Annotated in this window: 196 protein-coding genes and 2 pseudogenes (2 of these 198 cut by a window edge); 95 read left to right on the top strand and 103 right to left on the bottom strand. The window is 72.0% G+C overall.

Annotated features, from left to right (window positions below):
* The 8 genes from GA0074692_RS15890 to GA0074692_RS15855 all read left to right on the top strand — a co-directional run.
* A protein-coding gene (locus GA0074692_RS15890; protein ID WP_245730328.1) for a glycosyltransferase family 4 protein crosses the window boundary here: on the top strand, positions 1–781 show its 3' portion. 473 nt of this gene lie to the left of the window's left edge; 781 of the gene's 1,254 nt are visible here — the last part of the coding sequence; the start codon falls outside the window, past its left edge; its stop codon occupies positions 779–781.
* A gap of 2 nt (positions 782–783) precedes the next feature.
* Complete coding sequence (locus GA0074692_RS15885) at positions 784–1,338, top strand: hypothetical protein (RefSeq protein WP_245730327.1); 555 nt, start codon at positions 784–786, stop codon at positions 1,336–1,338.
* Between the two features lie 216 nt (positions 1,339–1,554).
* Complete coding sequence (locus GA0074692_RS15880; protein ID WP_425413333.1) at positions 1,555–3,204, top strand: glycosyltransferase; 1,650 nt, start codon at positions 1,555–1,557, stop codon at positions 3,202–3,204.
* Between the two features lie 308 nt (positions 3,205–3,512).
* Positions 3,513–5,102: a glycosyltransferase family 4 protein gene (locus GA0074692_RS15875; protein WP_091653550.1), complete on the top strand. Its 1,590-nt coding sequence runs from the start codon at positions 3,513–3,515 to the stop codon at positions 5,100–5,102.
* Complete coding sequence (locus tag GA0074692_RS15870) at positions 5,099–6,655, top strand: glycosyltransferase family 2 protein (protein ID WP_091645386.1); 1,557 nt, start codon at positions 5,099–5,101, stop codon at positions 6,653–6,655. The genes GA0074692_RS15875 and GA0074692_RS15870 overlap by 4 nt, the downstream gene beginning before the upstream one ends.
* 5 nt (positions 6,656–6,660) lie before the next feature.
* A complete protein-coding gene (locus GA0074692_RS15865) occupies positions 6,661–7,944 on the top strand; it encodes a nucleotide sugar dehydrogenase (protein ID WP_091645383.1) in 1,284 nt (427 codons plus the stop codon).
* 111 nt (positions 7,945–8,055) lie between these two features.
* On the top strand, positions 8,056–9,417 hold the full coding sequence (locus tag GA0074692_RS15860) for a glycosyltransferase (RefSeq protein WP_342672868.1): 1,362 nt from the start codon (positions 8,056–8,058) through the stop codon (positions 9,415–9,417).
* The gene (locus GA0074692_RS15855) at positions 9,414–11,606 is read left to right on the top strand and encodes a glycosyltransferase (protein WP_141725302.1); all 2,193 of its coding nucleotides are present in this window, start codon (positions 9,414–9,416) and stop codon (positions 11,604–11,606) included. The genes GA0074692_RS15860 and GA0074692_RS15855 overlap by 4 nt, the downstream gene beginning before the upstream one ends.
* A gap of 85 nt (positions 11,607–11,691) precedes the next feature.
* Here the strand turns inward: GA0074692_RS15855 and GA0074692_RS15850 are convergent, their stop codons facing one another.
* A complete protein-coding gene (locus GA0074692_RS15850; protein ID WP_091645376.1) occupies positions 11,692–12,225 on the bottom strand; it encodes an acyltransferase in 534 nt (177 codons plus the stop codon).
* 292 nt (positions 12,226–12,517) lie between these two features.
* Here GA0074692_RS15850 and GA0074692_RS15845 point away from each other — a divergent pair, with 292 nt between their 5' ends.
* Positions 12,518–13,174 carry a response regulator transcription factor gene (locus tag GA0074692_RS15845; RefSeq protein ID WP_091653547.1) on the top strand — a complete coding sequence of 219 codons (657 nt, stop codon included), beginning with the start codon at positions 12,518–12,520 and terminating at the stop codon, positions 13,172–13,174.
* Positions 13,175–13,181: 7 nt separating this feature from the next.
* Positions 13,182–14,579, top strand: coding sequence for a sensor histidine kinase (locus tag GA0074692_RS15840; protein WP_091645374.1), 1,398 nt, complete (start codon positions 13,182–13,184; stop codon positions 14,577–14,579).
* Positions 14,580–14,615: 36 nt separating this feature from the next.
* Here GA0074692_RS15840 and GA0074692_RS15835 read toward each other — a convergent pair whose 3' ends face one another.
* The 4 genes from GA0074692_RS15835 to GA0074692_RS15820 all read right to left on the bottom strand — a co-directional run bounded on the left by GA0074692_RS15835 (position 14,616) and on the right by GA0074692_RS15820 (position 19,034).
* On the bottom strand, positions 14,616–15,578 hold the full coding sequence (locus GA0074692_RS15835) for a TAXI family TRAP transporter solute-binding subunit (protein ID WP_091645372.1): 963 nt from the start codon (positions 15,576–15,578) through the stop codon (positions 14,616–14,618).
* Between the two features lie 147 nt (positions 15,579–15,725).
* Positions 15,726–16,397 carry a hypothetical protein gene (locus GA0074692_RS15830; protein ID WP_091645369.1) on the bottom strand — a complete coding sequence of 224 codons (672 nt, stop codon included), beginning with the start codon at positions 16,395–16,397 and terminating at the stop codon, positions 15,726–15,728.
* 152 nt (positions 16,398–16,549) lie between these two features.
* A complete protein-coding gene (gene yaaA / locus GA0074692_RS15825) occupies positions 16,550–17,326 on the bottom strand; it encodes a peroxide stress protein YaaA (protein ID WP_091645366.1) in 777 nt (258 codons plus the stop codon).
* A 118-nt stretch (positions 17,327–17,444) separates the two neighbouring features.
* The gene (locus GA0074692_RS15820; protein WP_091645364.1) at positions 17,445–19,034 is read right to left on the bottom strand and encodes a hypothetical protein; all 1,590 of its coding nucleotides are present in this window, start codon (positions 19,032–19,034) and stop codon (positions 17,445–17,447) included.
* A gap of 142 nt (positions 19,035–19,176) precedes the next feature.
* Here GA0074692_RS15820 and GA0074692_RS15815 point away from each other — a divergent pair, with 142 nt between their 5' ends.
* The 3 genes from GA0074692_RS15815 to GA0074692_RS15805 all read left to right on the top strand — a co-directional run bounded on the left by GA0074692_RS15815 (position 19,177) and on the right by GA0074692_RS15805 (position 23,179).
* Positions 19,177–20,223, top strand: coding sequence for an App1 family protein phosphatidate phosphatase (locus GA0074692_RS15815; RefSeq protein ID WP_091653545.1), 1,047 nt, complete (start codon positions 19,177–19,179; stop codon positions 20,221–20,223).
* A gap of 87 nt (positions 20,224–20,310) precedes the next feature.
* Positions 20,311–22,344, top strand: coding sequence for a family 10 glycosylhydrolase (locus GA0074692_RS15810; protein ID WP_245730326.1), 2,034 nt, complete (start codon positions 20,311–20,313; stop codon positions 22,342–22,344).
* A gap of 121 nt (positions 22,345–22,465) precedes the next feature.
* Positions 22,466–23,179 (top strand): hypothetical protein, encoded by a 714-nt coding sequence (locus GA0074692_RS15805; RefSeq protein WP_218106678.1) that lies wholly within the window; start codon positions 22,466–22,468, stop codon positions 23,177–23,179.
* A 79-nt stretch (positions 23,180–23,258) separates the two neighbouring features.
* On the opposite strand, the gene glgB is transcribed toward GA0074692_RS15805, so the two are convergent.
* Complete coding sequence (gene glgB / locus GA0074692_RS15800) at positions 23,259–25,364, bottom strand: 1,4-alpha-glucan branching protein GlgB (protein ID WP_091645362.1); 2,106 nt, start codon at positions 25,362–25,364, stop codon at positions 23,259–23,261.
* On the bottom strand, positions 25,352–27,445 hold the full coding sequence (locus GA0074692_RS15795) for an alpha-1,4-glucan--maltose-1-phosphate maltosyltransferase (RefSeq protein WP_091645359.1): 2,094 nt from the start codon (positions 27,443–27,445) through the stop codon (positions 25,352–25,354). Before GA0074692_RS15795 ends, glgB begins: the two co-directional genes overlap by 13 nt.
* 169 nt (positions 27,446–27,614) lie before the next feature.
* On the opposite strand from GA0074692_RS15795, the gene GA0074692_RS15790 reads away from it, so the two are divergent.
* The gene (locus GA0074692_RS15790; protein ID WP_091653537.1) at positions 27,615–27,956 is read left to right on the top strand and encodes an ArsR/SmtB family transcription factor; all 342 of its coding nucleotides are present in this window, start codon (positions 27,615–27,617) and stop codon (positions 27,954–27,956) included.
* Between the two features lie 2 nt (positions 27,957–27,958).
* Positions 27,959–28,465 carry an SRPBCC family protein gene (locus tag GA0074692_RS15785; protein ID WP_091645356.1) on the top strand — a complete coding sequence of 169 codons (507 nt, stop codon included), beginning with the start codon at positions 27,959–27,961 and terminating at the stop codon, positions 28,463–28,465.
* Positions 28,466–28,489: 24 nt separating this feature from the next.
* Here the strand turns inward: GA0074692_RS15785 and GA0074692_RS15780 are convergent, their stop codons facing one another.
* The 4 genes from GA0074692_RS15780 to GA0074692_RS15765 form a co-directional block, all read right to left on the bottom strand.
* Entirely contained in the window at positions 28,490–29,062 is a 573-nt protein-coding gene (locus tag GA0074692_RS15780; RefSeq protein WP_091645353.1) for a GNAT family N-acetyltransferase, read from the bottom strand.
* A 110-nt stretch (positions 29,063–29,172) separates the two neighbouring features.
* A complete protein-coding gene (locus GA0074692_RS15775; RefSeq protein WP_091645351.1) occupies positions 29,173–30,027 on the bottom strand; it encodes a sulfotransferase family protein in 855 nt (284 codons plus the stop codon).
* A gap of 596 nt (positions 30,028–30,623) precedes the next feature.
* Positions 30,624–31,667 (bottom strand): zinc-dependent alcohol dehydrogenase family protein, encoded by a 1,044-nt coding sequence (locus tag GA0074692_RS15770; RefSeq protein ID WP_091645349.1) that lies wholly within the window; start codon positions 31,665–31,667, stop codon positions 30,624–30,626.
* Positions 31,668–31,702: 35 nt separating this feature from the next.
* A complete protein-coding gene (locus tag GA0074692_RS15765; protein WP_091645347.1) occupies positions 31,703–32,989 on the bottom strand; it encodes an MFS transporter in 1,287 nt (428 codons plus the stop codon).
* A 136-nt stretch (positions 32,990–33,125) separates the two neighbouring features.
* Here GA0074692_RS15765 and GA0074692_RS15760 point away from each other — a divergent pair, with 136 nt between their 5' ends.
* Positions 33,126–34,025: a helix-turn-helix domain-containing protein gene (locus GA0074692_RS15760; protein ID WP_091645344.1), complete on the top strand. Its 900-nt coding sequence runs from the start codon at positions 33,126–33,128 to the stop codon at positions 34,023–34,025.
* A gap of 413 nt (positions 34,026–34,438) precedes the next feature.
* Here the strand turns inward: GA0074692_RS15760 and GA0074692_RS34005 are convergent, their stop codons facing one another.
* The 3 genes from GA0074692_RS34005 to GA0074692_RS15750 all read right to left on the bottom strand — a co-directional run bounded on the left by GA0074692_RS34005 (position 34,439) and on the right by GA0074692_RS15750 (position 37,639).
* Positions 34,439–35,341, bottom strand: a complete 903-nt coding sequence (locus GA0074692_RS34005) for a hypothetical protein (protein WP_141725300.1) — start codon at positions 35,339–35,341, stop codon at positions 34,439–34,441.
* Positions 35,342–35,370: 29 nt separating this feature from the next.
* Complete coding sequence (locus tag GA0074692_RS34000; RefSeq protein ID WP_141725299.1) at positions 35,371–36,273, bottom strand: hypothetical protein; 903 nt, start codon at positions 36,271–36,273, stop codon at positions 35,371–35,373.
* 697 nt (positions 36,274–36,970) lie between these two features.
* Complete coding sequence (locus tag GA0074692_RS15750; RefSeq protein ID WP_091645341.1) at positions 36,971–37,639, bottom strand: phosphotransferase enzyme family protein; 669 nt, start codon at positions 37,637–37,639, stop codon at positions 36,971–36,973.
* A 220-nt stretch (positions 37,640–37,859) separates the two neighbouring features.
* Between GA0074692_RS15750 and GA0074692_RS15745 the strand changes: the two are divergent.
* Positions 37,860–38,533: pseudogene (locus GA0074692_RS15745) on the top strand (cytidylate kinase family protein).
* A gap of 171 nt (positions 38,534–38,704) precedes the next feature.
* Here GA0074692_RS15745 and GA0074692_RS33995 read toward each other — a convergent pair.
* The 3 genes from GA0074692_RS33995 to GA0074692_RS15735 form a co-directional block, all read right to left on the bottom strand.
* The gene (locus GA0074692_RS33995) at positions 38,705–39,235 is read right to left on the bottom strand and encodes a hypothetical protein (protein WP_141725298.1); all 531 of its coding nucleotides are present in this window, start codon (positions 39,233–39,235) and stop codon (positions 38,705–38,707) included.
* 326 nt (positions 39,236–39,561) lie between these two features.
* Complete coding sequence (locus GA0074692_RS15740; protein WP_176738465.1) at positions 39,562–39,873, bottom strand: hypothetical protein; 312 nt, start codon at positions 39,871–39,873, stop codon at positions 39,562–39,564.
* A 23-nt stretch (positions 39,874–39,896) separates the two neighbouring features.
* The gene (locus GA0074692_RS15735; protein ID WP_091645337.1) at positions 39,897–40,499 is read right to left on the bottom strand and encodes a hypothetical protein; all 603 of its coding nucleotides are present in this window, start codon (positions 40,497–40,499) and stop codon (positions 39,897–39,899) included.
* Between the two features lie 629 nt (positions 40,500–41,128).
* On the opposite strand from GA0074692_RS15735, the gene GA0074692_RS34775 reads away from it, so the two are divergent.
* Positions 41,129–41,632, top strand: coding sequence for a hypothetical protein (locus tag GA0074692_RS34775; protein WP_176738229.1), 504 nt, complete (start codon positions 41,129–41,131; stop codon positions 41,630–41,632).
* Between the two features lie 412 nt (positions 41,633–42,044).
* Positions 42,045–42,545, top strand: coding sequence for a hypothetical protein (locus GA0074692_RS15725; RefSeq protein ID WP_141725297.1), 501 nt, complete (start codon positions 42,045–42,047; stop codon positions 42,543–42,545).
* Between the two features lie 155 nt (positions 42,546–42,700).
* Here the strand turns inward: GA0074692_RS15725 and GA0074692_RS15720 are convergent, their stop codons facing one another.
* Positions 42,701–43,609 carry a hypothetical protein gene (locus GA0074692_RS15720; protein WP_141725296.1) on the bottom strand — a complete coding sequence of 303 codons (909 nt, stop codon included), beginning with the start codon at positions 43,607–43,609 and terminating at the stop codon, positions 42,701–42,703.
* A gap of 175 nt (positions 43,610–43,784) precedes the next feature.
* Here GA0074692_RS15720 and GA0074692_RS34770 point away from each other — a divergent pair, with 175 nt between their 5' ends.
* Positions 43,785–43,946 (top strand): hypothetical protein, encoded by a 162-nt coding sequence (locus GA0074692_RS34770; RefSeq protein ID WP_176738464.1) that lies wholly within the window; start codon positions 43,785–43,787, stop codon positions 43,944–43,946.
* 500 nt (positions 43,947–44,446) lie between these two features.
* Here the strand turns inward: GA0074692_RS34770 and GA0074692_RS15715 are convergent, their stop codons facing one another.
* Complete coding sequence (locus GA0074692_RS15715; protein ID WP_091645326.1) at positions 44,447–44,674, bottom strand: winged helix-turn-helix domain-containing protein; 228 nt, start codon at positions 44,672–44,674, stop codon at positions 44,447–44,449.
* 196 nt (positions 44,675–44,870) lie between these two features.
* Between GA0074692_RS15715 and GA0074692_RS15710 the strand changes: the two genes are divergently transcribed.
* Positions 44,871–46,250, top strand: a complete 1,380-nt coding sequence (locus tag GA0074692_RS15710; RefSeq protein ID WP_091645323.1) for a helix-turn-helix domain-containing protein — start codon at positions 44,871–44,873, stop codon at positions 46,248–46,250.
* A 31-nt stretch (positions 46,251–46,281) separates the two neighbouring features.
* On the opposite strand, the gene glgA is transcribed toward GA0074692_RS15710, so the two are convergent.
* Entirely contained in the window at positions 46,282–47,484 is a 1,203-nt protein-coding gene (gene glgA / locus GA0074692_RS15705) for a glycogen synthase (RefSeq protein WP_091645321.1), read from the bottom strand.
* Between the two features lie 106 nt (positions 47,485–47,590).
* Between glgA and glgC the strand changes: the two genes are divergently transcribed.
* From glgC to wecB, 3 genes are all read left to right on the top strand, one after another.
* Positions 47,591–48,823: a glucose-1-phosphate adenylyltransferase gene (gene glgC / locus GA0074692_RS15700; RefSeq protein WP_091645318.1), complete on the top strand. Its 1,233-nt coding sequence runs from the start codon at positions 47,591–47,593 to the stop codon at positions 48,821–48,823.
* A 60-nt stretch (positions 48,824–48,883) separates the two neighbouring features.
* Entirely contained in the window at positions 48,884–50,527 is a 1,644-nt protein-coding gene (pgm, locus tag GA0074692_RS15695; protein ID WP_091645316.1) for a phosphoglucomutase (alpha-D-glucose-1,6-bisphosphate-dependent), read from the top strand.
* Positions 50,528–50,592: 65 nt separating this feature from the next.
* The gene (gene wecB, locus GA0074692_RS15690; RefSeq protein ID WP_091645313.1) at positions 50,593–51,717 is read left to right on the top strand and encodes a non-hydrolyzing UDP-N-acetylglucosamine 2-epimerase; all 1,125 of its coding nucleotides are present in this window, start codon (positions 50,593–50,595) and stop codon (positions 51,715–51,717) included.
* A gap of 351 nt (positions 51,718–52,068) precedes the next feature.
* On the opposite strand, the gene GA0074692_RS15685 is transcribed toward wecB, so the two are convergent.
* The gene (locus GA0074692_RS15685; protein ID WP_091645310.1) at positions 52,069–55,179 is read right to left on the bottom strand and encodes a M14 family metallopeptidase; all 3,111 of its coding nucleotides are present in this window, start codon (positions 55,177–55,179) and stop codon (positions 52,069–52,071) included.
* Positions 55,180–55,389: 210 nt separating this feature from the next.
* Here GA0074692_RS15685 and GA0074692_RS15680 point away from each other — a divergent pair, with 210 nt between their 5' ends.
* From GA0074692_RS15680 to GA0074692_RS15670, 3 genes are read left to right on the top strand one after another with little or no spacing between them, the layout of a single operon-like run.
* Entirely contained in the window at positions 55,390–56,817 is a 1,428-nt protein-coding gene (locus GA0074692_RS15680; RefSeq protein WP_176738463.1) for an O-antigen ligase family protein, read from the top strand.
* A 47-nt stretch (positions 56,818–56,864) separates the two neighbouring features.
* The gene (locus GA0074692_RS15675; protein WP_176738462.1) at positions 56,865–58,166 is read left to right on the top strand and encodes an oligosaccharide flippase family protein; all 1,302 of its coding nucleotides are present in this window, start codon (positions 56,865–56,867) and stop codon (positions 58,164–58,166) included.
* Between the two features lie 34 nt (positions 58,167–58,200).
* Positions 58,201–59,469 (top strand): glycosyltransferase, encoded by a 1,269-nt coding sequence (locus GA0074692_RS15670; protein ID WP_091645301.1) that lies wholly within the window; start codon positions 58,201–58,203, stop codon positions 59,467–59,469.
* An 11-nt stretch (positions 59,470–59,480) separates the two neighbouring features.
* On the opposite strand, the gene GA0074692_RS15665 is transcribed toward GA0074692_RS15670, so the two are convergent.
* Positions 59,481–60,869 carry a hypothetical protein gene (locus GA0074692_RS15665; RefSeq protein WP_091645298.1) on the bottom strand — a complete coding sequence of 463 codons (1,389 nt, stop codon included), beginning with the start codon at positions 60,867–60,869 and terminating at the stop codon, positions 59,481–59,483.
* 211 nt (positions 60,870–61,080) lie between these two features.
* Here GA0074692_RS15665 and GA0074692_RS15660 point away from each other — a divergent pair, with 211 nt between their 5' ends.
* Together GA0074692_RS15660 and GA0074692_RS15655 are read left to right on the top strand one after the other, a co-directional pair.
* The gene (locus GA0074692_RS15660) at positions 61,081–62,121 is read left to right on the top strand and encodes a polysaccharide biosynthesis protein (protein WP_091645295.1); all 1,041 of its coding nucleotides are present in this window, start codon (positions 61,081–61,083) and stop codon (positions 62,119–62,121) included.
* Positions 62,115–63,320, top strand: a complete 1,206-nt coding sequence (locus tag GA0074692_RS15655) for a polysaccharide biosynthesis C-terminal domain-containing protein (protein WP_245730324.1) — start codon at positions 62,115–62,117, stop codon at positions 63,318–63,320. The genes GA0074692_RS15660 and GA0074692_RS15655 overlap by 7 nt, the downstream gene beginning before the upstream one ends.
* Before the next feature lie 195 nt (positions 63,321–63,515).
* Here GA0074692_RS15655 and GA0074692_RS15650 read toward each other — a convergent pair whose 3' ends face one another.
* The gene (locus GA0074692_RS15650; protein ID WP_091645293.1) at positions 63,516–64,103 is read right to left on the bottom strand and encodes a sugar transferase; all 588 of its coding nucleotides are present in this window, start codon (positions 64,101–64,103) and stop codon (positions 63,516–63,518) included.
* Positions 64,100–65,254, bottom strand: coding sequence for a DegT/DnrJ/EryC1/StrS family aminotransferase (locus GA0074692_RS15645; protein ID WP_091645290.1), 1,155 nt, complete (start codon positions 65,252–65,254; stop codon positions 64,100–64,102). Before GA0074692_RS15645 ends, GA0074692_RS15650 begins: the two co-directional genes overlap by 4 nt.
* 119 nt (positions 65,255–65,373) lie before the next feature.
* Between GA0074692_RS15645 and GA0074692_RS15640 the strand changes: the two genes are divergently transcribed.
* Genes GA0074692_RS15640 through GA0074692_RS15630 form a run of 3 tightly spaced genes read left to right on the top strand, consistent with a single transcriptional unit; the run spans position 65,374 to position 68,309 of the window.
* Complete coding sequence (locus tag GA0074692_RS15640) at positions 65,374–66,618, top strand: glycosyltransferase family 4 protein (protein WP_091645287.1); 1,245 nt, start codon at positions 65,374–65,376, stop codon at positions 66,616–66,618.
* A 53-nt stretch (positions 66,619–66,671) separates the two neighbouring features.
* Positions 66,672–67,277, top strand: coding sequence for a GNAT family N-acetyltransferase (locus GA0074692_RS15635; protein WP_176738461.1), 606 nt, complete (start codon positions 66,672–66,674; stop codon positions 67,275–67,277).
* 57 nt (positions 67,278–67,334) lie between these two features.
* Complete coding sequence (locus tag GA0074692_RS15630) at positions 67,335–68,309, top strand: DUF389 domain-containing protein (RefSeq protein WP_091645282.1); 975 nt, start codon at positions 67,335–67,337, stop codon at positions 68,307–68,309.
* Here the strand turns inward: GA0074692_RS15630 and GA0074692_RS15625 are convergent.
* On the bottom strand, positions 68,272–68,706 hold the full coding sequence (locus GA0074692_RS15625; protein WP_091645279.1) for a hypothetical protein: 435 nt from the start codon (positions 68,704–68,706) through the stop codon (positions 68,272–68,274). The genes GA0074692_RS15630 and GA0074692_RS15625 overlap by 38 nt on opposite strands.
* Positions 68,707–68,949: 243 nt before the next feature.
* Positions 68,950–71,475, bottom strand: a complete 2,526-nt coding sequence (locus tag GA0074692_RS15620; RefSeq protein WP_091645276.1) for a Tex family protein — start codon at positions 71,473–71,475, stop codon at positions 68,950–68,952.
* Between the two features lie 116 nt (positions 71,476–71,591).
* Between GA0074692_RS15620 and GA0074692_RS15615 the strand changes: the two genes are divergently transcribed.
* Entirely contained in the window at positions 71,592–73,103 is a 1,512-nt protein-coding gene (locus GA0074692_RS15615; RefSeq protein WP_091653534.1) for a deoxyguanosinetriphosphate triphosphohydrolase family protein, read from the top strand.
* Positions 73,104–73,313: 210 nt separating this feature from the next.
* Here GA0074692_RS15615 and GA0074692_RS15610 read toward each other — a convergent pair whose 3' ends face one another.
* From GA0074692_RS15610 to GA0074692_RS15575, 8 genes are all read right to left on the bottom strand, one after another.
* Positions 73,314–73,940, bottom strand: coding sequence for a DUF305 domain-containing protein (locus GA0074692_RS15610; protein ID WP_091645274.1), 627 nt, complete (start codon positions 73,938–73,940; stop codon positions 73,314–73,316).
* A 92-nt stretch (positions 73,941–74,032) separates the two neighbouring features.
* Positions 74,033–74,464, bottom strand: coding sequence for a hypothetical protein (locus GA0074692_RS15605; RefSeq protein WP_141725294.1), 432 nt, complete (start codon positions 74,462–74,464; stop codon positions 74,033–74,035).
* A 58-nt stretch (positions 74,465–74,522) separates the two neighbouring features.
* A complete protein-coding gene (locus GA0074692_RS15600; RefSeq protein WP_091653532.1) occupies positions 74,523–76,652 on the bottom strand; it encodes a copper-translocating P-type ATPase in 2,130 nt (709 codons plus the stop codon).
* 423 nt (positions 76,653–77,075) lie between these two features.
* Complete coding sequence (locus GA0074692_RS15595) at positions 77,076–77,579, bottom strand: HupE/UreJ family protein (RefSeq protein ID WP_091645268.1); 504 nt, start codon at positions 77,577–77,579, stop codon at positions 77,076–77,078.
* A 111-nt stretch (positions 77,580–77,690) separates the two neighbouring features.
* Entirely contained in the window at positions 77,691–78,821 is a 1,131-nt protein-coding gene (locus GA0074692_RS15590) for an MBL fold metallo-hydrolase (protein WP_091645266.1), read from the bottom strand.
* A 47-nt stretch (positions 78,822–78,868) separates the two neighbouring features.
* Positions 78,869–79,870 carry a serine hydrolase gene (locus GA0074692_RS15585; protein ID WP_245730323.1) on the bottom strand — a complete coding sequence of 334 codons (1,002 nt, stop codon included), beginning with the start codon at positions 79,868–79,870 and terminating at the stop codon, positions 78,869–78,871.
* A 114-nt stretch (positions 79,871–79,984) separates the two neighbouring features.
* Positions 79,985–81,154: a sensor histidine kinase gene (locus GA0074692_RS15580; RefSeq protein WP_091645261.1), complete on the bottom strand. Its 1,170-nt coding sequence runs from the start codon at positions 81,152–81,154 to the stop codon at positions 79,985–79,987.
* Complete coding sequence (locus GA0074692_RS15575; protein ID WP_091645258.1) at positions 81,151–81,807, bottom strand: response regulator transcription factor; 657 nt, start codon at positions 81,805–81,807, stop codon at positions 81,151–81,153. The genes GA0074692_RS15580 and GA0074692_RS15575 overlap by 4 nt, the downstream gene beginning before the upstream one ends.
* A 134-nt stretch (positions 81,808–81,941) precedes the next feature.
* Between GA0074692_RS15575 and GA0074692_RS15570 the strand changes: the two genes are divergently transcribed.
* The 4 genes from GA0074692_RS15570 to GA0074692_RS15555 all read left to right on the top strand — a co-directional run bounded on the left by GA0074692_RS15570 (position 81,942) and on the right by GA0074692_RS15555 (position 85,612).
* Positions 81,942–82,484, top strand: a complete 543-nt coding sequence (locus GA0074692_RS15570) for a hypothetical protein (protein WP_091645255.1) — start codon at positions 81,942–81,944, stop codon at positions 82,482–82,484.
* The gene (locus GA0074692_RS15565) at positions 82,481–83,665 is read left to right on the top strand and encodes a peptidoglycan-binding protein (protein WP_245730322.1); all 1,185 of its coding nucleotides are present in this window, start codon (positions 82,481–82,483) and stop codon (positions 83,663–83,665) included. The genes GA0074692_RS15570 and GA0074692_RS15565 overlap by 4 nt, the downstream gene beginning before the upstream one ends.
* Positions 83,658–84,362, top strand: a complete 705-nt coding sequence (locus tag GA0074692_RS15560) for an ABC transporter ATP-binding protein (protein WP_218106676.1) — start codon at positions 83,658–83,660, stop codon at positions 84,360–84,362. Before GA0074692_RS15565 ends, GA0074692_RS15560 begins: the two co-directional genes overlap by 8 nt.
* A gap of 74 nt (positions 84,363–84,436) precedes the next feature.
* Complete coding sequence (locus tag GA0074692_RS15555) at positions 84,437–85,612, top strand: ABC transporter permease (RefSeq protein WP_176738702.1); 1,176 nt, start codon at positions 84,437–84,439, stop codon at positions 85,610–85,612.
* 91 nt (positions 85,613–85,703) lie between these two features.
* On the opposite strand, the gene GA0074692_RS15550 is transcribed toward GA0074692_RS15555, so the two are convergent.
* From GA0074692_RS15550 to GA0074692_RS15535, 4 genes are all read right to left on the bottom strand, one after another.
* Positions 85,704–87,428, bottom strand: coding sequence for a hypothetical protein (locus GA0074692_RS15550; protein WP_091645248.1), 1,725 nt, complete (start codon positions 87,426–87,428; stop codon positions 85,704–85,706).
* Positions 87,429–87,889: 461 nt separating this feature from the next.
* The gene (locus tag GA0074692_RS15545) at positions 87,890–88,645 is read right to left on the bottom strand and encodes a succinate dehydrogenase/fumarate reductase iron-sulfur subunit (RefSeq protein ID WP_091645246.1); all 756 of its coding nucleotides are present in this window, start codon (positions 88,643–88,645) and stop codon (positions 87,890–87,892) included.
* Positions 88,642–90,579 (bottom strand): fumarate reductase/succinate dehydrogenase flavoprotein subunit, encoded by a 1,938-nt coding sequence (locus tag GA0074692_RS15540; protein ID WP_091645243.1) that lies wholly within the window; start codon positions 90,577–90,579, stop codon positions 88,642–88,644. The genes GA0074692_RS15545 and GA0074692_RS15540 overlap by 4 nt, the downstream gene beginning before the upstream one ends.
* 2 nt (positions 90,580–90,581) lie before the next feature.
* Positions 90,582–91,271: a succinate dehydrogenase cytochrome b subunit gene (locus tag GA0074692_RS15535; RefSeq protein WP_091645240.1), complete on the bottom strand. Its 690-nt coding sequence runs from the start codon at positions 91,269–91,271 to the stop codon at positions 90,582–90,584.
* A 72-nt stretch (positions 91,272–91,343) separates the two neighbouring features.
* On the opposite strand from GA0074692_RS15535, the gene GA0074692_RS15530 reads away from it, so the two are divergent.
* On the top strand, positions 91,344–92,279 hold the full coding sequence (locus GA0074692_RS15530) for a LysR family transcriptional regulator (protein WP_091645238.1): 936 nt from the start codon (positions 91,344–91,346) through the stop codon (positions 92,277–92,279).
* Between the two features lie 193 nt (positions 92,280–92,472).
* On the opposite strand, the gene hrpA is transcribed toward GA0074692_RS15530, so the two are convergent.
* A complete protein-coding gene (gene hrpA, locus GA0074692_RS15525; protein ID WP_091645236.1) occupies positions 92,473–96,621 on the bottom strand; it encodes an ATP-dependent RNA helicase HrpA in 4,149 nt (1,382 codons plus the stop codon).
* Between the two features lie 274 nt (positions 96,622–96,895).
* Between hrpA and GA0074692_RS15520 the strand changes: the two genes are divergently transcribed.
* Positions 96,896–97,279, top strand: a complete 384-nt coding sequence (locus GA0074692_RS15520) for a cytidine/deoxycytidylate deaminase family protein (protein WP_091645234.1) — start codon at positions 96,896–96,898, stop codon at positions 97,277–97,279.
* Positions 97,280–97,388: 109 nt separating this feature from the next.
* Here the strand turns inward: GA0074692_RS15520 and GA0074692_RS15515 are convergent, their stop codons facing one another.
* Complete coding sequence (locus GA0074692_RS15515; RefSeq protein WP_091645232.1) at positions 97,389–97,748, bottom strand: hypothetical protein; 360 nt, start codon at positions 97,746–97,748, stop codon at positions 97,389–97,391.
* 91 nt (positions 97,749–97,839) lie between these two features.
* Positions 97,840–98,283, bottom strand: a complete 444-nt coding sequence (locus GA0074692_RS15510; RefSeq protein ID WP_176738460.1) for a DoxX family protein — start codon at positions 98,281–98,283, stop codon at positions 97,840–97,842.
* Positions 98,284–99,177: 894 nt separating this feature from the next.
* Here GA0074692_RS15510 and GA0074692_RS15505 point away from each other — a divergent pair.
* Positions 99,178–99,849, top strand: a complete 672-nt coding sequence (locus GA0074692_RS15505) for a C39 family peptidase (RefSeq protein WP_091645230.1) — start codon at positions 99,178–99,180, stop codon at positions 99,847–99,849.
* A gap of 190 nt (positions 99,850–100,039) precedes the next feature.
* On the opposite strand, the gene GA0074692_RS15500 is transcribed toward GA0074692_RS15505, so the two are convergent.
* Positions 100,040–100,684, bottom strand: a complete 645-nt coding sequence (locus tag GA0074692_RS15500; protein ID WP_091645227.1) for a hypothetical protein — start codon at positions 100,682–100,684, stop codon at positions 100,040–100,042.
* A 167-nt stretch (positions 100,685–100,851) separates the two neighbouring features.
* Between GA0074692_RS15500 and GA0074692_RS15495 the strand changes: the two genes are divergently transcribed.
* On the top strand, positions 100,852–101,358 hold the full coding sequence (locus GA0074692_RS15495) for a GNAT family N-acetyltransferase (protein ID WP_091645225.1): 507 nt from the start codon (positions 100,852–100,854) through the stop codon (positions 101,356–101,358).
* Positions 101,358–102,419, top strand: a complete 1,062-nt coding sequence (locus tag GA0074692_RS15490; protein WP_091645223.1) for a P1 family peptidase — start codon at positions 101,358–101,360, stop codon at positions 102,417–102,419. Before GA0074692_RS15495 ends, GA0074692_RS15490 begins: the two co-directional genes overlap by 1 nt.
* A 33-nt stretch (positions 102,420–102,452) precedes the next feature.
* On the opposite strand, the gene GA0074692_RS15485 is transcribed toward GA0074692_RS15490, so the two are convergent.
* Positions 102,453–104,957: a DEAD/DEAH box helicase gene (locus GA0074692_RS15485; RefSeq protein WP_091645220.1), complete on the bottom strand. Its 2,505-nt coding sequence runs from the start codon at positions 104,955–104,957 to the stop codon at positions 102,453–102,455.
* 172 nt (positions 104,958–105,129) lie between these two features.
* Positions 105,130–105,849, bottom strand: a complete 720-nt coding sequence (gene trmB / locus GA0074692_RS15480; protein ID WP_091653525.1) for a tRNA (guanosine(46)-N7)-methyltransferase TrmB — start codon at positions 105,847–105,849, stop codon at positions 105,130–105,132.
* A gap of 333 nt (positions 105,850–106,182) precedes the next feature.
* On the opposite strand from trmB, the gene GA0074692_RS15475 reads away from it, so the two are divergent.
* Entirely contained in the window at positions 106,183–106,743 is a 561-nt protein-coding gene (locus GA0074692_RS15475) for a hypothetical protein (protein ID WP_091645217.1), read from the top strand.
* Between the two features lie 9 nt (positions 106,744–106,752).
* Positions 106,753–107,433, top strand: a complete 681-nt coding sequence (locus GA0074692_RS15470) for a class F sortase (protein WP_091645215.1) — start codon at positions 106,753–106,755, stop codon at positions 107,431–107,433.
* 8 nt (positions 107,434–107,441) lie between these two features.
* On the opposite strand, the gene GA0074692_RS15465 is transcribed toward GA0074692_RS15470, so the two are convergent.
* Together GA0074692_RS15465 and GA0074692_RS34765 are read right to left on the bottom strand one after the other, a co-directional pair.
* Positions 107,442–108,629, bottom strand: coding sequence for an NAD(P)/FAD-dependent oxidoreductase (locus GA0074692_RS15465; RefSeq protein ID WP_091645213.1), 1,188 nt, complete (start codon positions 108,627–108,629; stop codon positions 107,442–107,444).
* A 106-nt stretch (positions 108,630–108,735) separates the two neighbouring features.
* Entirely contained in the window at positions 108,736–108,984 is a 249-nt protein-coding gene (locus GA0074692_RS34765; protein ID WP_176738459.1) for a flavin reductase, read from the bottom strand.
* A gap of 94 nt (positions 108,985–109,078) precedes the next feature.
* Between GA0074692_RS34765 and GA0074692_RS34760 the strand changes: the two genes are divergently transcribed.
* The 5 genes from GA0074692_RS34760 (at position 109,079) to GA0074692_RS15435 (ending at position 114,498) form a co-directional block, all read left to right on the top strand.
* Positions 109,079–109,351 (top strand): hypothetical protein, encoded by a 273-nt coding sequence (locus tag GA0074692_RS34760; RefSeq protein WP_176738458.1) that lies wholly within the window; start codon positions 109,079–109,081, stop codon positions 109,349–109,351.
* A gap of 234 nt (positions 109,352–109,585) precedes the next feature.
* Positions 109,586–110,329 (top strand): DUF5753 domain-containing protein, encoded by a 744-nt coding sequence (locus tag GA0074692_RS15455; protein WP_425413389.1) that lies wholly within the window; start codon positions 109,586–109,588, stop codon positions 110,327–110,329.
* On the top strand, positions 110,320–110,511 hold the full coding sequence (locus GA0074692_RS15450) for a DUF397 domain-containing protein (protein WP_091645205.1): 192 nt from the start codon (positions 110,320–110,322) through the stop codon (positions 110,509–110,511). The genes GA0074692_RS15455 and GA0074692_RS15450 overlap by 10 nt, the downstream gene beginning before the upstream one ends.
* 89 nt (positions 110,512–110,600) lie before the next feature.
* Positions 110,601–111,044, top strand: coding sequence for a hypothetical protein (locus tag GA0074692_RS15445; RefSeq protein ID WP_245730321.1), 444 nt, complete (start codon positions 110,601–110,603; stop codon positions 111,042–111,044).
* 1,111 nt (positions 111,045–112,155) lie between these two features.
* Positions 112,156–114,498: a tetratricopeptide repeat protein gene (locus GA0074692_RS15435; RefSeq protein ID WP_141725292.1), complete on the top strand. Its 2,343-nt coding sequence runs from the start codon at positions 112,156–112,158 to the stop codon at positions 114,496–114,498.
* Between the two features lie 104 nt (positions 114,499–114,602).
* On the opposite strand, the gene GA0074692_RS15430 is transcribed toward GA0074692_RS15435, so the two are convergent.
* The 4 genes from GA0074692_RS15430 to GA0074692_RS15415 form a co-directional block, all read right to left on the bottom strand.
* A complete protein-coding gene (locus GA0074692_RS15430; protein WP_091645194.1) occupies positions 114,603–114,923 on the bottom strand; it encodes an antibiotic biosynthesis monooxygenase family protein in 321 nt (106 codons plus the stop codon).
* A 72-nt stretch (positions 114,924–114,995) separates the two neighbouring features.
* A complete protein-coding gene (locus GA0074692_RS15425; RefSeq protein WP_141725291.1) occupies positions 114,996–115,505 on the bottom strand; it encodes a hypothetical protein in 510 nt (169 codons plus the stop codon).
* A 65-nt stretch (positions 115,506–115,570) separates the two neighbouring features.
* Positions 115,571–116,368: an exodeoxyribonuclease III gene (locus tag GA0074692_RS15420; protein ID WP_091645190.1), complete on the bottom strand. Its 798-nt coding sequence runs from the start codon at positions 116,366–116,368 to the stop codon at positions 115,571–115,573.
* An 89-nt stretch (positions 116,369–116,457) separates the two neighbouring features.
* Entirely contained in the window at positions 116,458–117,378 is a 921-nt protein-coding gene (locus GA0074692_RS15415; RefSeq protein WP_091645188.1) for a proteasome assembly chaperone family protein, read from the bottom strand.
* Positions 117,379–117,810: 432 nt separating this feature from the next.
* On the opposite strand from GA0074692_RS15415, the gene GA0074692_RS15410 reads away from it, so the two are divergent.
* The 3 genes from GA0074692_RS15410 (at position 117,811) to GA0074692_RS15405 (ending at position 119,724) form a co-directional block, all read left to right on the top strand.
* Positions 117,811–118,698, top strand: coding sequence for a peptidase M23 (locus GA0074692_RS15410; protein WP_141725290.1), 888 nt, complete (start codon positions 117,811–117,813; stop codon positions 118,696–118,698).
* Positions 118,699–118,760: 62 nt separating this feature from the next.
* Positions 118,761–118,907 (top strand): hypothetical protein, encoded by a 147-nt coding sequence (locus tag GA0074692_RS34755; RefSeq protein ID WP_176738457.1) that lies wholly within the window; start codon positions 118,761–118,763, stop codon positions 118,905–118,907.
* A 43-nt stretch (positions 118,908–118,950) separates the two neighbouring features.
* Positions 118,951–119,724 carry an EcsC family protein gene (locus GA0074692_RS15405; protein ID WP_091645182.1) on the top strand — a complete coding sequence of 258 codons (774 nt, stop codon included), beginning with the start codon at positions 118,951–118,953 and terminating at the stop codon, positions 119,722–119,724.
* Positions 119,725–119,894: 170 nt separating this feature from the next.
* Here the strand turns inward: GA0074692_RS15405 and GA0074692_RS15400 are convergent, their stop codons facing one another.
* Positions 119,895–120,761 (bottom strand): GDSL-type esterase/lipase family protein, encoded by an 867-nt coding sequence (locus GA0074692_RS15400; RefSeq protein ID WP_091645180.1) that lies wholly within the window; start codon positions 120,759–120,761, stop codon positions 119,895–119,897.
* A gap of 271 nt (positions 120,762–121,032) precedes the next feature.
* On the opposite strand from GA0074692_RS15400, the gene GA0074692_RS15395 reads away from it, so the two are divergent.
* The 6 genes from GA0074692_RS15395 (at position 121,033) to GA0074692_RS15370 (ending at position 127,148) form a co-directional block, all read left to right on the top strand.
* Positions 121,033–121,296, top strand: a complete 264-nt coding sequence (locus tag GA0074692_RS15395; RefSeq protein WP_091645178.1) for a DUF6343 family protein — start codon at positions 121,033–121,035, stop codon at positions 121,294–121,296.
* A 12-nt stretch (positions 121,297–121,308) separates the two neighbouring features.
* Positions 121,309–122,721: an NADP-dependent succinic semialdehyde dehydrogenase gene (locus tag GA0074692_RS15390; protein ID WP_091645176.1), complete on the top strand. Its 1,413-nt coding sequence runs from the start codon at positions 121,309–121,311 to the stop codon at positions 122,719–122,721.
* A 153-nt stretch (positions 122,722–122,874) separates the two neighbouring features.
* The gene (locus GA0074692_RS15385) at positions 122,875–123,837 is read left to right on the top strand and encodes a TIGR03885 family FMN-dependent LLM class oxidoreductase (protein WP_091653523.1); all 963 of its coding nucleotides are present in this window, start codon (positions 122,875–122,877) and stop codon (positions 123,835–123,837) included.
* A 156-nt stretch (positions 123,838–123,993) separates the two neighbouring features.
* A complete protein-coding gene (locus GA0074692_RS15380) occupies positions 123,994–124,650 on the top strand; it encodes a PH domain-containing protein (protein ID WP_245730320.1) in 657 nt (218 codons plus the stop codon).
* Between the two features lie 267 nt (positions 124,651–124,917).
* Positions 124,918–126,117, top strand: a complete 1,200-nt coding sequence (locus tag GA0074692_RS15375; RefSeq protein ID WP_091645173.1) for a snapalysin family zinc-dependent metalloprotease — start codon at positions 124,918–124,920, stop codon at positions 126,115–126,117.
* A gap of 302 nt (positions 126,118–126,419) precedes the next feature.
* Entirely contained in the window at positions 126,420–127,148 is a 729-nt protein-coding gene (locus GA0074692_RS15370; RefSeq protein ID WP_091645170.1) for a PP2C family protein-serine/threonine phosphatase, read from the top strand.
* Between the two features lie 113 nt (positions 127,149–127,261).
* On the opposite strand, the gene hrpB is transcribed toward GA0074692_RS15370, so the two are convergent.
* The 3 genes from hrpB to GA0074692_RS15355 all read right to left on the bottom strand — a co-directional run bounded on the left by hrpB (position 127,262) and on the right by GA0074692_RS15355 (position 130,916).
* Complete coding sequence (gene hrpB, locus GA0074692_RS15365) at positions 127,262–129,784, bottom strand: ATP-dependent helicase HrpB (protein WP_091645167.1); 2,523 nt, start codon at positions 129,782–129,784, stop codon at positions 127,262–127,264.
* A gap of 62 nt (positions 129,785–129,846) precedes the next feature.
* On the bottom strand, positions 129,847–130,041 hold the full coding sequence (locus GA0074692_RS15360; RefSeq protein WP_091645165.1) for a DUF397 domain-containing protein: 195 nt from the start codon (positions 130,039–130,041) through the stop codon (positions 129,847–129,849).
* Positions 130,042–130,073: 32 nt separating this feature from the next.
* Positions 130,074–130,916, bottom strand: a complete 843-nt coding sequence (locus GA0074692_RS15355) for a helix-turn-helix domain-containing protein (protein WP_091645162.1) — start codon at positions 130,914–130,916, stop codon at positions 130,074–130,076.
* 141 nt (positions 130,917–131,057) lie between these two features.
* Here GA0074692_RS15355 and GA0074692_RS15350 point away from each other — a divergent pair, with 141 nt between their 5' ends.
* Positions 131,058–131,678 (top strand): GOLPH3/VPS74 family protein, encoded by a 621-nt coding sequence (locus GA0074692_RS15350; RefSeq protein WP_245730319.1) that lies wholly within the window; start codon positions 131,058–131,060, stop codon positions 131,676–131,678.
* 117 nt (positions 131,679–131,795) lie between these two features.
* Entirely contained in the window at positions 131,796–133,208 is a 1,413-nt protein-coding gene (locus GA0074692_RS15345) for an APC family permease (protein WP_425413388.1), read from the top strand.
* Between the two features lie 87 nt (positions 133,209–133,295).
* On the opposite strand, the gene GA0074692_RS15340 is transcribed toward GA0074692_RS15345, so the two are convergent.
* Together GA0074692_RS15340 and GA0074692_RS15335 are read right to left on the bottom strand one after the other, a co-directional pair.
* Complete coding sequence (locus GA0074692_RS15340) at positions 133,296–134,123, bottom strand: SigB/SigF/SigG family RNA polymerase sigma factor (RefSeq protein ID WP_091645157.1); 828 nt, start codon at positions 134,121–134,123, stop codon at positions 133,296–133,298.
* A gap of 312 nt (positions 134,124–134,435) precedes the next feature.
* Positions 134,436–136,025, bottom strand: a complete 1,590-nt coding sequence (locus GA0074692_RS15335) for a phospholipase D family protein (RefSeq protein WP_091645155.1) — start codon at positions 136,023–136,025, stop codon at positions 134,436–134,438.
* A 125-nt stretch (positions 136,026–136,150) separates the two neighbouring features.
* Here GA0074692_RS15335 and GA0074692_RS36525 point away from each other — a divergent pair, with 125 nt between their 5' ends.
* On the top strand, positions 136,151–136,279 hold the full coding sequence (locus tag GA0074692_RS36525; protein WP_281198940.1) for a hypothetical protein: 129 nt from the start codon (positions 136,151–136,153) through the stop codon (positions 136,277–136,279).
* A gap of 116 nt (positions 136,280–136,395) precedes the next feature.
* Here GA0074692_RS36525 and GA0074692_RS15330 read toward each other — a convergent pair whose 3' ends face one another.
* On the bottom strand, positions 136,396–137,382 hold the full coding sequence (locus tag GA0074692_RS15330) for a pirin family protein (protein ID WP_091645153.1): 987 nt from the start codon (positions 137,380–137,382) through the stop codon (positions 136,396–136,398).
* A 384-nt stretch (positions 137,383–137,766) separates the two neighbouring features.
* Between GA0074692_RS15330 and GA0074692_RS15325 the strand changes: the two genes are divergently transcribed.
* Entirely contained in the window at positions 137,767–139,278 is a 1,512-nt protein-coding gene (locus GA0074692_RS15325; protein WP_218106675.1) for an FAD-binding oxidoreductase, read from the top strand.
* Positions 139,279–139,363: 85 nt separating this feature from the next.
* On the opposite strand, the gene GA0074692_RS15320 is transcribed toward GA0074692_RS15325, so the two are convergent.
* Complete coding sequence (locus tag GA0074692_RS15320) at positions 139,364–140,896, bottom strand: multicopper oxidase family protein (RefSeq protein WP_091645150.1); 1,533 nt, start codon at positions 140,894–140,896, stop codon at positions 139,364–139,366.
* Between the two features lie 380 nt (positions 140,897–141,276).
* Here GA0074692_RS15320 and GA0074692_RS15315 point away from each other — a divergent pair, with 380 nt between their 5' ends.
* The 3 genes from GA0074692_RS15315 to GA0074692_RS15305 all read left to right on the top strand — a co-directional run bounded on the left by GA0074692_RS15315 (position 141,277) and on the right by GA0074692_RS15305 (position 146,327).
* Complete coding sequence (locus tag GA0074692_RS15315) at positions 141,277–143,484, top strand: MMPL family transporter (RefSeq protein WP_176738456.1); 2,208 nt, start codon at positions 141,277–141,279, stop codon at positions 143,482–143,484.
* A gap of 256 nt (positions 143,485–143,740) precedes the next feature.
* Positions 143,741–144,064 carry a transposase gene (locus GA0074692_RS15310; RefSeq protein WP_176738455.1) on the top strand — a complete coding sequence of 108 codons (324 nt, stop codon included), beginning with the start codon at positions 143,741–143,743 and terminating at the stop codon, positions 144,062–144,064.
* A 1,426-nt stretch (positions 144,065–145,490) separates the two neighbouring features.
* Positions 145,491–146,327 (top strand): AfsR/SARP family transcriptional regulator, encoded by an 837-nt coding sequence (locus GA0074692_RS15305; RefSeq protein WP_342672842.1) that lies wholly within the window; start codon positions 145,491–145,493, stop codon positions 146,325–146,327.
* A 449-nt stretch (positions 146,328–146,776) separates the two neighbouring features.
* Here GA0074692_RS15305 and GA0074692_RS15300 read toward each other — a convergent pair whose 3' ends face one another.
* The 20 genes from GA0074692_RS15300 to asnB form a co-directional block, all read right to left on the bottom strand.
* Positions 146,777–156,094, bottom strand: coding sequence for a type I polyketide synthase (locus tag GA0074692_RS15300; protein WP_218106673.1), 9,318 nt, complete (start codon positions 156,092–156,094; stop codon positions 146,777–146,779).
* Positions 156,095–156,366: 272 nt separating this feature from the next.
* Positions 156,367–157,995 carry an FAD-dependent oxidoreductase gene (locus tag GA0074692_RS15295; RefSeq protein WP_091645140.1) on the bottom strand — a complete coding sequence of 543 codons (1,629 nt, stop codon included), beginning with the start codon at positions 157,993–157,995 and terminating at the stop codon, positions 156,367–156,369.
* Between the two features lie 150 nt (positions 157,996–158,145).
* On the bottom strand, positions 158,146–158,355 hold the full coding sequence (locus GA0074692_RS15290) for a DUF5957 family protein (RefSeq protein WP_091653509.1): 210 nt from the start codon (positions 158,353–158,355) through the stop codon (positions 158,146–158,148).
* Positions 158,356–158,431: 76 nt separating this feature from the next.
* Complete coding sequence (locus GA0074692_RS15285) at positions 158,432–158,680, bottom strand: DUF5988 family protein (RefSeq protein WP_091645138.1); 249 nt, start codon at positions 158,678–158,680, stop codon at positions 158,432–158,434.
* A 12-nt stretch (positions 158,681–158,692) separates the two neighbouring features.
* Positions 158,693–160,216 (bottom strand): peptide MFS transporter, encoded by a 1,524-nt coding sequence (locus GA0074692_RS15280; protein WP_091645136.1) that lies wholly within the window; start codon positions 160,214–160,216, stop codon positions 158,693–158,695.
* A gap of 8 nt (positions 160,217–160,224) precedes the next feature.
* The gene (locus GA0074692_RS15275; RefSeq protein ID WP_091645134.1) at positions 160,225–161,301 is read right to left on the bottom strand and encodes a ketoacyl-ACP synthase III family protein; all 1,077 of its coding nucleotides are present in this window, start codon (positions 161,299–161,301) and stop codon (positions 160,225–160,227) included.
* A 196-nt stretch (positions 161,302–161,497) separates the two neighbouring features.
* Positions 161,498–161,812, bottom strand: a complete 315-nt coding sequence (locus GA0074692_RS15270; RefSeq protein WP_218106672.1) for an antibiotic biosynthesis monooxygenase family protein — start codon at positions 161,810–161,812, stop codon at positions 161,498–161,500.
* The gene (locus GA0074692_RS15265; protein WP_091645132.1) at positions 161,809–162,141 is read right to left on the bottom strand and encodes an antibiotic biosynthesis monooxygenase family protein; all 333 of its coding nucleotides are present in this window, start codon (positions 162,139–162,141) and stop codon (positions 161,809–161,811) included. The genes GA0074692_RS15270 and GA0074692_RS15265 overlap by 4 nt, the downstream gene beginning before the upstream one ends.
* 2 nt (positions 162,142–162,143) lie before the next feature.
* The gene (locus tag GA0074692_RS15260) at positions 162,144–162,893 is read right to left on the bottom strand and encodes an SDR family NAD(P)-dependent oxidoreductase (RefSeq protein ID WP_091645130.1); all 750 of its coding nucleotides are present in this window, start codon (positions 162,891–162,893) and stop codon (positions 162,144–162,146) included.
* A 29-nt stretch (positions 162,894–162,922) separates the two neighbouring features.
* Complete coding sequence (locus tag GA0074692_RS15255; protein ID WP_091653504.1) at positions 162,923–163,381, bottom strand: SRPBCC family protein; 459 nt, start codon at positions 163,379–163,381, stop codon at positions 162,923–162,925.
* A gap of 2 nt (positions 163,382–163,383) precedes the next feature.
* Complete coding sequence (locus GA0074692_RS15250; protein ID WP_091645128.1) at positions 163,384–163,641, bottom strand: acyl carrier protein; 258 nt, start codon at positions 163,639–163,641, stop codon at positions 163,384–163,386.
* Between the two features lie 14 nt (positions 163,642–163,655).
* On the bottom strand, positions 163,656–164,885 hold the full coding sequence (locus GA0074692_RS15245; protein WP_091645126.1) for a ketosynthase chain-length factor: 1,230 nt from the start codon (positions 164,883–164,885) through the stop codon (positions 163,656–163,658).
* Positions 164,882–166,114: a beta-ketoacyl-[acyl-carrier-protein] synthase family protein gene (locus GA0074692_RS15240; protein ID WP_245730673.1), complete on the bottom strand. Its 1,233-nt coding sequence runs from the start codon at positions 166,112–166,114 to the stop codon at positions 164,882–164,884. The genes GA0074692_RS15245 and GA0074692_RS15240 overlap by 4 nt, the downstream gene beginning before the upstream one ends.
* A gap of 35 nt (positions 166,115–166,149) precedes the next feature.
* Positions 166,150–166,581 carry a cupin domain-containing protein gene (locus GA0074692_RS15235; protein WP_245730317.1) on the bottom strand — a complete coding sequence of 144 codons (432 nt, stop codon included), beginning with the start codon at positions 166,579–166,581 and terminating at the stop codon, positions 166,150–166,152.
* A gap of 35 nt (positions 166,582–166,616) precedes the next feature.
* On the bottom strand, positions 166,617–166,940 hold the full coding sequence (locus GA0074692_RS15230) for a TcmI family type II polyketide cyclase (protein ID WP_091645122.1): 324 nt from the start codon (positions 166,938–166,940) through the stop codon (positions 166,617–166,619).
* Between the two features lie 167 nt (positions 166,941–167,107).
* The gene (locus GA0074692_RS15225) at positions 167,108–167,983 is read right to left on the bottom strand and encodes an NAD(P)-dependent oxidoreductase (RefSeq protein ID WP_091645120.1); all 876 of its coding nucleotides are present in this window, start codon (positions 167,981–167,983) and stop codon (positions 167,108–167,110) included.
* Positions 167,983–168,720: an SDR family NAD(P)-dependent oxidoreductase gene (locus GA0074692_RS15220; protein ID WP_091645118.1), complete on the bottom strand. Its 738-nt coding sequence runs from the start codon at positions 168,718–168,720 to the stop codon at positions 167,983–167,985. Before GA0074692_RS15220 ends, GA0074692_RS15225 begins: the two co-directional genes overlap by 1 nt.
* Positions 168,721–168,790: 70 nt before the next feature.
* Positions 168,791–169,711, bottom strand: coding sequence for a hypothetical protein (locus tag GA0074692_RS15215; RefSeq protein ID WP_091645115.1), 921 nt, complete (start codon positions 169,709–169,711; stop codon positions 168,791–168,793).
* A 49-nt stretch (positions 169,712–169,760) separates the two neighbouring features.
* Positions 169,761–170,765 (bottom strand): methyltransferase, encoded by a 1,005-nt coding sequence (locus tag GA0074692_RS15210; protein WP_091645113.1) that lies wholly within the window; start codon positions 170,763–170,765, stop codon positions 169,761–169,763.
* 109 nt (positions 170,766–170,874) lie between these two features.
* Positions 170,875–172,737 (bottom strand): asparagine synthase (glutamine-hydrolyzing), encoded by a 1,863-nt coding sequence (gene asnB, locus GA0074692_RS15205; protein WP_091645112.1) that lies wholly within the window; start codon positions 172,735–172,737, stop codon positions 170,875–170,877.
* Positions 172,738–173,018: 281 nt separating this feature from the next.
* Here asnB and GA0074692_RS15200 point away from each other — a divergent pair, with 281 nt between their 5' ends.
* The 3 genes from GA0074692_RS15200 to GA0074692_RS15190 all read left to right on the top strand — a co-directional run bounded on the left by GA0074692_RS15200 (position 173,019) and on the right by GA0074692_RS15190 (position 175,609).
* The gene (locus GA0074692_RS15200) at positions 173,019–173,486 is read left to right on the top strand and encodes an anthrone oxygenase family protein (RefSeq protein ID WP_091645109.1); all 468 of its coding nucleotides are present in this window, start codon (positions 173,019–173,021) and stop codon (positions 173,484–173,486) included.
* Entirely contained in the window at positions 173,483–174,991 is a 1,509-nt protein-coding gene (locus GA0074692_RS15195) for an MFS transporter (RefSeq protein ID WP_091645107.1), read from the top strand. The genes GA0074692_RS15200 and GA0074692_RS15195 overlap by 4 nt, the downstream gene beginning before the upstream one ends.
* A 147-nt stretch (positions 174,992–175,138) precedes the next feature.
* The gene (locus tag GA0074692_RS15190) at positions 175,139–175,609 is read left to right on the top strand and encodes an HAD domain-containing protein (RefSeq protein ID WP_091645105.1); all 471 of its coding nucleotides are present in this window, start codon (positions 175,139–175,141) and stop codon (positions 175,607–175,609) included.
* A 401-nt stretch (positions 175,610–176,010) separates the two neighbouring features.
* Here GA0074692_RS15190 and GA0074692_RS15185 read toward each other — a convergent pair whose 3' ends face one another.
* Together GA0074692_RS15185 and GA0074692_RS15180 are read right to left on the bottom strand one after the other, a co-directional pair.
* Complete coding sequence (locus tag GA0074692_RS15185) at positions 176,011–176,937, bottom strand: DUF6410 domain-containing protein (protein WP_091645103.1); 927 nt, start codon at positions 176,935–176,937, stop codon at positions 176,011–176,013.
* A gap of 124 nt (positions 176,938–177,061) precedes the next feature.
* The gene (locus GA0074692_RS15180) at positions 177,062–177,529 is read right to left on the bottom strand and encodes an anthrone oxygenase family protein (RefSeq protein ID WP_091645101.1); all 468 of its coding nucleotides are present in this window, start codon (positions 177,527–177,529) and stop codon (positions 177,062–177,064) included.
* Between the two features lie 266 nt (positions 177,530–177,795).
* On the opposite strand from GA0074692_RS15180, the gene GA0074692_RS35385 reads away from it, so the two are divergent.
* The 7 genes from GA0074692_RS35385 to GA0074692_RS34750 all read left to right on the top strand — a co-directional run bounded on the left by GA0074692_RS35385 (position 177,796) and on the right by GA0074692_RS34750 (position 186,662).
* On the top strand, positions 177,796–179,679 hold the full coding sequence (locus tag GA0074692_RS35385; protein ID WP_218106671.1) for an acyltransferase domain-containing protein: 1,884 nt from the start codon (positions 177,796–177,798) through the stop codon (positions 179,677–179,679).
* A 42-nt stretch (positions 179,680–179,721) separates the two neighbouring features.
* Positions 179,722–181,800 carry a multicopper oxidase family protein gene (locus GA0074692_RS15170; protein WP_091645099.1) on the top strand — a complete coding sequence of 693 codons (2,079 nt, stop codon included), beginning with the start codon at positions 179,722–179,724 and terminating at the stop codon, positions 181,798–181,800.
* Positions 181,801–181,921: 121 nt separating this feature from the next.
* Entirely contained in the window at positions 181,922–182,560 is a 639-nt protein-coding gene (locus tag GA0074692_RS15165) for an SRPBCC domain-containing protein (protein WP_245730315.1), read from the top strand.
* Positions 182,561–182,630: 70 nt separating this feature from the next.
* Positions 182,631–183,434 (top strand): inositol monophosphatase family protein, encoded by an 804-nt coding sequence (locus GA0074692_RS15160; RefSeq protein ID WP_091645097.1) that lies wholly within the window; start codon positions 182,631–182,633, stop codon positions 183,432–183,434.
* Between the two features lie 8 nt (positions 183,435–183,442).
* Positions 183,443–184,474: a hypothetical protein gene (locus tag GA0074692_RS15155; protein WP_091645095.1), complete on the top strand. Its 1,032-nt coding sequence runs from the start codon at positions 183,443–183,445 to the stop codon at positions 184,472–184,474.
* Between the two features lie 577 nt (positions 184,475–185,051).
* Positions 185,052–186,281 (top strand): helix-turn-helix domain-containing protein, encoded by a 1,230-nt coding sequence (locus GA0074692_RS15150; RefSeq protein WP_091645093.1) that lies wholly within the window; start codon positions 185,052–185,054, stop codon positions 186,279–186,281.
* Between the two features lie 213 nt (positions 186,282–186,494).
* Positions 186,495–186,662, top strand: coding sequence for a hypothetical protein (locus tag GA0074692_RS34750; RefSeq protein ID WP_176738454.1), 168 nt, complete (start codon positions 186,495–186,497; stop codon positions 186,660–186,662).
* 144 nt (positions 186,663–186,806) lie between these two features.
* Here GA0074692_RS34750 and GA0074692_RS15140 read toward each other — a convergent pair whose 3' ends face one another.
* The gene (locus GA0074692_RS15140) at positions 186,807–187,163 is read right to left on the bottom strand and encodes a transcriptional regulator (RefSeq protein ID WP_091645089.1); all 357 of its coding nucleotides are present in this window, start codon (positions 187,161–187,163) and stop codon (positions 186,807–186,809) included.
* Positions 187,160–187,654: a hypothetical protein gene (locus GA0074692_RS15135; protein ID WP_141725289.1), complete on the bottom strand. Its 495-nt coding sequence runs from the start codon at positions 187,652–187,654 to the stop codon at positions 187,160–187,162. Before GA0074692_RS15135 ends, GA0074692_RS15140 begins: the two co-directional genes overlap by 4 nt.
* Before the next feature lie 317 nt (positions 187,655–187,971).
* Between GA0074692_RS15135 and GA0074692_RS15130 the strand changes: the two genes are divergently transcribed.
* A complete protein-coding gene (locus GA0074692_RS15130; RefSeq protein WP_141725288.1) occupies positions 187,972–188,625 on the top strand; it encodes a uridine kinase family protein in 654 nt (217 codons plus the stop codon).
* Between the two features lie 27 nt (positions 188,626–188,652).
* On the opposite strand, the gene GA0074692_RS15125 is transcribed toward GA0074692_RS15130, so the two are convergent.
* The 6 genes from GA0074692_RS15125 to GA0074692_RS15100 form a co-directional block, all read right to left on the bottom strand.
* Entirely contained in the window at positions 188,653–189,081 is a 429-nt protein-coding gene (locus tag GA0074692_RS15125; RefSeq protein ID WP_091645083.1) for a hypothetical protein, read from the bottom strand.
* Positions 189,082–189,370: 289 nt separating this feature from the next.
* Entirely contained in the window at positions 189,371–190,504 is a 1,134-nt protein-coding gene (locus GA0074692_RS15120) for a M24 family metallopeptidase (protein WP_218106670.1), read from the bottom strand.
* A 10-nt stretch (positions 190,505–190,514) separates the two neighbouring features.
* Positions 190,515–191,564, bottom strand: coding sequence for a PLP-dependent cysteine synthase family protein (locus GA0074692_RS15115; protein ID WP_091645081.1), 1,050 nt, complete (start codon positions 191,562–191,564; stop codon positions 190,515–190,517).
* A gap of 93 nt (positions 191,565–191,657) precedes the next feature.
* On the bottom strand, positions 191,658–193,493 hold the full coding sequence (locus GA0074692_RS15110) for an asparagine synthetase B family protein (RefSeq protein ID WP_091645079.1): 1,836 nt from the start codon (positions 193,491–193,493) through the stop codon (positions 191,658–191,660).
* An 87-nt stretch (positions 193,494–193,580) separates the two neighbouring features.
* Positions 193,581–193,979 carry a SchA/CurD-like domain-containing protein gene (locus tag GA0074692_RS15105; RefSeq protein ID WP_091645077.1) on the bottom strand — a complete coding sequence of 133 codons (399 nt, stop codon included), beginning with the start codon at positions 193,977–193,979 and terminating at the stop codon, positions 193,581–193,583.
* Between the two features lie 337 nt (positions 193,980–194,316).
* The gene (locus GA0074692_RS15100; RefSeq protein WP_091645074.1) at positions 194,317–195,897 is read right to left on the bottom strand and encodes a multicopper oxidase family protein; all 1,581 of its coding nucleotides are present in this window, start codon (positions 195,895–195,897) and stop codon (positions 194,317–194,319) included.
* Positions 195,898–196,062: 165 nt separating this feature from the next.
* Here GA0074692_RS15100 and GA0074692_RS15095 point away from each other — a divergent pair, with 165 nt between their 5' ends.
* Together GA0074692_RS15095 and GA0074692_RS15090 are read left to right on the top strand one after the other, a co-directional pair.
* Positions 196,063–196,797, top strand: coding sequence for a maleate cis-trans isomerase family protein (locus tag GA0074692_RS15095; RefSeq protein ID WP_091645071.1), 735 nt, complete (start codon positions 196,063–196,065; stop codon positions 196,795–196,797).
* A 150-nt stretch (positions 196,798–196,947) separates the two neighbouring features.
* Complete coding sequence (locus GA0074692_RS15090; RefSeq protein WP_091645068.1) at positions 196,948–198,048, top strand: threonine synthase; 1,101 nt, start codon at positions 196,948–196,950, stop codon at positions 198,046–198,048.
* A 99-nt stretch (positions 198,049–198,147) separates the two neighbouring features.
* Here GA0074692_RS15090 and GA0074692_RS15085 read toward each other — a convergent pair whose 3' ends face one another.
* Positions 198,148–198,480 (bottom strand): DUF6059 family protein, encoded by a 333-nt coding sequence (locus GA0074692_RS15085; RefSeq protein ID WP_091645065.1) that lies wholly within the window; start codon positions 198,478–198,480, stop codon positions 198,148–198,150.
* A gap of 217 nt (positions 198,481–198,697) precedes the next feature.
* Here GA0074692_RS15085 and GA0074692_RS15080 point away from each other — a divergent pair, with 217 nt between their 5' ends.
* A complete protein-coding gene (locus GA0074692_RS15080) occupies positions 198,698–199,036 on the top strand; it encodes a PadR family transcriptional regulator (protein ID WP_091645063.1) in 339 nt (112 codons plus the stop codon).
* A gap of 103 nt (positions 199,037–199,139) precedes the next feature.
* On the opposite strand, the gene GA0074692_RS15075 is transcribed toward GA0074692_RS15080, so the two are convergent.
* The gene (locus GA0074692_RS15075; RefSeq protein WP_245730314.1) at positions 199,140–199,775 is read right to left on the bottom strand and encodes a permease prefix domain 1-containing protein; all 636 of its coding nucleotides are present in this window, start codon (positions 199,773–199,775) and stop codon (positions 199,140–199,142) included.
* Positions 199,776–200,010: 235 nt separating this feature from the next.
* Here GA0074692_RS15075 and GA0074692_RS15070 point away from each other — a divergent pair, with 235 nt between their 5' ends.
* Positions 200,011–200,541: a GNAT family N-acetyltransferase gene (locus tag GA0074692_RS15070; RefSeq protein ID WP_091653494.1), complete on the top strand. Its 531-nt coding sequence runs from the start codon at positions 200,011–200,013 to the stop codon at positions 200,539–200,541.
* A gap of 82 nt (positions 200,542–200,623) precedes the next feature.
* On the opposite strand, the gene GA0074692_RS15065 is transcribed toward GA0074692_RS15070, so the two are convergent.
* On the bottom strand, positions 200,624–201,148 hold the full coding sequence (locus tag GA0074692_RS15065) for a general stress protein (RefSeq protein WP_176738698.1): 525 nt from the start codon (positions 201,146–201,148) through the stop codon (positions 200,624–200,626).
* Positions 201,149–201,384: 236 nt separating this feature from the next.
* On the opposite strand from GA0074692_RS15065, the gene GA0074692_RS15060 reads away from it, so the two are divergent.
* From GA0074692_RS15060 to GA0074692_RS15050, 3 genes are all read left to right on the top strand, one after another.
* Positions 201,385–203,223, top strand: coding sequence for a glycoside hydrolase family 15 protein (locus GA0074692_RS15060; RefSeq protein ID WP_091645058.1), 1,839 nt, complete (start codon positions 201,385–201,387; stop codon positions 203,221–203,223).
* Entirely contained in the window at positions 203,220–203,999 is a 780-nt protein-coding gene (locus tag GA0074692_RS15055) for a glucose 1-dehydrogenase (protein ID WP_091645056.1), read from the top strand. Before GA0074692_RS15060 ends, GA0074692_RS15055 begins: the two co-directional genes overlap by 4 nt.
* Before the next feature lie 156 nt (positions 204,000–204,155).
* Positions 204,156–205,115 carry an NAD(P)/FAD-dependent oxidoreductase gene (locus GA0074692_RS15050; protein WP_091653492.1) on the top strand — a complete coding sequence of 320 codons (960 nt, stop codon included), beginning with the start codon at positions 204,156–204,158 and terminating at the stop codon, positions 205,113–205,115.
* Between the two features lie 74 nt (positions 205,116–205,189).
* Here GA0074692_RS15050 and GA0074692_RS15045 read toward each other — a convergent pair whose 3' ends face one another.
* On the bottom strand, positions 205,190–206,461 hold the full coding sequence (locus GA0074692_RS15045) for a cation:proton antiporter (protein WP_091645054.1): 1,272 nt from the start codon (positions 206,459–206,461) through the stop codon (positions 205,190–205,192).
* An 83-nt stretch (positions 206,462–206,544) separates the two neighbouring features.
* Complete coding sequence (locus GA0074692_RS15040) at positions 206,545–208,701, bottom strand: ATP-binding SpoIIE family protein phosphatase (protein ID WP_091645052.1); 2,157 nt, start codon at positions 208,699–208,701, stop codon at positions 206,545–206,547.
* Between the two features lie 267 nt (positions 208,702–208,968).
* Between GA0074692_RS15040 and GA0074692_RS15035 the strand changes: the two genes are divergently transcribed.
* Entirely contained in the window at positions 208,969–209,820 is an 852-nt protein-coding gene (locus tag GA0074692_RS15035; protein WP_091645050.1) for a mechanosensitive ion channel family protein, read from the top strand.
* Positions 209,821–209,932: 112 nt separating this feature from the next.
* On the opposite strand, the gene GA0074692_RS15030 is transcribed toward GA0074692_RS15035, so the two are convergent.
* Positions 209,933–210,292, bottom strand: coding sequence for a DUF6401 family natural product biosynthesis protein (locus GA0074692_RS15030; protein WP_091645048.1), 360 nt, complete (start codon positions 210,290–210,292; stop codon positions 209,933–209,935).
* A gap of 146 nt (positions 210,293–210,438) precedes the next feature.
* A complete protein-coding gene (locus tag GA0074692_RS15025; protein ID WP_091645045.1) occupies positions 210,439–210,657 on the bottom strand; it encodes a hypothetical protein in 219 nt (72 codons plus the stop codon).
* A 157-nt stretch (positions 210,658–210,814) separates the two neighbouring features.
* Here GA0074692_RS15025 and GA0074692_RS15020 point away from each other — a divergent pair, with 157 nt between their 5' ends.
* Complete coding sequence (locus tag GA0074692_RS15020; RefSeq protein ID WP_091645042.1) at positions 210,815–212,014, top strand: MFS transporter; 1,200 nt, start codon at positions 210,815–210,817, stop codon at positions 212,012–212,014.
* A gap of 61 nt (positions 212,015–212,075) precedes the next feature.
* Here GA0074692_RS15020 and GA0074692_RS15015 read toward each other — a convergent pair whose 3' ends face one another.
* From GA0074692_RS15015 to GA0074692_RS15000, 4 genes are all read right to left on the bottom strand, one after another.
* A complete protein-coding gene (locus GA0074692_RS15015; protein ID WP_091645039.1) occupies positions 212,076–212,339 on the bottom strand; it encodes a hypothetical protein in 264 nt (87 codons plus the stop codon).
* Between the two features lie 210 nt (positions 212,340–212,549).
* Positions 212,550–213,011, bottom strand: coding sequence for an SRPBCC family protein (locus tag GA0074692_RS15010; protein ID WP_091645037.1), 462 nt, complete (start codon positions 213,009–213,011; stop codon positions 212,550–212,552).
* A gap of 55 nt (positions 213,012–213,066) precedes the next feature.
* Positions 213,067–213,483: a DUF2795 domain-containing protein gene (locus tag GA0074692_RS15005; RefSeq protein WP_091645035.1), complete on the bottom strand. Its 417-nt coding sequence runs from the start codon at positions 213,481–213,483 to the stop codon at positions 213,067–213,069.
* 40 nt (positions 213,484–213,523) lie between these two features.
* Positions 213,524–214,510, bottom strand: coding sequence for a YihY/virulence factor BrkB family protein (locus GA0074692_RS15000; protein WP_091645032.1), 987 nt, complete (start codon positions 214,508–214,510; stop codon positions 213,524–213,526).
* A gap of 235 nt (positions 214,511–214,745) precedes the next feature.
* On the opposite strand from GA0074692_RS15000, the gene GA0074692_RS14995 reads away from it, so the two are divergent.
* Positions 214,746–215,147, top strand: a complete 402-nt coding sequence (locus GA0074692_RS14995) for a ChaB family protein (RefSeq protein ID WP_091645030.1) — start codon at positions 214,746–214,748, stop codon at positions 215,145–215,147.
* 54 nt (positions 215,148–215,201) lie between these two features.
* On the opposite strand, the gene GA0074692_RS14990 is transcribed toward GA0074692_RS14995, so the two are convergent.
* Complete coding sequence (locus tag GA0074692_RS14990; protein WP_091653489.1) at positions 215,202–216,635, bottom strand: aldehyde dehydrogenase family protein; 1,434 nt, start codon at positions 216,633–216,635, stop codon at positions 215,202–215,204.
* A gap of 83 nt (positions 216,636–216,718) precedes the next feature.
* Between GA0074692_RS14990 and GA0074692_RS14985 the strand changes: the two genes are divergently transcribed.
* On the top strand, positions 216,719–218,344 hold the full coding sequence (locus GA0074692_RS14985) for a phytoene desaturase family protein (RefSeq protein ID WP_091645027.1): 1,626 nt from the start codon (positions 216,719–216,721) through the stop codon (positions 218,342–218,344).
* A 703-nt stretch (positions 218,345–219,047) separates the two neighbouring features.
* Here GA0074692_RS14985 and GA0074692_RS14975 read toward each other — a convergent pair.
* The 3 genes and pseudogenes from GA0074692_RS14975 to GA0074692_RS14965 form a co-directional block, all read right to left on the bottom strand.
* Positions 219,048–219,806 (bottom strand): annotated as a pseudogene (locus GA0074692_RS14975) (polyprenol monophosphomannose synthase); the annotation flags it as partial.
* A 153-nt stretch (positions 219,807–219,959) separates the two neighbouring features.
* On the bottom strand, positions 219,960–220,961 hold the full coding sequence (locus GA0074692_RS14970) for an SDR family oxidoreductase (protein ID WP_091645025.1): 1,002 nt from the start codon (positions 220,959–220,961) through the stop codon (positions 219,960–219,962).
* Positions 220,958–221,410: an SRPBCC family protein gene (locus tag GA0074692_RS14965; RefSeq protein WP_342672841.1), complete on the bottom strand. Its 453-nt coding sequence runs from the start codon at positions 221,408–221,410 to the stop codon at positions 220,958–220,960. Before GA0074692_RS14965 ends, GA0074692_RS14970 begins: the two co-directional genes overlap by 4 nt.
* 1,070 nt (positions 221,411–222,480) lie before the next feature.
* On the opposite strand from GA0074692_RS14965, the gene GA0074692_RS14960 reads away from it, so the two are divergent.
* The 8 genes in view from GA0074692_RS14960 to GA0074692_RS14925 are tightly spaced (each overlapping or abutting the next) and all read left to right on the top strand, a layout consistent with a single transcriptional unit that may run on beyond the window.
* Positions 222,481–224,169: an HAD-IIIA family hydrolase gene (locus tag GA0074692_RS14960; RefSeq protein ID WP_425413387.1), complete on the top strand. Its 1,689-nt coding sequence runs from the start codon at positions 222,481–222,483 to the stop codon at positions 224,167–224,169.
* A complete protein-coding gene (locus tag GA0074692_RS14955; protein ID WP_091645023.1) occupies positions 224,166–225,140 on the top strand; it encodes a glycosyltransferase in 975 nt (324 codons plus the stop codon). The genes GA0074692_RS14960 and GA0074692_RS14955 overlap by 4 nt, the downstream gene beginning before the upstream one ends.
* A complete protein-coding gene (locus tag GA0074692_RS14950) occupies positions 225,125–226,342 on the top strand; it encodes a glycosyltransferase (protein ID WP_091645021.1) in 1,218 nt (405 codons plus the stop codon). The genes GA0074692_RS14955 and GA0074692_RS14950 overlap by 16 nt, the downstream gene beginning before the upstream one ends.
* The gene (locus GA0074692_RS14945) at positions 226,339–227,031 is read left to right on the top strand and encodes a D-sedoheptulose-7-phosphate isomerase (protein WP_091653482.1); all 693 of its coding nucleotides are present in this window, start codon (positions 226,339–226,341) and stop codon (positions 227,029–227,031) included. Before GA0074692_RS14950 ends, GA0074692_RS14945 begins: the two co-directional genes overlap by 4 nt.
* Positions 227,028–228,527 (top strand): PfkB family carbohydrate kinase, encoded by a 1,500-nt coding sequence (locus tag GA0074692_RS14940; protein WP_091645018.1) that lies wholly within the window; start codon positions 227,028–227,030, stop codon positions 228,525–228,527. Before GA0074692_RS14945 ends, GA0074692_RS14940 begins: the two co-directional genes overlap by 4 nt.
* Positions 228,524–229,225 (top strand): SDR family oxidoreductase, encoded by a 702-nt coding sequence (locus tag GA0074692_RS14935; RefSeq protein WP_091645015.1) that lies wholly within the window; start codon positions 228,524–228,526, stop codon positions 229,223–229,225. The genes GA0074692_RS14940 and GA0074692_RS14935 overlap by 4 nt, the downstream gene beginning before the upstream one ends.
* Positions 229,222–230,175 carry a glycosyltransferase family 9 protein gene (locus GA0074692_RS14930; protein WP_091645012.1) on the top strand — a complete coding sequence of 318 codons (954 nt, stop codon included), beginning with the start codon at positions 229,222–229,224 and terminating at the stop codon, positions 230,173–230,175. Before GA0074692_RS14935 ends, GA0074692_RS14930 begins: the two co-directional genes overlap by 4 nt.
* On the top strand, positions 230,159–230,686 hold the 5' portion of the coding sequence (locus GA0074692_RS14925; protein WP_091645009.1) for a DNA topoisomerase IB. It continues 456 nt past the right edge of the window; 528 of the gene's 984 nt are visible here — the first part of the coding sequence; the start codon lies at positions 230,159–230,161; the stop codon falls past the right edge of the window. Before GA0074692_RS14930 ends, GA0074692_RS14925 begins: the two co-directional genes overlap by 17 nt.

Genomic DNA, 230,686 nt, shown 5'->3' with positions numbered 1-230,686 from the left:
CGCCGAGCCGGACTCCCGGGCCATGTACGACGAGGTGATCAGCCGGGCGACCGGGTTCTTCGCGGTCGGCGAGGTGCTGCGGTCCGTCCTGGTCGAGGCGTTTCCGCATCACGCCCACAAGATCGGCTTCATGCCCAATCCGATCTCGTTCACCGCTCCCCGCGAGCAGCCGGTCACCGCGCTGCGCCGCTGGCTCTACGTCGGTTCGCTCAGTGAGCGCAAGGGCGTGGCCCTGCTGCTGGAGGCCTTCGCGCGGTGCCGGGCGGAGGATCCGTCGCTCAGCCTGACCTTCGTGGGTGACGGGCGGCTGCGGTCGAAGCTCACCTCGCGGGCCGCTGCGCTGGGCCTGACGGACGCGGTGAGCTTCGCCGGCTCGGTCCTGCCGGACCAGGCGCTCGAGCTGATGCGCGAGCACGATCTGCTGATCCACCCGAGCCGGCTGGAGACCTTCGGCATGACGGTGGTGGAGGCCATCGCGGCGGGTGTCCCGGTCCTGGTGACCCGGTGCGGCGGCCCGGAGGAGACGCTCGCCGGCATCGAGGATGCCGTCGGCGGGCTGATCGACGTGACCGACGACCCGGACACCATCGTCGACGGCTACCGGCGGCTGCGCGACCGGTTCCCGCAGGGACTGGACCTGGCCCACGCCCGCTCCGTCCTGGTGGCCCGCTACGGGTACGACGCGGTCGGGCAGGCCCACGCGCGGACGTGGTTCCCGGAGACCGACGACGCCGGGTCCGCCGCCGCGACCTCGTTCGCGACCGCCCCCTCGATGGAGTGACCGTGCAGGTACTTTTTCTGGCCCTCGGGGCTAACCGGGCACAGGCCGCCGTGGTGGATTCCGCCCAGGTCGTCGCCGACGGCGGTCGGCCCGTGGTCCTGGTCGACCAGCGTGCGTCCTGGCGCCGGATGAAGTTCGACCCGGCCGTCAAGGTGGTCGAACTGAGCCGGCTGGAGGCCACCCGACTGCCGGTGCGGATCGAGCGCTTCCTCCTGCACCGGGCACCCCGCAAGGTCTTCCGGGCGGTCGGCCGGGGTCCGCTGCGGACCGGCGTCGAGAAGGTCTCGGGGACCTACGAGGCCCGCTTCGCCGATCGGGTGCACCGGCGGTTGGTGATGCTGCTGTACCGCGCCGGGTGGGGTGAACGGTCGCACTCCGTGATCCGCGGCGGCCTGCCCGGCGACGGCATCTTCGACCTGATCGTGGTGGTCGACCCGGCTTCCATGCCGTACGCCGCCGGGCTGATCGCCGACTACGAGGCGCGTGGCCTTTCCGTACCACGGGTGGCCTTCGGGCTCGACTACGCGGCGTCAGCGGTCGGTGCCGACGACGCGTGATCTCGACCCGCAGCGCCGGACGCATGCCGACCGGTACGCGGGGGATCGTGTCCTGGTCCCCTCGGTCGCCGGCTGGTCCGGCGGCACTCCGGTTGCGGTGGTCACCGCCGCCGGCAAGCTGGAACCATGGGCCGAGCGGACCAGTTGACCGGTACCGGATTCGGTAGACCCACAACGACCCGGCCGCTCCGGCCGGTGGAAAGAGGTAGGAGCGTCATGCACTCTTCGAGCGGCGTCGCGTCCGGCGAGGCCCGGGGGCGCGTGGTCATGCTGGTCCACAACGCGGTCAAGGGTGACTCCCGGGTGCAGAAGATCGCCCGCTCGGCCGCGGCGGCCGGGTGGGAGGTCATCCTGCTCGGCCGGTCACCGGACCGTCAGCCGCACACCTGGCACGAGGGTCAGGCCGAGGTCCGGCTGATTCCGATGTCGTCCCCGCTGACCCGTCGGCGGCACGATTTCCGCCGGCGTTGGCTGCGGGGTCCGCTCGGCTACCTGCCCACCGGGGTGGCCGCCCACCGGCGTCAGTCGGTGAAGGCGTGGCAGGCGGACCTGCGGGTGCGGCACGGCCTGCTGGTGCTGGCGCAGCGGTCCGGCAAGGCACCGGCCCTGCTGCCGGTGCGCAAGGCCGTCGTCCGTGGTCAGCAGGTGGCCGCGAAGCTGCTCAGCGGCTGGGTCTCGCTGCGTTATCGCCAGCTCAACCGGGCGCAGGAGGCCCGTCGCCGGCTGACCGGCCCGTGGGACCGCTTCCAGGCGGTGGTCTGGACGAAGCTGATGGGCGACCGGGCCTGGCGTCGGTTGGAGCCCCGCCTCTGGGACTACGAGATCGCCTTCGGCCCGGTCATCGACAAGCTCAAGCCGGACCTGATCCATGCCCACGACTTCCGGATGATCGGGGTCGGTGCCCGGGCCGCTGTCCGGGGGCGGGTCGCCCGGCGGGACGTGCAGCTGGTCTGGGACGTGCACGAGTTCCTACCGGGGGTCAACCCGGGGAACAACACCCTGCGCTGGATGCCTGGCAACCGCGCTGCCGAGCGGGAGTACGCCCCGTACGCCGATGCGGTGATCACCGTCTCCGAGAGCCTCGGTGACCTGCTGATCAAGGAGCACGGACTGCGCGAGCGCCCGTACGTGGTGCTCAACGCGCCCAACGTCCACGAGGTGCCGGACGACGAGGACATCGACGCGGAGCAGCCGAACATCCGCGAGGCGTGCGGCATCGGCCCGGACACGCCGCTGCTCGTCTACAGCGGTGGTGCGGCCGTGCAGCGGGGGCTCGGCACGATGGTCGAGGCGCTGCCGCAGCTCGACGGGGTCCACGTGGCCTTCGTGGTGCCGAAGTCCACCGACGGTTACGTCGAGGGGCTGCTGGCGCGGGCTACGGAACTCGGTGTCGCGGACCGGATCCACGTGCTGCCGTATGTCCGGTTCTACCAGGTGGTGTCCTTCCTCTCCTCGGCGGACGTCGGGGTGATCCCGATCCACCACTGGCCCAACCACGAGATCGCGCTGATCACGAAGTTCTTCGAGTACTCGCACGCTCGGCTGCCGATCGTGGTGAGCGACGTGAAGACGATGGCGGAGACGGTGCGCCGGACCGGGCAGGGCGAGGTGTTCCGGGCCGAGGACGTCGCGGACTACGTGCGCGCCGTGCGGGAGGTGCTGGCCGATCCGAAGCGGTACCGGGCCGCCTACGACCAGCCCGGCCTGCTGGAGCGGTGGACCTGGGAGGCGCAGGCCGAGGTGTTGGACGAGGTCTACAGCCGCCTGCTGCCCGGTCGCCCGCGCCCCGCCGGGGCAACCGGCGCGTCGACCAGCCGCGAGGTCGGGTCCGAGGCCGCCGCGCAGGGCGACTACGTCCCCCGCTGACCGTCGCGTTTCGGTCGGTCCTGCCCGAGCGGACCAGCCGGGCGGGTTCCAGCAGGTATGCCGTAAAATCGCCGTGTTCTATACGAGGAGATGTGTCCGGATGTGGCGGAGCTGCCGCGCGGCGATGAACAACCCTGCAAGAGGGACAGTCGCCGCAAACGGCGCCATTGTCCCCCAATGTGTGTCCTGGACCCTCGGTCAGCCGGGCGTAGACTCGCCGCTCGACAGTGGCGCAGGCGGGACGGAGACGGGCGGTAATGGGAACTGACGGTACGGCCGCGGCGGCCGGATTCCGCGGACGCGTCGTCATGTTGGTGGACAACGGTGTCAACGGTGACTCCCGGGTGCAGAAGACCGCGCGCTCGGCTGCGGACGCCGGCTGGGAGGTCGTCCTGCTGGGCCGTTCCCCGGGGGGTGTGGCCCAGTCCTGGCGCCTCGGTGACGCCGAGGTGCGACTGCTGGCCATGCCCGACCCGCTGGCCCGCCGCCGCCACGAGTTCCGTCGGGCCTGGCTGCGTTGGCCGTTGGCGTACCCGCCGAGCGGGATCGCCGCGCACCGGCAGCAGAGCGTCAAGGCCTGGCAGGCCGACCTCGCCGTTCGGGCCGCTCAGCTGTCCGTGGCCGACCCGGCGACCGCCCGGCTCGCCCTGCGCAAGCGGCTGTTGCGGGCCGAGCAGACTGCCGCGAAGCTCACCCGGACCTGGGTGTCCGGGCGGTACTGGATGCTCACCCAGGCCCGTCAGCGTCGTCGGTTCCGCAATCCGTGGGATCTGGCGTACACGAAGTTCTGGCAGGCGGTGAAGGGCGACGGCGCGTGGCGCCGGCTGGAGCCGAGCCTCTGGGACTACGAGCTGGCCTACGGGCCGGTGCTCGACGAGTTGGCCCCCGACCTGATCCACGCCAACGACTTCCGGATGCTCGGTGTCGCCGCCCGTGCCAAGATCCGCGCGGCCGCCCGGGGCCGGGAGATCAAGATCGTCTGGGACGCGCACGAGTTCCTGCCCGGCCTGAAGCCGTGGCAGGACAACGCCCGCTGGCTGCCCGCCCACCGGGCCCACGAGCGGGAGTACGCCCCGTACGCCGACGCGGTGATGACCGTCTCCGACGGCCTGGCCGAGCTGCTGCGCCGTGAGCACGGGCTGAGCAGCATGCCGGACGTGGTGCTCAACGCGCCGGCAGCCGACCACGGTGAGCTGACTCCCGACGCGCCCGCGCCCGACCTGCGCGCCCTCTGCGGCGTCGGCCCCGACACCCCGCTGCTGGTCTACAGCGGGGCGGCGGCGAAGCAACGCGGCCTGGACATCATGGTCGACGCGCTGCCGCAGTTGCCCGGCGTGCACGTCGCGCTGGTGGTCAACAAGCCCACCGGCCCGTACGTGACCGGGGTGCTGGCCCGTGCGGCGCGGCTCGGTGTCGCCGACCGGGTGCACGCGCTGCCGTACGTGGCGCACTGGCAGGTGGTGCCCTTCCTCTCCGGCGCCGACGCCGGGGTGATCCCGATCCACCACTGGCCCAACCACGAGATCGCGCTGATCACCAAGTTCTTCGAGTACTCGCATGCGCGGCTGCCGCTGGTGGTCAGCGACGTGAAGACGATGGCCGGGACGGTGCGCTCCACCGGCCAGGGTGAGGTGTTCCGCGCCGAGGACGTGGCCGACTACGTGCGGGCCGTCCGGTCGGTGCTCGGCGACCCGGAGCGCTACCGGGCCGCGTACGACCGGCCGGGCCTGCTGGAGAGTTGGACCTGGGAGGCGCAGGCCGAGGTGCTGGACGGTGTCTACCGGCGCCTGCTGCCCGACCGGCCGGGACCGACACCGTCCGGTTCGCCGGGTCCGGCCGCCGGGAGTGACCCGGCCGGCTCGGAGGCCGCGCGCCCGGCGGTGGGGGCCGGCACGTGACCGTCCCCGACGTCACCGTCATCACCGCCGTCTACAACACCATGCCCTACCTGACCCGGTGCCTGACCTCCGTGTTGGAGCAGACCATCGGGCTCGACCGGCTGGAGGTCGTCGCGGTGGACGACGGCTCCACCGACGGCAGCGGCCGGGAGTTGGATCGGTTCGCCCGGACCTATCCGGGCACGGTCAAGGTGATCCACCAGGCGAACTCCGGCGGCCCGGCGAAGCCGAGCAACCGGGCGCTGGAGATCGCCACCGGCCGGTACGTCTTCTTCATCGGGTCGGACGACTACCTCGGCCCGGAGGCGCTGGAGCGGCTGGTCACCGCCGCCGACCGGTACGACTCCGACGTGGTGCTGGGCCGGATGGTCGGGGTGAACACCCGCTACATCCACCAGGCGATCTACGAGTCGACGCAGCCCGAGGTGGACCTGTTCACCTCTCCGCTGCCGTACTCGCTGTCGAACACCAAGCTGTTCCGGCGGGACCTGATCGATCGGCACAAGCTGCGCTACCCGGAGGACATGCCGGTCGGCAGCGACCAACCGTTCACCATCGAGGCGTGCTTCCGGGCGCGGCGGGTCTCCGTCCTCGCCGACTACGACTACTACTTCGCGGTGCGCCGGTTCAACGCGCACAACATCACCTACAAGAGCCGGCACCTGGAACGACTGCACTGCGCCGAATCGATCATGGATTTCGTGGCCGGACTGATCGAGGCCGGTCCCCGGCGGGACGCGGTGCTGCTGCGCCACTTCGACTGGGAGGTCGCCCGGCTACTGGAGAACGACTTCCTGGCGCTGGATCGGCCGACCCAGGCCAGCGTCCAGGCCGGGGTACGGGGACTGGCCGAGCGGTACCTCACCGACCCGATCCGGGACCAGCTCGGCATCGAGACCCGGGTCCGGCTCGCCCTCGCCTGGCACGGCGAACTGGACGACCTGCTTGCCGTGATCCGGGTGGACGCCGACCAGGACACCCCGCCGACGGTGGTCGAGAACAACCGCTGGTACGCCGACTACCCGGGCTTCCGCGACCCCCGTCTCGGCCTCGCCGACGACTGGTTCGAGATCACCGGCAGCGCCGCGGACTGGATCGCCCGGCTCGACACGGTCTCGGTCACCTTCGAGGGCAACCGCGCGCTCGTGGTGACCGCCCGCAGTCCCCGTCCCGACCTGCCGCATCTGGCATCCGCGTTGAAACTCCTGGCCGGCGACGTGCCGGCGGAGGCCACCGAGCTGGTCCCGGACATCACTGGCACCACGATCCGGGCCCGCGTCCCGCTGGCGGGTCTGCTGACCGACCTGGCACCCGGCGGTAAACTTCGACTCATCCAGGCGCGGATCGACGCGTTCGGTACCACGGGGACGGCCCCCCTGCGCGGTCCCCGGCGGGCGGTGCCCCAGCGCGTCGTGGTACGCCGCGGCGCGCGCCTGCACATCCTCACCGCCACCAGCAACCACAAGGGTCAACTGATCGTCGCCGTAGCACCTGTGACGCCACGACGGGTGATGGCCCGTCTGCGGCGCAGGCTTCCACTGGGAGGAAAGTAGTAGACATGAACATCTGCGTCGTAGCCCTCGGAAAGATCGGACTGCCGCTGGCCGTGCAGTTCGCGACGAAGGGCCACCGGGTCGTCGGTGCCGACGTCTCCGAGCGGGTGGTCAACCTGGTCAACGACGGCGCGGTGCCGTTCCCCGGGGAAGCCGACCTGGACGTCAAGCTCAAGGAGGTGGTTTCCGCCGGGCTCCTCTCGGCCACCACCGACACCGCCGCCGCGGTCGCCGAGAGCGAGGCCGTTGTGGTCGTCGTGCCGCTGTTCGTGGACGCCGAGGGCGTGCCGGACTTCGGCTGGATGGACAACGCGACCCGGGCCATCGCGGCCGGGCTGAAGCCGGGCACGCTGGTCAGCTACGAGACCACGCTGCCGGTGGGCACCACCCGCAACCGCTGGGCGCCGATGCTCGAGCAGGGCTCCGGGCTCACCGCCGGCAAGGACTTCCACCTCGTGTTCAGCCCCGAGCGGGTGCTCACCGGCCGGGTCTTTGCCGACCTGCGCCGCTACCCGAAGCTGGTCGGTGGCATCGACGAGGCGTCCGCCGTGCACGGCGTCCGCTTCTACGAGGCGGTGCTCGACTTCGACGAGCGCCCCGACCTGGGCAAGCCGAACGGCGTGTGGGACCTCGGCTCCGCCGAGGCGTCCGAGCTGGCCAAGCTCGCCGAGACCACCTACCGGGACGTCAACATCGGCCTGGCGAACCAGTTCGCCCGGTTCGCCGACACCGTCGGCGTGGACGTCACGAAGGTCATCGAGGCGTGCAACACCCAGCCGTACAGCCACATCCACTCGCCGGGCATCGCGGTCGGCGGGCACTGCATCCCGATCTACCCCCGGATGTACCTGTGGAACGACCCGGCCGCCACCGTGGTCCGCTCCGCCCGCGAGGCGAACGCGGCCATGCCGGACTACGCGGTCGACCTGCTCGCCGCCGCGTACGGCGACCTCACCGGCGCGGAGGTGCTGGTGCTCGGGGCGGCGTACCGGGGCGGGGTCAAGGAGACCGCCTTCTCCGGGGTCTTCCCGACCGTCGAGGCGCTGCGGGCCCGGGGCGCCAAGCCATACGTCTCGGACCCGATGTACACCGCCGAGGAGCTGACCGCGCACGGGCTGCCCCCGTACTCCGGTGAGCGGGTCACCGCCGCCGTCGTGCAGGCCGACCACGCCGAGTACCGCACCCTGGCCGGCACCGACCTGCCCGACGTGCGAGTGCTGGTGGACGGCCGACGGGTGACCGACGCCGCCCGTTGGCCTGGCGTCCGTCGCGTCGTCATCGGCGGCTGAGAACCTCCCGGGGGCGGTGCCTGCCACCGCCCCCCGCACCGGACCCCCTGAGATGACCGAGATCCTTCCGTCGGGGACCGGCCGGCGCAGGTCGGCCCCGGCAGGGCGGACCTGACAAGGAGTGGCAGCGCCATCGACGCGGCAACCGGCGCGGAGGGATCGCGCCCCCGGATCCTCTACCTGTCCTTCTACTTCCCACCCAGCCGGGCCAGCGGGGTCTTCCGGGCCCGGGCCACGGCGAACCACCTGGCCGCCGCCGGCTGGGACGTCACGGCGCTGGCCGCGCCGCGCGAGTTCTTCACCCACTACCTCCGCGGCGCGGTCGACGAGACGCTCGAAGCCACCGTGGACCCCCGGGTGCGCATCGAGCGTCCGCCGATGGACATGCGCCACTGGGAGACCGACCTGAGCAAGTTCGGCGCGTTCCGGGCGAACTTCCCGATCGTCGCCGACAAGGTGCACATGGCGGTCCGGAACCGGATCTTCCCGGAGCCCTACCTGGGCTGGATGCCGGGCGTGTTCCGCACCGCGCTGCGGCTGCACCGCGAGCGCCGGATCGACCTGGTCCTGGCGACCGGCAACCCGTTCGTGTCGTTCGCGGCGGCCCGCACCCTGGGCCGGCTCTTCCGGGTGCCGTACGTGGTCGACTACCGGGACGCCTGGACGATCAACCAGTTCACCGAGGAACTCTCCGTCCCCGAGGGCGGGCGGGCCATGAAGTGGGAGGCGAAGGTCCTGCGGGACGCGGCGGAGATCGTCTTCGTCAACGACGGGATGCGCCGCTGGCACGCCGAGCGCTACCCGTACGCCGCCGACCGGATGCAGGTGGTGCCGAACGGCTGGGAGCCGGAACTGCTCGGCACTCCCGAGTACGCCGTCGCCGACCCCGACCGCCCGCTGCGCTTCGCGTACCTGGGCACGGTCACCTCGTACCTCCCGCTCGACGTCCTCTTCGACGGCTGGCGGCGGGCCCGGCAGCACCCGCTGCTCGCCGGCGCCGAACTGAACATCCACGGCCATCTCGGCTTCTTCCCGGCCAGCGTCCCACCGCTGTTGGGGCGTATCGAGGAGGAGCGCGAGGCCGGCGTCCGCTACCGGGGCGCGTTCGCCAAGGCCGAGGCCGCTGCCGTGTACGCCCAGACGGACGCACTGGTCTTCTGCGTCCCCGGGGCGAAGTACGTCACCTCGGGCAAGGTCTTCGAGTACATGGCCTCGGGCAAGCCGGTGGTCTCCGTCCACGAACCGGAGATCGCCGCCGCCGAGGTGCTGGACGGCTACCCGCTCTGGTTCGCCGGGTCACGGCTGGACGCCGACTCGGTGGCGCACTCGTTCGTCGAGGCGGCCAAGGCGGCCCGGGACCTCGACCGGGGGACCTTCGAGGCGGCCCTGCGCCACGCGCAGACGTACACCCGGGACGCCACACTCAGCCCATGGGAGGCGCGGCTGCGCCGGCTCGCGGAGGGATCGCGGTGACCACGACGGACCGTACGGTGCTCTACCTCGCGCTCGGTCGGTCGCGGGTGGCCGCCACCGCCGGGCAGCTCGCCCGGCTGGTGGCCGCCGGCCACCCGGTGGTGGCGGTGCTCGCCGGTGTGCCCGAGTGGCGGTCGGTGGACCTCCCCGACGGGGTGACCGTCCACCGGGTCGCCGCCGACCCCCGGCAGGCGGTGCAGGCAGCCCGCAAGCTGCTGCAATCCGCCGGGGGGCCACTGGACGGGGCTGGACTGGTCGTCGCCGGTGACCCGGAGGCGGTGCCGGCGGCCTGGTTCGCCCAGCGACGCCGACCGGACCTGCCGGTCCGGTTCGCCCCCGCGCCCGACCCGGACCGGCGGCCAGCCCCCGCCGACGTCGCGGTGGTCACCGCCTTCTACCCGGCCCCCGGCGACCCGCTCGCCGGGGCGGCCGTCCGCGAGTCGGCGATCGCCCTCGGCCAGCGGTACGGGCGGGTGTCGGTGCTGCACACCGACGAGTGGCGGGCGCCGCGCAGCTCGGCCACCCCGCTGGTCACGGTGACGCTGGACCGACTCGCCCGGCGGGTCGACCCGGTCACCGTCACCGACGAACCGGAGGCCGAGGTGACCCGGGTCGCGGTGCCGATGCTCGTCGCGGCCCGGGAGTACCCGGTGCGCGCCGCCGGGCACCTGGCGGCGGCGCGGGCCGCCCTGCCGGGCGGCCGGATCGAGGCCCCGGTGGTGTACGCCTTCGGCGGCGTCCTCGGCGGTACGGTGGCGACCGCCCTGGCCCGCCCGGACGCCCGCCTGGTCGTGGTCGAACACTCGCCGTTGCTCGCGCACGCGCTGGCCCAGCCAGCCGTCCGAGACCAGTACGAGCAGGTGCTGACCAGGGCCGACGAGGTGCTCTGCGTCAGCCAGTACCTGGCCGACGCGCTCGCCGGGCACTTCCCGGAGCACCTGGCGAAGGTCCGGGTGGTGCCGACCCTGGTCGACGTGGACGCCCTACCGACCCGGTCGACGCCCCCGACCGAACTACGCCGCTGGGTGCACGTCGGCCCGCTGTGGGAGGTGCGTGGCCAGTCCGTGGTGCTGGAGTCGTTCGCGGAACTGGCGGCTCAGGACCCGACGGCCACCCTGACCCTGCTGGACGCGACGGCCACCTCGGTCCGGCAACGCGACCGGATCGGCGTGTTGAAGCTCCGCGACCGGGTGACCTTCCGGGCCACCTCGCCGGCCCCCGACCTCGCCACCGTGCTCGCCGACTACGACCTGCTCGTCCACGCCAATCAGGGCGAGGGGCACGGCGAGTTGCTGGTCACCGCGGCGGCCACCGGCACGCCGGTCCTGGTCGCCGAGCACCCGGCCAGCGCCGAGGCGGCAGACCGGCTGGCCGGGACGCCGGGCGCCCTGGTCGAGCAGGGCACCGACGCCCGGGAACTGCTGGCGGGCCGCCGCCGCCTCACCACCCGACTGGTCGCGTTGGACCCGGTCACCGCCCGGTCGGGTCTGCGCGAGCGGCACGGTGCGGCCACCGTACTGCCCCGACTTCTCGGCGAGACCGCCGCCGAGCCGGCGGCGGTCCCCGACGACGGGTCGGAGCCGGCCGCCGGAACGGCGCGTCCGGGTACCTCCGCCAAGCTGCCCGACCGGGGCGAACGGGTGGTCCTCGTGGCGATCAACGCGCCCCGGTTCTTCCCGGCCCGGGACCTCGCGCTGCGGGCCGCGGCGGCGGGCTACGGGGTGGACGTGATCACCCACGACGCCAACCTCTGGCGGGAGGCGGCCCGCGATCCCCGGCTGCGCATCCACCCGATCGACGTGGCGGAGTCCCGGCGGCCGGTGCTCCGGGCCGAGCAGACGCTGGTCTACCGGGCCCCGGGGAAGCTGCTCGCCACGGTGCGGGAGCGGACCCGGCGGCAGGAGGCGATCTGGCCGGAGCTGGGTGTGCTCACCGCGCAGCGGGCGCACGGGAAACTGGCCGGGCTGATCCACCAGAAGGGGTTCGAGAAGGGCTACCGGCTGGTCCGGCCCCGGGTGATGTGGCGCATCGTCCGGCAGCACGTGCTCCCGAAGCTGGACCTGGCGCGGACCCGCCGGGTGGTGGTGGCCGGCACCAACGGCCTCACGGTCGGCTGGCAGCTCGCTCGTCGGCACCCGGAGATCACCGTCACCACCTCGCTTTCCGGCTTCGAGGAGACCGGGGCCTGACGGACGGACGGCGGCCGGCCGGCCGGAGGGGATTCCCCACCGACCGGCCGCCGTCGGCGTGCCGGAGCCAGGAGCCGGGACGGACTCAGCCGCGCGCGGGCGGGTTCTCCGGGTCGCGGGAGACCACCTCGCCCTTCTCGTTGACCCAGCCCTTCGGCCGGGCCGGGTTGCCGGCCACCAACTGGTAGGGGGCGACGTCCCGGGTCACCACCGAACCGGCGGCGATCATCGCGTACGAGCCGACCTCGATCCCGCAGACCAGGGTGGCGTTCGCGCCGATGGACGCGCCCCGGCGTACCAGGGTCGGGGTGATCTGCCAGTCCGGGTTCTGCGCCCGGGGTCGGAAGTCGTTGGTGAAGACGGCGCACGGGCCGACGAAGACCTCGTCCTCCAGGGTGACGCCCTGGTACACCGAGACGTTGTTCTGGACCTTGCAGAGGTCCCCGATCACCACGTTGCTGTCGACGTAGACGTTGCGGCCGATCACGCAACCGCCGCCGATCTGCGCGGTGGACCGGACGTGTGCCAGGTGCCAGACCTTGGTGCCGTCGCCGATCCGCGCGCCCTCCTCGACGTCGGCCGTCGGGTGCACGAAGACCTGGTCGGTTCCTTGGCTCATGGGCTCCACTCACAGTGTTCGCAGGGCGCGTTCGCGCCGGTGTGGGCGCACGGCCGGCGACCGGCGGGCCGCACCCGCCCGGCGCCGTCGCGCGTGCTCGGTCACCGCGGTCCCGGCCCGCCGGACGGGGAGCAACACGGCAGCGGGAAGCATATCCGGCCGTCCCGCCCGCCCCGGACGGTCACCCGCCGGACGGCGGTGTCGAAGCTTGGGCGCGGCTGACCGGGGGTGTCGCGAGGCCGGACCGTCTGGCACCATTCGCTGACCGGGGGCTCAACTGGAGGGGGTGCGGGTGCGGGTCCTGCTGGTGGAGGACGACTGCCGGGTGGCGGCGGCGCTGTCGTCGGCGTTGACCCGACGGGGTTACCGGGTCGAGCACGCGGCGACGGTGGCGGCGGCGCTGGCCGCTGCCCCGTGCGACCTGGTCCTGCTCGACCTGACCCTGCCGGACGGGGACGGCACCGAACTCTGCCGGGAACTGCGGCGGCGCAGCGCGCAGATCGGCATCATCGCGGTTACCGCTCGGGGCGAGGAGCGGGACCGGGTGCTCGGGCTCCGGCTCGGCGCGGACGACTACGTGGTCAAGCCGTTCTCCATGGTGGAGTTGCAGGCGCGCATCGAGGCGGTGCTGCGCCGGGCGGCCCGCGCTGCCCCCGAGCCGGACCGGATCACCGCCGGCGGGCTCCGGATCGACGTGGCCGCGCGTACCGTCACCGTGGACGACCGGCCGGTCGCGCTTACCCGCAAGGAGTTCGACATCCTCGTCTCCCTGGCCCGGCAGCCCGGCACGGTGGTGCCCCGCGAACGGATCCTGCTCGACGTCTGGGGCACCACCTGGGCCGACCGGCACACCGTCGAGGTGCACGTCGGGTCGTTGCGGAGCAAGCTGGGCGACTCCCGGCTGGTGGAGACCGTCCGCGGGGTCGGTTACCGGCTCCGCGGCGAGTGAGGCCCCGGTGCGTCGTCGGCTGGTCATCAGCTACCTGCTGCTGATGGCGCTGGTGCTGCTGGCGCTGGAGACCCCGCTCGCGGTGACCCTGGCCAACCGGGAGACCGACCGGGTCCGCGCCGACCGGCTCGCCGACGCCACCCGGTTCGCCTCGCTCGCCGGGCCGGCCCTGCGTGGCGGCGGCACCGGCCAGCTCGACGTGGAACTCGGCAGCTACGAGGGCCTGTACGACATCGGCGCGGCCGTGGTCGACCGGGAACTGCGGACCGTCGCGGTCTCCGATGGCTACCGGTCGTCACCGGCCACCGAGCTGGCCCTGCGGATCGCGCTCGCCGGGCAGCAGTTCACCGGTGCCGAGGCGGTGCGGCCCTGGGTGAAGGGGCCGATCGTGGTGGCGGTGCCGATCAACGACGGCGGCGAGGTGCTGGGCGCGGTGGTCACCACCAGCCCGATCGACGCGGTACGGCACACCATCACCGCCTGGTGGCTGATCCTCGCGGTGATCGGACTGCTCGCCGTGCTGGCCTGCGTGCTGACCGCGTTCGGGCTGGCCGGCTGGGTGCTGCGCCCGGTCACCGAGCTGGACGCGGTCACCCACGAGATCGCCGCCGGGGACCGGACCGCCCGGGTGCAGCACCGGCTCGGCCCGCCGGAGCTGCGTCGACTCGCCGCCGGCTTCAACCACATGGCCGACGTGGTCTCCGACGTGATGGACCGGCAACGGGCCTTCGTCGCGCACGCCAGTCACCAGCTCCGCAACCCGCTCACCGCGCTGCGGCTACGGGTGGAGGAGCTGGGGCCGAGCCTGACCGACGCGGACGGGCGGGCCGAGCACCGGTTGGCCCTGGAGGAGACCGACCGGCTGGCGCAGGTGCTCGACGCGCTGCTCACCCTGGCCCGGGCCGAACGCGAGGAGAACCGCCTGGTCACCGTGGACGCGGTGGTGGTGGCCGCCTCCCGGGTGACCGCGTGGGAGCCGCTGGCCCGCCGCCGGGAGGTCACGCTGCGGCTGAGCGCGGCGGGTGGCCCACAGTACGCCCGCACCGTGTCCACCGCCATCGACCAGGCCCTGGACGCCCTGATCGACAACGCGGTGAAGTTCAGCGGTCCCGGCGGCGTGGTGACGGTGACCGTCACCCCGGCCGAGGACGGGGTGACCCTGGTGGTCGGCGACACCGGCCCGGGAATGACCGACAGTCAACTCGAACAGGCGACCGAACGGTTCTGGCGAGCCCCGGACGCACAGAACGTCGAGGGGGCCGGGCTCGGGTTGACCATCGTGGCCGTGCTGGTGGACGCCTCCGGCGGCCGGCTCAGCATGCGCCGGGGGGAGCCCCGTGGCCTGCTCGCCGAGCTGTGGTTCCCCCGGGCCGACCATCCGGACCCGGCCCCGGAGCCGGGCTGACCGGTCCGGACCGGTCAGCCCGGCAGGCTTGACCCGTCAGGGTTTGCTCGCCCGGTACCAGGCCGCCGCGCCCGGGTGCAGGGGCAACGGGGCGGTGGCGATGGCCGAACGGGCACTCATCCGGCCGGCGGCCGGATGCGCGGTGGCCAGCTCCTCCCGACGCTCCATCAGCAGCCGGGTCACCTCCCGCACCAGCGACTCCGGCACGTTCGCCCGCACCACCAGGTAGTTCGGATTCGCCACCGTGGTCACCGACTCCGCACCGTAGGCCGAACTGGGGATGTCCCGGGAGGCGTACACCTCCCGGTGGCTGCGGCGCAGCGGCTCGGTCCACTCGCCCAGGTCGACCAGCCGGATACCGGTGGTGCTGGCGAGCTGCTCGATCGCCCGTACCGGCAGGCCCCCGGAGAAGAAGAACGCGTCCACCCGTCCGTCCCGCAGCGCGGCCACCGAGTCGTCCAGCCCGAGCCGTTCCCGCCGCACCATGCTGCCGTCCAGTCCCGCCACGTCGAGCAGCCGGCTGGCGGTGATCCCGGTGCCCGAGCCCGGCGCCCCCACCGACACCCGCCGGCCGCGCAGGTCCGCCACCGTCCGCACCGGCGATTCGGCGGTGGTGACCAGGTGCAGCAGGTCGTCGTAGACCCGGGCCACCGCCACCAACCCGGGATGCGCGCCCGGGGTACGGGAGAGGACGTCGGCCTGGGTGAAGCCGAGTTCCGCCGAACCCGCCGCGACCAGCCGGATGTTCTCCTCCGACGCGGCGGTCACCACCACGCTGGCCTGGACGCCGGGCAGTTCCCGGTTGAGGATGGTCGCCAGCGACTCGCCGAAGGCGTGGTAGACGGCGGTGGGGCTGCCCGTGGCGATCCGGATGCGGACCGGATCGACCGGTTCGTCGCGGCAGCCGACCACCGCCGGCAGCGCCGTTCCGGCCAGCAGCGCCAGCAGCACGAGGCAGGCGGCCCGCCGCCGGCCGGAGGTGGAGCGCACGCCGTTCACCGCTGCACTCTGCGCCGGGACACCCCCGGTTGGCAACCCGCCGCCGCGCACGGCGGGGCTACCGGCCGGTCGCCGCGCCCGGCCGGGACGGCCGGCGGGCCGGTCAGGAGGTGGTCGCGGGGCCGCCGGGACGCGGCCGTGGGGCGGTCAGGAAGCTTCCGCGGTCGGCATCGGGGCGGGGTGCAGGCTGGCGCTCTCCAGGATCCGGTTGCGGTCCGGGCCGTCGGCGACGCTCACCACGAAACACCCGGCGCCCGGGCGGAGCGTGGCGGGGACCTCCAGCAGGGCGGCACCCCGGACCAGGACAGCGGCCAGCTCCCGGTCGGTGAGGCGGACCCCGAGGATGTGCCGGCGGACGTGCCGACCACCGGCCAGCAGCGCGGACCGCCAGGCGGCGGCGGCCAGCCGCGACCGCCACACCCGGCGGGACGTGGACGCGCCGGGCACCTGGACGCCGAGCAGCTCCCGACGGCCCTGCCGCCAGGCGGAGTCCAGCAGGGCCACGTACGTCGCGCGGGCCGGCGCGGGCACCCGGAGCTGGTGTAGCTCGTAGCGGCGGCGCAGCCCACCCACGGTGATCTCGTGCTCGACCGGGACGCCGAGCCGGCCGAGCAACTGCCGCATCCGCAGCGCGGCGTCCTCGCGGTTGAACTCGACGGTGCTCCGGTACGGCTCGCCCGGGTGCCGGCCCCGGGGGCCAGTCGGCAGGGACATGCAGCGCAGCAGGCAGGCGACCTCGAAGGCGTCGGCCATGGTCGGCCAGTCCAGCGGCGTCGGGGACGCCGTGGGCCGGGGCCGGTCGAGCAGGGTGGTTTCCATCGGGACCGCTCCTCCACTCGTCGGATTACCCCTTACCGTGGCGGTCGGACGGCCCGTGCGGTACCGATCGGCGCAAGCCTTGAGCAAAAATTGCGTTGCCGTGGCGCGGGCCGGGCGGTCAGAGCCGGCCTCGCGCTGCGGCAGACCGGCGGTCAGAGTTGGCTGACCACCACGTCGACGCGCCGGGGCCGGCCGGGCGTGACCGGCTCCTCCAGCACCGTGTACTTCAGGTCCCGCAGGGCCGTGACCAGCTCGTCCACGCCACGCGGGCGGGCTCCGGCGGTGAGCAGGTCACGGACCAGCCGGCCCTTGGTCGCCTTGTTGAAGTGGCTGACCACCGAGCGGGTCACCACCCCGTCGACCTCCCGCTCGTGCAGCACCCGCACGGTCACCGTCCGCCCGGCCAGCTCGCCCCGGGGCGTCCAGGCCGCGGCGTAGGCGGCGGAGCGCAGGTCGAGCACCGGGCCGTCGCCGGCCGCCGACTCCATCGCCGGTGCCAGCACCCGCTTCCAGTACGCGGTCAGCGCCCCCGGGCCGGGCAGGGTCAGCCCGATCGGGCAGCGGTACGGCGGGATCCGGTCGGTGAGGCGTACCGCGCCCCAGAGCCCGGAGCTGACCAGCACCTGCCGGCGGGCCGCCCGCAGTGCCGGGGCGGGGAGCGTGGCCAGGTCCAGCGCCTCGTAGAGCACCCCGGTGTAGACGGCCGCCGCGGCAGTGGTGGCCGCCTGCCGCAGCCGCGCGTTGCGGGCCGGCTCGGGCAGCACCGCCGGGGCTGCGCTCGCGTCCGGGGCGGTGGCGAGGGCGACCAGCGCGTCCAGCAGCTCCTCCCGGGCCGGGTTCAGCTCGGGCAGGCTGAGCCGGGTCAGGTCGAGTCGCCGCCCGGCGCGGACGTCGGCCTTGCGCTCCGAGGGCGGCAGCAGGATGAGCATCGGGGGCACCCCTCACGGGCCGGTCGGACGCTGGCCGGGCGAGCCTACCCGGGCGCCCACCGCCGGCGCGGTGACCCGGCCGCTCACCAACGGGGACGGACAGCGGTGACCCGGCCGGTCACCGCCAGGGGCGTACGGGGGTGGCCGGGTGGTACAGCCGGTAGTCGCCGATCTCGGTGACCGTGGCCGGGATGTCGCCCCCGGCCAGCAGCTCGGTCAGCCGCCGCTCGGCCGCCGAGCCGACCCGCAGCACGTACCCGGGCCGCTCGGCGCGGGCCACCGCCCGCCAGTACGCCGGATAGCGGTTCTGCCCCGGGTTCAGCTGGTCGTCGAGCACCCCGCAGAGCACCTCCTCGGCGGTGGTGAAGGTCAGCCGGTGGCAGGTCCAGTAGTCGCCGTACACGTGGCGGGGGCCGGCGCTGCGCAGCACCTCAGCGACCCGGCGGGCCTGGCGTTCCTCGGCGCGGATGTCGGCGGTGTCGGTGGCGAAGAGGCCGGTGGCCACGAACGCGGTGGCGGTCAGCGCGGCCAGCCCGGCGGTGGCGGCGGCCCCGGCGAGCCGTCCGGTCACTCCGGCCGTGCCCCGCCAGCAGGCGACCGCCGCCACCCACAGCGGCCAGAGCACCGCCGGCAGCGAGAGCTGGAGCACCGACAGGTAGCGGGCGCTGGACAGCGGATCGGACGCGGCGAGCGGGCTGCGGACGTACCCGACCAGGGTCAACGCCGCCCCGGCGACCAGGGCGAGCCGCACCACCGGCCGGACCGGGTGGGTGGCCCGGCGGCGCAGCGCGGCCAGCGCGAGCCCGGCGGCGAGCCCGAGCAGCAGCGGGTAGAGCAGGCCGAACCACTCCTGCCAGCGGGCGCAGCCCCCGGGCGGGCAGAGACCGCTGGCCAGCGGCACCCCCTCGGTGAACCCGCTGACGAGCCGACCGGCCAGCGGGCCCGGGGGACCGCCGGTGGCGTCGACCTGCCGGAACACCGACAGCGAGTCCTGTCCGGGCGGGGCGGTGAGGTTGTCCCAGAGCATCGGGAACACCCCGACGGCGAACCCGGCCGGCAGCAGCAGCGCCGGCCAGCCGAGCAGCTCCCGGCGCAGCGCGTACCCCAGGGCCAGACCGGCCACCGCCAGGTACGGCACGATCAGCCAGTCCGACCAGGTGGCCATGCCGGCCAGCAGCCCGAACAGGCCCACGGCCAGCCAGCGGTGCCGGACCGTACGCTCGGCGAGCCCGACCACGACGAGCAGCATCGCCGCCACCGCCACCTTCACCTCGGGCCGCCCGCCCACCGCGGTCAACTGGTCCCGGACCACCCGTTCCGTGCCCAGGGCCAGCAGGCCGACCACCAGCACCGCGAACCAGGGGGAGAAGACCCGGCGGGTCAACCGGTACATCAGCCAGACGAACAGGGCGAAGAGCGCCAGCAGCGGCAGCCGCAGCACCACCCAGGACGGCCCGGCCACCGCGACCAGGGGCGCGGCCAGGTACGACTCCAACACCCCCATGTACCGCTGCCCGTAGAGGAAGACCGGGTGCGAGCGGCCCTGCGCGACGTGCAGCGCGACCAGGCCGAACGTCGCCTCGTCGCTGTTGCCGCCGGGAACCGTGTGCAGGGTCAGCACCAGCCGGTAGACCACCCCGGCGGCGCCGAGCAGGAGGGCGACCAGCGCCGGCCGGTCCAGCGCCGCCACCCGTCCTCGTACGCCCATCGCCACCGCCGAACGCCCCCGTCGCCGCCCTGCGACCGGAGTGTTTCACGGGTACCGTGCCCTCGGAGGCGGATCGGCGCAGGTGGTCCCGTGGTTGATCGCTCGCGTGGCCGGTTGCCGGCGGGTGTGGCAGGGTGTCAGCGTGTCCACGCCTCCCGCCGGCCAGCTCGCCGTACCCGCCCTGCACCGCGCCGCCCGGATCGAAGACGCCGTGCACCGGTTGGTGGAACGCCGGCTGCGCCGCACCGGGTGGCAGACCAACATCATCGCGTACACCGGGTACGGCGCCCCGGGTTGGGTGCGGGTGATGTGCCGGGTGCTGCTCGGCCGGGCGGACAACCGCAAGAAGGGCCGGCTGGAGAAGGTGCGCGGCTGGCGCAGCTTCGCCACCCTGCCCGCGAAGAAGGTGACCGTCACCATCGAGGCCGGTGGCGTCCGGCACGAGACGACCGCCGACCGCAGCGGGTTCGTCAACACGGTCATCAAGGCCGACCTGCCCCCTGGGTGGGGATCGGTGCGGCTGAGTATGGCCGACGCCGAGCCGGTGGAGGCGCCGGTGCGCATCCTCGATCCGCAGGTCCGGTTCGGCATCCTCTCCGACATCGACGACACGGTGATGGTCACCGCGCTGCCCCGGCCGCTGCTCGCCGCGTGGAACACCTTCGTCCTCGACGAGCACGCCCGTGCCGCGGTGCCCGGCATGGCGGTGCTCTACGAACGTCTGGTGACCGCGCACCCCGGCGCGCCGGTCTTCTACCTCTCCACCGGCGCGTGGAACGTCGCGCCGACGCTGACCCGGTTCCTGTCCCGGCACCTCTACCCGGCCGGGCCGCTGCTGCTCACCGACTGGGGTCCCACCCACGACCGGTGGTTCCGCAGCGGCATGGAACACAAGCGGGCCACCCTGGCCCGACTGGCGAGCGAGTTCCCCGACGTGCAGTGGCTGCTGGTCGGCGACGACGGCCAGCACGACCCGGAGATCTACCGGGAGTTCGCCGCCGGACACCCCGCCAACGTGGCCGGCGTGGCGATCCGCCGGCTCTCGCCGGCCCAGTCGGTGCTCGCCGGTAGCCTCCCCGCGCCGCTGGCCGGGCAGGAGTCGTCGTCCGGGCCGGTGGGGCAGAAGTGGCTCAGCGCCCCGGACGGCGCGGGCTTGTGGAAGCTGCTCCGCGAGGCGGGCCTGGTCTGACCTGCTGAGCCACGCTTCGACTGTCCGCTATTAATCGACGGTGAAGGATACTTGCGCGTTCGCGGCGCATAGATGAAGATCTCCGTCATGATGGCTCTGCGTGTTCCGACCCTCGTCCGTACCGCGCTGGTGACAGCGCTGCTCGTCGGCGCGGGTCTGCTCGCGCAGGCACCCCAGCCGACGTCCGCGCCGCCCACCACCGTCCCGGTGGCCGTGCAGGCGGCCTGCCCGGTCGACCCGGCCACCCCGAAGCGGCAGTTCCGCGGCATGTGGGTCGCCAGCGTCGCCAACGTGGACTGGCCCAGCCGCACCGGGCTCACCGTCGCCCAGCAGCAGGCCGAGTACCGGTCCTGGCTCGACCTGGCGGTCACCAACCGGATGAACGCGGTGATCGTGCAGATCCGGCCCACCGCCGACGCCTTCTGGCCCTCGACGTACGAGCCGTGGTCGCACTGGCTCACCGGCACCCAGGGCCAGAACCCGGGCTACGACCCGCTCGGGTTCATGGTCGCCGAGGCGCACGCCCGCAACCTCGAGTTCCACGCCTGGTTCAACCCGTACCGGGTCGCCAACCACGCCGACCTCAGCCGGCTGGTGAGCACCCACCCGGCCCGGCGCAACCCGAGCTGGGTGGAGACCTACGGCGGTCAGCTCTACTACAATCCGGGCATCCCGGCGGTACGGGCCTTCGTGCAGGACGCCATGATGGACGCGGTCAGCCGCTACGACATCGACGGCGTGCACTGGGACGACTACTTCTACCCGTACCCGGTCAGCGGGGTGAGCTTCCCCGACCAGGACACCTTCGCCCAGTACGGCGCCGGGTTCAGCAACATCAACGACTGGCGGCGCAACAACGTCAACCTGCTGGTCCAGGAGATGGGCCAGAAGATCCACGCGGCGAAGTCCTGGGTCAGCTTCGGGATCAGCCCGTTCGGCATCTGGCGCAACGCCAGCACCGACCCACTCGGCTCCCGCACCAGCGGACTCCAGTCGTACGACTCGATCTACGCCGACACCCGCCGGTGGGTCAAGCAGAACTGGGTCGACTACATCGCCCCGCAGATCTACTGGCACATCGGGCACCCCGCCGCCGACTACGCCGAACTCGTCCGCTGGTGGTCCGGGGTGACCACCGGGACCAACGTGCAACTCGTCGTCGGGCAGGCCACCTACCGGTCCGGCGCGTCCGGCCAGGACCCGGCCTGGCAGAACGCCGGCGAACTGACCAGCCACTTCACCCTGAACCGTAGCTACCCGCAGGTGGTCGGGGACATCCACTTCAGCGCCAAGGACGTCCGCGCCAACCGGATCGGCGCGATGGCCCGGGTGGTCGCCGACCACTACAGCCGGCCGGCGCTGCTGCCCGTACCGCTGGCCCGGGGTGGGGCCGCGCCCGGCGCGCCGACCCTGAGCTCCGCGACGCGGGGGAGCGGTGGGGTCACCCTGACCTGGCAGCGTCCGACCACCGGCACCACCACCGGGTACGCGGTGTACCGCCTCCCCGGCGACGGCCCGGTCGACGCCTGCGCGCTGGCCGACAGCCGGCATCTGATCGCGACCGTCCGCGCCTCCGGTGCCACCGGCACCTACCTCGACACGACGGCGGCGGCCGGCAGCACCTACCGGTACCTGGTCACCGCGCTGCACCGGCTGCACCACGAGAGCGCGCCGAGCGCGGCCCGGACCGTGCCTGGCGACGGCTCCGGCGCGTTCAGCGTGATCGTGGACAACACCACCACGGGCGGCTTCACCGCCAGCGCCAACTGGGGCACCTCGACCTTCCTGAGCACCCGGTACGGCAGCAACTACCGGTTCGCCAACCCGCAGTCGGTGAGCGACGTGGCCTGGTTCAGCGCGACGATCCCGGCCACCGGCAGCTACCGGGTCGAGGTCTGGTACCCGGCCGATCCCGGCTACAACAGCGCCACCCCGCACCTGGTGGCCACCAGCACCGGGAACGTCACGGTCACCGTCGACCAGCGCTCCGGCGGCGGCCAGTGGCGGACGCTGGGCACCTACTCCCTGGCGGCCGGCACCCGGCAGGTGGTCGGGGTGAGCCGGTGGACCGCCGGCACCGGCTACGTCATCGCCGACGCCGTACGCATCACCCGCCTCTGACGGACGCCATCGGCGGGTGATCCACACGGTTTCGGCGATACGGGGGTGTCCCGGGCAACTGGACACCCCCGTATCGGCGATACGCAGTACACGGGCCTCATCCTGGATCATGCTCTGTAGCTTGGAGATCATGTCCGGAAGTTTCGTTTCGCCGACGCACAAGGCCCGGGGCCGCGGCAAGCCCGGCACGTTGACCCAACGGCGGGGGAGCCGTCCGAGCACCCGCCGTCTTGCCTCGGTGGCGCTTGCCGCTGCGGCGTGCATCTCACTGGCGGCCTGCCAGTTTTCCCGACCCGCTGGACCAGCCCAGCCGTCACGTACGGTGAGCTCCTCGGAGTTCTCCACGCTGGATGCCGCAGGCGTCGAAAGGATCCGCAGCGAGCGCAGGGCCCGGCTGGACCTGAGCAGCGGCAAGCTGATGAAGTCGGCGGTCGGGCTGACCGACAGCAGCTACGGCCCGGAGATCAACACTCGGCGCGAAGGCAAGATCGCCCTGAGTATCGCCGCGCCCAAGGGAACGATTGAAGCCCGCACAGACCGCATCCGCTTCAACACCACCAACGCCCGTCCCGATTTCAGCGAGGTGACCTACTTTCTGACTGCGTCGTCGGCCGAGGAGTTCTTCGCGCTGATCCGCGACGGGGTACAGAAGTACGGCATCGACAGCGACTCCGCCGAGGGCTGGATCAGTTCGGCGAGCGCCGATCCGGGAATGCAGAGCGACTTCTCCATAACAAGCGGCACCAGCACGGGCCTCGAGGTGAACTACGACCTGCGCTTCGACGGCAGCAAGGACATCCAGGTCATCATCGTGCACATCAGCCCGGCGGAATAGCCGGCCCTTGATTCCCTTCGCCGATCGTGGTGGGAAACGGCCTCTGGGGGCACATTCCCACCACGATCACGGCGGGTCATCAGGCGGCCGGGCGGAGCCAGAGGGCGCCGAGTGGGGGGACCTGGAGGGCGGCCGAGGTCGGGAAGCCGTGCCACGGGACGCTCTCCGCCTGCACCGAACCCAGGTTGCCCACGCCCGACCCGCCGTAGTGGTGCGCGTCGGTGTTGACGACCTCCGTCCAGGTGCCGCCGGCCGGTAGGCCGACCCGGTAGTCGTGCAGCGGGCGGGCGGAGAAGTTGGCCACGCAGACCAGGGTCGAGCCGTCCGGGGCGATCCGGACGAACGACACGGTGTTGTTGGCGACGTCGTCCCCGGCGATCCAGCGGAACCCGGCCGGGTCGATGTCCTGCGCCCACAGTGCCGGGGTGGCCCGGTAGACCGCGTTCAGGTCCTTGACCAGCCGTTGCACGCCGGCCCGCGCCGGGTCGTGCAGCAGGTACCAGTCGAGACCGCGTTCCTCGCTCCACTCCCGCTCGTCGCCCAGCTCGCAGCCCATGAAGAGGAGCTGCTTGCCCGGGTGCGCCCACATGTACGCCAGCAGCGCCCGTACGTTGGCCAGCTTCTGCCAGGTGTCGCCGGGCATCTTGCCGACCAGCGACCCCTTGCCGTGCACCACCTCGTCGTGGCTGATCGGCAGCACGTAGTTCTCGCTGAACGCGTACGCCAGGGAGAAGGTGAGCTGATGGTGGTGGTGCTGCCGGTAGATCGGGTCCTTCGAGGTGTAGAGCAGGGTGTCGTGCATCCAGCCCATGTTCCACTTGAACCCGTACCCGAGCCCGTTGTCGCTGGTCGGCCGGGTCACGCCGGGCCAGGCGGTGGACTCCTCGGCGATCATCACCACCCCGGCGTGGTGCTTGTAGACGGTGGCGTTGACCTCCTGCATGAAGGCGATCGCCTCGAGGTTCTCCCGGCCGCCGTACTGGTTGGGCACCCACTGCCCCTCGCCGCGCGAGTAGTCCAGGTAGAGCATGGACGCGACGGCGTCGACCCGCAGCCCGTCGACGTGGAACTCGTCGACCCAGTAGAGCGCGTTGGCGACCAGGAAGTTGCGCACCTCTCGGCGGCCGAAGTCGAAGACGTACGTGCCCCAGTCGGGGTGCTCGCCGCGACGTGGGTCGGGGTGCTCGTAGAGCGGGGTGCCGTCGAACCGCGCGAGGGCCCACTCGTCCTTGGGGAAGTGCGCGGGCACCCAGTCCAGGATCACCCCGACGCCGGCCGCGTGCAGGGTGTCGACCAGGTGGCGGAACTCGTCCGGGTCGCCGAACCGGGAGGTCGGGGCGTAGTAGCCGGTGACCTGGTAGCCCCAGGAGCCGCCGAACGGGTGCTCCATCACCGGCAGGAACTCCACGTGCGTGAAGCCCAGGTCGGTGACGTACGCAGTCAACTGCTCGGCCAGCTCCCGGTAGCCGAGGCCGGGCCGCCACGAGCCGAGGTGCACCTCGTACACGCTCATCGGTTCCTGGTGCGGCTGCCGCTTCGCCCGGCGCTCCAGCCAGGCCGCGTCGGACCATTCGTACGCCGAACGGTGCACGACCGACGCGGTGGCCGGCGGCACCTCGGCGTACGCGGCCATGGGGTCGGCCTTGTCCCGCCAGTGCCCGTCCGCGCCGAGGATGCGGTACTTGTACCGCTGCCCGACGGTGACCCCGGGGACGAGGATCTCCCAGACGCCGCTCGAGCCGAGGGAGCGCATCGGCCAGCCGTCGTCCGGACCCCAGCCGGTGAACTCACCGACCACCCGCACGCCGCGCGCGTTCGGAGCCCACACCGCGAACGCCACCCCGGCGTCGGTGACCCGCGCGCCGAGCGCCTCCCAGAGCCGCTCGTGCCGCCCCTCGGCGATCAGGTGCAGGTCCAGCTCACCGAGGGTGGGCAGGTGCCGGTACGGGTCGTCGTGCGCGGTGCCGCCGACCTCGACCCGGTAGTCGGTCACAGTCCCCGGCACGGTCGCCTCGAAGATCCCCGCGTCGTGCACCCGGCGCATCTCGTGCCGGCCGCCGTCGGCCAGCAGGGTCACCCCGGCCGCACCCCGCCGCAGCGTACGGACGGTGGTGCGCCCGTCGGCGGGGTGCGCGCCCAGGATGGCGTGCGGGTCGTGGGCCACGCCGGCGATCAACTGCTCCATGGCACATCCTTGTCAGCGGGGGCGACCGGTGCGGTGCCGCCGGAGAGATCGTCCGGGACCGCCTCGACGGTCAGCTCGGTCGGGACGTTGGCGGTGGTCGGCGTGGGCTCGACGGGCGCGGGCTGCCGCACCGTGAACACGTGCGCGGGTTGCAGGTACGGGTCGAGCCGTACCGCGTTGCGCTGTCCCCAGTCGTACGTCGCCCCGGTCAGCTCGTCGTGCACGGTGAAACGGTCGTGCCAGTCGAGGCCGAGAGCGGGCATGTCCAGGGTGGTGTTGCCCCACTGCACCTGCTCGGCGTCGAACGAGCAGACCACCAGCACGGTGTTGCCGGTGTCCGAGTCCCGCTTCGACCAGCACAGCAGGTTCGGATTGTCGATCTCGTGGAACACCAGGTTGCGCAGCCGGTGCAGGGCCGGGTTGTCCCGGCGTACCCGGTTGAGCGTGGCGACGAACGGCGCGAGCGACCGGCCCTGCTCCTGCGCGCCGGCCCAGTCCCGGGGGCGTAACTCGAACTTCTCGTTGTCGAGATACTCCTCCGCGCCGGGACGGGCCTCGTGCTCGAACAGCTCGTACCCGGCGTACATGCCCCAGGAGGGGGAGAGCAGGCTGGCCAGCACCGCCCGGATCTTGAACATCGGCGGCCCGCCGTGCTGCAACGTCTCGTGCAGGATGTCCGGCGTGTTGGGCCAGAAGTTGGGCCGCATGTAGTCGGCCGCCGCGACCAGCTCCGCGCAGTACTCGCGCATCTCGGCGGGCGTGGTCCGCCAGGTGAAGTACGTGTACGACTGGGTGAAGCCGATCTTGCCGAGGCCGTGCATCATCGCCGGCCGGGTGAACGCCTCGGCGAGGAAGAGCACGTCCGGGTCGACCTGCTTGACCTCCCCGATCAGCCAGTGCCAGAAGTCGACCGGCTTGGTGTGCGGGTTGTCGACCCGGAAGATCTTCACGCCCTCGCCGACCCAGTGCAGCACCACCCGCAGGATCTCGGCCCGGATGCCCTCCGGGTCGTTGTCGAAGTTCAGCGGGTAGATGTCCTGGTACTTCTTCGGCGGGTTCTCCGCGTACGCGATGGTGCCGTCGGCCCGGGTGGTGAACCACTCCGGGTGCTCGGTCACCCACGGGTGGTCGGGCGCGCACTGCAACGCCAGGTCCATCGCCACCTCCAGGCCCACGTCGGCCGCGGCGGCGAGGAAGTCGCGGAAGTCGTCTGGCGTACCCAGGTCGGGGTGGAGGGCGTCGTGGCCGCCCTCGGCCGCGCCGATCGCCCACGGCGAGCCGACGTCGTCCGGCCCGGCGGTCAGGGTGTTGTTGCGGCCCTTGCGGTTGATCCGGCCGATCGGGTGGATCGGCGGCAGGTAGAGCACGTCGAAGCCCATCGCGGCGACCCCGGGCAGCCGCTCCATTGCGGTGACGAAGGTGCCGGACTGGGCGGGCGCGTCGACGGTGGCCGGGATCGCCCCCTCCGAGCGGGGGAAGAACTCGTACCAGGCGGAGAAGAGGGCGCGCGGCCGGTCCACCCAGATGGCGTACTCGTCGGCCGGGGTGACCAGCTCGCGGACCGGATACTCCCAGAGCAGCTCGGCCAGCTCCAGGGCCGGGGCGACCCGGCGCGGCAGAGGTCGCGCGGTGTCGAGCAGCGCCTGGGTCGCCGCCCGCACGCGCCTACGTTCAGCGGTCGGCACCGTGGTCGCGGCGGCGTCCAGCACCCGCGCTCCCTCGGCCAGGTCGTTCGCCAGCTCCGCCGCCCCCTGCCCGGCGGCGATCTTCTTCGTCACCGCGTTCTGCCAGGTCAGATACGGGTCGGCGAACGCCTCGACGGTGAACGTCCAGCGGCCGACGGCGTCCGGGCGGATGGTGGCGTGCCAGCGGTCCTGCCCCGGCTCGCCGGGCCGCATCCGCACCGGCGGGCGCTGCCGCCCGTCCGGGCCCCGCCACACAACCATGCAGCCCAGCGCGTCGTGCCCCTCCCGGTAGGCGCGGGCGGACACCGGCACCAACTCGCCGACGACCGCCTTGGCCGGGTAGCGACCGCAGGCCACCGAGGGGGTGATGTCTTCGATCGGGAACCGTCCAGTCACCCCGTCAACCTACTGCCCGAGATCCCTTCGCGCTCAGCCGAGCGCTCCTGTTGTCGGGTTGCAACCACCCCGTGGACGCAACCGCCAGCCTGCGGTCGTCATCCGACAAGACTCGCCCGCGATCCCCAACCGGCTTGACGCATTCCGTTGAGGGAATATGATGGCTGTCATGGCACGAGCAGCGACGACGTCGGACGCGTTCAACGCGATCGCCGAGCCGCAGCGCCGGGACATCCTGGCGCTGCTGCGGTCGGGCGAGTGGCCGGTGACTGACCTGGCCCAGGAACTGGGGATGAGCCAGCCGCAGGCGTCCAAGCACCTGCGGGTGCTTCGGGAGGTGGGGTTGGTGCGGGTCCGTGGGGCGGGCAAGCAGCGCCTCTACGGCTTGGATGCCCGCGGGCTGCGGCCAATCCACGAGTGGGTCGGCGGATTCGAGCGGTTCTGGAACGAGAGTTTCGACCGGCTGGACACCTACGTGCAGGACCTCAAACAGACACAGCAGGAGGAATGACGATGGCAGGGGCAAGGCAAGAAACGCGGGCAGAGTCGGCGACGGCAGACCGGGAGATCGTGATCTCCCGGATCATCGACGCCCCGCAGGAGCTGGTGTTCGAGGCGTTTACCGAAGTCCGGCACCTGTCGCGGTGGTGGGGTCCGGAGGGGTTCACCACCACCACGCGGTCCTTCGAGTTCCGTGAGGGCGGAGTCTGGGACTTCGTGATGCACGGACCGGACGGGACCGGCTACTCCGAGTGGATCACCTGGACCGAGATCGTCCCACCGGAGCGGATTGCGCTGCTGCACGGTGAGTCCCGCGACGACCCGAACGCCTTCGAGTCGACCCTGGCCTTCGCGCCGCACGGCACCGCGACCCGGATCGTGATGCGCACGGTCTTCCCCACCAGACAACTGCGCGACCAGGCCGTGGAGAAGTACCACGCGATCGAGGGCGGCGAGCAGACGCTGAGCAACCTGGCGGCCTACGTCGCCGAGGTCGCGCAGAAGAAGGAGGGTCGCTGATCGCCCCTAAGGTGTTCCTCAGACTCAGCGGGCGGGAACCGGCTCGAACGACGGCCGCCACTCTCGCCTGATCAGCCCGTACACGTACGAGTCGGAGACCTCGCCGTTCACGACGCAGTCCTCCCGCAACGTTCCCTCACGCACGAACCCGAGCTTCTCCAGCACTCGGGCAGATGCCACGTTGCGGGTATCGGTCTCAGCCTGGACACGATTCAGGTCCAGCGTGTCGAATGCCCACCGCAGCAAGGCGTGCGCGGCCTCCGTCGCGTAGCCGTGGCCCCACGCTGCATCGCCGAAGCAGTAGCCCAGCGATGCGCTGCGGTAGTCCGGATTCCACCGGTTCAGGCTGCACCAGCCGATGAACGTGCCGTCGGAGACCCGATCCACGGCCAGCCGTGCTCCGGTGCCCGCCTCTGCCATCTGCCGGCAAGCCGTGATGAACCGCTCAGAGCGTGCGCGTTCGCTCCACGGTGGCGCGTCCCAGTAGCGCAGCACGTAGGCGTTGCTGTGCAGCGCGAAAAGGTCGTCTGCATCCGCGTCGTCGAAGGGACGCAGTCTGAGGCGAGTGGTGTGCAGCGTGGGGGTGGGCAGCGACATGGCCGTGATGTCCCCTCCTGTGATTGGTGGCCGATCAACCAGACATCCGGTGCTGGCCGCTCGCAATGGGTTTTCCCGGCGGGCGGGCTCAAGAGACGGCCGGAAAGCCGTCACTCATATCCCATGGCCGGGATGACCTTGCCGAGTGCTTCGTCGATGCACTCGCGGGTCTCGTCGTCGAATTGGTCGTCGCGGCTCGTCAGCTTGTGCGACTGGAACGTTGACGGGGTGGCGAAGTCGTCGACGTCGAGCCGTTCGAACAGGGCGCGGCGCTGCCCGGGCCAGTCGGCTGCAAGATCTTCCGCTTTCACCTCGATGTATCGCCGGCCCGTCAGGTCGACCGTGTTCTTCCAGGTGAGCCATCGGTGGTAGACCGGCTTGAGGTAGGCGAGCGCGCCGTCGACGGTGGGCGGTGCCCATGGCTGGGCCAGGTGGGATGCGAGCACTGAGACCGGGTGACGCTTGATGTGCACGATGGTCGCCTCGGGGACCAGTTCCCAGAGGAACTCCATGCACAGCAGGTTGAACGGTGTCTTCTCGCACCAGGTCGGTTTGCCCGCGTCGGCGGCTGCTCCGCCGAACATGGTGTCGATCAGCCCCCGCAGGATTCCGAGCAGTTCGCCCCGGTCGCTGAAATATCTGGGAAGTACCCGCCGGCGGCTCAGTGGCTCGAACGGCCCGGCAGGCCGGTCGGCGTTCCCGAAGCCTTCTGCGGGCGCAGGTTCGTCGTAGGTGTACGCGATCAACTGCGGCCAGAGCTGTTGCACCGCGTCCCGGTAGCGCCGCTCGCCGACCAGTTCGGGAACGGTCTTGCCGCGATCGTCGCGTCGGCCGGGCACTCGTACGGTGAGGAAGTCGCTCAGCCGGTGCAGGGCGTCCTCGCCGACGGTGGGGTCGTATCGATCGGTGAGCGCGTCGGCCAGGTCCCGCAGGCCACCCGGGTCGACGAGAAACCGGGTCTCCATGGGAATCCGATGGATCAACGGATGTTCGCCGATGATGTCGGCGATCCGAGACGTTCCCGAACGACCCGTACCCGCGACGAAGACCGGTGAGGGGGAAGGCATGCCGAGCAGTCCAGCTCTCAGCCCGGCGTCTGGGCAAGCCATTTATCCCCCTCACCCGCCGCTACGGGCCGACCCCGTACCCGCCGCGCGCCGCGTACGTGCCGGACGGCCGCCTCCAAGAGGCGAGCAGCGAATGCTTGTTGGGGCCAGGAGGCGATCAGGGTGGGCGGGTGTCTGGCCTGCGTGACGACGGCGGGGTGGATTGGTGGCAGAGCCGAGGTCGGCGGGATGTGGCGCGCCTGTGCACCTTCCGCGAGGCGTGCTGTCGGGCAGGCGCAGGCCGGTTTGCCCATAGCGACATCGGGTCGGCGTGGCATATATCCAGCACGCGAGCCGAATCTTGGACAGTTACCGTTCAGCGAGGACGGTAACTGTCCAAGATCTGGCGGCGGCGCGGCCGGCGCGAGCCGGGTCATCCTCGGCGGAATGCTCCCCGAGCCTTGGATCGACCAAGCCGACCATCGGCGCGGAGACCTCGGGGGCCGTGCACGGGGTCAGGGCTGGATGAGGACCTTGAGGCTTCTGCGGGCGTCCATGTCCTGGTAGCCGGCGGGCACCCCGTTGAGGTCGGTGGTGGCGTCGAAGACCTTGCCGGGCTCGATGGTGCCGTCGAGGATGTCGGGCATCAGTTCCTCGATGTACGCGCGCACGGGGGCGGGGCCGCCGGCGAGGACGATGTTGTGGCGGAAGAGGCTGCCGAAGCCGATGGGCGCGTTCTCGTACTGGGGGACGCCGACGCGGCTGATCACGCCGCCGGGGCGGACGACGCCGATGGCCTGCTCGTAGGCGGACATGTGGCCGACGGCTTCGAGCACGGCGTCGGTGCCGTGGCCGCCGGTCAGTTCCCGGACCTTGGCGATGCCCTCGTCGCCCCGGTCGGCGACCACGTCGGTGGCGCCGAACTCGATGCCCAGGTCGGTGCGGGCCTGGTGGCGGCCCATGAGGATGATCCGCTCGGCGCCGAGGCGCTTGGCCGACAGCACGGCCAGGAGCCCGACGGCGCCGTCGCCGACGACGGTGACGGTGCTGCCCTTGCGCACGCCGCCCTTGATGGCGGCGTGGTAGCCGGTGCCGAAGACGTCGGCGAGGGTGAGCAGGGACGGGATGAGCGCGGAGTCCGCGGCGACGGGCAGCTTGACGAGGGTGCCGTCGGCGAGGGGGACGCGGATCGCTTCGGCCTGCCCGCCTTCGTCGGGGATGCCGTCCCAGAAGTTGGCCTGGGGGTGGGAGCAGGAGGTCTGCAGGTTCTCGCGGCAGAACTGGCAGGTGTTGTCGGAGACGGCGAACGGTGCGACGACCAGGTCACCGCGCTTGAGGGTGGTCACCTCGGAGCCGGTGTCCTCGACGATGCCGATCAGTTCGTGGCCCACCCGGGCCGGGCCGTTCTCGGGAGACATCGAGTGGTACGGGTGCAGGTCGCTGCCGCAGATGCAGGACGCGGTGATCCGTAGCAGCGCGTCGGTGGGCAGCTTGATCGTGGAGTCCGGGACGTTCTCGACGCGGACGTCGCCGGCACCGTACATGAGAGTCGCGCGCATGATCCTCTTCTTCCTTCGATTTCTTCCGGGGGTTGTCAGATGGCGGTGCCGGCTCCGGCCAGCGCGTTGGCTGTCCTGGCATCGCCCGATCCGCGCGTACGCGGGGCGCGGTGGCGGGCAATGAGGGCCAACGCCACCGCGGGGATCACCGCCAGGACGACGATGACCAGGCCGACGGCGGCGGGGCCGGTGGCTCCGAGCGTGGAGGCCAGCGCCAGGCCCGCGATCCAGGAGCCGATGGCGGTACCGGCGTTGAACGCCGACACGGTCAGCGAGGACCCGAGCGTGGGCGCGCGTCCGGCGAAACGCACGGCGAGGGCGATCAGCACCGGGTTCGCGCCCAGCCCGAAGAACCCGAGCAGCACGACCACACCTGCGGTCAGCCACGGCATACCCGATGCCAGGCAGATCATGACCAGCAGAATCGCGGTGGCAACGGGTGCCACAAGCGTGACCACGTGCGGGTGAGCGTCGCCGAGACGGCCGGCCACCAGTGAACCCACCAGGGCTCCGACGCCGAACCCGACCAGCGCCAGCGGCACCAGCCTCGCCGGCACACCTGCCTGGTCGGTGAGCAGCGGCGCGATGTAGGAGTACGCGGCAAGGACACCACCGGTGGTCGCCGCGCAGCCGGCAAGGGCCAGCCACAACCGGCCGGAACGCAGTACGGCCAGTTCGGAACGCACCGACACCGACTGGGCGCGTCCCTCCTGGTGCGGGACGTGCCGGGAGATCAGGACGGTGGCGGCCAGCGCCAGCACCGCGAGCGCCCAGAACGTGCCCCGCCATCCGACGAGTTGCCCGGCGAACGCGCCGAGCGGAACGCCCAGCGCCGTGGCCAGCATTCCTCCGGCGTTCACCAGACCCATGGCCCGCACTCCGCGCGCCGGCCCCGCGACGCGGGTCGCCACCACGGCGGCCAGCGCCCAGAACGCGCCGGTGGCGAACGCGGTGACAAACCGTGCCAGCAGCAGAACCGCGAAGGTGTCACCGACTGCCACCACGATATGGCCGATCGCGAAGACCACCAGCGCGACGACGAGGGTCACGCGCTGCGGCAGCCGCAGCGTGAGCATCGCCATCAGCGGCGCACCGACGATCATCCCGATCGCGAACACCGTGATCAGCAGGCCCGTCCGAGCGACACTGACCCGCAGGTCACCGGCGATATCCGGCAACACACCTGCCACGATGAACTCGGTCGTGCCCATCAGGAACGTCCCCAGGGCGAGGATGTAGATCAACAAGGGCAGTGCAGCGGAACGGGTCGCGCCCGCGTCGGCCCGGGAACCGCCGTTCAGGGGAGTGGTTTCTCCCTGCATACATGAACTCCTGTGCAGCTTCGGAAGCGTCTTTGCATCCATTTGAGCGCCGCACCGGGGCACGAAAAAGGTGGCGTTTATAGGGGGTACAACCTCTACCCCCGCAAGCAGGCTCAGCCCCGCTTACCGTGGGAACATGCCCGACCCGGCCGACAGCCGCACCACCATTCGTGACTTCCTGGTCAGCCGCCGCGCCAGGATCAGCCCCGAGCAGGCAGGGCTGCCCGCCGGCAGCCGGCGCCGTGTACCCGGCCTGCGCCGGGAGGAGGTCGCCGTCCTCGCCGGCGTCAGCACCGAGTGGTACACGAGGCTGGAAAAGGGCCACATCAGCGGAATCTCCGAAGACGTCCTCGACGCCGTGGCCCGAGCACTGCACCTCGACGACGACGAACGCAGCTACCTGTTCGACCTCGCCCACGCCGCCCGGCCGAAATCCCGCCGGAATCCCCGACGCACCGAAGCGAAGGTCGAACCCCACCTGCAGTGGCTGATCGATTCCGTCACGATGTCGGCAGCATTCCTGCGCAACGGACGCCTCGACGTGGTCGCCAGCAACGCGCTCGCCCGCGCACTGCACGAACCCATGTTCAGCAGCGACACCACGACAGCCAACGGCAGAGCGAACTTCGCCCGCTACCACTTCCTCGACCCGGCATCACAAGACTTCTTCGTGGACTGGGAAGCTGGTGCCGCCGCGACCGTCGCCCTGCTGCGCGCCGAGGCCGGTCGACACCCCGGAGACCGGCTGCTGCGGGAACTCGTCGGCGAACTCTGCACCCTCAGCACCGAGTTCCGGACCATGTGGGCGGCGCACGACATCCGCATCCGGCACGAGGGAGTCAAACGTCTGCAGCACCCTGTCGTCGGCGCACTGGAACTGACCTATCAGCCCCTCGCGCTGCCGGCACCATCGCGCGCCGTACACGAACTGACCGTGTACACCGCCGAGCCGGGAACCATTCACGAAGAGCGGTTGAAGATCCTCGCCACCTGGTCGGCGACCGCCATCGCCGAAGCCGCCCACCGCTCTGACTGACGACAGGAACTCCGACCACAAGAACCCCGGAAACGCTGCATCCGCTGGCTGCAACCGCAGCACGCCGCAGGATCAGCTACGTCTGCTGTGACCAGTTCGCTGCGCGGACACGTCACCGCGCTATCGGAGCGGAAGCCAACATCGCGGGCCGGAGGGTGCGGACACCGGCGGCGCCGTCATCACCCCAAAGCCAAGCCGCGTAAAGGCCAGAGATCCCTGCCACCGAGCCTCATCGCCGCGCAGGAGGCGACCCGCAAGCCGCACCTCTCACGGCGCATCCGCGTCGAGCATGCCATCGGGCACCCGAAGGCCGCACCGCGCCTTCACGGAGAAACGCGGTGCCGCCAACCATGCGCGAGGTCGTTAGGGCCGCCGCTGGCGCAATGCGAGATTTACGTGAGCGCCATCCTTGGTCAATCCGGCGCACGAGGGCCGCAGGTGGGCAATGGCGGCTCGTGCGTCGTCCAGCGAAGCTCCTTGCAGTACGTTAGTGTTCGGGCTGGGAGCGTCCATTTGTATTGCGCGGGCTCGAATCCCCTAATGCCCATTTCTCCGCAACACGCATACAGCAAATCGCCATTTTTGATTGTTCGAATTTTTGGTACGCCGTCGACCACGAGTCCGATTGTTAGATAATAAGAGAATGGCTGTTCCAGGTAACCCATTTCTTCCCATTTGTATGCCATAAAGCTATCGAAGTCAAACACCGCATTCAGCTGTTCTCCAGCCTCCAGTGAGTGGAGCCTTCCGCCGAGTCCGAGGAATTCGCCATTGGACGCGAGGAAGTCTTCATCTGCCTGCGCAGATGGTGGCATCAACTCAATTTCGGAAAAGTCTGACTCGATGTTAGGGGCGCCATCTGCGGATGATGGGGGCGTTGGCGAGTTGGACACGGTATCGTGGCAATGTAGCGCGACCCAGTTTTCCTCTTTGGTTGCAAGGTTAATTGGTGCCACCTGGATTGCGATAAGGTCCTGCACCTCCACCAGTACTTCGCGTTTTGCCTTTATCGATAAAGAATGTACCGGATTTCCTCCTGCTGGAAGGGCGCCGTTCTGCTGTGCCCACGTCGAGTATTGTTGACAGTTCTGCATATCTTGTGGAGGTATTTTCTTGGCTATTCTTTCGGGGGCCATCAGGGACGTTGTGATCATCCTGCTGGTGCCATGGGCAGTAGAAGTCACATCAACTGACGCATGGGGATCAAGCGAAGCAAGCGAGCCTTCGGCAGTATTCGGCTGCTCTGACTGCTTCGCCCTAAAAGCAAATGTCGCGGCGAACGTTAGGACGCCGCTCGTTACCCAGATGGTAATCACTTGAGCAGTCGACCGCGTGGCGAGCATAATCAAGAGCTTCTTTCGATAGGTGGGCCTGAACCGTCAGGCTTCCACTGGCCATCAGTCACGCTGAGGTGGTATCTCGCCCCGTAGTGCGGCGCTAGGGCGGTGCTTCGAAATGGCTTACCGTAGTCATCAACAACAAGCACTTCCTCTTTATTGTCCACAAGCAGGGTCATTTCTATTACCCACTCGCAGTATGATTGAGATGTCTGCGCTTGTATGTCTATCGACAGCGGCTCGTCAAGTGATAGCGTGAGAGAATGGCGGTCGAAATAGGCTTCCCCTAGTTCTCCACTTCCTTCTTGTCTTGTGCGGGCCACGCTTTTCGGCTCATCTAGATCGAACCCAATTTCTAGCGGCTCCTCGGCGCCCTCTGATCCTTGGTATAAGTATGTTCCAGATAGCGGCGGCAGGCGTCTGTCCACTCTTGCGCGGATGCCCGTGACGGGCACTGGCTTAACCCATTGGCCAAGCAGTTCTATGCGGATCCTCGTATAGGTCAGCGACTGTCCCCCGTGTACTCCTGCGATACCGCCTGCGAGCCCAGAAGCGTCATCCACAATCTCTCTCCGTCTTCCTCTCAGAAGCTTTTCTTCCTGATCCGACGTAAACGTCTGACCGAAAAGCCAAACTTGGGAGTCGGAAGACCGATCGTGGTAGCGAGCACCTGTAGCAATTGGAGGCTTATTCCTGGCTCTCGTCCGCTCTGCTCGTTCAACAGCCCTGTCGTCGCGCACCGCTTGCCCTGGAGCGACTTTTCGTTCAAGTGCGACAGCGGCAACCGCGCCGAGAAATGCGGTTCCCACAGCCCCGCCGATTTTAAGAATAAGGTCACGCCTGGACGTGGATTTATCCGCTTGCGACGACTCCTCTTCCGGTTGCGGCGGCCGATGGGTCGTAGCAGCCACCTCGTTTCCTTCCGGGCTATTCGTGGTCGTTTCTTCCTTTCTCTGCGCAGCGGTCCCGCCGCCCCGAAGCCTTGCTTCTCGACTTTGCGATCTTGGCTTTGATTGCCGCTTCGCGGTCTCGTTGTGCGCTTGTGATCGGCGGGTTTTTCTGCGCGACATAAAAATCACTCCGCTAGCGATCAATCGATGGCCTTACATCGTACCTGCCCTCGGCAGCCTTGGGTGGCAAGGTGGGTTGCACCTCGATGATGACGGAGAGGAACTTCAGGCGGCACCATGTGGTGCCCCTGAAGTACCAGGGCAGCTTGCCCTGCAACGGGCTGTCCGCACAGCAGAGCCTCATCCGGGTACAGCATGCAGAGGCGCCCAAATCCATGATCGATCCAAGACACGCCGAGCTAGCCGGGAACAGCACTTGGAAAGCGGGTGATTCCGAAGGGAAGCTACAGATCTTGAAAGGCTAGGTTGAGCCGGTGTCGAGGGTCAGGCCCGTATGGGCGAGAAAGCCGTCGAGTAGGTCGGGGCGGTACTGGATGCGCTTGAGCCGGTTCTTGATGATGGCGAGGAGGTAGTCGACGCCTCGGACGGCGAGGTTGCCGATGCTGCGTTTGAGGTGTGACCAGACGCCTTTTCAGGCCGCTCGAACTTCGGCGAGCCGTCTGACTGCGTACTCGTCGTCCCAGCAGACGGCGGCTTCTCATGCGGCCGACGCTTGCCCGGCGATGTCGAGCGCGTCGTCGTCGAGGCCGGCGGCGTTGTCGGGCAGCACGAGGTCGAGGTCGGGGACGTCGACGTGCGACTCGTCCCAGTCGATCAGCGCGACCTGATTCGCGGTCATGCGGACGTTGCCGGGGTTGTTGGGGTTGCCGTGGACGACGCATGTCTGACGTCCGGTGAGCCGCGCCCACGCTGCTCGGCATCGGGCAACGCTCTCCGGGGGCATCGCGCCGAGGTCGATCTTCGTACCGGTCTCGGCGTGCAGGAGGTCGGTCGACGATCGCCAGCCTGGGCGCTGCGGCCAGCCCCGGGTCAGCCGATGCAGCTCGCGGAGCGTGTCGGCCATGCGACGCCAGTCGGCCTGCGTCTCGGGCGGTCCGCCATCCAGGTAGGTCATCACCACCAGACCATCGGCGAACAGCCGGCCGTCCGTAGTCGGGATCGGGACCGGCACGGTCAGACCTTCACGGTCGAGGTGTTGGAGGAGTCCTGTCTCCCACGCGAGATCAGCGTCGCTCCTGGTGCCGAGACGACCGACCGCGAGGCGCCCGTCGACGCGCACGCTCCACACGTCGTTGGCGACCCCGCCAGCGAGCGGTTCGATGCGCGCGACGTCGTCACCCCATTGCCCGAGTGCCTCCCACCCCACTGGCCATACCTTACGGGGCTCCGAACATCCGGATGGCCGCGCGGGACGTGGCAGAACGGTCACGCAACCAGCGCCGGCATGACAGTGCGTTTGCGCCACGACCGCAGCCACTTCCGCATGCGGCAATCTCGCTCACTCGGGCATTGGCAGGCGCGAAAGGGCTGGCGCGCATAAGGTCGGCCCGACACGGCGACCTTTGCGAGACCAGGACGGGCAGGACATGGACCAAGGCACCCGCGACGAGATGCTCGGCCGCCTGGCTGAGGCAGTCGGGTCCGTCGCAGTCGTACACCCGACGCGGGTTGCCATCGACGGACCGCCCGCCGCCGGCAAGACCACCCTCGCCGACGAGTTGGCCGTCGTCTTGCGCGAACAGGGCCGCGATGTCATCCGCGCGACGATCGACGATTTCCTCTTCCCCGGGCACAGCGCTACCCGCGCGGCGAGTACTCGGCCGAAGGCTGCTACTTCGACACCCACGACTACGACGCCCTGAACCGGGTTCTGCTCGATCCGCTCGGCCCGGACGGAGATCGACACTGCCAACACGCGGTCTACGACCGCACCGCGGACACCGCACTGTCCCCGCCGGTCACGACTGCCCCCGCCGACGCCGTGCTGCTCTTCGACGGCGTCTTCCTCATGCGCCCGGAACTGATCGACCGGTGGGACCTGCGCATCTTCGTGTCTACCGCGCTCGAGAAGACCGTCGATCGTGCCGTGATCCGAGAGCGCCGAATGTCATCCCGGACCGACGTCGAACGGCGCTGGCACGAGCGTTACATCCCCGCCCAACAGCTCTACTTCGCCACGGTCCGCCCGACCCATCATGCCAACATCATCGTGCACAACGACGAGCCCCAGCAGCCGGTCTGGGCGACCCAAACACACTGACCGCACTCAATCCGGCGCGACCGGACGCTGACTCGATAGCCCTCTGTGACGCTGAGTGACGCGCGGTCGGCGGCAGAAGAGTGCGTTCCCGGCGAACCGGGTTCAGGCGTGAACGGCCGGGATCCTCCCGTCACGAAGCGCAACGGGAGGCTCTGCAGGTGGTGTGTTCGCTCAGATGAGCCGAGCAGCGGCGGTGGCGCGTACCTCGGGAGTTTCCATCGGGTCGTCGCGGAGATAGCTCAGCTGTTTGCGGGTCGAATCGTCGAGTGGGACGTGTTCGGCCGCGAACTGTCGTACGTCGCTCTCGCAGTCCCACAAGCCCTCGGTGAGCAGCGAATCCGTGTTACCTGGGTCGAGTGCTGTAACGGCGCGCAGGTACGCGGCCCGCTCGAAGGTGTGCGGGCTGAACCAGGCGCGGCGGAGCCGGGGTGCCGCCGTCTGCGCGGCCGGTCCGCCAATACGGGCGATGCCCTCGGCGAGGCCGCGTCGAGTGCGTGCCGGACGGCCGCCGCCGCCAACACGCGAGCAGCGAGTGCTTGCTGGGGGCCAGGAGGCGCTCAGGGTAGGCGGGTGTCGGGCCTGCGTGACGAGGGCGAGGTGGATGTGGTGGCAGAGCTGAGGTCGCCGGGATGTGGCGCGCCCGTGCACCTCCCGCGAGGCGTGCTGCCGGGCAGGTGCAGGCTGGTTGACCCGTAGCGACATCGGGCCGGCGTGGCATACATCCAGCACGCGAGCCGAATCTTGGACAGTTACCGTTCAGCGAGGACGGTAACTGTCCAAGATCTCGCGGCGGCGCGGTCGGTCCGGACGGCCGGTACAAACTGGACGGTGACCCGGGGCCAGTTCTGGCACGTCATCGGCACCTGCCGGTTCGAGGTGGGAGAGTTGGCTCCGTACCTGACGCAGCTGCGCCGGCTCTCGGTGGACGCCCCGTTCTGATAGCTGGCGGGGCCGCAGTTGTGTCGGGCGCGGTGAGTCGGCCGGTGGCCCCGGCGGAGCGGATTTACGCCCTTGGTGTGGCCGGCGGTTCACCGCGGGCTGGGCGGCGATGGGCAGGTGCTCCCGGCGTAGGCGAAGAGGGAATCGGTCGCACTTGCCCGGATCGATCTGTGCCGGAGCATCGAGTCGGTGTCGACGATCGGGGCCGAGGCCAGTGGGTCCGGGTGCACCGGGCAGGCGTCGATGCGGTCGAGCAGCCACACCCGCTGCCCGCTCGGACCGACGCCGAGGCTGAAGGACAGACTCAGGGAGGTGGTGCCGATGTACCGCGGCACCGGCACCTCCTCCGGTTTCCGGGTCAGACAGGACGGGGTCGTCTCGACCACCCGGACGTCGATCACCGTGACGCCACCCGGCGCGCCGCTCACACGGACCGTCGAGCGTTGCGGGCGCACCTCGATGTGCTGCGGGTTGTCCCAGAAGCCCGCCGATGCCCCGGAGACATCCGGGGCGGGCGTGGGCGGGCCGGTCGGCAGCACCGCCCGGCAGGACCGGACGGCCCGGTTCGCCGAGCAGAGGGCAGCGGCGTGGTTCTCGTCGCGGTGCAGCGCGCTGAGGTACGGCCCGACATCCCCCCGGGAACCTGGGCGCCGAGCAGGACGAACAGCCGGTCCAGGTAGGCGTCGACCAACGCCGGGCCCGGACGCACCTCGTCGGCCGGTATCGAGAGCAGGTGCCGCAGCCTCACCGGGCAACGGCTGGCGAACGCCGGCGTGTTGATCACCATGGCCGCGGCGGAGATCGGGTCGTTGTACGCCCGTTCGAACAGGGCCCGCTCGTCCTGACGCCGCTGGTGCTCCAGCGAGTCGCTCCGCCGCTCGATGTACCAGGTGGCCGTCGAGGCCAGGACGAGGAGGGCTGCGGTGAGCATGGCGGCGACCGGGCGGGCAGGCCGGCCGGCCCGCCGGCCGCTGCGGGGACCGGGCGGGGCGTCTCCGGCGTCGGCGGTGCGGCCTGCGTCATCCATACCCCGGTACCCCCTTGCCACTGCGCCCAGAGTAGGCGGGCATCGACACGACCGGTCACGCCCAGCAGCATCGAGGCCGGGACGACCAGGAGAAGTTCGGCCTGTGACCCGGTGCGGAATCGCAGCGGGGCCCAGGCATGACAGCGCCGTGGAGTCGATAAAGGTGACCGCGATCATGTCGATGACCAGGCGGGCGGTACCGGGCCGGCGGGTCGTCGGCCAAGACTCGGCGCAGGTCGCCGCTGACAGCCAGGTCGAGTTCTCCGGACACCGTGACGGCGCAGACGTCCCCCGACCAACACACTTCGTGTATCCAGGGAAACAGCTGCCCCACGAAGGCCACCTCCAGGCTTGGTCTCCGTGCATCCAATGGACAGGGTCGTTCGTTTTACAGTCCCGGACCAGGACGAGCTCAGCGGTCCGGCCGGCCCGTCTCAACGAGCGCTTTGAGTCGCGGCAACGTCTTCTCGATACCTTCGGCGTCCCGCCGGCCCCAACCGGATCCCGCGACACGAACACCTCCGCGCGCTGATCGCGGCAGATGAGTGCGTCCGGTCCTCGACAGGGTAGGCACGTTTGAAAGCCCACATGGGATTCGACGTAGGTAAAGCAATCTCGCGCTCGCCTCGGTGGAGTACGCCGAGGCGAACGCGGGAAGGAACATTTTGGAGGGCCTCTGGTGGAACCAGGCGCGACTGCCGGCAGTCCAACCTGACATGCGCGCGGTCGTCTCCCTCAGCTCTGTTCTGTTGGGCCTGTTCGTCGGCGCTTTCGTGCTGCGTTCCGGCTGGGAGCTGCCGGTACGAACCTCCTGCTCCGGCGACGTGTGCACGTCGCAGTCGTGGGTCGATGTCGACTGGGACCGCGTCAACTGGGAACTGAAGCCGACCAGGATTGCCTGCTTCGAGGCCAACCCGGCCAACCACGATGTCCTAATCGGGCCCGGCGACGAATGCGTACGGTCCCGCGGCGACGTCATCGAACACCAGACCACCTACGAAGAACTACGTGATGAGATCCAGCAACGACGCACCCGGGCACTTGCGTTCGCCGGTGCCGCGATCGCGCTGCCACCGGTCCTCGTCGAGGTGTGGTGGCGGGTTCGCCGCAGGCCGGCACCGACGGCACACTGACTCCACGCTCCCCACCCTGATCGCGGCATGAGCGCGCAGCGATACCCGTACGCGTGGCGGGCAAACGGTTGCGGCGTTGGCGAGGACTCGACGGGCGGCACTGCTGGTCCGGCTACGGCGTCACCGCCACGCTCGGCGACGAGCCGGACCAGCGTGCGGAATTGAGCCGGATGCAGCCCAGTAAATGGGAAGATCCACTCCGGGCGGGCTGCCGTGATCACCTGCACCCAGGCATCCTGCCCGACGCCCCAACAGACAGACGCCGGGTTACGAAACGTCCCTTACGTTGGGCTGAGCCCGGTCGATCGCAGCCGACTGCGATACTGCAGGGGTGACAGCTGCAGACCACGAGGACACCCGTCCGTCTGTGCCTCCGAGCCAACCTCCCCGGGCCGAGGGCTCGTCGCAGCCGGTGCCCGCGCAGCCCGCCCCGCCGCCTTACTTCACGACACCCTCCGCGCCGGGCGGGGCCGCGATGGCGGCATCGCCCAACGGGCTGTCCTCGCCGCTGCCGTACATCATGGCCGGTGCCGGATTCCTCGCGATGATGGTGGCGATGTTCGCGCCGTTGGCCTCGAACGGTGATCCGGTCTCTGCGCTGCGGACCACGGACCTTCCTTTCCTGACCCCGATTCTGGGCCTGGTGGCGCTGGTAGTGGCGACTGCGGTGCTGTGCGGTGATCCGCGGCTTCTCCGCTTCGGCCGAGCGGCCGCCCCGCTGCTGGGATTGCTGCTGTCGGCCGCCGTCGGCGGCGAAATCGTTCAATGGGGAGCCAAGGCGGCCAATCCCGAGTTGGGTTTGGCCTATATGGTGGCCTCCGGTACCTACTTCCTGATCGGCGGCATCCTGCTGCTGTCGTTGTCCGTGCTGTCCATGCGGCCCGCCGGTCACGCCAGTCCTTTCGCGGGGTAAGGCGCATTCCGCGGCAATTAAGGCTCATTCCAGATGGTTGTTTTTGGTGAGTCGGCGGTAGCAGAGTAGGGCGTAGCCAACCACGAGGCGGGGAACGGGCGTGGACGCGCTGTGGCGCAATCGATGAGCCACAGCGGGTCCACCCGTCGCGTACGCTAGGCCGCGACGTAGCCGTTGAACACGTGGACGCCGTCGTAAGCGCCGGTTGAGTTCGCCCGGTTGGTGTTGAAGTACAGCTTGCCGTCGCTGATTCCCACGCCTTCGATCTCGAACTTGGACGAGTATGCCGAGGACGTGATGCGGAAGGAGAGGTCGGTGGCCGCCGGCGCGGTCCCGGTCGTGGTCGGCGACACGTTCCGGTAGACGAGCACGATGCTGCGGTTGTCCTTGGTCAGCGGGTAGTAGAGAACCTTCTTGGGCGCGTCGTAGAAGAACCCCTGGTTGACGAAGGTCCCCAGGTCCGGCACGGTGGCACCGTTGACGAGAGCGCCCTCGACCTGCAGGGTGAACGCTTTTGTCAGATCGATGGTCCCGGAGGTGGCGCGCAGCGGGAGACTGCCGTTGTAGATCGTCCTGCCGCTCTTGAACATGAACGTGATCGCGCTACTGCTGACCGAGACCCGATTGATTCCGGACGGCGTTGCCACGGCCCCGTTGAGACGCACCTGGTACGACCCGGCGTGGTAGTAGGTGCTGCCGTCGTAGCGGAGCCGTACGAGCTGCGCGCCGCTCGATTTCATGGTGACGACGAACATGTGGTGCTGTCCATCGATGTCGACGATCGTCATGTCGTTCGCGTGCCCGAGCCAGGTGTTGGTCGACGTGTTGTTCGTGCCGTTCGTCATCACCACTCGCGCGCCGGTGTCCTTGTGGACACGGTAGATGACGGAGACGTCGTCGTAGTTGGTGCGCGTCTTGATCGAGTAGAGGTAGGTGGCTCCGGCGGCGAAGCCCTGTACCCCGGTGCAGCATCCTGTGTCGGGTGTGCTGGCAATGTCGCTGTACGTGTTGTAGTAGGCAGCCTGGGCCGGCTGCCCAGACAGGACCAGGAAACTGAAAACCATCGCGACCGAAACCATCAGTCGCCTACCGAACCGCATGTTGTCCTCCCCGGACTTCCGACGACCTGAGGCCGGGTGCCTCAGAGATCGCCAAGTGCAGGGTCATTTTGAGGCATCGACGGTCTTGAGATCGACATCAATCAGGTTGTGCCTGGTGGGCAAGGGTGGCGTGGGCAGCGTGGCCGAGGTCACCGGCTGCGGCGTGGGCCAGGACTCCGGCCTGGCGGGCATCGTCGACATCGGTCGCGGCGTCGAGAGGCAGCGCGGTCTTCAACGTCAGGGCATCGGTCTGCACCTGTCCGGCGACCTGCCCTCAAGCTGCTGCTTGACGAAACCCTAGGGACACCCCCGTGCGCGGGGAGCAGGGTCGAGGTGTGCGGCCGGGGCTGCCCTACCCCGGATCACCCCCGCGTGCGCGGGGAGCAGTCCGGCAACACCGGCTTCCTGCCCTCCTACGCGGTCCTCCCCACGCACGTGGGGGTGCTTCGATGTCCTCCAGGCTGGTGTGGCCCACCGCCTCGGCTTCCCCACGCACGCGGGGTGCTCCCGGCGCGACCAGACCATCCGACGGGCGCGGCGCGTCTTCCCCACGCACGTGGCGGTGCTCCGCGCATCTGCACGGCCTCTTCCATCGACTCGGCGTCCTCTCCACGCACGTGGGGGTGCTCCGGCGAACGCCCCCACGCGGTGAGGTGCAGATCGCGTTCCCCACGCATGTGGGGGTGCTTTCCCGCTGGTCTGGGTCGGCGGGCTGTTCGCGGTGTCCTTCCCGCGCACGTGGGGTGCACCGGCGGCAACCGGCTGTCGCCGTGGAGTTTTGACGTAGTGGGTCCTGGCCTTTTAGGTAGGCGGGTTCGCCGCCACGAATGAGCCCTTGCCCTGGTGCACCTCGATCCAGCCCCGCTCGTCGAGGAGCCGTAGGGCCAGCCTGATCGGCGTTGGGCTGGCGCTGTACTGCTCGCACAGCTCGGTGATGGACGGCAGCTTGTCTCCAGGCTGTAGCGCGCCAGTCCGTATCGAGGCGATCACATCGCCTATGACCTGCTCGTACAGGGGTTGTCTCGGCATGGCAGGGCCACCTCTCGTCAGCCCCCTGAGGATGCCACCCGATACGACATGCTGTGCATGCTGTGCTGACTGTGTACTCACTGCACTTTAAGTTGCGAGTGAGGTCCTCTCGTCAGCAACGGAGCGCCTCCATACCGGGCGGGGTGGCTCCCCGTGTCACCCCGCCCCCTGCCCTACGAACTCTGAGGAGGCGCAGATGCGTGAACGTCCGCATGACGGGCCGTTGCCGGCGGCGGAGCCCGTTCCCGGGGCCCGGCCGCCGCAACCGGACGGCGATCGGGTGCCCGGTCCGGCCCGCCCGGCCCGCGCGCCGCTAACCCGGCAGCAGTACGCCTACGGCCTGATCGTCGCGCTGCTCGTACTGGTCCTGCTCGTGGTCGGGGATCGTCCGGTGAGCGGGACGGGCCGGCGGGTGAACGACCTGCCGGTGGGCCGCCGGGTCGCCCAGTGGCGGGTACGGCGCAACATGACCCAGCAGCAGTTCGCCGACCGCCTCGGCAAGTCGAAGAGTTGGGTGGACAAGGTCGAACGCGGGGTGCGTCGGCTGGAACGGGTGTCCAGTCTGCGGGAGGTCGCCGCCACGCTCCGGATCGATCTGGGGGTGCTGCTGGCCGATCAGCCCGACCGACCGGACCCCGCCGCCGCAGGCGTGGAGGGGGTACGCACCGCCCTGGCGCGGTACCACGTCGAGGCCCCGCCCGAGCCGGTCGACGTCGCGGCGTTGCGGGTCCGGCTGGGCCACGCGGAGCAGAGCTACCGCCACGCCCGCTACCCGCAACTGCTCGCCCTGCTGCCGGGATTGCTCGACGCCGTCCGCGCGGCGCGGGCCGTCCGCTCCGACCGGGCGACCGCCGCGCTGCTGGTCCCCGTGTACGGACTCACCGCCCTGGCGCTGGTCAAGGTCGACCAGGGGGAGTTGGCCTGGCTGGCCGCCGACCGGGGGATGGCGGTCGCCCTGGCCACCGGCGATCCGCAGGTCGCCGCCGTCGCCACGGTGTCACTGGCGCAGGCCCTGCGGCACACCGACCGGCGACGCTCTGCGATGGAGGCGGCCGTCGTCGCCGTACACCGTCTGAAGTCGGCGCGGTCCGGTGCCCGGGTCGATCCGTCCCTGGTCGGGACGCTGCTGATTCAGGCCGCCCTCGCCGCTGCCGGCCGAGGGCTGGACCGTGACGTGCGGCAGTTGCTCGACCAGGCCGCAGAGGCCGCTCGGGACGTCGGGGCCGGTGACGGCGGGTTCGGCCGGGCGGCGGTCGAGGCCGCGCGGGTGGTGGCCGAGACGACCCTCGGGGAGGTCACCGCGGCGACGGTACGACACGAGCGGCTGACGGCCGGCGACGAGTGGTGGTGGCTGCCGACCGAGCACCGGGCCGCATACCTCCTCGACGCGGCCCGCGCGTACGTGCTGGCCGGCGACATGTTCCGGGCGGGCCGGACGCTGCTGGACGCGGAACGTACCGCCCGGGGCGAGGTGCACGACCGCCCGGCGGTACGCGGCCTGGTCGCCGTCGTGGCGCGGTCCGCCGACGCTCCGGCCGACCTGGCCCGCCTCGCCGCGACCCTCCACATCACCTGAACCGCGTACTCCACATCAGCCGAGTCCTGCCCTAGGACAGCAGCGAGCGGTACACCTCGACCGTGCGTTCGGCGATGGCGTCCCAGGAGAAGTGCTCGACCGCCCGGCGGCGGCCGGCGCGGCCGAACGTCTCCACCCGCTCCGGATCGGCGAGCAGCGTGTTGACCGCCGCCGCCAGGTCGGCCACGAATCGTTCCGGGTCCAGCGGGGTGCCGCTGCCGTCGGTCGCCTGCTCGATCGGGACGAGCAGCCCGGTCTCGCCGTCCGCGACCACCTCGGGGATGCCACCGGTGGCGGTCGCCACCACCGCCGTCTCGCAGGCCATCGCCTCCAGGTTGACGATGCCCATCGGCTCGTACACGGACGGGCAGACGAAGACGGTGGCGTGGGTGAGCACCTGGATCACCTCGTGCTTCGGCAGCATCTCGGCCACCCAGACCACCCCGGACCGCTTCGCCCGCAGCTCGTCGACCAGCCCCTCCACCTCGGCGGCGATTTCTCGCGTGTCCGGCGCGCCGGCCAGCAGCACCAACTGTGCCTCCGCCGGCAGTTCCCGGGCCGCCCGGAGCAGGTACGGCAGACCCTTCTGCCGGGTGATCCGCCCGACGTAGACAACGCTGGGGCGGGACGGGTCGACGCCGAGCCGGGTCAGCACCTCGGTGCCGTGGTCCGGGGCGTACTGCGTGGTGTCGATGCCGTTGTGCACCACCCGGACCTTCGCCGGGTCGACCGACGGGTACGCGGCCAGCACGTCCCGCATCATGCCGGCGCTCACCGCGACCACCGCGTCGGCGGCCTCGATCGCCGTCCGCTCACACCAGGAGGAGAGCGCGTAGCCGCCGCCGAGCTGTTCGGCCTTCCACGGGCGCAGCGGCTCCAGGCTGTGCACGGTGACCACGTGCGGCACCCCGTGCAGCAGCTTCGCGGTGTGCCCGGCGAGGTTGGCGTACCAGGTGTGGCTGTGCACCACGTCGGTGCCGGCGCATCCGGCGGCCATCGCCAGGTCGACGCCCATGGTGCGCAGCGCCGCGTTCGCGCCGGCCAGCTCGGCCGGTTCGGGGTACGCGGTGACGCCCGACTCGGTACGCGGCGCGCCGAAGCAGTGCACCCGGACGTCGGCGAGTCGGCGCAGCTCCCGGGCGAGGTACTCGACGTGCACGCCGGCTCCGCCGTACACCTCCGGCGGGTACTCCCGGGTGAGCAGGTCGACGCGGAGCGGCGCGGAGTCGGTCATGCCCCGCAATCTAGTGCACGTCGCGCCACGCCACCTGGTGTGGAACCAGCCGTGAAGTGTGCCCGTACGAGTGGTGAAGTCGCACGCGGGTGGTTAGCGTCTGGGCATGGCTGAGAAGGTGCTCGCGATCGTCCTGGCCGGTGGGGAGGGCAAGCGCCTGATGCCGCTCACCACCGACCGGGCCAAGCCCGCCGTGCCGTTCGGTGGGATGTACCGGATGGTGGATTTCGTCCTGTCCAACCTGGCGAACGCCGGATACCTCAAGATCGTCGTGCTGACCCAGTACAAGTCCCACTCGCTGGACCGGCACATCACCAAGACCTGGCGGATGTCGACCCTGCTCGGCAACTACGTCACCCCGGTCCCGGCCCAGCAGCGGCGCGGCCCGTGGTGGTTCGCCGGCTCGGCCGACGCGATCTACCAGAGCTTCAACCTGATCTACGACGAGAAGCCGGACTACGTGCTCGTCTTCGGCGCGGACCACATCTACCGGATGGACCCCCGGCAGATGGTGGAGGAGCACATCGCCTCCGGTGCCGCCGTCACCGTCGCCGGAATCCGGCAGCCGCTGTCGATGGCCGACCAGTTCGGCGTGATCGAGGTGGGCGAGGACGGTCGGCGGATCCGGGCGTTCCGGGAGAAGCCCACCGACGCGGTCGGGCTGCCCGACGCCCCCGACCAGATCTACGCCTCCATGGGCAACTACGTCTTCACCACGAAGGCGCTGGTCGAGGCGTTGGAGACTGACGCGGAGGACAAGACCAGCAAGCACGACATGGGCGGCAGCATCATCCCGATGCTGGTCGAGCGGGGCGAGGCGAACGTCTACGACTTCCGTGACAACGAGGTGCCCGGCAGCACCGAGCGGGACTTCGGCTACTGGCGGGACGTGGGGACGCTCGACTCGTTCTACGACGCGCACATGGATCTGATCAACGTCCACCCGGTCTTCAACCTCTACAACTTCGAGTGGCCGATCTACAGCGGGCAACAGACCTACCCGCCGGCCAAGTTCGTGCACCAGTGGGGCGAGCGGGTCGGCCGGGCGGTCGCCTCGATGGTCTCGCCGGGTGCGGTGATCTCCGGGTCGCTGGTGGAGAACTCGGTCGTCTCCCCGAAGGTCAAGGTCCACTCCTGGTCGCACGTCGACGGCGCGGTGCTGATGGAGGGTGTCGAGATCGGCCGACACGCGGTGGTCCGCCGGGCCATCCTGGACAAGAACGTGTACGTCCCCGAGGGCGCCGAGATCGGCGTCGACCTCGAGAAGGACCGACAGCGCTACACCGTCTCGGACAACGGCATCGTGGTGATCGGCAAGGGTCAACGCGTCGAGGTCTGAGACTGTCGTCATCGTCCGCCGGATCCGCCCGGCGGTCCGCCCGTGGAGGAGGTTGCAGAAGTGGTCCACGCCCGTGCCGGTCAACCCGCCCAGCCCGCCGACCTGGTCGACGTGCCCCGGCTGGTCACCGCCTACTACGCCGAGCACCCGGATCCGACGGACCCGGCGCAGCAGGTCTCCTTCGGCACGTCGGGGCACCGCGGGTCGAGCCTGCGCAACGCCTTCAACGAGGACCACATCCTTGCCGTCACCCAGGCGCTCTGCGACTACCGGCGGGTGAACGGCGTCGACGGGCCGCTCTTCCTCGCCCGGGACACCCACGCGCTCTCCGCCCCGGCGGCGGTGAGCGCCCTGGAGGTGCTCGCCGCCAACGACGTGACGGTGCTGGTCGACAGCCGGGACGGCTACACCCCCACCCCGGCGCTGTCGCACGCCGTACTCACCCACAACCGGGGCCGCACCGCCGGCCTCGCCGACGGCATCGTCATCACCCCGTCGCACAACCCGCCCGACGACGGCGGGTTCAAGTACAACCCCACCAACGGCGGTCCGGCCGACACCGACGCCACCCGCTGGATCCAGGACCGCGCGAACGCGATCCTCGCCGCCGGGCTCGCCGAGGTGAAACGCATCCCGTACGCGCGGGCCCGCGCCGCCGACACCACCGGCACGTACGACTTCGTCGCAAACTACGTCGACGACCTGCCGGCCGCGCTCGACATCGCCGCGATCCGGGACGCCGGGGTACGCATCGGCGCGGACCCGCTCGGCGGGGCGAGCGTGGCGTACTGGGGCGAGATCGCCGAGCGGCACAAGCTCGACCTGACCGTGGTGAACCCGACCGTCGACCCGACCTGGCGGTTCATGACGCTGGACGGCGACGGGAAGATCCGGATGGACTGCTCCTCGCCGAACGCGATGGCCTCGCTGATCGCCGCCCGCGCCGACTACCAGGTCTCCACCGGCAACGACGCGGACGCCGACCGGCACGGCATCGTCACCCCCGACGGTGGCCTGCTCAACCCCAACCACTATCTCGCGGTGGCGATCGCCCACCTGTTCCGTACCCGTACCGGCTGGGGCCCGGCCGCGGCGGTCGGCAAGACCCTGGTCTCCTCCTCGATGATCGACCGGGTCGCGGCCGACCTGGGTCGCCCGCTGCTGGAGGTGCCGGTCGGCTTCAAGTGGTTCGTGCCGGGACTGCTCGACGGCACGGTCGGCTTCGGCGGCGAGGAGAGCGCGGGCGCGTCGTTCCTGCGTCGGGACGGCAGCACCTGGACCACCGACAAGGACGGCATCCTGCTCTGCCTGCTGGCCGCCGAGATCATCGCCACCACCGGCCGGACACCGAGCCAGCACTACGCGGACCTGACCGAGCGGTTCGGCGCGCCCGCGTACGCCCGGATCGACGCCCCGGCCAGCCGGGAGGAGAAGGCCGTGCTTGGCAAGCTCTCCCCGGAGCAGGTCACCGCGACCGAATTGGCCGGTGAGCCGATCACCGCGACGCTCACCGCCGCCCCGGGCAACGGCGCGTCGATCGGTGGGCTGAAGGTGACCACCGCCTCGGGCTGGTTCGCCGCCCGCCCCTCCGGCACCGAGGACGTCTACAAGATCTATGCCGAGTCGTTCCAGGGTCCGGAACACCTGACCCGGATCCAGGAGGAGGCGCGGGACCTGGTCTCGACGGTGCTCGCCCAGAGCTGACCCGCGTCACCGCCTGCGCGTCCCCTCGTTGGCCCCACCGTGGCGGCGACGAGGGGAGCACGACCGTGACCAGGGTTATGACCGTGGTCGGCACCCGGCCAGAGATCATCCGGCTGGCCCGGGTGATGGACCGACTGGACCGGACGGTGGACCACGTCCTGGTGCACACCGGGCAGAACTGGGACCACTCGCTCTCCGAGGTGTTCTTCACCGAGTTGCGGCTGCGTCGCCCCGACCGTTTCCTCGACGTCGACACGTCCTCGCTGGGGCGCACCCTCGGCGGCGTGCTGGTCGGCATGGAACAGGCGATCGCCGAACTACGTCCGGACGCCCTGCTGGTGCTCGGCGACACGAACAGCTGCATCGCCGCGCTGATGGCCCGCCGGATGCGGGTGCCGGTCTACCACATGGAGGCGGGCAACCGCTGCTTCGACCTGAACGTGCCGGAGGAGACCAACCGCCGCCTCGTCGACCACGTCGCCGACTTCAACCTGGTCTACACCGAGCACGCCCGACGCAACCTGCTCGCCGAGGGACTGCACCCGCGCCGGATCCTGCACACCGGGTCGCCGATGCGGGAGGTGCTGGACCATCACCGTCCGGACATCGACGGCTCGGCCATCCTCGACCAGCTCGGCCTGACCCTGGGCGGGTACTTCCTGGTCAGCGCGCACCGGGAGGAGAACGTCGATGCGCCCGCCCGGCTCGGCCGGCTGCTGGACTGCCTGCGGGCGGTCCGGGCCGAGTGGGGCCTGCCGGTGCTCGTCTCCACCCATCCGCGTACCCGGAAGCGGCTGGAGGCGCTCGCCCCGGACGACAGCACCCTGGACGGCATCACGTTCCACGAGCCGTTCGGCCTCTTCGACTACGTACGCCTCCAACTCGGGGCCAGCTGCACCCTCTCCGACAGCGGGACGATCAGCGAGGAGGCGGCGATCCTCGGGTTCCCGGCGGTGACCCTGCGGGAGTCGATCGAACGCCCGGAGGCGCTGGACGCCGGAGGGATCATCATGACCGGGCTGGACCCGGCCGGCGTGGTCGAGGCGGTCCGGGTGACGGTCGACCAGGTCGCGGCGGACGGGGTGCCCTGCCCCGCCGACTACCGGGTGCCGGACACCTCCCGCCGCGTGGTCGACTTCATCCTCTCCACGGTCCGCCGGCACCACGACTGGGCCGGCGTCCGCCGCTGACCCGCTTTCTACCCGGACCCCGGGCCACCCCGAGCTGTTCTGCCCGTCCGGCCCGGTCCCGCCCCGTCCGGCCTCGCCCTGCCCGTCCGGCCTCGCCGGATAGGCGGCCCGATGATCGACTCCGATTGCGGCATCTTGGGGTGTCGGAGGGACCAGGACACCCCAAGATGCCGCATATCGTGTCGATCATCGGGCCGGGAAGGGCCCGGGCGGGACCGGGGGCCCCGCCGCCCGCGGCCCCGCCGCCCCGGTGGGGCCGCCGCCCCGGTGGGGCCGGGTGGCGGCCGGGCGGGGGCGAGCTGGGTGGGGCGGCGGGGCTGGGCCGGCCAAGCAGGGGCGGGCCAAGCAGGGTCAGGGGCGGGGGCGGCCGAGGAGGTGGGTCAGCGACCGGGCGACGAGGTCGTCCCGGGCGGCCGGGGCCAGTCCCTCCAGTCCGAACCCGAGGTAGACGGTGTCGGCGGTGACCAGCACCGCGCCCTCCTCGAAGGCCCGCTGGCTGCGGGACCAGTCGTTCGAGCCGGGCAGCGAGCCGGGCGGGGGACCGGCCACCGTCCAGCCGCCCAGGTCGGGCGTCTCGAACGAGGTCTCCGCCACGGTGGCCCCGTCCACGACGACCCGGGCGTCGTCCACGAAGACGCCGAGCCCCTGGGTGCCCCAGTCCGAGACGTACGAGATCGACACCTCGACCCGCTTGCCGGCGTACGCCGTCAGGTCGACGGAGAACTCCTGCCAGCCGTTGGAGGCGCCGGTGGCGGCGTGCCACTGTCCAGTGCTGCCGGTCGGCGAGCAGTCCGCGCCCTGGTAGTGCAGGAGGAACGGGTGCAGTTCGGTGGCCAGGCCACTCTCGCAACTGTCCCCGGTGTCGGTGCTGGTGTGGCCGTTGCGGTCCGGCAGGGTGGTCCAGTCGTCGGTACCCACCTCGTGCGCCTCGACGATCATGAAGTCCCAGTTCGGCTCGATGTCGTACGAGGCGAAGAAGCGCAGCTCACCGCTGGTGGCCGAGGTCAGGTCCACGGTCCGGGTGAGCCGCTTGTACGCCTCGTCGGCCCGCCCGCTGTACCCGTACCACTCGCCGGTGCGCGGGTCGAACGGCGCGCCGCCGGGACGTACCCAGTCCACCGCCGTCACCGTGCCGAACTGCGGGAACTGGTCCGGCGGCAGGAAGCTCGACGTGCTGAGCAGGGACGCCGTGTGGTCCTGGTTGCCGGCCGAGCCGGGGGCGTTGAGGGTGCCCTGGAACCCGGCGAACGCGCCTTCGGAGCCCCGCACCGGGTACGGGGTGCCGTCCACGCTGCCGCCGTCGCTGACGTAGTTGTACGCGCCCAGCCAGTACTGGAGGAAGTCGTTCGACAGCGGCAGGCAGGTGGTGTCGTCCGGGTCGGTGCACTCGGCGGGCGCGGTCGGCTGGTACACGTACGCTCCGTCGTTGGCCTGCGCGTACAGCGCGAACTTGCCACCGACCAGCACCTTGCCGCCCTCGTTGAGGTAGTCCCGGACAGCCAGTTCGGTCTCCGCCGCCGCCCGGGCCGCCGTGCCCGGCACCTGGCCGGGGGCGCGGGGGATGACGTCGTCGCCGGTCTCCCAGACCACCGCCCGGTAGTGCGACAGCACGCCCAGGTGGTGGGGGGCCTTCCGGCCCATCGTGTCGAGGTCGTACACGTCGCTGCTGCGTCCGGCGGCGGTCAGGGACGCGACCACCTCGTCGGCGTACTTAGCGCCGGTGCCGTCCTGTTCCGGGCTGAGGCCGGTGACGTCCTCGGCGGCCAGGACGAGCACCTCGCCGCCGATGTCGGTGTGCACGCGGTAGGTGAAGTGCTCGCTGGCGACCGGGCCCCGGCCACGCTTGTTGCCGGTGAACCAGACCTCGACCCGGTCGCCCGGCCGGGCACCGGTGACCGTGCCGCGTAGCTCGGCGTAGTAGTCGTCGTGGGTGTCGCCGTACCGTTCGCCGCCGCGCCACTCGCGGACCGCGACGGTCTTCGGTCGGCCGCCGTTGACCGTGTAGTGCATCCGCACGTTGGTGAGGGCCCGCCGGGTGATCGCGGCGACCTGCTGGGTGCGGCCGTACGAGGTGTCGAAGGCGTCGACCACGAAGTCCGGGGTGCTCCGGCCGACCACCGAGACCGGGTCGTCCGGGTCGTGGGTGGACTGTGCCACCGCGAGGGCGAACGGCAGGTTCTTCGTCACCTCGGCGGCGATCAGCTTCTCGTCGTCGGGGAAGACGAAGCTGCTCACGCAGTCCTCGGGACGCCACTGGTCGTCCGGGTCGGACTCGGCGACCGTCTGGCAGGTGGACATCTCCGGGGTGAAGCCGAGCGCACCGTGTCGGGCGACGACGTGGGCGTCGGTGTCACCGTTCGCGACGTACAGCTCGGCGGAGAGGTCCGGGTCGTAGCCGGGCACGGCCGGGTGGCTGTCGTCGCCGACCATCGCCTGGTAGATCACGTCGTCCGGGGTGGGCGTGGCGACCTGCCAGCCGAGGCCGTAGAGGAGCAGCTCGGCCGCCGAGTGGTAGTTGACGAAGAACTCGAAGCCGACCCGGCGGAAGAGCCGGTCCAGGGCCTGGGTCTCCGGCTCCGAGTTGGGGCCGGGGCCCCGGTAGGTGTCGCTGGCCGGGTCCGGCGAGGAGCCCTCGTTGTCGTACCCCCACTGGTGGGCGAAGTTGCGGTTCAGGTCGACGCCGTCGACAGCGGTGATCCTCCCGTCGCCGTCGTTGTCGCGCAGGTTCTTGCGCCACAGCCGGTTGCCGGGGGTGAAGGTGTGGTCGTACCCGTCGGGGTTGGCCACCGGCAGGAACCACAGCTCGGTGGTGTCCACCAGCCGGGTGATCTCCCGGTCGCGGCCGTAGTTGTCCAGGACGTGGTGCATCAGCCGCCGGGTCATCTCCGGGGTGATCCACTCCCGGGCGTGCTGGCTGCTCAGGTAGAGCACCGCCGGTCGCCGCCCGTCCGGCACGCTGCGCGCGTTCTTGGTGACCTTCAGGGCGAGGATCGGCTTGCCCTGGTGGGTACGGCCGATGCTCTCGACCTTGGTCAGCTTCGGGTGCCGGGCGGCGGTGGCGGTGATCTCGTCCCGGATGCCGCCGGGCGCGGAGTACGGGCGGAACGCCGTCCAGCCGTCGGCGGCCTGGTCGCGCAGCGTTCGGGAGGCGTCCTGGCCGTCGACCTGCTTGACGCGGAGCGGGACGCCCTGCCGGGCCAGCCGGTCGGCCTGCCGCCGGGTGAGCACCGTCTCCACGGTGGTGGTGCCGGCAGGGCCGGTGCCCCGCTGGTCGTGGCCGAGGTCGACGCCGGCCACGCGGAGCTGTTCGAGCTGCTCCGGGTTGACCGTGCCGACGTACACCTCGAGGCCGTCGCCGCGACCGCCCGGGTCGGACGGTGGCCGCGCGCTCGCCGGAGCGGTCAGCGCCAGCGCGGCGACCAGGGCGAACACGCCGGTGACCGCCAGCCTCGTGCGCCTCATCGCGCTCCCTTCGGGGTCGGGACCTCTAGCGGCGAGCCTTCCCGAAGCGCTTGACGCATGTCAATGACTCGATCGGGCCGTGCTGTCGTGACCGCCCCGGCCAGGCCATCGGTCCCGTACCCGATTGGTGCCTTTTGTCGTTGTGGGGACGTGCGTGCCGGGGCCCGAGCGACGGGCGGCCACGGCGGACGCGACAGGAGGCGGGGCCCGATGAGCGTGAGGCACGGTGGTCCGCCGCCGTTCGTGACCGACCCGGCCGGCAGCCGGGTGCCGGCGGCGCGAGCGGCCGCCGAGGCGACGGACCAGGTCGGCAGGGACGCCGAAGCGCCGTCCGACCTGCGGGTCGGGATACGCGACGTCGCGTTGGTGCTGCCCCTCGTCGCCTTCCCCGCCGCCACCGCGCTGGACGCCTCGCGGGTGCTGACCGACCTGGTGGCGCCCGTGGCCGGCGGGATCGGCGCGCTGGAACACCTGCTCCTCTACCTCGACCTTGCCGCCGTCGCGGTGCTGATCGTGGTGACCTGGGCCGCCCGGGGCTTCCGGGCCCCGGCGGGCGCGCTGCCGTTCCTCGTGCTGTTCCTGTCGTTCCTGCCCGGGTTCGCCATGACCTCCATCGGCGGTTACCAGTCCGGCAAGGCGTTGCAGATGGTGACCACGACCCCGGCGTTCGTCGTCGCCACGCTGCTCGTGGTCGACCGGCCGGCGCGGCGGGTGGCGCTGCTCTGGGCCAGCGCGGGGACCGGGGTGCTCGTCGCGCTCCTGGCGATGGTTCGCCCCGACCCGGCCGCCCAGGCGTTCGACACGGTCGTCCTGGCCGGCACCGTCTCGATCACCACGGCCCGGCTCATCGGGTACGGCGTGGTGGGCCTGCTCTGTCTGGGTGTCCTGGTGCGCCGGCTGCGGCTGGTGGCGCTGCTCGGGGCGGTGGCGCTCGCCGTGCCGCTGCTGATGACGGGTTCCCGGGGGCCGCTCGTCGCGTTGGCCCTCGCCGGCCTGGTCCTGGCCGTCACCGTCGGCGGCGCGCGCCGCTGGCAGCTGCTGCCGCCGCTGGCCGGGCTGGGCGGCATCATCGCCCTGACCGTCGCGACGGCCCTGCCGGAGGGGTTGACGTCGCGTTTCTCGGTGCTCTGGGGTGGGCCGCTGGACGCCTCCGCCGAGGTTCGGGTGATGCTCTCCGGGCTGGCCGCCGAGGTCTTCCTGGAGCGTCCGCTCGGAGTGGGCTGGGGCGGCTTCGGTGCGGTGGTGCCGGGCGGCTCGCTGATCGTCCTGCCCGGTCTCGAGGACGCCATCTACCCGCACAACCTGCCGCTCGAGGTGGCGGTGGAGGGCGGACTCGTCGCGCTGGCCGGACTGGTGCTGCTGGCCGTGGCCGTCGTCCGGGTGCTGTGGGCGCACCGGACCGACCCCTCCGTGGTCGCCGCCGCCACCCTACTGACCTTCGCCTTCGTCAACTCGTTGTTCAGCGCGGACCTCAACGGCAACTACCTGGTGTGGGTGTTCGCCGCCGCCGTGCTGGCCGCCCGGGGGCGGGCTCCGCGTCGTAGCGACCCGGTGACGTCGCGGGCGGTCGACAAGGCGTCCGCCCGGCCGGCGTGGACCGGGGTGCCGGTGTCACCCCCGGAGTCCGGGACCCGATGAGACGGCCCGCCGTACCGAGTCGGGGGCGGGTACAGACGGCCGGGCTGATGATGACGGCGCAGGCGGTGAACCTCGCCGGCATCCTGCTGGTCACCCGCCTCTACACCCCGGCGACCTTCGGTCGCTACGCGGCGGTGGCAGCGGTGGCGGCGGTGGCCGGTGGAGTCGGCGCACTGCGACTCGACGTGGCCGCCACCACGGCCGCCGAGCGGGACGCCCCGCTGCTCCTCCGGATCGCCGCCCGGCTCAACGGCGTTGTCGGGCTCGTCGTGGCGCTCCTCGCGGTGGCCTGGGCGGCGGTCGTCGGCGACCTCGACCGTCCCGCCCTCGTCGAGGCGGTCGCGCTCGGAGCGCTGACCGCGACCCTGGGCCTGGCCGGCACGATGGTCTACGCCCGGGTCCGGGACCGCCGGTACCGGCTGGTCGCGGTGGCGAAGCTGGCCACCGCCCTGGTGCAGGCCGTCGGGACGGTGGCCTTCGGGCTGCTCGGTGGCCGCTCGGCGACCGCGTTGCTGGCCGCCATGGCACTTGGCTACGGGACCGGCGCGCTGCTGCTGTTCCGGCCGCGCCGGCCGGTGCCCCACGTCGGCGTACGGGACGTGCTGCGGCGGCACCGGCCCTTCGTGACCGCCTCCGCCCCGGCGATCCTGATCAACGGCCTGACCCTGAACGTGCCGCTGTTCTTCGCCGCCGCCGTGAGCAGTGTCGCCGCGGCGGACCTGGCCCTGGCCCTGCGGGTCGGCGCGCTGCCGTCCGCGCTGCTCGGCCAGGCCCTGATGCCCATCCTGTTCGGCGAGATCGCCCACCAGCTACGGTCCGCGCCCCGCCGCGCCCGCGCCAGCTACGACCGCGCGCTGGTCGGACTCTCGGTGGCCGGTGCGGTGCTGCTGACGGTGCTCGCGATCGGCACGCACCTCGCCGCACCGCGCGTGCTCGGCGCGGAGTGGGCCGGCGCGGCGACGGTGCTGCTGCTCCTGCTGCCGTTCCTGGTCGGGCAGTTCGCCGTCGTCCCGCTCAGCCAGACGCTGGCCGGCACCGGCGGCAACCGGCAACAACTGCTCTGGGACGTCGGGCGGCTGCTGACGACAGGACTGGTCTTCCTGCCGGCCCTGGTCGGCTGGCTCAGTTGGCCGGCGTCCCTGCTGTCGTTCTCCCTCGCGATGGTCGGCTGGTACGGCGTCCACGTCCTGGTGACCCGCACGGCCCTGACCCGGGCGGCCCTGACCTGTGCGGCCTCGACCCGGGCGGCCCCGACCCGGGCCGGCGGCACGGACCGGCCGGTGGACGGGGAGCGCGCCCCGATCGGGGCCGTCCGGCGGGGCGCCACCGATTCGCCGGAGCCGGCCTGACCGCCGCCACCCGAGGAACCCACACGGAGGAACAATGAGCGTCGACGTAGACATGATCACCACCGAGCACTGGCGGCTGCGGGCGCCGACGACGGCATCGGCGGGCCGGACGGTGTGCGTGCCCACCGTCCACCCGGTCGGCGACCGGCGGGTGCTCCGCTGCGCCCAGGCGGTCCTGGACGCCGGCTTCGACGTGCACCTGATCTGGCTCGGGGGTGAGCCGGGCGAGTCCCGCCCCCACCCCCGGGTACGGGAGACCCGGCTGCCCGAACCGACCTCGGCCCGGCAGCGGCTGCGGCTGGTGCCGGCCGTCGTCGCGGTCGCCGAACGGACCCCCGCCGACCTGTGGCACATCCACGACTACTACCTGCTGCGGCACGCCCGGCGCTGGTCCCGCCGTACCGGCCGGCCAGTGCTGTACGACGTCCACGAGTACTACCCCGAGTACTACTCGCAGCGGTTCGCCGCGCCGACGTTGGTGCAGGACGCCGGCCGACGGCTGGTGGCCGGGGTGGAGCGGCACTACGCCGCGCGGCTCGGCGGGGTCAACGCGGTCAGCGGCCAGTTGGCCGAGCGGTTCCGGGCGCTCGGGGTGCCGGCCGTGGCCACCCCGAACTACCCGTCGGCCGAGGCGTTCGCGCACCCGCCCCGGCCGCTCACCCCCGACCTGCTGCGCCGGGTCGTGCACATCGGCAGCCTGACCACCGACTACGGCGCCGACGTCCTCGTCCGGACGGCCGCCGAGCTGTCCCGGATCGCCCCGGAGGTGGAGGTCGTGGCCGTCTCCCGCTTTCCGTCGGAGGTGGCCCGGCAGCGGTTCGCCGAGGCCGTGGCGCGGGCCGGTCACCCGGCGAACCTGCGGATGCTCGACCCGGTGCCCGCGCACGAGGTCGCCGGCCTGCTGGCCACCTGCGGGATCGGCCTCTCCCTGATGCAGGACGTGGGGGAGGCCCGGCTCTCGGTCAACTCCAAGTTCTACGAGTACACGATCATGGGGCTGGCGGTGGTCACCTCGGACCTGCCGGCCGCCCGGCACTTCGTCGAGGACTTCGCGGTGGGGCGCTGCGTGCCACCGGCCAGCCCCGAATGCTTCGCCCGGGCGATCACCGACCTCGTCGCCGACGCCGAGGAAACCTGTGCCGCGGTGAACCGGGCCGCCGCGCGGGCCCGGGACGAGCTGTCCTGGGAACGGACCTGCGCGCCCCGACTGCGGGCGCTCGTCCGGCACCTGGTGGGCGTGGGTGCCGGGGTACCCGGCCAGGTCGTCTTCGGTCCCGCCCCGGTCGGTGTCGACCGGTCGTAGCGGCCGGCGGCTCAGAGCCGTGGCGCGGCGCCGGGGGTCGGGCTGACCGCGTACACCAGGTTGCCTCCCGTGTTGCTTCCGACAGCGTCCGCGCCGGCCGCGACGTAGCAGTCGTGCAGGCTGTTGCCCGGAGCCTCGAGGATCCAACCGAAGCGGACCCGGAAGGCGACGCCCCCGATCTCGTTGCCCCGGCAGGGGGCCACCGAACCGTCAGCGGTGGTGCCCTGCATCCCGTTGCTGAGCGAGACGCCGTACCCGGGGCTGGAGACCGTGCCGGTGACGAACCTGTTGTGGCTGCCCCCGACCACCGCCAGGGCGGGAGCCCGGGAATCGGTGACTCTGACCGTGAAGTCGGAGACCAGGTTGTCGTCGTTGGGACCGTCCCAGCCCTCCTCGGCCGTCGTGGACCGGTCGTCGAGGTAGATGGCCGTCCAGGTCGCCCCGGTCACGCAGACGCCACGGACCCGGTTGCGTCGGCAGCCCTGGTACAACCACAGCGCGCTGCCCTTGACCGTCTCCGGGGTGCCGCAGCCGTGTAGGTGCAGGTCCACCAGCGTGCAGTCGCTGGCACCCCGGCTCAGCGCGAAACCGTTCTCGGCGTTGCGGACGGTCACGTTCTCCACCCGTCCCCACCGGACCTGACGCCAGGCGACCGCGAAGAGGGAACGGACCGCACCGCCCCAGACCTTGTTTCCGTCGACGGCGAGGCCGTCGATGGTGGGCCGTACGCAGCCGACCGAGACGGCCACCCCGGTGGCGCCGGTCAGGGCGGGGGTGTCGAGGGTGACCGTCGTGCCGGTCACCTCGAGGACGAGGGCGTACAACCGGCGGGCCACCCCGATGAACGCCGTGGTGGTGTGCGGGGCGGGGGTCGTTCCGTACGCGCCGCGGGTGACGCCGGTCAGGGTGGCGCCGGCCAGCCCGGTGTAGGTGAGGAGTTCGCTGTCCACCTGGAGGGTGCCGGCCACCGGGAAACCGGTGGCGGAGGCCAGCGTGATGCCGCTGGCCTGCGTCGCGGTGACCGGCCCGACCAGGCGGGTGAACTGGGTGTCCAGGATGCCCCCGACGGCCTGTACGGCGACCACCGCGTCCACCCGGATGCCGGTACCGGAGGCGACGGTGAGCTGTCGGTCGCCGGCCGCGATCGAGCCCCTGGTGGTGACGACCCGGGCGGCGAGCACCTCGGGCAACTGTCCGTCGGGGCTACGCATCGTCACCCCGGGCATGACGAACCCCACCCCGCCGTCCTGGATGACGCCCTTCACCTGGTAGGTGCCCGGCGGTGCGGTGACCTGGCCGCCCCCGGCGTTCCGGGCCGCGTCGTTGGCGGCCTGGAAGGCGTCCCGGTTCACCGTCCAGGGCGCATCGGGTCGGGCACCGAAGTCGGCGGCGTCGAACACCGGTCCTCCCTCGACGGAAGTGGCTGTCCCTGGCCGCTGTCGACCACGGTCGGTGCGGGTCAGGCTACCGATCGAGTCTCTTTCCGGAGTCGCCCATCCGTCGCACCGATCCCCCTGGCCCCAATTTGACCCGTTATGCGTTTCTTTGCGCTCTCGATGGTCGTTGATCCGGGTGCGATGCCATGTGTAAAAGACGAAACGGGGGCTCTGCGTGACCGTGTTGCCTGCCGGATGCCGGGTGTTGATCACCGGTGGTACCGGCTCCTTCGGACAGACGATGGTGCGACGACTGCTCGACCACGACGTCGCCGAGATCCGGGTGTTCAGCCGGGACGAGGCCAAACAGGACGCCATGCGCCGGGTGCTGGCCGACGAGCGGATCAGCTACCACGTCGGCGACGTCCGGGACCTCGACTCGGTCCGGGCCGCCACCCGGGACATCGACCACGTCTTCCACGCGGCGGCGCTCAAACAGGTGCCGTCCTGTGAGTTCTTCCCCATGGAGGCGGTCCGTACCAACGTCCAGGGCAGCGCCAACGTGATCGAGGCGGCGGAACGCCACGGTGTCGGGTCGGTGGTGCTGCTCAGCACGGACAAGGCGGTCCACCCGGTGAACGCCATGGGGATCAGCAAGGCGCTGATGGAGAAGGTCGCCCAGGCGTACGCCCGGAACAACCCGCGTAGCCGGACCACCGTCTCCTGCGTCCGGTACGGCAACGTCATGTACTCCAGGGGCTCGGTGATCCCGCTCTTCGTGGAGCAGATTCGGGCCGGACGCGCGCCGACGGTCACCAACCCGGCGATGACCCGGTTCCTGATGTCGCTGGACGACTCCGTCGAGCTGGTCGAGCACGCGTTCGCCCATGCCCGCCCGGGTGACGTCTTCGTCCGCAAGGCGGTGGCCTGCACCATCGGCGACCTCGCCGAGGCCGTCTGCCAGCTCTTCGACGTGCCCGCCAAGGTCGAGATGATCGGCGTACGGCACGGCGAGAAGCAGCACGAGACCCTCGCCAGTCGGGAGGAACTCGCCCGGGCCGACGACTTCGGCGACTTCTTCCGGGTGCCGCTGGACGCCCGCGACCTGAACTACGCGCTCTACGTCACCGAGGGCGACCTCGGCGGCTGCCCGGCCGCCGACTTCACCTCGTCGAACGCGCCCCGGCTGGACGTACCGGAGATCGTGGAGCTGCTCCGGACGCTTCCGGAGATCCGCGCGGAGCTGGCTCTGCGCGACCCGGTGCTGGCATGTTGAAGGTCGCGGTCACCGGGGCGGGCGGCTTCCTCGGCTGGCACGTCCGGGTGCTCGCCCGGGTGCTCGGCTGGCCGGAACCGGTCGTGCTCACCCGTGCCGACCTGACCGACCCGGCGACCGTGGCCAGCCGGATCGCGGGCGTGGACCGGCTGCTGCACCTGGCCGGGGTCAACCGGGGTGACCTGACCGAGGTGGCCGCCGGCAACGTCCGGCTGGCCGCCGCCCTGGCCCGGGGCCTGGAACGCTGCCCGGAGCCGCCCGCTGTCGTGGTCTACGCCAACTCGGTGCAGGCCGGCAACGGCACCCCGTACGGCGACGCGAAGGCGGTCGCCGCGGCCACCCTCGCCGCCGTCCGCCCGGATCTGGTCGACCTGCGACTGCCCAACCTGTACGGCGAACACGGCCTGCCGCACTACAACTCGGTGGTGGCCACCTTCTGCCGGCTGCTCGCCGACGGCGACCGGCCCGAGGTGCGGGAGGACCGCGAGTTGACCCTGGTACACGTCACCGACGCGGCGGCCCGGCTGCTGGACGCGCCGGTCGGCCACCCCTGGGACGCCACCATGCCCGGATTGCGCATCGGGGTGCGGGAGCTGGCCGCGCTGCTCACCGGGTTCGCGGCCACCTACCGCACCGGCGAGATCCCGGACCTACCGGACCGGCACACGGTGCGCCTGTTCAACACCTACCGGTCGCACTGCTTCCCGGCGCACTACCCGGTGCCGCTGCCCGTCCGCGCGGACGCCCGGGGTGACCTGGTGGAGGCGGTGAAGGCGTACGGCGGCGGGGGACAGACCTTCTGCTCCACCACCCGTCCCGGCGCCGTCCGGGGGGAGCACTTCCACCTGGCCAAGCTGGAACGGTTCTGCGTGCTCCGGGGTACGGCGGAGATCCGGCTGCGCCGGGTCTGCGACGACGCGGTGGTCCGGTTCCCGGTCAGCGGCACCGAACCGGTGGTGGTGGACATGCCGACGATGTGGGCGCACCACATTGTCAACACCGGTCCGGACGACCTGCTCACCCTCTTCTGGACCAACGAGGTCTTCGACCCGACCCGCCCCGACACCTGGCCCGAGCCGGTCGTCCAGACCGCCCCCGACCCGGCCGCCGCCCCCGACCCGGCCCCCGAGCCAGCCCCCGCCCCGGCCGCCCCCGACCCGGCCCCCGCCCCCGACCCGGCCCCCGCCCTGGCCGGCTGACGGCGGGTCGGCCGCCCGGGCCGGTCGACGTCCCGAAGCCCCGCCGAGCGACACGCTCGGCGGGGCTTCCGGGTGTCCCCTGCGAGGAGGGTGATCAACTCCAGTTGCGGCATGTCGGGGCCTCCAGTCGATCCGAGACCCCGACATGCCGCAACTCGTGTGGATCACCGGGTGGTGGGCGGCCGGCGGGTGGCTTCAGCGGCCGAGGACGGCCTGCACCGTACGGGCAAGGATCAGCAGGTCCCCGAGGAAGCTGCGGGTCTCCACGTACCGCACGTACAGTTCCACCTTTCGCGGCAGCACCACCGCGACGTAGTAATCCTCCGGCCGGTCCGTGCGGGCCAGTTCCGCCGACTCGTTCCGATAGGCGATCGACGCCGGGTCGGTGATGCCCGGCCGGACCGACAGGATGCGCCAGCGGGCCAGCGACGGCCAGCAGTCGACGTAGCGCCGGACCTCGGGACGGGGACCGACCAGGCTCATCCGGCCGAGCAGCACGTCGTAGAGCTGCGGCAACTCGTCGAGTTTGCTGGCCCGCAGGAGCCGGCCGACCCGGGTGATCCGGTCGTCGCCGTCAGAGGTGACCGCTGGCCCCGGCGCGGCGCGCATGCTGCGGAACTTGTGGATGTGGAAGGGGCGGCCACGGCGGCCGGTGCGTTCCTGCCGGAACAGCACCGGCCCACCGTCCTCCCAGCGGATCGCCAGGGCGATCACGAGCAGCAGCGGGGCGCAGAGCAGCAGCCCCACCGCCGCGACGACGATGTCGAAACCTCTTTTGATCATTGGAGAACCTTGGTGACGGTACGGATGACGAGATCCACCTGGTCGTCGTCCATCGCCGAGAAGAGGGGCAGGCTCACCACCCGCGTGAACTCCCGGCTGGCGACGGGGAACATGTCGTCGGCCAGCGCGAGCCGCCGACGCCAGTAGGTGTGCAGGTGCAGCGGAATGAAGTGGACGCTGCACCCGATGCCGAGCCGGGACGTCTCCGCGATGAACCGGTCCCGGTCGACCGGGGCGTCTCGGCGTAACCGGACCACGAAGAGGTGCCAGGCGTGCACGTCCTGATCCGGGGCGGGCAGGGGCAGGTCCAGCGGCAGGCCGGCGAAGGCCGTCCGGTAGCGGCCGGCGATCTCCTCGCGTCGCCGCCGCATCGACTCGGCGCGGTCGAGCTGCACCAGTCCCATCGCCGCCGCCGGGTCGGTCAGGTTGTTCTTGAAACCGGCCTCGACGACGTCGTACCGCCAGGCGGGGCGGTCACTGCGGTAGCGGTCGAAGCCGTCCCGGTCGAAACCGTGCAGCCGCATCACCCGGACCCGACGGGCGAGGTCGGGATCCCTGGTGACCAGCATTCCGCCTTCGCCGGTGGTGATGGTCTTGGTGGCGTAGAAGCTGAAGACGGTGGCGGCGGTCGGGCCGGCACCGACCGGCACGCCCTCGCTCGCCGCCGGGAACGCGTGGGCGGCGTCCTCCACCACGGCGACGCCGTGCCGACGGGCGAACTCGTGCAGCCGGGTGCGGTTCACCGGCTGGCCGGCGAAGTGCACCGGCAGGATGGCGACCGTGCGCCCGGTGACCTTGCGGGCGGCGTCGTCGAGGTCGATGGTGAGGGTGGCCGGATCGACGTCCACCAGCACCGGGACGGCGCCGACGTGCACGACCACCTCGGCGGTGGCGGTGAAGGTCCAGGTCGGTACGAGGACCTCCGTGCCCGGGCCGACTCCGAGCGCCTCCAACGCCAGGTGCAGCCCGGCGGTCGCCGAGCTCAGCGCGACGGCGGTGAGCCCCGGCCCGCAGTACGCGGCGAACCGCTCCTCGAACTCGCGCACCAGCGGGCCGCTGGAGAGCCAGCCGGACCGGATCGCCGACGTGACCGCCGCGATCTCCGCGTCCCCGACGTCCGGGAGCGCGAAGGGGAGAGTGCGGTCGTACATGCCGGTCCTCCTACTTATGCGTTTTACGTACGAATTGATGCGGTTGAGGATAGACTGCCGCCGTGTGACAGTTGGGGCTTTTCAGGTTTATTGCCCGTTTTGAGGAAGTGGAGTGTGGTGTGCGGTTCGGCCTGCTCAGCCAGTGGTTCGATCCGGAGCCCGGCCCGGCCGCGCTGCCCGGCGTCCTCGCCCGGGGGCTGGCTGCCCGGGGTCACGACGTACGGGTGCTGACCGGCTTTCCGAACTGGCCCACCGGCCGGCTCGCCCCCGGCTACCGGATCACCCGCCGCGCCGACGAGGTCGCCGACGGCGTCCACGTCCGACGGGTGGCCCTCTACCCCAGCCACGACGGCTCGGCCCTGCGCCGGCTGGCCACCTACGGCTCGTTCGCCGCCTCCGCGCTCGTCTCCGGCACTCCCGCGCTGCGCGGCCTCGACGCGCTCTGGGTGAGCAACTCGCCGATCACCGTCGCGGCGCCGATGTGGTTCCTCCGGTACGCCCACCGGACGCCGGTGGTGCTGCACGTGCTGGACCTCTGGCCGGACAGCGTCCGGGCCAGCGGCTTCCTCCACTCCGGACGCGGCGGACCCCGGCTCGCCGAACGGGCCATGCACACCTGGTGCGGGGCGATGTACCGGGCGGCCGCGCGGGTCGCCTACATCTCGCCCGGCGTCGGCGAGGTGCTGGCCCGGCGCGGCGTGCCCGAGGAGAAGCTCGTACACGTTCCGATGTGGGCGGACGAGACCCCCACGCCCCCGGCCCCCGACCTGCGCGCCGAACTCGGCATCACCGCCGACCGCGTCGTGCTGGTCTACGCCGGCACGCTCGGCGAGGCCCAGGGCCTCGACACCCTGGTCGACGCCTGCGCCCTGGTCGACGACCCCCGGCTGCTCTGCCTGGTCGCCGGCTCCGGCACAGCCGAACGGCGACTGCGGGACCGGGCCGCCACGACCCGGCTGACCAACCTCCGGTTCCTCGGTCAGCTGCCCCGGGAACGGATGCCCGCCCTGATGGCGGCGGGGGATATCCACTATGTCGGTCTGCGGGCGGGCGGCATGTCCGCGTACACCATGCCGAGCAAGGTGCAGGCCACCCTCGCTGCCGGCCGGGCCCTGCTGGTCGCCGCCGAGGGAGACGCCGCCACCGTCGCCCGGGACAGTGGCGCGGGGATCACCGCCCGCCCCGGTGACCCCGGGTCGGTCGCCGCCGCCATGCGGGAGGTCTGCCAGCTCGGCCGGGAGAAGCTGCACCTGCTGGGCGGGGCTGGCCGGGCGTACTACGAGCGGACCTTCTCCGTCGCCGCCGGGGTCGCCCGGATCGAGGCGGCGCTCCAGCAGGCCATGGCGACCGGGCGGCGGCGGTGACCGGCACTGGCGGCGCCGACGGTACTGGGCTTGCCGGGCTGACCAGAGCGGACGTGACCGAAGCGGCCGACCTGCACCTGCGCGCCTTTCCCCGGTTCTTCCTCGCGACTCTGGGCGCGCCGTTCCTCCGTCAGTTCTACGCGGGCTTCGTCGACGACCCGGACGCGGTCACCGTGGTGTCGCGCGACCCCGACGGTCGGCTGCTCGGAGTCGTGGTCGGCACCCTCGCGCCCGACCGGTTCTTCCGTCGACTGCTGCGCCGACGCGGCCTCCGGCTGGCCGTGGCCGCCGTCCGCCCCGCCCTGCGCGACCCGCGCGCCGTCGGCCGCCTGGTGCGCGGCGTGGCGTACCGGGGGGACGTGCCGGTCGCGGCGCGCGGGGCGCTGCTCAGCTCGATCTGCGTCGACCCGGCGGCGGTCGGTGGCGGCCGGGGACGGGAGCTGATCGACTTGTGGTGGCGGCGGGTGCGGGAGCGCGGGGAGCGGGACGCCTACCTGACCACCGACGCCGACGACAACGACCGGGTCAACGCCTTCTACCACCGGGCCGGGTGGACCCTGGTGGGCAGCTACGCCACCCGGGAGGGGCGACGGATGAACTGCTACGCGGTCTCGGCCGGCTCCACCGTCCCAGCGGGGAGGCATCGACGTGATCGCTGACGGGTAGCATGCTGCGGCCGGCGGCAGGCACGCCGCCCGACCGCAGGGAGCCCCTCCGTGCTGCACTTGAGGATCATCACGCCGGTCGACCGGTCCGAGACGGTGGCCGACCTGCTCGCCGCCGATCCGGGCGTGGCTCACCTGGCCGTTCTCCCCGGAGCCGCCCGCCAGCCGGTCGGCGACCTGATCCTCTGCGACGTGGTCCGGGAGAGCGCCGACCATGTGCTGCAACGCCTTCAGGAACTCGGCGTGGAGGCGCGCGGTGGGGTCAGCGCCGACGACGTCGAGCTGACCCTCTCCACGGCCGCCGAGCGGGCCGCCCGCGACGCCCCAGGCTACGCCGACGACGCCGTCGTCTGGGACGAGATCGCGGCCAAGACCGGCGAGCAGACCGAACTGTCCGGCACCTACCTGGTGCTGATCGTCGTCGCCACCATGCTCTCCGGCATCGCGGTGCTGCTGGACCAGCCCATCCTCATCATCGGCGCGATGGTGGTCGGCCCCGAGTTCGGGCCGCTCGCCGCGCTCTGCGTCGCCCTGCTGCGTCGCAAGCCCCGGATCGTCGTCCGGTCGGTGCAGGCCCTGGTGGTCGGCTTCCTCACCGCGATGGTGATCACCATCCTGAGTACCTGGGCGCTGACCGCCGCCGGTCTGGTCAACCGTGGAATGCTGCTCGCCGAGCGCCCGGTAACCGATTTCATCTGGCGTCCCGACGCGCTCTCCTGGGTGGTCGGTCTGCTCGCCGGGATCGCCGGGATGCTCTCGCTCACCTCGAAGAAGTCCGGCAGCCTGGTCGGCGTACTGATCTCGGTGACCACCGTGCCGGCCGCCGCGAACGCCGCCGTCGCGGTGGCGTACGGGGTGTGGCACGAGGCAGGTGGCTCGATGCTCCAGCTTCTGATCAACATGTGCGCGATCGTGGTCGCCGGGCTGCTCACCCTGGCCGCGCAGCAACTCTGGTGGTGGCACGTGGCCCGGCGTAACGGTGGACCGGTCAGGGCCAGTCCTTCCCCGCGTCGAGTCGCCGGGTGAGCAACTCCCGCAGCGGGACGGACTCGCCGTCCCGACCGCCCGCACCGACGACCAGCGGCGCGGGGTGCGGCTCCGGGGCCGCGCCGAACAGCCGGGACCGCAGGCCACCGGGGACGGTGAGCAGGTAGAAGCGTCCCTCGACGTCCACCGCCCGGGTCGCGGCACGGTCGACGTACCAGCCGGTCAGGCCGGTGCGGTACCGCCCGCCACCGGAGTAGGAGCCGGCCACCAGCGGAACGGGTGGTAGCCCGCGCCGGATCGCCTCGCCGACGAACCAGGCGACCAGTTCCGCGGCCTCGGCCCGCTCGGCCTCGCGACGCCGCTCGTCCGCGTCGGCGTGCGCCCGCACCGCCCGCTGCCGCTGCTCCCGCCAGTCCCGGCCGTCGCTCTCACCCACCCCCCGACGGTACGCCGCCGCGTCCTGGCAGCCTGCCCCGGCTGGACCGTCCACGCCCCGGTGACCCGCTCCGGCTGGACCGCCTCGCGCCGGTGGACTGCCCCGGCTGGACCGCCCACGCCACGGTCGCCCGCGCGCCGGCTGGCCGGCTCGCGCGCCGGTGGACTGCTCCGTTTCGCCGACATCGGGGTGTCCGGCGGCAGTGGATGCCCCGATGTCGGCGAAACGGAGTGGATCAATGGGTCAGAGCAGGCCAGCGCGGCGCAGGGCGTCGGCCATGGCGCCGGACGGGGGTGGGGTCGAGCCGCCCCGGCCCTGCCGCTGCGGGGCACCACCCCGGCCGCCGGAGCCACCCCGCGCACCGCCTTGGCCGCCGGAACCACCCCGGCCGCCGGATCCGCCCCGCGTGTCCCCCTGACCGGTAGCGCCGCCCCGGCCGCCGGAGCCACCCTGGCCGCTCTGGCCGGCAGCGCCGTCCCGGGCGCCGCTCCGACCGCCCCGGTCGCCGCGTCCGCCCTGGTCGCCCCGGGGGCCGCGGTCCCGCCGGCCGCCGTCGCCCTGGCCCCGGTCGCCGCCGGTGGACGTCTCGTCCTCCAGCCGCAGGGTCAGCGAGATCCGCTTGCGCGGCACGTCCACGTCGAGCACCTTGACCCGGACGACGTCCCCGGACTTCACCACGTCCCGGGGGTCCTTGACGAAGGTCCGGGACATCGCCGAGACGTGCACGAGGCCGTCCTGGTGCACGCCGACGTCCACGAACGCGCCGAAGGCGGCCACGTTGGTGACCACGCCCTCCAGCACCATTCCGGGGGTCAGGTCGCTGATCTTCTCCACGCCCTCGACGAAGGTGGCCGTCTTGAACTCCGGTCGCGGGTCGCGTCCCGGCTTCTCCAGCTCGGCCAGGATGTCGGTGACCGTGGGCAGGCCGAACGTGTCGTCGACGAACTCGGTCGCCTTCAGCCCGCGCAGGATCGCGCTCTTCCCGATCAGCGACCGCAGGTCCTGCCCGGTCGAGGCGAGGATGCGCCGCACCACCGGGTACGCCTCCGGGTGCACGCTGGAGGAGTCCAGCGGGTCGTCGCCGCCGGGGATGCGCAGGAAGCCGGCGCACTGCTCGAACGCCTTCGGCCCGAGCCGGGCCACCTTCTTCAGGTCGGCCCGGGTGCGGAACGGCCCGTTGGCGTCCCGGTGCAGGACGATGTTCTCGGCCAGCCCGGCGCCGATGCCGGAGACCCGGGTCAGCAGCGGGGCGGAGGCGGTGTTGACGTCCACGCCGACGCCGTTGACGCAGTCCTCGACCACCGCGTCCAGCGAGCGGGAGAGCTTTACTTCCGACAGGTCGTGCTGGTACTGACCGACACCGATCGAGCGCGGATCGATCTTGACCAGTTCGGCGAGTGGGTCCTGGAGCCGGCGGGCGATGGAGACCGCCCCGCGCAGCGACACGTCCAGGCCGGGCAGCTCCTGCGAGGCGTACGCGGACGCGGAGTAGACCGACGCGCCGGCCTCGGAGACCACCACCTTGGTCAGCTTCAGCTCCGGGTGCCGCTTGATCAGGTCGCCGGCGAGCTTGTCGGTCTCCCGGCTGGCCGTGCCGTTGCCGATGGCGACCAGCTCGACGCCGTGCGCGGCGGCCAACTTGGCCAGCGTGTCGATCGAGGCGTCCCACTGCCGGCGCGGCTCGTGCGGGTAGATCGTGTCGGTGGCGACCACCTTGCCGGTCGCGTCCACCACGGCCACCTTGACGCCGGTCCGCAGCCCCGGGTCCAGGCCCATCGTCGGGCGGGTGCCGGCCGGGGCGGCGAGCAGCAGGTCGCGCAGGTTGGTGGCGAAGACCCGGACCGCCTCGTCCTCGGCCGCCTGCCACAGCCGCATCCGCAGGTCCGCGCCGAGGTGGATGAGGATCCGGGTACGCCAGGCCCAGCGCACCGTGTCGGCCAGCCAGCGGTCCGCCGGGCGGCCGGAATCGCTGACGCCGAACCGGCCGGCGATCGCTGCCTCGTACCGGGTCGGGCCGGTGACCGGCGCGTCGGCGTCGCCGTCGGGCTCCGGGTCCATGGTCAGGTCGAGCACGCCCTCCTTCTCGCCCCGGAGCATCGCCAGGATCCGGTGCGAGGGCAGCTTCGGGTACGGCTCGGCGAAGTCGAAGTAGTCGGCGAACTTCGCGCCGGTCGTCTCCTGCCCCTCGCGTACCCGGGCGACCAGCCGGCCCCGCGACCACATCTGCTCGCGCAGCGTGCCGATCAGGTCGGCGTCCTCGGCGAACCGCTCGATGAGGATGGCCCGCGCGCCCTCCAGCGCGGCGGCCGGGTCGGCGACCCCCTTGTCGGCGTCGACGTAGCCGGCGGCCACGGTCTTCGGGTCCTGCGTCGGGTCGACCAGCAGGGTGTCCGCGAGCGGTTCCAGGCCCGCCTCCCGGGCGATCTGCGCCCGGGTCCGCCGCTTCGGCTTGTACGGCAGGTAGATGTCCTCCAGGCGGGCCTTCGAGTCGGCAGCCATGATCTGCGCCTCGAGGGCCTCGTCGAGCTTGCCCTGGCTCCGGATCGACTCCAGGATGGCGGCGCGCCGCTCGTCCAGCTCCCGCAGGTAGCGCAGCCGCTCCTCGAGGGTGCGCAGCTGCGCGTCGTCGAGCAGGCCGGTGGCCTCCTTGCGGTAGCGGGCGATGAACGGCACGGTGGCGCCGCCGTCGAGCAGCTCCACGGCTGCGCGTACCTGACGTTCGGTGACGCCGAGTTCCTCGGCGATCCGCTGGTGAACGGACTGGGTCACGATCTGATCCGCCTTCTCGGGTGGGGTACGCCCTGCATTGTGCCGTCCCGCCCCGACACGACCGTCGTCCGGTACGCGGGCGCGCCGTACCGGATGGCTGCGCTAGCGTGGCGATCATGGAACAACCCGCGGACCCCCGGGCCCGGCGGCTCTTCGGCGGCAGCGCCCGAGCCCTGGGTGACCTCGCGGCGAGTCCGTTCCGTGCCGACCGGGACCGGATCGTGGGCTCGCCGTTCTTCACCCGTCTCGGCGGGGTGACCCAGGTGGTCAGTCCCGGCGGCTCCGGGCTGCTGGTGCACAACCGGCTCACGCACAGTTTGAAGGTCGCCCAGGTGGCCCGGGCCATCGCCGAGCGGCTCACCGCCGACGACCTGAACCGGGACCTGCTGACCGCCCTCGGCGGCTGCGACCCGGACGTGGTGGAGGCCGCCGCGCTCGCCCACGACCTCGGGCATCCGCCCTTCGGGCACCTGGGGGAGCGGGTCCTGGACCGGCTGGCCCGCCAGCGTCTCGGGCTGCCCGACGGCTTCGAGGGCAACGCGCAGTCGTACCGGATCGTCACCTCGACCGAGATCGGCGGCGCGGCCACCGTCGGTCTCGACCTGACCGCGGCGGTCCGGGCCGCGATGCTGAAGTACCCGTGGACCCGACTGGACCACCCCGACCCGCACCCCCGGCACCTGGACCCGCCGCCCCGGGGTGCCGCCGCCCCGCCGGACGACCCGGCCAGCGGCTCGGCGAAGTTCGGCGCCTACCGCACCGAACTGGAGGACCTGCGGCAGGCCCGGGAGCCGTTCGCGGGGCGGATCGCGGACTGGCAGCAGACGCCCGAGGCGTCGGTGATGGACACCGCCGACGACGTCGCCTACGCCATCCACGACGTGGAGGACTTCCACCGGGTCGGCGTGCTCCAACAGGGCGCGGTGGCCGCCGAGCTGATCGCCTGGCAGCGGGAGCAGGGGCACTACCGGTCGGTCACCGATGCGGCGCTGGCCAGCACCGCCCGCCGCCCCGGCGCGGCGATCGAGCGGCTCCGCCGGCAACTGCACCGCAAGGACGGCTGGATCGCCGACGACGAGGCGTTCGCCGCCGCCGTCGAGCACGTCCGCCGGGAACTGGTCGAGGGGCTGCTCGCCCTGCCCTTCGACGGCTCGATCGAGGCGGAGCAGTACGTGGCCCGCTTCTCGGCCCGCTGGACCACCCGTTTCGTCGACGCCATCCGGGTGGTCGAGAAGCCGTCGGTGCGCTCCGGGCACGTGCAGCTCGCCGCACCACAGTGGCACGAGGTGCAGGTGCTCAAGTTCGTCCACCACCGGTTCGTGCTGGCCCGCCCGGACCTCGCCCTGCACCAGCGCGGCCAGGCCCGGCTGCTCGGCTCGCTGGTCGAGGCGCTCTGGGAATGGCTGCTCGACCCGGAGGAGGAGTCCCGGCTGCCCCGCCGGCTGCACGACCTGGTGGAGCTGGCCGAGGCGGAACTGCACCCGCGCACCCTGGACCGGTCGGCGCGGGCCCGGGGGCGGGCCATCGTCGACTTCGTCGCGCTGCTCACCGACTCGCAGGCGGTGGCGATGTTGGACGCGCTCTCCGGCCGCTCCGGCGCACTCTGGACCGACGCCTTCGTGCTCTGAGCGCCGCTCGGGTACCTGCGCCGGGTGCTGGAGGAGTCGCTGACGGGTACCTAGGGCGCGCCGTCCGGGCCGCCCTGCTCTCGCCGCCCTGCTCTCGCCGGCCGGCGACGCCGGGGAGCGGCCGGGCGGTGGCCTTCCGTCGGCTCTCGGCAGGTAGCCCCGTCCGCTGGGTGCCCGGCCGCCGCAGGACGCCCGGGCACCCGGGTGGGGTCAGAGGCGGGTCAGGATCTTGTTCATGGTGTCGATCTCGGCTTGCTGGTCATCGATGATGCGTTGGGCGAGGTTCTTGGCGTCGGTGTTGCTGCCTTGGACGAGTTCGTTCTTGGCCATGGTGATGGCGCCCTGGTGGTGGGCGATCATCATGGTGAGGAACTGCTTGTCGAAGTCCCGTCCGTTGGCGGCGGCGAGTGTGGTCATGTCCGCGTCGGTCATCATGCCGGGCATCCCGTGATGCATGTCCGGCGTCGAGGTGCTGGCGGTGGGGAGTGGTTTGCCCCAGGCGGTCAGCCATCGGGTCATGGTGTCGATTTCGGGTGCCTGTGCCGCCTTGATCTTCGCGGCGAGTTGCTTGACGTCAGGGTCGTCTGCGCGGGTGGCGGCGAGGTCGGCCATCTGCACGGCCTGCTGATGGTGCGGAATCATCATCTGGGCGAACATGACGTCCGCGGCGTTGCCGGTGTCGGGGCTGGCACCGGCGCTACTGGGGGCAGGAGTGCTGGTCATGCCGTGTCCAGCGCCGGTGGTGTGGTCGTTGGCGGAGCCGCAGGCGGTGATGGTGAGCGCGGCGGTGAGGCCGACGCAGGCCCGGGCGGCGCGGCGAAGGTAGGTGCGAGTCATCGCAGGTGGTGCCTTTCGGTATCGCGGTAGCTGCAGGACTGGGAGTTGGGCACGCGGGAGGACGGCGGGTGGCCGTTGCCGCGCGGCTGCTCCTATCTGCGCTGTACGGATACCGAGGCGAGGTGAAGCCCGAACGGCCGGGCAGGTGGTCCACGGGACCCGGCGATGCCGCTCGCCGGCGGCAGACCGGGGAGGGTGAGGGTGACGCCGGCGGTGAGGAGGAGCCCGAGCAAGACGGCGAGCGTGAGCGCGCCGACGACGGCCAGGCAGACCGCCCATCCGGGCAGGTGCCCGTCGTGGCCTGCCGGGGCGTTCAGCAACTGAACGCAGCCGTTCCCTACACAGTCGTCGTGATGCAGGTCCGCCGGGGCAGGCATCGCCACGTGGGCGGTGTGCCCGGCGTCCGCCGTGAGGGGCATGACGGGATCGTGGCCGAGGCTGTGCATCGCAGCCAGGCCGAACACGGTGCAGGCGAGCAGCACGAGCTGGACCAGAGGCCCGGTTCGTGCTGCTCGCGCTGTCATGGCCTTCACGTTAGTGTGCCGCCGGTTGCTGGCTTCGCCTGAACTCGACACCGGGTGCTCACTCGGCCGTCGGGCGCAGTCGCACCCGGCGCAGGAGTTGGGCGTTGAGCGCGACGACGATGGTGGAGGCGGACATCAGCACCGCCGCGATGGCGGGGCTGAGAGTGATACCGGTCCAGGCGAGCACGCCTGCGGCCAGCGGCAGGGCGACCACGTTGTAGCCGGCGGCCCAGGCCAGGTTCTGGATCATCTTGCGGTAGGAGGCCCGGGACAGCCGGATGACCCCGGTGACCCCGCGCGGATCGGAGGAGGCCAGAACCACCCCCGCTGACTCGATCGCGACATCGGTGCCGGCGCCGATGGCGATGCCGACGTCGGCACGGGCCAGCGCGGGGGCGTCGTTGACGCCGTCGCCGACCATCGCCACCCGTAGACCCCGCTTCTGCAGTCCGGCGACGGCGTCGTCCTTGTCGGCGGGGAGCACTTCGGCGAACACCTCGTCCTCACCGGGGCGGAACCCCAGGTCGGCGGCGACCGCCTCGGCGACCGGCCGGGCGTCACCGGTGATCATCACGATCTTGCGGATGCCCTGCTCGCGTAGCTCCCTGATGGCCTGCCGGGCCTCGGGACGCACTTGGTCCTCCAGCGCCAGAGCACCGACGACAGCCGCCCCGTCGTCGTCGAGGCGCAACAGGTGAAGCACCGCCGCTCCGCGCCGCGACCAGTCGTCCTGGCGATGCCGCAGGTCGTCGGGGACGGTCGCGCGCAGTTCGCGCAGCAGGGCGGGTCCGCCGACGGCGTAGGTGGTGCCATCGACGTCGGCGCGTACGCCGCGTCCGGTCAGTGACTGGAAGCCGGTGGCCCGGCGGGTGGTGCCCCTCTCGGCGGCCGCGGCGACGATGGCGCGGGCCAGGGGGTGCTCGCTGTCCGCCTCCACGGCCGCGGCGGTGGCCAGGAGCTCCTGGTCGCTGGTGTCGCCGGTGGCGGCCACCCCGGTGACGACGTGTTCGCCGCGGGTCAGGGTGCCGGTCTTGTCGAACAGCACCGCGTCGACCGTGCGCATCCGCTCCAGCGCGAGTCGGTCCTTGACGAGGATTCCGCCCTTGGCCGCCACTGCGGTGGACAGGGCGATCACCAGCGGGATGGCCAGACCGAGGGCGTGCGGGCAGGCGACCACCAGCACCGTGATGGTGCGGACGACGGCCTGGTCGGGGTTGCCGAGCAGCATCCAGGCCAGCACGGTCACCACGGCGGTCGCGGTGGCGATGTAGAACAGCCACGCGGCGAACCGGTCAGCGAGCACCTGCGCCCGACCGCTGGACTGCTGCGCCTGCGCCACCAGGCGCTGAATGCCGGCCAGGGCGGTGTCCTCGCCGACTGCGTCGACGCGTACCCGGATCGCCGCGTCGGTGGCCACCGTGCCGGCAACCACCCGGTTGCCGGTAGTCCGGGCGACCGGCCGGGACTCCCCGGTGATCATCGACTCGTCCATCTCGGCGCCGCCGTCGACGATCGTGCCGTCGGCCGGCACCCGTCCGCCCGGGCGGACCAGGACCACGTCCCCGACTTCCAGCTCTACCACGGACACCTGCTGCGGTCGGCCCTGCGTGTCGAGGCGTTCGGCGTCGTCGGGCAATAGCGCGGCCAGGGCCGACAGCGCGCCCCGGGCTTGGCCGATCGCCTTCATCTCCTGCCAGTGCCCGAGCAGCATGATCGTGACCAGGGCCGCCAGTTCCCACCAGAAGTCCAGGTCGAACGCGCCCAGCGCGGTGGCCAGCGACGCCACGTACGCGACGGTGATCGCCATCGCGATCAGCAGCATCATCCCCGGCGCCCGGTCCCGGATCTCCCGCACCGCGCCCTGCAGGAACGGCCACCCACCCCAGGCGAACACCACCGTGCCCAGTACCGGCGCGACCCAGCCGACGCCAGGAAAGTCCAACTGGTAGCCGAACCAGTCCATCACCATGTGGCTGGTCACCACGACCGGCACCGTCAGGGCCAGACTCAGCCAGAACCTGCGGCGGAACATCTCCGGATCGTGCCCGGCGTGCTTGTCATGCCCACCGTGCCCACCGTGACCGGAGCGGTGGTGAACCGGGTGGCGGTCGCCGTGGCGCTCCTGCTGCCCGTCGGTGTCCGTGTGACTGTCTGCCGGCGTCGGCGTGGCCTGGTGTTCGTGCGACATCGTCATCGCCTCCCTCAGGGCAACGAACATACCCCCAGGGGGTATCATTTGCCAGGCGTGTTGATGTCTCGCGGATCACTCCCCACTCGGTGGGGGTGACCGTGCCCGGCTCAGACGGCTTGCGGCTACCCTCCCCGGCCGGCCCCATGCGCCGCCGACACCCCCGGACCGCCGGCACGCCTGATGCCCGGCTGCTGGTGCGGTGAGCTACGTGACCGGAAGCCCGGCGAGGGCGGCGGTGAGGCCGAGGGCCGCGCTGACGCCGAGTACCCGTAGTGCGGGCCACTTGAGTTTGAGGATCAGCACGGCGGCGATGGCGGCGATGGCCAGTGGAACAGGCCGCGCGGTCGCGGGGTCGGGTATCTCCAGGTGCAGTCGAGGGGGCGCGTGCCGAGACTCGCTCTGGGCCCGACAGCCCTTCCGTCAGCGGGAGCGTTGGTGGCGTTGGTGTGACAGGTCGGTGCGGTGGTGTCCGCCGGGGTAACTGTCCGGGTCGGTGTGGACGGTGGCGCTGGCCTGGAGCGGTCGCAGCGCATCGGGACCGGCGGTGACCGCCAGAACTGCTGCGGCCGCACCGGCCGCCACCAGTACGCCGTGCGACAGCCGAACGTCCTTGAGTCGGGGCAGGTAGTGGCGCAGCACGTCGCCGATCATGAACATGAACGCGACCGCGATGAGCTGGCCGATCTCGACGCCCAGGTTGAAGGCCAGCACCCGGGGGATCAGCCCGTCCGAGGGCAGGCCGACGTCCTGCAGGCGCGTGGACAGGCCCAGGCCGAGCATGTGCTCGGTGCCCAGCCACACGAACCCGCCGACCATCTCGCTCGACCCGCCGACACCGTGAGCCCAGGCCGTACCCGGCACGGCCAACACTGTGACCGCCAACACGGCAACAACGGCCGTAACTCGTCGCACCGCAAACAGCATCCGCGCCGCCCTCGTCCTTGTCTTCAAGCAGGCCGGACCCTGCCCTACGCCGTCAGATAGTCGGCGGGAGAGTTCGTCGAGTTCCCAGGGGCGGGACGACGGCGCCGGCGCTCAGGCGATGTGGTCCCACCAGGCGTCCACCGGCGGCGGGGCGTCCACCACCACCCGCTCGCCGGGGCGGGGCACGGCGAGCCGGACGCCCCGGGCCTTCGCCTCCCGCCAGAGCCGGTTCACCGGCTCGGCCCAGTCGTGCAGGGCCAGGTTGAAGGTGCACCAGTGCACCGGCAGCAGCAGGCCACCCCGGACGTCGAGGTGGGCGGCGACCGCCTCCTCCGGGAACATGTGGATGTTCGGCCAGGCCCGGTCGTACGCGCCGATCTGCGTCAACGTCACGTCGAACGGCCCATACGTCTCGCCGATCTCGGCGTAGCCGGGGAAGTAGCCGGAGTCGCCGGTGTAGAAGACCCGGCGGTGTGCCCCGGCCACCACCCACGAGGCCCAGAGCGTGCCGTCGCGGCGCAGGCCCCGGCCGGAGAAGTGCTGGGCGGCGGTGGCGGTGATGGTCAGCCCGGCCACCCGGTGGCTCTCCGTCCAGTCCAGCTCGATGATCCGCTCCGCCGGTACGCCCCACCGGTCCAGGTGTGCGCCGATGCCCAGCGGCACCAGGAACGGCGCGGACTGGGTGTCCCGCAGGCCGCGTACCGTCGCCATGTCGAGGTGGTCGTAGTGGTCGTGGGAGATCAGGATCGCGTCGACCGGGGGCAGTTCGTCGAGGCGTACCGGCGGGGCGTGCAGGCGGCGCGGGCCGATCGACCCCGACGGGGAGCAGCGTTCGCTCCACACCGGGTCGATCAGCACGCGCCCGCCCTCGATCTCGACCAGCGCGGACGCGTGGCCGTACCACACCACGGCGAGGTCCCGGCCGTCGCCGGTACCGGCGCCGGTGTCCGGGCGCAGCACCGGCACCGGTCGGGTCGGCCGGCGGCGGTGCTTGCCGAAGAGCAGTTCCCAGACCAGGTTCCGGCCCGGGTCGGCGATGGTGGTGCGGACGTCGGCCGGGTTGTGGAACGCGCCGTCGTGGAACTGTGGCGAGCGCCGGACCCGCTCGGCGCGGGCCCCGGTCAGCCGGCCGCCCAGCGCGGCCGGCACGTCCCGGGCGGCCCAGGCCAGCCCGGCCAGCGCGGCCAGCCCCAACGCCCCGGCCACCAGTCCACCCCGACCCCGCCGCGCGCGTTCCGCCATGCCTGCCCCCTCCGCCCGGATACCGGGTGCCACGGTAGCTCGACGGGTCAGCCGCCGTTGCTCGGGCGCTGCCGGGTGACCCGGTGGGCGGTGCCGGTGCCGGTCAGGCCGTCGACCGCGTCGAGGAAACTCCGGCCCATCAGCGCCCGGGCGGTCACCGCCGGGTGGGTCGCGCCGAAGTTGCCCGCGTCGGCCTGCCCGTTGGCGAAGAGGGCGTAGGTCAGCACCGGCGCGCCGTCCGGATCGAAGATCACGCCGGCCTCGCAGCGGGCGTCGGCGTACCAGCCGCCCTTGCTGGCGATCCGGCCGCGCTCGTCGGAGGACATGGTGCGCCGGACGCCGTCGGTGTGCGCGATGGGGGAGCGGAGCTGCCGCAGCAGGAACGCCGTGGAGGCGGACGAGAGCAGGGTGCCGGCGACCAGCGCCCGGAGCAGGTCGTGGGTCTCCCGGGGCGTGCTGGTGCCGAGGTAGAACCGGTTGGGGTTGGCCACCGGCTGGACCTGGGTGTTGGGGAAGCCCTTGGCGACCAGGATCGCGTTCAGCTCGGCCGCCGGGCAGACCAGGCCGCACAGCCGTACGGCGGTGTCGTCGGAGACGGTGAGCAGGGCGGCGAGGGCGTGGCCGAGCGTCACCGAGCTGGGGTACGCCCCGTCGAGGCTGAAGATCCCGTCCCCGCCCGGGACGACGATCGCGGCGGTGACGTCGACCCGCTGGCTCAGGCTGAGCAGTCCCCGGTCGACCTTGTCGAGCACCGCCACGGCGACGGCGACCTTGTTCACGCTGTACGCCTCGAGTCGGACGTTCGGCTCGTCGGCGACGGCCACCACCGGCGGCCCGGCCGGGTCGGCCACGCTGACGTACGCCTGCCAGCTCCCGCCCGCCGCGGCGGTCCGCTGCTGGTACGCCGCCGCGACCTGGCTCGCGGCCTCCGCGGGGGTGCCTGCGGTCTTCTCCACGGCGCGCTCCTCGGCCGATGCCGGCGTCCCGTTGCCGAGCACCACGCCGGCGGTGGCGGCGGTGCCCAGTCCGAGCGCGGTCCTTCGGTTCACCCTGACAGTCAAGCGTGTCTCCTCGTCCCGTGTGACCGGAGTGTTCCTCCGGTCACCCTAGGCGATGGGACGGTTCCGGTGGGTGCCCAGCCGGCCTCGGGCACGCCACCCGGTTCACGGGGTGGGGAGGGACACCGTGACGACCAGGCCGCCGCCCGGTCGGGGCAGGGCGTGCACCGTACCCCCGTGCGCCCGGGCCACCGCCCGGACGATGGACAGGCCCAGCCCGAAGCCCCGGTTGCCGGCCGCCCGCTCCCGGCTCAGCCGCTGGAACGGCAGGAAGATCGACTCGACCTCGTACCCGGGCACGACCGGCCCGCTGTTGCGGACGGTCAGCACGGCCCGGCCGTCCGCCGTCGTGGTGGACACCGTCAGCCAGCCGCCGTCGCCGACGTTGTGCCGTACCGCGTTCTCGAGCAGGTTCTGGGTCAGGCGCTCCAACAGCACCGGGTCACCGACCGTCCGGGCCGGGGCCAGCTCCCGGGAGACCGTCAGGTCCGTCCGGTCCGCGGTCTGGTCGGTGAGGTGGGCGGCCACCTCGGCGAGATCCACCTCGGTCCGCTCGGTCAGCGCGTTCTCCGAGTCGGCGAGGGTGAGCAGCCCGTCGATCAGCCGCTCGTGCCGCTCGTTCACGGTGAGCAGCGTCTCCCCGAGCTGGCGCAGCTCCGTCGGGGCGTCCGGCCGGGTGATGGCCAGTTCGACCAGGGACCGGTTGATCGCCAGCGGAGTGCGTAACTCGTGCGAGGCGTTGGCGACGAACCGCCGCTGACCGTCGAAGGACCGGTCGAGCCGTTCCAGCATCAGGTCGAAGGTGTCGGCCAGTTCCTTCACCTCGTCGGTCGGACCGGCCAGGGCGATCCGCTCGTGCAGACCCCGGCCGGCGCCGTCCGCGCCGGCGATCCGGCGGGCGGTCCCGGTGATCTGGTTCAGCGGCTGCAACGCCCGCCCGGCGACCAGCCAGCCGAACGCGACGGCGGCGACCGTCACCACGGCCAGCGCCACCCCGCCCTGGGTCAGCAGGGAGTCCAGCGCGTCCTGCCGGGCGTCCTCCTGCACCTGTCGGACCAGCCCGCGCAGGGTCTCCGCCTGGTCGGGGGTGATCTTCGTGCCGGACTGCGGCAGCGACATCCGGTCCGGGTCCCGGCTGCGCAGGTCGAACCCGAGACCCCGGGTGAGCCGCTGGTCGACCAGCACGTAGGTCACCGCGAGCAGCACCGTCCCGGCGAACAGGAACAGCCCGCCGTAGACCAGCGTGAGCCGCGCCCGGATGGTCAACTTCTTCACGGGATCTGGTACCCCCGGCCGGGCACCGTCTCGATGACGGGCGGCTCGCCGAGCTTGCGGCGCAGCTTCATCACGGTCACCCGCAGCACGTTGGTCAGCGGGTCGATGTGCTCGTCCCAGGCCCGTTCCAGGAGTTCCTCGGCGGAGACCACCGCCCCGTCGGCGCGCAGCAGCTCGGCCAGCACCCCGAACTCCTTGCGGGACAGCGGCACGGGGCGTCCGTCCCGGGTGACCTCGAGCCGGGCCGGGTCCAGCACGATGCCGGCCCGGGCCAGCCGGGGCGGCGCGGCCGGCCGGGTACGCCGGGTCAGGGCGTGCACCCGTGCGCTCAGCTCGATGAACGCGAACGGCTTGGTCAGGTAGTCGTCGGCGCCGATGGCCAGCCCGGCGACCCGTTCCCGGACCGCGGCGGCGGCGGTCAGCATCAGCACCCGGGTCTCCCGGTCGGACTCGACCAGGGCCCGGCAGACGTCGTCACCGTGCACGAGCGGCAGGTCCCGGTCGAGCACCACCACGTCGTACCCGTTGACCCCGATCCGTTCCAGCGCGGCGTCCCCGTCGTACACGACGTCCACCGCGAACGCCTCCCGGCGCAGCCATTCGGCAATCGCGTCCGCCAGGAGCCGTTCGTCCTCGACCACCAGTACCCGCACCGTTACATCCTCGCCCACCGTCGCATAACCACGCCGTTAACGGCACCGCGACGTTTACGCTCCGGCTACGCCCCGTCACGTTGACTCGTCCCTGGACGCCGGCTTCCCGCCGGCCGGGAAAGGAGCACGAGACGATGCGGAGACGGCTGACGGGCGTACTGCTCGCCCTGCCCCTCGTGGTGGCCTTCGGACTGGCCGGCTGCGGTGGGGCCGACCAGGACGGCGACGGGGTGGCCACGGCCGGTGGCGACGGTGCGCGGCCGACGGTCGACGCCGCCGCGTTGAGCGACGACGAGCGTCGGATCAGGTTCACCCGATGCCTGCGCGAGCAGGGGCTGGACGTGGCGGATCCGGCGCCGGGCCAGAACGGACCGCGCTTCAAGCCCGGCTCCGACGTGGACCGCACCAAGGTCCAGGCGGCCCTACAGGCGTGCCGCGAGTTCGCCCCGAACGGCGGACAGCCCCGGCAGCTCAACGCCGACCAGGTCGAACAGGTCCGCAAGCTGGCCCGCTGCATGCGGGAGAACGGTGTCCCGAACTTCCCCGACCCGGACGCCGACGGCCGGATCCAGCCCGGGAAGGCCGACATCGACCGGCAGGACCCGGTGGTCCGGGCGGCGTTCGACAAATGTCGCGAGGTGGTGCCCAACCTCGACGAACGGCTGGGGGCGTCGTGAGCGCGCCGGTGGGCACCGACACCGGGGCCGCCCCGGTGAGCGGGGACGACGGCACGACGGAGACACCGCCAGCGGGCTCGACGCAGGTGGGGCGGAAGCACAGCCGACGCCGGTGGCGGCCGGCCACCGTGCTGGCCGCCGGGACGGCCGTCGTACTGGCCGGCGGGGCGGTCGCGGTCGGGGTGGCCGCCGACGGCAGCGCCGGGGACTCGGCCGGGGCCGCCCCGCTTCCGCCGACCACCACCACCGTCGCCCGGCAGACCCTCGTGGACCGGGAGACCAAGACCGGCGAGCTGGGGTACGGCGCACCGCGCGCCCTGGACACCCGGTACAACGGCACGCTGACCTGGCTGCCCGCCACCGGCGCCACGGTCGCCCGGGGCAAGGCCCTGTACCGGATCGACGACGACCCGGTGGTGCTGCTGCACGGCAGCCTGCCGGCGTACCGGACGCTGCGGTCCGGGGTCAGCGGCCGGGACGTCAAGCAGTTCGAACAGAACCTCACCGACCTGGGCTACACCGGCTTCACCGTCGACAACGACTACACCTCCGCCACCGCCGACGCGGTCCGCCAGTGGCAGGACGACCTGGGGGTGGCCGAGACCGGGCAGGTCGAGCCGGGACGGATCGTCTACGCCGCCGGCACGGTCCGGGTGGCCAGTCAGGGCGCCGAGGTGGGGGACGCCGTCGGTCCGGGCCGGACGGTGCTCTCGATCACCGGCACCACCCGGCTGGTCACCTGCACCCTGGACGTCGACGACCAGCGGCTGGCCCGCAAGGGCGCACAGGTGACCCTCACCCTGCCGGACGGGAAACGGACCACCGGCAAGATCGGCGCCGTCGAGACGGTCGTGCAGACCTCGCCCGGGGCGGCCGGCCAGGATCCGGTCTCCGAGACGAAGGTCGAGGTCTCGGTGACCGGCGACGACCCGGCCGCCCTCACCGGCTTCGATCAGGCGGCGATCGACGTCGGGTTCGTGGCGGCCCAGCGGGCCGACGTGCTCACCGTGCCGGTCGCCGCGCTGCTCGCCCTCAGCGAGGGCGGCTACGGCCTCCAGATGGTGAGCGAGGGGGGCACCCGGATCGTCGCGGTGCGGACCGGCCTCTTCGCCGCCGGCCGGGTAGAGGTCTCCGGCGACGAGGTCGTCGAGGGGATGACGGTGGGGATGCCCCGTGACTGACCAACACCCCGACCACGTCGTGCGCCTGCGGGACGTGACCAAGCGGTACGGCGACACCGTCGCCGCCCTGGACCGGGTCGACCTGACCATCGACCGGGGCGAACTGGTGGCCATCGTCGGTCCCTCGGGCTCCGGCAAGTCCACCATGCTCAACGTCATCGGCACCCTGGACCGGCCCACCTCGGGCACCGTCCACGTTGACGGGTACGACGCGTCGCGGCTCTCCGACCGGGAGCTGTCCGCCCTGCGGGCCAGCCGGATCGGGTTCGTGTTCCAGCAGTTCCACCTCGCGGTGGGCGTACCGCTGGTGGAGAACGTCGCCGACGGCCTGCTCTACGCGGGCGTACCCCGGCGGGAGCGGCTGCGGCGCGCGGAGGTCGCGCTGCGCCGGGTCGGGCTGGCGCACCGCCTCGACCACCGGCCGCACCAGCTCTCCGGCGGCGAACGGCAGCGGGCGGCGATCGCCCGGGCCGTGGTCGGCGAACCGCCGTTGCTTCTGGCCGACGAGCCCACCGGCAACCTGGACTCCAGCTCCGGGGCCGGGGTGATGGAGCTGCTGCACGGGCTGCACGCGGCCGGCACCACGGTCGTGGTGATCACCCACGACCGGGAGATCGCGGCGAGCCTGCCCCGCCAGGTACGGATGCGGGACGGGCGGATCGTGGCCGAGAACGCCCCGCTGGGGGTGCTCGGGTGACCGCGACGACGACCCGATCGGCGGACGCCGACCGACCGGACCGGCTGCGACCGGACCGGCTACGGCCGGCCCGGATGCACCCGCGCGACGTGCTGCGCGTCGGTGGCGTGGGGCTGCGCACCCGACCGCTGCGGGCCTTCCTCTCCGCGCTGGGCATCGCCATCGGCATCGCGGCGATGATCAGCGTCGTCGGGATCTCCTCGTCGTCCCGGGCCGATCTGGACCGGACCCTGGCGGCGCTGGGCACCAACCTGCTCACCGTCGCGCCGGGCAGCACCCTCTTCGGGGCTGACGCCCAGTTGCCGACCGAGTCGGTGGCGATGATCTCCAGGATCGGGCCGGTGCAGCAGGTCGCCGCGGTCGCCCAGCTCGCCGACACACCGGTCTACCGGTCGGACCGGATCCCGACCGCGCAGACCGGCGGGCTGGGCACCCAGGCGGTCACCCTGGACGTCCTGGACACCGTCGGGGGCACGATCGCCCACGGCACCTGGCTCAACGAGGCCACCGCCCAATATCCGGCCACCGTGCTCGGCGCGGTCGCCGCGGAACGGCTCGGGCTCGGCGCGGCCGGGCCGGACATCCAGGTCTACGTCGACGGTCGCTGGTTCACCGTGATCGGGATCCTCCGGCCGGTGCCGCTCGCCCCGGAACTCGACTCGGCGGCGCTGGTCGGCTGGCCGGCCGCCACCACCTACCTCGGCCTGGACGGGCACCCGACCCGGATCTACACCCGCTCCGCCGAGGAACACGTCGAGGCGGTACGCGCGGTGCTGGCGGCGACCGCCAACCCGGAACAGGCCAACGAGATCCAGGTGTCGCGACCCTCGGACGCGCTCGCCGCCCGGCAGGCCACCGACGAGGCGTTCACCGGTCTGCTGCTGGGCCTGGGCGCGGTGGCCCTGCTGGTGGGCGGCGTCGGGGTGGCCAACACCATGGTCATCTCGGTGCTGGAACGGCGGGCGGAGATCGGGTTGCGCCGGGCGCTCGGTGCCACCCGGGGACAGGTCCGGACCCAGTTCCTCGCCGAGTCGCTGCTGCTCTCCGCCCTCGGCGGGCTGGGCGGGGTGCTGCTCGGGGTCGTGGTGACCGCCGGCTATGCCTTCTCCCGGGACTGGCCGGCGGTGGTGCCGCTGTGGGTGATGGCGGGTGGCATCGGCGCGACGATCGTCATCGGCGCGGTGGCCGGGCTCTACCCGGCGATCCGGGCCAGCCGGCTGTCGCCCACCGAGGCCCTGGCCACACCCTGACCCCAACCCACGTCATCCCCGGCCCGGGGGATGCGGGCGGCGCCCGACGTCCGGTGTCCCCACCGGTCGTCGGGCGCCGCGTGGCGTCGGGTCAGCGTCGGGTCAGCTTGTGCAGTTCCCAGCCGCCCAGGTGGGTGGTCGGGTCGGTCCGCAGGTTCATCGGGTTCGCCATCCCGATGTACAACGTGGACCCCTCCGCGACCATGGTCCGTACGCCCTGGTTGAGCGGGTTGCCGAAGCCGGTCTTGTCGACGGCGCGGGCCGGCTGCCCTGGCGCGTCGAACGACCACAGGTCCGAGCCGAAGGTGGGCGGGTCGTACCCGGGCTCCGGCTCCGCCGGCATCTCGCCCTCCAGGGCGATGTAGGCGAAGTCCATGGTGCCGACGTAGAGCCGTCCGCCGGCCACCGTCATCTTCCAGGCGTAGAGGTTGTACTGGTCCCCGAAGCCGGAGCGGCCGTGGACCGGGGTCACGCCGGTCGGGGTGGTCTCCCAGGCGCCCACCCCGTTGTTCGCCGTCGGGTCGAACGCCGGCAGCTCGGACTCGCCGTAGAGCGTCTCGACCGTCTCGTCGGCGCTGCCGAGGTCCCGGCCCCGGAAGACGGCGAACGCCCGCTGGGTGTTCGCCACGGTGGCCGCGAGCTGGTCCTGGTTCTTCGGCGGGTAGACCCGGACGTGCAGCGCGGTGGCCTGGAGCGGGACGTGCATGGTGCCCCAGTAGAGCTGCCCACCGTAGGAGGCGAGACCACCGATCGCGTACACCCGCCGGACCACCGGGTCCGGCTCGTACTCGGCGGGCGACCAGACCTGCGTCCAGCCGGTGGCGTCCGGCGGGGTGAGGCCGGGCTCGCCGTCGGCCAGCGGCGGGCTCATCCAGAGGCTGCCCAGGTCGGCGCTGTTGTCGGCGGCCTGGTCCAGCCCGCTGCCGGCCGCGGCGCCCTCCACGATGGCCTTCGGCCAGGTGGTGACGTAGAGCCGGCCGTCGTGCGCGGTGATGTCGGCGGCCTGGGTCGGCAGGTCACCGACCACGGTGAAGGCGAACGGGTTGGTCCGGTCACCCGTCCAGCGCAGGACCCGGCCGGCGTCACCGCCGTTGGTGCCCATCCCGACGCCCGCGTAGAGCACCCCGTCGGCGACGGCGAAGTGCCGGATGTTCTCGTAGTCGGCGAGGTTGGTCGAGCCGAGGAAGTTGCCGGTGAAGGTGTCGAACGCGAACAGGTTGATGCCGGCGACGAGGCTGGGGCCGGCGAGCAGCACCACGCCCCGGTGGGCGGCGCCGCTGCGCAGCCCGGCCGTCGAGCGGAGCAGGGCCGCGTCCGCCGGCGACGCGTCGGTGATGTCCGCGGTCCGCTCGGTGAGCTGCTCGTCCGTCAGGTCGTAGACGTAGACCTCTGGCGGCCGGTGGTCGCCGAGGTTGGCCGGCAGGGACGGGTTCTGCCGGGCCGGCTGGCTGTTGGCGAACTCGCAGGCGTAGTCGTCGTTCAGGATCGGTTCCCGGACGTTGTAGCCGTCCGGCTTCAGGCAGAGGACGTTCGCCCCGGTGCCGAACCAGAGCTTGCGCCCGGCCTTGGCCAGACCCCAGACGTACGACTGGTTGACCTTCTCCTGGCCCGCCGCGCAGGGCGGCCCGGCCGGGTAGTCGACGCCGATTCCGGCGAAGCACTCGTCGGCGGCGGCCTTGGCCAGCAGCCGTACGCTCTCCGGAGGCCGGGCGCCCCCGGCCTCGACCTCGGCGGCGGCCGGGGCGGCCGAGGTGGTCACGAGACCCAGGGCGACGAGGGCGGTCAGTAGTCGACCTGGTGGTTGGAGCCGACGCATCAGTCTTCCTTCCGACACCGTTCAGGAGCGGCGCGGAGCCCGAGACGGGTCACCGGAATCGCCGCCGAGTGGAGAGGGGCGGTCCCGTCGGGTTACTGCGATCCGGGAGCCGTGTGGAGGAGACGTTAACACGCTCATGAATGGCATTCGACTGATTGTCGTCATTAAATAATTTGAAACCGGGGTCGCCCGTAGATCGGCCGTTCGACAGGCGCGGCGGGCGGTTGGTGCGGTGGTGAGCGGTCTTTCCGGCGGCTATTTCCGGCCTGCGTCAAATTACCGTTGTTTACTCGGCATAAACGTGCGGGACGGCCGTTGTCCGCGTTCACCAGAAGTTCTCGATTGCCCCTGGAAATTCTGCTGCCGGAGGGCGACGGCGTCGGTGAATGCGTCGTGCACCGTGCCGGACCGGCCGGCAGGGTGCCCCGGACCGTGGCGGGGCACCCTGCCGGGGCGGAACGTCAGGCGGTGTCGCCCCGCTTCGCGGTGGCCTTCAGGTAGTCCCGGTTGAGCCGACCGATGGTGTTCAGCGGGATGCCCTTCGGGCAGACCACCGTGCACTCACCGGCGTTGGTGCAGCCGCCGAAGCCGGCCTCGTCGTGCGCGTCGACCATGCCGATCACCCGGGTGTACCGCTCGGGCTGGCCCTGTGGCAGCAGCGAGAGCTGGGTGACCTTGGCGGCGGTGAAGAGCATCCCCGAGCCGTTCGGGCAGGCGGCCACGCAGGCGCCGCAGCCGATGCAGGCCGCCGCCTCGAAGGCGGCGTCCGCGTCGACCTTCGGCACCGGGGTGGCGTGCGCCTCGGGGGCGCTGCCGGTCGGCGCGGTGACGTACCCGCCGGCCGCGATGATCCGGTCGAACGCGCCCCGGTCGACCACCAGGTCCTTGACCACCGGGAAGGCCCGCGCCCGCCACGGCTCGATGTCGATGGTGTCCCCGTCGGCGAACTGCCGCATGTGCAGCTGGCAGGCGGTGGTGCCGCGCTGCGGCCCGTGCGCGTTGCCGTTGATCATCAGGCCGCACATGCCGCAGATGCCCTCGCGGCAGTCGTGGTCGAAGGCGACCGGCTCCTCACCGGCGAGGATCAGCCGCTCGTTGAGCACGTCGAGCATCTCCAGGAAGGACATGTCCGGGGAGACGTCCTCGACCTGGTACGTCACCATCCGACCCTTGTCCTTCGGGCCGGACTGGCGCCAGATGCGCAGGGTCAGGTTCACTTGTAGCTCCGCTGCGTCGGGTGGACGTATTCGAAGGTCAGGTCTTCCTTGTGCAGCACCGGGGGCTCACCGGCGGCGGTGAACTCCCACGCCGCCGCGTACGCGAACCGTTCGTCGTCGCGCTGCGCCTCGCCGTCCGGCGTCTGGTGTTCGGCCCGGAAGTGGCCGCCGCAGGACTCCTCCCGGTGCAGGGCGTCGACGCACATCAGCTCGGCCAGCTCGAAGAAGTCGGCCACCCGGCCGGCCTTCTCCAGCGACTGGTTGAGGCCCTCGCCGTCGCCGGGCACCCGGACCCGCTGCCAGAACTGCTCACGCAGCGCCCGGATCTCGTCGATCGCCTTGCGCAGCCCGGCGTCGCTGCGCTCCATGCCGCAGTGCTCCCACATGATCTGGCCCAGCTCGCGGTGGAACGAGTCCACCGTGCGGTCGCCGTCGACGGCGAGCAGCCGGGCGATCCGGTCCTCGACGTCGGTGCGGGCCTCGACCGCCGCCGGGTGGCTCGCGTCGACCTTCTCGAACGGGCCGGCGGCCAGGTAGTTGGCGATGGTGTTGGGCAGTACGAAGTACCCGTCGGCGAGGCCCTGCATCAGGGCGGACGCGCCGAGCCGGTTGGCGCCGTGGTCGGAGAAGTTCGCCTCGCCGATCACGAACAGGCCGGGGATGGTCGACTGGAGGTCGTAGTCGACCCAGAGCCCGCCCATGGTGTAGTGCACCGCCGGGTAGATCCGCATCGGCACCTGGTACGGGTCCTCGCCGGTGATCCGCTCGTACATCTCGAAGAGGTTGCCGTACTTCGCCTCGACGGCCTTGCGGCCGAGCCGGGCGACGGCGTCGGCGAAGTCGAGGTAGACCCCGAGCCCGGTCGGGCCGACGCCGCGCCCCTCGTCGCAGACGTTCTTGGCGGCGCGGGAGGCGATGTCCCGGGGGACCAGGTTGCCGAAGGACGGGTAGATCCGCTCGAGGTAGTAGTCCCGCTCGTCCTCGGGGATGTCCTTCGGGTTGCGCTGGTCGCCCTTGGTCTTCGGCACCCAGACCCGACCGTCGTTGCGCAGCGACTCGCTCATCAGGGTCAGCTTCGACTGGTGGTCGCCGGAGACCGGGATGCAGGTCGGGTGGATCTGCGTGTAGCAGGGGTTGGCGAAGTACGCGCCCTTGCGGTGCGCCCGCCAGGTGGCGGTGACGTTGCAGCCCTTGGCGTTGGTGGAGAGGTAGAAGACGTTGCCGTACCCGCCGGAGGCGAGCACGACCGCGTCGGCGAACTCCGTGGTGATCTCACCGGTGACCAGGTCCCGGACCACGATGCCCCGGGCCCGTCCGTCCACCACGACCAGCTCCAGCATCTCGTGCCGGGCGTTCATCTCGACGTTGCCGAGCCCGATCTGCCGCTCCAGGGCCTGGTACGCCCCAAGCAGCAGCTGCTGGCCGGTCTGGCCCCGGGCGTAGAAGGTGCGCTGCACCTGCGCGCCGCCGAACGAGCGGGTGTCGAGCAGGCCGCCGTACTCGCGGGCGAACGGCACCCCCTGGGCGACGCACTGGTCGATGATGTTCACCGACACCTCGGCCAGCCGGTGCACGTTCGACTCCCGGGAGCGGAAGTCGCCGCCCTTGACGGTGTCGTAGAAGAGCCGGTGCACCGAGTCGCCGTCATTGCGGTAGTTCTTGGCGGCGTTGATGCCGCCCTGCGCGGCGATCGAGTGCGCCCGGCGCGGGCTGTCCTGGTAGCAGTACGACCTGACCCGGTAGCCCTGCTCGGCGAGCGTGGCGGCGGCCGAGCCACCGGCCAGGCCGGTGCCGACCACGATCACCGTCATCTTCCGGCGGTTGGCCGGGTTGACCAGCTTGGCCTCGAAGCGGCGGCGTTCCCAGCGGGTCTCGATCGGGCCGTCGGGAGCCCGGCCGTCGGCGACCGGGTCGCCCTCGCGGTAGAGATCCATGATCAGTCCACCAATCCGGTGAGTACGGCGAACGGCACCGACAGGTAGCCGGCGCAGAGCACGACGGCGAAGGCCAGCGCGATCACCCGCGCCCGGCGCTCGCCGTTCGGGGTCTGCTGCCCGAGGCTGCGCAGTGCGCTGAAGACGCCGTGCCGCAGGTGGAACCCGACGGAGACGACCGCCAGGGTGTAGAAGAGGGTGACGTACCAGCGCGACGGGGCGAAGTCGGCGACCACGTTGGCGTACGGGCGGGTCGGGTCACCGACCGGGTTCAGCGTCCCGGTGGTCAGGTCGAGGATGTGGTAGATCACGAAGAGCAGGATGATCACGCCACCCCAGCGCATGGTCCGGGCGGCGTAGCTGCCCTGCACCTTCTTGCGGTGGGCGTAGCGGACCGGCCGGGCGGCGCGGGCCCGCAGGGCGAGCGTGGTGGCCGCCGCGATGTGGGCGAGCACCGCCACCAGCAGACCGGCCCGCAGGATCCACAGGAACCAGACCCCCGGCAGGACCGGCGCGCCGATCTCCCGGAGCCAGTGCGCGTAGTGGTCGAACGAGGACTGGCCGGCGAACACCTTCAGGTTGCCGACCATGTGCGCGACGAGGAACAGCACCAGGACGATGCCGGTCACCGCCATGACGGCCTTCAGGCCCACGCTGGAGCGGACGGGCGACCGAGTTGTCGTGACTACCACGGCATCGACGCTAGGAGGAACTGCGATTAGTCGTCCAATGCATGGAAGTCACACCATGCATAGCCCTAAGCTATGCCGATGCAGTTCCATCAGCTCAGGTACTTCGTGGCAGTGGCCGAACTACGACATTTCACCCAAGCTGCCGAACACGTCGGCATCACCCAACCGTCGTTGAGTAAGCAAATTCACGCCCTGGAGACCGAGCTCGGCACCCCCCTGTTCGAGCGGGTCCGGGGCAACATCGCCCTCACCGCCGCCGGTGAGGTGCTGCTCCCCTCCGCCAAGCGGATCCTCGCCGACGTGGAGACCGCGCACCGGGAGGTGCAGGAGCTGGTCGGCCTGCGCCGGGGGCGGGTCCGCCTCGGCGCCACCCCCAGCCTGGTGACCTCGCTCGCCCCGCCGGTGCTGCGCCGGTTCCGGGACGCCCACCCCACCGTCGACCTGCGGGTGGAGGAGGGCGGCTCGCAGGACCTCGTCCGGGACCTGCTCCGGGGCGACCTCGACCTCGCCCTGATCATCATGTCGGCCCAGGGCCCCGACCCGGGGCTGCGCGCCGAGCCGATCCTGCGGGAGAGCCTGGTGGTCGCCTCACTGGAACCGATTCCCGCCGCCATCGCGACCGGCGAGCTGCGTATCACCGATCTACGCGACCAGCCGCTGGTGATGTTCCGCCAGGGCTACGACATCCGCGACGCCACCCTCGACGCCTGCCGGGCGGCGGGCTTCGAGCCCTCCTTCGCGGTGGACGGCGGCGAGATGGACGCGGTGCTCAGCTTCGTCGAGGCCGGGCTCGGAGTGGCCCTGGTGCCGGGCATCGTGGTCGCCCGTCGCCCCCGCATCCGGGTCACCCCGCTCGCCCCGCCCGGCGTACGACGGACCATCGCGGTGGCCCGACGCCGGGACGCGGTGCCCACCCACGCAGGCCGGGAACTGCGCCGGATCCTGCTCGAGTACGTCCGCGACGCCACCGACGAGGGGAAGCTGCCACCCGGCGTCCAACCCCTGTGACCGGCCCTGACCCGGCATGCGGCCCGGCCCTGACCCGGCATGCGGCCCGGCCCTGACCCGGCATGCGGCCCGGCCCGGCCCGGCCCGGCCCGGCCCGGCCCGGCCCGGCCCGGCCCGGCCCGGCCTGGGCCGGCCGCGACGCACGCCGGCCGGCCGTGACGGACACCCCCGCCGCATCCGACGGGAGCGTCCGTCAGCGTCCCTCGGCGTCGTCCATCGCCCGGTAGATCCGCTGCTCCGAGACCGGGTACGGGGTGCCGAGCGCCTGCGCGAAGACGTTCACCCGCAACTCCTCGATCATCCAGCGGATCTGCCGGACCGCCTCGGCACCGCGTCGGCTCGCCGGCAGGGCGGCGAGCATGTCCTGGTACTCCTTCTGCACCACCGCGATCCGGTCCTGCTGCTGGCGGTCCCGTTGCGGGTTGCCGGCCAGCCGGTCCAGGCGTCGCTCGATCGCGGCGAGGTAGCGCAGCAGGTCCGGCAGGCGGGCGTACCCGGTCTCGGTGACGAACCCGGCGTGCACCAGCCCGGCGAGCTGCGCCTTGATGTCGGCCAGCGCGGCCACCAGGCTCAGGTCGGTGGTCCGGGTCAGTCGCTGCTGCACCGCGTGGGCGGCGGCGAGCACCTTCCGGACCCGGTCCATCACCTCGACCACGGTGTCCACCAGGTCGGCGCGGACCTTCTCGCGCAGCGCGGCGAAGCCCTCGGCGTCCCAGGCCGGACCGCCCGCGTCGGCGACCAGCCGGTCGATCGCCGCCCCGGTCGCGTCCTCGATGAGCTGCTGCACCCCGCCGTGCGGGTTACGGCTCAACGCCAGCTTCGCCTCGTTGCTCAGCCGCCCCTGGAGGAACTTCGCCGGGTTCGCCACGGTCAACCGCAGCAGCCGGCGGGTTCCCGCCCACATCGCCGCCGCCTGCTCCGCCTCGGAGTCGAAGACCTTCACCCCGACCGTGGACCCCTCGTCGACCAGCGCCGGGTACGCGACCACCCGGTACCCGGCCCGGACCTGCTCGATGGTGCGCGGCAGCGTACCGATGCTCCACTCGCGCAACCCGGCACGGGCCACGTCCGGGGCGGCGGCGGCCACCACCTGGCGTACCTCGGTCTTGAGCTGACGTTGCAGGGCCGGCAGGTCCTTGCCCTCGGCGACCGGCTTGTTCTCCTCGTCGAGCACCCGGAAGGTGACCCGCAGGTGCGCGGGGAGCTTCGCCAGGTCCCACGCGTCGCGGGGCACGGTCACCCCGGTCATCCGGCGCAGCACCCGGGTCAGCGCGTCCAGCAGCGGCTCCTCGCCGGGGGTGATCGCGGCCAGGGCGGCGCGGGCGAAGTCTGGCACCGGCACGAAGTTGCGCCGGACCGCCTTGGGCAGCGAGCGGATCAACGCGACCACCAGCTCCTCGCGCAGCCCCGGCACCTGCCAGTCGAAGCTCTCCGCCGGCACCTGGTTGAGCAGCGGCAGCGGGATGTCCACGGTCACCCCGTCGGCCGTGGTACCCGGGTCGAACCGGTAGGTCAGCGGCAGCGTCACCCCGCCGGAGTGCCACTCGTCGGGGTAGTCCGCCTCGGCCACGCCGCCCCGGCCGGCGTTGACCAGCAGCTCCCGGGTGAAGGTGAGCAGGTCGGGCCGCTCGCGACGCTCCTTCTTCCACCAGGCGTCGAAGTGTCGTCCGGACACCACGTCGGCCGGGATCCGCTCGTCGTAGAAGGCGAAGATCGTCTCGTCGTCGACCAGGATGTCCCGTCGCCGGGCCCGGTGCTCCAGCTCCTCGACCTCGTCGCGCAGCTTCTGGTTGTCCCGCCAGAACTGGTGGTGGGTGGACCAGTCGCCCTCCACCAGGGCGTGCCGGATGAACAGTTCCCGGCTCAGGCCCGCGTCGATCCGCCCGAAGTTCACCTTCCGGCCGGTGACCAGCGGGATGCCGTAGAGGGTCACCTTCTCGTACGCGAGCACCGCCGCCTGCTTCTTCTCCCAGTGGGGCTCGCTGTAGCTGCGCTTGACCAGGTGCTGCGCGAGGGGTTCGACCCACTCCGGCTCGACCCGGCCGGCGACCCGTCCCCAGAGCCGGGAGGTCTCCACCAGTTCGGCGGCCATCACCCAGCGGGGCGGCTTCTTGAACAGCGCCGAGCCCGGGAAGAGGGCGAACTTGGCACCCCGTGCGCCGAGGTACTCATGTTTCTGCGGGTCCTTCAGCCCGACGTGGGAGAGCAGCCCGGCCAGCAGCGACTGGTGCACCTTCGGGGTGTCGATCTCCTCCGGCAGGTCCGCGGTCCCGCCCCGTCGACCCCCGCCGTCGGCTGTGGTCACGCCGTCCTGTCGTCCCCCGCCGGCCGTCGTCGCGCCGTCCCGCCGTCCTCCGTCGGCTCCGGCCTCCGCCGACCCGCGCCGGCCGCGTCCCGGGCCACCCGGTTCCGGCGTACGGAGCACCTGGCGCAGTTGGCTGACGATGTCCTGCCACTCGCGCACCCGCAGGTAGTTCAGGTACTCCGCCTTGCACATCCGGCGGAACGCGCTGGAGGACAGGGCGCGCTGCTGCTCGCGCAGGTGACGCCAGACGTTGAGCAGGCTGACGAAGTCCGACTCACGGTCGGTGAACCGGGCGTGCGCCTGGTCGGCCTGGGCCTGCTTCTCCACCGGCCGCTCGCGTGGGTCCTGGATGGAGAGCGCGGCGGCGATCACGACCACCTCGGTGGCGCAGCCGTTGCGCTCGCCCTCCACCACCATCCGGGCCAGCCGGGGGTCCACCGGGAGCTGGGCCAGCCGCCGCCCCAGCGGGGTGAGCCGCTTCGCCGGGTCGGTCTGGGTCACGTCGAGCGCGCCCAACTCGTGCAGCAGGTTCACGCCGTCGGTGATGTTGCGCCGGTCCGGCGGGTCGATGAACGGGAACGCGGCGATGTCGCCGAGCCCGATCGAGGTCATCTGGAGGATGACCGAGGCCAGGTTGGTGCGGAGGATCTCCGGATCGGTGAACTCCGGCCGGGAGAGGAAGTCCTGCTCGTCGTAGAGGCGGATGCAGATACCGTCCGAGGTACGCCCACAGCGGCCCTTGCGCTGGTTGGCCGAGGCCTGGGAAACCGCTTCGATGGGTAGCCGCTGCACCTTGAGCCGGCTGGAGTAGCGGGAGATCCGCGCGGTGCCCGGGTCCACCACGTACTTGATGCCGGGGACGGTCAGCGAGGTCTCCGCGACGTTCGTGGCGAGCACCACCCGCCGCCCGGTGTGCGGGGCGAAGACCCGGTGCTGCTCGGCGGCGGAGAGCCGGGCGTACAGCGGGAGGATCTCGGTGCCGAGCAGGGAACGTTTCTTCTGCACCAGCTTGCCGAGCGCGTCGGCGGTGTCCCGGATCTCCCGCTCACCGCTGAGGAAGACCAGGATGTCGCCCGGCCCCTCGGCGGCCAACTCCTCGACCGCGTCGCCGATCGCCTGGATCTGGTCCCGGACGTTCTCCTCGTCGTCGCCCTCGTCGTCCTCGGCCTCGGTGACCTCGACCAGCGGCCGGTACCGCACCTCCACCGGGTACGTCCGCCCGGAGACCTCCACCACCGGCGCGGGCCGTTCCTCGGTCGCCCCGTCGGCCGGCGGCGCGGCGAAGTGCCGGGCGAACCGGTCGGTCTCGATGGTCGCCGAGGTGATGATCACCTTCAGGTCGGGCCGCCGGGGGAGGAGCTGTCTCAGGTACCCGAGGATGAAGTCGATGTTCAGGCTGCGCTCGTGCGCCTCGTCGATGATCAACGTGTCGTACTGGCGCAGCATCCGGTCGGTCTGGAGTTCGGCCAGGAGGATGCCGTCGGTCATCAGCTTGACCAGGGACCGGTCGCTGACCTGATCGGTGAAGCGCACCTTGTAGCCGACCACGTCGCCCAGTTCGGTGCCCAACTCGTCGGCGATCCGGTCGGCGACCGTGCGGGCGGCCAGCCGCCGGGGCTGGGTATGCCCGATCAGCCCGTGCACGCCCCGTCCGAGCTCCAGGCAGATCTTCGGCAGCTGGGTGGTCTTACCCGACCCGGTCTCACCGGCCACGATCACCACCTGGTGGTCGCGGATCGCGGCGGCGATGTCATCCTTACGCTCGCTGACCGGCAGGCCCGCCGGATAGGTGATCACCGGTACGGCCGCCCGGCGGGTGGCCAACCGCGCCTCGGCGCCAGCCACGTCCGCAGCGATCTCGACCAGCGCGGCGTCCCGCCGGACGGGGTCGCGCAGCCGGCGTACCCCATCCAGCCGACGCTGGACGCGGCGCTGGTCGCGGAACATCAGCGCGGCAACCCGGCGGTGCAGCTCGCGGAGGTCGGCGGCGGGCTCGCGGACGGTGTCGGGCGCGGCGGAGGCGGAAGGATTCTGCATGTCGTCGCCAAGGATAGGCAGCTCGCCGCCGGACCGCTCCCGGGTTATCGCCGTGCCGCCCCCGTCCCCCTCCCGGGCTGCCACCGTCACGCCGCAGGGCCGCTCCCCGGTTGTCTCCGCTCCCCGGTTGTTCCCGCTCCCGCCGTCCGGCCGCTGGACCGTTCCCGGATTGCCGCCGGCCGGCGGAAGGCATCCGCACCCGGCGGGGAGGGCCTCCACCCTCACCCAACTGGCAGGGTCTACAGTTGGTCGCCGATCGAGCGTGGGGGATGCGATGACCATGCGGGACACCGACCGGGCCCTGGTGCAGGCCGCCGGCGCGGTCGCCCGGCTGCGGTGTCGCAGTGCCCGGCACACCGTGGCCGCCGCGGCCCGGACGCCGGAGGGACGCGTCCTCACCGGCGTGAACCTGCACCACGACACCGGCACGACCTGCGCCGAGGCGGTCGCCGTCGGCACGGCCGCCACGCAGGCCGCCGGTGAGCTGGAGACCATCGTCGCGGTGGGGGACCGGGGACGGGAGATCCTGTCGCCCTGTGAACGGTGCCGGAGCCTGCTGCTCGACTACTTCCCCGCGATCCGGGTGATCGTCGGTCCGATGGACGATCCGCGTGTGCTGCCCCTGGCCGACCTGCCGACACCCGCCGCGACGCCGTAGCGGTAGCGGTAGCGGTTACGGAGCCTGCCTTCGGGTGACGTTCCGGAACCGAGCCGGTCTGCTACCAGCACATTGCCGTCTGGACCGCGTCGTCGCCCGAGCCGGTCTGCTACCAGCGCTTTGCCGCCTGGGCCACGTCGTCACCCGAGCCGGTGACGGTGTCATCGGAGATGGTGGTGACGTGATCGGAGCCGCTGTGGTCGGCGCGTCGACGTCGTGCCCAGAGGAGCGCCCCGACAGCCGCGACGGCGGCCAGCGCAATCTTGAAGCCGACCTTGCCGAACGCGAGGTGGCCGAGGTCAACGGTGATCACCCCGCCCCACCAGGACGGATCGAGGTACCGATCCCGGTCAGTGGAGAACTCCCAGTCGCGGAACCACCAGCCGAGGGTGACCAGGCCGAGGGCGACCACCCCGACGAGGACGGCCGCCACGGCCAGCCGGACCGTGCCGTTACGTGCCGCAGACATGCCCCGAGCCTATGCGCCCCCCACCAGCCGCCCCCGGCCGACGGAACGGACGGCGGCCGGCTGGCGGCGTCGAGACGGGCTCGGCGACGGGTCAGACGCCGGTGGTGACCGGCGTGGCGGCCCGGCGGCGGCCGGTCAGCAGGTGGTCGAGGCTGAACCGCCCGGCACCGACGGCGGCGAGCAGCAGGCTGGCCGCGCCGAGGGCGAGGACGAGTTCGTAGCCGCCCTGGTCCACGAAGATGCCGTTGCCGGCGTGGACGAAGACGTAGGCGCCGAGCATGTTCAGTGCGAGCAGCACCCCGGCGACCGGGACGACCAGGCCGAGAACCAACGCCGCGCCGCCCAACAGCTCCACGGCGGCGGCGAACCAGGCGGCGAGTGTCGGCAGGGGTACGCCCGACTGCTCGAAGAAGGCGGCCGTGCCGTCGACCCCGTTGGTGACCAGTTTCTGCCAGCCGTGGGCGATGAACACGACGCCGACCCCGATTCGGGCGAGCAGCATCGCGACGTCACGGACGGAAGCGGGCAGGGACATGGGACTCCTCCTGGCATCGGCAACAGTGGGACGCCAGCCGCTCGGGCCGGCCAGTGACGGCCTGCGCGTTGTTGCCCGGAAGGGCCGGGCAGCGCATGTAACACACGAATCGGCAGGTGCGCGACCGCATCGTCGGCCCCGCCTTGTCTGATCACCGTACCCGGAGATTGTTGAAAGCTCAACGATTGAAACTGAAAGCGCTCGACTTCCGTCGATGGGCCGATGCGACTGAGGGCGTCTACCCCGCGACATCCAGCGCCGCCGGTGCCCGGTTTCCACCACAACGCCCCGAACGCGAGGTTCCGCCCCGCCTTCCCTCACCTGTACCCACGCTCGCCCCACAACCGCCAGCCGAACGCCGCCCCCGCCCCCGCCGTCCGGCCCCCTCGTCGATCATGGAGTTGGGGCACCACCCAAACCTCGCAAACGTTACCAATCAGGGCACCGCAACGCCATGATCGGCGCGGTGGCGCTGGTGTGATGTTCGGCGTGTGGCCCCGAGCGGGGCGGGGCGGCGGGGTTGGCGGGGGCGGGAATCGGTGTGGGGGTGGGGGCGTTGTATCGGGTTCACCCCGGGCACCCCGGCCGGGCCGCGCACGGGATCGAGCCGTGCTCGCCGGCCCCGGAATGCTGGCCGGCCCGGTGGTGTTGTACATGGTTCACCCCCGGGCATCCGACCGGCCTTCGGGCTGGGATGCCAGCGCCGGCCGAGCCGCGCATGTCGGGCCCGCTCGGATGCGGAATGCCGGCTGGCATGCGGGTGTTGTATATGGCTGGCGCACACCCGTGCGGGCTGAGGCCCCGGGACCGTGCCCTTTGATCTTCTTCCCCCCAGTGCGTGTGGCGCCCCCGCGCCTCGCGTCGTCCCCCGTGACGGAAAGGCAGGACACCCCCATGACCACGCTGATCCGTAAGGCTGCTCTGACCGCTGCTGGTGCCGCTCTCGTCGGTGGCGCCCTGGCCGCCCCGGCCACTGCTTTCGCCGCCCCCGCCAGCACGCACACCCCGACCGCCTCGGCGACCACCGACCGCGGCCACGACCGTGACGGTGGTGGTAAGGGTGGTAAGGAACTGCGGGTCCGCTACGAGGCCCAGCCGAACTTCTTCTACTGCGGTCCCGCCGCGGCGCGTAACGCGCTGACCACGATGGACAAGAACGTCAGCCAGGACGACCTGGCCCGCGAGATGGGCACCACCGAGAACGGCACCGACTCGGCGCACCAGATCACCAAGGCGCTGAACGTCAAGGCGGGTAAGGACACCTTCCGCACGGTGGAGATCTCCAGCGCCAAGGCCGACGACGCGCAGACCGACACCCTGCGCAAGGATGTCGTCAAGGCCGTCGACAACGGTCACGGCATCGTGGCGAACATCGCCGGCACCGCCACCGACACCGACGGCGGCGTCCACTCCTTCGAGGGCGGCCACTACATCAGCGTCGTCGGCTACCGCGACAACGGCGACACCGTGAAGATCTCCGACTCCGCCAACCCCGACCAGTCCTCCTACTGGATCACCACCGACAACCTCGCCGACTGGACCGCCACCCGCGGCTACTCCGCCTGACGACAACAACACGACCGGGCCGGCCCCCTGCAACAGGGGCCGGCCCGTTGCCGTATGTCCGGGCCCGCCAGCCCGTCGTGTCGAAACCGCCCCGACCCGCCCGGGTGATCAAGAAGTTCGCGTCACTCACCGGGCCAAAGCCTGACGCAAACTTCTTGATCAACGATGTCCCGGACGGGTGGCTGGTGGGTTAGGCGGCGGTGGACCAGATGGCTCGGAAGGCGGCGGCCTCGCCGGCGAGCCACTGCTCGACCTGCTCCGGCTTGACCCCGTCGGGCATCCGGTGTGCCTCGCCCCGGCGGACATCCACCAGGACCGGCGCGGCGTGCGGCAGTACGGCGTCCATGTGTCGCGCCATCAGGTGCAGGGTGGCCAGAGCGGACTCCGGGCTGGGGGCGGCCTCGTCGAAGTGCAGCCGGACCGCCTCGGCGCGGCCGTCGGCGTACCGGACGCCGAAGTGGGGGTTGATCTTGACGGGCAGGTCGCCGAGCATGGCGAGCGCGTCCCGGGCCTGGACGAGGTCGACTTCCTTCGGCTCGCCGAGGGAGTGCAGCCAGCGCGTCGCGCCCGGGGTGAGGGCCTGGTAGAGCGGCCGCCAGCGCGGCTTGACCACGTCGGCCACCCCGGCCAGGTGGGTGCCGCCGGTGTGGAAGGCGATGTCGGCCTTCAGGGCCTTGACGAACTGACCGTGCGGGTTGAAGCCGGAACGGCTCGCCCGCTGCCTGCGCAACCCGCCGACGAAGGTCGCCTTGGTCGGGCCGGTGCGGTCGACGTAGCGGGTGAACCCGAGCAGGGTGGCGTACGGCGGAAGTGCGGTGGTGAGAGGTGCGGACACTGGACGTCCTCCCAGGTCAGTGCCGAGATTAGTACATACATTCTAATCGACAGGTACGACATCGAACAGGGTTGGCGGGCACGGATCGTGTCCGGCTCGACCGAAACCTGTGAGTGTGCGCCCCCCGGCGAGCGAACCCGCTGGTGCCTCCGGGGGAAGATGTCCTGATGGGGCACCTGATCGTCCGGACCCGACGCGCGACCGACCTCGACCGATGCGTCGAGGCGCTGCGCGCGGTCCACCACGCCGACGCCTACCCGCTGAACTGGCCGGCGGACCCACACGGGTGGCTCACCCCACCGCGGTTGCTGCGGGCGTGGATCGTCGACGGACCTGGCGGCGCTGTTGCCGGCCACGTCGCGGTCCAACGACTCCCCGGCACCCCGGACAGCCCGGCACCAGCCCGCCACGCCGAACTGTCCCGGCTCTACGTCACGCCGGCGGCCCGCCGGCAGTCGGTCGCCAGCGCACTGGTCAGCCACGTTCGGTCCTGGGCCGCCGAACGTGGCTACGACCTGACGCTGAACGTCACGGACGACCGTCGCTCGGCCGCCGTCGCCTTCTACGAAGCCAGTGGCTGGCAGCACTCCCACACCACAGACGCCGACTGGACGACCCCCGACCGCCGGCCGGTGAGGCTGCGCCACTACATCCTCGACAGGCGGGACACCTGATGACCGGGGCGAGGCGGCGCGCCCGCGACCTCGGGATCGTCGTGGGGTCACTGCCCATCGGGCGGCACAACGCGATCACCGACGTCCCCGGCGTCCTGGTCGGGCACACCACCATCGACAACGGCGCCGACCTCCGTACCGGCGTCACCGTGGTCGTACCGAGTGCGCTCGGTCCCGGGCGGTGGGCTCTGCCGGCCGCCGTGTTCTGCGGCAACGGCTACGGCAAGCTCGTCGGGTCGACCCAGGTCGACGAACTCGGCGTACTGGAGTCACCGATCGCCCTGACCGCCACGCTGTCGGTGTTCCGGGTCGCGGACGCGCTGCTGGGACACCTCATGGAGCGTCGGCCGGACGGCCTGTCGTTCAATCCCTTGGTCGGCGAGACCAACGACGGCCACCTGTCGGACATCCGCCGCCGTCCGATCGGGGCGGAACACGTTCGGGCCGCCCTCGCCGGGGCGTCCGCCGATCCGCCGGCGGAGGGCTGCGTCGGAGCCGGCACCGGTACCACGGCCCTGGGGTACAAGGCCGGCATCGGTACGTCGTCCCGAACGGTCCGGGTGGCCGGCCGCCCGGCGACGGTCGGCGTCCTCGTGCAGGCCAACTTCGGCGGCGTGCTCACCGTCCTCGGCGTTCCGATGCCGGTCGACGAACTGGTCCCGGACGCCGATCGGACCACCCCAGCGGGCAACTCGTGCATGATCGTGGTGGCCACCGACCTGCCCCTGGACGCCCGACAGCTCGGCCGGGTGGCCCGGCGGGCGGTCTTCGCGATGGGCCGGGTCGGGGCGTCGTACAGCCACGGCAGCGGCGACTACGCGATCGCGTTCAGGACGGTCGGAGCAGACGATACGGCCGGAGCGGACGAACCGCCGATCTGCGACGGGGACCTCGACCCGGTCTTCGCCGCCGTCCTGGACACGGTCGAGGAGGCACTGCTCAACTCGCTGTTCACCGCCGTGACCACCACCGGCGTGGGTGGGCGCACCAGTCACGCCGTTCCGCACGACGCGGTGATCCGACGGCTGTCGGCAGCCGGCCGCCTGGCGTCCCGAACCTGATTCGGTCGGTGACGCGCGACCGGCTGCCTCCCGTCAGAGTTGCCCGACGTCCGTGACCCGTACGGCGGCGGCGCCGACCTCGTCAGAGGCGGCCAGGTCGATCTCGGCGCTGATGCCCCAGTCGTGGTCGCCGTCCGGGTCGTCCAGGATCTGCCGGACGGTCCACCGCTGCGGGCCCTGCTCGATCATCAGCAGCGCGGGACCCCGGGCGTCCGGCCCGGTGCCGATCTCCGGGTACGTGTCGAAGTACGGCTCCAGCGCGTCGGCCCAGGCGTCGGCGTGCCAACCGTCCGCGCCGTCGAGTTCGCCGAGCAGGTCCCAGCGGCGCAGGGCGGCCAGCTCCACCCGGCGGAACAGCGCGTTGCGTACCAGCACCCGGAACGCGCGGGCGTTGCGGGTCACCGCCGGCACCCGGTCGTCCAGGGCCTCGGCGGCCTCGGCCGCGTCGGACGGGTTGCGCAGCCGCTCCCACTCGTCGATCAGGCTGGAGTCGACCTGGCGGACCAGCTCGCCCAGCCACTCGATCAGGTCGACCAGTTCCTCGGTCTTGGCGTCCTCGGGAACGGTCTGCCGCAGCGTCTTGTACGCGTCGGCCAGGTAGCGCAGGACCAGCCCCTCGGACCGGGACAGCCCGTAGAACTGCACGTACTCCGTGAAGGTCATCGCCCGCTCGTACATGTCCCGGACGACGGACTTGGGGGAGAGCTGGTGGTCGGCCACCCACGGGTGCCCCTGCCGGTACATCTCGTACGCGGCGTCCAGCAGCTCGGCGAGGGGCTTCGGCCAGGTCACCTCGTCGAGCAGTTCGAGGCGGGCCTCGTACTCGATGCCCTCGGCCTTCATCGCGGCGACCGCCTCGCCGCGCGCCTTGAACTGCTGCGCGGAGAGCACCTGACGCGGGTCGTCCAGGATGGACTCGATCACCGAGAGCACGTCCAGGGCGTACGACGGGGACTCGGCGTCGAGCAGTTCGATGGCCGCCAGGGCGAGCGGGGAGAGCGGCTGGTTGAGCGCGAAGTCGAGCTGGAGGTCGACGGTGAGTCGGACCCGGCGGCCGGCCTCGTCGGGTTCGTCGAGCTGCTCGACCACGCCGCCGGCGCGCAGCGCCCGGTAGATGGCGATGGCCCGGCGGATGTGCCGCCGCTGGGCGGCCCGGTCCTCGTGGTTGTCGGTGAGCAGGTGCCGCATCGCGGCGAACGCGTCCCCGGGGCGGCCGATCACGTTGAGCAGCATCGAGTGGCTGACCTGGAAGCTGGAGGTCAACGGCTCCGGCTCGGAGTCGACCAGCCGCTGGAAGGTCGGCTCGCCCCAGCCGATCGAGCCCTCCGGCGGCTTCTTCTTCACCACCTTGCGGCGCTTCTTCGGGTCGTCACCGGCCTTGGCGAGGGCCTTCTCGTTCTCGATCACGTGCTCGGGGGCCTGCACCACCACCCGGCCGATGGTGTCGAACCCGGCCCGCCCGGCCCGGCCGGCGATCTGGTGGAACTCGCGGGCCTTGAGCAGCCGGGTACGGGTGCCGTCGTACTTGCTCAGGCCGGTGAAGAGCACCGTACGGATCGGCACGTTGATGCCGACGCCGAGCGTGTCGGTGCCACAGATGACCTTGAGCAGGCCGGCCTGCGCGAGGGTCTCCACCAGCCGGCGGTACTTCGGCAGCATGCCCGCGTGGTGTACGCCGATGCCGTGCCGGACCAGCCGGGACAGCGTCTTGCCGAACCCGGAGGTGAACCGGAACCGGCCGATCGCCTGGGCGATCATGTCCTTCTCGGCGCGGCTGCACACGTTCACGCTCATCAGCGCCTGGGCCCGTTCGAGCGCGGCGGCCTGGGTGAAGTGCACCACGTACACCGGGGCCTGCTTCGTGGTGAGCAGTTCCTCCAGCGTCTCGTGCAGCGGCGTGGTCACGTACGAGAAGAGCAGCGGAACCGGCCGCTCGGCCGAACGCACGACGGCGGTCGGCCGCCCGGTCCGGCGGGTCAGGTCGTCGACGAACCGGGTGGTGTCGCCGAGGGTGGCCGACATCAGTACGAACTGCGCCTGCGGCAGCTCGATCAGCGGCACCTGCCAGGCCCAGCCCCGGTCCGGCTCGGCGTAGAAGTGGAACTCGTCCATGATCACCTGGCCGACGTCGGCCTTCGCGCCCTCGCGCAGGGCCAGGTTGGCCAGGATCTCGGCGGTGCAGCAGATCACCGGGGCGTCCGCGTTGACGCTCGCGTCGCCGGTGAGCATGCCCACGTTGTCCGCGCCGAAGACCTCGCAGAGCGCGAAGAACTTCTCCGACACCAGGGCCTTGATCGGTGCGGTGTAGAAAGTCGTCCGGTTGTCGGCCAGGGCGGCGAAGTGTGCCGCGATCGCGACCAGGCTCTTGCCCGAGCCGGTCGGGGTGTTCATGATCACGTTCGCGCCGGAGACGATCTCGATGACCGCCTCCTCCTGGTGGGGGTAGAGGTCGAGGCCACGCTCCTTCGCCCAACCGGCGAACGCGTCGTACAGGGCATCGGGGTCGGCGCTGTCCGGCAGCGCGGCGGTGAGCGTCATAGCCGTTCCATCCTGCCCGCCGCACCGGCTTTGGTGGTAGCAGGGGCCCCCTGCACGGCAGAAACAGGTAACAGGGGTCCCCTGCTACCACCCCAGCGGGGTGCGGGCTACCGCCTCAGCGCAGTGCGGCTACCGCCCTCGGCGGGGTGCGGCTACCGCCTCGGCGGGCACCTCAGCGGCGGCGGTAGAGCAGGTCGGTGACGGGGCGGCCGGCGAGCAGGGCGCGGCGCTCGAACTTGGTGACCGGGCGGTGCGCCGGACGGGAGGTGTCACCGGGTCGGGCGTCGGCCAGCTCCGGATCGGCGTCCAGGGTCTCGCGCATCGCGTCGGCGTACTCGGCCCAGTCGGTGGCGCAGTGCAGCGTGCCGCCCGGGGTGAGCCGGGAGCGCAGCAGCGCGACGTGGCGGGGCTGGATCAGTCGGCGCTTGTGGTGCCGTGCCTTCGGCCACGGGTCGGGGAAGAAGACGTGCGCCGCGTCCAGCGTCCCCTCCGGCAGCCGCCGGATCAGCTCCAACGCGTCCCCGCTGGCGATCCGGACGTTGCCCAACCCGTGCCGCTCCACCAGGGCGAGGAGGTTGGCGATTCCCGGGGTGTGCACCTCTACTGCGAGATAGTCTCGATCCGGGTCGGCGGCGGCCATCGCGGCGGTCGCGTCGCCCATCCCGGAACCGATCTCCAGCACCACCGGAGCCCGACGGCCGAACAGGTCGGCGAGGTCGACCGGTGGTCCGGCCCCGTCCGGCACCGCGAGCCCGTACGCCGGCCAGAGTCGGTCCAACGCGTCGAGGTGGCGGCTGCTGAGTCGGCCCCGGCGCGGGTGGAAGGTGCGGACGGTAGCGCGTCTCGGGGACGGCGTCGAAGCGTCCGGGTGCGGTGGAGCGTCCGGGTGCATCGGGGTGGCCGGGTGCGTCGGGGTGGCCGGGTCGTGGTCGATGGTGGTCACAGCGACCCGAGCCTACGCGACCGTCACCGGGAACCGGACGCGGTGTCGGCCGTCACCGGAGGGCTGGACGTGGCGTACCGGCTGTCACCGGGGGCCGGATGCGGCGTACGGGCACGTTCACCGGGGGCTGGACGTGGCTGTACCAGCCGGGGGCCGGCTGCGGTGTACCGGCCGTCACCGGGAGCTGGATGCGGCGTACCGACGACGCCGGCAGGACGGGGTCATCTCAGACGGCAGACCGGGTCCGGGTGCCCGGTCCGGGCAGACGGGGCGGGAGGGGTCATGGGATCAGCCACGCGCCGGGGCGCGGCGATGCTGCTGGGGCTGCTCCTCGCCGCCGTCGGCGTACTCCTGGCCACCGGACCCGCCCACGCCGCCGACGTCTACGTACGGGTCACGCCGAGCCGGGCCGGCCCCGGCGAACTGGTCGGCATCCGGGCGAGCTGCCGGTCCAACCGCGATGCGGCCAGCGTCGAGTCGGAGGCGTTCGGCATCGTCACCGTTCACCCGCAGCACGGGTACCTCGCCGGGACGGTGACCATCCCCGGGCACGCCACACCGGGTAGGCACCGGGTCAAGCTGCTCTGTGTGGAGGGCCCGAACGCCTCGACGATGCTGACCGTGACCGCCGGTGGCGGCGGTCACCAACCCGGCGGTCACCAACCCGGACCGGGCGGCGGCCAGCCGCACCCCAGCCGGGGCCCGGCGACCGGGTTCGGCGGTACGGCCGGTGGCCCGGACCTCGAGGGTCTGCTCCTGCCCGGCGGGTTGGCCGTCACCGTCGCCGGGCTGGTCCTGGCGATGCTGGCCGCTCGGCGACAACGACCACGGACCTCCCGCTGAGTCGCCGCCATGGGCACTGTCCGCGCCAGCTCCCGACCTTCCGTCAACGTCCGGGAACTGCCGTCCCGGCGGCGGGACGGGCGTCGCTGGCGCCTCCCGACGGCCGTGGTGCTGGTGCTGCTCGGGGTCTTCGCCACCGGGGTCGGACTGGGCCGTTCAGCGGGGGGACCGTGGGACGTCCTGGCCGCCGGCACCGGGGCAGGTCGGGCCGCGACCGCCCCGCTGCCGGCGAGCCGCCCGGTGAGCCTCACCGTGCCGGCGATCCAGGTGACCGCCCCGGTCACCCGGGTCGGGCTCGCCCCGGACGGCACCATCGCGGTGCCCCCGCTGGAGCGGCACCAGGAGACCGGCTGGTATGACGGCGGGCCGACCCCGGGCGAGACCGGCCCGGCCATCATCGTCGGGCACGCGGACACCGTGTCGGGGCCGTCGGTCTTCAACGACCTGCGCAAACTCCGGCCGGGGGACCGGGTCGAGGTGACCCGCGACGACCGGTCGGTGGCCGTCTTCGAGGTCACCTCGGTGGAGCGCTTCGACAAGGACGCCCTGCCGGGGGAGCGGGTCTACGACGACTACCGGGGCCCCGGCCTGCGGCTGATCACCTGCGGGGGCCGGTTCGTCGGCGGCAGCGTCGGCTACGCCGACAACATCGTCGCCTTCGCCACCCTGGTCGGCTCGCGCGACATCTGAGCCCCGGTTCAGCGGTGGAGCGCCACCTCGTCGCGCCTGGCCCGAAGTAGCTGCTGCCGTTTGTCGTCCTTGGTCCACAGGTTGCGCGAACCGGGCTTGCGCGCCTCGTACGCCAGTTGCCGGAGGATGCTCTGGCAGATGAACTCCTTGAGCCTCGCGCCCGGCCGGCCGCCCAGGTAGAGCCCGGTCGCGGTGTCGTTCCGGCGGGCGAACTGGAAGATGCCGGCGCGTCGCCCCAGGCTGATGCACTGGCCGGCGAAACCCACGTTGACCGCGGCGGGCTGCGTACCAGCGATCCGGCTGAGCACCGTCTCGGCAGCCTGCGGGCCCGACTGGACCGCGGCCTGGCAGCTCATCCGGACCGGCAGGCCCGACGGGGCCGCCGAATCCCCGGCCGCGACGATGCGTACGTCGTCCACGCTGGTCAACGTCTCGTCGGTGAGCAGGCGGCCCAGGGCGTCGGTGCGCAGCCCGCTGCGGCGGGCCAGGTCCGGCACGCCGAAGCCGGCGGTCCAGATGGTCACCTCACTCGGCAACCAGCGGTCGCCACCGAGCTGGACGGCCTCGCGGGTCACCGCCGTCACCGTCGCGTCGGGGCCGTCGAGCACGGTCACCCCGAGTGCGGCCAGCCGCCGGGCCACCGCGCGCCGCCCTCGTGGGTGCAGGTACGGGCCGAGCACCTCGCCGCAGACCAGCGTCACTGTACGACCAACCTCCGCCAGTTCGGTGGCGGTCTCGATACCGGTCGGACCGGCTCCGACGACCGTCACCGCGGCCGTCGCGGGCGCGGCGGCGAGGACCGGCCGCAGCCGCTCCGCCTCCTCCAGGGTGGCGATCGGGTACGCGAACTCGGCCGCCCCGGGCACGCTCGGGTCGGCGCTGCCGCTGCCCACCGCGTAGATCAGGTAGTCGTAGTCGACCGTGTCGCCGGTCGCCAACGTCACGCTGCGCCCGGCCGCGTCGATCCGGGTCACGGTGTCGACCAGCAGCCGGACCCCCTCGGCCAGCACCTTCCGGTAGTCGACCACCGCGTCGTCGGAGCCGCCGACCAGTTGGTGCAGGCGGATCCGCTCGACGAAGGTCGGACGTGGGTTGATCAGTGTCACGGTCACGTCGTCGCGCCGGGTCAGGCGGTTGGCGGCCATGACGCCCGCGTATCCGCCGCCGATCACGATCACGTCGGTCTTCCCGGTCATGGTGTCTCCCTCGTTGCTCGGGTTCGACCTGACGACGCGGCGTGGTCGGCCGTTGTGACGGTGCGTGAGGCAGGTCACGTCATTGCGTTGGGCTCGCCCCGGGGGATCAGTCGCGGCGGGGCAGCGGGCGGGCCCAGCGGACGAAACGTTGGACGACGTTGGTGCCGTCGTCGGGAAGATCCCGCACCGCCTCGGCCATCGTCACGCCGAGGTCCACCATCAGGCCGAGTCGGTCGTCCGCGTACGCGCGCAGGAGATACAGCTTCGCCGGCTGGCACGGCCACGGCGCGCCGCACGCCCGGCACCGCCAGCACGGCCGGGCGGCGACGTGGTCACGGCCGATGCGGCGGGACATCCGGCCGTGCCTGGTGCGTGCCGGTCCGGCAGGTGACCCTCGGCGACCGCGCGCGGCCCGGCCCGACAGTCCTGGTCGCGCCGACCACCAGCCGGTGGCGGGCGTACGGCAGCGAGAACGGCCCGATCGGGTACGGCGGCACCGGCGGATGCGGCTCGGGGTCCGGTACGGGTCGGCGCGGTGGCTCGGGCTTCCGTTCGGGCTCCCGCCCCGGCCGCTCGGTGCCAGGGCCGCCGAGCGGACCGATGTCGGCGAGCGGACCGGGGCCGCCGAGCGGACCGGTCTCGGCGAGCGGACCGGGGCCGCCGAGTGGACCGGTCTCGGCGAGCGGGCCGGGGCCGGCGAGCGGGCCGGGCGGTGTGGGTGAACGCCGGTCGGGGCAGCGCCGCCAGGACACCAGCCCACATGAGCAGGCGATCCGCCACCCCCGGAGTACGGGGCGGTGTCGGGGAGCGAACGGGACTGGTCGGGTGCGTCGTGTTCGTGGCATGATCCGAGCTTGCCCAGAGTGGTTGGACGATCACACTACGTAGAAGTATGGGCTGTGGACGTTCGGGACGTCCCGAAAGGACGAAGCGTGAATCGTGTATTCGTGGCGGCGATGACCGAGGCGGGAGTCACCGCCGAGGCGCTCGCCGCGCAGACCGGTGTCGATCCGAAGACGGCGGCCCGCTGGGCCAACCCGGGACGGATCCCCCAGACCCGGCACCGTGCCCAGGTGGCCGCCCTCCTCGGCAAGGAGATCACCGAACTCTGGCCGGACGTCGTGCGGCGGCGCGAGCCCGTCTGGTTCCGGCCGTGGACCGAGATCGAACGCGAGGCGGTCTCCCTGCGCAGCTTCGAACTCGCCTGGGTGCCGGGACTGCTCCAGACCGAGGCGTACGCGCGGGCCACCCTCGCGGCGGAGGCGCTGACCCCGGCCGAGGTGGACGACCTGGTCGCCGCCCGCCTGGCCCGGCAGGCCATCCTGCACCGGGCCCGTCCACCCCTGTTCGTCGCGGTCATCGACGAGCTGGCCCTGCGCCGGACGGCCGGCGGCGACCGGGCGATGATGCGCGAGCAGTGCGAACATCTCGTCCGGTGCGCCGCGCTGCCCTCCGTGCAGATCCACGTCGTGCCGGCCGACGTCGGTATGCACCCCGGGCACGGCGGGCCCTTCACCGTCGCCGAACTGCCCGACGCCGCACGGGTGGCCCACGTGGACGGACAGATCCGCGCGCAGATAGTCGAGCACCGCCTGGACGTGGCTACCCTCGACCGTAGATGGGCGCGTATAAATGGGGAGGCACTCCCGCGAGCCCTGTCACTCTCCCTGATCACGGAAGCGGCGAAGACATGGACCTGACCGGCGCGCAGTGGCGTACCAGCACCCGTAGCGGCAACAACGGCGGTAACTGCGTCGAGGTGGCCGACAACCTTCCCGGCATCGTCCTGGTGCGGGACTCCAAGAACCGCGACGGCGGGATCCTCGCCTTCCCGCCGGCTGCCTGGCGGGCGTTCGTCACCGACATGGCCCACCGCGCCTGACTCCACCTACGCCCGACGCGCGCATTGTCGGGTAGCCGACGGCCATCAATATGAGGCCGTCGAGAGCGTCGGCGGTCCATGATGGATTCGTGTCTGGCGTGAAGAGAACCGTGGTGTGGGTCGCGCTGCTGGTTGTCGGCGTCGCGCTGATCGGGCTCGGCGTGTTCCTGGGCGTGACCCGGCTTGATGACGCGGACAAGTGGGGCAGCGTCATCGCCGCGATGGTCGCCGTGCTCGGGTTGCCGATGACCGCGTACGGGGTGGTGCTGGCCCGCCGACAGGGCAGCGCTGCGGGCGGGCAGTCGGTGGCCGGCTCCGTGGTCCGGGGCGGTGTCATGCAGGTGCGGAGAGTGCGCGGGAACGTGCGAATCGGTCCCGCCGCATCGCGTGCGCCCGCCGCTGCCGGCGGGTCGCCCACGTCGGGGACAACTGGCCCCGGCGGGCCTGGGGGCCAGTCGGTTACCGGGTCGTGGATGGCCGGTGGAGTACGGCAGGTCGACGACGTCGGCGGCGACGTGGACGTCGACCGGTGAGCTGGCGGTCCCCGGCCCGGGCCGGGCAGGCGGTCACGGCCAGCATGGTGTTCGGCCCGGTGATCCAGATCCGCGACGTCGGCGGCAACGTCACCGTCGTGGCCGACCGGCCGCCGTACCAGGTCGGTGACTTCACGCCGGGGGCCGTGCCACTGTCGGTGGATACGGCGCGGCGGCAGCCGAGCCGACTGTTGCTGGCCCGGCACCAGGTGGTGCCGTTCACCGGCCGCGACACCGAACTCGACGCGCTGAGCACGTGGCTGAGCGATCCGGAGTTGGTGTCCGTGCGGTTGGTGCATGGCGCTGGTGGACAGGGCAAGACCCGGCTGGCCCGGCACGTGGCCGCTCAGGCTCGTGCGGCGGGCTGGTTGACGTGGCGGGTTCTGCACACCCCGGAACAGCAGTTCGCCGGCAGCCCGTGGGAATCGCCGGGTGGCGGTGGGGCGCTGGTCGTCGTCGACTACGCCGACCGGTGGCCCGCATCAGACCTGCACCGGTTGATCACTGACCTGAACACCGTGTCCCTGCGTACGGGGCTGGCGCTGCGGGTGCTGCTCCTGGCCCGCTCGGCCGGGTTCTGGTGGGCCGCGCTGCGGGACCGCCTCGACAGCGAGCACGCCATCACCGCCGACGCCCACCACCTGCCACCGCTGGACGAGGACATCGACCGTACGGTGCTGTTCGACCATGCCCGTGAACGCTTCGCCACCGCTCTCGAGGTGCCCGACACCGCCGGCATCACCGTGCCGGACCTGACCGGAGCGGGGTTCCGGCAGATCCTCGCGGTGCACATGGCCGCCCTGGTCGCCGTCGACGCCCACCACCACGACCGGACACCACCGGCGCAGCCGCACGCCCTGTCGGTGTACCTGCTCAACCGGGAACGCGCCCACTGGCACCACCTGCACGCCCGCACCGAGGCCCGCCGACCCACCAGCCCGGAGGTCATGGGCCGCGCCGTCTACCTGGCCACCCTCACCGGCCCTGTCAGCCGCGACGACGCCACCACCATCCTGACCCGCACCCAGGTCGCTGAACCCGGCGTCGCCACGATCATCGACGACCACCGGTTCTGCTATCCCCCGACGACCCCGGCACCGTCCTCCAGGCGTTGCGGCCCGACCGGCTCGGCGAAGACCTCATCGCCCTCTCCACGCCCGGACACCCACACACCGGCGCCGACGACTGGCAACCCGACGACTGGGCCGCCACCGCCGCACACAACCTCCTCACCGGTGAACCTGCCGCTGAACCCGCCACCTGGGCTCCCGGTGCGATCACCGTTCTGGTGGAAACCGCCCACCGCTGGCCCCACATCGCCACCGACGTGCTGTACCCACTGATCCGGCAACACCCCGAACTGGCCCTGGCCGCCGGCGGCGCCACCATCACCCGCCTCGCCGAACTTCCCCACGCCGACATCACCGTGCTACAAGCCGTCGACGCGCTGCTGCCGGACCGGCACATCAACCTCGACACCGCCGCTGCGGCTATCAGCACCGCACTCATCCACCATCGCCTCGGCGCCGCCGTCGACCCGGCCGAGCAAGCCGGACTGCTCACCACCCATGCACGGCGTCTGACCAACGCGGGCCGCCATGACGAGGCCTTGGCCCCATGCGAGGAGGCCGCCACCATCCACCGTTGGCTGACTGAGGGGAACCCAGCCGTCCACCTGCCCAATCTCGCCGTGTCGATGAACAACCTCGGCACAACTCTGTCCAGGCTGGGTCGCCGTGCCGAGGCCTTGGCTGCGGCCGAGGAGGCGGTGGCTATCCATCGTCGGTTGGCTGCGGCGGATTCGGCCGTTTACCTGCCCAGCCTCGCTGTGTCGTTGACCCATGTCGGGGTGGCTCGGTCCGCACTGGGCCGCCGTCACGACGGCCTGGCCGCGGCCGAGGAAGCCACCAGCATCTGTCGCCGGTTGGCTGAGGAGAATCCGGCCGTTCACCTGCCCGATCTCGCTCTGTCATTGACCAACCTCGGTAACGACTTGTCCGAGCTGGGCCGCCGTGACGACGGTCTGGCTGCGGTTGAGGAGGCGGTGGCTATCTATCGTCGGTTGGCTGCGGCGGATCCGGCCGTTTACCTGCCCAATCTCGCCGCGTCGTTGACCAACGTCGGGGCGTCCCGGTCTGAGCTGGGTCGCCGTGCCGAGGCCTTGGCTGCGGCCGAGGAGGCCACCGGAATCTGTCGCCGGTTGGTTGAGGTGAATCCGGCCGCCTACCTTCCTGGCCTCGCCTTGTCGTTGACCAACCTGGGCGGCTGCCTGTCGGAGTCGGGTCGCCGTGACGAGGCCGTGGCCGCGGCCGAGGAAGCCACCGGAATCTATCGTCGGTTGGTTGAGGTGAATCCGGCCGCGTACCTGCCCGATCTCGCTCTGTCGTTGACCAGCCTCGGCGTGTTCCTGTCCGAGTTGGGTCGCCGTGCGGAGGGTCTGGCTGCGGCCGAGGAGGCGGTGGTGATCTATCGACGGTTAGTCGAGGTGAATCCGGCCGCCTACCTACCTGGCCTCGCCGCGTCGTTGACCAACCTCGGCCTCCGCCTGTCCGAGTTTGGTCGCCGTGCGGAGGCCCTCGCTGCGGCCGAGGAAGCCAGCGGCATCCGTCGCCGGTTGGCTGAGGTGAATCCGGCCGCGTACCTGCCCAATTTCGCCGTGTCGTTGGTCAACCTCGTTGCGTCTCTCTCCGGGCTGGGCCGCCGTGCGGAGGCCCTGGCTGCGGCCGAGGAGGCGGTGGTGATCTACCGTCGGTTGGTCGAGGTGAGCCCGGCCGCGTATCTGCCCAATCTTGCCGCGTCGTTGACCAATCTCGGCGCGTCGCTGTCCAGGCTGGGCCGTGCGGAGTGTCTGGCTGTGGCGGAGGAGGCGGTGGTGATCTACCGTCGGTTGGTCGAGGTGAGCCCGGCCGCGTATCTGCCCAATCTTGCCGCGTCGTTGACCAACCTTGGCGCGTTTCTGTCCGGGCTGGATCACCGTGAGGAGGCCCTGGCTGCGGCCGAGGAGGCCAGTGGCATCTACCGTCGGTTGGCTGAGGTGAGTCCGGCCGCATACCTGCCCAATCTCGCCGTGTCGTTGACCAACCTCGGTTCGTTCCTGTCCGAGTTGGGCTGCCGTGAGGAGAGCCTGGCTGTGGCGGAGGAGGCGGTGGCGATCTACCGTCGGTTGGCTGAGGGGAATTTGCCCGCCTACCTACCCGGCCTCGCCAGCTCGTTGCGGAAATACGCCCAGGTGTGTGTGAACGTGAAGGCCAACCTGCCGCAGGCGTGGGAGACTGCCATTGAGTCCATCTACGTCTATCAGCAATTGGCCGAACAGTTGCCGCAGGTGTTCGGAAATCAGCTGTTGTCGGCCTACCGCACTTTGGTCGATGTGCTGGAAGCGCTTGGCCGTAGGGACGAAGCAAACGTCCTCCGCCAGCAGCTCAAGGAGGCCCTGGCGGGACGTAGCGAGTGAGCGGCGGTGCCTGATTGAGGGCTGGCGTCGTGAGGAAGAGCGGCTGACGTACAGCCTGGCGGGCCTGCCGGCGGCCGGGAGTTGGCGCCGGCAGACCGGTCGGGTCACGGGGTGCCGGAGACCTCCTGCACCACCTCGAACTCCAGCAGGTTGGCACCGGTGGCGACCGGCTTGCGTTGCTCGCCGCCCTCGCCGCCGCCGTGCGCGGCCCGCGCCGGCCCGGACGCCCACGCCTGGTACGCCTCTTCCGACTCCCACCGCGTGTACACGAAGTAGCGGGTCTCGCCGGCCACCGGGCGGAGCAGTTCGAAGCCGAGGAAACCGGGGGATCCTTGCACCGCGCCACCCCGGGCGGCGAACCGGCGCTCCAGTTCCTCGCCGGTACCGGGCGGGACGTCGATCGCGTTGATCTTCACGACTGCCATGGCACCCACCTTAGGCTGTCGACGGGTGGCCGTTACCCGGCTCCCTGTAGGGCTGAGCGGCGCGGGTGGTGCTCACTTGACGACGTGAAAGTCAGGCCGGGCGATCCAGGCGGCCATGGCCGCCGCGTCGAGATAGACGGCGTCGCCAACCCGGATGCAGCGGCCCGCGTCGTCCAGGCGACGCAGCAGGGTCGCGGTGGGCGGGTCGTGGAACTCGACGAACACCCAGCCGTCGGTCCGCTGTGTGACCTGCTGAGCCATCCGGGCGAGGGCGGGCCGGCCAGCGAGGTCGCTGACGAAGATGTGCAGCCCGATGTCGCAGCGCATCGTCGTCCCGGCGGCCCGTTCGACGAGCTGTAGCTCCTCCGGATCCGTCTCGGCCTCGGCCGGTTGGATGTCGTAGCCGTAGGGCAGGCCGTCGGCAGAGTGCCAGTAGCGCGGATCGGGCTCATACCGAGTCAGGCCCTCGGAGACCATCTCTTCCACCAGGATCGGTTCGACCCGCTCAGGTGGATACGGACTCAGGACGCTCAAGGCTGTGCCACCCACAGGCAAGAAGTAGACACGGCCCTGCCCCGTCACGCCACACACCAAGGACCGCGATGACGGGACGCTGACTTTCGCTCCGGTCGTGTGCCAGGGCCGAGTCAGAGGGGTTCGACGGCGGGCTCCAGGTCGACGTCGACCACGATCGGGGCGTGGTCGGACGGGCCCTTGCCCTTGCGGGCCTCCCGGTCCACGTACGCCGCGCGGACCCCGTGGGTGAACTGCGCGGAGGCGTACACCAGGTCGATCCGCATGCCCTTGTTCTGGTGGAACATCCCCGCCCGGTAGTCCCAGTAGGTGAACGGGTGCGGCCCCTTCATCGGGGTGGGCACCACGTCGGTCAGCCCGAGGTCACGCAGGGCGGCCAGGGCGGCCCGCTCGGCGGGGGTCACGTGGGTCGAGTTCACGAAGACGGCCGGGTCCCAGACGTCGTCGTCGGTGGGGGCGACGTTGAAGTCACCGCAGACGGCCAACGGCGACCCGCCGCGCAGCTCGCTGGCGAGGGCGTCCCGCAGTGCGGCGAACCAGGCCAGCTTGTACGCGTAGTGCGGGTCGTCCGGGGTGCGCCCGTTCGGGACGTACACCGACCAGACCCGCAGCCCGTCGCAGGTGGCCGAGACAGCGCGCGCCTCCGGCTCGGGGAAGCCCGGCTGGCCGGGAAATCCGACCGTGACGTCGGCCAGGCCCACCCGGGACAGGATGGCCACCCCGTTCCACCGTCCGTCGCTGTGGCTGGCCACGGTGTAGCCCAGCTCGCCCACCTCCGCCACCGGGAACGCGCCGTCCGGGCACTTGGTCTCCTGGAGGCAGACCACGTCCGGCGCGGTGCCGGCGAGCCAGTCGAGCAGCCGGGGCAGCCGGGCCTTCACCGAGTTCACGTTCCAGGTCGCCAGGCGCATGGCTCCAGCCTGCCCGATCCGGTCACCGCCCGCCCGCCGGAAACGCCCGGCAGGAACGCCAGCCGGGAACGCCTGCCAGGAAGGCCCGGTCAGGTGCCCGGGGTGTCGCCCGGTCGGCTCTGCTCGGCGAGGAAGCGTTCCAGCTCAGCGCCGAGTTCGTCGGCGGTGGGCAGGGGACCGGTCTCCTCGGCGAGCAGGTTCTTCCCGCCCCGTCCCCGGGCGAACGCGTCGTACTGCTCCTCGAGCGCCTGGACCAGGGTGGCGGCGTCGTCGGTCTGGGCGACCTGGCGGTCGATCTCCACCCGGACCACCTCGGCGGCCGAGCGCAGCCCGTCGCTGGGCAGCAGCAGCCCGGTGCTGCGGGACACCGAGGAGAGCAGCACCTCGGCGGCGGCCGGGTACTCGGTCTGCGCGACGTAGTGCGGCACGTGCACGGCGAAGCCGATGGCGTCCCGGCCGTTCTGGCCGAGCCGGAACTCCAGCAGGTGGCCCACGCTGCCGGGCACCTGCACCCGCTGCAACCACGGCTCGTAGCCGACGATCAGCTCGCGCCGGGTGGCGTGCGCGGTCACCCCGGTCGGTCGGGTGTGTGGCACGGCCATCGGGATCGCGTTCAGCCCCACGGTGAGCCGGACGTCCAGCCGCGCGGCGAGGTCGCTGACGGCCGCCACGAACCGCTCCCACTGGAGGTCCGGCTCGGGGCCGGTGAGCAGGAGGAAGGGGGTCTCGTCGTCGTCGTGGAGCAGGTGCAGCTCCAGCTTGGGCTCGTCGTACTGCTCCCAGTGGTCCTCGACGAAGGTCATCACCGGTCGGCGGGAGCGGTAGTCGAAGAGCTGGTCCACGTCGAAGGTGGCGACGGTCCGGGCCTCGAGGGTGGTGAGTAGCTGTTCCCGGGCCAGTCGGGTGGCGTTGCCGGCGTCGACGAAGCCGGTCAGCGCCTGGATGAGCACCGGCTGACCGAGGTCGGGCAGATCGTCGGTGAGCTGGTACAGCTCCTGTGGGTCGAGCACCGGTCTGGACCTCCCTGGAGGGCACGGATGGGCGGCCGTGGGGCAACGGCACCCGATACGGGAAACGTATTCGCCATCTTGGTGCATTCCTTCGTGGCCCGGTGGAGGGGGCGGTGTCCTCCCAGTTCCGGCCCGCCGGTCGGAACCGGGACGACCCCCGGCGGGGAAGCGACCTCGATGTCGGCCTTTCGGCTGATGTCCGATCCACCGTACGGTGGGCTGGCGGTCACTGCTCTCGGCGGGCCGGACGGTGGGGAGATTCGCGTCGGTCCGGACCGGGCCGGAGTTGTCCGAGGGAAATGACCGTCCTGCCGACTTTGCCGCAGAAGATGCGCACAGATGGGGATCTAGTGGGGTTGATTGGCAAAAATGTGGGCAGTGCCATAGATCACCCAGGGTTGGGAACCCTCGTTCCCTGCTTAGCCTCGGCGAATGCGTGACGATGACAAGATCCACAGTCAGCCCGCTTCCACCGGCGCGGATGGCCGAAAGGTTGATGTCGCATCGCCCGAAGAGGTGACCGCGCCGGGTGGGCGTCCCGCCTCCGGCCGGGGGCTGCTCCGTACCCTTACCCGCCGGTCCGGCTCTCCACGCCCCGGCCGAGCCGCCGTCGCCCTCGCCTCCGCCGCCGTGTGCGGCCTCGGCCTGGTCGCCGTCGTCGAACTTCAGGCGGACGACCGGTCGCCCGGCACCGACCGTTCCGCGGCCAGCACCGACCTGGTCGAGCGAGCCGAGCAGGAAGCCGCCTCGCGTGGGCAGGTCCGGACGCCGTCCGCCCCGGCCAGCCCTTCGCCCAGCGCGTCAGCCGTGCCCACGCCCCGCGCGACGACCACCACCCCGACGAAGAAGCCCACCCCGCGCAAGCCGGTCGATCCCGGCCCGGTGGCCGGCCTGACCGTCGCCCAGATGAACAACGCCAAGAAGATCGTGCGGGCCGGCCGCGCCATGGGCGTACCCCGTCGCGCGCTGGTCATCGCGGTGGCCACCGCGATGCAGGAGAGCAACCTCTACAACCTCGCCAGCGGGGTGGTCCCCGAGTCGCAGAACCACCCGAACCAGGGCGTCGGCTGGGACCACGACTCCATCGGTCTCTTCCAGCAGCGCGCCAGCATGGGCTGGGGGACGGTCGCACAGATCATGGACCCGGCGTACGCGACCCGACAGTTCCTCACCGTGCTGCTGACCGTGCCCGGCTGGCAGCAGATGCGGCTGACCGACGCGGCCCAGGCCGTGCAGGTGTCGGGCTTCCCCGAGGCGTACGCGCAGCACGAGTCCCGGGCGACGGTGATCGTCAACGCGATCGTGGCACCCGCCACGTAACAGGGCGTGCGGCTTGCCCGGCCGGGGTACACATGAGGGCAGGCGCACGACAGGAGGACGTCATGTCAGCACTGATGCAGAAGATCAGCCGGTTCCTTCGCTCCCCGCAGGGGCAGCAGTTGGTCGAGCGTGGTCGCCGGGAACTCGCCAAGCCGGCCACCCAGCAGAAGCTGCGGGGCCTGGCTGCGAAGCTCGGCAAGCGGCGCTGACCGCCCCGTCGTACCTCTCCCCGCCGACCCCCGGAGTCATCCCGTGACCGACCCCACCCCCGTCGACGGCCAGCCCGTGCCCCTGCCGAGTCCGCCCGCCACCCCCGTGCCCGCCACCCCCGTGCCCGCCGAGTCCCTGGACGCCCCCGAGGCGCCGCCGGCCCGGCTCTGGGACCGGATGCGGGAAGATCCGCAGTACGCCCCGGAGCACCTTGCCCTGGAGGCGGTGCGGCGGCTCGGCCCGGAGGCGGCCCGTTGGGCCGAACGGACCCGCGCGGAACAGCCCGGCATCTCCACCGAGGCCCTCGCCGACCAGGCGGTACGCCGCTTCGTCAACCGGGCCCGACTCTCCGGCGCGGTCTCTGGTGCCGCCGGGCTGCCCGGCGCGGTGATCGACGTGGGGGTGCTCGCCTGGACGCAGGCCCGGATGGTGCTGCACGTCGCCGCGGCGTACGGGGTGGACCCCCGGCACACCGACCGGGCGACCGACCTGCTCGTCCTGCAGAAGGTGCACAAGGTGGCCGAGAGCGCCCGGCTGGCCCTCGGCGTCGCCGCCGGCCGGGAGCGGGCCGGCGCGCTCTTCGGCCGTGGCTCCCAGCAGGCCCTGGGCCGGGTGATGCTCAAACTCGGCGTGCGGCTGGCCCAGATGGCCGGGGTACGCGCGGCCAAGCGGGTCTTCGCCAAGGTCGTGCCGGGCGCGGCGATCATCCTCGGCACCTGGGCCAACTCCTCGGCCACCAAGGATCTCGCCCGGCGGTCCCGGGCCCTCTACGCCCAGCACCGGACCGGCGTGGTCCCGCCCCCACGCCAACCCTGACCGACCGCGCCACCGGCGCGACGTCGCGTCCGCACCGAGGCCGGACGTCCGGAGCGCCACCGGGCCGGGCGTTCGGCCCGGCTCCAGCCCGCCCGTCTGCCCGGGCGCTCGGCCAGCCTCCGTCCGCCCGTCCGCCCGGCTGCCACCAGGTCGGGCGGCCGGCGCGCCGGTCAGTCGGCGAAACCGGCGGCCGACCAGGTCACCTCGGCGAGCCGCTGCTGACCGGCGTTGTTCGGGTGGAAGTGGTCGAGGGTGTTGACGTCGTCCAGGGTGAACCGCACCCGGTGCGCGGCGCCCCGGTCGTACCGGCAGCGCGAGCCGTACGCCCGGCAGGCGGCGGACAACTGGTCGTTGTAGGCGTCGATCCGTTCCCGGAAGACCCGGCGGCGTTCCCGGTCGGCCGCCGCCGTCGAGGTGGGCGCGGCGAGCAGGGCCGGGCAGACGCCGCGCTGCCAGGACCGTAACGCCCGCTCGTCGGTGTGCCCGACCTCCCAGAGCCGGTGCAGGTCCGGGATGCTCACCACGAGCACCCGGGCCTTGGGTCGTCCCTCGCGCAGCGTCCGCAGCGCCCGGTCGACCTGTTCGCGGAACGTCGCCACCGGGGTCATCGCCTCGATGGTGCCCCGGCAGGCGTCGTTCGCGCCGATCAGCACCGTGACGTAGTCGGCCCGGTCGCGGACCGCGCGGGTGGCCTGGTCGGCCAGGGCGGACGCGCGGGCCCCCGGCTTCGCGTGGTTGTATGCCCGACCGCGGATCCCCGGGTTCAGCTCGAGCAGCCGCCGGTAGTGGCTCTCCACCCGCCGACCGTCCCCCGTGGACCAGGAGTTTCGCTCGCAGGACGAGAGCACCAGGCAGGTGCCGAAGCCGGTGCTGATCGAGTCGCCGAGCGCGGCCATCACCACCGGGGTGCCGGGTCGGGGAGTGTCCCGGGGCGGGCGGGGCGTGGCTCCGCCGTCGCCTCCTCCACCGCCGCCCTCGCAGGCCAGCGCCACCAGCGCCGACAGGCTGGCCACGGCGGCGACCCAACGTCGAGGCATGAGCTTCCCGTCCCGGAGCGCGGTGCGACAGCGTGGTCACCTTACGCGTTCGTCGTCGGCCGTCGACTGCCCGGCGTCGGACATCCGGCACAACCGTCCGGTGCCGAACCCGGTGTGGTACGGCGGGCTGGGACGCACCGGCCGGACGGCGCGGCCACCCGGATCCGCGCGGCGATCGGACGGCGCGGCTACCCGGATCCGCGCGGCGACCGACCGGCCCGGGCCTGGGCGCGTCAGGTTAGCCGCGCGGACCATCGGGTAGTTCGCCGGAATGACGCGATCGCAGCCCCGAGGTGCCCGGGGCACCGTCGGCCACGCCTACAGCGCGTTGAACCTGCGACTGGCCCTGGCCTCCTTCGGGCTCGTCACCATGGTGGCCTTCGCCGTGCTGGCCGCCTGGGTCGGCCTGCCCTGGCTGGCCGTCGTCTGCGGCGTCCTCGCCGTCGTGGCGGTGGTCGACATGGTCGTCGTCCAGCGCCGTCGGGCCGCCCGCCGACGGGAGGAGCCGGGCGTGCGCCACTCACTCTTCGAGTGACAGGAGTACGACATGTCCATCGCCACCACCAACCCCGCCACCGGTGAGGTGCTCAGGACGTACGACGAGATGTCGCCCGACCGGATCGACGCCGCCATCGCCGCCGCGCACCGGGGATTCGCGGAGCTGCGCGGCACCTCGGTCGCGCAACGGGCCCGGTGGCTGACCGCGGCGGCCGACCTGCTCGACGCCGAGCGCGACGACATCGCCCGGGTGATGACCACGGAGATGGGTAAGACGTACGCGTCGGCCAAGGCCGAGGTGACGAAGTGCGCCACCGCCTGCCGGTTCTACGCCGACAACGCCGGGCGTTTCCTCGCCGACGAGCCGGCCGACGCGGTGGCGGTGGGGGCTCGGCGAGCGGTCGTTCGTTACCAGCCGATCGGGCCGGTGCTCGCGGTAATGCCGTGGAACTTCCCGCTCTGGCAGGTGATCCGGTTCGCCGCGCCGGCTCTGACGGCCGGCAACACCGGCCTGCTCAAGCACGCCTCGAACGTGCCGCAGACCGCGCTCTGGCTGGGGGAACTGTTCCGCCGGGCCGGCTTCCCCGAGGGAGCATTCAGTACGCTGCTGGTCGGCTCGTCCGCCGTCGAGCGGGTCCTCACCGACCCCCGGGTCCGCGCGGCGACGCTGACCGGCAGCGAGCCGGCCGGCCGGTCCATCGCCGCGATCGCCGGCCGCGAGCTGAAGAAGACGGTGCTCGAACTCGGCGGCAGCGACCCGTTCGTGGTGATGCCCTCGGCCGACCTGGACCGGGCCGCCGAGGTCGCCACCACCGCGCGCTGCCAGAACAACGGCCAGTCCTGCATCGCCGCGAAACGGTTCATCGTGCACGCTGACGTCTTCGACGCGTTCACCGAACGGTTCGTGGATCGGATGGCGGCGCTGCGGGTCGGCGACCCGATGGACGAGCGGACCGACGTCGGGCCGCTGGCCAGCGAGCGGGGCCGGGACGAGGTAGCCGCCCAGGTACGCGACGCGGTCGGCCGGGGCGCCCGGCTGCTCTGCGGTGGTGAGGTGCCCGACCGGCCCGGCTGGTGGTACCCGCCGACCGTGGTCACCGACCTGACGCCCGAGATGCGGATGTGGGGCGAGGAGGTCTTCGGCCCGGCCGCCGGCCTCTACCGTGTGTCGTCGTACGCGGAGGCGGTCGAGGTGGCCAACGGCACCAGCTTCGGCCTCGGCGCGAACGCCTGGACCCGTGACCCGGACGAGCAGGAGCGGTTCGCCACCGACCTGGACGCCGGGAGCGTCTTCGTCAACGGGATGACCACCTCCTTCCCGGAGCTGCCCTTTGGCGGCGTGCGGAACTCCGGCTACGGACGGGAGTTGTCGGCGTTGGGCATGCGCGAGTTCTGCAACGTCAAGACCGTCTGGGTCGGCGAGGGCGGACCTTCGGCGGGCGCCGGCGCGCACGCCGAGTGAGGGCATCGGGGTGGTAGCAAGGCTGAGGTGGTAGCAGGGTGAGGTGGTAGCAGGGGTCCCCTACAGTGCGTTTTCGCACTGTAGGGGACCCCTGCTACCACCCGGGGCGGGGTGTCGGTTGTCGGGCGGCGGTTCTGGGTACGGGTCGTCGGCATGACGGTGTTCGGCATCCACGCCTCCCACGAGCAGATCCACCCCACCGAGCTGCTGGAGGCGGTGGTACGCGCGGAGCGGGCCGGGTTCGACGCGGCCATGTGCTCGGACCACTTCGCCCCGTGGAGCGAACGGCAGGGGCAGTCCGGCTTCGCCTGGTCCTGGCTCGGTGCCGCCCTCCAGGCCACCAACTTGCCGCTCGGCGTGGTCAACGCCCCCGGCCAGCGCTACCACCCGGCGATCATCGCGCAGGCGATCGGCACCCTCGGCGCGATGTACCCGGGCCGGTTCTGGGCCGCGCTCGGCACCGGCGAGGCGTCCAACGAGCACATCACCGGCGACCCCTGGCCCCGCAAGGACCTGCGCAACGCCCGGCTGCGTGAGTGCGTGGACGTGATTCGCGCGCTGCTGGCCGGGGAGGAGGTCAGCCACGACGGGTTGGTCCGGGTGGACCGGGCGAAGCTGTGGACCCGACCCGAGCAGCCGCCCGCCCTCGTCGGCGCGGCGGTCAGCGTGGCCACCGCCCGCTGGTGCGCCGAGTGGGCCGACGGCCTGATCACCGTCAACGCCCCGCTGCCGCACCTGCGCGCCATGATCGACGCCTACCGGGACGCCGGCGGGCGGGGACCGTTGAGCCTTCAGGTGCACCTGAGCTGGGCGGGGGACCAGGCAGAGGCCGAGCGGATCGCGTACGACCAGTGGCGCAGCAACGTCTTCGCCCCGCCGGTCTGCTGGGACCTGGAGACCCCCGAGCACTTCGACGCGATCTCGCAGGACGTGCCGATGGAGCGCCTGCACCGGGTGGTCAACATCTCCGCCGACCTCGGTCGGCACACGGGGTGGCTGGCGGAGTACCTCGACCTCGGGTTCGACCGGATCTTCCTGCACCACGTCGGGCAGGAGCTGGGCTCGTTCGTCGACGTGTTCGGCGCCGAGGTCCTGCCCCGGCTGCGGACCCGTTGACCGGCCGCCCGGGCAGCAACGTCACATTGCGACTGTATTGAAAACCTTTCCGGAGTGCGTTACGTTGCGACCGCAACGCAAAGTGGGGTCGGTGCGACGCGACGGGTCTGCGGCCCGGCGACACGGCTGACCCGCCCTACCGGAAGGGACCGGTCGTTGACCGACACCGCCACACGGGCCGGCCGTCGGGCCGGGGCGCCGGCGCTGCGCCGGGCTGTCGCGTTCGAGGCAGCCCTGTGGCGCAGCCTGCTCGCCTGGGTGCGCCGCCGTCCGCCCGTGGTCGAGCCGGGCGGTACGGCGTTCGGCTACGCGGCCACCGTCACGCCCCTCTTCTGGGTCTTCATCGGCGTCTCGGCGGTCGAGGTCCCGATGCTCGACGTGATCATCGCGCACACCGTCGGGTGGCGCTGGCTGCGGATCCTCGCGCTCGTCGTCGGCGTCTACGGGCTGTTCTGGATGTTCGGCCTGCTCGCCGCCATGCGGTGGCACCCGCACGTGGTGGGGCCGGCGGGGCTGCGGGTCCGCTACGGCGGGTCGATCGACATCCGGATCCCGTGGGAGGACGTCGCCGAGATCCGCCCCCGATCCCGTCAGTTGGCCGCGAGCCGGACCGTCCAGTCCGAGGCGGGTGACGCCGGGGTGATCCTGAGCATCGTCACGGGCAGTCAGACCAGCGTCGACGTGGTCCTGCGCCGACCGACGTCGGTGCTCCTGCCCAAGGGGCCGAGCGAGCCGGTCACCGAGCTGCGGTTCCACGTGGACGACCCCCGGGCTCTCGTGGCCCTGGCGCACCGGCACCTCGACGTGGCGTAGCCGCACGCTGGGGTCCGGCCCGTACGACCCGGTGGGGCCGCCGGGAGCCGTTCCGGCCGATACGACCCCCGGTGGGGCCGCCGGAGCCGTTCCGGTCCGGTAGGCGGGATTCGTGGTGCGGTCACCCGTTCCGGCACCGGCTGGCGTCCGGCGCGGTCCGGAACGTATGACCCAATCACTATTCGTGTCGAGTGCACCACTTCTCATAAAATCGATTTACTTCGATTGTGGTGGCGACGACGCCACTGCGGACCAGGGGAGTGGTTGATGTTCCGACGGAAACTGTCCCGCGCGGCGGGGGCCGCGCTCGCGCTCGCGCTGTCCCTCGCCGGTGTCCAGGCCGTCGGCGGTACGCCGGCCTCCGCCGACGTCGGCGCCGCCGTCCGTACCGTCTACTACGACGCCAGCCGGGCCGGTGAGTTCCGGACCAACTTCGACCAGGCCGCCGCGATCTGGAACAGCCGGGTCAGCAACGTCCGGCTGGTGGCCGGCACCCCGGCCACCGTCACCATCTACGTGGACAGCGGCTGGCCGCGTGCCTACGTGTACGGGCTGGGCCGGGGCGTGATCTACATGGGCTGGCAGGCGGTGAACGAGGGCTACAACCGGACCCGGATCGCGTCTCACGAGTTCGGTCACATCCTCGGCCTGCCCGACCGGCGTACCGGCCTCTGCTCCGACCTGATGTCCGGCAGCAGCGCGCCGGTCTCCTGCACCAACGCCTACCCGAGCGCGACCGAGGCCGCCCAGGTCAACTCGCTCTTCGCCGGCAGCCGCACCACGGCCGACGTCGCCGGCACCTTCGTCTGGCCGGGGTCGGACGAGATCTCGCCGCTGGTCGTCAACGGCCGGCCGGCCACCGAGAACTACCCGTGGATGGTCTACACCTCCGGCTGCACCGGCACGCTGATCAAGTCGAACTGGATGGTCACCGCCGATCACTGCCCGACGCCGGCCTCCGTGCGAGTGGGCAGCATCGACCGCACCAGCGGTGGCACGGTGGTCGGCGTGAGCCGGGCGGTCAGTCACCCGACCATCGACGTCAAGCTGTTCCAGCTCGCCAGCTCGGTCAGCTACACCCCGGCGGTCATCCCCACCAGCTCCGGCGCGGTCGGCACCGCCACCCGGATCATCGGCTGGGGCCAGACCTGCCCGACCCGGGGCTGCGGTCCGGCCCCGACCATCGCCCACGAGCTGGACACGTCGATCGTCACCGACACCCGCTGCCGCGGCATCAACGCCCCGTACGAGATCTGCACCGACAACACCAACGGCAACTCGGGCGCCTGCTACGGCGACTCCGGCGGCCCGCAGGTGCGCATGATCAACGGGGTGTGGAACCTGATCGGTGCGACCAGCCGGGCTGGCAACCTCAACCCGACCTGCGCCACCGGTCCGTCCATCTACGGCGACCTGCCGTCGATCCGGAGCTGGATCAACACCCAGGTCGGCGGCCTGCCGGTCTGACCCGATCGCACCCACGTCGCGGGTGTCGCCCTACTCCGGGCGGCGCCCGCGACGCTTTCCCTCCGGGCGGGATGCCTAGGTCGCCGCTTCGGCGATATCGGGCTTTCTCCGCTCACGGACACCCCGATATCGCCAAGAACGCTCGCTGGTGGAGACGTGCACGCTGACCAGCACGGGACCGGGCCGGACGGGCGGTCGGCTCGGTCATGCGTCCGGCGCGGAGAGTGAGATTCGCCGCGCCACGGCTCGCCGACGGTGATCTACTAGAGACAACCCGCCCTCCTCCTGGCAGGCTGCGTCCCATGACCCTGAAGCTGCGTTCCACGGGAGCGACCGACCGTGGCCTGATCCGAAGCGGCAATCAGGACGCCTTCCACGCCGGCACCTGGCTTGTCGCCGTCGCCGATGGTATGGGCGGGATGGCGGCCGGTGACCTCGCCAGTTCCATCGCCATGCAGGCCGTCACCCCGCTGGACCTGGCGACACCGGAGGACGCGCTGGTGGCGGCGCTGCGCGGCGGAATCGAGCTGGCCACCGGCCGGATCCGCCGGGCCGTCGAGGAGGACCCGGACCGCCAGGGCATGGGCACCACCCTCACCGCGCTGCTGTTCGCGCGGACCGGGAGCTGCCTGGCGCTGGCCCACGTCGGCGACTCCCGCGCCTACCTGTTCCGGGAGGGCGTGCTCAAGCAGATCACCCGGGACGACACCTTCGTGCAGATGCTCGTCGACCAGGGGATGATCACACCGGAGCAGGCCAGCAGCCACCCCCGCCGGGCGGTGGTCACCCAGGCCCTCCAGGGCGGCGAGGTCTCCCCGGCCTACGCCACCATGGTGCCCTGGGCCGGGGACCGCTGGCTGCTGTGCAGCGACGGCCTCTCCAACGTGGTCAGCGCGGACACCCTCACCGAGGTGCTCACCGACCACCCCGACCGTGAGGAGTGCGCCCGCCGGCTGATCGACCTGGCCCTGCGGGCGGGTGGTCCGGACAACATCACCGTGGTCGTCGCCGACATCGTCGCTGAGGACTGACCGCCGTCGAGGACTGACCGCAGCCGAGGACCGACCGTCGCGGATGGCGCCGCCGCCGCTCCGTCCGACGACGGCCGGAGAGACGGTGGGCGGAGCGACGGCGGGCGGAAACATCACCGGCGGCGGGCGGTGGTGTGCCGGGTCGGTGGCGCGCTGGTGGGATCCTCCGGCCACGGGTGGCGTGGGTAGCGCCCGCGCAGCTCCCCCCGCACCTGCGGGTACCCGACCCGCCAGAACGAGGCCAGGTCCGCGGTGACCGCCACCGGTCGGCCGGCGGGGGAGAGCAGGTGCAGCAGCACCGGCACCCGCCCGTCGGCGATCCGGGGCACCCGCTGCCAGCCGAAGGTCTCCTGGAGCTTCACCGCGAGCACCGGGGCGGCCGGGTCGGCGTACCCCACCCGGACCCGGCTGCCGCTCGGTACGGTGATCCGCTCGGGGGCCAACTCGTCCAGCCGGGCGGCCTGGGGCCAGGGGAGCAGCCGACGCAGCGCCCCGACCACGTCGATCCGGGCCAGGTCGGCGCGCCGGCGCGCCCGGCCCAGTTCCGGCCCGAGCCACTCGGGCGCGGCGGTGAGCAGGGCGCCGTCGTCGACCGCCGGCCAGTCGTCGCCGAGCGCGTGCCGGCAGAACGCCAGCCGTTCCCGCAGCGACCGGGCCGCCGGGGTCCAGTCGAGCAGGTCGAGCCCGTCCCGCCGCAGGCCGGTCAGGAGCGCCGCGCCCACCGCCTCCGGGTCCGGTCGGGACAGCGGCCGTTCGGTCAGCTCGATCGCGCCGAGCCGGGTCAGCTCGCGGGCCAGCACGTCCCCGTCGGACCAGGCGACCTGACGTTCCTCGCGGACCAGCGCCGCGCCGGCCTCCCGGGCGGTCGCCTCGTCGAGCGCGGCGGCGGCGCGGATCCGGGCGGTCGGGGCGCCGGGGGAACGGTCGGCCACCGCCACCGCGAGCCAGTCGCAGCCGACCAGCGCCGACCCGGGGGCCAGCTCCGCGGCGGTCCCGCCAGCCATCAGGTACGCCGAGCCGCCCGGCCGGCGGACCCGGGCGAGCCGCTCGGGGTACGCCAGGCCGACCAGCAGCCCGACGGCCAGGTCGTCGGGGATCCGATCCGACACTGCCGACCGGGTCCCGCCCGGCGGTGGATCCTGGGGTAGGGCGGCGCGCAGTCGGCGTACCTCGGTCCGCCAACGGGCGGTGCCGGCGGGATCGGTGCCGGCGCGCAGCCGTCGCCAGCCCGCCACCAGGTCGTCGCCGGGACCGACCTCCTCGCTGAGCAGGGCCACCACCTCGGCGGCCCGGTCCGTGCCGACCCGGGCCGCCCCGTCGAGCAGCGCCCGGCCCAACCGGGGCTGGAGGCCGGCCGCCGCGATCGCCCGACCCCGTCCGGTGATCCGCCCCTCGGCGTCGGTCGCGCCGAGCGTGCCGAGGGTCTGCCGGGCCACCGCCATCGCCGCCGCCGGCGGCGGGTCGGGCAGCGCCATACCGGCACCGTCCGGCTGCCCCCACGCCGCCAGCTCCAAGGCGAACCCGGTCAGGTCGGCGGTGGCGATCTCCGGCTCGGGCTGGGCGGCGAGCCGTTCGTGGGTGGCCGGGGACCAGCAGCGGTAGACGTGCCCGGGAGCCTCCCGGCCGGCCCGACCGGCCCGCTGGGTCGCGGCGGCCCGGGAGACCGGCACGGTGACCAGCGCCCCCAGGCCCCGCGCCAGGTCGGTCCGGGCGATCCGGCTCAGTCCGGCGTCGACCACCACCCGGACGCCGGGCACGGTCAGGCTGCTCTCCGCGACCGCCGTGGCCAGCACCACCCGCCGCCGGTCGGCCGGACGCAGCGCGGCGTCCTGCTCGGCACCTCGCTGCCGGCCGTGCAGCGGCACCAGGGCGACCCGGTCGCGCTGGTCGGCGAGGCGGGCGGTGACGTCGGCGATCTCCCCGGCGCCCGGCAGGAAGACCAGGACGTCACCGTCCTGTTCGGCCAGCGCCCGGCGGACCGTCGCGGCCACGTGGTCGAGCAGCGCGGGATCCACCCGGTTACCCCGGTAGCCGGCGGCGGGACGGGCTGGGGGAGCCCAGATCCGGGCTACCGGGTGCAGTGCCGCCTCGGCCCGGACCACCGGCGCGGGCGTCGCTCCGCCGAGCAGGCCGGCGAACCGGTCCGCCTCGGCGGTCGCCGACATGGCCAGCAGCCACAGGTCGGGCCGGAGCGTGGCGCGGGCCTCCACGGTGAAGGCGAGGGCCAGGTCGGCGTCGAGGTGCCGCTCATGGCACTCGTCGAGCAGCACCGCCGCCACACCGGGCAGTTCCGGGTCGCGGTGCAGCCGCCGGACCAGCAGCCCGGTGGTGACCACTTCGATCCGGGTGGTCGGGCCGCTGCGCCGGTCGCCGCGCACGGCGTACCCGACGCGGTCGCCGACCCGTTCGCCGAGCAGCGTCGCCATCCGGTGCGCCGCCGCCCGCGCGGCCACCCGGCGCGGCTGGGCGATCAGCACCCGGCCGTCGACCTCGCCGGCGACCGCCAACGGCGTCAGGGTGGTCTTCCCGGTGCCCGGCGGCGCGACCAGCACGGCGGCGCCCGTCGTGCGCAGGGCCGCGGTCAGCGTCGCCAGGACCGGCCGGACCGGCAGTTCGAGGGGTACGTCGCGGAGCACGCCCCAGTCTCGCACCGTCGGCCGAAGTGCCGGTCGCTGCCGACGACGGCCGGGTGGGCGAGTCAGTCCAGCGCGTCGAGACCGGCGACGAAGTGCCGCCACGACGCGCGCGGGAACACCAACACCGGGCCCGGCCGGTCCTTGCTGTCCCGGACGGCCACCCGACCGTCGACGCCGGCGACCTCCACGCAGTTGCCGTTGCCGCTGCTGCGGGTGCTGGTGTGCCACTCCGCACCGGTCAGGTCGAGCAGGGTCATCGCGGTGTACCCCTCGCAGGAGTATGGCTTGATTACGTAAAGTAGCGAGAAGCGTCCTCAAGTCGGGTCATGGAGTCCGCCGGAGTAAGCGCCATCTGGCGCAGCCTCTCGTGCACCAGGGTATACCCCCGCACGTGTTCGGCGCCCTCCAGAGCCAGCCCCATCGTGAGATTGTCCAGGTAAACCACGGCATTGTCGGCGGCGTCGGCGAAGTGCAGGATGACGTACGGCGTGCTCATGGCGGGGTGCCCGCCAGCCATGAATGGAAGTATCTGAATGGTGACGTTGGGTAGTTGCGCCACTCGGCTGATGTGGCTCAACTGATCGGCCATCACGGCCGGGGTGCCGACCGGGCGTAGCAGCACCGCCTCGTTCAGCACCACCGACATCTGGACCGGGGTGTCCCGGTGCAACACGCTCTGCCGGTGCAGCCGGGCGGCGACCTTCCGCTCCAGCCCCTCCTCGCCGGCGGTCAGCCGGTAGATCTCCCGGGCGTACGCCTCGGTCTGGAGCAGGCCGGGTACCGCCTCGGCCTCGTACGTCCGCAGCGTCGCCGCCTCGGCCTCCAGTCCGACGTAGAACTCGAACCACTCCGGCAGCACGTCGCTGTAGTTCTGCCACCAGCCGCGTTGCTGCGCCCCACGGGCGATCTCGACCAGTGCCTCGGCGTCCGCACCGGTCACCTGGTAGAGCGCCAACGCGGCGCGTACGTCGCGGGGTTTGATGCCGATCTGCGCGTTCTCGATCCGGGAGAGGTTGCTCTTGGACATGTCGAGCTGCCGTGCGGCGACGTCGAGGGTCATCCCGGCGCGCTCCCGCAACTGCCGGAGTTCCCGGGCGATGCGCCGGCGGCGGACGGTGGGGCTGGCGGTCACGCGGCCGAGTCTGCCACGGGCACTCTTCGCAGGTCGCAGGCCCCGAGCATGCAACCCCGGGAATCCGGGAGTTGCATTTGATCGATCATGACGGCATCCTTTCTCCCGGTCCCGAGCACAGTGGACGAAGGGGAGGATTCGTTGCTCATCGCGGACGAGTTCTTCCTCATCGCCCACGGCGACAGCCGCGGCCGGGCTCGGCTGAACCCGACAGCCACCGGCCTCGGCCTCGCCGGCGCTCTCCTCGGCGAACTGGTCCTCACCGGACGGATCACCGTCTCCGCCGGCCAGGTGTCCGTACTGGACGACCGTCCGCCCGCCGACGCGCTGGCCGGCAGTGTGCTGGCCCAGCTACTCGGGCAGCGGGAGCACCGGTTCGTCCGGACCTGGCTCGGTTTCCTCGCCGACACCGCCGCCGACGCGGTGGGGGAGCGGCTGAGCCGGTCGGGGGTGGTGCGCCGGGAGGAGAAGCGTCGCCTGCTGCGGACCACGGTCGACTACGTGGCCACCGACGTCAACGCGCTCGCCTGGCCGGCCACCCGCCTGCTGGCCCTGCTGGACCGCCCTCACCCGCCGACCGTGCCGGACGCGCTCCTGTGCGGGCTGGTCTCGGCCACCGGGCTCACCCGCGACCTGCTCTGGCCGGCCAGCCCCCGCGCCCAGCACCGGTTCGGCGTGTTGCTGCCGGCGCTGCCGATGCCGCTGCGGGAGCTGGTGGCGCACACCGAGGCGGCGGTCGGCGCGGCCGTGCTCCGCGCCTAGCGGTCCCTGTCACCCCTCCGACCGGAAGTGGCCATGCCCGTCGCGCCCACCCCCTCGCCCCTGATCCCGGACCGCCCCGGCGACGTCCCCCCGATGCTGACCCCGGGGCGACGTGGGGTGCCCGCGGTGCTGCTCTTCACGCTCTCCGCGGCGGCCCCGCTGACCGTCGCGGCCGGGGTGCTTCCCACCGCGTACGCGGTGACCGGGGTGGGTGCCCTCAGCGCGGCGATCCTCGCGGTCGCGGTGCTGCTCGGCCTCTTCTCGGTGGGCTACCTGGCGATGTCGCGGCGGATGACGCACGTCGGCGCGTTCCACGCGTACGTGGCCCGGGGTCTCGGCCGGCCGGCCGGGGTCGGCGCGGCCTGGGTGGCCCTGATCGTGCACAACGTGCTGCAGGTCGGGCTCTACGGGGCGGTCGGCGCGGCCACCGCCCCGCTGCTGGCCCGCTGGGTCGGAGGCACCCCGGCCTGGTGGCTGGTGGCGTTGGCCGCCTGGGCGTTGGTCGCCGTGCTGGGTGGGTCCGGGGTGACCGTCGGCCGGCGGGCCCTGGCCGTCCTGCTGCTGGCCGAGGTCGCGGTGCTGCTCGCGTTCGACGTCGGGCACCTGCTGCACCCGGCCGACGGACTGCCCGGGCCGGACGCTTTCTCCCCGGCCCACCTGCTCACCCCGGGGGCTGGGGCGCTGCTCGTCGTCGCCACCGTCGGCTTCGTCGGGTTCGAGTCCGCCGTGCTGCTGCGGGAGGAGAGCCGGGACGCGCGGACGGTGCCCGCCGCCACCTGCCTCGCGGTGGGGATCGTCGGGGTGGTGCTGGCGTTCTCCGCCTGGACGCTGACCGTGGCCACCGGGCCGGACCGGGTCGCCGCGGTAGCCGGCGAGCAGGGTGTCGACCTGCTCTTCACCCTGGCCGGGGAGCAGCTCGGACCCGGCGCCGTCGGCCTCGGGCGGGTGCTGCTGGTGACCTCCGTCCTGGCCGCGCTGGTCTCGCTGCACCACACCACCGCCCGGTACGCGTTCGCCCTGGGGCGGGAACGGCTGCTCCCCGCGCCGTTCGGTGAGACCTCGCCGCGCACCGGCGCCCCCCGACTGGCCTCGGCCGCGCAGAGCGTGGTCGGGTTCGTGGTGATCGTCGGGTGCGCGTCGGCCGGGCTGGAGCCGGTCCGACACCTCTTCTACGGCGCCATGGCCACCGGCGCGCTCGGCATGCTGCTGCTGACCACGGCGACCTCGTTCGCGGTGCTCGCCTTCTTCTCCCGCGAGGTCACCGACGAGAACCTCTGGCGGCGGGCGGTCGCCCCGGCCCTGACGACGGTTGCCCTGGTGGCGGTCGTCGTGCTGGCGCTGGCGGACGTCACCGTGCTCCTCGGCGTCGGACCGGACTCCCCGCTGCGCTGGGCGGTCCCGGCGGTCTTCCCGCTGACCGCGACGGCGGGCACGCTCTGGGCGCTGCTGCTCCGGTCCCGCCGGCCCCGGGCGTACGCGCGGATCGGCCTCGGTCCGGAGAGCGCCGCCGCCGACCTGCCGGACGGGTGACGCCGGACGGTTCGGCTCCCGGACGCGGACACGGCGGAGGCCGGACCACCCCCTCGGGGTCCGGCCTCCGCCTCTGCTCGCTCAGGCTCAGTACGTGCCGTCGAGCTGTCCGCGTAGCTTGGTCAACGCCCGGGCCAGCAGCCGGGACACGTGCATCTGCGACACACCGATCTGCTCGGCGATCTGCGACTGGGTGAGGTTGCCGTAGAACCGGAGGGTGAGGATCTTCTGCTCCCGCTCGTCGAGCGTGGCGAGCGCCGGACCGAGCGCCACCCGCAGCTCGGCCAGCTCGAACTCGTTGTCCTCACCGCCGAGCATGTCGCCCAGCTCGGTGGCGCGGTCGCCGTCGCCGGTGGGGGTGGAGAGTGACACCGCGTTGTAGGCGCGGGCCCCCTCCAGGCCCTCCAGCACCTCTTCCTCGGTGAGGTTGAGGTGGCTGGCGATGTCGGCCACCGTCGGCGAGCGGCCCAGCGTCTGCAACAGCGAACTGTTCGCGTCGGAGATGGCCAGCCGCAGCTCCTGGAGGCGGCGTGGTACCCGGATGTCCCAGGTGCGGTCCCGGAAGTGCCGCTTCAGCTCACCGATGATGGTCGGAATGGCGTACCCGGCGAAGTCGACACCCCGGCTCGGGTCGAACTTGTCGATCGCCTTGATCAGGCCGACGGCGGCGGTCTGCGCCAGGTCGTCGGTGGGCTCGCCCCGTCCGCTGTACCGGTGGGCGAGGTGGTTGGCGAGCGGGAGCCAGGCCTCGATGGCCCGGTCGCGCAGGGCGGCCCGCGACGGATGGTCGGCGGGCAGCGCGGCCATGGCGTTGAGCAAGTCGGCCGCACTGTCGGTGAGGGCGCGCGGGTCCGGCTTCTCGGTGGCGGCGGGTGCGCCGGTGGTCGCCGCCTTCGTGATCGTTGGCGCGGTCATGGGTGGTCCTCCCTGCACCTCGTCCGCGGGTAAGAACGTGAGGCTTTTGGTTTAGCTTCAGTTGAGCCTTTCGGGACTTACCTTAGCCCGATCGTGCCGGCTAAAGCTAGCCGAAAGTACGATGTACTTAAGCCTCATGTTTTCACTATCCGGCGTAAATCGCCCAAGATCTCTGGAGCGCTTGGGGGAAAGTGTCATATCCGTCATGGCGCTGTCACGTGGGGTCGTGCTCGGGAGTGGTTCATTGCTGCGTTTGGTGAAATCTCGTTGCGCTGGGTGACCGTACTGATTCCCGGAGACGACGCGGAGGGATCACCAGGTGCCGGCGAGGCGGGCACGCAACGGACGGCCGTCCGGGTCGTAGACCAACCGGTACGCCGGCAGCGCCCAGAGGCGGGTGTACCAGGGCAGCCGCTTGGGCCGGTGCGGGCGGAGCCGCCCCGGCGGCCGGGGGCCGACGCGCCCCGCGTCGTGCCACCGCTGGAGCGCGTCGGCGGCGGCGGTGACCGCCGCCACCACGTCCGCCGGGTCCAGCAGGTCGACGTCACCGCTGCCGTCCTCGGGCCGGTCCAGGTGCTCCCGCAGCAGGCGCAGCCGCAACTCCCGGGCGAAGCGGCGGGCTCCGTCGCCGTGGCCGGCGGGGTCGGCCGGGGCGCGCTCGTCCCGGGTCTCGTCCAGCACGGCGCAGGACAGCTCGCTGTCGTGGGTCCAGGAGCGGCGGTTGAAGTTGTCGCTGCCCACGCTGGCCCACACGTCGTCGACCACGCACACCTTGGCGTGCACGTAGACCGGAGCGCCGTCGTGGTTCTCCACGTCGAAGACGTGCACCCGGTCGGCGGCGGCCTCCTGGCAGAGCGACAGCGCCTGTTCCCGGCCGACTGTGTTGGGTGGCAGCGCAAGCCGCCCGTCTACGTCCGGATAGCGGGGCACCACCGCGACCAGGTGGAGGTCCGGGTTGGCCCGCAACGCCTCCGCGAACAGCTCGGCGATCTCCTTCGACCAGAGGTACTGGTCCTCCAGGTAGATCAGCCGTCGGGCGCGCCGTACCGCCTTGGTGTAGCCACGGGCCACGGTGCGCTCCCCGTCCGGGGCGAACGAGTAGCGGGGGCGCACCGCCGGATAGGTGCGCAGCACCTGCACGTGGTGCGGGCCGCAGGGCGCCGGGTCCGGGGGCTGGGCCGGCAGCGGGTCCGGACTCAGGTCCGCCCGGCGCAGCCGGTCCCGCAGGTAGGCCAGGGGATTCTCCGAGTCCAGCGGCATCGGGTCGGTCCACCGCTCACGGAAGGCGGTGTCCAGCGCGCCGACCACCGGGCCGCGCACCGCGAGCTGCACGTCGTGCCAGGGCGGCCGGGCGCCGTACCGGGGGGACATCCGGATCGCCTGCGGATCGCCGTGGTGCGCGGCGTCGTCCCGACGGCTGTGGCACAGGTCGATGCCGCCGACGAACGCCACGTCGCGCCCGGGTCGGCCGGGGTGGCGCAGCACCACCAGTTTCTGGTGGTGCGACCCGCCCCGGCGGACCCGCTGGTCCAGGAGCACCTCACCGCCGGCCGCCGAGATCGCCTCGCTCAGGCTGCGGTTCTCGTCCTCGCTGTAGGCCAGCACGTCGAGGTGGGACCGCCAGACGAGGCCCTTCACCACCACGCCCCGCTGGGCCGCCCGGGCGAAGAGCTGGGCCACGGTCGGGCCGTCCGGCCGCATCCGTTCGTCGGGGTCGCCCCGCCAGTCCGTGAAGAAGAGTTGGTCGCCGGCCTCGAGCGCCTCGACCTCGTCGACCAGCCGATCGAAGTACGCCGCACCGTGAATTAACGGCTCGGCAAGGTTTCCCCCGGTCCAGACGGGTAATTCTGACACCGGGTTGGCGCGTTCCCCCGTGGTCAGGAACCACTCCCGCACGGTCACGTCCCAGCCTCCCCAGGTCGACGACGCTCCCACCGTAGGACGGGCGCCGTTGGCCCGCACGTGGGCGAGCCTCGCCCACAGCCGGTCACACCACGCGCGGACGGACACCGAGGAGGACACGCACCATGCCGGTCGATACACCGAACGCCCAGTCCGAGCACCAGACCCAGGCGGTGGAGAGCGAACGGGGCGCCCTGGTCGCCGTCCTGCTCATGGTGATCCTCGGGGTCGCCGGGATCTTCGCCGTCTCCTGACGGCGGTGGGGAATTCGCCGTCTCCTGTGACGGCGGTGGGGAAATCCGCCGTCTCCTGACAGCGGTGGGAAACGGTACGGGCGCCACCGGTCGCACCGGTAGCGCCCGTCGTCGGATCAGGGCTGGCCGGGTCCGTCGGTGTGCGGCACCCGCTCGGTCGGAATCACCCCGAGCCGGCCGGCCTGGAAGTCCTCGAACGCCTGGATGAGCTCCTCGCGGGTGTTCATCACGAACGGCCCGTAGTGCGCCACCGGTTCCCGGATCGGCTGCCCGCCCATGATGTACAGGTCCAGTGCCGGGGTCCGGGTCTCCTGCTGGAGGTCCGCGGCGAAGCGCAGCGCGTCGCCCGGCCCGTGCACCGCGAGCTGGCCGGTGTGGATCGGCCGGCGGTCGGTGCCGACCGTGCCGCGACCGCCCAGCACGTAGACCAGGGCGTTGAAGTCCGGCTGCCAGGGCAGGTCGACCTCGGCGCCCGGCTGCACCGTCACGTGGGTGATGGTGATCGGGGTGTGCGTCGAGCCCGGCCCCTGGTGTCCGGCCACCTCGCCGGCGATGACCCGCAGCAGCGCGCCCCCGTCGGGGGTGGTCAGCAGCACGGACTCCTTGCCGCGGATGTCCTGGTAACGCGGGGGGTTCATCTTCGCCACCCGGGGCAGGTTGACCCAGAGCTGGAGCCCGTGGAAGAGACCACCGCTCACCACCAGGTGCTCCGGCGGGGCCTCGATGTGCAACAGGCCACTGCCGGCGGTCATCCATTGGGTGTCGCCGTTGGTGATGGTGCCGCCACCACCGTGGGAGTCCTGGTGGTCGAAGACGCCGTCGATGATGTAGGTGACGGTCTCGAAGCCGCGGTGGGGGTGCCAGGCGGTGCCCTTCGGCTCACCGGGGGCGTACTCCACCTCACCCATCTGGTCGAGGTGGAGGAAGGGGTCCAGTTCGTGCATGGGGACCCCGGCGAAGGCCCGGCGGACCGGGAAACCCTCGCCCTCGAAGCCGCTCGGCGCGGTGATCATGCGGCGGACCGGCCGGAACGCGGTCGTCGACTCGTCCAGTCGGGGCAGCCGGGGCAGGACGAGGACGTCCTCGACGGTGATGGCGGGCATGGCACCAAATGTAGCCACCGCCGGACCGGGTCGGCCCTTTCATCGGTGTGAGTTACGGATCATCGGCGACCCGCCGGGACGGCCAGCACGTCCCGCCCGATGCGGATCGCAGCCGGTCGGCGACCCGCCGTGCGTCGGGAGGGGCCTCCTCGGCGTGTCGGCACTTCCTGCCGTGGTTGTCCCTTCCGCTCCAGCGACTCGCGATTCCGATCTATCTTACCTTCTGTCATGATCTGGTGACACAAGGTGCGGTGTGCCGTGATGCAAAATGCGGTGTGCAACGAAGGGGATGCGGCCATGACGCGACGCAGAACCGGCCGGAAGCGGCCGGAACTCACGTTTTCCTGCACCCGCGCCCCGCGTGCCGGCGCCGGGAGATGTCCGGTGACCCCGGAGGAGGCCGCGCTGTTCGACGGCTCCTTCCCCGCCTCGATCGTTCCCGGCGGTGAGTACCACCCGCCGTTGCCCAGGCTGGACCCGATGCTCGACGCCGCACCGGACGGCTCAGCTTCGCGCAGCGCGGAGGCCGTCGCCCGGCGGCTGCGTCACCAGTTCGACGGTCGCCTCCACCTGCCCGGCGAGACCGGCTACGACCTCGGCCGGCTGGCCTGGCGGCGTGACCTCGACCAGCAACCCCTGCTGGTCGCCGAGGTGGCCGACGCGGCCGACGTGGCGCGGGCGGTCATCGCCGCCCGCGAGTTCGACGTGCCGGTCGGGGTCCAGGCGACCGGACACGGCACGGTACGCCCGACCGACGACGGCGTGCTGCTCAACCTGTCCCGGATGGCGTACGTCGACATCGACCCGGTCCGGGCCACCGCCCGGGTCGGCGGGGGTGCCCGCTGGGGAGACGTGGTGGCCGCCGCCGCCCGGTTCGGGCTGGCCCCGATCTCCGGCTCCTCGCCCGCGGTGGGGGTGGCCGGGTACACCCTGGGCGGCGGGGTGGGCTGGTTGTCCCGCCGGCATGGGTTCGCCGCCGACAGCCTGCTCCGGGCCGAGGTGGTGACCGCCGCCGGCAACCGGCTGGTCGCCGGCCCCGACGACGACGTCGACCTGTGGTGGGCGCTGCGCGGCGGTGGCGGCAACTTCGGCGTCGCCACCGAACTCCTGCTCCGGCTCTACCCGGTCGGGCAGGTCTACGGCGGGGTGGCGTACTTCCCCGGCGAACGGGCCGGGGAGATCCTGGCGTGCCACCGCGACCAAGCCGCCGACCTGCCCGACGAGCTGACCACCGCGTTGAGCCTGCTCCGGCTGCCGGACGCGGCGACCGTCCCGGAACCGTTGCGCGGCCGGACGGTGGTGGCGCTGCGCGTGTGCCACACCGGTCCGGAGGCGTGGGGGCGGCGGGCACTGGCCCCCCTGCTGGCCGTGGCCGGCCCGCCCCTGTGGGGTGGTTACGCCCCGATGACCTGGCCGGGTGCCGCCGCCGTCCTGGACGACCCGCAGCCCAGGCCGCAGATCGTCCGCGAACACACCGACCTGTTCCAGGGGATGAGCGACGAGCTGATCGACGTGTTGCTCGCCGAGATCGGCGGCCCCGGGACGAACCGCTCCCCGATCTCGGCCATCAACCTGCGGCACGTGGGCGGGGCGATGGGGCGACCACTGCCCGACGGTGGGCCGTCCGGCCACCGGGACGCGACGTACGCGCTGATCGCCATCGCCCCGCACCTGTGCGCCGCGCAACTGCCGGTCGCCCGGGGCTATCTGGCGGCGTTCGCCCGGCGGCTGCGCCCGTACGCCACCGGTGGGGTGTTGCTGAACCTCCTCAGCGACCCGAGCCGGACGATGGCCGCGTACCGCCCGGCGGATCTGGGCCGGTTGGCCGCCCTCAAGCGGATCTACGACCCGGAGAACATCTTCCACCGCAACCACAACATTCCCCCAGGCCCCTGAGCCCCGACCGCCGCCCTGACGACCGACGCCGGCCCTCCCCGACGGGGGAGGGCCGGCGTCGTGTCGTTCGCCGTCGGGGCGTAGGTCAGCCGTGTCCCTGGTGCCCGCCGCCGTGCCCGCCGTGGTTACCGCCCGGGGTGCCGGCCTTCTGCCCCGGCTCGACCACCACGAACTGGCCCATCATCCCCTCGTCCTCGTGGTACAGGATGTGGCAGTGGTACATGTACGGCATGTTCGGGTCGGAGTGGTCGGCGAACCGGGCAATGATCCGGAACTTCGTGTTCGGGCGCAGGTACAGCGTGTCCTTCCAGCCGCTCAGGTGCGGCGGGGGCTTGGCCCCGGCGACGTCGATCACCTGGAACTGGACGTCGTGGACGTGGAAGTTGTGCTGGAGGGCCTCCTGGCTCGTCAGCTCCCACACCTCGGTGGTGCCCTTGGTGACCGTGAGGTCGATCCGGTCCATGTCCATGGCTTCGCCGTTGATCCGGGTACCGCTCAACGTGAATTTCCGGGTCTCGGCCGCCTCCTTCGGGTCCAGCCGGGGGATGTCGGCGAGTCGGGACGGCAGCTCGGGGCTCTCCTCGAGCCGGTCGGCCGCACGCAACTCGAGGACGTCGAAGGTGTCCTCGCCGCCGTTGAGCCGCTCGGTCATGCTGTCCGCGCCGAGATCCGGCGCGAAGCTGCGCAGCACCGTCCGCTCGCCGGGACGGACGTCGACCACGATCTCCGCCCGCTCACCGGGGGACAGCATGACCTTCTTCATCCGGTACGGCTGGGTGAGCAGGCCGCCGTCCGTGCCGACCAGGGCGAACTCCCGGTCATCGGCGAAGCCGAAGTCGAAGACCCGAGCGTTGGAGGCGTTGAGCACCCGGAGGCGGATCCGTTCCGTGGTGACGTCCAGGTACGGGGCGGTAGCACCGTTGACCACGATCGTGTCGCCGATCAGGCCGACGCTGCTGAACAGCGTGTTGCCCTCGCGGAGGTTCCCGTTCCGGGAGAAACGCTTGTCCTGCACGATGACCGGCACGTCGTCCACGCCGTACCGGTCGGGTAGTCCGCCGACCGAGCTCGTCGGCTCGTCCACGATGAACATGCCGGCGAGTCCACGGTAGACGTGCTTGGCGGTCTCCCCGTGCGGGTGCGGGTGGTACCAGAGCGTGGCCGCCGGCTGGTCCACCTTCCAGGTGGGGTGCCAGCTCTGGCCGGCCGGCACCATCTGGTGCGGTCCACCGTCCATCCGGGCCGGCAGGTGCATGCCGTGCCAGTGCACGGTCGTCTCCTCGTCCAGCTCGTTGTGCATGTTCACCAGGACCTGTTCGCCACGGGCCGCGCGCAGGGTCGGGCCGAGGTACGCCCCGTTGAAGCCCCAGGTGTCGGCGGTGCGGTCACCGAAGTCGTGCCGTCCGGTCTGGGCTCGCAGCTCGAAGACCCGCCGTCCCTGTCCATCCACTGTGGAGGGGGCGAGCGGTGGCACCGGTAGCGCGTGGACGAACTCGATCTCGCCGGCGGTGGAGATGGTCTTGGAGTTGAACATCCAGGCCACTCCGGCCACACCGGCCGAACAGAGCAGCACCACGGCGACCGTGGCGACGATCAGCACTCGCCGGAGCGGGCGCATGGGCAATCACCTCTGGGGTATCAAGGGGTCGGTACACCCGTAGCCTGACTGTCTATCCGTATGACGTCCACCTGATCTCGGAACCCCAGGGGAAACGCAGGGTTCCCCCTGATCCGGGCTGAGGACGGCGGGTCGTGCCGGGGCAGGGCAGGGTGTCGGGCAGGCGTTCCGCCGCAGGTCAGCGGCAGGAATCGGGAACCCTGAGCATATATCCATACCTGTCTCCTGATGTCTCGGGGTCTGGGCCTGGCATGGGCGGAACATGGGCGTCATGCGACCGAAGATGTAGTACGGCTACGGATACCCCTGTTACGGTGTGGCCTAGCTACAAGTAGACAAGCTATCTATCTGAGTCGTGAGTCTCAGGAGGTCGAGCTCTGATGACCAGATCTTCCGCCGACGCGCCGTCGACACGGCGCCCGAGTGCCTTCGAACGGCTGGGCGGCTGGGCGTACCGGCGTCGCTGGATCGCGGTGGTGCTGTGGGTGCTCGTGCTGGCGGGGGTCACCGTCGCCGCCCAGGCCGTGGGCAGTGACTACCGTAACGACTTCTCGCTGCCGGGTACCGAATCCCAGAAGTCCCTGGACCTGCTCGAGGAGCGGGCACCGGTGCAGTCCGGAGAGTCGATCCAGATCGTCTTCGAGCGCGAAACCGGGTTGCGCGACCCCGGCACGCAGGGCCGGATCGAGGTGATGCTCGCCGAGGTCAAGGAGCTGCCGCACGTCGCCGGCGTGCAGAGCCCGTACGAGGGCTACGGCATCTCGGAGCAGGGCACCATCGGTTACGCCACCGTCGCGCTGGACGGCCAGGCCGCCGACGTGCCGACCGACGACGTCCGCAAGATCATTGACGCCGCCGGCGAGGCCGAGGGCGAGGGGCTCCGGGTGGAACTCGGCGGCGCGCCGATCCGCGCGGCGCAGGAGGGCGGCGGTGGCGGCGCCGAGTTTGCCGGCATGATCGCCGCACTGGTCATCATGGTTATCCTGTTCGGATCGATCGTCGCGGCCAGCCTGCCGCTGGTGATCGCCATCTTCGCCGTGGGTTCCGCGATCGGCCTGATCGGTCTGGCCTCGCACGTGGCGACCATCGCCGACTTCACCGCGCCGCTGATGATGCTGGTCGGCCTGGGCGTCGGCATCGACTACGCCCTGCTGATCTTCTCCCGGTACCGCTCCGAACTGCTCAAGGGGGTGGAACGGCGGCAGGCGGCGATCAACGCCCAGGACACCGCCGGTCGGACGGTCTTCTTCGCCGGCTGCACGGTCATCCTGGCCCTGATCGGACTGGTCGTACTGGGTCTCGGCTCGTTGCAGGGCGTCGCGGTGGCGGTCGCGATGACTGTCCTGGTCACCATGCTCTCGTCGCTCACCCTGCTCCCCGCGCTGTTGTCGATCGTGGGTGGCCGGATCGAGAAGGGTGTGCAGAAGCGGCTGGCGAAGGGGCGCGGCGCCGAGGGCGCGCAGTGGCGCCGCTGGGTCACCTGGGTGCAGAAGTACCGCTGGCTGAACGCGCTGGTGCCGCTGGGCATCCTGGTGGCCCTCGCGGTTCCCGTGGTGAACATGAACCTGGGCTTCGCCGACGCCGGCAACGACCCGGAGTCCACCCACAGCCGTCAGGCGTACGACCTGCTGGCCGAGGGCTTCGGGCCGGGCTTCAACGGGCCGCTGATCGTGCTCGCCGACGGCAGCCCGGAGGATGCGGCCCGCGCCCAGAGCGCCATCGCCTCGACCGAGGGCGTGGCCACCGCCGTCCCGCCGAACGCGATCGGCGAGAACCTGTCGCTGATCATCGTCCTGCCCGAGTCCAAGCCGCAGGACCAGGAAACCATGGACCTGGTCGACCGGCTGCGGGAGAACGTGCTGCCGCCGGTGGCGGAGGAGACCGGCGCCAGGTACCTGATCGGTGGCAGCACCGCCGCCACGGTCGACTTCTCCGAGGCGGTGGCGGCCAAGATGCCGATCTTCGTGCTCGTCGTGGTCGGCCTTTCCACGCTCCTGCTCGTCCTGGTCTTCCGGTCGCTGCTGATCCCGCTCTTCGCAGCGGTGCTCAACGTGCTCAGCGTGGGCGTGGCGCTGGGCGTCATGACCCTGGTCTTCCAGGACGGACGACTCGGCGTCGAGCCGGGCCCGATCGAGGCGTACGTGCCGGTCATGATCTTCGCGGTGGCCTTCGGTCTCTCCATGGACTACCAGGTCTTCCTGCTCTCCCGGATGCAGGAGGAATGGGAGCGGAGCAAGGACCCGACCGAGGCGATCCGGGAGGGCATCGCGACGACCGGGAAGGTGGTGACCGCGGCCGGTGCCATCATGGTGGTGGTCTTCGCCGCCTTCATGCTCAGCCCCACCCGGATGCTCCAGCAGTTCGGGCTCGGGCTGGCGGTCGCGATCCTCGCCGACGCCCTGCTCATCGGCTGTCTGATCCTGCCCGCCCTGATGCAGATCTTCGGGCGGAAGGCGTGGTGGCTGCCGCGCCTGCTCCGGCGGGCCCTGCCCCGGGTCGCCCTGGAGCACCCCGGCGCCGGCGCAGATGCCGATGTCGATGCCGAAGAGCCCACCCGTGAGGAGGTCAGGGAGCCCGTCAGGGTCTGACGACGACTACCGCCGTGGGTCCCGTCCGGGACCCACGGCGGCCCCGGCGGTCGCTCTCCGCCGGACCCGCCGGCCGTGACCCGCCAGGGCCACGGCCGGAGGACGCGTTACAGCACATGGTCAGTCGGTCGCACGCGGTTCACCCCGATGATCCGCGCCGCAGGCGGTCCAGCCGGATGCCGGTTGGACCGCTTACGGGGATCTGTCGGCGGGTGCGGTTCGGAGCCGCGGGGAAGTACGAGAGGCAGGGATGCTCATGGCGCCGCCCAAGAAGTATCCGGACGAGCTGCGGATCCGCGCGGTGGAGCTGTGGCGGGAATCCGATCCACGGCCCCCGATCGTGCAGCTCGCCCGGGATCTCGACGTCCACCCGGAGGCACTGCGGACCTGGATCCGGCAGGACGAGATCGAGCGCGGCGAGCGACCGGACCCGCGCGCCGAGCGGCTGTCGGAGACCGAGGCGGAGGAGCTGCAACGGCTCCGGGCCGAGAACGCCGAACTCCGCCGGGTGAACGAGATACTGACCGCAGCGAGTGCCTTCTTCGCCTCGCAACTGGATCAGCAGCGTCGGCTTCTGTGAGCACCGCCGAGTCGACCCCCCTCGACGGTGTCCGAACAGGACTGTCCAAAATAGATCACGATGCTGTCGTGCCGTGCCGCTGTGACCGGTGGTCGCGGCGCTTCCGTCCGTGCGGTCGCGCCGGCGCTTCGGAATCGGGTGGTCGGTGTGGATTGAGCCGACCGTTCGTTTTCGGTGATCGTCCGGACCCGTGTTGGACTGCTGACGTTCCGCTCATCTTTGCCTGTCCAGAAAACAACCAGCAGTCATCCAGGTATCGCCATTCATGGATTGAATCCTGGGCTGTGTCTGTGTCAGGCGACGGGCGGGTGGGTGCTCTCCGGTTGGATGACTCGGGCCGGTGCCGACGGCCGGTTACTTCGATCCGCTGGGTCGCCGGTGTCACCCGTCCGGCGGGGTGACTCCGCAGGTGAAAGCGGGGAGGCTGGGATGGCCGTCCGGGGCGGTCCCGTCTCCCCGGATCCCTATGTGCCTGGTTGGGTGTTTTGGGGAGGCAAGTCCATCTTTCTGCTGACGTCTGCCGGTTTGTGGGAGATTGCGGCGGTACTCGTCGGGGGATCCGGCTCGTCCGACGGGGGAAGGGCCACCCTCAAGTGTCGGCCAGCTGACAGGTTTATCTTCTCGATACATGACCTTCGTGCCTGGACTGCCAGGATCGAACACTACCGATCGTATACGCCCAGGATCGGACCAGAAGGTGGTTGTCGGCGGACCCGGCGGGCCGCCCCCGGGTGCCGCGCGCCCCCGGTGCGCCCCCCGGCGTGCCCTCATGATCAGCGCAAACGCTCCCTGGTGAGCGATTTGCGACGGCCACGCCGCCCCGCCGACAGGTGTAATTGAGGTTGCTCCGGCCTGGGGTGCCGCGCGCAATTTCACTACATCCTGTGAAGCCTGGCCCAACAATGCATGGGTGCCTCGAAGCCGGCTCGAAAGCTTCTAGGATTCTGTGCATGCTTGTGCGGCAACCTGCAATGGGGCATAGTGAGGAACAGAGGCATGCATCGATTGGTTTGATCAGTGTGACGGGTGTTGTCCCACTCGGAAATATTTGATCCGACAATCGATGATTCAGTCAATGGTTGACCATCGGAGCTGGGGGGCTGCTAGGTGTCACCTTGAGCAACCGTGATGTCTCGCTGAGTAACGATGGCAAGAGGCGGCAGCTGGGGGGCGCCCCGTCGCTGCGAATTCCGCTGTGCGTATCGATGCCTGGCGCTACATCAAGTAGCGCATGGTTCACTTATTGTCACGCCCATCAAGCTGTCAGGTATGTGTGTGAACTGGGGATGTCCTGACGGGGAAATGGTCCTGAATTCGTTCAGGAATTGCGCTGACATTATCTGAGTCAGGGCTCAAGGGCGTAGAGAAGGATGTGACAGCATTGCAGATCAACGTGCTCGGTCCCTTGTCGGTTCATGTCGGCCAAATGGATATGACGCCAACGGCGCCAAAACCGCGTCGGGTGCTCGCGCTTCTCGCTATTTGTGCCAATCGAGTCGTCCGTAACGAACAAATTATCGAAGAACTGTGGGAGAACAGTCCGCCCACCAGCGTCACCACCACGCTCCAGACCTACGTCTACCAACTCCGCAAACATCTCCAGCGGGCACTCGTCCCACAGCCGGTTGCCGCCGGGCTGGACTCCACGCCGACGTCCGAACTGCGGACGTTCGCCGGCGGCTACATGCTGTCGCTCGCCCCGGAGGCGCTCGACTCGCTGCGCTTCGAGCAACTCGTGGCGCAGGGCCGCGCGGCGCTCGAGAGCGGTCGTACGGAGGCCGCGGCCCGGATTCTCCGCGATGCGCTGGCGCTCTGGCGGGGGCCGGCGCTGGTGGACGTAACGCCGGGACCCATCCTCCAGGTGGAGGTGCTCCGGCTGGAGGAGATGAGCAAGAGCGCCCTGGAGTTGCGCATCGAGGCGGACCTGCTGCTGGGGCGCCACCACGAACTCCTCAGCGAGCTGGTCGGACTCTCCGCGCGGCAGCCCACCCACGAGGGGTTCCAGGCGAAGCTGATGCTGGCGCTCTACCGGGCCGGGCGCCGCTCCGAGGCGCTCGGCGTCTACCAGGGGGCACGCAAGGCCCTGGTGGCGGAGCTGGGGGTGGACCCGTCGGGCGACCTCCAGCGGTTGCACCGGGCCATCCTCGAGGGCGACCCGAGCCTCAGCGAGGCCGGACCGCCGCCCATCGGGCTGGAGTCGCTGGCGATGTCGATTCCCCGGCAGCGGCGGTTGGAGCACCGGCAGGTCGGTGCGGTGCAGTAGGACGTCTCGGCGGCGACCGGACCCGATCTCGGGGCCGGTCGGCCAACCCCGGCTGGTGGGCGGTGACCCACCCCGGGGCCGGCGACCGTCATCGGACCGACGGGTTCGGGCCGCGATATCGGACCGTCCGTGTGACCAGTGCCGCGCACACCGCGCGGCCACCCGGCACCCGGGCGGTCTCTTCGCGTTCGGCCCCGGCGGTCTCCTCGCGTTCGGCCCGGGCCGTCTCTTCGCGTTCGACCTGGGCGGTCTCTTCGCGTTCGGCCCGGGCCGGCAGTGGGGGACGGGTACGTCGCCGACTGCCGAGGTCCCGCCGCCGTTTTCTCCACCGACCGGCCCGGGGCGGCCTCGACGAGGCCCGGGCCTGGTCCTGCCGCCCGCGCCCGGCCGGGCGGACGTCGCCGTCCCGGCCGGGCGCGGTGGGGCCGCCGGGCCCGGCGGCCCCACGGTCACGACTTCCCCGCCGCCAGCACCTGGTCGAGCAGGACCTCCGCCAGTTCACCCACCCGGGGGTACTCGAACACCACCGTGGCGGGTAGCCGGAGACCGGTGGCGGTCCGGAGCCGGTTGCGCAGCTCCACCGAGGCGAGCGAGTCGAACCCGAGGTCGCGGAACGTCTGCCCGTGATCGATGCCGCCGGTCTTGCCCAGCACCGAGGCGACCTCGGTGCTCAGCAGCCGGACCAGGGCGTCGCGCCGGCGGTCCTCCGGCAGCGCCGCGAGCTGGTCGGCCCAGGAGGAGGACGAGGCAGCGGCCCGGGTGACCCGTTCCGCGACCCGCCGTCCGGGCGGCGGGACGAGGTCCCGGAACATGCCGGGTACGGTGTCCCGTTCCGCGTGGCCACGCAGCGCCGCCCGGTCCAGCCGGACCGGCACCAGGTGGGCCTGGTCGCGGGTGACAGCCAGGTCGAACAGGGCGAGGCCCTCCTCGTTGGACAGCCCGGCGACCCCGGCCCGGCTCATCCGGGCCAGGTCGGCCCCGGCGAGGTGCCCGGTCATCCCGCTGGCCTCAGCCCACAGGCCCCAGGCCAGCGAGGTGGCGGTGCGGCCGCTGGAGCGGCGCAGCGCGGCCAGTCCGTCGAGGAACGCGTTCGCGGCGGCGTAGTTGCCCTGACCGGGCAGGCCGATCGTCCCGGCGACCGAGGAGAAGAGCACGAAGGCGTCCAGCGGCCGGTCCCGGGTCAGGTCGTGCAGGTGCCAGGCGCCATCCACCTTGGGACGCAGGACCCGGGCCACCTGCTCCGGGGTGAGCGCCTCGACCGTCGCGTCGTCGAGCAGGCCGGCGGTGTGCACGACCGCGGTGAGCGGGTGGGCCGCCGGCACCTGGTCGAGCACCCGGGCCAGCGCGTCCCGGTCGGCCACGTCGCAGGCCGCGACGGTCACCTCCGCGCCCAGTTCGGCGAGTTCCTTCTCCAGTTCGGCCACCCCGTCCGCGTCCCGGCCGCGTCGGCCGGTCAGCAGCAGATGCCGTACGGAGTACCGGGTGACCAGGTGCCGGGCCAGCAGCCGGCCCAGCGTGCCGGTGCCACCGGTGATCAGGACGGTGCCCTCCGGGTCGATACCGCCGGGCAGGGTGAGCACGAGCTTGCCCACGTGCCGGGCCTGCTGGAGGTGGCGGAAGGCGGCCGGTGCCCGGTCGATCGGCCAGGTGGTGATGGGGCTCGGTTCCAACGCCCCGGAGTCGAAGAGGTCCACCAGGGCGGTGAACATCGCCTCGATCCGGTCCGGGTCCACGGTCAGCAGGTCGAAGAACCGATACGACACCCCCGGATGGTCGGCGGCGACCCGCTCGGCCGGGCGGATGTCGGTCTTGCCCATCTCGACGAACCGACCCCCTCGGGGCAGCAGCCGCAACGACGCGTCGGTGAACTCGCCGGCCAGCGAGTTCAGCACCACGTCCACGCCCTCCTGCCCGGTCGCGTCGGCGAACCACTGCTCGAAGTCCAGCGTCCGGGAGTTGGCGATGTGGGCGTCGTCGAAGCCGGCCTCCACCAGCGTGTCCCACTTCGGCGGGCTGGCCGTGGCGAACACCTCGGCGCCCAGGTGGCGGGCGATCTGCACCGCCGCCATCCCGACGCCACCGGTCGCGGCGTGGATCAGGACCCGCTCCCCGGCCCGCAGGTCGGCCAGGTCGACCAGGCCGTACCAGGCGGTGAGGAAGACCGTCGGCACGCTGGCGGCGAGCGCGAAGGTCCAACCCGGCGGGATGCGGGTGAGCAGACGCCGGTCGGCCACCGCGACCGGGCCGAAGGCTCCCTCGGGGAAGAGGCCCATCACCCGGTCACCGGGGGCCAGGTCGGTGACGCCGGTGCCGACCTCGACGACCACCCCGGCCGCCTCGCAGCCCATCGTCGCCGCGCCCGGGTACATGTCGAGGGTGATCAGCACGTCCCGGAAGTTGAGGCCGGCGGCCCGGACCGCGATCCGGACCTCCCCCTCGGCCAGCGGGCGGTCCGTTCCCGCGTTGCCGACCAGGGCCAGGTTCTCGATGGTGCCGCGCGGCTCGGGCACCAGCCGCCAGTCCGTCGTCTCCGGCACGAGCAGGTTCTGCTCGGTCCCGGCACGGGCCAGTCGGGGGACGTGCAGCGCCTCGCCCCGGACCGCCACCTGCGGCTCGCCGGCGGCGACCGCGGCAGGCACCCGCAGGTGCGACGGGGTGTCCAGGTCGACCAGGACGAACCGATTGGGATGCTCGGTCTGCGCGCTGCGCAGCAGCCCCCACACCGCCGTGCTCACCGGGTCCCGGACCGGCTCGCCCGGATCGGTGGCGACCGCCCGGAACGTGGTCAGCACCAGGCGGGAGGCGTCCAACCGGTCGCTGGCCAGCCACTGCTGGAGCAGGTCCAGCGCGGCGGCGACCGCCGAGTGGGCCGCCGGGACCATCTCCGGCTCCGGGGCCCCGGCGTTCGCCACCACCACGTCCGGCACCCGCGCCCCGGCCTCGACCGCGGCGAGCAGCGCGGCCAGGTCCGGGTAGACCGTCGCGCCGACCGCGTCCAGGTCGCTCTCGCCGAGCGCTGCCAGCCGCGTGGCGCCGGCGGTCGGTGGGACGGTCACCTCGGTCCAGGCCAGCTCCAGCAGCGAGTCCCGGTGCGCCGCCGTGGCGGTGAGCTGACTGGGGTCGGCGGGTTGCAGGGTCAGCGACTCCACCTCGGCCACCGGCGACCCGGACTCGTCGGTCAGGGTCAGCGTCGCACTGTGGGCGCCGGTGCGCCGGACGTGCACCCGCAGCGCGGTCGCCTCCACGGCGTGCACCCGCACGCCACTCCAGGCGAACGGCAGGGCGATCCCGGCCCGGGTGTCCCCGTCGAGCAGGCTCAACACGAGCGGGTGCAGCGCGGCGTCGAGCAGGGCCGGGTGCACGTGGAAGCCGGTGACCGGCTGGTCGTCGGCGAGCCGTACCTCGGCGTAGAGGTCGTCGCCGTCCCGCCAGGCCCGGTGCAGGCCCTGGAACGTCGGCCCGTACCGGTAGCCGGCGTCGGCCAGCCGGGGGTAGGCGTCCGTCAGGTTCCACGGCTCGGCCTGCGCCGGAGGCCACTCGTCCAGGCGCGACCCCTCGCCCGGGCTGCCCTCGGTGAGGGCCCCGGCGGCGTGCCGGACCCAGCTCCGGTCGGCGCCGGCGTCACCGGCCGCCGGTCGGGAGTGGATCGTCACGGTCCGTCGCTCCGGTTCGTCGCCGGGGGAGACGTTGACCTGGATCTCCACCCCGCCGGTGGCCGGCAGCACCAGCGGTGCCTCCAGCACGAGGTCGTCCACCCCGCCGCAGCCGGCCCGGTCGGCGGCGTACGAGGCCAGGTCGACCAGGGCGGCGCCGGGCAGCAGTACGGTGTCGCGCACCGCGTGGTCGACCAGCCAGGGATGCGTACGCCGGGACAGCCGACCGGTGAGGAGCACCCCGGCGTCGCCGGCCAGGTCGATCTCGGTGTCCAGGAACCGATGCCCGTCGGCCCGGTCCGGGGCTGCCCCGGTGGGCGCGGCGAGCCAGTGCCGGTGCGGCTGGAACGGGTACGTCGGTAGGTCGACCGGGCCGCGCGGCGCGTACGTCGGGTCGGCGACCAGCCGGGGCCGCTGCCCGGTGTGGACGTGCACGTGGGCGAGGGAGAGCAGCAGTCGGGTGGTGGTGCCTTCGCCGCGTTTGAGGGTGCCGGTGGTGGTGCCGTTGTGGTCGGCGGCGTCGAGGGTGTCCTGGATGCCGATGGTGAGGACGGGGTGTGGGCTGGCCTCGACGAAGTGGGTGTGTCCGGCGGTGGCGAGGGCCCGGACGGTTTCGGCGAACCGGACGGTGTTGCGGAGGTTCTGGAACCAGTACCCGGTGTCGAGTGCGGTGGTGTCGAGCAGCCCACCGGTGTAGGTGGAATAGAACGGGATCCTGGCGGTCCGTGGCTGGATCTGGCCGAGTAGTTCGTGGACCTGGTCGCGGATGGGTTCGACGAAGGGGGTGTGGGAGGCGTAGTCGACGTCGATCCGGCGGGCGTTGACGTCGTTGGCCTGGAAGTTCGCGACCAGCTCCTCCAGGGCGGCGGCCTCACCGGCGACGACGGTGGAGTGTGGGCCGTTGATCGCCGCGACGTGGATGCGGTCGGTCCACGGGCTCAGGTCGACCTTTTCTACCGGCAGTGGTACGGAGACCATGCCGCCGGTGCCGGCCAGCGCGGTGATCGCCTGGGACCGGCGTGCCACGACCTTGGCGGAGTCGTCGAGGGTGAGGGCTCCGGCGATGTAGGCGGCGGCGATTTCGCCTTGGCTGTGGCCGATGACGGCGTCGGGTTCGATGCCGTGTGCTCGCCAGGTTTCGGCGAGGGAGATCATCATGGCCCAGAGGACGGGTTGGATGACGTCGACCCGGTCCAGCGGTGGGGTGTCGGGTTTGCCGCGGAGTACGTCGACGAGGTTCCAGTCGGTGTACGGGGCGAGCGCCTCGGCGCAGCGGTGTAGTTGTGCGGTGAAGACGGGGTGGGTGTCGAGCAGCCCGAGCGCCATGCCCACCCACTGCGACCCCTGACCAGGAAAGACGAAGACGGTCTTCCCCTCGGTCGGGGTGCCGGTGACCAGGTTCGGCGCGGACCGGCCCTCGGCGAGAGCGGTGAGCGCCTCGCGGGTCTCGTCCGGGTCGGCGGCGACCACGACCGCCCGGTTGTCGAACCGGGCCCGGGTGGTGGTCAGGGTGTGCGCGACCACGGCCGGGTCGAGGTCGGGGTGGGCGTCCAGGTGTGCCACGAGGTTGGCGGCCTGGTCGCGCAGAGCGGCCTGGCCCCGCGCCGACAGCGGGTACGCGGCGACGGCCGCCGCAGCGCCGTCGGCCGGTCCGGTGCCGTCACCGGTCGCCGGTCCGGTGGCGTCGGTGGTCGCCGATCCGGTGCCGTTGACGGTCGTTGCGTCGGGGGCGTCAGCGGTGAGGTCCGGGTCCGGCGACTCCTCCAGGATCACGTGGGCGTTGGTGCCGCTGATGCCGAACGAGGAGACCGCGCCCCGGCGGGGCTGTTCGCCGCGCGGCCACGGCACCGCCTCGGTGAGCAGGCTGACCGCGCCGGACGACCAGTCCACGTGCGGTGACGGCTCGGCCGCGTGCAGGGTGGGCGGTAGCACGTCGTGGCGGAGCGCCTCGATCATCTTGATCACGCCGCCCACCCCGGCCGCCGCCTGGCTGTGCCCAATGTTCGACTTCAGCGAGCCCAGCCGGAGCGGCCGGTCCGTCGGCCGTTCCCGCCCGTACGTGGCGAGCAGCGCGCCGGCCTCGATCGGGTCGCCGAGGCTGGTGCCGGTGCCGTGCGCCTCGACGGCGTCCACATCGGTGGGGGAGAGGCCGGCGTCGGCCAGCGCGTCCCGGATCAGCCGTTCCTGGGACGGGCCGTTCGGGGCGGTGAGGCCGTTGCTGGCTCCGTCCTGGTTGATCGCGCTGCCCTTGATCACCGCGAGTACCCGGTGGCCGTGCCGCCGCGCGTCGGAGAGCCGTTCCAGCAGCAGCACCCCGGCACCCTCGGCCCAGCCGGTGCCGTCCGCTCCGGCCCCGAACGCCTTGCAGCGACCGTCGGGGGCGAGGCCGCGCTGCCGGCTGAACTCGACGAAGATGCCGGGGGAGGACATCACGCAGGCCCCGCCGGCCACCGCCAGGGTGGACTCGCCCCGGCGCAGCGACTGCACCGCGAGGTGGATCGCCACCAGCGACGAGGAGCAGGCGGTGTCCACCGTGAACGCCGGACCCTCGAACCCGAAGACGTATGAGATCCGGCCGGACGCGACACTGGTGGTGCTACCGGTGAGCCGGTACCCGTCGGAGCCGGCCGACGTCTCGTAGAGCCGGGGGCCGTACTCCTGGGACATCACGCCCATGAACACGCCGGTCCGGCTGCCGCGCAGCGTGGTCGGGTCGATGCCGGCCCGTTCGAACGCCTCCCACGAGGTCTCCAGCAGCATCCGCTGCTGCGGGTCCATGCCCGCCGCCTCGCGCGGGCTGATGCCGAAGAACTCCTCGTCGAACTCGTCGGCCCGGTGCAGGAAGCCGCCGTGCCGGGCGTACGACTTTCCGGGTGCGCCGGGCTCCGGGTCGAACAGCCCGTCCAGGTCCCAGCCCCGGTTGGTGGGGAACTCGCCGATCGCGTCGGTGCCGCTGGCCACGAGCTGCCACAGGTCCTCCGACGAGCGGACGTCGCCGGGGTAGCGGCAGCCGATGGCGACCACGGCGATCGGCTCGTCCGTGTCCGCGTCCGTCCGGGTGGTGGCCGTCGGGTCGTCGTCGCCGCCGATCAGTTCGTCGCGCAGGTGGCCGGCGAGGGCCGCCGGGTTCGGGTGGTTGAACAGCAGCCCGGAGGCGAGCCGCAGCCCGGTGGCGGCGGCGAGTCGGTTGCGCAGCTCCAGCGCCAGCACCGAGTCGAAGCCGAGTTCCTTGAACGGTACGTCGGTGCCGATCACGGCGTCGGAGGCGTGGCCGAGCACGGCCGCCGCGTTCTTCCGGACCAGGTCGAGGGCGAGCCGGGACTGCTCGGACACCGGCAGCAGGGCGAGCCGTTCGGCCAGGGTGCCGGTCAGCCCGGGCCGCGCGTCCCGGACGGGCTCAGCGTCCCGGAGCGGGTGTGCCGCTCCGCCCCACGCGGGCCCCGTCGGCACCGGTCCGGTGGCGATCCAGTACGACTCCCGCTGGAACGGGTACGTGGGCAGGTCGACGGTGCCGGGGGCGACGAACCCCGGGTCGGCACTGAGGACCGGTGCCTGTCCGGTGTTGGTGTGTACGTGGGCGAGGGAGAGCAGCAGTCGGGTGGTGGTGCCTTCGCCGCGTTTGAGGGTGCCGGTGGTGGTGCCGTTGTGGTCGGCGGCGTCGAGGGTGTCCTGGATGCCGATGGTGAGGACGGGGTGTGGGCTGGCCTCGACGAAGTGGGTGTGTCCGGCGGTGGCGAGGGCCCGGACGGTTTCGGCGAACCGGACGGTGTTGCGGAGGTTCTGGAACCAGTACCCGGTGTCGAGTGCGGTGGTGTCGAGCAGCCCACCGGTGTAGGTGGACCAGAACGGGATCCTGGCGGTCCGTGGCTGGATCTGGCCGAGTAGTTCGTGGACCTGGTCGCGGATGGGTTCGACGAAGGGGGTGTGGGAGGCGTAGTCGACGTCGATCCGGCGGGCGTTGACGTCGTTGGCCTGGAAGTTCGCGACCAGCTCCTCCAGGGCGGCGGCCTCACCGGCGACGACGGTGGAGTGCGGGCCGTTGATCGCGGCGACGTGGATCCGCCCCTCCCACGGGGTGAGGTCCACCTTCTCCACGGGCAGTGGTACGGAGACCATGCCGCCGGTGCCGGCCAATGCGGTGATCGCCTGGGACCGGCGTGCCACGACCTTGGCGGAGTCGTCGAGGGTGAGGGCCCCGGCGATGTAGGCGGCGGCGATTTCGCCTTGGCTGTGGCCGATGACGGCGTCGGGTTCGATGCCGTGTGCTCGCCAGGTTTCGGCGAGGGAGATCATCATGGCCCAGAGGACGGGTTGGATGACGTCGACCCGGTCCAGCGGTGGGGTGTCGGGTTTGCCGCGGAGTACGTCGACGAGGTTCCAGTCGGTGTACGGGGCGAGCGCGTCGGCGCAGCGGTGTAGTTGTGCGGTGAAGACGGGGTGGGTGTCGAGCAGCCCGAGCGCCATGCCCACCCACTGCGACCCCTGACCAGGAAAGACGAAGACCACCTTGCCCGGCGTACCGGTGCCGGTGACCAGCCCGCCGTCCGGCCGCTGCTCGGCCAGCGCGGTCAACGCTGCCCGCGCCTCGGCGCGGTCGCCGGCGACCACCACGGCCCGATGCGCGAACCGGGTCCGCGTGGCGGCCAGGGTGTGCGCGACCACGGCCGGGTCGAGGTCGGGGTGGGCGTCCAGGTGTGCCACGAGGTTGGCGGCCTGGTCGCGCAGGGCGGGCTCGCTCTGCGCCGACAGCGGCCAGGCGGTCACCGCCGGAGCCGGCCCGGTCGCCGGCTCCGGGGCGGCCGGCTGCTCCGGGGCGGTGGTGAGCACCAGGTGGCAGTTGGTGCCGCCGATGCCGAACGAGGAGACCCCGGCGAGCAGCGGCGCGTCCGGCCGGGGCCAGTCGCCGCCCTGCTGCTGCACCCGCAGCCGCAGTTCGTCGAAGGGAATGGCCGGGTTGGGTCGCTCGAAGTTCAGGCTGGCCGGCAGGTGCCGGTGGCGCAGGGCGAGCACCGCCTTGAGCAGGCCGACGATGCCGGCCGCACCCTCCAGGTGGCCGACGTTCGTCTTGGCCGAGCCGACCCGCAGCGGCGCGTCGGCCGGCCGGTCCGCGCCGAGCACCCGGCCCAGCGCGCCGGCCTCGATCGGGTCGCCGACCCGGGTACCGGTGCCGTGCAGTTCGACGTACTGCACGTCGTGCGGGTGCACGCCGGCGTCGGCGTACGCCAGCCGCAGCACCTCCTCCTGCGCCGCCTGGCTGGGGACGGTGAGGCCCTCGGCCACCCCGTCGTTGTTGACCGCGCCACCGAGGATGACCGCGTGCACCCGGTCCCCGTCGGCCAGCGCCCGGGACAGCGGCTTGAGCAGCACGGCCCCGCCGCCCTCGCCCCGGACGTAGCCGTTGGCGCGGGCGTCGAAGGTGTGGCAGCGGCCGTCGGGGGAGAGCGCGCCCGCCCGGTCCATGCCGGTGGTGCTCTCCGGCGCCATGATCAGGTTCACCCCGGCCGCGATGGCCAGGGTCGACTCGCCTCGGCGCAGGCTCTCGCAGGCCAACTGCACCGACACCAGCCCGGAGGACTGTCCGGTGTCCACGGTCAGGCTCGGCCCGGTCAGGCCGAGGTGGTGGGAAACCCGGTTGGCGAGGATGCTGCGGTGTAGCCCGGTGACGGTGTGCGGGGAGACCGCCTCCGGCCCGCCCCGGTAGGACAGTGTGGCGTAGTCGTCCCAGATCGCCCCGACGAAGACTCCGGTGCGGGTGGCGCGGACCGCCGTGGGGACGATCCGGGCTTCCTCCAGCACCTCCCAGCTCAGTTCGAGCATCAGCCGCTGCTGCGGGTCCATCGCGGTGGCCTCGCGGGGACTGATGCCGAAGAAGGCCGCGTCGAAGGTGTCCACGCGGTCCAGGAAGCCGGCCCGGCGTACCCCGACCGGCGGTTCGCCCACGTCCCGCCAGCGGTCCGCCGGTGGCTCGCCGACCGCCTCCACCCCGTCGCGCAGCAACTCCCAGAAGGCACCCGGTCCGGGCGCCTTCGGGAGCCGGCAGGCGAGTCCGATGATCGCTATGGGTTCGGTACGCCCCACGGGTGCCTCACCCACGGTGGTCTGCGGTTCGCTCACGGTTCCCTCCCGGGCGCGGTGGTTCTGACAGGCGCATCGGTGTTGTCTGGGCGGTGTTCCGCGCGGGTGCGCGACGGGCGCCGACGCTGCGCACGCCCGACGCCGCGAAGCTCTGCCGGACGGCTGCCTCGGGCTGGGCTGGCTGGGCTGAGGTGGTCTGGCTGGGCTGGGCTGGCTGGGCTGAGGTGGTTGCAGGGGACCCTTGCTCATCAAAAAGCGGTAACAAGGGGCCCCTGCTACCACCCAAGCCCGGCTGGGGCGGTGCGGGTGGGTCAGCGGTGCAGCAGCGCGCCCAGCACCCGCTCGACGGTGGACTCGGTGGCCTCGGCGCCGGCCGGGGACCGCCAGCAGACGAAGCCGTCCGGCCGGACGAGCACCGCCCCCTGCGGGGCGACGCCGTACGTCTCGTGCCAGGACCGGTCCTCCTCGGTGAGGTCCGCGCCGATCCGGTGGACATCGAGGTCGACGCCGAGCCGTTTCGCGGCGGCCGTGGCGGCGGCACGCCACGGTTCGCCGGCCGACCCGAGCAGCAGCACCGGCCGCCGGCCGAACAGGTCCAGCGTGGAGATCCGCTCTCCGTCCCGGCGCAGCCACACGTGCGCGGCGCGGGTGCCCGGCTGGCCGCCGAGCTGACGCGGCTCGACCAGCGCGGCATTGCGCACCCCGCCCGGCCCGGGCGGACCGGCGGGGACGCTGTCACCCGGCTCGGCGATCACGGCGGACGAGTCGTAGCCGTAGCCGAAGGTCACCATCAGGGTGTCCCGGACGGCCGCCTTCTGCTCCGGGGTGGCGAACCCGCCCCGGGTGGCCAACCGCAGGCCGGCCTGCATCATCACGGTCACCCCCACCGGGTGCCGCTCGGCGTCGTAGGTGGTCAGCAGCGCGGGGGAGGCCAGCCCGGTCAGCACCGCGTGCAGCTTCCAGGCCAGGTTGTGCGCGTCGTGGATGCCGGTGTTCGCGCCGTACCCGCCGACCGGCGGGACCACGTGCGCGGCGTCGCCGACGAGGAAGATCCGCCCGTCGGTGAACCGCTCGGCGACCAGCGCGCCCATCTCCCACGGCATGACGCTGCGCAGCCCGACCTCGAGGTCCGGTACGCCCACCGCGGCCCGGACCAGCTCGACGCAGCGCTCGTCGGTGAAGTCCTCCGGGCGCTCGCCCTTCTCCGGGTGGTAGGTGACGATCAGGGTGCCCTGGCCGAGCGAGTCGTCGTGCCCGAGGATTCCCTCGACCTGGTCGTTCTCCACCTGACAGATGGCGAACCGGCGGTCGCCCAGCGGCCCGGTCAGGTCGGCGCGGAACAGGATGCTCATCTGGTGGCGGACCACGCCCCGGCCGTGCCGGCGGATGCCGAGCCGTTCCCGGATCGGGCTGTGCGTGCCGTCCGCGGCGACCAGGTGCTCCGCCCGGATGGTGCGTCGCGCACCGGTCTCCCGGTCCTGCACGGTGGCGGTCACGCCCTCGTCGTCCTGGACGAGGTCGACCAGCTCGACGCCGAACCGGATGTCGGCACCCAGCTCCCGCGCCCGGTTCAGCACCAGCGGCTCGATCCGGTCCTGCGGCAGCGAGACCAGCCGCTCGATCGGGCTGATGTCGCTGACGTCCTCCTCGTCCGGGATCCGGGACATGTGGATCTCGCGGCCGGTCAGCGACTCGACCTTGCCGTTGAGGACGTGCCCGGCGAAGCCCTTGCTCTCCGCGTAGATCGCGTCGGTCAGTCCGACCGAGCGGTACAGCTCCAGGGTGCGTGGGTACCAGCCCCAGGCACGCGGGTGGATGGCCGTGCCCGGGTGACGTTCGACGAGGACCGACCCGACGCCGTGCGAGGACAGGAACAGGGCGGTGGAGAGACCCACCACTCCACCCCCGACGATCAGTACTGGTGTTGTCTCGTCGTACACGAGTGACTCCTCCCGGATCGTGGCTGGCCCAGCCTGGCAGTCCTGCTTGGAGGACGGCTCGAAGCGCGCTGAGAGATCACCGGGCGGGTCCGGGGACGGCAACGGGCGCCTCCCATCGACGATGGAAGGCGCCCGTGGACGGCCTCGGGGTCAGCGGCGGGGTGTACCGCCGCGCTGCATCCGCCGCTCGATAAGGACCGCGACGACCGCGCCGACGACGGCGAGGACCAGCGGCAGGTACCGGAAGCCTCCCAGATCACCCGTAGTCAACAAGCCGATCACGCCGATGATCTGGTCGATCACAATTCCGGCGAAGAACCCGGCGACCAGACCGATCACTACCGCTACCAGCGTCCTCATGGCGTCTCCCATCCCTCGTACGGCCGTGCTGTAGCCATACTACCTATCGCTGTCTCGTACCCAGCCGGGACGTTGGTCACTCCGCCACGTAGGTGCGGTGCGTCCAGGTGAAGACCCGCAGCGTACGGCCGGCGCCGTCGACGACCTGCTCCGACTCCCGCCGGAAGTGGTCGTAGCTGTTGCCGTTGCGGACCTTCACCGTGGCATCCCGCTCGTCGGTGCGGTAGTACCGTTCGACGAGCTGGCCGGAGCGGCCCGGTCCACCACGCAGCACGGCGTTCGGGGCGTCGACACTGAGGACGGTGTTGAGTTCGTTCGTCGACATGGTGCTCTCCGTTCAGCTCAAGGATTTCACTCCTTCGGCGGCCGACGTCGTCGTCGGCGCGACCGCTGGGGGATCGTCGGCCAGGCGGCGGGTCAACGAGCGGGCGCCGACCAGCAGGGCGGCGGCCACGGTGAGCCCGACGCCCGCGAGGATGAGGTAGAAGGTGGCCTCGGAGACCACCGCGGTGATCCCGGCGAGCTGGCCGCCGGTGGCCGCGCCGACCGCCGCGAAAAGCCAGAACACCCCGATCATCTGGCTGGAGAAGCCGGGCGGGGCGACCTGGGCGGCCAGGCTGAGCCCGACCGGCGCGACGACCAGCTCACCGCAGACGATGATCAGGTAGACGGTGAGCAGCCAGAGCGGCGAGACCGGGCTGCTCTCGGCGAGCGTGGCGGCCACCGTCATGATCAGGAACGAGACGCCGCCGAGGAGCATGCCGGCGACGAACTTCGGCGGGACGGCGACCCGGGAGCCGAGCTTCACCCACAGGGCGGCGAAGCCCGGGGCGAGCAGCAGCAGGAAGAGCGGCTGCGCGGACTGGAACCAGCTCGCCGGGATCTCGAAGCCCCACAGGTGCCGGTCCACCGAGTCCTTGGCGAAGATGTTCATCAGGGCGGGACCCTGGGCGTACATCATCCAGAAGAACGACGAGGCGATCAGCATCCAGAGGAACGCCCGCAGCCGCACCCGGTACGGCTGGATCTCCGGCCGGCGGTTCAGCCGGACCCAGTAGACGATCGGCACGCCGATCACCATCAGGCCGAGGACCATCAGCACCTGCTGGAGGGCGAGCACCCCGCTGGCCACGCCGACGATCGCCAGCAGCGCGGGGACGCCGCCGTAGAGCGCCGACCGCCGCCAGACCCGGGAGCGGACCTCCGGCGGTGCCGGGTTGGGCGGCCGGGAGCCGACGTCGCCGAGGCCGCGCATCCCGATCACGTACTGGATCAGGCCGACGACCATGCCGACCGCGGCGATGCCGAAGCCTAGGTGCCAGTTGATCTTTTCGGCGGCGAAGCCGGTGATCAGTGGCGCGAGCAGGGCGCTGACCTGGACGCTCATGTAGAAGAGCGAGAACGCCGCCTCCCGGCGTTCGGGCTGGCCCTGGTACATGTCGCCGACCATGGCGGCCATGCTCGGCTTGACCAGGCCGGTGCCGATGATGATGCAGCCCAGCCCGAGGAAGAGGGTCGGCTCGGCCGGTACGGAGAGGAAGATGTGCCCGGCGGTGATGAAGATGCCGCCCCAGAGGGTGGCCCGCCGGGCGCCGAGGATGCGGTCGGCGAGCCAGCCGCCGGGCAGGGCGGCCATGAACACCAGGGACATGTACATGCCGAACAGGGCGGCGGCGTCCACCTCGGACATGCCCATCCCGCCGTCCTCCGGGGAGGCGACCAGGAAGAGCGCCAGGATGGCGAGCATGCCGTAGAAGCTGAACCGCTCCCACATGTCGACGACGAACAGGGTGCCGAACCAGCGGGGCTGGCCGAGGAATGTCTTCTCGGTGGGTGGAATGGGCGCTGCTGTGGAGGCCATGGGTCCTCTCATCCCCTTCTGATCGTGCGGGTGAGTGCGGCCGAGGTGCTCGGCCGGGCGGCGGTGGGTGGTCGGCGGAGCATCTCGACCACGGCGCACGACCAGGTGAACCCCGCACCCACACCGGCGAGGAGGCAGCGCTGACCGGGCTGTAGTACGCCGGAGTCGGCGAGCTGCCCCAGCCCGGCGATCTGGTCGCCGGCTCCGAGGTGGCCGACCTGGCGTCCCCAGGACCAGGTGGTCCGGTCCGGGTCGATGGCGAACTTGTTCAGGAAGTGGGCCTTGAGCCGGCCGCGCCCGAGGTTCGGCAGGACGAACCAGTCGATGTCCTCCAGCTTCACCTCGGCGTCGGCCAGCGCCCGTTCGATCGCCTCGGACTGGCCTCGGTCGATCCGGTCGAGGATGCCGTCGAGGCCGCTGGCCTTGACGAAGTCCTGTCGCATCGTCTCCACGTCCACGGCGGCCCGGGCGCTGAACGGGGCCGGACCGAACGGGTCCACCCCGCGCTGCATCTGCTCCAGACCGGCGTCGGCGACGGTGGCGATGCTGCGCAGCCGGGCGAACCCGGGCCGGCGGGAGATCACGATCGCGGTGCCGCCGTCCCCGAAGACGGTGCCCGGGTCGCTGCGCCAGCGGTCGAAGCCGGGCGCGCAGAACCGGTCCCCGGTGGTGACCAGCGCGCTGGTGCGGTCCGGGCTGCCCAGCAGGTAGCTGGCGGCCAGTTCCAGCGCGCAGAGCCCGCCGTTGGACATCTGCCGTACCTCGATCGCCGGGCAGGCGTTGCCGACCGCCTCGCGCTGCACGTACGAGGCCGGGGCCCACATGTCGTGTCCCTGGTACCAGGTGTTGGCGTGCAGGATCAGGTCGATCTCCGCCGGCCGGGCGCCGGCCTGTCGCAGCGCGGTCTTCGCCGCGTGCGCGGCCATCTCCGGCCCGGACTCGTCCTCGCTCACGCAGACCGACTGCACCTCGGTACGCCAGACCAGCCGGCGTTCGCAGAGGCCGGCCCGTTCCGCCTCCTCCAGCGTCATCACCGGGGGCAGCCGGCGGCCGGTGCCGACGACGTACAGGTTCTCGATTCTCATGCCGGCCGTCCCACCGCGTTCCGGGCAGCGCCCACCTGGGGCGGAATGTCGGTCATCGAACGGCCTCCAAACTCCGTCGCTGCCCAGTCCTGGGCCTGATCTGCCCCGGGGCCGGGGCGGGGTGGCACGGGCCTTGATGGCCGGAAGGACCCCGGTCAGGGGTCCCTCCGCCACCGCTGGTTCGTCGAGCCGACGGTCAGAACGCCGCCGTCACCTCGAACACCTCGAAGAAGTTCGGCATCTCGCGGTCCTGGTGCTGCCGCAGCGGCGAGGTGGACGGGCGGTGCGAGACGCCCTCCTCCCAGACGCGGAACGCCTGGAGGCTCTCCCACTCGCTGAGTACCACCATCCGGTGCGGGTCGGTGGTCGACCGGAGCAGCTCGTTGCCGATCAGTCCCGGGGTGCCCTCCAGGTGCCGACTGATCTGGTCGTACGCCTTGGCGACCGCGTCCACGTCGTCGGCCGGCGCACGGTGCCACACCATCACCCGGGCCCGACCCGCGGTGCTCACCGCAGGGCCTTCGCGGCCTCACCGGCGGGGAGCGCGAACACGACGTTCATCGTGAACATCGCGCCACCGTGCCGGTACGGGTGCAGCTTCTTGCGGTGCTCCACGTGCTCGTCGCTGTGCTCGAACTCGCGGAACCGCGGCTCGTCCACCCAGTCGCTGATCACGTAGTAGGTCGACGCCTGCTCGGAGTCCTTCATCAGCCACTGGCCGCGGTTGGCCGGGTGGTCGGTGATGACGCTGCCGATGGAGAGCCAGGTCTGCTCGAAGCCCTCCTCCATGCCGGGGTTGATGTCGAACCGCAGCATGACCCGGAACACGGGGTTGCTCATGATCAGATACCTCCGTCGACGGGGATTTGCGCGCCACTGACGTAGCGGGACTTGTCACTGGCCAGGAAGAGCACCACCTCGGCGACCTCGTCCGGGTCACCGAGCCGGCCGAGCGAGGTGAGCTGCTGGTAGCGGGCCTCCATGGCGGCCCGCTGCTCCGGGGTGAGGCGGGCCATCTCCTCGGTGGCGATGACGCCCGGCTCGACCAGGTTGACCCGGATGCCCTGGCGGCCCAGCTCCTTGCAGAGCGAACGGGTCAGCCCGACCAGACCGGCCTTGGCGGCGGTGTAGTGGGCCCGCATCGGGATGCCCACCTTCGCCACCCGGGAGCCGATGTTGACCACCGAGGCACCCGGGCCCATCAGCGGCAGCGCCTTCTGGATCACCAGGAAGGTGCCGGTCAGGTTGGTGTCGACGACGGTGTGCCAGTCCTCGAGCGTCAGCTCGTCGTAGCTGACGTGGTTGATCACACCGGCGTTGTTGACCACCACGTCGAGGCTGCCCAGCCGGACCTTGACCTCGGCCAGCAGGTGGTCGATCTGCTCGGCGTCGCCGACGTCGGCGCGGACCAGGTGGTGCTGGCCCGGGGTGTCCTTCAGCTCCCGGGCGAGGCTCTCCACAGCCTCGCCCTCCGAGCGGTAGCAGGTCACCACGTTCGCGCCGGCCCGGGCCAGGGTGAGCACGATGGCCCGCCCGATCCCGCGGGTGCCCCCGGTGACCAGGGCGTTCTTGCCGGCAAGTTGCTGTTCCATCAGTCCTCCAGGTAGGGGTTTCGCCGGCTTCAGGAGCGGGCGACGGCGGCCTTCTCGATCCGTTCCTTGATGGCCGCCATCTGGATGGCCGAGTTCTTGAGCAGGTGCGCCGCCATCGCGTCGTCGTCGAAGGGCATCACGTCCTTGACGTGGAACTCCTGCTCCCAGCGCATCTCCACGCCGCCGTCGACCTCCCGGTACGCCCAGAAGATGTTCATGAAGTCGAACGGGCCGGTCTCGATCCGGTGGGCCCGCACGGTCCGGGTGGCCGGGTCGGAGGTCCGCTCGGAAACCCAGGTGTTGACCTTGCCGTCCTCGTCCGGGTGCATGGCCAGCCGGAACCGGATGGTGTTCCCGTCCCGCTCCAGCACCTCCGCCGTGGCGTACTCGGTGAAGAGGTTCGGCCAGTTCGGGACGTCGTTGGTCATGTCCCAGACCAGGTCCATCGGCGCGTCGATGACGACCGCGCATTCGGTCTTCTTGGCCATCGTCACGCCGCCGCGGTGAGCTGGGAGTTGACGTAGTCGATCAGCTCGCGCGGGGTGCGCAGCTCGCTGATCTTCTCCTCGGGGACGGAGGCCGGGAACTCCTTCTCCAGCCGGCTCACCACCTCCAGCACGGCCAGCGAGTCGTAGCCGAGCTCGGCGAACTCGGTGTCGCGGATGTCCGCGTCCAGGTCGACCGAGTCGTCCACACCCACGGTCGCGCGGATCACGCGCGTCAGGTCGTCGAGGGTCATTTCACGCATGGCAGGGCCTCCAGTCAGTTGTGGTCGGTCGAGATGGCACGGACGACGACGGCCGAGTTGAACCCGCCGTGCCCGCGCCCGAGCACCAGCGCGGTGCGTACCGGAGCGGTTCGGGGGCGGTCCCGGACGAGGTCGATGTCGCAGCCGGGGGCGAGGTCGCCGACGTTGATGGTCGGCGGGATGACGCCGTCGCGGATGGACAGCAGCGCCGCGACCGTGTCGAGCGCGCCGGCACCCGCGTAGATCCGGCCGGTCATCGTCTTCGGGGCGGTCACCGGGACGCCGTTCGGGCCGAAGATGGCGGTGATCGCCGCCGCCTCGATCCGGTCCAGCTCCGGCACGCCGTACGCGTCGGCGAAGACCACGTCGACGTCGCCCGGCTCGACACCCGCGTCGGCCAGGGCCAGCCGGGCGGCCTGCTCCAGCGTCGGCGGCCGGTCCCCGCCGGGACGCGGGTCGAACGTGGCCGCGTAGCCGGCGATCTCCCCGTACACCCGGGGTGCGCCGCGCTCGCGGGCGCTGGCCGCGTCCTCCAGCACCAGGATCGCGCCGCCCTCACCCGGGACGTAGCCGTTGGCCCGGGTGTCGAACGGCAGGAACGCCACGGCCGGGTCGTCGCTGGTGCTCAGGTGCCCGGTGGGCATCTGGGCCACGACGCCGGCCGGCGACATGGCCGACTCGGTCCCGCCGACCATGACCACCCGGTGGTCCTGGCGGAGCACCCGGCGGCCGTGGCCGATCGCGTCCAGGCCGCCGGCCTGCTCGGAGACGACCACGCTGCAGTGCCCCCGGAACTTGTGCCGGATGGAGAGCTGGCCGGTGGTCGCCGCGTAGAACCAGGCGATCGACATGTACGCGCTGACGTGCTCGGGGCCCTGCGTCCAGAGCTTCTGCAGCTCCCGCTGACCCACCTCGACGCCGCCGGTGGCGTTCGCCGTGATCACGCCCAGCTCGTACTCGGGGAGCTCGGCCGGGTTCACCTCGGCGTCCTTGAGCGCCGCCTCGGCCGCGGCGAGCGCCAGGTGGCTCATGGCGGAGGTCTCCACCAGCAGCCGGCTCGGCACGTGCTCGGTCGGGTCGAAGGTGGACAGCTCACCGCTGAGCTTCACCGGGTACTTCGGGGCGTCGAACCGCTGGATGCGGTTGATCCCGCTCTTTCCGTCCAGGATGGACTGCCAGTAGGTTTCGGTGTCCATGCCGTTCGGCGCCATGACGCCGAGCCCGGTCACCACCGCCTTCTTCATGCCGGCACCGCCTCGGGGTCGACGACGAGGATCGCGCTCTGGAAGCCGCCGAACCCGCTGCCGACGCTGAGCGCGGCGTTGGTGACGTGCTCCCGGGCGATCACCGGTACGTAGTCCAGGTCGCACTCCGGGTCCCGGGTGGTCAGGTTCGCCGTCGGCGGGACCACGTTGTGCTTGACGGCCAGGGCGCAGGCGGCGACCTCGATGGAGCCGATCGCGCCGAGCGAGTGCCCGACCATCGACTTGATCGAGCTCATCGGCGTCTTGTAGGCGTGCTGACCGAGGCTGGCCTTGACCGCCGCGGTCTCGTGCCGGTCGTTCTGCTTGGTGCCCGAGCCGTGCGCGTTGACGTAGTGGATGTCCTCGGGGTTGAGCTTCGCCTGGTCCATGCTGAGCCGGATCGCCTCGGCCATCTCCCGCCCGTCCGGCTTGAGGCCGGTCATGTGGAAGGCGTTGGCCCGGGTGGCGTAGCCGGCGATCTCGCAGTAGATCGTCGCGCCCCGGCGGCGGGCAGACTCGGTGCTCTCCAGTACGAACATCGCCGAGCCCTCGCCGAGGATCAGGCCCCGGCGGGCGCCGTCGAACGGCCGGCAGGCGGTCTCCGGGGTGTCGTTGAAGGTCGACGTGGCCCGGATCGCGTCGAAGCAGGCCACCGTGATCGGCGAGATCGGCGCGTCGGTGGAACCGGCGATGACGATGTCCGCGGCGCCCTCCCGGATCAGGTTCGCCGCGTAGCCCAGGGCGTCGATACCAGAGGTACAGCCGGAGGAGACCACCGAGGTCGGACCCTCGGCGTTGGTCGCCCAGGCCACCTCGCGCGCCAGCGAGCTGGGCGCGAAGTAGTCGTACATGTGCGGGACCGCGTACTCGTGGTCGACGATCCACTTCTTGCCGCCGTCGCTGACCACGGTGAACTCGGTCTCCAGGCCCATCGTGCAGCCGACCGCGTTGCCGACGGTCACCGCCGTCCGGGTGGGGTTGAGGTCGTCCAGGGTCAGGCCGCTGTCCTGGATGGCCTCGTTGGTGGCGATGACCGCCAGCTGGGCGGCCCGGTCCATCCGGCGGACCTCCTGCGGGCTCAGGCCCATCTTCGCCGGGTCGAAGTCGATTTCGGCGGCGACCTGGCAGCGGAAGTTCGTCGGGTCGAAGAAGGTGATGCGTCTCGTGGCGGTCCGGCCGGCGGTCAGCATGTCCCAGAACGCCTGGCGGCCCACGCCGCCGGGCGCCATCACGCCGATGCCGGTGACCGCTACGCGCGGTGTGCTCACGGGTGTCCTCCGACCTGCGGAGCCGGCTCGTTCTCACGACCGGGCAGGAACTCGGTGTCGATGTGCCCCAGCTCGGGGCGGGGGGCGAGCGGGCAGAGGTGGAAGACCACCTTGGCCGGCTCCTGGCCGCGGTTCTCCACCCGGTGCTTGACGTTGATCGGCACCAGGCAGGCGTCGCCGGGACCGAGGTCCACGTAGTCCTCGTCGATCCGCATGGTGATGTGGCCGCTCACCACGTAGACCGATTCCTCGGAGTACGGGTGAATGTGCTCGCACACGAATTCACCCGGCTCCAGGGTGAGCATTCCACCGAATCCGGTGGTCGATTTCACCGTCTTCGGGCTGAGCATGATACGGACATCCCCGCCGCGCCGACGGTTCGGCTGGACGTCCTGCCACGAAACCTTCGTGGCTGCCGTGGTGGTCACGGACTTCTCCTCTCGGCCTGCGGTTTCGGTGACGCTCACTTGTCCGGCGTCCAGGTGTAGAAGGCCTCGGCCATCGCGTCCTTCGGCTCGGCCCAGGCCGGGTCGTAGGGGCTGATGAACTGCGCCAGCTTGTCGTGGATGTCCTGGTAGAGCGGGTGGCTGCGGGCCTTGTACAGGTCCTTGTTGATGGACTGGTCCGCCTCCACGAGGTGGAAGTAGAGGTCGTGGAAACGGAACAGGGTCCGCCGGTCGACGCCGATCATGTGAGGCAGTTCGGTGGCGTCGGATTCGGCGAAAATGTTGGCGACCGACGCGGCATCCGCCGGATTCATACGGGCCACAATGAGCGTCCGGTGCACAGTGCTCTCCTTTCGGCTGATGCGGGTTGATCGCCAGGATCGCCGATTCTGGTCGGCATCGGTCCCGGTCGTGACTCACGAAAATGATTTCGTCAGTTCCTCGAAGGCGCTTAAAGACCTAATGGAGCATCCGCGGACCGACGTGGACGGCGTCGTACGCGCCGTGGTCAGCCCTCGTTCAGGCCGAACATCTCGTGCACCGAGGCGGCGTCCTGGTCGCCGTAGCCGGCGTCGATCGCCTCGGTGAAGGTGACCGCGGAACGTTCGATGACGGGCATCTCCACGCCCACCTTGGCCGCCTCCGCGAGGGCCAGCCGCAGGTCCTTGTTCATCAGCCGGGTCCGGAAGGCGGCCGGCTCGTACTTGCGCTCGCGCATCAGCGCGGCCCGGAACGACATCACCTTCGAGCTGAAGCCGCTCCGCTCCACCGCCATCAGCAGCATGTCCCGGTTCAGCCCGGACTTCACGCCGTAGGCGACCGCCTCGGCCATCGAGGTGACCTGCGCGCCGAGCATGACGTTGAAGACCAGCTTCATCGTCGCGGCCATCCCGGGCGGACCCAGGTAGACCACCTGCGGCCCGAGCAGGGCGAGGACATCCTCCACCTCGGCCAGGTCGGCCTGCGTACCGGCGGTCAGCACCCGCAGCTCGCCGTTGCGAGCCTGGTGCGGGTTGCCCACCACGCACGCCTCGATCCGCTTCACCCCGGCCTTCGCCGCCCGCTCGCCCGCCTCCCGGGCGTACGTGGGGGAGACGGTGGAGGTGTCGATGATCGGCGTACCCGGCTTGGCCGCCGGGCAGACCGCCCCGAACAGGACCTGCTCCACGGCCTCCTCGTCGGCGAGGCTGACCAGGACCACGTCCGCGTCCGCGACCGCCTCGGCCGGCGAGGCCGCCTGCCGGGCACCGGCCGCGACCAGCCCGGCCGCCTTCGCCGCGGTGCGGTTCCAGACGGTCAGCTCCAGGCCGCTGTCCAACAGCCGGTGCGCCATGCCGCCACCCATGCCGCCCAGTCCGAGGACGGCGACCTTCCGGGCGGCCATCAGATGCCGCCATCCACGTGCAGGGTGGCCCCGGTGACGTACCCGGACAGCGGGCTGGCCAGCAGCAGGACCGCGTTGGCCACGTCCTCCGGGGTGCCCAGGCGACGCAGCGAGGCGTTGGCCTTGATCCGCTCGTACATCTCCGGCGGCAGGCCCGCGCCCGGCTCGGTCTCGATGATGCCCGGGGCGACCTCGTTGATCCGGATGCCGCGCGGGCCGATCTCCTTGCACACCGACCGCATCCAGCCGTTGATGGCGGCCTTGCTGGCGGTGTAGTGGGCCTTGCCGGCCAGGCCCCGGGTGCTGACCGACGCGCCGACCGCGACGATCGACGCACCCGCGCCGAGCAGCGGCAGCGCCGCGTGGGTGACCAGGTGGAAGGCGGTCAGGTTGGTGTCCAGCACCCGCCGCCACTCGTCGATGGTGACCCCGGCGGCCGGCGCGTGGCTGTCCACGCCGGCGCTGTTGACCACGATGTCGAGCCCGCCGAGCTCGGTCTTCGCGACCTCGACGAAGCGCGCCACGTCCGCCGGGTCCCGCAGGTCGGCCTGGACCACCTGGTGGGTGCCGTCGGTCGACTTCAGGTCCCGCTTGAGGCTCTCCGCCGCCTCGTCGTCAGTGCGGTAGCAGGTGACGACCGAGGCGCCCGCCCCGGCCAGGGCCGTGACGATGGCCCGTCCGATGCCGCGGGTGCCACCCGTGACCAGGGCGCGCTTGCCGGCCAGTTGAAGATCCACGATTCCTCCGGGTTTCGGGCGGCGCCGCCGGAGGTCCGACGGCGCCGCGCACTCGATGGGTCAGGGTCGGTCAGACGAGCTTGACCAGGCGGTACAGGCCCTCCACCGCACGCGCGTGACCCGTCTCCGGGTTGGTCGCGTACGAGTAGAGGAGGTAGTCACCGGCGGGAAGTTCGGTGCGGACGATGGCCTGCTTGCCGCCCGAGATCGGCGCGAGACCGACCGGCTGGGTGGTCACCGGCGACTCGCTCGGCCACTGGCCGTTCTTGATCGCCTCGAAGTACGCCGCCACGTCCTCCGCCGTCGCGCCCGGCGCGAGCCGGGACAGGACGGCCTCGTTGAGGTGCCGGGTGGTGTTGATCACCAGGTGCTCACCGGTCGCGGCCAGCTTCCGGGTGGGCAGCAGGAACGAGACGGTGTCGTTGCGCTCCCGGTGCAGGACGTAGTCCTCCACGTCCGGGATGCGCGGGGTGCCCAGCCCGGTCACCGTCACCGGCTTCACCTGCGGCACCGCGGTGCCGCTGGTGTAGTCGAAGTTGACGAAGTGGTACGTCCCGGGCAGCAGGAACTGGGTGAACGACACCGCCGAGTCCGAGGTGACCACCGCGCCGCCGAAGTTCTCGGCGCATGCCTCCAACTCCCGCTCGGCGGCGGCCCGCTCGGCCGGGTCCCACGACGAGGTGGCGGCCAGCGCGGTCAGGTACCGGTCGAGCGAGACCCCGGCCCGCAGCTTGATCAGCAGCAGCGACCGGCCACCCGGTTCCGGGGTGGTGACCCGGATGGTGACCGAACCGCCACGGAGCTGGCTCGGCGGGGTGAAGCTGTTCGGGTGGATGACGATGTCGATCGGGGCCGGGCCGGAGGTCGGCGCCGCCGTGGCGGCCCGGGCCGGCGCGGCCACCGAGAGCCCGGCCAGCGCGGCCCCGGCAGCCGTGCCGAAGAGCAGGCGGCGGCGGGACACCGAGCGTCCGGTGTCGGGTTTGAATGTCACAGGATCTGTGCTCCTTACTGGATGGGTCGGATGGTCCCGGCCCGTGGGGTCAGGCGGTCTTCCGCCCGATCACGGCCGAGTCGGCGTCGGTCAGCGGCAGGACCGAAGTCTCGGTGAAGCCGGCCTCGCGCATCCAACCCTGGCAGGCGGCGCCGGTGTACTCGCCGCCGCCCGGGGTGACGAGCTGCATGTTGAGGCTGAGCAGGAGGTTTGCCGGCTCGCGGCGGTCGTCGTCGATCAGGGCGTCGTACACCAGGACCTGGCCGCCGACCGGCAGCGCCTCGTACGCCTTGCGCAGCAGGGCGATCCGCTGCTCGTCGTTCCAGTCGTGCAGCACGTGCCCGAAGATGAGGAGATCGGCGGTGGGGAGGCTGTCCTCGAAGAAGTTGCCCGGGTAGAAGGTGACCCGGTCGGCCATCCCCAGCCGGTCCATGTGCTCGTCGAAGAAGGGCTCCACCGGCGGCAGGTCGAAGGTGCCGGCCTTCAGGTGCGGGTGCGCCTTGGCGATCACCGCGGAGATGTTGCCGCGCGCGCCGCCGACGTCCACGAAGGACGTCACGTCGGTCCAGGCGACCTTGTCGGCCAGCGCCGGGCCGACCGCCGAGTTAGCGCCGTCCATCGCGGACATGAAGTTCCGCACCGACTCCGGCCGGGAGTAGAACTTGTTGAAGTCCCGGTCGGTGTGGGCCTGCATGTCACCGGTCTTGAGCATGTCGGTCAGCTTGCCCCAGACCCCGTACTGCCAGGCGTGCATGCGGAGGAAGCCGCCCTGGTACGACGGGTGCTTCGGGTCGAGCTGGTTGGCGGCGGCCGGGCTGATCGAGTAGCGGCCCTCGGCGTCCCGGTCGAGCACCTTCAGGGCGACCAGCGAGTCCAGGAAGTCCGGGGTGGAACGCGGGTGCAGGCTCAGCGTCTCCCGGATCTCGGGCTCGGTCTTGCCGCCGTCGGCGAGGACGCCGAACAGGCCCAGCTCGACCGCGCTGAGGAAGGTCTTGGCCGACCAGTAGCCCGCCGCGAGGTCGAGGATCGACAGGTCAGAGTTCGTGGTTCCCATTACAAGGCTCCTTCGAAGGTGTGGTGCGCAGGCCATGGGGTCGGACGATGCGCAAAACGCTGGCAGCCGCTCCTCGACAGGTGATCGAAGACGACTGGGACCGCACCGGTCAGACGTCGACCCGCACCCGGTACAGGTCGAGCCACATGTTGAGCTGGAAGAGCATCTCCACGTGGGTGCGCGCCACCCAGGCGCGCGGGCCGGAGACGAGGCTGGCGGGGTCGGCCGCGAACGCCTTCGCGGCGGTCATGTCGACCAGTCCGGCGATCGGGGCGTTGGGGTCGTTGACCAGCGCCAGGAGCTGGTCGCAGAGCGCCTTCGCGTACGCCTCGTCCTGGGTCACCGGGTACGGCGACTTCTTCCGGTCCAGAATGGACTCCGGGAGGATGTCCTTCGCCGCGGCGCGGAGCAGGCTCTTCTCCCGGCCGTCGAAGCTCTTCTGCGCCCACGGCGCGGAGTAGACGTACTGCACCAGGTTGTGGTCGCAGTACGGCAGGCGCAGCGACAGGCCGACCGAGCCGGCGATCGACTCCGAGTGCGGGATCAGCGTCTCCAGCCAGTTGGTGACGTTCAGGTACCACATCTCGCGCATGCGCTTTTCCTGGCCGGTCTCACCCGGCAGCAGCGGCACCCGGCTCATCGCCTCCCGGTACCGGCCGCCGGTGTAGTTGCGCATGTCCAGCCGCTCCAGCAGGCCGGCGTCGACCAGGTCGGTGCCCATGCCGTGCTTGCCGCCGCCCCAGTGGGCCATCGCGATCCACGGGAAGGTCTGCGCCTCGATCAGCGGCGGCATCGACATCCACATGGTGCCGCCGAAGACGCCGTCGGCGGCGTCACCGAGCAGGGCCAGCGGAGTGTGCTCCTGCACCGCGCGGCACAGCACGTAGAGCGAGGTGTTCATGTTGCCCAGCGGGCTCGGCACGTCCTTGGCGCGCAGCGCGTTCACCGCCACGATCGGGTCGAGCAGGTCTGCGGTGTCCAGCACGATGTCGGTGTGCTCGGCGCCGATCCCGTCGACCAGCTCCTTCACGAACGGCGCGTCCGAGGTGCCCCAGACCTCGTCCGGGGTGAACTCCTCGGCCGAGCCGAACGACACGGTGAAGGTGTGCAGCGGGCCCTCGCCCCGCTCCTTGAGCGCCCGCGCGGCCAGCGCGGTCACCGCCGAGGAGTCCAGCCCGCCGGAGAGCATCATGCCCAGCGGCACGTCTGCGGTGAGCTGCCCGCCCACCGAGCGCTCCAGCAGCTCCCGGACCTTCTGCACGGTGGTGTCCAGGTCGTCGGTGTGCTCCTGCGCCTGCAACGCCCAGTACTGCTCCTCCCGGTGCCCGGACTTCGTCACCCGGACGACGTGCCCGGCGCGCACCTGGTGCATCCCCTTGAAGATGCCGTGGCCCGGGGTGCCGGCGTAGGAGAGGATCTCCCGCAGGCCGTCCAGGTCCACTGCGGCCTCGGCCTGCGGGTGGTCCAGGATCGCCTTCCGCTCCGAGGCGAAGAGGATGCCATGCGGGGTGGGGTAGTAGAACATCGGCTTGTTACCGAGCCGGTCCCGGACCAGCAGCAGCTCCTCGCGGCGCACGTCCCACACCGCGAAGGCGTAGCCGCCCTCCAGCTTCTCGGCGAACCCGGCCCCCCACTGGAGGTACGCGTACGCCACCACCTCGGCGTCGCCCCGGCTGCGGAAGCGGTGCCCGTGCGACTCCAGCTCGGCGCGGAGCGCCGGCGCGTTGTAGACGTCACCGTCGAAGGCGACCACGGCGAGGACCTGGCCGTCCGCCTCCACGACGTACGGCTGCCGTCCGCCGTCCAGCTCGACCAGGGCGAGCCGACGGTGGCCGATGGCCGCCCGCGGGGACGTCCAGACCCCCTCGGCGTCCGGCCCCCGGTTGGCCATCGTGGCGCTCATGGCGCGGACGGTCGCCTGCGCGCGGGAGAGGTCCCGCTCGTAGTCAACCCAGCCAGCGATACCCGACATGGCTCGTCTCCTTACATTCGCGGTCGAAAGGCGTGCGGTCTTCGGCCCCGGACCGGGGCGATGCGTCACGCCGCCCGGTCGCCTACTCGGCGTCGATGCTGTGATGACCGTCTCGGGTCTGCCTCGGGGCTCGGTCGAAGGACGCGCACGTCGGCGATACGGCCCGCCACGACCGGCCGGGGCTGCTGCGGCGTCGAGCTTTCCTCCACGTCGGCTTGAGGAGACGCCGTGAGCATCGCTGGCGGAGTTCGTTGCCGGAAGCGACGGAAGATGGCGAGCCGATGAGAGAGACAATTGCCCAGGCGCTGGCGGTGGTCGCCGTCGGCGGCAGCGGGATCGTGGCGGGGGTGTTCTTCGCCGTGGCGGTGAGCGTCCTGCCGACCCTCTACACCATGCCCGCGGGCAGCTACATCACCCTGCACCGCAAGCTTGGTCAGGGTTACCACCCGTCGATGCCGCTGATCGTCAACTCGACGATGTTCGCCGACATCGCCCTGATCTTCCTGGTCGAGGAGACCACCACCCGGTGGCTGTTCATCCTGGCCTCGGTGCTGGCGCTGGGGGTGCAGGGGGTGTCCCACCTCGGCAACGTGCCGATCAACAAGCGGGTGTTCGGGGTCGACCCGGACGCCGTACCGGACGACTGGGACGACCCCCGACCGGAGTGGCGGCGCCTGCACCGGCTGCGGACCGCGCTGGCCCTGGCGGCCCTGACGGTGACCGCGGCGGGCGTGGCGGTGCTGCCGTGACCGCGACAACCCCCGGCACCACACCCGACGTGGTGACCCCACGGCCCGCCGCCGCCCCGCCGGCCGGCACCGCCGCCACCGGCGGCCCGCCGCCCGTGCGGCGGCTCGGCGCCGCGCTCACCGTGGTGCTCGTGGCCGCCTTCATGACCGGCTTCGACACCACCGGCGTCAACATCGCGGTGCCGTCCATCCAGGACGGGCTGGGCGCGAGTTACGCCTCGATGCAGTGGGTCCTCGCCGGGTACACCCTGCCGTTCGCCCTCCTGCTGGTCACCGGCGGCCGGATCGGCGACGCGTTCGGCCGTAAGCGGGCGTTCCTGGTCGGTCTGGCCGGCTTCACCATCGCCTCCGTGCTCGCCGGGATCGCCGGTGACGTCGGCTGGCTCGTCGCCGCCCGAGTGGCGCAGGGCATCACCGCCGCGATCATGGGCCCGCAGATCCTCGCGGTCTTCCAGGTCCTGGTGCCGCCCGCCCGCCGGGCCCCGCTGCTCGCCGTCTACGGCCTGGTCATCGGCCTGGCCACGGTCTCCGGCCCGATGCTCGGCGGGGTGCTGATGAGCGCCGACCTGTTCGGCTGGGGCTGGCGGACCATCTTCCTGATCAACCTGCCGATCGGTGTGGCCGCCTTCTTCGGCGCGGTCGCCTGGCTGCCCGAGTCCCGGGACGAGCGGGGTGGCGGCTTCGACCTGGGCGGGGTGTTTCTGGCCGCCGCCGCGCTGCTGCTCCTGCTGCACCCGCTGATGTACGGCCGGGAACTCGGCTGGCCGTGGTGGTCGTGGGTCTGCCTGGTCGCCTCGGTGCCGGCGTTCGTGCTGCTCGTCCGCTTCGAGCGGCGCAAGGAACGGGCCGGTGAGTCGCCGCTGGTGGCGCTGCACCTGTTCGGGCAGCGGACGTTCACCGCCGGGGTGCTGGCGAACCTCATCGTCTCCGCGCTGATGTGGGGCTTCTTCCTGACCTTCGTGGTCTTCCTGCAGAGTGGTCTCGGCTTCACCGCCGACCGGACCGGTTGGACGGTCGCGTCCTGGGCGATCGGCACCGCGCTCGCCTCGATGGTGGCGATCCCGCTGGCCCGCAGCGCCGGCCGGACCGCCCTGGTGGTCGGCGCGGTGCTGATGACCCTCGGCATGGCCGGTCTGAACGCGGTCGTGGTCGCCTCCGGCGCCGAACTGACCTCGCTGCCGATCGTGGTCAGCCTTTCCGTGGTCGGCGTCGGGATGGGACTGGTCAGCGCGCCGATGCTCAACGTCACCCTGGCCGGCATCCCGCACGTCGACGCCGGGTCCGCGTCGGGCATCTTCTCCACCTTCAAGCAGACCGGTGGGGTGCTCGGCGTCGCGGTGACCGGTGCGGTCTTCTTCGGTCTCCTCGCCGACCAGGACACCGCCAGCCGGGCCCGCTTCGTCGACGCGATGAGCTGGACCCTCGGCCTACAGGTGCTGCTCTGCCTCATGGTCGTGGCGCTGGTCTTCTTCCTGCCCCGCAAGGTCGACGCCGCCGCCCGCTGACACTCCCGCTGCTGTCGGGGTGCCCGGTACCAGCCGGGCACCCCGACAGCAGTGCGTCCAGCCACAACCGGTCCGGCGTCGTGGGACCAGCCACAAGCGGATCTCCGGGTCCTCCGGTGCCGTGTCCAGCCACGGCAGAATCGCCGGGTGACCCGACCCCTGCTCCTGCTCGACATCGACGGCGTCCTCAACCCGTACGGCGCGCCCGACCCGCCGGTCGGCTTCACCGACCACCACCTCTTCCCCGGTGAGGCGCCCATCCGGGTCAACCCCGCGCACGGCGCGTGGCTCTCCGCCGCCGGCGAGGTCCTGGACGTCGCCTGGGCCAGCAGCTGGAACGACGAGGCGAACCAACTCCTCGCCCCGCTGCTGCGCATCGCGTCGTTGCCCGTGGTGACCATGCCACCGGCGCCGTTCGACCCCGGCGCGAAGGTCCCGCGTATCGCCGCCTACGCCGGACGACGACCAGCGGCGTGGATCGACGACCTGCACACCCCGGAGGCGTACGACTGGGCCGCGGACCGCGCCGCTCCCACCCTGCTGATCACCGCCGACCCGGCGATCGGGCTCACCCGCCAGTCCATCGACCAGGTCATCGCCTGGGCCACCGCCCTCTGACGCCGCTTCCCGGACTCGGCCCCGGCCCGGACCCCGGACTCGGCCCCGGCCCGGACCCCGGACTCGGCCCCCGGCCCGGACCCCGGACTCGGCCCCCGGCCCGGACCCTGGGGCCACCCGGCTGGCCTCCCCAGTTGCGGCATCCCGGGGTCTCCCACGCGGACGACACCCCGAAGTGCGGCATCCCGGGGTGTCGTCCGCGCAGGAGGCCCCGAGTTGCCGCATACGGAGACGATCTCGGGGGATGGCGGTCGGCGGAGGGATGGCGGTCGGCCGGGGGATGGCGGTCGGCGGGTGGACGGCAACGGTCGGGGGAGTGCGCCGAAAAGGCGATCGGCCGGGCACCCGGAGGGGTGCCCGGCCGATCGGCGACGGGGATGGGAACAGTGCGACGGGACGGATCAGTGGGCGACGCCCACCTCGCGGCGGTTGGACGCCTTGCGGAACGGCAGGCGGACCAGGGTGACCAGGCCGACGACCAGACCGACGAACATGATGATGCCCCAGAGCGCGTCCGGCACCTGCCGGTTGCCGAGCATCGGGACGAGCGCCAGCAGCACCAGCGCGGCGAGTCCCGGCCACCGCTGGCCGATCGGGACCGTCCGGTACCGGTCCCGGCCGCGCGCCGCGAGGGCGGCGAACCAGACGACCGGGACGAGCAGCAGCAGCACCCAGTAGCCGGGGAGCCGGATCGACTCGCCGAGCAGGTCCTTCGCCGGCGGGACGCTGAGCAGCAGGCCCACCCACCAGTACTCGATGAGGACGAACACGGTCAGCGCGAGCGAGGTGACCCACATGACGCCCCGCGTCCGCTCCTGTCGGAACGCCTGCTCGGTGATGTCGATGGCGTTGAACGGGCTGTACAGCACCGTCCGGCGTCCGAGCAGCAGCATCGGCAGGGCGGCGACCTCCAGCCCGCCGTACCGCGCCACACCGCAGAGCAGCACGCCGAGCGTGGTGTAGACGGCCAGCGCCTGGTGCATCGGGGCCGAGCCGATGCCCATCGGGTAGAGCATCATCGGTAGTTGCAGCAGCGCCGACGGGATCCACGGGCTGACGCCCTGGAACCGGTCGATCCGCCCGAAGAACCAGATGACGGCGGTGTAGACCGCCGCTATCACGGCGAACCAGACCACCATCATGACCAGTTCGCCCCCGTCCAGGGCCTTGTCGATCCGGTACCAGAGGCTGGCGACCGCGATCAGTCCGTAGAGGATGCGGAACCAGCTGGCGGCCGTGCCGACGTCGCGGCCGATCACGAAGCGGCGGTCGGCGGGTGTGTCCGAGTGGTCCACCGTCCGGCCGGCGGTGTCCGTGTCATGGCTCATCGCGTGCGTACCTTCCATTGAGGGGGATCGTCCGGTGCCCGACCGGTCACGGTCGGTCGGGTGAGTATCTGATCGACGAGCAACGAACGGGGGGCAGGGCGGCTGGGGAGACGACGGGAAAGCGCTAGAGCAGCGGGCCGGTGGCGATCGCGCTGAGCCCCAGGGCGATGACGACGAGGGTCGTCCGGATCGAGTTCCACTTCCCCCAGCGGACCCGCGGATTGATCTGCTCGAAGTTCTCCGGCAACCGCTCCGGGTCGAGGGTCTTGAGCCACCGGTTGATCGGGACGTTCTTGGTCATCGAGATGACCATCGCGCCGAACAGCAGGACGGCGGACGCCCCGAAGCCGATCCGCGCCACCGGGTTGTCCAGCACGACGGCCAGCACCAGGTCGACGAGAAGTGACGTGATCATGCAGATCGGCATGAACGGATCGAAGCGGGTCACCAGGAACTGGTGGATCGGCACGTACTGGTCGGTCGGCAGCCGGAGCAGCAGCGGCACCCCACCAAGCACAGTGATCATCAGCCCGCCGGCCGCCATCCCGGTACCCGTCAGGGTGATCGGGACCAGGAGCTGGGTCCAGGTCATGTCGTTCTCGCTTCCAACCCGAGGGTGGCTCGACCGCATGCGGTCGAACTGGCTTCGGGACATCCTCGGCCGGGCGTCTCAACGCCAACTCTGAGGATCGCTGGAGGAGCCGGGAGCAGGACTTCCTTCCAGGTGCCTTCGAACCGTTTTCGAGAATCGACCGCCACTGTCGGTCCGGACTAGGACGACATCGGCGCGACCCGCTCGGACAGCCCTGCACGGTCGCCGGCGATGGTCGGGCCCGGAGCGGGAGAGAGGTGACCGCGATGGCAGCGACTGACGCCGCGATCGTGTCGTGGGCGGTCGGACCGTCGGAGCGGGACGGAACGGGAAACACCGGCCGCGCGGCGACCGTCGCGACCGTGGTCGACCGGCTTGGCTCGACGGTACGGCGGGGCCGGCGGACGTCGCTCGTGCTGACCGGCACGAACCCCCCACCCGGGTACGAGGGCGGGGTCACCTCGGCCTGCGTACCGCCGGGCGCCGCCGGGGCGACGGTGTTCGTACCCCGGCTCTGCGCGGCGCTGCACCACGCGGCGACCGAGCTGGCCCGGGGCCAGGCCGACCTCGCCCTGGTCGCGGCCGAACTCGAGGACGAGCCGGGCCGCTGGCTGGTGGTGGCGCTGCGCCGCCTCGCCGAGTGCTGGTCGCCCGACGAACCGCCGCTGATCGTCGTCCGGATCACCGACCGCACCGAGGCCGACCGGTCCCGCTCCGACGTGCTGCGCCCGGGCGACCTGCGGCGCATGCTCACCGACGGCTGCCACCACCCGAACCCGGTCGCCGACCACCGCGCCCCCACCCCGGTCGCGCTGCCGGACACCTCCCGGCGGGGACACTCGGTGGTCCTGCTGCCCCCACCCGCGCCGGAACGCCCGAGCGGGGACCCGCTGCTGATCCGCTGGTCGGCCGTTGACGCGGCGGCCGAGGAGCGCCGCCGCCAGGCGATGGGGCGGCTCGTCCGCTTCGACGGGGACCTGCTCGGCGACGACCGGCAGCGCGTCGAGACGCTCGCCCGACACGCTCCCCGCCGAGCCACCTCCGGCGGAGTACGCGGCGCGGTCGTGGCGGCCGACGCCACCGAAGCGGCCAACCTGCTGGACCGGCACCGGCCCACCGAGCCGAAGGGCCGCCCGGTCGCGCTGCTCTTCCCCGGCCAGGGCGCGCAGTACCCGCGCATGGGCGCCGGCCTGTACGGACACGACCCGGTCTTCACCACCGCGCTGGACACCTTCTTCGCCCTCTGGGGCGACGGCGGGGAACAGCTGCGCGACGAGTGGCTTTCCGACGACCCGAGTATTCCCTTCGACGACGGCTCTCGCGCCCAGCCGCTGCTGTTCGGCATCGGCTATGCGCTCGGCGCGATGGTCCGCTCCTGGGGGGTCCGGCCGGTCGCCCTGCTCGGGCACAGCGCCGGGGAGATGGTCGCCGCCACCCTGGGCGGGGTGTTCAGCCTGCCCGCCGCCGTCCGGCTGATGCGCGCCCGGGTCACCGAGGTCGTCCGTACGCCGTCCGGTGGGATGCTCGCCGTCGCGGCCCCCGCCGAGGAACTCCAGTCGTACCTGACCCTGGACCCGACCGGGCAGGTCGCCATCGCCGCCGTCAACGCGCCCCGACAGACCATGCTGGCCGGCCCGGACGAGGCGCTGGCCGTGGTCCAGGAGAAACTGCGCGAACAGGGGTACATCTGCCGGCTGGCCAAGGCCCGTCAGGCGTTCCACAGCCCGGTCGTACTGGACGCCTCCCTGGCCACCCGTCCCGCGGTCGAGGCGGCCCGGCCCGGCGCGCCGGTCGACCCGGTCTATTCCGCGTACGTCGGCCGGAAGTTGGACGCCGCGACCGCCGACGACCCGACGTTCTGGACCACCCAGCTCGCCGACCCGGTGCTGTTCTGGCCGGCGCTCGACGCGCTGCTCGCCACCGGTGACCTGCTGCTCGTGGAGGCCGGCGCCGGTCAGGGGCTGACCAACGTGGCCCGCCAGCACCGCGCGGTGCGGTCGAAGGCCAGCGACGTGGTGGCGCTGCTGCCGGCCACGCCCGGTACGCCGGTCGCCGACCGCAGGAGCGTGCTCGCCGCCGCCGCGCGGATCTGGACCGAGGGCCACGAACTCCGGTGGGACGCGGTGGACGGCACGTCCGCCCGCCCCTGACCACCACCCCCGACCGACTCTGTCCGATCACGGAGGTTGCCCGTGTTGTTCGAAAGTTATCTGAACTACGACATCGAGGTCGCGCTCTTCCTCACCCTGCTGTGGGGCACGAGCGCGGTCCTGGTGGCGCGTAAGCCCCGCCACCGCTCCGACAAGCGGGGCCGACGCCGGGCCACCTTCATGCTGGTGCTGGTCGCCCTCGGCTGGCTCGGCGTCGCCGGCCGGCTGGTCACCACCGCGCTGATGGGCAGCTTCGACTACCTCTTCGTGGCCGACCGGGTCGCCGTGGCGCTGCCCCTGGTGATCCTGCCGGCGGTGGCGGTGCTGGTGCTGGCGGTGCCCCGCTGGCTCGCCCACCGGCGGAACCCCTCGGCCGAGACCCGGCTGGCGACCTTCGCCCCGCAGGCGGTCGTGCCCTTCCAGGCGACCGCGCTGGGCGCGCTGACCGGCTTCGTCACCGCCATCCTGGTCACCATGGGACCGCCGCAGCTCGTCCCGATCCTCACCATCTACGTGGGCTTCCTGACCGTCCTGGTCGGACTCTGGCTCTGGCAGCAGTACCGCTACCGGGTCGCCGCGAACGGCGGACCGGTCCGCCGCTCCCTGCCGGTGCGGGCGGTGCGCGGGGTGGCCGTCGTCGCGGTGTTCGCCCTGGTCCTGGTCGGTGGCCTGAGCTGGGCGGCCAACGAGACCGTCCTGCCCGGGCGGATGAACATGACCGACCACGCCCACGGCGGCGTCTCGGCGTCCGGCGCGCACGGCCACGGCGGCGGTCGTACGGTCAGCGTGGCCGACCTGACCGGGCCGCGTAGCGAGACCCCGGACCGGAAGTTCACCCTGGTCGCCGAGGCGCAGAAACTGCGGCTGGCGTCCGGTAAGGAGGTCGACGCGTGGCTGTTCAACGGGCAGAGCCCCGGGCCGGAGCTGCGGGTCAAGAAGGGTGAGCTGATCGAGGTCACCGTGCACAACAAGGTGCCGGACACCAGCGTGTCGGTGCACTGGCACGGTGTGGACGTACCCAACGCCGAGGACGGCGTCGCCGGGGTCACCCAGGACGCGATCCAGCCCGGCGGCACGCACGTCTACCGGTTCCGGCCGGACGAGGTCGGCACCCACTGGTACCACTCCCACCAGCAGTCCTCCATCCAGGTCAAGAAGGGCCTGTTCGGGCCGCTGATCATCGAGCCGGAACAGTCGGACCTCGCCCCCGGCACCCAGGACCTGATCGTCTCCGCGCACACCTGGTACGAGGACAAGCTGCCGCTGGAGCCACCGGCCCTGTTCGGCACCATCGACCAGCTCGAACGGCGCAAGATGGCCCCGGGTACCCCGGTCCGGCTCCGGCTGATCAACACCGACGGCGCCACCCACCGGTACTCACTGACCGGGACCCCGTTCAAGGTGGTCGCCATCGACGGCAACCCGGTCAACGAACCCACCGAGGTCGCCGGCAAGCAGCTCGTCATCGGCGGCGGCGGCCGGTACGACGTCGAGTTCGCCATGCCCGCACAGCCGGTCCGCCTCACCGAACTGCGGCGGTACGGCAAGGAGCTGCGGGTCGTCGAAGGCGGTCTGCTGTTTAGCGCCGACGGCACCGGTGACGTGCCGCCGGACAAGCCGCAGGAGACGTTCGACCCCACCACGTACGGCTCGCCGCTGCCCACCGAGTTCGGTCGGGACAGCAAGTTCACCAAGACGCACTCGCTGGTCTTCGACAACGAGCTGTGGTTCTACGACGGTAAGTTCACCGTCGTCTGGGCCAGCAACGGCATGGCCTTCCCGAAGGCCCCGTCGCTCACCGTCCGCGAGGGCGACCTGGTGAAGGTACGCTTCGCCAACCGCAGCCACTTCGACCACCCGATGCACCTGCACGGCCACCACGTGCTGGTGCTCAGCCGCAACGGCAAGCCGGCCACCGGCAGCCCGCTCTGGCTGGACACGGTCAACGTCGAGGTGGGGGAGATCTGGGAGGTGGCCTTCAAGGCCGACAATCCGGGCCTGTGGATGGACCACTGCCACAACCTCGACCACGCCGCGGCCGGCATGATGTCGCACGTCATCTACGAGGGCGTGACCACCCCGTACGAGGTCGGCCACGACACCCCCAACGAACTGGAGTAGCACTCCGCTGGCACGGACGGTCGGCCCCCGGCCCGCACCGGGGGCCGACCGTCTGCCGTCGGGCTGTCTCCGCGATGGGTGGCGCCGACGCCAGGGCGCCGGCCGAAGTAGGCTCCGAGCTGTGAAGGACATACTGGACGAACTGGCGGCCGCGCACCGCGAGCTGCGGATGGGCAGCGTGCCAGCCGGCGAGGCGCACGCGGTGGTGCTCCGCCGTCGATACGCCGCGGAGATCAACGACGTCTGGGACGCCATTACCAGCGCCGAGCGGCTGAGCCGCTGGTTCCTGCCGGTCAGCGGCGACCTGCGGCTGGGCGGGAGGTACCAGTTGCAGGGGAACGCGGGTGGCGAGATCCTCCGGTGCGAGCCCCCACGGCTGCTCAAGGTGTCATGGCTCTTCGGCCCGGATGCCAAGGCCGGTACGAGCGAGGTCGAGGTGCGCCTGACCCCCGGCCCGTCCGGCGACACCGAGTTCGAGCTGGTCCACACGGCCGTCGTCGACGAGGCCTTCTTCTCGACGTACGGTCCGGGCGCCACCGGGGTCGGCTGGGACCTGGGCCTGCTCGGCCTGGCCCTGCACCTGGCCGGCGGCGAGATCAAGAACCCGGGCGAGTTCGAGGTGTCGCCCGAGGCGCGCGAGTTCAGCCGGCGCAGCGCCGCGTCCTGGGGCGAGGCGCATCTCGCTGCGGGCGGTGACCCGGCGCAGGTCGCCGCAGCGGTCGAGGCCACGACGACGTTCTACGCGCCGGACCCGACCTGACACCGCCAGTTCACCGGGCTGACCAGGCGGGGTTACGGTGAGAGATCCGTAAACGTCTATTGTTGTGGTTGTGTCGATCAGCGACCTGCACCTGGTCATCGCAGCGGCGGAAGCCGGCGCCACGGTCGTGCGCTCCCACTACGGGTCGGCGTTGACCCGGATCGAGAAGTCCGCGGGGGACTTCGCCACGGCGTCCGACGTCGAGGCGGAGCAGGCCATTCTCGAGGTCCTGCGCGCCGCCCGGCCGGACGACCTCATGGTGGGCGAGGAGAGCGGGCGTACGGGAACCGGCGAGAACGGACGGGCGTGGCTCGTCGACCCGTTGTGCGGGACGTTGAACTACGCCGTCCAGACCAGGCTGGTCTCGGTCAACGTCGCGCTGCGCGTGGGATCGCGGGTCGTCGTGGCGGCCTCGGCGGACCCGTTCGCCGAGGAGGTGTTCTGGACCGACGGCGCTGGCGCCAACGTACGCTGCGCCGGCGTGGACGAGCGGCTCGCGCCGTCGGCCGAGTCCCGGCTGGTGGACGTCAACCTCGACGCGCCGTCTCCATACGAGCGAACCCGGCTGGCCGCGCGGTTGCTCGCCGACGTGGGGTTCATGGAACGCTTCCACCCGCGGGTCGTCTCCACCACGCTGGCGGTCGCCTGGGTCGCCGCCGGCCGGCGGGCGGCCTACGTGACGTACGGCGACCTGCGCGACAGCGTCCACTTCGCGGCTGGCATCGCCCTCTGTCAGGCGGCCGGCTGCGTGGTGACCGGGATCGACGGTCAGCCGCTGCACACCGGTGTAGGCGGACTCGTCGTGGCCGCCGACGAGCAGACACACGCCGCCCTGCTGACCCTGCTGCGGGATCAGCGCCAAGAAGAGAAGTGAGGAAGCCCGTGAAACGTCGTGCCCGTCTCGCCGCCGCCCTCGCCGCGACCCTGACCGTCGGTGTGGTGGCGGTTCCGTCGCCGGCCCTGGCCTGGGCGCAGGTCAACAACGACCCCGGCTTCATCCAGGTCTACGTGAACAACATCGAGAACCTCGAGGAGGTTGACGCGCCGAAGTGCCCCGGCGACTGGCAGGACCTCATCTACTACATGAAGACCTACGAGACCAGCCCGGACCTGTTCATCGTGCAGCAGCTCGCCGGGCCGGGTGAGCTGAACACCCTCATCGACCGGATGAACACCCTGGTCGTCGGAGAGTTCGACGGCATCCTCGCGGTGCCGGACCCGGAGCAGATGCAGTCACCCTGTGGGGCGGAGAAGGACCACCAGACCAACGCCATCATCTGGCGGGTCGGTCGGTTCGACCTGGTCAGTGGCTCGATGATCACCTGGCAGTCGCTCGCTGAGAACAGCAGTGGCGTGTGCGCGGCGAACCACCAGGACCGGACCATCAACATGGCGGCCCGGCTCTACGACAAGATCGCCGGGAAGTACGTCTCGGTCGGCAACATTCACTGGCCGACCGGCAACAACGACGGTCCGGCCTGCGCTCCGGAGAACGCCGCGAAGACCGTGGAGAAGGTCGAGAGCATTCCCGGGGCCCTGCACGTCTGGGGTGGTGACGCCAACGTCTCCGACCAGACCACCGCAGACTGGCGGGGCTGGTACACCGCCACCAACGGCCAGCTCGGCGGCCGGCACAACTACCGGGACGCCGCCTACGACGACTGCTCGGAACGGGTCTCCGGCGGGGCGGCGATGCGTCAGTGCCTCCGCGACACCCACTGGACCGTCGGTGGCGACAACCGCATCGACTTCCTCTTCGCCCGCAGGGGCGACGGCAGCATGCCCATGACGGGCGCCGAGCACACGGTCACCTTCACCGAGGGCAACCAGGCCGACATCGCGGTGACCGGCAGCGACCGGCAGGACCGCAGCTACTCCGACCACCGGGCCATCCGCGCCCGCATCCACTACTGATCCGTCCGCCAGGGCCGGTCCGAGGCACACGCCTGGGCCGGCTCGATTGCGGTCTTGCCGTGGGTGAGCCAAGGTGGACCCGGCGGGGACATGATCTTGCTGATCAAAGTGAATCAAATTGCCGTAGTCGATCTCTGTTGATGCAGGTCAGAAGCCTGCTCCCCGCGCACGCGGGGGTGATCTCCGCTCAACGGGGTGGTGTCGGGTCAGCCGAACCGGCTCCCCGCGCGCGGGGGTGATCCGGTTGGTATCGACATGCCCCGGACCGCCCGGGACTGCTCCCCGCGGCGCGTGCTTACCACGCTTTGGGGTTGCCATCGAACGGAATGACTGTAAAGCGGCTGCGCCGGCCTGAACCTCCAAGGTCAACCCCGAGCTGCAACGACTCCTCGCGACCTTGGCCGGATCTGCGCCACCTGCCACCAACTCGGAACCGCTGGACGGGCCACAGAAACCTGACCAAGCCTGACTGGATGTCAGGCGTAACCGTGCTGGTTTTCGATCGATGTACCGTCCAAAGTGGCGGCCAGGGAGAGGCCGGCGGGCCGCCGCTCAGCCCGCTACCTGGGGAGCGATCATGGAACCGACCATCGGAGAGAACCTCGCCGAGATTCGCCAACAGTCCACCCTGACGCAGGAGCAGCTCGCCGAGCGTGCCGGTGTGGACGTCGGGGTCATCCGCAAGCTGGAGCAGGGGGCGCGCACGAGCGCCCGGCTGCCGACCCTGCACGCGCTCGCCCGGGCGCTGGGTGTGCCCACCAGCGCGTTGATCGGCGACACCTCCCATGCGGCAGCCCGGGCCGAGCCGAACCACCGGCCGCTGTCGCTCGCGGAGATCCGCCGCGCGGTCGCGCCCGTACGGGGCATCACCGGGACGGCGCTCGTGCCTCCGGTTGGCGACCCGCCGCAGCCGAAGGTGCTGCAGGCGCGTCTGCACACTGTCGACCGCGCCTACCATGCCAACGACTACGCCCGGGTGCTGGCCGACATGCCGGCGCTGCTGCTCGACGTGCGGGCCGCCGCCGACGCGGCCGACGAGCGTGACCAGGCGAGCGCCTACACCCTGCTCACCCAGACCCTGCACCTGACGGGGAATCTCCTGATCCAGCTTCGCGCCAGCGATCTTGCGTTCGCCGCGCTGTCCGGCGCGCTCGACGCCGCGCGCCGGGCCAGCACCCAGGTGGTGGCGACGACCGTCATCCAGGGGATGTGCTGGGTGCTCATCCGGCAGGGCCGGTTCGTCGAGGCGGCCGAACTGGCCGTCACCACCGCCGACGAGGTCGAGCCCAGGTTCAGTCGCGCCACTCCCGATGAGTTGGCCGCGTGGGGGTGGCTGCTCACGGTCGCTGCTGCCGCGCGGGCCCGGAACAACGAGCCCGACGTGGCGGCCGAGCTGACCACCGCTGCGGCTGCCGCAGCGGTCCGGATCGGGGAGTGGGCACCGGATCCCGGAAATCTGATCATGGTAGGTGGGTTCAGCGTCAACAAGGTGCAGATGCAGCGAGCGGAGAACGCGGCGGTGGCCGGCGATCCCAGCCAGGTGCTGGCGCTGGCCAAGCAGGTCCCGCCGGGACCGACGGCGGTGGCGTCCAGTTGGCAGCGGCACCGGCTGGACGTGGCGTGGGCCTACGCCGAGCAGCGTCGCTACAACGACGCGACCGACGTACTGGTCGGCCTGCGGGCCGCCGCGCCCGCCTGGCTGCGGCAGCAGCGGTACGCCCGGGACATCGTCCGGTCCATTTCGACCCAGCGGCGGCGGGCGATGTCACAGGAACTGGCCGACCTGGCCGCACTTCTCGGCGCGTAGCTGGTACTTCCTGTACCAGTCTTGCAGCTGGCCGTAGATCATGCCCTCGGCTGCATCTGTCTCACGCCGGGCTGATCGGTGAGCATGAGATCACTGGGCGTGATTGACGTGATTCAGTGGATGTCCGTCACGGTCACGCCCCTCAGTGGGGCGCGGCGGCGGTCGGTTCTTCCCCGAGCGCCGCCGCCGCGCCTCTGGACCAGGAGGGTGCAGGTGGACGGAACGCAGGCAGGCCCGGAGCGCAGTCGCGGCGAGCAGATCGAGGCGGCCGAGCGGGAGGCGGCCAAACTGCGGCTTCTTGCCCAGGCCGAGGCGGATCGAATACCCGTGGAGGAGACGACCCGGGCGGTGCCGGAACGGCGGTGGCGCCATGAACAGTGACTGACTACCTGTCGGGCGGCGGGTCGCGTACTGGCGTGGGCGGCGGAAGCTGTCCCAGCAGGTGTTCGCCGACCAGCCCGCCGCCGGGGTCGCCGAGCGGTACGGCGACCCCGGTTGCTGACGCGGCGATGGTTGGTGCGTTGGTTACCGGTCCGCTGGGGTGTCGGTGGTCTCGACCCGTGCGATGAGCAGCTTCAGCCGCCCGATCTCGTCGGCGAGCGCGGTGCTGCCGGCAGCGGTGAGGGTGATCCAGGTCCGGCCGGCGTAGCCCTTCTTGACCTCGACCAGGCCGGCCTTCTCCAGCACGCCCAGGTGCTGGGAGAGGTTGCCGGCGGTCAACTCCAGTTGGGTGCGCAGGTAGCCGAACTCGACCCGGCGGGCCTCGTGCGCGATGGTGAGGATGCCCAGCCGGACCCGCTGGTGCACCACGTCGTCCAGGCCGGTGAACGGATGCGGGGACTCGGTCTCGGCCGGCGTCGGGGCGTCGACGGGGCCGGTCACCGGGGCTGCCGCAGCCGTTGCGCCAGCGCGAAGCCGGCGCTGCCCAGCAGCAGCAGACCGCCGCTGATGGCCAGCGGTGGCGCCATTGCCCACTGGTTACCCCAGCCGACCCCCCACCCGAAGTTGATCGGCACCAGCACCACCGCCAGGTACCCGAGGGCGAACAGCAGCAGCGCGACGCGCCGCTCCAGCCAGGCCAGCACCAGCAGGGCCAGCCCGATCACCCCGGTCGGGTCGATCAGCCGGAACGGGAACTGGACGGAGGTCGGCGGCTCGTCGGGGTAGTACGGATGGTCGAGGACGCCCCACACCACCGAGACGGCGGCGGAGAGCACGACGAGCGCGCCGCCGGTGAGCACGTACGGCAGCAGCCGAGCACCCAGCCCCCGGGCCCGGGCGACCCGCAGGTATCCGCCGGCGATCACCGCGTACGCCAGCACCAGCGCCGTCCACCAGTAGAACTGTGCCGCCTGGTACCAGACCTTGCCCACCTGGCCGTTCCCCACCGCCTGGCAGTCGCTGAGGACCGGTTGGCCGAACCGGTACACGGGGGCCGCCGACGGGCACTGAATCAGCAGTCATGCCAATAGGTTTGCACAACAAACCTATTGGCTCTAGTAACAATTACGTGTGACGGGATTGTGCGGTGCGCTGGTCCCTCCGGCACCTCCCTTCTCCTAGGCAGGGCGAGATGCGGTGTCTGGTCAGGACGGTGGTGGCGGCCCATGCGAGCCTGTTCTCGTCCTAGGCGAACGCCGAGCGGCAGATGAGGGCTCGACCCAACGGGGTGAGGGGTGTGAGAGAGGCTATGGCGGCTGAGGTGCCGGGGGTGGAGCCCGAGCGGCAGCTTGCGGGCGGGGTGTCGCGGCTGGACGTGGCGGAGATCGCCGCGCTGACCGGCCAGAGTGGGCGGCAAGGGCGGCCGACGCTGGTCGGAGTGGAGGGATTCGGTGGCGCCGGCAAGACCGTCTTCGCTCGGCGGCTCGGTCAACTGCTGGGCAGTTTCCATCTGGTGCACCTGGACGACTTCATCGTTCCTGGCGTGGTCAGCAATGAGGACAAGACCGACTTCGATCGGGGGCAACTCGCCCGTCGGGTGCTCGAGCCGGCCCGGCGTGGCGAGCTCAGGGAGTATCAGACCCTGACGGACAGTGCTGGCGGGTCGGGCACGTGGGTGAGCGTGCCGCAGGTCCGACACCTCATCGTGGAGGGCGTGTCCGCGTACCACCCCGAGCTACGGCACTACTACCACCACCGGATCTGGGTCGACGCGCCGATGACGGTCGCCCGGGAGCGGGCCAGGCAGCGGGACCTGCGGCGGGGCATCTACGACCGGGATCTGTGGGACGCCTGGGAACGCTCGGAGATCAGCTACAAGGCCAAGTACCTGCCCCACCTGAGGTGCGACATCGTGTACGACAACACCGTAGAGTCCGCCAACCTTCGGTGCGTCGACGAGTGAGCCCTGAGTAGCGACCCGCACGCGCCGTCACCAACCGGCAGAGGGTGCCGGATCGTGGTGATCGGTGTCCCGGGTGTCGAGCGCGAAGCGGTGGGCGAACTCGACGGCGTCGTCCAGGTGCAGGGTGGTCACCGGTGCCTCGGCCAGGGGCGGGGTGTCGAGGGTGATCGAGTAGCGCGTGCGCACCAACGTGTCGTCCGACCCCTCCTCGTCGATCTCGACCAGGGTGGGCGGTTCGCCGGGCGACCAGTTCCCGAACGCGGTCCAGGTGTACCGGATCTCGATCTCGCCGTCCGCCGGGCAGGACCAGGTGAGGTAGCCGACCGACCCGCCGCCGACGTTGGCGCACGCGCTCCAGCCGGTGCCGTCCGGGCGGAGGCAGAGCCAGCTCGACTCCATCACCCCGTAGTCGTACGGCCCGGTGTCCCACCGTCCCGCGAGGTTCTCGTCCCGCATGCCCCGCATGATCGCAGGCGCACCAGCCCCACCACCGATCCGGCCCCAGCGCGTGCGGCGACGCGCGTCCGCCCGCCCGCCCGCTGGGGTGGTTGCAGGGGACCCTTCCTACCGTCTGGTGATGAGGAGGGGACCCCTGCAACCACCCAAACCGCAGGCGCGGAGAGGTAGCACGACGGTGCGCCGGAGCCCGACGGACTCCGGCGCACCGGTGGTACGGCGGGGACTCAGTCCAGGACGACCAGGCCCCGGTCGAGGGTGGTGAGCATCGTGTTGCCGTCCGCGGTCATCAGGAACGGGTCCTCGACCTGGACGGCCCCGAGGCCGAACTCGTAGTAGGGCGTCTCGATGTTGACGATGACCCCTCCTCGAGGGTGTCCTCGTTGTCCGGCGTGATGTTCACCCGGTCGTACAGTTCGACGCCGATGCCGTGCCCGACGTGGTTGCGGCGGTAGTGCGGCACGCCCGCCTCGTGCACCGCGTCGACCACGAGCCGGAACAGCTCCCCGCCGGTCATGCCCGGCTTGGCCTCCTCGAACGCCCGGTCGCAGCCGGCCTTCATCGCTGCGTAGTACCTGACCAGCTTTTCCGGCGGCTCGCCCAGGTTGATCACCCGGGCGATGTCGGCCCAGTAGCCGTCGACCACGCAGCCGACGTCGAACCAGATGGCGTCACCCCGGTTCAGCGCCACGTCGCTGGGGCGGGTCTGCCCCCACACCCCGGCCCGGCCGATCTTGATGTGGCTGAACTTGGCCCGGCCGCCCGCGCCGGCCACCGCCCGCTCGAACTCGCGGACCAGTTCCCGCTCGGTCACCCCGGGCGCGGCCAGCGCGCCGACCGCCTGGATGCCGATCTCGGCCACGTGCGCGGCGGCGGTGACGCTGCGCACCTCCCGCTCGGTCTTGACCTTGCGGGCCCAGCGCAGCGAGTTCGACGCCATCCGCACGTCCAGCCGGGGCAGCTTCTGCCGTAGCGCGTCGACGTAGCCGTGCGCCACCCCGTCCTCGTCGAGGCCGATCCGGGCCTCGGCGAGCCCGGCCCGGCGCAGCGTCTCCACCAGGGCGTCCATCGGGGTCGGCACCACCGGGGCGTCGACCGAGGTGGCGACGAGCTTCTTCTCCCGGTCGGTCAGCTCGACGCCGTCGGGCAGCTCCCGGTAGAAGACGCCGAAGCCGACCGCGCCGGCGATCTCGACGGACGCGTCGAGGGCCTGGTCGATGTCGCACCGGGAGGCGACGAAGTGCGGCCGGTCCAGCGCGTCCCGGGTGACCACCGCGTACGCCTGCCCAGTGTGCGGGAAGATCTCCAGGCCGACTGCGGCGACCCCGGTCAGGTAGTAGACGTTCTCGATCGTCGTGGCGACCAGCCCGTCCAGCCCCTGCTCGTCCATGAATTGGGCGAGCCGTTCAAGGTTGGCGAACACCTGTCTCTCCTCAGCCGCTCGTGACCAGGCGGGACACCTGCTCCAACGTCATCGACGGCCAGGCCGGCTCGTTGGCGGCGGCGACCAGCACCTCCGTGGTGGAGAGCGCGAGTACCGCGTCGCCCAGGCCGTGTGCCCGCAGCCACTCGTCGTCGTACGACTCGCCGAGGTAGTTGCCGCCGTCGTCCGGGGCCACCGCGACGATCCGCGCACCCGGGTTGTGGTGCGCGTAGTGCAGCGCCCCGAAGACCGCCGCTCCGGCCGACTCGCCGACCAGCAGGCCCTCCTTGCGGGCCAGCAGCCGGCTGGTGGCGATCCCCTCGTGGTCGGCGACCAGGTGCACCCGGTCGACCAGCTCGGTGGTCAGGTTCTCCGGCTTCCAGGCGATGCCCAGGCCGCGCATCAGCCAGCTCTCGTACGGGAAACCGAACGCACTCGACCCCTTGGCGTCCACCCCGACGGTGACCACGTCGGGCAGCTTCTTCTTCAGGGTCTCGGCCAGCCCGCTGATGTGTCCACCGGTGCCGACCGCCGCGACCAGCGCGTCGAACTGGCCCACGTCGTCGAGAATCTCGTACGCGGTCTGCTCGGCGTGGATCTTCGGGTTGGCCGGGTTGTCGTACTGGTTGGGCCAGAACGCGCCCGGCGTGGACGCCAGCAGCTCGTGCACCCGGTTCAGCCGTGGCCGCTGGTACCCGGTCTCGTCCGGCTCCTTGACGATTTCCAGCTCGGCACCGAAGGCGGAGACGTACTCCACCATGGACGCCGGGGCCTTCGGGTCGGTGACCAGGATGACCCGGTACCCGCGGGCGGCACCGATCAGCGCGAGTCCCTTGGCGGTGTTGCCGGAGGAGGACTCGATGATGGTGCCGCCGGGCTTGAGCCGCCCGTCGCGTTCCGCCTCCAGCACCATGGACAGCGCGGTGCGGTCCTTGACGCTGCCGGCCGGGTTGCGGGACTCGAGCTTGAGCAGGATCTCCGAGCCGTTGTCGACCCGGAGGCGGTTCAGCCGGACCACCGGGGTACGGCCGATTGTGTCCAGAACACTGTCATTGATCATGTCGTACCCCTACGCCGTGAAGTCGCCGATGCGAGCGGATTGGTGACGGTCGTGCGGGGAGCGGTCGACGCGTGTGCCGCTCAGGAGGCGGCGTTACAGCGCCAGCCGTACCCGGTAGTGGTGCAGCCAGAGGTTGAGCTGGAGGGTCAGCTCGGCCGCCGCGCGGGCGAGCCGGTCCTTGGCCAGGCGCGGTGCGTTCTCGGCCAGCGCGGTCGCCGCCTCGAGGTCGATCAGCGGCCGGACCGGGGCGTTCGGGTCGGCGAGGATCGCCCGGAACTCGTCCTGGAGCCGCTGCGCGTAGCTCGGGTGGTTGCTGACCGGCGTGGCGCTCTGCCGCCGCTTGAGCACCTCCTCCGGTAGCAGGTCGGCGACCGCCGCGCGGAGCAGGCTCTTCTCGATGCCGCCGTGGTGCTGGTACGCCGCCGGGATGTTGTAGGCGTACTCGACGAGCTTGTAGTAGTTGATCGGGGCGCGGGTCTGCAGCCCGGCCGCCGCGAACACCGACGAGTCCAGCGGACCCCGGGTGAGCACCAGGTACGAGACGCGGCGCATGTTCCGCTGCCACTCGTCCTCGCCCGGCAGGTACTCGATCTCACCGAGCGCCTTCTGGTACTCGTCGGCGTAGTAGTTGGGCAGGTCCAGCGCGGCGAGCGTGTCGGCGTTGAACAGGGCGGTGCCGAAGCCGTTGGTCGCGCCGAAGCGCTGCGCCAACGCGATCCACGGGAACGTGCCGGCCCCCACCAGGCCCTGGTCGGTGGACCAGCGGGCACCCTGGAAGAGCTGGTCACCGGCGCCGCCGGTCAGGACGATCTTGCCGCCCTGCGCCCCCGCGTGCTGGATGAACAGGTACTGCGAGGTCTCCATGTCGTAGATCCGGGCCGGAGCGTCCTTGGCCCGGAGCATGCCCTGCCGGATGATCGGGTGCAGGATGTCCGTCGACTCCAGCTCGACCAGGTTGTGCACCGAGTCGATCATGTCCGCGGCGGCCTGCGCGTACGGCGAGTCGCGGGTGTCCCGCATGACGTCCGCCTCGAACTCGGTGGACTTGAAGTCCACCGTGTACGTCCGCAGTTTGTCGCCGCCCCGGCGGCGCAGCTCGGCCGCGGCCAGCGCCGCCACCGAGGACGAGTCGATGCCCCCGGAGAGGGTGGCCACCAGCTTGGACGTGTCCGCCGGCAGGGTCTCCCGGATGCTGTCCTCCAGCATCCGCCGGACCGTGGCGATGGTGCTGTCCATGTCCTCCTCGTGCGGCCGCGAGGAGAGCTTCCAGTACGTCTGCTTGTTCCAGCCGGTACGGCTGAACCGGGCGATCTGGGCGCCCTTGACGCTCTCCAGGCCCTTGAACAGCGGGCCGGGCGGCAGCGCGTGGGAGATCGCCTCACGCAGCCCGTTGGTGTCCAGGACCGCCTCCACCTCCGGGTGGGCCAGCAGGGCCTTCCGCTCGGTGGAGAAGATCAGGCCGGTGGAGGTGTGGGTGTAGTAGAGCGGCTGCTGGGCGAGCTGGTCGCGGGCCAGCACCAGTTCCTCGGTGCGGGCGTCCCAGATCACGATCGCGAACGGGCCGGCGAGCCAGGGGATGAACTCCACCCCCCACTGCTGGTAGGCGGCGGAGATCAGCTCGACCGGCGGGGTCTCCGGGGCGAAGCCGCGACCGGCGGAGCGCAGCCGCTGCCGCAGATCCTCCAGGCCGAGCGGGGCACCGGTCACGGCGGCGACGACAGGGCTGCCGTCGACCTCGGTGACGAAGGGCTGCCGGCCGACGTTCCCGTCCACGTCGAGGGTGCGGTAGCCCAGGGCGGCGCGCGGCGAGACCCACACCGCCTCGCCGTCCGGGCCCCGCTGGGCCAGCGTGGCCGTCAGCATCGTGACGACCGGTCGGTCCAGGACCAGGTCCCGGGTGAAGTCGATCCAGCCAAAAACGCCAGACATGGGGCTACCTTTCCGCGCTGTTCGAGGTGGGGGAGATTGAGCGGTTGCCGGCGGCTCAGCCGCCGGCAACCGTTACGCCGGGAGTGCTCAGGCCTCGACGCCGGCCGGCAGCGGGCCGGGGTAGTTCTCCTTGGTGAGCTGCGCGATGCAGCGCATGTTGGCGTTGCGGAAGTACTCGGCGAACTTCTGCGGGGTGCTGGTGTCGCGCTGCGTCTTCAGGTACTTGGCGAGCTTGCCCTCGAGGTCGTGCACGCCGGACTGCTGGCCCATGTGCCGGCCGATGGCGCGGAAGTCGCCCTCGTAGTGGATGACCCGGACGACGATCTCGTCGCTGATGAAGACGGCGCTGCCCAGCAGCTGGCCGACCACCTCGCCCTGCTCGTCCTTCAGGATCGGGGTGCTGACCCGGCGGAAGCCCTGGAAGATCTCGGCGATCTCTTCCTCGTGGCCGGGAATGACGTCGTACCTGATCGCGGCGTACGGCATGCTCGCGGGTCCTTTCACGTGATGAACGGCTTGAGGCGGTTGGCCTGACGGAGCGGCCGGTGATCGCCAATTCCGCCGCAGCGCACGTTTCCATCGCCGGCTCGAAGGCCGATTGGAAAGGGCTCGAGGCAGGTGGGCGGCGGTGCCGCCCACGCCCGCTGGTCACCGGGCCGCGTCGCGTTCGGTCTGGCACCACCCTGGACCGGCGGGGGCGCGCAGACGACGACCGGCGCGCACCCAGGGGGTACGCGCCGGTCGCCGAGTGGTCGTGCGGGGGATTCAGACCACTTTGTGGGACTGCAAGGGATTCAGACCACTTCGTGGTCCTGCAGGGGATTCAGACCACTTCGAGGTTGCTCATCATCACCATGTCCTCGTGTTCGAGGTTGTGGCAGTGGAAGACGTACTTGCCCTGGTAGCCGGTGAACTTGGCCGCCACCTCGACTATCTGGCCGGGCAGGATGTCGACGGTGTCCTTCCAGCCGGCGTCCCGGGCCGACGGGGCCAGGCCCTGACGGCGGAGCACCTGGAAGTGGGCCAGGTGCAGGTGCACCGGATGGTGGACGTCGGTGACCAGCTTCCAGATCTCCACCGAGCCGAGCTTGGGCTGGGCGTCGATCCGGTTCGGGTCGAACGGCTTGCCGTTGACCGTCCAGACCTGCTTGCCGCCGGAGACTCCCTGGCTGAACAGGAACTGCCGGGTCTGCACCGCCATCGAACGGTCGAGCTGCTCGAAGTCGGCCAGCCGGTTCGGCACGGTGCTGTCGTCCGAGGCGCTGCGGGCGACGTGGAACTGCATGATCGCGCCCAGCTTGCCCTTGTCCATGTCGTTGCGGAGGGTGACCTTGGTGCCGACCTTGAACTTCGAGAAGTCGATGACCAGGTCGTACCGCTCGGCCGGGGCGATATCGATCTTGTCGTGTCCGATCGGCGCGCCGAGCAGGCCCGAGTCACTGCCGATCTGGATGAACGAACTGCCGTCGCTCGGCTTCGGGTCGAGGCTCAGCCCGTACCGGCGGGCGTTGGAGCCGTTGAGCACCCGGAACCGGTACCGGGTGTTGGTGACGTCCATGGTCGGCCACGGCGCGCCGTTGACCAGGATGACGTCACCGATCACCCCGTTCTCGAACTGCCCGGTCACCCCGGGGTCGTGCAGGTTGTGGTCGCTGGAGGGGTAGCGGAACGAGCCGTCCTCGGAGAAGGACCGGTCGCAGATGAACAACGGCACCTCCCGCTCGCCCTTGGGTAGCGGCAGGGCGTCCTCCTCGTCGTCCCGGACGAGGTGGAAGCCGGCGAGCCCGCGGTAGACCTGGGGACCGGTGAAGTCCATCCGGTGGTCGTGGTACCAGAGCGTGGCGGCGGGCTGGTCGAGCGGGTAGATGTAGTCCTTCGTGCCCTGGCTGGTCTTGCCGGCGGCCATGTCGTGGCCGGGCATGCTGCCGCCCGCCTCCCAGCCGCCCTTCGGCAGGATGTAGTCGATCGGGTAGCCGTCGTGCTCGGGCGGGGTCTTGCCGCCGTGCAGGTGCACCACCACCGGTACGGGCAGTTCGTTGCGGTGCCGGACCACGGTGCGGCGGCCGGCGCGGGACTCGATGGTCGGCCCGGGGAAGGTGCCGTTGTAACCCCAGATCTCGGTCTTGTGGCCGGGGATGATCTCCACTTTGGCGGACCGCTGGGTGAGCTCGTAGAAGTCGGTGCTGCCGTCGGAGTTGCTCGGCTTGAGCACCTGCGGTCGGGGGAGCGGGACCTGGAACGGCTCGGGGATGTCGAGTTCACTCTTCATCTTGGACCCGGTGCTGGAGCCGGATCGGGTGCCGGCGTTGTCACCGAGCTTGTCGCCGAGTTCCGAGCACCCGGCCAGTGAGGCGGCGGCTGCGCCGCCCGTCAGTTGGATCAGACGTCGACGGCTCAGGGTCATCAACAGGCTCCTCACACGGGAGACCGGCAGGGGTGTGACAGCCGGTCACAGCCTAATACGCTACACGTACCAACCCTACCTAAACCGAACGGTGGGTGCTGGGATCGTCCACTCGTGGCGACCGGACTCGTTCGACGCTCGAGCCGATCTCGCTACGGTTCGATCATGGCGGATACCTCGACCCACCGCGATCCCGAGTGGACCCACCGGCTCGGTTTCCTGGTACCGAGCGTGAACACGGTCATCGAGCGTGACCTGCGGCTGAGCCTGCCCGCGACGGTCAGCGCGCACGTCGCCCGGATGTCCATCACCCGGGACACTCCGGAGCAACTCGCCGCGCTGGCCGACACGGTGCCGGAGGCGGCCCGGATGCTCTCCCACGCCGCGGTGGACTCGATCGTCTTCGCCTGCACCAGTGGCAGCCTGTACCACGGCCTCGGCTACGACGCCGAGATCACCGAGCGGATCACCGCCGCCTCCGGCGTACCCGCCTCCACCACCTCGAGCGCCGTGGTGGCCGCGCTGCGCTCGCTCGACCTGGCCCGGGTGGTGCTGGTCACGCCGTACGAGCCCTGGCTCGACGAGCTGGTGGTGGCGTTCCTCGGCGCGCACGGCATCGAGGTGACCGCCACCGCCGGTCCGGCCCTGCCGGACCCGCTGGACACCGCCTCCGTCCCGCCCGAGGGGATCGCCGCCGCGGTCACCGATCCCGGTGCCGCCGACGGCATCTTCATCAGCTGCACCGCCTTCCGTGGCCTCGAGGCCGCCCGCATCCTGCGCGAACGCTTCGGCCTGCCGGTGGTCTCCAGCAACGAGGCGACCTGCTGGGAGGGGCTGCGACTGGCCGGCCGGGCCCCGGACACCTTTCCCCTCAAGGGGTACGCGGAACTGGCCCGCTGAACCCACTCGCCGTGCACGCGAGCGGTGCCGCGCGACCCCGCCGGTGGCCCGGGCCGCACCGCGGCCGCTCCGCCTAGACTGGACGCTTTCCACGGGCGTCCGGGTCGGGTCCGCCCGACCGTCGTCCGTCCATCCTGGTCCGGGAGAAGCATGCCCACGATTCAGAACCCGCGTCTGGCGGGGCTCGCCTGCATCCGCTGCGACCGCCGGTACGAGGTGGCCGACCACTCCACCGGCTGCCCGGCCTGTCTGGCCGAGGGCAGACCGGCCAGCCTCGAGTGCGTCTACACCCCCGGCGAGTCGACCGGGGTCAACCAGCCCTACCTGCGGCCGGTCACCCTCGGCGAGGGGCGTACCCCGCTGTTGACCGACGTCTCCGGGGCCGTGCCCGGCCTGACCGTCGCGCTCAAGTGGGAGGGCGCCAACCCGACCGGCTCGCACAAGGACCGGTTCAGCTCGGCGGTCGTCAGCCGGGCCGTCTACGCCGGCTACGAGGGCATCGCCGCCGCCTCCTCCGGCAACGCCGGGGTGTCGTTGGCGACCTACTGTGGCCGGGCCGGGCTGCGTTGCGAGGTCGCGGTCACCGACGACACCCCCGCCCGGGTGGTGGAACTGATGCGCGACCTCGGGGCGGAGGTGGTCTCCTTCCCGCACAGCGGGCAGCGCTGGGAGCACATCGCCGCCTACCGCGACTCCAAGACGATGCTGCCGGTCACCAACTTCGTCGTCCCCCCGGTGGGCAGCAGCCCGTTCGGTATCGAGGGGTACAAGCTCGTCGCCGAGGAGATCCTCGACGACCGGGGCGGGACGGCACCGGAGTGGGTGGTGGTGCCGGCCTCCCGGGGCGACCTCGCCTGGGGCGTCCACCTGGGCTTCCAGGAGCTGCTCGGCGCCGACGCGGTGCCCAGGATCTGCCTGGTGGAGCCCTTCCCCCGGGTGGCCGAGGTGCTCGCCGGCGCCGACCCGTACGCGACCTTCCCGGGCAGCACCCGGGTGATGCCGTCGCTGGGCGGCAACCAGCTCGCCATCCAGGCGGTGGAGGCGGTCCGCCGATCCCGGGGGCACGCCGTCGCGGTGGACGACGAGAGCGTCGTCGCCGAGACCCGCCGGCTCTGGCGGGCTGGCTTCCCGCTGGAGCCGAGCAGCGCGGCCGGTGTGCTCGCCGTCTCGCGGGCCCTGGCCGCCGGGACGATGACCGCCGAGTCCGACGTCGTCGTGCTGGCCACCGCGCACGGTCTCAAGGGGATGTGAGCCCTCGGCCGCCGGACCCGTCCGGCGGCCGGTGCGCGGCAGCCCGCGTCGGAACTGCCGAGGACCGGGACCGCCGTGGGGCAGGTCCGCGTCCGAGGCTCAGCGCAGTTGCGACCAGAGTTGACGTTCCACCGACGTCGGGGGGACGTGCGGGATCAACCGCTCCGGGTGCCCGGCCGGCGGGGCACCCGGATCCGACCCCGCCGGGGAGCGGTCCGGACCGCCGGTCGCCGGCCGGTCCGTGGAGTCGTCGGCGACCGTCCCGCCGGGCGGCGTGGCCCGGTGCCCCGGTTGCCCGGCGGGCGGGAACGCCTCGGGCGGCAGCGGCGCGCCGATGAGCGCCGCGCCGAGCGTCTTCAGCCCGGCGAACAGCTCCCGGGCGACAAGGACGGTCAGTTGGCCGCACCTGCTCAGGTACCTGTACGCGTACATCCCGCCGTCCTCGTCCGCGCGTCGTGTCGCGGTGACGGGGGCCGCCGGAGTTGGCCTCTGGCCCCGCCGTCTCCCGGCGCGGAACAAGAATGATCACCGCCGCTCGATGCCTGATCGAGCGGCGGTGGCGGGACGACAGGGCAATCGCCCTGATCATGGCAAATAGGGCTACTACCTGTAGCTAGGCTACGGTACGGTGCTCGTGTAGATTGGCTACATGAGGCCAAACGCGTTGCGGGGGCACCTCGACGCCCTGATTCTCTCGGTGCTCGAGCGGGAATCGCTGCACGGTTACGCGATCATGGAAGCTCTTCAGGCCCGCAGCGGCGGCGCGCTCGATCTGCCGACCGGCACCCTCTACCCGGCCCTGCGCCGGCTGGAGCGGGCGGACTACGTGCAGAGCGAGTGGAGCACGGTCAGCGGCCGTAAGCGCCGGACGTACCAGCTCACCTCCTCCGGGCGGCGTGCGCTGGCGGAAGAGCGCTCCGAGTGGCGGGACTTCGCCGCGGTGGTCGAGGGCGTGTTGCGCCCCGGCACAGCGGTCGGCTTCGCCTGAGTGGATTCGGTGCCGTCCGGTCACGGGCGGCACCACACCGGTGCCGCGGGAGCGTCGTGCGGTGGTCCCCGGTCGGGTCCGGGGTGTCTGACCGGTGGCCCGCTCAGGCGGCGGTCAGGCAGTTCCGGGCGGAGACACCGATGCCGGCGAGCGGGATACCGAGGAACAGCAGCGCGCTCGGCAGGCCGGCGACGCTCATCAGCGCGTTCGGCGTGAGCGCGGTCAGCAGTACGCCGAGCACGGAGAAGACCACGCAGACGGTGAAGGCGAAGACGCCGGTGGCGCGGACGAGTCGCCGACGGGCACCGAAGTACCGCACCCCGTACCCGGCGGCGGTGACGACCAGGATCGCGGCGCACACGGTCGCCGCCCCCATCCAACTCACCATCTCCTCGACCAACTGGTAGCCGGGGCTGTCGTAGCCCACCCCGCCGGCCAGGTGCCGCGTCCACCGCCACAGCACCGGCTGGGCGGCCAGCACGAAGAAGATCAGCAGCGCGGTCCGGCGCCCCTGGGCCAGCCCCAGTTCGGTCTGGTAGTCGGGGGCGATCTCCGGGATCGGCCCGAACTCGGCGACCGCGCGCCGCTCGGCGTCCCGTCGGTCGAGACCGGCGTCTTCGTAGGCTTCGGCCGCGTCCAGGAGACCATCCCGCGCCTCGGCGAGGAGATCGGCTTTGGTCGCCCGGGGACCACGGAGGGTCTTGTCCAACTCAGCGACGTATGTCTCGATCATGTTCATCCGGAGCAGCTCCCTCGGCGGGACCAACGCATGGACGAGTATAGGCAAGTTGGACCTCGCGTTTCCCTCAGGGAACGCCCGGAGATCACCCCGAGCTTCCCCCTCGGGGACGGCTCCGCTGCTTCCGGGTGCCACGTTTCCGCCGCTCAGAGCCATCGACGCGGCACGTCGGCAGGGCGCTACGACAGGGAAATCCCATTCATGGGATTGGCGGGGCGTGGCAGACTCCCGCCACGTGGAACATGTCGAACTGAACAGCCCTGAGTTGCTGTTACGTCCCTGGCGGGAGGAGGACGCCGCAGACGTGCTCGCCGCGCTGCGCGACCCGGAGACGGCGCAGTGGAACCCCGCCGCCCCGGGCCTGGACCTGGCCGAGGCGCGGGCCTGGACCCTCGCCCGGGCCGACTGGTCGGCCGGCACCCACGCCTCGTTCGCCGTCACCGACCGGGCGACCGGTGTGCTGACCGGCTCGGTCTCGCTGCACCGCATCCACGGGGACGAGGCCTCGATCGGGTACTGGACGGTTGCCGCGGCCCGGGGCCGGGGCGTCGCCACCGCCGCCGTCCGGCTGGCCACCGACTGGGCGTTCGGATCCCTCCGGCTGCATCGGATCGAACTCTGTCACGCCGTGGCGAACGTCGCCTCCTGCCGAGTCGCCGAACGCGCCGGCTACCCGTGGGAGGGGACGCTGCGGGAGTCCCACCGGTACGGCGACGGACGCCGGCACGACGAGCACGTGCACGGCCGGCTCGCCACCGACGCCTGAGAAAGCCGGCGGGCCGGTGGGACATCGCCCCACCGGCCCGCCGACGCCCGCTCGAATCGGTCGATGAAGGCGGCGGTCCCGGTCACCCGGCGGTGCGCCGGGTCGGCGTGAGGTGCATCCGCGCCAGCAGCTCCTGCGCCCGGTCGGCCAACTGGGCGTCAACGGTCACCGCGTACTGACCGGCCCGTAGCGAACTGGCCGAGGTGAAGTCGCGACGACCACCGGTCATGGTGTGCGCGATCGCCCCGAAGACGGCCCCCCAGATGGCGCCGATCACCAGACCGACCAGGATGACCACGGCCCAGTTGCCGGCGGTGAAGATGCCGAACAACAGGCCGATGAAGAGCCCGAACCAGGCGCCCGTGGCGGCGCCGATCAGCGCCGACCGGCCGGTCGTCAGCCGACCGAGCACGGTCTCCACCAGGGTGAGGTTGGTGCCCACGATGGCCGTGTGCTCCACCGGGAAGCGGTTGTCCGCCAGGTGGTCGACCATCCGTTGGGCGGACGGATAGTCCGGATACGAACCGATGGTCACGGTGGGAGGCCCACCCTGCGGGCCATGGCCGTCGCCGGAGATCGTCGGCTGGCCGGCGGGACCGGACGGCATCGGGCCAGCGCCTACCGTTCCGGGCTGCCCGGCAGCGGTCGGAGTCGAGGATCTGGTCATGTGCTGCCTCCTTCGGTCAACCGCCCGGGTTCCCGTCGGCCACCGGCGGTAACCCGGACCGGGGCGCCGGGGATCGCGCTATTCCAGCCCGGCGACCCACCGGCACCGGGACCCGCCTGGCGGAGCCGGTGCGCCAGGACAGGTGTGTCCGGTGAGCCGGCCGGGTAGGCCGCCGGGTGGAGAACGCACGGATCAGCGAGCACGGGTTCCTCGCCGACGGGTGCACCGCCGCGCTGGTGGACCGGCACGGCACCGTCGACTGGTGGTGTCCGGCCCGCTTCGACGCGCCCTCGGTCTTTGGGCGGATCCTCGACGAGGACGCCGGACACTGGTCGATCCGCCCGGACGAGCGGTACGAGTGCGAGCGCGCCTACCTGGACGACACCCTGGTGCTGCGTACCGTCTTCACCACCCGGCACGGCGCGGTGGCCGTCACCGACACCCTCGCACTGGAACCCGGCGCGCGCGGGCACGAGATCGGCTGCCGGTCGCCGCGGATGCTGGCCCGCGTCGTACAGGGTCTCTCCGGCACGGTGGGGATGCGGATGCACTACCGGCCCCGCTTCGAGTACGGCCGGGTAGCCGCGTACCTGACCGAACGGGACGGTCTGGTCGAGGCGACCGCGGGCGCGGCGACCCTGCGGCTGCGCGGCGACGTCCCGCTGGCGTTCGGCGCGGGGGAGGCGACCGCCGGGTTCGAGGTACGGGCCGGCGAGACGTACCGGTTCACCCTGTCCTGGTCGTCCCCCTACGGTGGGGCGCGGCCGGCGGTGCCGGCGGCCGACGAGGTGGTGGCCGAGGCCACGGCCGGCTGGCGTTCCTGGGCCGGCCTGCACGACTACCAGGGCCGCTACCGGGCCCAGGTGCGGCGCAGCGCGATGGTGGTGCAGGGGATGACCTACCAGCCCAGCGGGGCGGTGGTGGCCGCGGCGACCACCTCGCTGCCGGAGGAGCCGGGCGGTGGCCGCAACTACGACTACCGCTTCGTCTGGCTGCGCGACTTCAGCCTGACCCTCCAGGCGCTCTGGCGGGCGGCCTGCCCGGACGAGGCGGAGCGCCAGTTCGCCTGGGTGGCCCGGGCGATGGGACGCCTCGACGATCAGCCCGCGCCGATCATGTACGGCGTCGAGGGCGAGCGGGACCTCACCGAGCACGCCCTCGACCACCTGCGCGGCTACGCGGACAGCCGACCTGTCCTGGTCGGCAACGACGCGTGGCGGCAGCGGCAGACCGACGTGCTCGGCGAGGTGCTCGACGCGGCCTGGCTGATGCGGTACTACCTGGACCCGATGACCGCCGAGGTGCGGACCCTGCTGCGGGCCCTGGCCGACCAGGCGGCCGCCGACTGGTGGCGACCGGACGCCGGGATGTGGGAGGCCCGGGACGCCGAGCGGCACTACGTCTCGTCCAAGGTGCAGTGCTGGACCGCGTTGGACCGGGCGGTGTGCTTCGGCTCCCGGCTGGGCGACGAGGCGGACGTCGCCCGGTGGGCGGCGGCGCGCGAGGAGGTCCGCCGCGCGGTGCTCACCCGGGGCTGGAACGCACGGCTCGGCGCGTACACCGGCGCGTTCGAGTCGGACGAGCTGGACGCCTCCGTGCTGATCATGCCGCTGGTCGGGTTCCTGCCGGCCGACGACCCCCGGATGCGGTCCACCGTGGACATCGTCGAGCGGCGACTGACCCACGACGGGCTGTTGCGCCGCTGGGTCGACGACCCGGCCGGCTTCGTCATCTGCTCGTTCTGGCTGGTGGGCTGCCTCGCCCTGGCCGGCGAGGTGGACCGGGCGGAGCGGCTGTTCGAGCAGCTCGTCGGAAGGGTCAACGATCTGGGACTGTTCGCCGAGCAGATCGACCTGGTGACCGGGGAGCAGCTCGGCAACTTCCCGCAGGCGTTCTCCCACATCGGACTGATCGTCGCGGCCGGTCTGCTGACCGAGGCCGCCGAACGCCCCCGGGAGAGGGCGTACCAGCCCGTGCCGGCCGGCACGGGGACCAGGGAGGGAGCAGGATCGTGACCGGACGACTGGCGGGTAAGACGGCCCTGATCACCGGCTCGGACTCGGGGATCGGGCAGGCGACGGCGATCGAGTTCGGCCGGGAGGGCGCCGACGTGGCGGTGCACTACCTGCACGACCACGACGGGGCGAATCACACCCGGCGCGAGATCGAGGCGTCCGGACAGCGGGCGATCGTCGTACAGGGCGACATCTGCGACGAGCGCCAGGTCGAAGCGATGTTCGACGAGGCGCTGGCCGAGTTCGGCACCCTGGACGTCCTGATGAACGACGCCGGGGTGGACGCCTCCGGCATCCCGGTGGCCGACCTGGACACCGCGACCTGGGACCGGGCGATCCGCACCAACGTGTACGGGGCGTTCTTCTGCTCGCGCCGGTTCGTCCGGCACCGGCGGGAGTCCGGGGGCGGCGGCCGGATCATCAACATCACCTCGATCCACCAGGAGGTGGCCCGGGCCGGTGGCGCGGACTACGACACCAGCAAGGGGGCGATGCTGGAGTTCGCCAAGTCGCTGGCCCTGGAGGTCGCGCCGATGAAGATGAACGTCAACAACATCGCGCCGGGCATGGTGCTCACCCCGTTCAACCAGCGGGCCATCGACGACCCGGAGTACCTGGAGGAACAGGTGCAGAGCATCCCGTGGAAGCGGGCGGCGCAGCCGGCGGAGATCGGCCGGCTGGCGGTCTTCCTCGCCAGCGACGACGCCGACTACGTGACCGGGTCCACGTACGTGATGGACGGCGGGCTGATGCAGAACCAGGGCCAGGGCGCCTGACCGGGTCGACGCCTCGAGCGGCGGGCGGTGGTTCGGTCCGCCGGCACGCCCCGGCGGACCGTGGTCACCGGTACGTGCGTCGGTACCCGGCGGTCGGTGTCCCGCACCCCCGGCGCGCCCGGCCGGTCAGTGGTCCGGACCGCATACCATCACGCGATGGCTGGGGAACGGGCGCGGGTGATCGTGGTCGGTGCCGGCATCGCTGGAGTGGCGTGCGCGCGCGAGCTGGTGGCCGCCGGCGTGCCGGTGGAGATCCGGGAACGGGCCCGGGTCACCGGCGGCCGGATGGCCAGCAAGCGTTTCGACGGTCGCCCCGCCGACATCGGCGCCGCGTACTTCACCGTCAGCGACCCGGACTTCGCCCGGGTGGTCGAGGGGTGGCGCGCCGCCGGCCTGGCCCGGGAGTGGACCGACACCTTCGTCGCGTACGGCCCGGACGGCCGGCACACCGTGCCCGGACCGATGCGCTGGGCGGCCCCACGTGGCCTGCGTTCCCTGGTGACCGAGCTGGCCTCCGGCCTGCCGGTGGTGGTGGACCGGCTGGTGCTGGGCGTCGAGCCCGGACCGACCGTCGACGGCACCCCGGCTGACGCGGTGGTACTCGCCATGCCGGGTCCGCAGGCAGCCCTGCTGCTCGACCCGGCGCTGACCGACGCCACCCGGGCGGTACAGGACCAGCAGTGGACCTCCAGCCTCGCCGCGGTGCTGCGCTTCCCGCGTCGCCGGTGGCCCGACTTCGCCGGGGCGTTCGTCAACAACCACCCGGTGCTGACCGTGGTCTGCGACGACGGCGACCGGCGCGGGGACGGCGAACCCGTGCTGGTCGCCCACACCACCGCCGACTTCGCCGGTCGGTACCTGCTCCAGCCGACCACCGCCGCGCCCGCCGTGGAACAGGCCGTACGGGACCTGCTCGCCCTGCCCGAACGAGCCGACCACGTGCACGTGCACCGCTGGACGTACGCCAAGCCGGCGGCCGGGGGCGCCGGGGCGTACCACCTGGACGACGACGGCGTGGGGCTGGCCGGGGATGCCTTCGGTGAGCCCCGGGTGCAGACCGCCTGGCGCTCCGGTCGGGACCTGGGCCGCGAGCTGGCCCGCAAGCTGACCCGCTGACGTGGGGGGTGTGGGGTGGTTGCAGGGGACCCTTCCTCATCGAAAAGCGGTAACAGGGGACCCCTGCTACCACCTCAGGAGAGGGCCGGCTCGGGTTGGGCGGGATCGGTGGTGCGCTCACCGGACCGGTCGAGGAGCTGCATGACCGGGGTGGCCGCCACCCCGTGCGCCACCACCGAGACGATCACCACCAGGCCGGCGGTGGCCCAGACCAGGTCCGCCTGCGGGAAGTCCGCCTTCGTGATGGCGTACGACAGGTAGTAGAACGAGCCGACGCCCCGGATGCCGAAGGACGCGATCACCCAGTGCTCGGCCGGGCGTCCCGGAGCGCCGCGGAGCGACAGCCAGCCGGTGAGCGGCCGGACCACGAAGACCAGTGCCAGCCCGACCAGGGCAGCCGGCCAGGTCAGTGGGGCCAGCAGGCCGCCCACCACCGCCCCGCCGAAGAGCAGGAGCAGCAGGACGGTGAGCAGCCGTTCGACCTGCTCGGCGAAGCCGTGCAGGACCGAGTGGAACTCGTGGGTCCGTTCCGCCGCCCGGATGGCGCGGGCGGCCACGAAGACGGCGAGGAACCCGTACCCGCCGACCAGCTCGACCAGCCCGTACGCCAGGAAGGCCGCGGCCAGGGCGAGGAAGCCCTCGGCGTGCCGGGCCAGGCGGAGCTGGCTCGGCGCGTGGAAGAACAGCTTGCCGAGCAGCCAGCCGATCAGAAGTCCTCCGGCGACCCCGGCGCCGCCCTTCCAGAGCAGGTCGACGGTGACCCACTCGGCCAGCCAGTCCGCCGGGGCGAGGCTGGTGGAGGCGATGGCGACGGCCGCGTAGACGAAGGGGAAGGCCAGCCCGTCGTTCAGGCCGGCCTCGGAGGTGAGGGCGAAGCGGACCTCGTCCTCGGAGTCCTCCACGTCGGTCGGCTCGCCCACCTGCACGTCGGCGGCGAGCACCGGGTCGGTGGGCGCGAGGGCCGCCCCGAGTAGCAGCGCGCTGGCCGGCACGAGCCCGGCCCACCACCAGCCGAGCAGCGCCACCGCGGCGATGCACAGCGGCATCGCGATGGCGAGCAGCCGCCAGGTGGACGACCAGCGTCGCCAGCTCAACGGGCGGTCGATCTTGAGACCGGCGCCCATCAGGGCGACGATCACCCCGACCTCGGTCAGGTGGGTGGCGAGGGTCGGGTGGGCCAGCGGATCCGGCACCGGCAGCCCGGTGGGGAGCAGGAAGACCACCATGCCGAGGCCGAGGAAGGCGATCGGCATGGAGAGGGGACGCCGTTCCAGCATTCGAGGCAGGATTCCGGCCAGCAACGCGCCGACCCCGAGTACCGCGAATACGACGTCCACCGGCTCCAAGACCCCACCCCTCGCCTGGCCCGTGTTCCCGGGCAGGTGGAAACCAACTGTGCCCCGAGGAGGGGGTGGCTATGCCTTCGCGTTCACGTTCGCGGTGCGGTCGGGGGACGGTGATCTCCACCGGGCGGGATCAGGATCTCGAACCAGACGGTGGAGCCGCGTACCGTCGGATCCGTCCCCCACGCGTCGCTGAGCTGCTCGATCAGCCCCAGCCCGCGGCCCCGGCTGCTCAGCGTGTCGGTCTGGGCCTTTGTCACGGTGCCCCGGGTGCCGGAGTCGGCGACCGACACCAGCAGCCGCTCGGAGCTGAGGTCGATCTCGACCCGGGCGGCGGTGCCGGCGTGCAGCAGGGCGTTGGTGGTCAGCTCGCTGGTGCACAGGACGGCGGACCCGATGATCGACTCGGGCACTCGCCAGTCGGACAACTGCGCGGTCATCCAGTGCCGTACCCGGCTCGGCGCGGTCGGTTCGGCGGGCACCTCCATGCTGGCCGACTGGCTGGGCATCAGCGCGTGCTCCACCGCGAGGACCGCCACGTCGTCCTCGGTCGCGTCGGGCACCGCGGCGGTCGCGACCGCGCAGAGCGCCCGGGGGTCGCCGCTGGCCGCGCCGGCAACCGCCTCTGCCAGCCCGGTCAGCCCCACCGAGAGGCTCTGCCGCCGCCGTTCGACCACACCGTCGCTGAACAGCAGCAGGGTGTCACCGGGGGCGAACCGTACGGTGGTGGTGCTGGGCCGGCAGCCCAGGCCCAGCGGCGCGCCGGCCGGCACGTCCAGGTACTCGGCGGTGGGCTCGTCGTCGGGGGAGGAGCAGCGGCGCAGCAGCGGGGCGGGGTGCCCGGCGCTGGCCAGGGTGAGCTGTTCCCGTCCGGCGTCGATCACCCCGAAGACCACGGTCACGAAGAGTTCGTGCGTGCCGGCCTCGGCGCCCAGGCTGGCGACCAGCCGGTCCAGGCCGGCCAGGACGGCGTGCGGACGAGGGTCGGTCAGCGCCAGGGCCCGCAGGGCGGCGCGCACCTGGCCCATCCGGGCCGCCGCCTGCACGTCGTGGCCGGCGACGTCCCCAAGCACCACCCCCAGCCCGCCGTCGGGCAGGAGGAAGGCGTCGTAGAAGTCGCCCCCGGCCGCGTTGCCGTCCACCCCCGGGTCGTAGCGGGCCGCGATGCGTAACCGGGGCAGGTCCGGCAGGTGCTCCGGGAGCATGCTGCGTTGCAGCAACTGGGCGGTGCCGTGCTGGGTCTCGAACCGGCGGGCCCGCTCGGCCGCCTGGGCGACCAGTTCGGCCGAGGCGGCCAGCAGCGCCCGCTCGGCGGCCGACCAGGAGTGCACACGCTGGTAGCCGACGCTGAGCCCACCGCGCAGCACCGGCGTACGCAGCGGCAGCGCGGCCAGGGCCCGGATCTTCTGGTCGTGTCGGTCCACCGCCGCCCCCGCGAGCGGTTGGCCGTCCGTGGTGAACAGCGGCACTCCGCTGCGGGCGGTCATCACCAGCGGCAGCGGCGAGTCGTCGGGCGCTCGGCGCCAGAGCGGGGGCAGCCGCTCGTCGGCCTCGTCGAGCAGTTCGCCCCGGACCCGCCGGACGACGCGCCAGCCACCGCCGTCGTCCACCCCGAAGGCCACCAGGTCGGCGTCGAACGAGTCGAGGGCGTACCGCAGCGCGACCCGGGCGACGTCGTCCAGGGTGAGGGTGCCGGAGAGGGCGGCGGCCAGCTCGCTCAGGCTCTGCAACTGCTCGGTCACCTGGGTGGTCTCGGCCGCCACGGTCAGTACGCCGACGACCTGTCCACCGCTGTCGCGTACCGGGGAGCAGCCTCGGGTGAAGACGGCCTGCTCCACCCGGCCGGTGCCGTGCCGCACGATGGGCAGGATCGACTCCTTCTCCAGGATGGAGGTGCCCTCGTGGAAGGCCCGCTCGACCAGGTCACCGATGCCGGGCAGGGACCAGAGGCCGGCGAAGACCTCGGCCGCCGGCCGGCCGACCGCCGGGTGGGCCGTGCCGACCAGTTCGGCGTACCCGTCGTTGTAGAGGAGGCGGAACTCCGCGCCGAGGGCCAGTGCCATCGGCACCGGCGAGGCGAGGACCAGGTCGACCACGGCGCGGACCGCCGGGTCCCACCGCTCGATCGGCCCGAGCGGCGTGCCGGACCACCGATGGCCGAGGACGAGCGCGGCCGTACCGACGCTGGCGGCCCGCGGGATCGGGGCGGGTGAAGCGGGGACGTGCCCGACCGTGCCTGGCATGTGACGCAGCCTATCCGGAGTGGTCCCGTGGTGTTTCAGTCGCGCCCCCGGCGGGCGGCTCCGCCGCGATGCCGGTCGCGTCCGTCCGGTCGGTCGCCGGTGTGCCGGTCGCGCCCCGGCCGATGACTCCGCTGCTGGCGGCGGAACTCCGTCCGCACCGTCCCGACCAGCGCGGACATGTCCGGAAACTGGCCGGTGCCGCTGCGGGTTGGTGCTTCTCCTCGCGGGTATGCGGGCGGCGCAGACCAGGCGACAGGGAGGGACATCATGCAGAAAACCCTCGCGGTCAGGCAGGTCGACATCGGCGACGCCCTGACCGACATGTGGAGGTCGGTGCTGCTCTTCGTACCGAGGGCCATCGCCTTCATCGCGATCCTCGTGGTGGGCTGGATCATCGCCCGCTTCGTGCTGAAGATCGTGGACACGGTGCTCGAACGGGTGGGCTTCGACCGGGCGGTCGAGCGGGGCGGGATCAAACGGGCGCTGGAACGGACCCGGTACGACGCCAGTGACATCCTCGCCCGACTGGCGTACTACGCCGTCCTGCTGTTCACCCTGCAGTTCGCGTTCGGGGTGTGGGGGCCGAACGCGATCAGCGACCTGATTTCGGGTGTGGTGGCGTGGCTGCCCCGGGCCTTCGTCGCGATCATCATCGTGGTAGTGGCCGCGGCGATCGCCAAAGCCGTCAAGGACCTCGTCACCGGGGCGCTCGGCGGGCTCTCGTACGGCAAGGTCCTCGCCGACCTGACCGCGATCTTCATCCTCGCGCTCGGCGTCATCGCCGCGCTGAACCAGGTCGGTATCGCCACCACCGTGACCACGCCCGTGCTGATCGCGGTGCTTGCCACCGTGGCCGGCATCCTGATCATCGGTGTCGGCGGTGGTCTGGTGAAGCCGATGCAGGCCCGCTGGGACCGCTGGCTGGACCGGGCCGCGGAGGAGTCGCGGGCGATGCAGATGCAGCGGCAGGCCAAGGCGGCCGGCCGGACCGACACCGAGCGGCAGATGGCCGACCGGGCCGGGGCCGCGCGGACGCCGTCGGGGATGAGCGGAGCGGCGTCCTACCGCTCCGGGGCGGCGAGCGGGGAGGAGACCCAGCAGTTCCGCCGCGCCGAGTGAGGGCCGGTGCGGTACGACCAGGGGGAGGGCGTCCGGGACGGGCGTCCTCCCCACGCGTGGTCGCGACGGCGAGGTTCCTCCCGGGCGTCGGGTACGCGCGGTGCCCGGTCGGTCAGGCCGGCGTGGAGATCGGTCGGGCCAGCGCGCAGACCGCCAGCAGACGGGTCAGCACCCAGCCCGGGGCCGACCAGTCGACCGGACCGCTCGGCGAGGTCCAGCCGTGCTCCACGGCCGCTGCCCGGACCCCTTCGGCATAGCCGGCCAGGGCGGCCAGGGTGAGCGGCCGGCGGTCACCGTCGAGGCTGTCCCGGACGGCGGCGGCGTGCTGGTCGACCTGGGCGAGGAGATCGGGGCGGCGGGCGGTGGCGGCTAGCCCCGCAGTGCCGATCGAAACGGTCAGGGCGGCGATGGAGGCCCGTGCCATACCCACCGCCGTGTCGGCGGTCAGGCCCCCGCTGAACTGCGCGTACATGGAAATCGAGGCTAACCGCGCGGGGCGTGTCGCGACCTCGTCCGGACGGTGGTGACCGGGTCGTCCAGCAGGGTGGAGTTCGCCCGGACATGCGTGATCTGCCCCACCTCGGGGGACCGCACGGGGTGCGAACGACCGCGGCTGAGTCAGTGCTGCTGGTCGCCGCTGCGTGCCTCGGCCGGGCGGCGGCCGGCGTCGTCGGCGATGATCACGGTCGCGACCATCAGCGCGACGCAGAGGCTGAACAGCCACGAGCCGTCCGAGACCAGCCAGGCGGAGACCGGCGCCTGGAGCGCGGCGAGCAGGAAGCCCAGCCAGGCCAGGCGGCGTTGACGATCGGTGAGGAAGCTGTGGCCTTGTTGCATCCCGACAGTCTTGCGCGATGTGCCCGGATTGCCCTTCCTCCGATCGGACGATTCTTGGTGACCTGTCCGGATCGCCCGGCCGGTTGCCCCTGCGGCCGCGCCCAGACGTGGTATTTACCACTGCCATTGTCGACCGGATGGGGCAGGATGGCCGGTCGTGCCGACCTCCCCCCGGGCCTCCCTGCTCCTCCTCGCCTACCTCGCCTTCGTCAGCCTCGGTCTGCCGGACGGTCTGCTCGGGGTCGGCTGGCCCGCGATGCGGTCCGACTTCGCGGTGCCGACCGAGGCGGTCGGCGTGGCGCTGACCGCCGGTACGGCCGGTTACCTGACCTCCAGCCTGCTCGCCGGGTTCGGCATCGCCCGGCTCGGGGTCGGCCGGCTGCTGGCCGGGAGCACCCTGCTCGCCAGCCTGGCGCTCACCGGGTACGCCCTCGCGCCCGGCCTGGCCTGGGTGGTCTGCTGCGCGCTGGTGCTCGGCTTCGGCTCCGGCGCGGTCGACTCCGGGCTCAACGCGTACGCCGCCGGCGCGTTCGGCCCCCGGCACATGAACTGGCTGCACGCCTTCTTCGGCCTCGGCGTGGCCCTCGGTCCGCTGATCATGACCGGGGCGATCGGCGCCGGCCTCTCCTGGCGCTGGGGGTACGGACTCGTCGCCGCCGGCCAGCTCGCCCTCGCCGTGGCGTTCGCGCTGACCGTCCGCGCCTGGCGGGACCGGGGCGCGGCGACCGGCCGCCCCACCCGGCCGGTCAGCGTGCCCGTCCGAGAGACCCTGCGACTGCCGGCGGTCTGGCTGGGCGCACTGGGCTTCGGCGTCTACGCGGCCATCGAGATCGGCGCCGGGCTCTGGGCGTTCCTGCTGCTCACCGAGGGGCGGGGAGTCGGCGCGGCAGCGGCCGGGATCTGCGTCTCCGGGTACTGGACGAGTCTCTTCGTGGGCCGGGTGGTCCAGGGGGTGATCGCCGAGCGGTTCGGCAGCGGCCGGGTGCTGTGGGGGAGCCTGGTCGGCCTCGCCGTCGGCGCCGTCCTTGTCGCGCTTCCCGGCCCGGCCTGGCTGGCGGTGACCGGCCTAGCGGTGATCGGCTTCGCCGCCGCCCCGGTCTTCCCGCTGCTCACCCTCACCACCGCCGACCGGGTCGGCGGGGCGCACGCCGACCGGGCCATCGGGGTGCAGATCGCCGTCGCCGGCCTCTGCGGGGCCCTCGGCCCGGCCGCGATCGGGGTACTGCTCGGTCGGACCTCGGTGGAGGCGCTCGGGCCGGCGCTCGTCGTGCTCGCCGTCGGGCTGATCGCCCTGCAAGCCGCCGCCACGCGCCGTCGGCCCGCTGAGGTGGTAGCAGGGGACCCCTCCTCCTCATAAAGCGGTAGCAGGGGACCCTTGCAACCACCTCAGCACGCCCGGGGTGGGGCAGGGCAGGGGATCAGACGTCCGGGCCGGTCCGGCCGGTCGTCGAGGGCCGGTACGCCCGCTGCTCGTCGGTGGCCTCCCGCCCGTGGCCGCCCTCGGTGGCGGTGTGCCCGTCCGCCGCGACCGGACCGTGCCCGAACGCGGACTCGGAGCCCGCGTCGTTGCCGGTCACGTCGTCGGACTGCCCGTCGACCGGGGAGGTCGCCACGGCCTTCTCCAGGTCACTGAGCGGGAGCCGTTCTTCGTCACGCCACACGGCGCGGTCCTTGTCGGTCATGACGATGGCCGTACCCCCGACCGAATCCCACAAACCGCCCGCCCACCGTGCGGCGCCTTCTGCCGACCCGCCGCCTGCCAGCGCGCCTCCGACCGCGTGGCGCCTTTCCGGCGCGAGCCTCTCACCACGCGGCGGCCGCCGTACGGTGCTTTCATCGCACGGCGACGGCCGCCGGCGGGGCCGGCGGCCGTCGGGCGGATGTAGCAGGAATCAGGGCAGGGGCCGGTCGACCTTGCCCCGCCAGGCGCCGGTCTCCTGACCGCGTCGCTCGATGAACGATTTGAACCGCTCCAGGTCGCCCTTGGCCCGGCGGTCCACGATGCCGAGCTTGTCGCCGGCCTTCTCGACCAGACCCTGCGGCTCGAACTCCAACTGGAGCGTGACCCGGGTGTGCCCCTCGTCAAGGCGATGGAAGGTCACCACCCCGGCGTGGTCCGTTCCGCCGGTGGAGTTCCAGGCGACCCGCTCGTCCGGGAGCTGCTCGGTGATCTGCGCGTCGAACTCGCGCTTCACCCCGGCGATCTCGACGGTCCAGTGGGTCATCGTGTCGGAGAGCTGCCGGACCTCCTGCACGCCCTCCATGAAGTGCGGGAACTCCTCGAACTGGGTCCACTGGTCGTACGCGGTCCGGATCGGGACCTCGACGTCCACGTGCTCGATAACGCCACCCATCAGGGAATCCTCCTCCTCTGTCGGTTCCGGTACGGGTCGGGGGTGACCCGTACGCTCACCAGCGTTGTGTCTCGTTCTTGTGGCCCAGAGCCGCCCACACCTCGGAGACCGTCCGGTACCGGGTGTCGGCCGGCAGTTGCTCCAGGGCGGCGATCACGTCGTCGGGCGCCTCGTTCTCCCGGGCGCTGCCCAGCAGGGTCTCCCGGTCGCCGGGCAGCGCCGACAGGCCGATGAACCGGCCGAGTCGGCTGCGCTCCTCCACGTCCCGGGAACTCATCCCCTGCGGGGCGCCGGTACGCAACTCGCCCGCCGGTGCCGTGGTCGCGCCGGGCTGGTCCTCGCCGGGCGGCTCTGGCTCGCGGAACTCGTCGACCCGGGAGCCGCCGACTCCCGGCCCCTGCACCAGGCCACTGACCTCCTGGCTCATCTGCTCGTCGAGCCGGGGTCCGTGCTTGCTGTTGCCTCGTTCCATGCTTACTGCGCTACCCGGGCGGGGCCGGGATAAACCGTCGTCACGACTCGGCGGCGCGCTTCGGGGCGAGCACCGGCTCGTCGGGTTCGGCGACGCCGGCCTGCATCATCCGACCGCGCTGGAGTTCGGCGTTGATCTGCACCCCGAACATCAGCGCGCAGTTCGACAGGTACAGCCACACCAGGAACGCGATGACCGCGCCCAGGCTGCCGTACGTGACGTCGTACGAGCCGAAGTTCGCCACGTACAGGCCGAAGCCGAAGGAGACCAGGAACCAGGCGAGCAGGGCCACCACGCCGCCCACGGTAAGCCAGCGGAACCGGGGCTGCCGCACGTTCGGCGCGATCCAGAACAGCAACGACAGCACCACCATCAGGACCATGGCGAGCACCGGCCACTTCGCCACGCTCCACGCGGTACGCGGCGCGTCGCCCAGGTGGAGCAGGTTGCCGACGGCCTCGGCCACCGGGCCGCTGACGATCAGCCCGGTCGCCACCACCGCCAGCAGCACCAGGGAAACCGCCGCCAGGCCGATCTGCATCGGCCGCAGCCGGTAGAACGGCCGACCCTCCTGGACCCCGTAGATCGCGTTCGAGGCGCGGGTGAACGCCCCGATGAAGCCCGAAGCCGACCAGAGCGCGCCGAGCAGACCGAAACCGAGCAGCGTCTTCACCCCGGCCCGCTGGTCCACCACCCCCTCGATCACCCCGACCACGCTCTCGTTGGCCACCACCGACCCGGCCCCGACGTCGCGGGCCAGGCCGATCAGGGTGTCCACGGTCCGGTCACCCTCGGAGACCAACCCCACCAGGGCGACCACCACCACGACCGAGGGAAAGAGGGCGAGCACGCCGTAGTAGGTCAGCGCCGCCGCCCAGTCCGCGCAGTTGTCCCGGACGAAGTTGCGCCCGCTGCGGACCAGGACACCGCGCCAGGTGGGCCAGCTGAGCTGCCGCAGCCCGCGCGGGACCGGCAGGTTCCGTCCTCCTCCGTCGGCCGGCGTGGCCGGCTCCGTCGTCGCTGCCATGACCGCTCCTGCCATCGCCGCCACCCCACCGGCCGGTCGCCGCGCCGCGCCGGCGGGCCGGAAGCCCCGGCCACGCCGGGACGGAACCCGGCGGTACCCGGCGCGGGAAATCGACAAACCCGGCCGCACCGTTTGCCGAGGCCGGCACAGGGAACGATCAATCCGAAGCACCCGACGCGAAGCCCGGGAGTACCCGAGGCGAAGCCCGGAAGCACGTGACGCGGAGGAGGACGACATGCCAGGGCGTGAGGTACTGCCCAGCACCGTCCGGCGCTCTCCTGAGAAGGCGCAACGGACGTGGGCGAAGACGCACGATTCGGCGGTCGAGACGTACGGCGAGGGGGAGCGGGCACACCGCACCGCCTTCGCCTCGCTCAAGCACGAGTTCGAGAAGGTCGGCGACCACTGGGAACCCAAGGGCCGCAAGGGTCCCAGTGACCGGCAGGCCGCCGGTGGTGGACCGGCCCGGCGGGCGCCGACCGCCGGTGGCGTGGACGCGAACGCCACCAAGGAGCACCTGATGGAGGTCGCCCGCAAGCTGGACGTCCGGGGCCGATCCCGGATGACCAAGCCGGAACTGGTCAACGCCATCCAGAAGGCCAACGACCGGCAGACCCGCCACGCCCGCGGCGACTGACCCCGTCCCGCCCCCGCCCGTGCCGGTCGCCCCGGGCGGGCGGGGCGGCGTGGGTCACCAGTGGCCGTTGGCTGGGGGGCGTAGGTGGACGACTTTTGTGGTGGTGAACTCGTCGAGTAGTTCGGGGCCGTAGCCGAAGCCCTGGCCGCTGCCACGACGCGGCTGGGCGGCACCGCCCGGCGCGCCGCCGAAGACCGCGTTGACTTTGACCGTGCCGACCGGCAGCTCGCGCCAGGCCCGCTGCGCGTGGCTCATCGATCCGGTGAGCACCGTGGCGGCCAGCCCGTACGGCGAGCACGCCGCCCGGCCCAGCGCCTCGCTGAACGAGTCCACCAGCAGCACCGGCGCGACCGGGCCGAACGTCTCCTCCCGGACCAACACCATCTGGTCGGTGCAGTCGGTGACCACGGTCGGCGGGTAGAAGGCCCCCGGTCCGTCCGGCACGGCTCCGCCGGTGAGCACCCGGGCCCCCTCGGCCGCCGCCGCCACCACCTGTCCGTGCACGTGGTCCCGGTGTCGTCGGTCCACCAGCGGACCGATCTCGGTCTCCCCGTCCTGCCCCGGCCCGACCCGCATCGCCCGGGCCAGGTCGACCAGCGCCGAGACGAAGTCGTCGGCCACCGCCCGGTGCACGTAGATCCGTTCCACCGCCACGCAGAGCTGCCCGGCGTTGGCGAACGCGCCCATCGCCGCCTGCCCGGCGGCCCACACCGGGTCGACGTCGGCGTCGACGACCAGGGGGTCGCTGCCGCCGTTCTCCAGCAGTGCCTTGGCACCGGTGCGGGCGCAGGCCGCGGCGATCGCCCGACCGGTGGCGGTGGAGCCCACGTGCGCCACCACGTCGACCTCCTGCGCGGCCAGCGCCGCGCCGACCCGGCCGTCCCCGGTCAGCAGGGAGAGCACCCCGGCCGGCAGTTCACCGTCGAGCGCCCGGGCCAGCAGCCAGCCGGTGGCCGGGGCGCGCTCGCTGGGCTTGAACACCACCACGTTGCCGGTGACCAGGGCCGCGCCGAGCAGTCCGCAGGCCACCGCCACCGGGTCGTTCCACGGCGTGATCACCGCGACCACGCCACGCGGCTCCGGGGCCATGAAGTCGACCGAGTCCCGGCGGCCGTGCAGGGTCCGGCCGCCCCGCAGCGGCGCCAGTTCGGCGTACTGGCGCAAGGTGTCGACGCCCGCCGCGACGCCACCCCGGGCGTCGGCCAGCGGCTTGCCCATCTCCGCGGTGGTCGCCTGCGCCAGGTCCTCGGCGACCGCCGCGACGGCGTCGGCGGCCCGGCGCAGGGCCGCCGCACGCTCCGCCGGGTCGGTCGCCGCCCAGGCCGCCGCCGCGTCACGGGCCGCGCCGACCGCCTTGGCCACCTCGGCCTCGGTGGCCACCGGCACGGTACTGACGTCGGTGCCGGTCGCCGGATCGGGTACGACGAACTCGCCCCCCTCGCCGCCCGCGCCCCACACACCCCCGATGAGCTGCTCGATCCGCCACATGGCGCGCTGCATGCCCCGGGCGGGGGCGGGCAAACGCGTTTCGCCCGAGGCCCGCCGGGTAGCGGCACGGGATGATGTCCCCCATGCTGTCCACCGGCCTCGCGGCCACCGAACCCGGCGCGGAGCGCGTGGACGCCGTCGTCGTCGGCGCCGGCCACAACGGACTGGTCGCCGCGAACCTGCTGGCCGACGCCGGGTGGGACGTCATGGTGCTGGAGGCGACCGACGCGCCCGGTGGGGCGGTCCGCTCCGCCGAGGTCACCGCCCCCGGCTACCTCAGCGACCTCTACAGCTCGTTCTACCCCCTCGGGTACGCCTCACCGGTGCTGCGCCGGCTCGCGCTGCACGAGCACGGACTGGCCTGGCGACACGCGCCCGAGGTGCTGGCGCACCTGCTGCCCGACGGGCGGGCGGCGGTGCTCAACCGCGATCCGCACCGCACCGCCGCGTCGATGGCGGCGTTCGCCCCCAGCGACGGGGAACGCTGGCTCGAGTCGTACGCGGACTGGCGGACGGTGTCCCGGCCGTTGCTGGACGCGCTGTTCACCCCCTTCCCGCCGGTGCGCAACGGGCTGGAGCTGCTCGCCCGGCTGCGGACGGCGGGCGCGTTGCGCCTGGCCCGGCGGCTGGTCCTGCCGGTCCGCCGGCTCGGCGCGGAACTCTTCGACGGCGCGGGCGCCCCGGCACTGCTGGCCAGCTGCGCCCTGCACACCGACCTGTCCCCGGAGGACGCCGGCTCCGGTATCTACGGCTGGCTGCTGGCCATGCTCGGTCAGGAGGTCGGCTGGCCGGTGCCGGTCGGCGGGGCGCAGCGGATCACCGACGCGCTGGTGTCCCGGCTGCGCGCACGGGGCGGCCGGATCAGCTATGGCGCCCCGGTGGACCGGGTACTGGTCGCCCGGGGCCGGGCGATGGGGGTCCGGACGGTCGGTGGCCGGACCTGGCAGGCCCGGCGGGCGGTGCTCGCCGACGTGCCCGCGCCCGCGCTCTATCTGGACCTGGTCGGCGCGACCCGGCTGCCGCCCCGGCTCGTGGAGGACCTGGACCACTTCCGGTGGGACGGCTCCACCGTCAAGGTGGACTGGGCGCTGGACGGCCCGGTGCCGTGGACCAACCCGGAGGTGGCCGGGGCGGGGACAGTGCACCTCGCCACCGACCTGAACGGGCTGACCCGGTACGCGGCGACGTTGGCCTGCGGGGAGGTCCCGGAGGACCCGTTCCTGCTGCTGGGGCAGATGACCACCGCCGACCCGAGTCGTTCCCCGGCCGGTACGGAGTCGCTGTGGGCGTACACGCACCTGCCGTTCCGGCGTATCTGGCGCACCGAGGAGGTGGCCGAGCAGGTGACCCGGATGGAGGCGGTGCTGGAACGGCACGCCCCCGGCTTCCGGGCCCGGGTCCGGGGCCGGTACGTGGCCGGCCCGGCGGATCTCGAGGAGCGCAACCCGAGCCTGGTCGGCGGTGCGGTCGGTGGGGGGACCGCCGCCGCCTACCAGCAGCTCTTTCTGCGCCCGGTGCCCGGGCTGGGCCGCCCGGACACCCCGATCGACCGGCTCTACCTGGCCAGCGCGTCGGCGAACCCGGGCGGCGGGGTGCACGGCGCTCCCGGAGCGAACGCGGCGCGGGCCGCACTGGCCCGCGACCGCGTGCTGACCGGCGGCCTCTACGCCCGGGTCGTCGGCGCGGCGCACCGCGCCGTGTACCGCTGACCGGCCGTGTACCGCTGACCGCCGGCCACCGTCGCCGGGTGGCCGGTCAGCCGGCGGGCTTCGCGGCCTTCGCCGGCTTCGCCTCGGTGTCCGTGGTCCGCCGACGGGCCCCGGTCGGCTTCGGCTTGCTGGCGGTCCCGCCGGCGGCCTGCTTCGGCGCGGAGGCGGCCTCGGTGGACTCGGCAGCCTTGGTGGCCTTGGCGGCCCTCGGGGCCCTCGGGGCCCTGGTGGACTTCGCGGCCTTGGTGGGCTTGGCGGACGCAGCGGGTTCAGCGGATGCAGCGGGCTCGGCGGCGGCGGGCTCGGCGGACGCAGCGGGCTTGGCGGCGGTGTCGGCCGCGCTGGTGCCCGATGGCCCGGCCGGCCCGGTGTCGGCGGTCGCGGCCGGTTCGGTGCCGGTGGTGACCGGCTCGGCGAGGGCGACCGCGGCGGGCTCCGTGTCGGCGGTGGTGACCGGCTCGGTGCCGTCGGCGGTGGCCGCTACCGGCTCGGCGCCGGCGGTGGCGGCCTGCTCGGCGGTGGCGGCCTGCTCGGCGGTGGCGGCCGGCTCGGTATCAGGGGTGGCGACCGGGTTCGACGCGGACACCTCCGACCGCTGCTGGTCAGCGTCCGGGGTGGCGTCGTCGGTCCGGGGCGCTTCCGGCGTGGCCGGGGCCGTCAGCTCGACCGGCCTCGCCGCCAGCGCCCGTGGGGTGGCGCTGCCGATGTCCCGGTGCCGACTGCGGAGCTTGAACGGCATCAGCGCGCTCTCGATCTTGGTGGCGGTCGTCATCTTCGATATGCCGTCACGCCGCTCCTCGAAGCGGATCGGCACCTCGAGGATGGTGTGCCCGAGCTTCGTCGCCAGGTAGTGCATCTCGACCTGGAAGCTGTAGCCGTTGGACTGCACCCGGTGCAGGCCGATGTCGCGCAGCGCCTCCGACCGCCAGATCTTGAAGCCAGCGGTCAGGTCGCGGATCCGTACCCGCAGCAGGGTGTGCACGTAGAGGTTGGCCCACCCGCTCAGCGCCCGCCGGTAGAGCGGCCACGCCTCGTCCAACTCGCCGCCGGGCACGTAGCGGGACCCGATCACCACGCTGGCGTTGGTGGAGAGCAGCGCGCCGAGCATGCCGGGCAGCGCCTCCGGCGGGTGCGACAGGTCGGCGTCCATCTGGGCGACGTACTCGGCGCCGCCGTCCAGCGCCCGGGTCATGCCGTCCACGTACGCCCGGCCGAGCCCCTCCTTGCCGGCACGGTGCACGACCTCGATCCGGCCCGGGTGCTCGATGGCGAGCTTGTCGGCGACCTCGCCGGTGCCGTCGGGGGAGTTGTCGTCGGCCACGAGGATCCGCAACCCGGGCAGGGGAAGGGCGAGCAGCCGCTCCACCAGCACCGGGAGGTTCCCCGCCTCGTTGTAGGTCGGCACTACGACCGTCAGGCGCGCGTCCCGCCACGGCGAGGGCAAGGGCACGGATTCGATCATGACGAGCATCCTCAGTTCGCCGGCAAGTGTCCCTGAAAGGGTAGCCATTCGGTCATGTCCAGCTTCCGGGGCTCCCCGATAGCCGTCCGGGAGCTCCTGGGACGCGCTGTCGGGGCGGCGTCGTACCCGCTGCCCCGGGCAGTGCCGAACGGCTCAGCGGTGGCGGCGGGCCAGCCCGCCGAGGGCGAGCGCCGCCACCCCGAGTACGGCGGCGGAGAGCGCGGGCTTGTGCGTACCGACCCACAGCGCGGCCGACCGGTGCCGTGCCCGGTCGGCGAAGACCCCCTCGGCACCCCGGTCCCGGTCCGCGTCCCCCGGCCGGTCCAGGTTGTCCCGCCAGGTCGCCGGGTCGATCGGCGTGTCGGTCTGCTGGCTGTCGTAGCCGTCCCGGGCGAGCTTGCGGTCGAGCAGGCCCGGAAAGAGCGTGTTGCCCAGCCGCGCCTGCCAGGTCGGGCCACCCACGTTCAGCTCGCGGGGGCCCCGGTCGGCGACCCAGACGATCGCCCGCGCGGCCACCTCGGGCGCGAAGATCGGCGGCACCGGCTGCGGATGCCGGGGCAGTCGGGTCCGCACCCAGGAGAACTGCGGGGTGTTGACCGCCGGGAGCTGCACCATCGACAGCCGTACACCCGGGCAGTCGTGCAGCAGTTCCGCCCGGAGCGAGTCGTTGAAGCCCTGGATCGCGTGCTTGCTGGCGCAGTACGCCGACTGCAAGGGGATGCCCCGGTAGGCCAGGGCCGAGCCGACCTGCACGATCGCTCCCCGTCGGTGGGCGCGCATGTGTCGCAGCGCGGCCAGGGTGCCGTACACCGTACCCAGGTAGTTGACCTCGGTGACCCGGCGGAACTCGGCCGCCGGGATCTCCCAGGCCGGCGCGAAGACCGAGACCATGGCGTTGTTGATCCACACGTCCAGCGCGCCCCAGCGGTGCACCACCTCGTCGGCGGCCTGCTGCACCGCCCCGGCGTCGGCGACGTCGAGCTGCCGGGTGAGCACCTCCGCCGCGCCCAGTTCCCGGCAGTCCCGGGCGGCAGCGGCCAGTCCGGCCGCGCCCCGGGCGATCAGGGCCAGCCGGGCGCCGCGCCCCGCGTACCGGCGGGCCACCGCCCGCCCGACCCCGGCGCTGGCCCCGGTGATCACCACGGTCTGGGTCATCGGTCGCTGCCCTTCTGTCGGGTGGCGATGTCGGACAGCCGGTTGAGCGTCTCCTTGTTGCGCTGCTTCAGCACGAGGTCGTTGAGCTTGTTGCGGATCCAGCGCAGCGGGCCGGCGGTGAAGTCCTCACCGAGGCGGACCCGGGTGGCGTCCGGACCGACCGGGTCGAGGGTGAAGACCACGGTCGCCTCACCGGCGGGCCACAGCCCGGCCCGGATGACCAGCCGGTGCGGCGGCTCGCAGACGAGCACCCTGGACGCGTCAGTGAGGGAGAACGGCCACGGCCCGGCCCGGTGGTGCAACCGGGTGCCGACGCCCGGCCAGCCGTCGTCGACGTCCCGCATGTGCGTCGTGCCGACCACCCAGTCGCTGTACGTCCACCCGTCGGCGAGCACGTCGAAGACCTGCTGCGGGGGCGCCCCGATCACCTTCTCCACGATCGCCACCATGCTTCGGTACCCCGGCCCGGGCGCAGGCTAACCGGTTAGTGCTGTGTCCACTGCGTTCACCGGGTTTCCGGTGGTGTGTTGTGGATCCTCGCTGGTTGGGCGAGCGACTCCCCACCAATTGGTGGGGCGGGCCACAGCGGGCCATCCTGATCCTCGCGCTGCCGGGTGGGCGGCGGGGGTCACGTCGGGACCGACCGGCACCGGGTAGGTGCCGGCCGACTCGACGGTGCGTGACCACCCCCGGCAACACGACGCGCGTGCTGCTGGGGGTGGTGGGTCCGCCGCCCGGTGTGCGGGTGGCGATGCTGGCCGCCGCGACCACGTCACGGTGACCCGAGAACTGACAGTGCGGGCACGACAGGGTGCGTCGCGCGGTAGGGATGCGTACGCGGCGGCCGTCGAGAGTGAACGTGCCGTGATACCAACGCACCGGCACCAACCCCCGCCGACGACGCGGAAACCGCGCCAACACGTCACCCGCCTTGCGGCGTTTCGCCGCCGCGAACCACGCATCCGAAAACCGCCGCAGCACCGACCGCGCACCCGTCGAGTCCAACTCGCCGAACGTGCCCGGACCGGACGCCGACAACTCCCGGCACAACTCCTGGTAACTCGTCAACGGGGCGTCCTGGCGGCGGCGCCGCCAGGCGTAACACACACGCCCACACGTCACCGGCCGACCGCAGCAACCCGAAACACCGCCGACGCTGCCCCGACGTCACCCGCACCCGACACGGGCAGTCCGATGCACCACCAGAGGCGCACCCGGATCCCGACAACGAGACATAGCAAGCAGCCAACACCACCGGTACGACACTTTCCGGAGCCGACCGATTACCCGGACAACGTTCAAAGACGAGCCATTAGCTTCCCCGGGGCGACGGGTAAGGCCGACGGAGCCCGGGTGGCCCGAGCCGACGGGTACGCCGCGCCTGGTGGCATCCTCTCCCCCCGAGGCGGCGTGGCGCGGGGCCCGCGCCACGCCGGCACGACGGGACGGCCGTGCCGCCGGCGACCCGTACGCCCCGTTGGCGAGGTTTACGCCCCCGGCGGTCGGGAACCCGCCGGCCGTGCGAGGCGGCCACGGGGGGTATCAGCGCAGGTCAGCCGGGGGAAACGCCGGTTCTGACCCGGTGCCCGGTTCCGCTGCCGTGCTGTACGACGCCGTGCTGTTCGACCGGGACGGCACGCTGGTCGAGGACGTGCCGTACAACGGCGACCCGGACAAGGTCCGTCCGGTGCCGGGGGCGCGGGCGGCGCTGGACCGGCTGCGGGCCGCCGGGCTGCGCCTGGGCGTGGTGACCAACCAGTCGGGGCTGGCCCGTGGGCTGTTCACCGAGGCGGACATGCGCCGCGTACATGCCCGGGTGGAGGAGTTGCTCGGTCCGTTCGACACCTGGCAGGTGTGCCCGCACGACGACGGCGACGGCTGCGGCTGCCGCAAGCCCGCGCCCGGCCTGGTCCGGGCGGCGGCGCGGGGGCTGGGCACGTCCCCGGGGCGGTGCGTGGTGGTGGGGGACATCGGCCGCGACATGAGCGCCGCCCTGGCCGCCGGGGCGACCGGGGTGCTGGTGCCGACCCCGGTAACCCGGGCGGAGGAGGTGGCCGCCGCGCCCGTGGTGGCCCGTGACCTGCCGGCGGCGGTGGCGGAGATCCTGCGCCGGCAGGCCGCCGTGGTGCCGGACCTGCCCCGGCGGTCCGGCACGGTGCTGGTGGTCCGGGCCGACTCGGCCGGTGACGTGCTGGTGACCGGACCGGCGATCCGGGCGGTGGCGGCGGGCGCCCGCCGGGTGGTGCTGCTCTGCGGTCCCCGGGGGCGGGCCGCGGCCGAGCTGCTCCCCGGCGTGGACGACGTCGTCGAGTGGCCGCTGCCGTGGATCGACCCGGTGCCCGGCGCGGTCGACCGGGAACGGATGGACGCGCTGCTGGCCCGGCTGGCCGGGGTGGACGCGGACGAGGCGGTGGTGTTCACCTCGTTCCACCAGTCGCCGCTGCCGCTGGCGCTGCTGCTGCGGATGGCCGGGGTGCGGCGGATCAGCGCGGTCAGCGACGACTATCCGGGCTCGCTGCTGGACGTCCGGCACCGGGTGCCGGTGGGCGTGCCGGAGCCGGAGCGGGCGCTGTCCCTGGCCGCCGCGGCCGGCTTCGCCCTGCCGCCCGGCGACGAACCGGTGCTGCGGCTGCGCCCGGAGGCGCTGCCACCACCGCCCGCGCCGCCCGGTTACCTGGTGGTGCATCCCGGTGCCTCGGTGCCGGCCCGGGCCTGCCCGGTGCCGGTGCACGTCGACGTGGTCACCGCGCTCACCGCCGCCGGGCACCGGGTGGTGGTCACCGGTGGACCGGACCAGGTCGGACTGACCGCCCGGGTGGCCGGCGCCGGTGGGGTGGACCTCGGCGGGCGGACCCGGCTGGCCGACCTCGCCGCCGTCATCGCCGCCGCCGGTGCCGTGGTGGTCGGCAACACCGGTCCCGCGCACCTCGCCGCCGCGCTCGGCGTACCGGTGGTGAGCCTGTTCGCACCGACCGTGCCGTTCGGGCAGTGGGGGCCGTACCGGGTGCCCACCGTCCGTCTCGGTGACGCCGCCGCCCCCTGCCGGGACACCCGCGCCGCGCAGTGCCCGGTGCCCGGCCACCCCTGCCTGTCCCGGATCGACCCGGCCGAGGTGGTCGACGCGGTACGCCTGCTCGGCGTCGCCCCGGGCGGCGATCCCGGCGTCGGGGTCGGCACCGGCCTGAACCCCGCTGGAGGTGGCCGGTGAACGTCCTGCTCTGGCACGTGCACGGCTCCTGGACCACCTCCTTCGTCCACGGCAAGCACCGCTACCTGGTGCCGGTCACCCCGGACCGGGGTCCGTACGGGTTGGGTCGGGCCCGGACCTACCCCTGGCCGGACAGCGCCGTCGAGGTGGAACCGGCCGCGCTGCGTCGGGCCGAGGTCGACGTGGTGGTGCTCCAACGGCCCGAGGAGTACGACCTGGCCTGCGAGTGGCTGGGCCGCCGGGTCGGCCGGGAGGTCCCCGCCGTGTACGTCGAGCACAACACCCCCAAGGGGGACGTGCCGAACACCCGGCACCCGATGGCCGACCGCGACGACCTGCTGATCGCCCACGTCACCGGGTTCAACGAGCTGTTCTGGGACACCGGCGGCACCCGTACCACCGTCGTCGAGCACGGCGTGGTGCCGCCGCGTGTCACGTACACCGGCGAACTGGACCGGCTGGCCGTGGTGATCAACGAGCCGGTGCGGCGCTGGCGGGTCACCGGTACCGACCTGCTGCCCCGGTTCGCCGAGGTCGCCCCGCTGGACGTCTTCGGCATGGGGGTGGCCGGGCTGGCCGACCGGCTGGGCCTGCCGCCGGACCGGGTGACCGCACACGACGACGTGCCGCAGGAACGGATGCACGCCGAGCTGGCGCGGCGGCGGGCGTACCTGCACCTGTGCCGGTGGACCTCGCTCGGGCTGAGCCTGGTCGAGGCGATGGCGATCGGCATGCCGGTGGTCGCCCTGGCCACCACCGAGGCGATGGTGGCCGTGCCGCCCGACGCGGGCGTGCTCTCCACCCGGATCGACACCCTGCTGGAGGCCGCCCGCCGGTTCGTGGCCGATCCCGCGACCGCCCGCCGGGTGGGCGCCGAGGCCCGCGCGGCGGCCGGGGCCCGGTACGGCCTGGACCGATTCCTCGCCGACTGGGACCGGCTGCTGGAGGAGGAAGCATGCGCATCGCGATGATCTCGGAGCACGCCAGCCCGCTCGCCGTCCTCGGCGGGGAGGACGCCGGCGGGCAGAACACCCACGTCGCGGAGTTGGCCACGGCACTCGCTGCCGCCGGCCACGACGTCCGGGTCTACACCCGCCGGGACTCCGTCGCGTTGCCGGTGTCCGTCCGGACCGCCGAGGGCTACGAGGTGGTGCACGTCCCCGCCGGCCCGCCCGAGCCGGTCGGCAAGGACACCCTGCTGCCCTACATGGAGCCGTTCGCCGACTGGCTGGCCCGATGGTGGGGTTCCGGCGGCTGGGCGCCCGAGGTGGCGCACGCGCACTTCTGGATGAGTGGCCTGGCCGCGTTGAGCGCCGGCCGGCGCACCGGGGTGCCGGTGGTGCAGACCTACCACGCGCTCGGCACGGTCAAGCGACGCCACCAGGGGACGCGGGACACCAGCCCGGCCGGACGGGTGGACTACGAGCGCGCCCTGGGCGTGTCCGTCGACCGGATCGTCGCGCAGAGCCGCGACGAGGTCCGCGAGCTGGTCGCGATGGGGGTGCCCCGGTCCCGGATGACCGTCGTCCCCTCCGGGGTGAACCTGCGCGCCTTCACCCCGGTCGGGCCGGTCGCGGACCGGGCCGACGGGCTGGCCCGGGTACTGACCGTGGGACGACTGGTGGAGCGGAAGGGCTTCCAGGAGGTGATCCGGGCGATGCGCGCCGTGCCGGACGCGGAGTGCGTGGTGGTGGGCGGCCCACCGGCCGGCGCGATCGACGACGACCCGCACGCCCGCCGGCTGCGGGCGCTCGCCGCGGCCTGCGGCGTCGCCGACCGGGTACGCCTCGTCGGCGCGGTGCCCCGCGAGGAGATGGGCCGCTGGTACCGCTCGGCCGACATCCTCGTCGCCGCCCCCTGGTACGAGCCGTTCGGCCTCACCCCGCTCGAGGGCATGGCCTGCGGGGTTCCGGTGGTGGGTGCCGCCGTCGGCGGGATCGTCGACACCGTGGTCGACGGGCTCACCGGGGACCTGGTGCCGCCCCGCGACCCGGACGCGCTCGGCACGGCGATCCGCCGGCTCCTGACCGACCGGGAACGGCGGTTCGCGTACGCCACCGCCGCGCTGGACCGGGCCCGGGAGCGGTACTCCTGGACCCGTACCGCGGGGCAGTTGGCCGAGGTGTACGCGGCGGTGACGGCCGCGCGTCGGCCGACCCGGGTGGTCGCCTGATGCCGGCCCCCACGGTGCTGGAGGCGCACCTGGCCGACCTGGCCGTGGCCCTGCGCGCGTACCGACGCTCGGCGGCCCGGCTCGCCGACTGGGGGAACACCCTCGCGGCGACCCTGACCGCCGGCGGGCGGCTGCTGGTCGCCGGCAACGGGGGCAGCGCGGCGGAGGCCCAGCACCTCACCGCCGAACTCGTCGGCAAGCTGCGCCACGACCGGCAGCCGCTGTCCGCCATCGCCCTGCACGCCGAGACCAGCGCGCTCACCGCGATCGGCAACGACTACGGCTACGACGAGGTCTTCGCCCGCCAGGTGCGGGCCCATGGCCGGCCGGACGACATCCTGCTGTTGCTCTCCACCAGCGGCACCAGCGGTAACCTGCTCGCCGCCGCCCGTGCCGGCCGGGAGGCCGGGCTGCGGTGCTGGGCGATGACCGGGCCGGCGCCCAACCCTCTCGCCGGGGCCTGCCACGACGCGCTGGCCGTCGCCGCCCCGGACAGCCAGATCGTGCAGGAGTTGCACCTGGTCTCGGTGCACGTGCTCTGCGAGCACGTCGACCGGGCACTGCCGCTGCCGGTGGGCGCGGCCACCGCCGGGCCGCCGCAGCCGGTCGCGGACACCCGCGCGGCGCTGCGTACCGGCGTGGAGGTCGCGCTCGACGGGGCCGCCGGGTCGGGCGGGGGTACGACGTGACGGGACCGGTGGTGGTGGTCGGTGACGTCCTGCTCGACCGGGACGTGGAGGGGGTGGTGAACCGGCTCTGCCCGGACTCCCCGGGCCCGGTGCTGGACGAGACCACGCACGTCGAACGCCCCGGCGGCGCGGGTCTCGCGGCGCTCTTCGCCGCCGCGCGGGGCGTCGAGGTCGCCCTCGTCACGGCGCTGGCCGACGACGCCGCCGGGGCCCGGCTCAGTTGCCTGCTGACCGCCGCCGGGGTGCAGGTGTACGCGCTGCCGCTGGCCGGTGCGACCCCCGAGAAGATCCGCCTGCGGGCGCGGGGCCGGGTGCTGCTGCGACACGACCGGGGCGGGACGCCGGGCCGGCCGGGGGAGCCCGGCGAGGCGGTGCTGCGGCTGATCGCCGAGGCGTCCGCGGTGCTGGTCAGCGACTACGGCCGGGGCGTGGCCCGGCAACCGGCGCTGCGCGCCGCGCTGGCCGCCACCGCCGCGCCGGTGGTCTGGGACCCGCACCCGCGTGGCCCGGCGGCCGTACCCGGCGTGCACCTGGCCACCCCGAACGAGGCGGAGGTCCGCGAGCTGGCGGAGGCGCAACCCGGGCCGTCCCGCCTGGCCACCGCGGCCCGGGGCGCGCAGGGACTGCGGCAGCGGTGGCGGGCCGGCGCGGTCGCGGTGACCCTGGGCGCCGACGGCGCCTTGCTCTGCCACGCCGGGTCCACCCCGCTCGTGGTGCCCGCGCCCGGCAGCGCGGAGGGGGACACCTGTGGAGCCGGGGACCGGTTCGCCGCGACCGCCGCCGTCGCCCTCGCCCGGGGCGCGCTGGTCTCCGAGGCGGTGCAGCTCGCGGTGGCCGAGGCGTCGGCGTACGTGGCCGCCGGGGGAGTGGCCGGGCTGCCGCCCGTCCCGGTGACCGGTCCCGCCCCGGCCACCGCCGGAACCGGCGGGGAACGGGTCGGCGCGGCGGCGGCCGGGGAGGTGGTCGCCGCGGTCCGGGCGGCCGGCGGCACGGTGGTCGCCACCGGTGGCTGTTTCGACCTGCTGCACGCCGGGCACGTCGCCACCCTTCAGGCCGCCCGGCGACTCGGCGACTGCCTGGTGGTCTGCCTGAACTCCGACGCCAGCGTCAACGGCCTCAAGGGGCCGGACCGGCCGGTGGTGTCCCAGGGCGACCGCGGTCGGCTGCTCACCGCGTTGAGCTGCGTCGACGCGGTGGTGATCTTCGACGAGCCGACGCCGCACGCGATGCTGTCCTGGCTCCGACCGGACGTCTGGGTCAAGGGCGGCGACTACGCCACCGGGGCCGGGGACGAACCGGTGCTGCCCGAGGCGGAGCTGCTACGCCGCTGGGGCGGGCACACCGTGGTGGTGCCGTACCTGCCGGGACGCTCCACCAGCGACCTGATCGCGGCGGCCCACGCGGTCGGCGGCACCCCCGCCGACCGGCTCGGACCCGACCCGGCCAGCCTGATGCCGGGCGCCGCGAAGCGCCAGCCCACGGAAGGAGCACGATGAGCAGCGGTGCCCTCACCGCCGGGTCGACCGTCCTGATCACCGGCGGGGCGAGCGGACTCGGTGCCGCCGTCGTCACCGCCGTCGCCCGGGCCGGTGCCCGGCCGGTGGTGCTGGACCGGAACCCGCCCGGCGACGGCGTGCCCTGGGTCGAGTGCGACCTGGCCGACACCCGGGCCGCCGAGGCCGCCACCCGGGAACTCGCCGAACGCTCCGGAGGACTGGACGCGGTGGTCACCGCCGCCGGCATCGACGTGCCCGGCCGGCTGGCCGACGTACCCGGGGACACCTGGGACCGGATCGTCGCCGTCGACCTGCTCGCCACCGCCGCGGTGATCCGGGCCGCCCTGCCCTACCTGGTCAGCTCCCGGGGCACCGTGGTCACCGTCGCCTCCACCCTCGGGGTCAAGGCGGTCGGCGACGCCACCGCGTACTGCGCGGCGAAGTTCGGCGTGGTCGGCTTCACCCGGGCGCTCGCCGCGGAACTCGCCGGCTCGGTCGGGGTCACCCTGCTGATCCCCGGCGGCATGCGCACCCCGTTCTTCGACGACCGGGATGACCAGTACCGGCCGGGTCCCGACGCGGCCCTGAACGAGCCCGCCGACACCGCCGCCGCAGTGCTGTTCGCCCTGTCCCAGCCGGCCGGCTGCGCCGTCCGGGAGATGGTCGTCTGCGCCGAACAGGAGTCCTCGTACCCATGATCCTGGTGTTGCGCGCGCTCGGCGTCGGCGACCTCGCCACCGCCGTCCCCGCGCTGCGCGCCCTGCGCGCCGGACACCCGGACCGGGAACTGGTGCTGGCCGCCCCGGACTGGTTGACCCCCCTGGTCGACCTGGTCGGCGGCGTCGACCGGGTGTTCCCGGTGGCCGGGCTGGACCCGCCGCCCTGGTCGGGGCCGACCCCCGAGATCGCGGTCAACCTGCATGGCCGTGGGCCGCGGTCGCACGAACTGCTGCGCGCCACCGACCCCGGCCGGCTGCTCGCGTTCCGCTGCCCGCCGGCCGGGCACGCCGACGGCCCGGAGTGGGACGACGCGGAGCACGAGGTGCGCCGCTGGTGCCGGCTGCTCGACTGGTACGGCCTGCGCGCCGACCCGAACGACCTGTCCCTCGGAAGACCCGTGCCGGACCGGGTGCCGGTCGGCGTGACCGTGCTGCATCCGGGCACGAAGATCCCGGCGAAACGCTGGTCGCCCGCACGGTTCGCCGCCGTGGCCCGGCACCTGAACCGGCACGGGCACCGGGTGGTGGTGACCGGCTCGGCCACCGAACTCAGCGTCGCCGAGCAGGTGACCCGGCGGGCGGGCCTGCCGGCCACGGCGGTGCTGGCCGGCCGGACCGGCCTGGCCGACCTGGCCGCCCTGGTCGCCCACGCCCGCCTGGTGGTCAGCGGCGACACCGGGGTCGCCCACCTGGCGACCGGCTACGGCACCCCGTCGGTGGTGCTGTTCGGCCCGGTCCCGCCCACGCGCTGGGGGCCGCCCCCGGACCGTCCCCGACACCGGGCGCTCTGGGCCGGGCCGGGTGAGGGCCCGGAGTGGGACGGAGTAGGTGTCCACCCGACGATGGCGGCGCTCCCCGTCGACCGGGTGTTGGCGGCGGTGGACGAGGCGGAGCGGGTGGTGCGGGACGGCGGTGCGGTTGCGGCGTAGTGATCCGGGCGGGCCGGGGTACGGACGTCGGCGGGCGGGCCGGGGCTGGCGCTTCGTCGACCCGGCCGGCGCGACCGTGCGCGACCCGGACCAACTGGCCCGGCTGCGGGACCTGGTCGTCCCGCCGGCCTGGCGGGACGTCTGGATCAGCCCGTATCCGAACGGGCACATCCAGGCGACCGGAATCGACGCGGCCGGCCGCAAGCAGTACCTCTACCACCCGGAATGGCGGCGTCGGCGCGACGAGGCGAAGTTCGACCACGTGCTGGAGGTGGCCCGCCGGCTGCCGGCGCTGCGCGAGCGGGTCGAGCGGGACCTGACCGGCCGGGGGTTGCGCCGTGACCGGGTCCTGGCGACGGTGACCCGGCTGCTGGACATGGGGACGTTCCGGGTCGGCAGCGACCAGTACGCGGCCGGCGACGACCCGACTTTCGGCGTAGCCACCCTGCGCCCCGAGCACACCCGCTCCCGGAGCGGTTGCGTGGTCCTCTCCTTCCCCGCCAAGGGCGGC

This window comes from Micromonospora pallida (assembly GCF_900090325.1).
Taxonomy (GTDB): domain Bacteria; phylum Actinomycetota; class Actinomycetes; order Mycobacteriales; family Micromonosporaceae; genus Micromonospora; species Micromonospora pallida.
Note: the sequence above shows the minus strand (reverse complement) of the source record. Positions and strands in the feature narration are given on the sequence as shown.

Bases quoted from the DNA above. Each gene is read 5' to 3' on its own strand.
- GA0074692_RS15615 (WP_091653534.1), top strand. From the start codon at position 71,592: ATGGAACAACCCGCGGACCCCCGGGCCCGGCGGCTCTTCGGCGGCAGC.
- GA0074692_RS15225 (WP_091645120.1), bottom strand. From the start codon at position 167,983: ATGGCCGCCCGGAAGGTCGCCGTCCTCGGACTGGGCGGCATGGGTGGC.
- GA0074692_RS15035 (WP_091645050.1), top strand. From the start codon at position 208,969: ATGCAGAAAACCCTCGCGGTCAGGCAGGTCGACATCGGCGACGCCCTG.
- GA0074692_RS15680 (WP_176738463.1), top strand. From the start codon at position 55,390: ATGAGCGTGAGGCACGGTGGTCCGCCGCCGTTCGTGACCGACCCGGCC.
- GA0074692_RS15410 (WP_141725290.1), top strand. From the start codon at position 117,811: ATGCGTGACGATGACAAGATCCACAGTCAGCCCGCTTCCACCGGCGCG.
- GA0074692_RS15370 (WP_091645170.1), top strand. From the start codon at position 126,420: ATGACCCTGAAGCTGCGTTCCACGGGAGCGACCGACCGTGGCCTGATC.
- GA0074692_RS15875 (WP_091653550.1), top strand. From the start codon at position 3,513: ATGTTGGTGGACAACGGTGTCAACGGTGACTCCCGGGTGCAGAAGACC.
- GA0074692_RS15610 (WP_091645274.1), bottom strand. From the start codon at position 73,940: ATGACTCGCACCTACCTTCGCCGCGCCGCCCGGGCCTGCGTCGGCCTC.
- GA0074692_RS15430 (WP_091645194.1), bottom strand. From the start codon at position 114,923: ATGGCAGTCGTGAAGATCAACGCGATCGACGTCCCGCCCGGTACCGGC.
- GA0074692_RS15595 (WP_091645268.1), bottom strand. From the start codon at position 77,579: ATGCTGTTTGCGGTGCGACGAGTTACGGCCGTTGTTGCCGTGTTGGCG.
- GA0074692_RS15455 (WP_425413389.1), top strand. From the start codon at position 109,586: ATGACCGAGGCGGGAGTCACCGCCGAGGCGCTCGCCGCGCAGACCGGT.
- GA0074692_RS15520 (WP_091645234.1), top strand. From the start codon at position 96,896: ATGACCATGCGGGACACCGACCGGGCCCTGGTGCAGGCCGCCGGCGCG.
- GA0074692_RS15115 (WP_091645081.1), bottom strand. From the start codon at position 191,564: ATGATCAATGACAGTGTTCTGGACACAATCGGCCGTACCCCGGTGGTC.
- hrpA (WP_091645236.1), bottom strand. From the start codon at position 96,621: ATGCAGAATCCTTCCGCCTCCGCCGCGCCCGACACCGTCCGCGAGCCC.
- GA0074692_RS36525 (WP_281198940.1), top strand. From the start codon at position 136,151: ATGCCGGTCGATACACCGAACGCCCAGTCCGAGCACCAGACCCAGGCG.
- GA0074692_RS15390 (WP_091645176.1), top strand. From the start codon at position 121,309: ATGTCCATCGCCACCACCAACCCCGCCACCGGTGAGGTGCTCAGGACG.
- GA0074692_RS15790 (WP_091653537.1), top strand. From the start codon at position 27,615: ATGGCACGAGCAGCGACGACGTCGGACGCGTTCAACGCGATCGCCGAG.
- GA0074692_RS15735 (WP_091645337.1), bottom strand. From the start codon at position 40,499: ATGGATGACGCAGGCCGCACCGCCGACGCCGGAGACGCCCCGCCCGGT.
- GA0074692_RS15245 (WP_091645126.1), bottom strand. From the start codon at position 164,885: ATGAAGAAGGCGGTGGTGACCGGGCTCGGCGTCATGGCGCCGAACGGC.
- GA0074692_RS15475 (WP_091645217.1), top strand. From the start codon at position 106,183: ATGGGATCAGCCACGCGCCGGGGCGCGGCGATGCTGCTGGGGCTGCTC.
- GA0074692_RS15090 (WP_091645068.1), top strand. From the start codon at position 196,948: ATGCCCACGATTCAGAACCCGCGTCTGGCGGGGCTCGCCTGCATCCGC.
- GA0074692_RS15260 (WP_091645130.1), bottom strand. From the start codon at position 162,893: ATGGAACAGCAACTTGCCGGCAAGAACGCCCTGGTCACCGGGGGCACC.
- GA0074692_RS15850 (WP_091645376.1), bottom strand. From the start codon at position 12,225: ATGAGCCAAGGAACCGACCAGGTCTTCGTGCACCCGACGGCCGACGTC.
- GA0074692_RS14970 (WP_091645025.1), bottom strand. From the start codon at position 220,961: ATGACCCAGACCGTGGTGATCACCGGGGCCAGCGCCGGGGTCGGGCGG.
- GA0074692_RS15360 (WP_091645165.1), bottom strand. From the start codon at position 130,041: ATGACCCTGCTCGACCTGACCGGTGCGGAGTGGCACACCAGCACCCGC.
- GA0074692_RS15590 (WP_091645266.1), bottom strand. From the start codon at position 78,821: ATGGCGGAACGCGCGCGGCGGGGTCGGGGTGGACTGGTGGCCGGGGCG.
- GA0074692_RS35385 (WP_218106671.1), top strand. From the start codon at position 177,796: ATGGCAGCGACTGACGCCGCGATCGTGTCGTGGGCGGTCGGACCGTCG.
- GA0074692_RS15100 (WP_091645074.1), bottom strand. From the start codon at position 195,897: ATGACCCTGAGCCGTCGACGTCTGATCCAACTGACGGGCGGCGCAGCC.
- GA0074692_RS15105 (WP_091645077.1), bottom strand. From the start codon at position 193,979: ATGCCGTACGCCGCGATCAGGTACGACGTCATTCCCGGCCACGAGGAA.
- yaaA (WP_091645366.1), bottom strand. From the start codon at position 17,326: ATGCTCATCCTGCTGCCGCCCTCGGAGCGCAAGGCCGACGTCCGCGCC.
- GA0074692_RS15785 (WP_091645356.1), top strand. From the start codon at position 27,959: ATGGCAGGGGCAAGGCAAGAAACGCGGGCAGAGTCGGCGACGGCAGAC.
- GA0074692_RS15240 (WP_245730673.1), bottom strand. From the start codon at position 166,114: ATGGCGCCCGGCGGCGTGGGCCGCCAGGCGTTCTGGGACATGCTGACC.
- GA0074692_RS15820 (WP_091645364.1), bottom strand. From the start codon at position 19,034: ATGGGCGTACGAGGACGGGTGGCGGCGCTGGACCGGCCGGCGCTGGTC.
- GA0074692_RS34765 (WP_176738459.1), bottom strand. From the start codon at position 108,984: ATGTCCCGCCGCATCGGCCGTGACCACGTCGCCGCCCGGCCGTGCTGG.
- GA0074692_RS15275 (WP_091645134.1), bottom strand. From the start codon at position 161,301: ATGAGAATCGAGAACCTGTACGTCGTCGGCACCGGCCGCCGGCTGCCC.
- GA0074692_RS15670 (WP_091645301.1), top strand. From the start codon at position 58,201: ATGAGCGTCGACGTAGACATGATCACCACCGAGCACTGGCGGCTGCGG.
- GA0074692_RS15130 (WP_141725288.1), top strand. From the start codon at position 187,972: ATGGCGGCTGAGGTGCCGGGGGTGGAGCCCGAGCGGCAGCTTGCGGGC.
- GA0074692_RS15110 (WP_091645079.1), bottom strand. From the start codon at position 193,493: ATGTCTGGCGTTTTTGGCTGGATCGACTTCACCCGGGACCTGGTCCTG.
- GA0074692_RS33995 (WP_141725298.1), bottom strand. From the start codon at position 39,235: ATGTCGCTACGGGTCAACCAGCCTGCACCTGCCCGGCAGCACGCCTCG.
- GA0074692_RS15250 (WP_091645128.1), bottom strand. From the start codon at position 163,641: ATGCGTGAAATGACCCTCGACGACCTGACGCGCGTGATCCGCGCGACC.
- GA0074692_RS15710 (WP_091645323.1), top strand. From the start codon at position 44,871: ATGCGTGAACGTCCGCATGACGGGCCGTTGCCGGCGGCGGAGCCCGTT.
- GA0074692_RS15650 (WP_091645293.1), bottom strand. From the start codon at position 64,103: ATGATCAAAAGAGGTTTCGACATCGTCGTCGCGGCGGTGGGGCTGCTG.
- GA0074692_RS15125 (WP_091645083.1), bottom strand. From the start codon at position 189,081: ATGCGGGACGAGAACCTCGCGGGACGGTGGGACACCGGGCCGTACGAC.
- GA0074692_RS15040 (WP_091645052.1), bottom strand. From the start codon at position 208,701: ATGCCAGGCACGGTCGGGCACGTCCCCGCTTCACCCGCCCCGATCCCG.
- GA0074692_RS14995 (WP_091645030.1), top strand. From the start codon at position 214,746: ATGCCAGGGCGTGAGGTACTGCCCAGCACCGTCCGGCGCTCTCCTGAG.
- GA0074692_RS15280 (WP_091645136.1), bottom strand. From the start codon at position 160,216: ATGGCCTCCACAGCAGCGCCCATTCCACCCACCGAGAAGACATTCCTC.
- GA0074692_RS15685 (WP_091645310.1), bottom strand. From the start codon at position 55,179: ATGAGGCGCACGAGGCTGGCGGTCACCGGCGTGTTCGCCCTGGTCGCC.
- GA0074692_RS15760 (WP_091645344.1), top strand. From the start codon at position 33,126: ATGCCCGACCCGGCCGACAGCCGCACCACCATTCGTGACTTCCTGGTC.
- GA0074692_RS15645 (WP_091645290.1), bottom strand. From the start codon at position 65,254: ATGTACGACCGCACTCTCCCCTTCGCGCTCCCGGACGTCGGGGACGCG.
- GA0074692_RS15510 (WP_176738460.1), bottom strand. From the start codon at position 98,283: ATGTCCCTGCCCGCTTCCGTCCGTGACGTCGCGATGCTGCTCGCCCGA.
- GA0074692_RS15515 (WP_091645232.1), bottom strand. From the start codon at position 97,748: ATGTCTGCGGCACGTAACGGCACGGTCCGGCTGGCCGTGGCGGCCGTC.
- GA0074692_RS15000 (WP_091645032.1), bottom strand. From the start codon at position 214,510: ATGGCAGCGACGACGGAGCCGGCCACGCCGGCCGACGGAGGAGGACGG.
- GA0074692_RS15310 (WP_176738455.1), top strand. From the start codon at position 143,741: ATGGCGCCGCCCAAGAAGTATCCGGACGAGCTGCGGATCCGCGCGGTG.
- GA0074692_RS15330 (WP_091645153.1), bottom strand. From the start codon at position 137,382: ATGCCCGCCATCACCGTCGAGGACGTCCTCGTCCTGCCCCGGCTGCCC.
- GA0074692_RS15015 (WP_091645039.1), bottom strand. From the start codon at position 212,339: ATGACCGACAAGGACCGCGCCGTGTGGCGTGACGAAGAACGGCTCCCG.
- GA0074692_RS15605 (WP_141725294.1), bottom strand. From the start codon at position 74,464: ATGACAGCGCGAGCAGCACGAACCGGGCCTCTGGTCCAGCTCGTGCTG.
- GA0074692_RS15030 (WP_091645048.1), bottom strand. From the start codon at position 210,292: ATGTACGCGCAGTTCAGCGGGGGCCTGACCGCCGACACGGCGGTGGGT.
- GA0074692_RS14990 (WP_091653489.1), bottom strand. From the start codon at position 216,635: ATGTGGCGGATCGAGCAGCTCATCGGGGGTGTGTGGGGCGCGGGCGGC.
- GA0074692_RS15320 (WP_091645150.1), bottom strand. From the start codon at position 140,896: ATGCGCCCGCTCCGGCGAGTGCTGATCGTCGCCACGGTCGCCGTGGTG.
- GA0074692_RS15830 (WP_091645369.1), bottom strand. From the start codon at position 16,397: ATGGAAACCACCCTGCTCGACCGGCCCCGGCCCACGGCGTCCCCGACG.
- GA0074692_RS15255 (WP_091653504.1), bottom strand. From the start codon at position 163,381: ATGGCCAAGAAGACCGAATGCGCGGTCGTCATCGACGCGCCGATGGAC.
- GA0074692_RS15530 (WP_091645238.1), top strand. From the start codon at position 91,344: ATGCCGATGCAGTTCCATCAGCTCAGGTACTTCGTGGCAGTGGCCGAA.
- GA0074692_RS15185 (WP_091645103.1), bottom strand. From the start codon at position 176,937: ATGAGCCATGACACGGACACCGCCGGCCGGACGGTGGACCACTCGGAC.
- GA0074692_RS15485 (WP_091645220.1), bottom strand. From the start codon at position 104,957: ATGACGCTCACCGCCGCGCTGCCGGACAGCGCCGACCCCGATGCCCTG.
- GA0074692_RS15150 (WP_091645093.1), top strand. From the start codon at position 185,052: ATGGAACCGACCATCGGAGAGAACCTCGCCGAGATTCGCCAACAGTCC.
- GA0074692_RS15810 (WP_245730326.1), top strand. From the start codon at position 20,311: ATGATGGCTCTGCGTGTTCCGACCCTCGTCCGTACCGCGCTGGTGACA.
- trmB (WP_091653525.1), bottom strand. From the start codon at position 105,849: ATGCACCCGGACGCTCCACCGCACCCGGACGCTTCGACGCCGTCCCCG.
- GA0074692_RS34755 (WP_176738457.1), top strand. From the start codon at position 118,761: ATGTCAGCACTGATGCAGAAGATCAGCCGGTTCCTTCGCTCCCCGCAG.
- GA0074692_RS15450 (WP_091645205.1), top strand. From the start codon at position 110,320: ATGGACCTGACCGGCGCGCAGTGGCGTACCAGCACCCGTAGCGGCAAC.
- GA0074692_RS15095 (WP_091645071.1), top strand. From the start codon at position 196,063: ATGGCGGATACCTCGACCCACCGCGATCCCGAGTGGACCCACCGGCTC.
- GA0074692_RS15265 (WP_091645132.1), bottom strand. From the start codon at position 162,141: ATGAGCAACCCCGTGTTCCGGGTCATGCTGCGGTTCGACATCAACCCC.
- GA0074692_RS15290 (WP_091653509.1), bottom strand. From the start codon at position 158,355: ATGAGGACGCTGGTAGCGGTAGTGATCGGTCTGGTCGCCGGGTTCTTC.
- GA0074692_RS15285 (WP_091645138.1), bottom strand. From the start codon at position 158,680: ATGTCGACGAACGAACTCAACACCGTCCTCAGTGTCGACGCCCCGAAC.
- glgC (WP_091645318.1), top strand. From the start codon at position 47,591: ATGGCTGAGAAGGTGCTCGCGATCGTCCTGGCCGGTGGGGAGGGCAAG.
- GA0074692_RS15085 (WP_091645065.1), bottom strand. From the start codon at position 198,480: ATGTACGCGTACAGGTACCTGAGCAGGTGCGGCCAACTGACCGTCCTT.
- glgA (WP_091645321.1), bottom strand. From the start codon at position 47,484: ATGACCGACTCCGCGCCGCTCCGCGTCGACCTGCTCACCCGGGAGTAC.
- GA0074692_RS15005 (WP_091645035.1), bottom strand. From the start codon at position 213,483: ATGGAACGAGGCAACAGCAAGCACGGACCCCGGCTCGACGAGCAGATG.
- GA0074692_RS15775 (WP_091645351.1), bottom strand. From the start codon at position 30,027: ATGGAGACCCGGTTTCTCGTCGACCCGGGTGGCCTGCGGGACCTGGCC.
- GA0074692_RS15050 (WP_091653492.1), top strand. From the start codon at position 204,156: ATGGCTGGGGAACGGGCGCGGGTGATCGTGGTCGGTGCCGGCATCGCT.
- GA0074692_RS15570 (WP_091645255.1), top strand. From the start codon at position 81,942: ATGCGGAGACGGCTGACGGGCGTACTGCTCGCCCTGCCCCTCGTGGTG.
- GA0074692_RS15305 (WP_342672842.1), top strand. From the start codon at position 145,491: ATGGATATGACGCCAACGGCGCCAAAACCGCGTCGGGTGCTCGCGCTT.
- GA0074692_RS15065 (WP_176738698.1), bottom strand. From the start codon at position 201,148: ATGCCGTCCGGTCCCGCCGGCCAGCCGACGATCTCCGGCGACGGCCAT.
- GA0074692_RS15400 (WP_091645180.1), bottom strand. From the start codon at position 120,761: ATGCCTCGACGTTGGGTCGCCGCCGTGGCCAGCCTGTCGGCGCTGGTG.
- GA0074692_RS15555 (WP_176738702.1), top strand. From the start codon at position 84,437: ATGCACCCGCGCGACGTGCTGCGCGTCGGTGGCGTGGGGCTGCGCACC.
- GA0074692_RS15600 (WP_091653532.1), bottom strand. From the start codon at position 76,652: ATGTCGCACGAACACCAGGCCACGCCGACGCCGGCAGACAGTCACACG.
- GA0074692_RS15075 (WP_245730314.1), bottom strand. From the start codon at position 199,775: ATGAACATGATCGAGACATACGTCGCTGAGTTGGACAAGACCCTCCGT.
- GA0074692_RS14965 (WP_342672841.1), bottom strand. From the start codon at position 221,410: ATGGTGGCGATCGTGGAGAAGGTGATCGGGGCGCCCCCGCAGCAGGTC.
- GA0074692_RS15865 (WP_091645383.1), top strand. From the start codon at position 6,661: ATGAACATCTGCGTCGTAGCCCTCGGAAAGATCGGACTGCCGCTGGCC.
- GA0074692_RS15010 (WP_091645037.1), bottom strand. From the start codon at position 213,011: ATGGGTGGCGTTATCGAGCACGTGGACGTCGAGGTCCCGATCCGGACC.
- GA0074692_RS15315 (WP_176738456.1), top strand. From the start codon at position 141,277: ATGACCAGATCTTCCGCCGACGCGCCGTCGACACGGCGCCCGAGTGCC.
- GA0074692_RS15780 (WP_091645353.1), bottom strand. From the start codon at position 29,062: ATGTCGCTGCCCACCCCCACGCTGCACACCACTCGCCTCAGACTGCGT.
- GA0074692_RS15540 (WP_091645243.1), bottom strand. From the start codon at position 90,579: ATGGATCTCTACCGCGAGGGCGACCCGGTCGCCGACGGCCGGGCTCCC.
- GA0074692_RS15420 (WP_091645190.1), bottom strand. From the start codon at position 116,368: ATGCGCCTGGCGACCTGGAACGTGAACTCGGTGAAGGCCCGGCTGCCC.
- GA0074692_RS15675 (WP_176738462.1), top strand. From the start codon at position 56,865: ATGATGACGGCGCAGGCGGTGAACCTCGCCGGCATCCTGCTGGTCACC.
- GA0074692_RS15495 (WP_091645225.1), top strand. From the start codon at position 100,852: ATGGGGCACCTGATCGTCCGGACCCGACGCGCGACCGACCTCGACCGA.
- GA0074692_RS15490 (WP_091645223.1), top strand. From the start codon at position 101,358: ATGACCGGGGCGAGGCGGCGCGCCCGCGACCTCGGGATCGTCGTGGGG.
- GA0074692_RS15720 (WP_141725296.1), bottom strand. From the start codon at position 43,609: ATGGTTTTCAGTTTCCTGGTCCTGTCTGGGCAGCCGGCCCAGGCTGCC.
- GA0074692_RS15025 (WP_091645045.1), bottom strand. From the start codon at position 210,657: ATGCAACAAGGCCACAGCTTCCTCACCGATCGTCAACGCCGCCTGGCC.
- GA0074692_RS15765 (WP_091645347.1), bottom strand. From the start codon at position 32,989: ATGCAGGGAGAAACCACTCCCCTGAACGGCGGTTCCCGGGCCGACGCG.
- GA0074692_RS15080 (WP_091645063.1), top strand. From the start codon at position 198,698: ATGAGGCCAAACGCGTTGCGGGGGCACCTCGACGCCCTGATTCTCTCG.
- GA0074692_RS14930 (WP_091645012.1), top strand. From the start codon at position 229,222: ATGATCCTGGTGTTGCGCGCGCTCGGCGTCGGCGACCTCGCCACCGCC.
- GA0074692_RS15340 (WP_091645157.1), bottom strand. From the start codon at position 134,123: ATGACCGCGCCAACGATCACGAAGGCGGCGACCACCGGCGCACCCGCC.
- GA0074692_RS15385 (WP_091653523.1), top strand. From the start codon at position 122,875: ATGACGGTGTTCGGCATCCACGCCTCCCACGAGCAGATCCACCCCACC.
- GA0074692_RS15375 (WP_091645173.1), top strand. From the start codon at position 124,918: ATGTTCCGACGGAAACTGTCCCGCGCGGCGGGGGCCGCGCTCGCGCTC.
- GA0074692_RS15655 (WP_245730324.1), top strand. From the start codon at position 62,115: ATGTTGAAGGTCGCGGTCACCGGGGCGGGCGGCTTCCTCGGCTGGCAC.
- GA0074692_RS14950 (WP_091645021.1), top strand. From the start codon at position 225,125: ATGCGCATCGCGATGATCTCGGAGCACGCCAGCCCGCTCGCCGTCCTC.
- GA0074692_RS14985 (WP_091645027.1), top strand. From the start codon at position 216,719: ATGCTGTCCACCGGCCTCGCGGCCACCGAACCCGGCGCGGAGCGCGTG.
- GA0074692_RS15395 (WP_091645178.1), top strand. From the start codon at position 121,033: ATGACGCGATCGCAGCCCCGAGGTGCCCGGGGCACCGTCGGCCACGCC.
- GA0074692_RS15505 (WP_091645230.1), top strand. From the start codon at position 99,178: ATGACCACGCTGATCCGTAAGGCTGCTCTGACCGCTGCTGGTGCCGCT.
- GA0074692_RS15770 (WP_091645349.1), bottom strand. From the start codon at position 31,667: ATGCGCGCGACTCTCATGTACGGTGCCGGCGACGTCCGCGTCGAGAAC.
- GA0074692_RS15880 (WP_425413333.1), top strand. From the start codon at position 1,555: ATGCACTCTTCGAGCGGCGTCGCGTCCGGCGAGGCCCGGGGGCGCGTG.
- GA0074692_RS15550 (WP_091645248.1), bottom strand. From the start codon at position 87,428: ATGCGTCGGCTCCAACCACCAGGTCGACTACTGACCGCCCTCGTCGCC.
- GA0074692_RS15180 (WP_091645101.1), bottom strand. From the start codon at position 177,529: ATGACCTGGACCCAGCTCCTGGTCCCGATCACCCTGACGGGTACCGGG.
- GA0074692_RS15200 (WP_091645109.1), top strand. From the start codon at position 173,019: ATGAGAGAGACAATTGCCCAGGCGCTGGCGGTGGTCGCCGTCGGCGGC.
- GA0074692_RS15465 (WP_091645213.1), bottom strand. From the start codon at position 108,629: ATGACCGGGAAGACCGACGTGATCGTGATCGGCGGCGGATACGCGGGC.
- GA0074692_RS14935 (WP_091645015.1), top strand. From the start codon at position 228,524: ATGAGCAGCGGTGCCCTCACCGCCGGGTCGACCGTCCTGATCACCGGC.
- GA0074692_RS15470 (WP_091645215.1), top strand. From the start codon at position 106,753: ATGGGCACTGTCCGCGCCAGCTCCCGACCTTCCGTCAACGTCCGGGAA.
- asnB (WP_091645112.1), bottom strand. From the start codon at position 172,737: ATGTCGGGTATCGCTGGCTGGGTTGACTACGAGCGGGACCTCTCCCGC.
- GA0074692_RS15210 (WP_091645113.1), bottom strand. From the start codon at position 170,765: ATGGGAACCACGAACTCTGACCTGTCGATCCTCGACCTCGCGGCGGGC.
- GA0074692_RS15715 (WP_091645326.1), bottom strand. From the start codon at position 44,674: ATGCCGAGACAACCCCTGTACGAGCAGGTCATAGGCGATGTGATCGCC.
- glgB (WP_091645362.1), bottom strand. From the start codon at position 25,364: ATGGAGCAGTTGATCGCCGGCGTGGCCCACGACCCGCACGCCATCCTG.